Genomic DNA, 228,625 nt, shown 5'->3' with positions numbered 1-228,625 from the left:
TCGAACGACTCCCACGGGTCGTAGCTGTTGCCGAAGCCGCCCGTTGCAGGGGTCAGCGAACCGACCGTCAGGCCCGTACCCGGACCCACCGGGACCGTGTATGCGACTGTGCCGTTCGAAGAAGCGCCGCCGGTGAAGATGTTTGCAGCCGTACCCGCGCGGCTCGTGTACCGTGGCCAGTTGACGCCGCCGCGATCGGAGAAGTCGCCGCCGTTGAAATTACGCTGCGAAGCAAGCACGTTTTCCTGCTTGTTGTATTCATAGCCGAGAACCACGTTGCCGCTGTCCCAGCCCGTGCCCCACACGAGGCTGCCCTGATACTCGAAGCCGCCGCCTTCCGTGGCGGTGCCGATGCGGCCCACGGCGTGAAGCCCGTCGACCTTGCGCTTCAGGATGATGTTGACGACGCCGCCGACGGCGTCCGATCCATAAACGGCGGAGGCGCCGTCCTGCAGAATTTCGATACGCTCGATCGCGGCAACGGGAATGTTCGAGATATCGACATAGTCACCGAACTGCCCCGACACCGCGACGCGGCGGCCATTCACGAGCACCAGCGTCGACAGCGCGCCAAGGCCGCGCAGGTTCACACCCGAGCCGCCGGTCATGTTCGAGCCGCCCGAGCTTGTATCCTGACCGCCGCGGTTGCCGTCCGATTTTGCGGCGCCACCGGCGAAGTTCACCGGAAGCTCGCGCATCAGCTCAGCGATCGTCGCCTTGCCGGTCTTCGCGAGGTCTTCGGCGGTAAGCGACTGCACGGCGCTGCCGATCACTTCGGCGCCGCGAATGTTGGTGCCGGTCACGACGATCAGCTCGTCCTCTATAGACGCCGTCTCCTGCGACCATGCAGGCGCGGCCGCCAGCATTGCCGCCAGCGAGACAGTTGCACAGGCCATTGCGCGAACTTGAATTTTCATCTCTCAACCCCCTTGTGGGCGACCGCTTCGCGGCGCATCAAATTCCCATTGCAATGTCTACGTCGTATTCTTTCGGTCGTCAAACCAATTTTCTAAATTTTTGGCATTATTGGCGCATAATAACCAGAATCACGCTTGATATTTCGAAAACCCTCAGGCATTTCGAAGCAAGATAGCGCCGCGAAGCCGCAAAGGCTCCCGCGTGCCGCAAGGAACGCGAATGCACGGACAGGCTTCGGGAAACATCATGAAATCATTGGGACAATTCATCGACGGCGCCTATGAGGAAGCGGGCACAAGCCGTTTCAACGTCGTCGACCCCGTCACTGGCGAGGTGGCCTACACAACATATGAAGCCGGCCGCGATCAGGTGGACCGCGCCGTTGCCGCCGCGCGCGCCGCCTTGTCCGGCCCGTGGGCGCGTCTCTCGGCGGCGGAGCGCGGCGCCTTGCTCCGCAAGCTCGCAAACCGTATCGCCGAACGCTCCGAAGAGTTCCTCCGCGCGGAAGTGCTCGATACGGGGAAACCCGCCGATCTTGCGTCGCATCTCGATATTCCCCGAGGCGCTGCCAATTTCAGCTTCTTTGCCGATACCGCGCCGATGGCGATGGGCGAAGCCTTCCCCGCCCCCACGCCGGACGGCGCCGGCGCGCTCAATTACACGCTGCGCACGCCGCGCGGTGTGATCGCGGTGGTCTGCCCATGGAACCTGCCGCTGTTGCTGATGACCTGGAAGGTCGCGCCCGCGCTCGCCTGCGGCAACACCGTGGTCGTGAAACCTTCGGAGGAAACCCCCGCCACCGCCACGCTGCTCGGCGAGGTGATGAACGAGGTTGGCATCCCCAAGGGCGTCTTCAACGTCGTCAACGGCTTCGGTGCGGGTTCGACCGGTGAATTCCTCACCAGCCATCCCGATATCGACGGCATCACCTTCACCGGCGAAACGGTGACGGGCACGGCGATCATGAAGGCTGCGGCAGAAGGCATTCGCCCGGTCTCCTTCGAGCTTGGCGGCAAGAACGCCGCGGTCGTCTTCGCGGACTGCGATCTCGACCGCGCAATCGCAGGCACGATGCGCTCGGCGTTTCTCAATTGCGGTCAGGTGTGCCTCGGCACCGAGCGCATCTATGTGGAGCGCCCGTTGTTCGACACGTTCGTCGAAAAGCTCGCCGCGCAGGTGAAGACGCTGAAGCCCGGCGACCCGTGGGACAAGGCGAGCAATTTCGGCCCGCTGATCTCGGAGGTGCATCGCCAGAAGGTGCTCTCCTACTATGCCAAAGCGAAGGCCGAAGGCGCGACGGTCGTCACGGGCGGCGGTATTCCCGACATGCCGGGCAAGCTCGCCGGCGGAAGCTGGATCGAACCGACGATCTGGACCGGGCTTCCCGAAAGCTCGGCCGTGATCCAGGAAGAGATCTTCGGCCCCTGCTGCCACATCGCGCCGTTCGACAGCGAGGACGAAGCCGTCGCGCTTGCGAACGCCGGCCCCTACGGCCTCGCCGCATCGCTCTGGACGCGGGACCTTTCGCGCGCACACCGTCTCGCAGCACGCATCGAGGTCGGCACGCTCTGGATCAACAGCTGGTTCCTGCGCGATCTCCGCGCAGCGTTCGGCGGCTCCAAGAAGTCTGGCATCGGGCGCGAAGGCGGCCTCCACGGCCTCGATTTCTATACCGAGCAGCGCAATGTCTGCATCCATCTTTAAGGCCATCGCAGCCGCGGCGTGCCTGCTCGCGGCTGCGCCCGCCGCCGCTGCGGAGATGCCGCAACCGAAGGTGGATTTCATCTACCCCGGTCCCCACGGCACGATCTTCGACCGCATCTGCAAGGAGTGGATTCACCGCGATGTGAACCCCGCCGACGTGAAGGAACTGCTCGCACGCAAGGCGGAGTTCGAGGCGCACTGGGAAAAGACCGGCAAGGAATACATGCGCCTCGCGCTCGAAGCGACGGGACGCCCCTATCCCTATGCGGAAATCCAGGCGACACTTTCGGTTTGCGCGCCGGATTCGATGGCGTTTCCGCTCATCATCCGCATGAACGATTTTCTCGCGTCGAACACCGAATACTACGTACACGATTTCGGCCTCCTCGCCTTCCACGAGCTGATGCATCACTACGCGCAGGCGATCGAGCACAAGTCGCCGATCTTTGCCAAGTACGCGGACGTGCCCTTCTCGATCCGCGCGCACATCCATGTCGTCGCGTTCGAGCGCTACGTTCTGGAAAAGACCGGCCGTACCGAGCAGCTCGCCAAGCTGCGTGATTATTATGCCTCGCGCGAGGAGCCGACCTATATCCGCGCGTGGGAAATCGTCGACAAGGAAGGCGTTGCCGCCGTTATCGCCGATGCAGGAGTGAAACCGTGAGCAACAATCCCGTTATCGCCGCAGCGGACGCGCTGTCCGCCGCCGCCGCATCCGGCACGCCTTGTGCCCCCGTGAAGGACGGCATCGCCGCGCTCGGCATCGATGGCGCCTATGCTGTCCAGTCCGAACTCACGCGCCGCGCCATCGCCGGCGCACGCACACTCGTCGGGCGCAAGATCGGCCTCACCTCCAAGGCGGTGCAAACACAGCTCGGCGTCGATCAGCCCGACTACGGGATGCTCTTCGCCGACATGGAGATCGCCGATCACGAGATCATCCCGCTGTCGCGCTTCCTGCAACCGCGTGTCGAGGCCGAGATCGCGTTCGTGCTGGACCGCGACCTCGACGATGCCGAGATCACGCTTGGCAAGCTGATCCCCGCGATCGCCTTCGCGCTTCCGGCCATCGAGATCGTCGACAGCCGCATCGCCGACTGGAAAATCTCCATCCTCGACACGATCGCCGACAATGCCTCCAGCGGCGCCTACGTGCTTGGCGGTTCCCCCGCAAAGATCGGCGATCTCGACCTTCGCCTCTGCGGCATGTCGATGGAACTGAAGGGCGAGCCCGTGTCGGTCGGCTGCGGCGCGGCGTGCCTCGGCAATCCGCTCAATGCCGCGCTCTGGCTCGCGCGCCGCATGGCCGCGCTCGGCAGCCCCTTGAAGGCGGGCGACGTCGTGCTGTCCGGCGCGCTCGGACCGATGATCCCGGTGACGCCGGGCGCAAGCTACACCGCGCGCATCAACGGCCTCGGCACCGTCACCGCACATTTCGGGGAGAAGGCATGATGACTGTGGATACCCAGCGCATCGGGCTGTTCCTCGACAACGCCGCGCGCACGGCGACCGCCGTGCCGCAATTCACCGGCAGCGAGGCCTTCGATCTCGACGCCGCCTACCGCATCCAGCAGGCAAGCATCGCCGCCCGCCTGCAGCGCGGCGAGCGCATCGTCGGCATGAAGATGGGCTTCACCAGCCGCGCCAAGATGGTGCAGATGGGCGTGTCGGACATGATCTGCGGGCGGCTCACCGATGCCATGCTCGTGGAAGACGGCGGCAGCATCCGCATGGCCGATTTCGTGCACCCGCGCGTAGAGCCGGAGATCGCCTTCCTGCTGAAGCGCTCCATTCGCGGTAAGCTGACACCGCTGCAGGCGATGGACGCCGTGGAGGCCGTCGCCCCCGCGCTCGAAATCATCGACTCGCGCTACGAGGCGTTCAAGTTCTCGCTCAGCGACGTCGTCGCCGACAACAGCTCCTCGTCCGCCTTCGTGGTCGGCGCGTGGTGCCGGCCCGACAGCGATCTCGACAACCTCGGCATGGTGATGAGCTTCGACGGCCGCGCCGAAGCCATCGGATCGAGCGCCGCCATCCTCGGCCACCCTGCCCGTTCGCTCGCCGCCGCCGCGCGCCTTGCCGACGAGCGCGGCCTCGAACTCGAAGCCGGCTCCATCGTGCTCGCGGGCGGCGCGACCGCCGCGAGCGCGCTCCGTGCCGGTCTCCACGTCTCGCTCGAGGTCCAGACCCTCGGTTTCACCGGCTTCTCGGTCACGGAGTAGCGCCATGCCCATCGTTCAGGTGAACATCCTCGAAGGTCGCTCGCAGGAAGCGAAAAGCGATTTCGCGCGCGCCGTCACCGACGCTGCCGTGGAACATCTCGGCGTCCAGCCCGCGCAGGTCCGCGTGCTCATCAGCGAGATCGCGCCGCAGCACTGGTTCACGGCGGGCGCATCCAAGGCACCGGTATCCTGACCATGGCAACCATCGCAGCCCCCGTCCGCTCCGGCCCCATGCTCAGCCGCAAGGCGCGCGTCCGCCTCTTCTGGTTGAAGCTGCATCGCTGGATCGGCCTTGCCCTGCTCGTCGTGATGGCGGCGTTCGGCATCACCGGCTCGGTGCTCGTCTGGCCCGACACGTTCGATGCGATGGTGAACCCGGGCCGGTACACGCCCGCCAATGCGTCCGGCTTCGTGCCGACCGAAGCCTTCCTTGAAAAGGCCCGCGCTGCGCTTCCCGAAGGCGACCGCATCAGCGGCCTTCGCGTCACCGAAAGCGGCACCGTGATGGTCGCCGGCGACGTCAACGGCCCACCCCCCGCGGGGCTCGGACCGCCCAGCCGCGTGCAGGTCTGGCTGCATCCCGAAACCGGCGCAGTGCTCGACAGGAGCGCTGGCACAGGCGGCTTCATCTGGGCCATGCACGCCATTCATGGCCATCTGCTGCTCAAAACCTTTGGGCGCGAGGCCGTGGCGCTCTCCGGGGTCATCCTGCTTTTCACCTCCGTAGTGGGCGTGTGGCTTTGGTGGCCCGGCCGCCGCAATCTCGTTCGTGCACTCGCTTGGCGGAAGCAGTATTCAAAGAGCATGAACCTGCATCGCCAAACCGGCGCCGTGCTTGCCGTCGTCCTCATCCTCGAGGCGGCGACCGGCACATGGATCGCGCTTCCGCGCCTCTTCGGCCAGTTGGTCGAGCCGAGCGCCGAAGCCGCCCGCGCGCCCACGGAGGGCCCGCCCGTTTCCGCGCCGATGGCCCGCCCCGCGCTTTCGATCGACGATGCCGTTCATCGCGCGGCAGGCGCGCTTCCGGGTGCGGGACCCCTCGTTACCGTGTTCACGCCGAGCGAAACGAATCCGGTCTGGGCGGTCAGCCTCCGCACATCGGCCGGCCCCGCCACCGTTCTCGTGGACGATACGAATGGCAGCACCACGGTTCGCGAAGAGCCGGCGCCCGGTCGCGCCGCGCGCGTCACCTCGGTCATGGAAGCGATCCATTTCGGCCAGGGCCCATTCGTCTGGACGATCATCATCTTCGCGTCCGGCATCGTGCTCACGCTGCTGTCGGTCACCGGCCTGCTGATCTGGCAGCAGGAACGCGCGCGCCGCATGAAGCGGGGCGTGAAGGCATGACGGCAGCGCGAGCGGAGGCCGAACGGCGGTTGCGGATCGCGGGCCGCGCCGTGGCGCGTGCCGGGTTCGTGCACGCCTATGGGCACTGCTCGCTGCGCGTCGATGCCGATCATTTCCTCGTCTCGCCCTCGATGCCGCTTGGCCTCGTGCCGCCCGGCGAGCCGTGCCACCTGCTCCGCATCGATGCACCGCTTCCCGAAAACGTGCTCGGCGAGGTCCGCATCCACCGCGAAATCTACCGGCGGCGGCCGGACGTTGCCGGTATCGTCCGCTCGATGCCGCCGCACGTGATGACACTTGCCGCGCACAGCGCCGTGCCCGTGCCGCGCCACGGCTTCGGCACCTATTTCCATCCCGCGCCTGAACTCTGGAACGACATCCAGCTCCTGCGGTCGGACGAGGCGGCCGCGCAGCTCGCGGACCAGCTCGGCGACGGCCGCGCGATCCTGATGCGCGGCAACGGCGCGGTGGTCGCGGGCGGTTCGATCGAGGAAGCCGTCGTGCTCACCTGGTATCTGGAGGATATGGCGCGCGTCGATCTCGCCGGGCGCGCCGCCGGGCTCTCCGGCGCGCCCACGCCCGATGCCGCCGCGTGCAACGCGCGCGCGACATGGGCTGGCGCGATCCGCGAACGCATGTGGGATTATCTGACGGTGGACGATCCCGAATATCGTTCCTAAAAGCGGTGGATGGCAAAGAAACCATTCGCCGATTTCGATCTCGCCTTTTCCGCTGGTCATCTTCTTCGCCGCTGCCACCAGCGTTCGCACGAACTCTTCAACGAAACCATGGCGCCTTTCGGCCTCACCCGGCAGCAGACTGCGCTGCTCATCACGCTGCTGCGTGAGCCCGGTGCGAGTGTGCAGGAGCTTGCGGACATCACCGGCACCGATCGCAACACGCTTGGCGGCATCATCACGCGCCTCGTCTCGAAAGGCCTTGTCGATCAGCGCCGCTCCGAACGCGACGCGCGCGCCTACGAGCTTGAAATCTCGCAGCAGGGCCTCGCCCTGCTGCACGAGATGGAAGCGGGTGTGAAGCGGGTGCAGGAGCAGATCCTCGCCCCACTCGATCCCGAGGAGCGCGAGGCCTTCATCGGCTACGCCCGCAAGCTCGCCAGCCTCGGCTAGAGCGTCGTGCGGAAAAGTGGGAACCGGTTTTTCGCGAAAAAACGATGCGTTAACAAAGAAATAGAGCAAGTTGCGTGATTCCGAAATCACGCAGCTTGCTCTAAGCTTTTTTATAACAGCGCCGCGAATGGCGTCATCGTCTCCGCCGCCTCCAGCGCCGCGTCCTGCAATCGGGTGAGCACCGGCACGCGTGTACGCCGCGCCGGCCAGTTTCCGGAGCCAGAGAGCGATATCGCGAAGGTCACCGCGCCGCTCGCGGCAGGCACCGGTACGGCGAGGCAGGTAAGGCCGGAAACCACCTCTTCGTCATCCACGGCATACCCCTCCGCGCGGATACGATCGAACGCCTGCCGCAAAGCGTCCGGGTCCGTGATCGTGCGCGGCGTCAGCGCGATGAACGGCGCGCTGGCGAGATATTCGGCCTGATCCTCCCCGGGCAGGTGCGCGAGCAGAACCTTGCCGATGCCCGAACAATACGCCTCCAGCTGAATACCTTCGCGCGTGAACAGGCCTGTCTCATCGCCTTCCTTGATCAGGTACGTCACCATGTTGCTCTCAAGGCGGCCGAGATGCGCCGTCAGCCCCGTGCGCTGTGCCAGCTTCGCGAGCACGGGCCGCGCCGCCTCCGCAGCCGCGGTATGCGCCGAGACGGCACCGCTGACCGCGAGCAGCGCTGGACCCGCCACGAAATGGCCGCGCCGCACCCGGTGCAGATAGCCGCCCTTCGTGAGCGTCGTAGCAAGGCGGTGCGTGGTGGCGATCGGAAGGCCGAGCTCCTGCCCGATATCGAGCGCGGATCTGCGCGCGCCATCGCGCGAAACGGCCGCGAGCAGCGCAAGGCCCCGCTCCAGCGCGGCGACGGATGGCATTCCCTTTTTCACCTGATGAGAACTAGAGCCTTTGGCTCGCTGTGCGCAACTGCTGCTTGCGCTTATGGTCGGCAGAGAAAAACAGGAGAACCGATCTTGGGCCGGGATTTGGAAAACACCGCCGCGCGGCTGCGCGATGCCTATGTCGGATCGGTGATCCCGCCGCTCCGCGACGCGCTGGAACCGAACGACGTGGACGGCGCCTATGCCGTCCAGGCGATCAACACCCGCTTCTGGGAAGCCGCCGGCCGCCGCATCGTCGGACGCAAGGTGGGATTGACCGCAAAGGCCGTGCAACAGCAGCTCGGCGTCGATCAGCCCGATTTCGGCGTGCTGTTCGACGACATGGAGGTCGCCGACGGCGGCGTCATCCCGGCCGGGCGCCTGATCCAGCCCAAGGCCGAGGCGGAGGTCGCCCTGATCCTCGGCAGCGACCTTCCCGGGCCGGATATCACGCGCGCCGATGTCGAAGCTGCCGTCGCGGAGGTCGCCGCCGCGATCGAGATCGTCGACAGCCGCATCGCCGACTGGAAGATCACCTTCGCCGACACGGTCGCCGACAACGGCTCCTCGGCCATGTTCGCGCTGTCGGAAACCCGCAAGCCCCTCGCCGGTCTTGATCTCTGGACCTGCGGCATGGCGCTCGAGGTGAACGGCGCGGTCGTCTCGCTCGGTGCGGGCTGCGCCTGCCTCGGTCACCCGCTGAACGCCGCCGCATGGCTCGCGCAGACGCTCGCGGCACGCGGCGAGCCGCTGCGCGCGGGCGACATCATCCTCACCGGCGCGCTCGGCCCGATGGTCCCCATCCAGCCCGGCGACAGCGTGCGCGCCACGATCGGCGGGCTCGGCACCGTCTCATTCAGTTGCGGAAAGGAAGGCGCATGAGCGCGAAGGTCAAGGTCGCGATCATCGGTTCGGGCAATATCGGCACCGACCTGATGATCAAAGTGATGCGCCTGTCGGATACGCTGGAAATGGGCGCGTTCGTCGGCATCGATCCGGAATCGGACGGGCTGAAGCGCGCCGAGCGTCTCGGCGTGCCGATCACTGCGGGCGGTATCGACGGCCTCGTCGCCATGCCGGAATTCGCCGACATCGCCATCGTGTTCGATGCGACCTCGGCGGGCGCGCACGCGAAGCACAACGAGATCCTGCAGGCCCACGGCAAGCGCGTGATCGACCTCACCCCCGCCGCGATCGGCCCATTCACGATCCCGCCTGTAAATGGCGACGCCAACCTCGACGAGCGCAACGTCAACATGGTGACCTGCGGCGGTCAGGCGACGATCCCGATCGTGAACGCCGTGAACCGCGTCGCGAAGGTGCATTACGGCGAAATCGTCGCGTCGATCGCATCCAAGTCCGCAGGCCCCGGCACGCGCGCCAATATCGATGAGTTCACCGAAACCACGAGCCGCGCCATCGTCGAGGTCGGCGGCGCAACGCGCGGCAAGGCGATCATCATTCTCAACCCCGCCGAACCGCCGCTCATCATGCGCGACACCGTCTATTGCCTCGCCGAAGACGGTGACACCGCCGCGATCGAAGCCTCCGTCGAGGCGATGGTCGCCGAAGTGCAGAAATATGTGCCAGGCTACCGCATGAAGCAGAAGGTGCAGTTCGAGCATATCGGCTCCAACCGCCCCTTGCGGATCCCGGAGATGGACGGCGAGTTCACCGGCCTCAAGGTCAGCGTGTTCCTCGAAGTGGAAGGCGCCGCCCACTATCTCCCCGCCTACGCGGGCAATCTCGACATCATGACCTCGGCGGCATTGAAGACCGCCGAGAAGATCGCGGAAAGGATCGCCGCATGAGCTTCGACCCCACCAAGACCAAGCTCTACATTCAGGACGTCACGCTGCGCGACGGGATGCACGCCATCCGTCACCAATATGGTCTCGATCATGTGAAGGCGATCGCGAAAACGCTCGACCGCGCCAAGGTGGATGCGATCGAAGTGGCGCATGGCGACGGGCTGTCCGGCGGCTCGTTCAACTACGGCTTCGGCGCGCACACCGATTGGGACTGGATCGCCGCCGTCGCCGAGGTTCTGGAACACAGCGTGCTGACGACGCTGCTCCTCCCCGGCATCGGCACGATCCACGATTTGAAGCACGCCTACGATCTCGGCGTGCGCTCGGTGCGCGTCGCGACGCATTGCACCGAGGCGGACGTTTCGAAGCAGCATATCGAATATGCGCGCGGGCTCGGCATGGATGTCTCGGGCTTCCTGATGATGAGCCACATGTCGGAGCCGGAGCCCCTCGCGAAGCAGGCCAAGCTGATGGAGGACTACGGCGCGCACTGCGTCTACGTCACCGACAGCGGCGGCGCCATGACGATGGATCAGTATGCCGCGCGCCTGCAGGCCTACGACCGCGTCCTGAAGCCGGAAACGCAGCGCGGCGTCCACGCGCACCACAACCTGTCGCTCGGCGTCGCGAACTCGATCGTCGCCGTCCAGAACGGCGCGGTGCGTGTCGATGCGAGCCTCGCGGGCATGGGCGCGGGCGCGGGCAACGCCCCGCTCGAAGTGTTCATCGCCGCCGCCGACGTCCACGGCTGGAACCACGGCTGCGATCTCTACGCTCTGATGGACGCTGCCGAGGATCTCGTCCGGCCCTTGCAGGACCGCCCCGTGCGCGTCGACCGCGAAACGCTCACGCTCGGCTACGCAGGCGTCTATTCAAGCTTCCTGCGCCACGCCGAAAAAGCCGCCGCCGAATACGGCCTCGATACGCGCGCGATCCTCGTCGAACTCGGCCGCCGCAAGATGGTCGGCGGTCAGGAAGACATGATCGTCGACGTCGCGCTCGACATGCTCAAGGAAAGCGCCGTTTAAACGGTAACGACGATGCGCCCGCGCACCTTGCCCTGGAGGATGTCCCCCGCCGAGGGAATGACATCCTCCAGCGCGATCTCGCGGATCATGCTTTCGAGCTTCGCGGGATCGAGGTCGCGGGCCAGCCGGCTCCACGCCTCTTCCCGATCCGCGCGCGGCGCCATCACGCTGTCGACGCCCGAGAGCGTCACGTTGCGCAGGATGAACGGGTAGAGCGTCGCCGGAAGGTCGATGCCCTGCGCGAGGCCGGTCGCCGCGACGATGCCGCCGTAGCGCGTCTGCGCGCAGACGTTGACGAGGGTGTGGCTGCCCACGGTATCGATCGCCCCGGCCCAGCGTTCGGCCTGCATCGGCGCGCCGGGTTCGGCGAGCGTATTCCTGTCGATGATCTCCGCGGCGCCAAGCGCCTTCAGATAATTAGCGCCCTCCGGCCTGCCCGTGGAGGCCACAACCCGGTAGCCGAGCTTCGAAAGCACCGCGATGGCGACACTGCCGACGCCGCCGCTCGCGCCTGTCACGATCACCTCGCCGTCGCCGGGCTTCACGCCCAGCTTCTCGAGCCGGAGCACGCACAGCATCGCCGCGTACCCGGCCGTACCGATCGCCATGGCCTGCCGCGTCGTGAAGGCATCCGGCAGCCGGACGAGCCAGTCCCCGTTCACCCGCGCCTTGCCCGCAAGCCCGCCCCAGTGCCGCTCGCCGACGCCCCAGCCGTTCAGCACCACGCGGTCGCCCGCTTTCCAGTCCGGATGGTCGCTCGCTTCAACGACGCCCGCGAAATCGATGCCGGGCACCATCGGGAAACTCTGGATGAGCGGAATCGCGCCGGTGATGGCAAGCCCGTCCTTGAAGTTCACCGTCGAGTATTCGACACGAACAGTGACGTTCCCCTCAGGCAAATCGCCATCGTCCAGCGTCGCGATCCTCGCCGCCTGCCCGGCATCCGTCTTGTCGATAACAATGGCCTTGAACATGCGGTAAACTCCTATGATTTCCGAAGGCGGTCGGCGAGCGCGCGGCCGTTCAGCAGGCCCCACGGGATCAGCAGCCCCGTCTTCGCCTTGTACTCCGCCCAGCCCGGATGACGCGAGATGGCGTGATCCTTCTGATACATGCGCGGCAGGAAGGTGGAGACGGTCGCGTAGATCACGATCGCCCACGCGATCCAGTGCTGTGCGAGCAGCGCATAGGCCGAATAGATCATGATCTCGCCGAGATAATTCGGGTTGCGCGTGTAGGCATAAAGCCCGCCGGTGAAGAGCCCCGAGCGATACTTCAGCGTAAAGTGCCGCTGGCCGTCGGCAGCGATCATCGTGACGACGCCGAGCGTATGGAGCGCGATCGCGGCGGCGAGCAGCGGCCCCGAAGGATCGATGTGCCGCGAGAGGAACAGCCACGGGATCAGCCAGTACCACGCGACCAGCATCACATACATGTTCACCGCGCCCCACCACGCCGTCGTGCGGTCGAGCTGGTGGTCGCGGAAACCGAGATCCTTGATGAGCCAGCAATAGCCGTAGCAGCCGTGCAGCGCGAGATAGACCCACGCCGCGTCGCTGAAATTGTCCGTCACCCGCATCATCCCGAAGATGATGAACACGGTGAAAATCTTGTGCAGATTCACCGCCGTCGCGACCTTGATACGCGGGCTACCCTTCGCCTCGAAGATCAGGTTCGCATGAATCCAAAGCATGAAGCGCGCCCATGCCGGAACGGGTTCGCGTTCCGTCTCCGCTCCGCCGATTGCCGTCGTCGCCATGATGCCCTCCCCTCAGAGTATCTCGTAGGTGCGGTACTGCACGCCGCCGTTCCCCGTGCTACCGATCCCGACCGCGCAAATGCTGTTCAGCCATGCGTAGTCGGCGCTGCCGGTTTCGAAGAGAACGAGCGTGCGGAAATAATAGCGCGATGGGTCGACAGGCTTTGCCGCCGCCACGTCCAGCACGGCATGCAGCAGAGCCGGATCAGCGACGATGCGCCCCGTATAGGTGAGATAGACAAGCGCGCCGTCATCGGTTTCCACCGTGGCGCGCACATCGAGCGCGATCGAGCCGTCGCTGCGCACGAGTGCCCAGTCACCCCCGGGCGGAATGAACCGCCCGTTCAGCCGCTCGCCTTTCAGCGTGCCGCCGCTAACCGGAAAGATCGCGCGCTGCCCATTCGGCGTCGCGCCGATCGTGATGGGCGCGGTGAGCGCAATGTCCGCATCATAGAGATGCCGGTATCGAAGCTCGGTCATGCCGCTGTGTACCCTCCGTCCACGATGAGTTCGCTTCCTGTCATGTACCGCGCATCGTCGCTGGCGAGAAACAGGATCGGCCCCGCGATTTCGTCAGGGACCGCGAACCGCCCGATCGGAATGCGCGCCAGCGTTTCCGCCGCGAAGGCCGCGCCCGCCTCGGCTTCCATCGTGCCGATGGCGTCCGACACCAGCAGCGTATCGGTGTAACCGGGGTGCATCGAGTTGACGCGGATCGGATAGCCGTGCCGCGCGCAGTGCAGCGCCGCATTGCGCGTGAGCAGCTTCACCGCACCCTTCGAGGCGTTGTAGGCGGCAAGCAAGGGCTCGCCGACATTGCCCGCAATGGAGGCGATGTTGACGATCGCCCCGCCCCTCTCCTTCATCACGCCGATCGCGGCCTTGGTGCCAAGGAATACGCCCTCCACGTTCACCGCCATGGTCAGCCGCCAATCGGCGAGCGAGCTTTCCTCGATGGAAGCAATGCGCGCGATCCCGGCATTGTTCACCAGCACGTCGAGGCGGCCATGCCGATGGATCACGTCCGCGACAAGCCGGTCCCAGTCCGCCTCGCGCGTCACATCCTGCACGGCCGCCTCAACGGCCAGGCCCTCGCCCGAAAGGCGCGCCGCCTGCGCCTCTACCTCGCCATTCAGCACATCGGTGATGACGACCACCGCGCCCTCGCGCGCGAACCGCTCGGCGGAGGCAAGGCCGATGCCCCGCGCTCCGCCGGTGATGACGACGACCTTGCCTTCGAAACGCCGCATGATCGTCTCCACCTCAGAACCGCGCCGTGACTTCGACACCGTAGGTGCGCGGCGATGCCCGGTTCAGATAATCGAGGCCGAACACGTCGATGTTGAGCCCGTAGGTGTAGTAGAACTTGTTGGTGAGGTTCTTGCCCCACACGCTGATCGAGACGTTTTCCATGTCGTAGGTCAGGCGGCTGTTGAACAGCCAGTAGCCGGGATTGCCGCAGGCGATGGCGGGGCCGGCCTGCAGGATATTGAAGCCGGGCGCCGGCGCATCGCACGGCGATTGGCCGTAGTCCTTGAACGGATCGAAATAATATTTGCCCATGTAGGATGTGTCGCCACGCAGCGTCAGCGTGCCGTTCCCGATCTCGGCGACATCCCAGTCGAAGCCTGCCGAGAACGTGATCTCCGGCGCATTCGGGAACGGATTGCCGTTTACGTTGCGCGTCGGGCTGCTCGGATTGGTAGGATCGAGCACGTTGCCCTTGTATTTGCTGTTGAGCAGCCCGAGCGACGCATCGAAGCGCAGCGTGTCGAGCGCCTGCCACGCCAGTTCCGCCTCGCCGCCATAGAGCCGTCCGTTGGCACTGCGCGTGAAGGTGGTGGCGCCGATCACCTGCGTCACCTGATGGTTCGAATAATCGTAATAGAAGCCCGCGAGATTGAGCTGCACGCTGCGATCGAACAGCCGCGTCTTCAGGCCGCCTTCGTATGCGTTCACCTTCTCGGGCTGGATATAATAAACCTGATTGGTGCCCTGATAGGCAAGGCCGTTGAAACTGCCGCTGCGATAGCCACGGCTGTAGTTCACATAGCCCATGATATCGTCGGTGAAATCGTAGCTCACGTTGATGCGGCCGGTCAGCCGGTTCGCCTTTTCGCGCTGGCTCACAGCGGGCAGGCTCGGATCATAAGGGAAGCTGTACGGGATCGTGCTCGCCACGATGTTGTTGCCCGCAAGATCGTAAAGGATCGTGCGGCCGTTCGAGTACTTCACCTTGTCCATCGTGTAGCGAAGGCCGACGCTGATATTGAGCTGATCGGTCACGTCGAAGCTCACGTCGCCATAGATCGCCTTCGAAGGCCGCGTGATCGTGTAATACTGATCGCCGAGGATGGGGCTGAACGGCGGCGCGCCCGCCGCACGGCACGCCGCCGAGAAGGCCCCGCCGAACCCGCCGCCGCCGCTGTTGTCGATGGCGATGTCGGTCAGCAGCGCAACGAGCGAACGCGCATCGAGGAAACCGGTGGGATTGACGTTCACCGGCGCGCAGAAACCCGGATCGGTCGGCGCGAGCGTCGGATCGAGCGCAAACGCGGGCAGGATGCCGATCGAATCCGGCGTCGCGATCGCGGGGTTGCTGTAGGTGCCGGGCAGCCCCGCGCCGAGCAGGATCGGACGCAGGATGCCGAAGAAATCGACCTCGTTATGCGTATCCACCTTGTCGCGGCCGTAGTAGAGGCCGCCGATCACGTTGATCCGGTCGCCGTTGTAGGTCAGGCGCAGATCCTGATTGAAGTTCTCGCTCTTCGAATTGTACCGCAGCGAGCAGAGATCGTTCGGCGATCCGTCGCAGTCGAACGGCGAATTGCGATACTTGCCCTTGTCGTACCCGGTGATCGAGGTCAGCGTCAGCTCGTCGCTGACATCGTAAGCGATGGTGAGCGCCACGCCCTTTGAGGAGCTGTAATATTTGCCCCCCGTGTCGGATGCCACCTCGTTCCGGTTCAGCAGGCGTCCGCCAAGCGCCGCCTGCGGATCGTAGCGCGAATAGCCGAGCGCATCCCGCCCGCCGCTCAGTTGACCCTGCGAATAGGCGAGCGCCGCCCACGGATCGTCCTTCGAGGCATAGGCCTTCACGGTAATGTCGAGCGCATCGGTCGGCTTGAAGCGCACCGTGACGCGACCCGCGATCGAATCCGTGGTGGCGACGTCGCGGTCCTGGATCGGGTTGAACATGAACCCGTCGCCCTTGGATCGGGTGCCGGCGAAGCGGATACCGAGCACATCGGGTACCAGCGTCGCCTCGAATGCGGCTTCGGCAGTCTTGGTATCGTAGTTGCCGTAGCCGAGCGTCAGATAGCCGTCCGTTCCATCGAGATCGGGACGCTTGGTGAAGAAGCTGATCGCGCCGCCCGTGGTGTTGCGGCCATAAAGCGTGCCCTGCGGGCCGCGCAGCACCTCGACGCGGTCGAGGTCGTAAAGCTGCTGGCCGTGGCTGGCGCGGAAACTCTGATAGACCTCGTCCACGTATACGCCCACCGGCGAGGCCGTAGAGGCCGTGAACTCGTTCGCCACCGAGATACCGCGCAGCGAGAAGTTCGGCTGCGTCTTGCCGTAGGGTGTCGTCACCTGCAGGTTCGGCATCGTGCCCATCAGATCGGACGTTTCCGAAACGCCGCGCGCCGCGAGATCATCACCGGTGAATGCCGAAACGGCGACCGGCACGTCCTGCAGATTCTGGCTGCGCTTCTGCGCGGTAACGACGATCTCCTCGAGCCCACCCGAAACTTCGGTCGCGGCGTCCTGTGCGAATGCGGGCGCGGCCATTGCCGTCGAAAGCAGCAGCAGCGACAGCCGCGTCGTTTGCATTTTCCTGTCCATATGATCCTCCCCTGATCGTTTGTGCGGACAAAACTCACCTGTTCCCGCCGGAGCCATCCGGCGGGCCGTAACGTCTGCAATGATTTTTGGGGCTTCAGCCCCGCGCGTTGCCGCGCCCTGCGCTCACGTCGCCTGCGCCTCCCACGTGTGATATCCGTGCTCCGCCCACACGTTCAGAATATTGCGGGCGCCGAAAGCCTTCGCCGGAGACTGGAAACCGGCGGCGAGCAATTGTCCGCGAAGGATGCGGCGGCATCCTTCCGCCGCGAGCAGACCGGTCTGGATGTACGGCGCGTTGCCGCGCAGGATCACCGATACGCCGGACGTGTTGCCGCGTCCGATGCACGAGATCACCGATCGGTTGACATCCGGGTTCTCGCGGTCCGGCTCGACCTGCGTCAATTGCCCGCCAAGCTCGTTGCAGATGCGCTCCTGCTCCGCGTCGGGCAGGTGGCTGTATTCCTTCTCGAACTTCTCCAGCGTCGCGATCACCGCATCGAACATCGCCTGGCTGCGGAAGCCGACGAGGGTTGAGCAGTTGCTGACGCGGGCATCGCCTTCGTACCACACCGGCTCGCCGCCGCCCGACCACGGCAGGCCACGGAACAGCCGGTGCGAATCCGGCGCCTTCACGAGGTAGGACGTCGCCATTGGCCAAGCGACGAGCTTCCGGTGCTCGATGTAATATTGCTCGCGCGTGCACATGCGCAGGAACGACTTGGTCGATGCGACGCTGGTCGCGGAGTCGGCGAGGTAAAGGATATCGAGCGAGTCGATGCCGGGCGTTTCAAGCGCGATCTCGGCGGCGATATTCCCCGCTGCCCACATGTAGGATGTTGCGGGCGCCAGCAGCAGACCCTTCGCGGCGAATTTCGCCCCGTAGGTTTCGCGAACATGGCGCATCCAGTCCGCCTCGCCCGTGGTGTCGAGGTAATGGCAGCCCGCTTCGAGGCAGGCCTGCACCACTGGATCGCCGAGCTGCATGAATGGGCCGGTGACGTTGTAGACGACCTTCGCCCCCGCGAAGAGCTTGGCGAGCGACGCTGCATCGTGCGAAACCGCGCGGCATTCGAAGCTCGCGCCCTTCAGCTCAGGCACGCGCGCCATCTGCTCTTCAAGCCGCTTCTGGTCGCGGCCCGCGGCGATGAACGGGATGCCCGCCTCCGCCAGATGCCAGGATATCAGTTTGCCCGTGTAGCCACTGGCGCCATAAACGATGACAGGTGCGCTCATTGCGTCGCTCTCCCCAGAGTGATTGTTGTGGGTCCTGATGGCCCGAAGATTACCGCATCCGGTGCGCCGAGCATCGTGATGAGATGCCGGGCCTGAGGTTTTTCAGAGGCCGTCTTCGGAATTTCGCTGATGATCTGCACCAGCGAGGGCATGGCCGCCGATCCGATCCGCTGCCGGCAGTGCGCGAACACGGAGAGCGGGTCGAAGTCCCCTGCAGGCACGATCGCCGCAACGACCTCTTTCTCGCCCGGCGCGTTCTCCGCCATGGCCGCACCGTAGACGTGAACGTCGCCCACGCCTTCCATCGCGGCGATCTCCGCCTCGATCTGCACGGCGTTCACGAAATCCCCGTTGCGGCGGATCGCGTCTCCGGCGCGGTGCGAGAAAAACACCCAACCGTCCGCATCCTTGTAGCCGATGTCGCCGGTGCGGAACCAGCCACCGCGCGTCTTCGCCGCCGATGCCTCGGGGTTGCGGAAATATTCAACCGCAGGCGTCTCGCTCCCCTCGGGCCGAAAGCACATCTCTCCCAAAACCCCGGCCGCACAGTCTCGGTCGTCTTCATCAAGGATCGCGCAGATCGTCCCGGCCGGCGGCTTCCCGATCGACCCGATCGGCCCGGCGCCCGGCAGGTTGATCGTCAGCCCACCTTCCGCCGCCCCGAAGAACTCCAGCACTTCCACGCCAAACCGCGCCTCGAAATCCCGCCACATGCTGGGCGGCATTCCCGCGCTCAGCACCATGCGCACCTTGTGCTCCCGATCGCGCGGCGACGGCGGCTCCGCGAAGATCGCCACCGCCATGCCGCCGAGCAGGTTGAACACTGTGCAGCCATAGCGCGCCAGAATGTCCCAAAGCCGCGATTTCGAAAAGCGGCGGCTGACGACCAGCGGAAGCTGCATCGAAAGCGCATTGCCGAGCGTGATGAGCTGCGCGTTCGCGTGCGTAAAGGAAAGGCCCGTATAGAGCTTGTCGTCGCTCCGCACCTGAAGCAGCGGTCCGAAGGTGGAAACCGCAGCATAGCGCCCATAAGGCGCAAGGATCGCCTTGGGATCGCCCGTGGTGCCCGACGTGTAGAGCATCTGCATCGGTCGCGCGAGATCGGCGCCGGGATCGGCGGGCAGCGCCCCTGCCCCGGCAAGCGCCTGCGACAGCGCCGCGACCCGGACGCCGGGCAAAGGCGGCGCCGTATCGCCCAGCACCCAAACCCAATCGAGATCGGGCACCTCGGCGATCACCTCGGCAAGCGCCAGAAGCGCTTCCGGCGCCACGATGGCGCCGCGGCACCCGGCGAAGCGCAGCATGAACGCCAGCCGCGCGCCCCGTGTCCGTGGGTCGATCGGCACGAAGATCGTCGCGGCGAGCTCAGAGCCGATCATCGCATCCACGAACTCGGGATGATTGGGCATGACAAGCGCGAAACTGTCGCCCGGATTCATGCCTTCTCCGGCCAGCGCCGCGGCGGTGCGGGCGCCATTCCCCAGCAATTCACGGTAGCTGCGCGTCTCCTCGGCGAAGCTCCCATCCGGCCGGATGTCGACAAACGTCAGCATCGCCCCGCCGTGCGTTTCCGCACCGTCGCGGAGCATCTGCACGGGCGTGCGCAGATTGGGGATGGGCGCGTGGTTCACCGCGAAAGCACCGTCATCACAAGCGCCGCCGCATCCCGGCCGAGAAAGCCGCCACCGTTCTCGGCAACCGCAAGCCGCGCACCTTCGACCTGCCGCGCACCGGCGCGTCCGCGAAGCTGCTCTGTGAGTTCATGAATCTGTGCGAGACCGGTAGCGCCGATCGGATGCCCCTTGCGGACGAGGCCTCCTGAAGTGTTCACCGGCACGCACCCACCAAGCGCCGTCGCGCCGCTTTCGAGAAGCGCCACACCCTCATTGCGCGGACACAGCCCGAGGTATTCGTAATACATCAGCTCGGCGGGCGACGTGGCGTCGTGAAGCTCCACGCAGTCGATATCTTCGGGCGCAATACCCGCCATCGCATAGGCCTCTCCCGCCGCCCATTCGGTGATGCCAGGCGCGCCCGGCGCGGGCTCAAAGGCACTCGCGATCAGCGAGCTACGCACCTGCACGGGATCGGCGATACCGCGTTCGCGCGCGAACTTCGGCGAGACGATCACCGCAGCCGCAGCGCCGTCGCCGAGCGGCGAGCACATCGGCAGCGTCAGCGGCGCCGAGATCAGCGGCGCTGCGAGCACCGCATCGGCATCAAGCACGTCGCGAAACTGCGCACGCGGGTTGAGGCTGCCGTGCCGCGAATTCTTCGCGGAGACCTCGGCGAAATGCCGCGCCGTCGCACCACTCCGCGCACTGTAGTCGCGCGCCATGCGGGCGTAGATGTCCATGAACAGAGAACGCTGCCGTCCCGGCTCGTCGCTAGCGGGCCGGTCGCCGTCCACGTAAGCGTAAAGCTCTTCCGGTTTCTCGACATCGACCGCGCCAAGGAACACGGCGAAGCTCTTCGCCTTGTCCTCGTGGAACAATTTCTCGACACCGAACGCCAGCACCACATCGTAAACACCAAGCGTCACCATCGTGCACGCCTGCTGGAACGCCGTCGATGCTGTCGCGCAGGCGTTCTCCACGTTCACGACCGGAATGCACCCGATGCCCATGCCGCGCAGAATTGCCTGTCCCGCAATACACGCCTGCCCGGTGACGAGCGGTGCGGCGGCATTCCCGGCCCATGCTGCCTCGATCTCGCGCGCCTCGACGTTCGCATCCTTGAGCGCTTCGCCGATCGCCTCGTGCGCGAGGCTGGACAAGCTGCGGTCCAGATGCTTGCCGAAGCGGGTCATCCCGACACCAGCAATGATCGCGTTCTGCTTCATTCCATCCCCTCGGACAAACCTTCCCCGTCGGCCGAAAACCCGTTCGGCCGCGCAATTTCAATTCTGTGTTTCCGCCGTCAGCCGGGCAGTAAATCCGGATCGGTCAGCAGCATTCCCCCCTTGATCGCGATGACCTCGTTGCACCCATCCTCGATCAGTGAGGCGCGGGCATCGCGGAACAGTTTTTCCATCGGATACTCGCGCGTCAGCCCGTTGCCGCCGAACATCTGCAACGCATCGCTCGTCACCTCGAGCGCGTGCTGCGTCGATGTCACCTTGGAGAACATCGCCGCCTGCAGCGCGGGCATCGCGTTGTTCATGTTGAACGCCGTCACCCGCCGCGCCAGCGCGCGCGAAATCTCGACCTTGCGCGCCATGTGGAACAGCCGCCGCGCCACGTCCTGATGCCGAACGAGCGGTACGCCGCCCTGCCGGCGCTCATGCGCGTAGCTGTGAGCGAGTTCATAGGCAGCGCGTGCGCAGCCCGCGAACGTCGCACCCATCAGCGCATTCGCCTCGCTATGGATCGCATAGACGCCCTTCAGATAATCCTCGGGCGCCACCAGCAGATGGTCGATGTCGAGCGTCACGTCGTTGAAGAAAATCTCGCCCTGCGGCAGCGCGCGCTGGCCCATCTTCTCAAGCGGCTTGCCCTTCGAAACGCCCGCCGCATCGAGCGGCACGATAACAACGGCACCGCGCGCGGGATCGTACCCGGAGCCCGTCTCGGCCGCGCAGTAAAGGATGCAGAGATCCGCGACAGGCCCGTTCGAGACCCACGCCGACTTCTGCCCGTTGATGACGATCTTGCCATCCGAGATGCGCGCAACGCAGTTCGGCCGGTTCGGTTTTCCCGCGGCGTGGGCGGCGTGCCCGCCGGGGTCGATTGAATCGCTCCCCCGGTCGGGCTCCGTGATGCCCCAACTCCCGATCAGCGACTCAGGGTAGGTGCGGGCCACGAAATCATTGCCGAATTTCGCCGCCATGTAGTGCGGCAGCAGGCCGGCGCCTGCGGAAATGGCGAGGCCGGAATCGCCCCAGCCGAGCTCTTCGAAGAGGATCGCGAACACATGCGGCATCTCTTCGGCGGAGAAGGACGCCAGCGTTTCCATGTTGATGCCAAGCTCGGTGTAGGCGCGGCGAAATTCCCAGTAGCGCGAGGCCTTGTCCACCACCGCGTCCGCGCTCAACCGGTCGAGTTCGGTGCCGATCGGCCGCATCACCTTTTCGGCGAAGCTGTGCAGCGACTTCTGGAGTTCGGCGGCAATCTCCGGAAGCGGCGGTTCCGCGCCAAGCTGACCCAGTTTCACATGCGGGTTTGAATCCCACTGCGTGAAGGGGAGCGGTCCACCGCCAAGGGCGATATCGTGATCTACGACGGCAAGCTGATGGTTCACGATCTTCCTCCAAGGCCGGGCTGGACTGATCTTGTGTCATCCATTCCCGATGCTGCGATCAAAACATGAAGCCGGGCATCATTGAATGTCGTCTCGCGCCAAGCCTTTGACTTTAACTGCCACACGGCGCATCATATGTCGTGGGAGGCAATCATGAAGATCGAACTGCTCGGCTCGATGCGAATGCCGAACCAGAGCGTCCGGATCATGCGCGCGGCGCTGGACGAGGCCGGGATCAATCCGCTGCCCTTGCTCGCCGAGGCTGGTATTGCTGTGGCAGAAGCCGACGACCCGCAGGGCGAGGTTTCCGGACTTCAGGAACTGCGCTTTCAGGAGATCTTTGCCACCGCAACGCGCGACATCCCCGGCCTGTGGTTCCACACCGGAATGCGCTATCGCCTGATGACCTACGGCCCGCTCGGGCTCGCCGTGCTCTCCGCCGGAACAGTGCATGACGGGCTGAAGGTGCTGGTGGCATTCCAGGCGCTCACCTACTCGCTGCTGCAATACCGGCTCTACGAGGAAAACGGCGCGCTCGCGGGCATGGAGGCGGACGACAGCAACGTCGCGCCCGACCTTCGCGAATTCTGCCTGGTACGTTCGCTCGGCTCGGCGACAACCTTCCTCAAGGACATGCGGCAGCCGTTTCCGCTCGCCCGCATCGAGTCGTCCGTCTCGCCGCGCAGCGACGGCATCGACTATGCAGCGGAACTCAGCGTGCCCGTCGTGTTCGGCACACCCGTGACCCGCTGGGTGTTCCAGCCCGGCGCGGCAGACCTCGCACTGCCGATGGCGAGTCCTCTTCTCGAACAGACCTACCAGCAACTCTGCGCGCGGCTGATCGACGAGGCGCAGGTCAGCGACGACATGGTCGGGCGGCTTTATTCACTGCTCGTCCGCTCAAGCCGCGGTTTCCCCTCGGCGGCACAGGCGGCCGCGCAGCTCGCGGTTTCGGAGCGCACACTGCACCGGCGCCTTGCCAAGCAGAACCTCGGTTTCGGCGATGTCCTCGATCAGGTCCGTGAGCAGCGCGCCTGCTACCTCCTCGACCGCTCGCACCTCTCGGTCGAAGCCATCGGCGAAATGCTCGGTTTTGCTGAAACCGCCAGCTTCTCCCGCGCCTTCAAGCGATGGACCGGCGTCTCACCGATCAAGTTTCGGCAGCGACCCCGTTAACGCGGCGCAGAAGCGGCGGACATATTGCAACGGCGATAAGAGCAAGCATCGCAGCCGAACCGATCATCATCCCTTTGTTTCCGAAGGCATCGAGCAGCGCGCCGACACCGAATGCGCCGATGCCGCCGCTGAGTGTCGTAAGCGGGATCGAAGCAGCGGTCAGCTCGGGCGCAGCATCGATCAGCACGATGTAGAGATAGCACGACAGGAATGCCCATCCCGCCTGCAACACGGAAATATAGACGATGAACTGCCAAACCTCGTAGCGGGTCATCGTCAGCAGCGCGACCACGACGATCTGGATGACGATCGACGCCATGATCGGCAGCACCAACCCCGCGCGCCGATCCAGCACAAACGCGCCGACCGGGCCGAGCGCGCTACCGAACACCGAAATGCCGATCGCTTTCGAAATCTGGTGCGCGTCCAGCCCCGCACCGTTGCTGCCGAGAAGGCCGAAGAAGGCGAACACGCCGGACTGGAAGGCGCCATAGGGCAGGAACGCGAGGAGGAACGGCACGCCACCAGTTCCAATCTCCGCCTCCTCAACGCTCTCCGCAGGCCATCCCTTCGGCAGCAGCTGCAGGAAGCCGAGGCACAACGCTGTGCTGCCGGCCATCAGCCCATAGAGCCCCCCGGTGCCGACCGCTTCGGCGATCGGCTCCGCGAGCAGAAAGACCGCTGCCTGCGTCAGCAGCTGGCACAAGGTGACGATGGCGATGATGCGCCCGGGCGACCGCGTATTGGCGACGAACGCGAGGTGAATGCCCGAAACGACGCCTGCACCGATCCCGCAGAGCAGCCGCGCGGTGCCCATGAGGTCCAGCGTATCGACGAATGCACATGCCGCGTTCGCGCCCGCCATGACGACAAGTGCGCCCGCGGCAAGCGGCCGCCAGTTCCAGCGTTTCTGCCAATACAGCGCCGAGGCCGCCCCACACGCGAAACCGCCGAGCTCGAGCGCGGCAACAAGGCCGAGATCGGCCTCGCTCCATCCGAACGCCTCGCGCCAGACATCGACGAGCAGCGGCGTCACCATTGTCGGGATCGTTGCGACCACGAACATGGCGACCACGAAGGCGATGCTGGCGGGCGCCGAAAACATCCGGCGTCCGGACGGGAGCGCTTGCCCGCTCACCAGTAGCGCATCGGTGTTCGGGTCAGCAGTTCGGCGCCGTCTTCGGTCACGATCAGATTCTGTTCGAACCCGGCCATGCCGACGCCCGGATGCCGCAGGAACGCCTCGGCGGCAACGACCATGCCGGGTTTCAGCGGCTCGTCGTATCGCATCAGCCCGCCTTCGTCCGGTCCCGGATCACCCACCGGGATGATATGATGGACGAAGAACGTGCCGAGCCCATGCCCGAACAGCGGCACATGCTGGCGATGTTCGTGATAGCCGACCGTTCGTGCGATGCGCTCACCGATGATGCCGAGTTCGCGCGCCGTCGCGCCGGGGCGGATCGCGTCCACGATGCCGTCCACAATCTGGGCTGCACCCTCCAGCACGGCGCGTTGCTCCGCACTCGGCTTGCCGCCGCAAATCGCCGTTCGGCCGGGGTCCATCCAATAGCCCTGAAAGATCGGGCCATAGACCCAGGCTCGCACCATGTCGCCCTTCGCGGGCAGGCTCGTGTCGTAGCCGTAGAAATCGTTGCCGAGCAGGAAATGCTCGCTACGCGGGCCGTGCGTCGCATCGATGCGGTGATAGCCGCCGCCTGCACGGACGACGATCGCTGCCGCGCGTGCCGCCGCCTCGGCGCCGCTGTTTCCAGCAATGAGCGCCTCCATGGCGGCGGACAATGCGTCCGTGACGATGGCGCCGCCGGTCCGGTAGGCTTCCAGCTCGCGCGGACTTTTGATCTGCTGCGGCCCAATCAGAAGCTCTTCGTCCGTGCTCCATTCGATCTGGGGCGACAGGTGGCGAAGCAGGCGGTCGTAAACGCCCGGCAGAATATCGTCGCCGACGACCGCAACACGCCCCTCGATGCCTTCCGCCCGCAAATGCCGTGCGATCCCGCCGATCAAATCCGTCTCGTGAACGACAAGGCGGCCGTATGCGAGCCGCGAAGTGTCCGTCTCGTCGCGGGGCTGGCCAATGTGCAGCTCCGGCTCCGTACCTGCGCGGAACACCACGGCGGCGAACGTGTATCCGGCACCGAACGTCTCGTCGGCGGGGTCCTGCCCCGTCCCCGTCGCCATGTAGTTCGTGAGCCAGTAGACATTTCCCGCCCGGTCGTACGTTCCCGCCGACCGCTGCCAAACGATGACGATTTCGTGCCCCCGCTCGGCCATTGCATCGTAAACGCGGCCCCAACGCGCCTCATACTCCTCGCGCGGGAAATACATGGCTGCCGGTGCCGCGTTCATGGATCAGCCCTTGATGCGGACGGTGAGGCCGATGGTGCGCGGCGTCACGTACGTCACGTTTTCGTACACGCCTGGGATCGTGCTCACCGCTCCCGATCCGACCGCGAGGACGCCGCGTCTGTTGAACGCGTTGCGGACGAACAGGCTGACATCGATCATCGATCCTTCCGCCCCGATGTCGAAGTTCGCGATGTCGTAGGCCGGGCGGAAACGCCCGGAGCTGACCACACCGTCGATCGCGAACGGTATCTTGCCGACATGCTGCCAACTGCCGCGCACATACGCCTCCCACGCATCCGTCACCGGATAGCGCAGTTCGGAGGAAAGCGCGAACTTCCAGCGCGGCGTCTCCGGCGTGCGGTCACCTTCGGCATAACCCGCGGCAGCACCGAAATCGACGGGCACATCGGTGAACTTAGCGTCGGCGTAGCTCACCTGGCCGCTCAGCGTCACGAAGGTCGATGGCCGCACATTCACTTCAAGCTCCGCGCCGTCGATGCGGGCGTCCCCGGCATTTGCGAAGAAGGTCGAACCGCAGGGATCGGGAATCGCGAGCTGAATACCCTTCTGCTTGATGCGATAGGCGGCGCCGTTCACGGTCAGCACACGGTCCAGCGCGTCGACCTTCGCGCCGACCTCGTAGTTCCACACCGAATCCGGGCTGAAGACCTGGCCGACCGAGCTGGCAAGATCGCAGCCGAGTGCCGCGGGCACGGCCGCGTTGGCGCCGCCCGCGCGGAAACCGCGCGAGACCGTGGCATAAAGCGTGGCATTGTCGCTCGGCTTGTAATTCACCGTGAAGCGCGGACTTGCGCTCGTCTTTTTGGCGGTGACGCCCGGCGTGTCGGGGCCGCAAAGGATGCCCGGAATCACCTCCGTGCACGTCGCCGAAAGCGTATTCTTCAGCCGATAGACACGCACGCCCGCGATCAGTTCGAGCTGCTCGGTCGCCTGGAAATTCACCTCCGCGAAACCGGCGATCTGCTGGTCCGACGTCTTCTGCATATAGTCGTAATTGATCGGGCCCACCGGGCCGTCGGCGGGGCCGAAGTAGGCGTCGAGAAGATCGCTGAACGCCTGCCCTTCGAAGATCTGGCCGAGCGACTGATCGGTGTGGCTGAAGTAGACACCCGCGATCCATTTGAAGGGGCCGCTGTTCGAGGATGTGAGGCGCAATTCCTGCACATAGGTATCCGCCTTCGCGGGCGTCAGGCTCGCGAACGGTGCGAATTCGCCGAAAATGTTGTAGCCGAGCGCGGTGTAATCGAGCGTCGCATCCGATGTCTTGTGGAGATAGGAACTCGACGACACGAGTTCGACGCCGCCCAGATCCTTCTCGATGGTGAGGTTCGCGACCAGCAGATCGGTGCGCGACGGTTCGGCACCGACCGCGCTCGCCCGCCCGAAGCCCGCAAGATTGGTCTGCGTCGCGATCGGATTGTCGGCATCGATGCGCTGGAAATAAAGGCTCGGCGTGATGACGAGATCGTCGCCCGCCTCCAGCCGAACCGCGCCGCGCAGGCTGAAGATCTCCGCGTCGTTGGCATTCTTCTCCACGAGCGCATCCGCTGATTCCGGCGACGTGAGCCCAGCGAGCGTCGCATCATAGCGATCGATGTAGCCCGCGATCTTCTCATAGGTACCGGTGAGGCGCAGCGCGGCATTCGGCGCGAGCGGAAGATTGACCGCCGCCTTCGCGCCGTAACCCTCGCCGCCGCCCTTCACGCTGTTCACGAAGGCTTCGCCGTGCGCGTCGAAACCCGAAGCATCGGGCTGGTTGGTGATGTAGCGCACCGTGCCGCCGGTCGAACTCGATCCGAACAGCGTGCCCTGCGGGCCGCGCAGCACCTCGATGCGCTGCATGTCGAACAAATCGATGTTTGGCGTGCCGCTGTAGGCATCGGTGCGGAAATCGAAAGGCGTGTCGTTGATGTAGACAGCGACCGCGGGCGCAAGGCCGAGATCGGTGGTGAGACCGCGTAGGCCGATGTTGGATTCGCCAGGGCCGACAGGCGTGAAGGTCAGGCTCGGCGTGTTGCGCACGAGGCTTTCGGTATCGCGGATCGCAAGCCGCTGCAGCGTATCGGCGCTGAACGCCGTCACCGCCTGCGGTACGTCCTGCAATCGGCTTTCGCGGCGCTGCGCGGTAACGACGATGTCACCCTCGTCATAGGCAGGCTGAGGCGCTGCCTCCTGCCCCATAGCCGGTACCGCAAAGGCCGTACCCGAAAGCAACGCGATCAGAATCATTCGCCGAGACATTAAACACCCCTCCTTTTTCTGGTTTATTCCTGCGTCCGGTTCGCGTTCCGGCCGCCATGCTTGTTGAACCACTGCATGATGAATCCCTGCTCCTCGATCCACTGCGACGGACGCGAAGGGATATGAAACGCGCCGGGAAGCAGCAGCAGCGCCGTGGGCACCCCGCACAGTTTCAGTGCATGATAAAGCTGCACGCCCTCGCTCATCGGCGTGCGGCAATCCGCATCGCCGTGGATGATGAGCGCCGGCGTGGTGATATTCCCCGCGAGCGACAGCGGAGATCGCGCCCACCATGCGGAGATGTCCTCCCACGGCATCGTGCTGAACATCCGCCGCGTGTAGCTGCTGCAAAGGTCCTGCGTCAGTGCGTGGCTGATCCAGTTGATCACGGGCGAATGCACGGCAGCGGCGGCGAAGCGATCGGTCTTGCCGATGGTCCACGCCGTGAGCGCGCCTCCGGCACTAAGACCCGTGACGAACAGACGCGAGGGATCGACCTCGATCTCGCCCAGCGCAGAATCGAGCGATGCCAGCAGATCATCGAGTTCAGCGCCCGGAAACTGCCACGGCTTTTCGTAGAAACCGAGATCCGTGCCGAGGCTGCCCCGATAGTTCGGCAGCAGCACCGCATAGCCCTCGGCAGCGTAACGCTGGAAGCGGAACGAGAATTGTGCCCCGTAAGCGAGGTCGGGGCCGCCGTGGATGTTGAGAATAAGCGGAACGGGGCGACCATCATGCTGCGGCGGCAGGATCAGCCAGCCATCCACGGGTGTGCCATCGCCGGAGATGCAGGAGATCGGCTGCGTGTGGCCCAGCGTGATGGCGGAAAGCCAGTGGTCGTTGAAACGCGCAATAGTGGTGATGTCGCCATCACGCGCCACCATCGCCAGAATACCCGGATCATCCGGCGTAGCGAGGACCACGACGGCACCTTCCGTCCCCGCATCGAATTCGGCGTTGCCGCTGATGCAGGGTTCGGCATCCAGCCCCTCACCGGGCGCAAGACCAGTTGCGATTTCCTCGACAGCTCCTGCGAGCGTAACGTGGCCGAGGTGCTGGCGCCCAGCGCGCACGTAGGAGAACCAGAGACCGTCCCCTGCGCCGTTCCATGCGTGCGCGCCGATATCCTGCCCAACGTCGGCAAGCAGGCGCTGTTCGGATCCATCTCTGCGCATCACGTGGAGCGTCGTCGCATGATGAAAACGGCCGCGATCATCGAAACCGCGCCATGCGATCCATTCGCCGCAGGGGGAGACTCGGGGGTCGAAATCGGGGCCTGCACGGTCGATAAGCGGCGTTACGTCGCCCGACGTACGGTTCAGACGGTAGAGCCCGGCATCTTCGGAGCGGACGTTGGCCGAGAAATAAATATCCGCGCCGTCCCCGGACCATGCGAGCCCGCGCGGCAGCAGCGACGGCCGGTTCTCCCCAAACGTTCGCTGCGTCAGCGCACCGGTCGTGAGATCGAGTTCGTACAGATGCTCGGGTGCGGACAGTACGCCCACCCCGTCCAGACGCCAGAACGCGTCCTCCACATAAAGCGGACCGGAAGAGACGCTGGGAACGGTCATGGTGAGCGCCAGCGTACGTCCGTCAGGCGAGAGCGCGATCCCGGAGGGAACCACGGGCAGCACCGCGACATCGCGGCACGCACTGCCCTTCTCCGCCACGCGCACGAACGCGCCATCGCCGTCGCTTCGTACCACCGCGACGATCGCCCCGTCCGGTCTCCAGCACGCGAACAGCACATCGTCGCCAGCATCGAAATCAGCCGCCTTGCCGGTTTCGCGGGCGACAACGTGAAGGCGCCTGACGAGCCTGTCCGCATCCTTGTCCGCACGTTCGAGCAGGCAAAGGATGAACTGGCCGTCAGGAGACAGCCTTGGCGCGCGCGGCACCGTGATGCGGTAGAGATCCTCTTCCGCGAGCAGGCGGACGGGGCCTGATGCGCCAGGTCCATCGCGCGAATGATGCCGGATTGCCCGATCGGCGTTTCCGTGCATCAGGCAGCGATTGCCGAGATGCGGCCGAGCCCGTTCTTCTTCACTTCATCCGCGTAAACGAAGCCGGGTTCGGTGTGATAGCTGAGCAGCGCGATGATGCGATGCTTGCCGCCCGCCACCTCGGTCACACGGTGCAATGCCTTGCGCCCCCGGAAAAGAAGCAACGTGCCCGCTTCAACCTTCTGGAGCCGCGTGCGCGACGAATTGCCGTCGAGAATGGCGTGGATATCCTCCACCGGCGCCGTGTCGACCTCGGGCGCATATTCGAAAGCGCCGCCTGTTTCGGCCGCCTGCAGCAACAGCGACACCACGAAGTCGTTGTCGTCAAAATGCCAGCCGTGCTGGTCGCCCTCTCCCATGTACGTGACGTTCACGTTGATTAGCGGGTCGACGGTCACGTGCAGGCGCGCAATGCCCAATGCTTCCTGTGCCAGCGTCATGAGCTCGGGCGAGCGATAGAGCGTGCACAGGGTTCCGCCATCATCCAGGAGATCGGAACCGAGAATCCACATCGAATAGGGCGACGCGCGCTTCAGCAGCGCTTCGTCCGCAACCTTCGCAAGGGGACCTTGCGGGTTGAAGCCGAGCCGCTGGTCGCGACGATAGGCGCGGTCGAACCTGGCCGATGCCTCGGCCACCATGTCAGCGAGCGCCTCGGGCGTCACGAACGCCGGAAAGGCGGCGGCACCGTCCTTGTCCAGCTGCCGTGCAGCGTTCGCCACGATCTCGGCACGGCGCGTTTTATCCGACAGCGGATAGAGTGCGGTATTCACGATCGACATGGATGCTCCCGAAACCTCCGCCGGCCACCCCGGCGCCTCGATCATCAGAATTGCATCCGGCCGCATCGCAAAACAGCAGAGATTTGCGGTGACAGCATCTTAAAAAGTGATGGAAGCTCTCGCGCTCAGCGCCCAGCCTTGCGATTGATGTAGAGCGCGCCGGCCACGGAGATCGCCACGCAGGCAACACAAAACGCTGCGACGGTGCCGAGGCCAAGGTATTGAAGAAAAAGGCCGCCCACGGCCGGACCGACGACAAGTCCACCCCCGGTGATCGCCGGCGTCAGCGTCACGATACGGCCGCTGCGATCTGCGGAGGCCAGCAGACCGAACTGAAACGCATATTGAAAAGGCCATGCAAAAGCGAACAGGCTGATCGCGATCGCAAACCCGACCGGGCCCATAGGCAGGCCAAGCCCGGCAATGCCGCAAACAAGGATCACCGTACCGATGAAGAGTCCCGCCCGCCGCGACAACCGGTCCGCGACCGCGCCGGCCGCAAGCGAGCCCGCAAGACCGCCGAACGCCGACGCGGAAAGCGCGAACGCCACCGATCCCGCATCGAAGCCCTTGCCGACACCGATCCGCTCAAGGAACGGCCAGAGAGATGCCATGCCGATAAAGTAGATGAGAACGAAGCCGAGTGCCCCGATCGCAAGCCGGTTTCCGGGAACGCGCAGCCCGCTCTCCGATACCGGCCCCGCTTGCTGAGCCGTGCCGATCACCGGCGCGAGCCAGAACCCCGGCACGGCAACGAGAGAGAGTGCAACGAACAGCCATTGCCACCCGAAGGTGGCAGCGATCCAGCCGAAGCTGCCTAGCCCGATGATGCCGAGGATCGATTGCCCCGCGAAGTAGAGGCTCACCGCCCGCTCCGGCCACGCCGAACGCCCCATCGCCGCATAGCAGATCCCGGCAACGACACCCTCGCCCAGCCCGGAAAACACGCGCGTCGCGGCAATGTAAGCGTAAGACCCATCGAGCATCGTGAGCAGATTTCCGGCGATCATCACGCCAAGTCCGCACCGTGCCGCGACGGACCACGACAGGCGCGCGGCGATCACCGGGCAGAGCAGGCTGCCGACGAGGATGCCGCCCATGTTGAGCGAGGCGATCATCCCCGCCTCCGCGATGCCGTATCCGAAGTGGTCGGCGAAAACGCCGATGATCACCGGAAGCACGGCGGGCAGCGTCGCCGCGGCAACGCCGATGTAGATCGCGGCCCAGACGGCCGCAGGCGGCGTCGCTACGCGGACCGTGTCGTTCAACGCGACCTCACGCGAGATCGCGCTTGTGGAAGCGCCCTGCCTTCATGATCGCGCGAAGGCGCCGGCCGTCCTCGGCGAGGATCGCGATATCTTCCAGCGGATCACCGTCCACGACCAGAAGATCAGCAACTGCCCCGGGTGCGATGCGCCCCAGATCCGGCCGCTTCAGTATGTCCGCGCCCACGATCGTCGCCGAGCGAAGCACGGCGTCGGCAGGCTGCACCTCGCGGCGGTAGACGAACTCGCGCGCCTGCATCCCGAAGAGGTCACCGGGCAAGTCCGTCCCGAACCCCAGCGGCACGTCCGCGCGCCAGGCGGTTTCGAAGCCCTGCATCGCGAGCCGCGTCAATTCCCTGGCCTTGTCGCGAACAGCCGCCGGCAGGCCGAGACCGTCTCCCCGTTCGATGAGCGCCATCACGACGGCAAGCGTCGGGACAGCGAAGCCGCCCGCGTCTCTGAGCGCGGCCGCGGCCTCCGGTGTAACGAGCGTTGCATGTTCCACCGTGCGTACCCCAAGCCGCGCGGCGCGGGCAACAGCCTCGGCGGTATGCGCGTGCGCCGCGACATAGGCACGCCAGCGTCCCGCTTCCTCGACCGCGGCTGCCACCTCCTCATCCGTGAACTGCTCCATCCAGATCGGATCGGTGGGCGAGAGCACGCCGCCCGAAAGCATGATCTTGATGCAGTGGGCGCCCATGCGCAGCTCCTCGCGCGCGGCACGACGCACGGCATCGGAACCGTCCACGATATGCGCGATGCTGTTCATCAAGTGGCAGCGGCAGGGCTCCACATCCTGTTCCTGCGCGCGCAGATCGCCATGACCTCCGGTCATGGAAAGCGTGCGCCCGGCGTAGAACAGGCGCGGCCCGGCGATCAGCCCGTCGTCGAGCGCTTTCGCAAGCCCGTAATCGCCGCCACCGACGTCGCGCAGCGTCGTGAACCCGCAGTCGAGCGCGTGCTTCAGCATCCGCGCCGCGTGCGCCGTCGTGTAGGAGGGCGGATGCCCCAGGATCTGCGCCGCGCTGGCGCTCGAAAGCCGGGGGTGCGTATGCACGTCGATCAGGCCCGGCAGCAGGACGCCGCCGCGAAGATCGATCACATCCGCTTCACGCACGCCTGCACGCCCGCTGTCCACAGCCTTGATCCGGCCATCCTCCACGACGACGTGGCAATCCTCGCGGTAACCGTTCGCGACCGCATTCAGCACGCGCGCGTTCTCGAATATGATCGTCGCCAAACCCTCGTCCCTCGCCCACCGTTTCGGCAAGGCTAGACCGCGGCCCGGCAGCAGGTAACCACAGAATTGTGGACACTCGATGCCTTTTCGATATGAGAAGGCATTCTATGCGCAGCCTTCGCCAATCGCTCCCGCCGCTCAACGCCCTCGCCGTGTTCGAGGCGGCGGCACGCCATCGCAGCTTCACGCGGGCCGCCGCCGAGCTCAACATCGCCCAGTCCGCGGTCAGCCGCCACGTCTCCAATCTGGAGGCGGACCTCGGCGTTTCGCTGTTCGCGCGCAACGGCAATCGCCTAGTCCTCACAGGGTCGGGGCAGGCACTCGCAGAAGCCATCCAGGCCGGGCTCGGGCGCATCCGCGACAGTGTCGACGCGATCCGCCGCCGCCACCGGCAGGACGCCACGCTCACCATCGCCTGCAGCTATGCGATGGCACACGACTGGCTGATGCCCCGCTTCGGCCAACTGCGCGCCCGGCTGCCCGATGTGCAGCTACGGCTGATGACAGCGGACGCCTATCTCGATTTCGATGCGGAAGACGTCGACCTCTCGATCCGCTACGGCAATCCCGCCGATTGGCCGGATTACCGCGCCCGCAAGCTGCTCGAGGAAGCCATCTTCCCGGTCTGCGCGCCCGCGCTCCTCGCACAGCATCCCGGCCTCCTGAAAGAATCGCCGGAGGCATGGGCAGAGGCCCCGCTCCTGCACCTCACTGCAATCAGTCAGGGCCGCGTGGACTGGCACGAATGGTTCCGCGATCTCGGCGTCGCGCCTTCGATGCAGGGGCCGCTCTTCAGCACCTACACGCCGATGCTTCAAGAGGCCCTTGCCGGCCGGGGCGTGGCGCTCGGCTGGAAGGGGATGATCGATGCCTATCTCGAATCCGGCCAACTGGTTCGCCTGTCGAACCGCGTCGTCACGTCGGATCAGGCCTTTTTCATCGTCTATCGCCCGGATGCGCGTGAGGCGCTGATGGAGGCCGTCATTCAGGCACTGACACGCCCTGCAGCACGCTAATCAGTTAGTCTGCAAGGAAGCGCTCCACGACAAGCGCGAACTTTTCCGGCTCCTCGACGAACGGCGAGTGGCCGCTGCGCTCGAAATATTCGAGCCGCGCGCCCGGAATCGCCTTGCTGATCCGGTACGCGACGGACGGCGCCACATTGGCATCGAAGCGTCCGTTGATCACCAGTGTCGGCACCTTGAGCTTGGCCAGCGCGGGATAGAGATCGAGCTTGATCGCATCGAGCATCACTGCGGTGCAGGTCTCCTGCGAGAACTTGGGTGCCTCGCCCGCGACGGCGACATTGTTGCGCTGATCGTAATACGACATTCTGTCGTAGGCATCGGTCTCCACGCAGCCCATCTGCCCCGCCGGGCTTGGATCGGGCGGGATCGTCGCCACGATTTCCGGATAGAGCTTGTCGAACAGATATTCGTTCGCCGCGGGCTTCGCATCGCCCGATCCGACAAGGATCAGGTGGCTCACACGGTCCGGGTAGCGCACCGCATACGCCATTGAAAGAATGCCGCCCCACGAATGGCCGACAAGATCGATCTTCTCGGCGTTCAGGCTTCGGCGAAGCGCTTCGAGATCCTCGACCATCCGCTGGACGGTCAGATCCTTTGCTGCGGCATCCGGCGAGCGCCCGGTTGCGCGCTGGTCGTAGAAAACGATCCGCCGCCGTTCCGCCATGCCGGTCCAGATCGGCGCGGCGATCATGTAGCGATGATCAAAGCCGGGGCCGCCATTGACGGCGACAAGCGGCGTGCCGCCCGCCCGGCCTATCGACACGCGGTAGAGTTCACCGGGGTTCGCGTTCCCCGCCTCTGCCAGAGCACCCGAACTGGCGCAGCCGATAGCCAGCATCGCAAGAAGCATCCGGTATTTCGCCATCATCCGTCCCTTCCCTCGTCTATACGAACGCTACGGAGTGGAGCGAGATGTGGCGAGCGCAATGATGTCATGCATCCATCGCAGCGTGCTATGCGAAGCGGCGATGGATGCCCGGCGTCTATGGAACGCCGCCGGCAAGGATGATCGCGAGATGCGCGGCATCGAGGTGCCCGCCCGAAACGATGCACACCACCGGCCCCGGATGATCGCCGGCGAGTGCGGCGGCGACCGGCGCGGCGCCTGCGCCTTCGGCTATCACGTGATGGCGCTCGGCAAGCAGCCGCACCGCGGCGGCCGTTTCCGCGAGCGACACGAGCGCGGTTCCGGCAACAAGGCGGCGCACCAGCGGCCACATCGCCGGAATGACGGTGGGGCCGCCCATGCCGGTGATGAACGAGGGCACGAACGGCACCGTCACCGGCTCTCCCGCCGCGAATGCCGCGCGCACCGGCGCCCCCGCCTCGGTTTCGCTCGCGATGACAACGCCCGCGGACCCATGCGCCTTCAGCGCCGCGGCAATGCCGCAGGCGAGCCCGCCGCCGCCATACGGCACGAGCACTGTCGCCACTTCCGGCAGATCCTCCAAAACCTCGGCGCCGATGGTGGCATTTCCGGCAAGCACCTCGTTCTCGATGACCGGATGGATGAACGCGGGATCCGTGGGCGGCTCGGCGAGCATCGCCCACCAGTCATCGTAAGCCAGCGACACCACCCTTGCGCCGAATCTCTCCAGCGCCTCCACCTTGCTGCGCGCCGCCGTATCCGGAACGTATGCAGTCACTGGAATGCCCCGCGCGCGTCCTGCATAGGCGAGGCCCTGCGCGAAATTCCCGGCGCTCGCCGTAGACACGCCGTCGCGGCAGGCGTCACCGCGGCTGAGAAGCGCATTCGCGGCGCAGCGGATCTTGAACGAACCGACGGGCTGCAGCGTCTCGAGCTTCAGATAGATATCGTCCCGCGCACCACCCTGCAGGCGGATGAGCGGCGTGCGCACGGCAAGATCGCGGATGCGTTCGCGCGCCGCGTCGATCGCCGCGCGATCCGGTACGACCGGGCTCATTGCGGCCGCACCCCATTCGTGCAGTCCGAAATCATATCCGTCTCCTCCCCAGGGTGATCGACGCGGGATCATCTGCCGCTATTGCAGGCCCGTGATGCGCTTTCCGGCTTCGACGTGCGTTGCAAATCCCGTGATATCGATGTTCGCGCCGCAGACGATCACGCCCACGCGCTTGCCGCGCACACGTTCCGCGAGCGGCCCCATCAGCGCAGCGGTCGCCGCCGCGGCCGCAGGCTCGACTGCCAGCCGCGCCTCGCGGAACAGCAGGTCCATGCCCGCGCGGAGCGCATCGTCGGAAACCAGCACGATCTCCTCGACAGCCTCGCGGCACAGCCCGAAACTATATGGCAGCGAGTAGGGCGGCCCCAGGCTGTCCGCGATCGTTGCGATCTTCGCGTTCGTGGCGGGCGCACCCTGCGCGAAGCTGCGGTACATATTGTCCGCCCCTTCCGGCTCCACGCCGAAAACCTGACAGGCCGGCATCAAAAGCCGGATCGCGGTGGCGAGACCGCCGCAGAGGCCGCCGCCGCCGATCGGGCAGATCAGCACATCGAGCGGCTCGGTCTGGCCTGCCCATTCAAGGCCGATGGTGGCGGTACCGAGCGCGGTCAACGGACCTTCGAAGGGGTGCACGAAAACCCGCCCTTCCTCGGCTTCGATCTGCTTCGCGCGTTCGAACGCCGCCGCACCGCCCGTCGCGATCTCCACTTCGGCACCAAGGCGCCGGCAGCGTTCGATGCGCGCGGGATTGGCCGTGGGCAGCATCACCACGCGCGCCGAAATCCCAAGCGCCCAGGCGGCATAAGCGGTCGCGATGGCATGATTGCCCGCGCTGACGGCGGTAACGCCGCGCGCCCGCTGCGCTTCGTCGAGCGCCATCATCACCGTGAGCGCGCCGCGCGGTTTGAACGTCCCTGTCCGCTGGAACAATTCGAGCTTCAGGTTGACGCGGGTATCCGCGCCAAGACGCTCCCGCAGTTCGTCCGCCTGCCAGTCGAGCGTCGGCGTGGTGACAATGTGGGAGCCGAGCGCCGCGCGCGCCGCGCGAATCGCCTCAATTGTTATCGCAGGATCAGCCATCCCCGTGTTTTTGCATGTTTTCAGTCCCGGGGAAGGCCGTTTTTGTCCTACCGGCGCGGAAACCGCGCCTTCATGATGCGCGCCAGCTGATCATGCGGGATGCCGTAGACCTTCGCGTTGTTCGCGCCGGTCATCGTCTCGGATGCCACGAGCTGGTTCACGAGCGCCTCTTCCGTCGCCTGCACGACACCTCGGAACAATGCATTCATCGTTTCGCTGTCGGTGTCGTTGATGATCGCGGGCAGACGCGGCTTGCCGCCGAGCGGGATGACATGGCTCGTCGAGAAGGCGAGCGCGAACTCACCCGAAAGCGCCCCCGCCGTGCTGCCGTTACGCCCGACCCCGAGCGCGGCGCGGCGGGCCATGCGCTCCAGCTGATGCGGCATCAGCGGCGCATCCGTAGCGATCACGATCAGCAGCGAATTCTTGTCCTGCGGCTTGCCTGCATCGGGGCCAGCAGCCACGATGCCGTTCACCTCCGGCCACGCGCCCTTGATCTCCTTGCCGATCTGCACGCCCGCGATGCGCAGGTCGTTGCGGTCGCCGTGGTTCGCCTGCACGAGCACGCCGACGGTGTAGCGCGTGTCCCCCGCCGAAACGACGCGCGACGACGTGCCGATGCCGCCCTTGAACGTGTAGGCGATCATCCCCGTGCCGCCGCCGACATTGCCCTCCGCAACCGGGCCACCTTTGGCGCCGTCGAGCGCCGCGAATACGTGATCGCGTGTCAGGCCATGCCCGAAGACGTCGTTGAGCCGGTTGTCGAGCGTTTCGGCGACCACCGGGAGCAAGCGCGAGAACAGCGCCTCTTCCGGCACCTTGCCGACCGACCAGTCCATCATACTCTGGTGCACGAGGCCTACGTTACCCGTTCCCGTCAGCGCGATCGGTCCCAAGAACTGCCCGACCTCGTCGACGAGATGCATCCCGGTCCATTCGCCGGTGCCGTTGATCACGGCACGGCCCGCGGCGACACCATCGAGGCTGGTTTTCCCGAGCGGATGAATGATCGTCACGCCCGTGCGGTACGGCCCCTTCCCGATCACCATCGCCCCATCGCCTGAAATCACGGTGGTATGGCCGACTTCGACACCCGCGACGTCGGTGATGGCATTCAACGCGCCCGGCGTGCCTTCGAACGGCACCCCGAGATCGCGAGCGCGCGGCCCGGCGAGCGATGCTGTTGCGGCGATCGAAACGATCAGCGCCGTCAGCAGCGGCAGCGCGCCCGACCATAGTCTTTGCGTCGAAGTCATGGCGTGATCTTTCCTGTCGAAGGGGTTTCATAGACACTGCGGAACCGCACGAGCAGCAACAGACTCGCCGTCACAAGCAGCGAGGGCAGAATAGCAAACGCAAGGCGAATACCCGTGAGCGCCGACTCCGGCTGCGCCACCACGGTTCCGCTCGATGCGACGAAGCTTGTCCACGAAAGCACGGCGCCCGTCACCAATCCGCCGAGCGCAAGGCCGAGTTTCTCGCCTGCCGTCCACAGCCCCGTGAACATGCCCTGCCGGTGGATACCCGTAGCGCGCGCGTCGGCATCGAGAACGTCGGGCAGCAGCGCGAAGGGAAAGAGCTGCTGCCCCGCGAAAACGAGGCCCATCAGGCAGACCTGCGTGTAGAGAAAGGCATCGGGCGTTTCGCTGTCGCAGAACCAGAGCCCCCCGGTCGCGAGCACAAGCAGCACGCTCGACGCAAGATAGGCCCGCACCTTGCCCACGCTGCGGGAGATGCGCACCCAGAGCGGCATGGCGACGATCGCCGAAACATTGAGCGCAACGAACAGCAGCGTCACGGTCATCCCCGAACCTTCGCGGATATGCACGGCATAATAGGGCAAAGCGCCCGAGAAACAGCCAAGCCCCGCCAGTTGCAGCAGGTAGGTGACGAGGAGCAGCAGAAACGGCTTGCAGGCCGCCGCCTGCCGAAGCCCCTGCCAGAACTGGAAGTCTGCCGAAACCGATGCCGCCGTCCCCAGCCTGCGCGTCGCCACCACCGGCACGAGCATGGCAATGCCGCACACGATACCGATGGTCAGCGCCATCACGGCGTAACCCGCACGCCCGCCGCCCGCGAGATCGACAAGGAACGGCGCCCCCGCGCCGCCGAGCAGGATGCCGACCATCGCGAACCCCATGCGGAACGACATCAAGGTCGTGCGTTCCTCGGGGCTGCTGGAAATCTCGGCGGGCATGGCGATGTAGGGCACCGAGAACACCGCGTATGCCGTGGCGCAGGCCATGTAGGCGGCGGTCACGTAGAGGAAACTTTCAAGCGGCGTTTCGAATGCGGGCACCGAAAACAGCATCACGAAGAACAGGCTCATCGTGATGCCGCCGATCAGCATATAAGGCCGGCGCCGACCCCAGCGGCTCTGCGTGCGATCGGAAATCATGCCGATCAGGGGATCGATCAGCACGTCCCAGAACTTGGGGATGAAGACAGTGAGTGCCGCCAGCGCCGGCGAAATGCCGAGAACGCTCGTCATGAAAAAGAGCAGCAGCACGCTCGGCACGGTGGAGAATACGCCCGTTCCGAGCGAACCGACACCGAACGCCGCCATTGTGCCGATGGAAAGGCCGCGCGCTTCCGCCAGAGGAGCCGATGCCACTGCGCCGCCCATCGCCTTGTTCACCGCGCAGCGCTCAGGTGACGCACTTCATCGCGAAGCGCGTGCTTGTCCACCTTCCCGATCGGCAGCAGCGGCAGCGCCTCGCGGATCAGGAAGGTCTTGGGCACCTTGTAGTTCGCAAGCCGCTCACCCGCGAATGCCCGGAGCGTGGTCTCGTCGATCACCGCCCCCGGCGCCGGAATCACGAATGCCCAGCCAACCTCGTCGTAGCGCGGATCGGCGACGGGGATCACAGCCGCCGCCGCGACACCCGGATGCTCTTCGAGCGCGAGTTCGACCTCGCGCGGATAGACGTTGTACCCGCCCGACTTGAACATCTCGACGCTGCGCCCGACGAAACGCCAGTTGCCGCCCGGCAGCAGTTCCACCTGGTCGCCGGTGCGGAACCAGCCGTCCGCCGTGAACGCCGCCGCGGTCGCCGCGGGATTGTTGAAATAGCCGAGCATCACCCCCGGCCCCTTGATCTGCACCTCGCCGATGCTGTTCTCGGGAACGGGCACGCCGCCCTCATCCACAACGCGATATTCGTTGCTATGATCGTGGTGGCCGATCGTTTCCGTCAGCAGCGCGAAATCGGCGTCCGGCGGATTGACGCTGTTGATCGATCCGCCCTCGGTGAGCCCGTAGTGCAGCGAGAAGAAATACCCCTTCCCCTCCAGCCGGCGCAGCAACGGCGCAGGCATCGGCGCGCCGCCCCATGCGATCACGGAAACGCTGGAGAGATCGCGGCGAGCAACGTCGGGGTGATCGAACACCGCCTGATGCATGAGCGGCAATCCGCCCAGGATCGTGATCTTCTCGCGTTCCGTCGTCTCCAGAATTCCGGCCGGATCGAAGGTTTCCATGAACACGATCGTGCCGCCGTCGATCAGGCAGTTCCCAGACACGTCGGACTGGCAGCCGACATGGTTGGTCGGCAGGTTGCAGATCACGCGGTGCCCGGCACGCAGATGCTCGCGGCCCACGAAGGATTCCGAAAGCGCTTTGTAGGAATGGAAGAAGCTGTCGTGCGAGAGCACGGCCCCCTTGGGCTTCCCGGTCGATCCCGAAGTGTAGACGATGCTCACAGGATCGCGCCGTGAGGTGCGATTCATCCGGGCAGCGGCCTGTGCCGGATCGAACGCATCGCCGTCTGCGAGAAATGTATCGAGCGACCGGCTCATTCCATCCAGAGTACCGCCGATGGTGATGAGCCCAACGCCTGCGACGACATCGCCCGCGAGATCGCGGAGGTCATCGTCGTAGCGGCGCCCCGCCGGGTCTTCGAGAATCGAAACCAGCAGTTTGGGCCTGCAGTCCCCCAGCACGTGGCGCATTTCCTCGCGCCTGTATTTCGGGTTCACGCCCACCCACACGGCACCCGCGCGCATCGCGCCGAGCAGCATCAGCATGAACTCGGGGCGCGGCGTCACGATCATGGCGACACGGTCGCCGGTCTCCACGCCTGCCGCGATCAGCGCACGCGCATAGCGATCGATCTCGCGGTCGAATTCGGCGTAGGAAAGGCGCAGGTCACCGAAGATGATCGCCTCGCGATCCGGCACGGCCTCGGCGTAGGCGGCAACAGCGTCGGGAAGCCGCTCGATGCTACGGACAAGGTCCGGCCCCGTCGGCATCGGCATCAGGCATTCTCTCTCGAAACGAGGCCGATCCATTCCGCAACGAGCGCGGGGCGCTCCTGCCCCTCGATCTCGATCGTATTTTCGGAGGTGATGAGATAGGCGCCGTCCTCGCGCTGCTCGACGCTCTTGATCGACATGCGGTTACGGAAGCGCGCATTCACCGGAACCGGCGAAATGAAGCGCACCCGGTTGAGGCCATAGTTGAGATCGTATCCGATCACGCCGCCGTCGTGGCGATACCGGATCGGCGAGCAAAGGTGGCTCAGCATGGAAAGCGTCTGGAAACCGAACAGGATGGTCTGACCGAACGGGCTGTGCTCGCGGGCGTAGTCCGGGTCCACGTGCATGGGATCGATGTCACGCGTCACCTTGCCGAAGGCGTCAATCTCATCCTGCGAGATCGATATCCAGTCGCTGACGAGAATCTCTTGCCCAACCAGCGACGACAGGGTTTCGACATCATATTCCATTGGTGTTACGCAGCCCTTCCGGTTTCAGGACGGCGGCATCTGCACTTCGCATCGCGGGATGCTCGCGCACGAACAAGGGCCACCCTCCCTTTTGATCCATGCTGCTTACCATGGTTGAATTTAAATTCAAGTTTATAAATTGCCATGCGAGCCTATGATTAGAAATTGGTTTCATGGCCGGTTTCCGGTACACCGGCGCAATCGAGGTTGATCAAGAACGCAATGGCAACGAAGAAAAAAGCCGTGGGCGCAAGGCCCGCCGTCGCGCCGCTGGGCCGCAAGGAACGCCGCAACGCCGTTAGTAAGAAGCCTGCCGCGCCGCAGACGCAGCGCGGCAACCAGACGCGCGAGAAGCTGAAGGAAGCGACCGTGCGCGTGCTGGAGCGGATCGGCTACCGCGCCATGCGCCTTTCCGATATCGCGTCCGAAGCTGGCGTCAACGTCAGCCTCCTCTACCACTATTTTTCAGGCAAGGCGGACCTCACCCACGAGATCCTTGTTGAACTGCTCGATCGGCAGCGTTTTGAGGATCTCTCCGGCATGGCGCCGACCAGCGACCCGTTCGATTCGATCGTGCGGGCCAACAAGGTCATGGTTTCCACCTATTCGCGCACACCTGGCCTGATGCGGTGCCTGCTCCACTTCGATGAGGAGGAGGTCGAGTTCTCCGAACTCTATCGCAAGGTCAGCGTGGACTGGAGCCTCAAGATCGCAAAGGATATCGCCCGGCGCTGCCCGGACGTGGCACTCGGCGATGAGCAGCGGCTGATGATCGCTTATGCCCTCGGCGGCATGGTCGACAACTTCCTGTTCGAGCTCTACGTCGATCGCAACCCGACACTCGTGAAGGCCTTCTCCTCGCCGGAGGACGTGGCGCATTTCCTCGCGATTCTCTTCTCTGGTACCGGGCGATCTACCTCGCAAACCCGCCCGCCGAACAGTTGAAGGGCTACGAGGGTTTCACCAGCCTCAGGATGGTCTGAACCGGCCTGAACGGGCTCGTCAGTTTTTCGCCGTTCCGCGCGGACGCGCGGCGCGCAACAGGTCGATCGCCCACACAGCGGGATTGTGCCCCACCTGATTGATCGTTCCGCCGAGGCTGATCCCCGTGCCCGGTTCATAGAGCATGATCGCACCCCAGAATCCGGTGTGCCCGAAATAAGAAATGCCGTCCGGCGTCGTCAGGCGGGATACGCCGAGCCCACGCTCCACCGCGATGTCGCCGCGCATCTGGCGCCACTGCGGCGTCGTCATCAGCGTCAGTGTTTCCGCCTTCTTGAACAGCCGTCCTTCGCCAAGCGCGCGGATGAAGCGGTTCAACTCCTCGGCCGTCGAAACGACGCCGCCGCCTGCCCAATCGAAGGAAATGTTGAAGCGCCCGGTCCGGCCGGGAAAGTCGCCGAGGTAGAAATCGGCAGCATTGCCTTCGTATGCCGCCGTCCCAGGCTTCGTTGCATATTCGAGATAGGTGTGCTTCAGCCCTAGCGGATCGAACAGGCGCTTCCGATAGGCCTCGTGCAGCGTGCCCCCGGTGAGCTTCTCGATCACGAGGCCAAGGATGATGTAGCCGGTATCGCTGTAGTGATAGCCTTGCCCCGGCGCGAACAGCCCGTTCGTGGCACCGCCGTTGTAACTCAGATAGAAATTGAGGACCCCGGCCTGCGGATCGTCGGGCCGCGACGCGTCCCACGGCGTCCACATACGCCCGGTCATCAGCGCGGAGATATCGCATCCCGGCGTTTCGAGGCACTTGCGATGCGCGCCGAGCACGCCGAGCTGAACGCCACCGAACGACTCCGGCGCCGCATTGCCTTCATTGTTGTCCGACGTGAGCTTCGCATCATCCATGAAAACGTCGCGCATACCCGATTGGTGCGCCAGCAATTGCCGGATCGTCAGTCCGGCGCCATAGCTGCGCCCTTCGAATGTCATCAGGCGATCGAGGATTGCGGGCGTGAATACGCCGAGCGATCCGAGCGTCGTTTCGATCCCGTCAGGCCCAAGCCTGCCCTCTTCGGCAAGCTGCAGAATCACCGTCGCCGTCATTGTCTTGGTGACGCTCGCGATCGGGAACTGGTCCTTTGCCGTCATCCCCGCCGTGCCGCCTTCGCGCGCGGGACCGACACCCTTTGCATAATAGAGCTTTTGCGCGGGGTCTTCCACGACGACCGCTGCATTGTGGATGGCATCGGCGGGCGCGGGCGACGACGAGGCCAGCGGCAAGGCCTGCATCACGGCGTCAAGACGCGCCGCTTCGGATGCGGACGACGCTGCGGCGTGCGCGCACGCGCTTGTCAGCAATAGCATCGCGCCGGCGACGGCGAAAACGGTCTTCCGGGCCATCACATCCCCTCCTTCGAATCATTTCCCTTGAAGGCGCCGACCCGCGCGGCGACTTCGGGATCGAGCAGGCTCGCGGCAAGGCTGATCGTTTCCTCCGCCATCGCCGCCTCGATGCGGTCGCGCTCCAGCAGATTGATCGCCCGCTTCAGGCTGCGTACCGCCTTCGCCGGGCGCGACGCAATGCGTTCGGCAAGCGCGAATGCCGCATCGAGATGCTGCCCGGTCGGCACGATCTCGGTCACGAGGCCGGCCTCCTGCAGCGCCCGCCCGTCAAGATGTTCGCCGCCCATGATCCATTTGAACGTTCGCTGCGGGCCAACCAGCCGCGGGAGCAGCGCGGTCACGCCGCCGCTCACGAACATGCCCCATTCGATCTCGGGGAAGAACGCGCGGGCCTCTTCGGACCAGATCACTGCGTCGCAGTTGATCGTCCACTCGAAGCCGCCGCCCACGGCCCATCCGTGCACGGCCGCGATCACCGGCTTCTCGCCGAACATGATCTCGCGGCTCACCTGCTGCATCACGTCCACTCGCGTGCGCATCGTCATTTCGTCCACGTCCGCCGGCGACTCGTGCGCGGTCAAGTCGTCACCCGCGCAAAAGGCCTTGCCGTTGCCGTGAAGCACGATCGCCGCCGTCGCCGCGTCGGCGTTGGCTTCGCGCAGCGCCGCGATGAATGCGCGCACCATCGGCTCGTTGATCGCGTTCAGGCACGCGGGCCGATTGAGCGCGATGACGCTGGCCCGCCCCCGGCGGGTTAACAGGACTTCCGGCGATGCTGTCAATTCTCGAACCCTCAAACCCGGCGCTGGCATGGCGCCCTTGCTGTTTCGATATTTGATTTTAAATTTAATTTCAAGTAAAGCTGCGGATAGTGATGGCGTCGGGTTGAGAGGGAGCCCTGTGATCGGGAGAGATCCCGCAATCGGCCCAAACGCTGCAGTCGGGAGGACAGGTTTTTTTGCGCTGAACCGGATGAAGCCGGAACATGGGAGGCCCCACGGCCTGCCCTGTCATAAAACACAGCATTTGAGTTGAATATGAATTTATATTCTACATCTAAGTGTGAACAGAACAAAAGGGGGAATAGAATGTCGAAATCGGTAAATCTCGTCCACTGCCGACCCGCGCGGTACCTCATGCAATCGGCTGCGGCGCTTGCGCTGCTCTCGCCCGTACCGGCGCTGGCGCAGGCGGACGCCTACGGCATCGAAATCATCACCGTCACTGCCCAAAAGCGCACGGAAAGCGTGCAGGACGTGCCAATCGCGATCACCGCATATTCCGAAGCGGGCCTCGCCGCGCGCGGCATCGATGGCCTCGCCGACCTCGCGCTGAACACGCCGAGCCTCGGCTTCGGTAATTATTCCGACCTCAAACTCTCGCCCATCGCGATGCGCGGCATTTCCGCGAGTTCGGGCTCGGCGGGACAGGACCCGGCCGTCGGCGTCTATGTCGACGAGGTGTTCATGGGTGGCGGTGTCGGCGCCAACATCGACATGGTCGATGTCGAGCGCGTCGAGGTGCTGCGCGGCCCGCAGGGCACGCTCTTCGGCCGCAACACCGTGGGCGGTGTGATCAGCATCACCACCAAGAAGCCAACGGATGAATTCGAAGGCTACGTGATCGGTGGCTACGGCGATTACGACGCCATCAACCTGCGCGGCGCCGTCAGCGGCCCCCTCATCGAAGACAAGCTCCTCGCCCGCATCTCCGCGCAATACGAAGACCGCGACGGCTTCACGCGCAACGAGATCGACGGCACGCGCGGCGACGATTCGCACACGTGGAACCTGCGCGGCCAGCTGTTGATGCGTCCCACCGAGAACGCCGAGTTCATCCTCACCGGCGAGTATCGCAAGGTGAACCAGCGCTCCAAATATTTCGAAACGCTGGCCTACGACACCGATCAGCTGCTCCCCCAGCTCCTCGAAATGTTCGAACTCCCGCTCAACACCGATCCCTTCGATCGCCGCGTCTATTCGGACCTCGCGACGAAGGAAACGCTGAAGGCGTGGGCGGTTTCCCTCAACGCGAACATCGATTTCGGCGGCGTCGATTTCACCAGCATCACCTCGTACCGCGAACACGAATACGACAACATCGGCGACACCGACATGTCGCCGCTGCGCTGGCTCTACGACGGCGACCCTGAAAACGTCTGGCGGTTCAGCCAGGAGCTGCGCCTCTCTTCGAAGGGCGACACCGCGCTCAGCTGGATCGCCGGCCTCTATTATTTCCATCAGACCAGCCGCAATTTGAGCTTCGTCCGGCTCGGCGAGGATCTTGCAGAACTGCTTGAAGTGCCCGCGATGGACATCGGCTCCGACGCGGACATGAAGCTCGACAGCTACGCGGCTTACGCAAGTCTTTCCTACAAGATCACCGATCAGCTCGAAACGACGCTCGGCGGCCGCTTCACCTACGAGAAGAAGTCGATCCTCTATTCGCAGTTCGATCCGCTGGCGCTCCTTGGCGGGCAGGTCGACGGCCTGCGCGGCAAGGACAACTGGAAGGCCTTCACGCCCAGCTTCAACATCCGCTATCACTTCAACCCGTCGGCGATGGCCTATGCGACCGTCAGCCGCGGCTTCAAGAGCGGCGGCTTCAACGATGCGCTCGGTGACGCGAACGGCATCAGCTACGATCCCGAATATATCTGGAACTACGAGATCGGCGCCAAGATGAGCCTTCTCGAAAACCGCCTACGCGTGAACGTGGCGGCTTTCGCGATGGAATGGACGGACATCCAGATCTCGTCGGATGATCCCAACACTCTCCCCTTCGATCCGCGCACCAGCAACGCCGGCAAGGCGCACTCGCGCGGCGTCGAGCTGGAAGTCACGGCCGTGCCGCTCCCCGCGCTCGAACTCGGCTTCAATCTCGCGCTCACCGATGCCGCTTACGACGAGGGCACGGTGCCCACGGCGCCAGGCAGCCCGGAAATTCCGCTCGCCGACCTGCCGCGCGCACCGGAGACCCGCTTCGGCCTGAACGCGCAGTATACCGTAGCGCTCGGCGACCTGTCGCTCACGCTGCGCGGAGACTATCTCTACGAGCGCGGCACGGATCTGCTGCCGATCAAGGACCCCGCCGGAACAGTTGGCACCGTCGGCCTCCTCAACGGCCGCATCACGCTCGCCGGCGAAGAGGATCGCTGGTCGATCGCGCTGTGGGGCAAGAATCTCACCGACAAGACCTACAAGACCCGCCTGTTCGATCTCTCGAACCAGACGCTTGTGGGGCAGCAGCTCATCGTGCTCGGCGCGCCGCGCACGTTCGGCGTGGAGGCGCGATTCAACTTCTAGGATCACGCCCGCAAATCGTGCCATCATCGGGGGGACGCCGCGACGGGACCGCGGCGGCTCGACGATGGTGGCACCAACATGAAAGGACCATCTGAGTGAAGGAAGGTGTTATGCGCGAACGCATCTGTTCATCGAAGGCCCCGCGCGCCGAAGGCTGGCGCAAGGGCGTGCTCCCGCTTCTGGTCAGTGTCGCACTGCTCGGCACCGATGCCTTGCATTCGGAGGTGAAGGCGGAGGCGCTCTCGCCCGAAACCGCGTCGCGGATCGATGCGATCATCGCGAACCGCATGGAAGCGGCCCCCTTCCCCGGGCTCGCCATTGCGATCGAGCGCAAGGGTGAACTCGTTTACGCGAAGGGCTTCGGCAAGGCCGATCTGGAGCAGGACGTGCCGGTCACGGTGGACACGGTCTTCCCGATCGGATCGATCACGAAATCCTTCACCGGCCTTGCGCTGGCGCAGCTTGCCGTGGATGGCAAGGTCTCGCTGGACGAGACTGCGGGCCATTATCTTCCCGATCTGCCGGAGCCCGCGCGCAGCGTGAAGGTCCGCAATCTGCTCGATCACACGGGCGGCATCGTGAACTATACGGATCAGCCCGAATTCCCCTACAATGCGCGGAAGGAATATACGCGCGAGGAGATGCTCGGCTACTTCGCGAGCAAGCCGCTGATGTTCAAGCCGGGAACGGCATGGAGCTATTCGAACTCCGGCACCTTCCTCATCGGCCTCATCATCGAGAAGGTCTCCGGCGTGACGTACGACGAATATGTCCGCACGCACATCCTCGAACCGTTCGGTATGTCGAAGTCGCTGTACACGGACTGGACACGCCTCGTGCCGCACCGTGCGCACGGCTACAAGAAGGGCAAGAACGGCTGGCAGAATGCGCTGCAGTATGATCCGACCGTTCCCTTCGCGGCGGGCGCGATCATGTCGACGGTCGGCGATCTGCTGAAATACCGCCGCGGCGTCTTCGCGTCGGACAAGACCAGCCAGGAGGTGCGCGATCTCATCCTGAAGCGCGACAAGCTCGCGGACGGCACCGAGCTCATGTATACGCTCGGCTGCCTCGTCACCACGAACTTCGAAGGCCACCGCAAGATCTCCCACGCGGGCGACATCTACGGTTTCTCGGCGTACTACGCTTATTATCCCGACGACGACGTGGTCATCACCATCACCACCAACAATCAGGGCGGCGCGTTTCCGCCACTCAGCGTCGAACAGAAGATCGCGCGCGAGGTGCTTGGCGTGCCGCAGCCGGTCGTCAGATCATTGCCGGTTCCGGCAGACCTCGGCACGCGCGTTTCGGGCGACTATTATTTCGCGCCCTACCGCTTCGGGCCGGAGGTACACGGCTTCTCCTTCAAGGATGGCCAGCTCTACCTGAATTTCGGCGGAACCAAGTCGGGCGGCCCGGCGCTGCCGCTGCTCTATCAGGGCGCGGGCCGCTTCGTCTCTGTTGTCGACGACGAACACAACGTCGTGTTCAAACCGGGCAAGCGCGGCAAACCCAGCACGCTGACGATGCAGTATTATGGCGGCACGTTCAGCGCGCAGCAGACCGCTGCGAAGTAATTACGCAGAACACAAAAAGAGAGGCCGGGGAAGCAATTCTCCGGCCTCTCTTTTTCATCCTGGTGTTTCGCTCCAGGCGGCAATTCCCGTTCGAGATGGAAGCGCCCGCGCCTCCATCTCGAACGGTCGACTTCAGAACTTGAAGCGGGCCTCGACACCATATGTGCGCGGCGTGGCGAGCGATTGCACGGCCTGCCCGCCGATGATCACGCCATCGTCGCGGTAGAGCGCATAGTCCTTGTTCGTGAGGTTGCGGCCCCACAGGAACAGCGACCAGCCCTGTTCGCTGCCGATCCCGATGCGCCCGTTGAGTACCGTCACATCGCCTTGCGAATAACCGTTGTCCGGCCCGAAGAATATCCGGCTGCGATGCGTCAGGTCGCCGCGCAGCGTCAACGAAAGCGTGTCGGTCAGCGGCGCCTCGTACTGCGCACCCACGCTGATGTTGTGCTTCGGCGCCTTCACCATCGTGTTGCCGGTGAAGTCATCGCCGCCCGGCGTGGCACCTTCATAGTCGAGGAACTTCGCATCGAGATAGCTGTAGTTCACGGTAACATCGAAGCCGTTCACAGGCCGCGCGGTCAGCTCGAGTTCAACACCCTTGCTGCGCGCGCGCGCCGCGTTCGAGGTCTGGAACTGCGGAAGGCCACCCACCAGCTCCAGCTGGTTCACCTGCAAATCCTTGTAACGCAGATAGTAGGCCGATGCGTTGAACCGCAGGCGGTTGTCGAGCAGGTCGGATTTCAGGCCGATCTCGTAGCTCGTCACGAATTCGGGTTCATACTCGGCATCGTCCGTGAGCGTCACCGAAAACACGTTGTAACCGCCGGATTTGAAGCCGCGGCTGACAGTCGCGTAGGTCAGAACCTTGTCGTTCCACTTGTAATTGAGGCTCAGCGACGGAGAAAAGTCGTCCTCCGATCGGCCGAAGCGGCGTTCCGGCATCGTCGCCAGCAGCAATCCGAACGGATCGCCGATCTGGCTGTGGATGACGTCCTTCTTCTCCCACGTATAGCGCAGCCCGGCGGTAATGCTGAACTGGTCCGTCACGCGATAGACCGCCTGGCCGAACCCGGCGATGCTTTCAGACTTCACGGTCGCAAGGATGTTTCCGGTCACCGCCTCGGGATAGATACCGAGGTCGGTGCCGATCACTGCGGCGGAATTCGTCGCAAGTCGCTGGTGGAAATAATAGACGCCGAACACGTACGTCAGCGGGCCGCTGTCGGACGAGGCGAAGCGAAGTTCCTGGCTGAACTGGTTCTGGTCCTCGCTGATGCCCGAAGCGAGCAGATCGAGCGCCGTGTAATCATTGTCTGCGAGGTTGTACCACTGGAACTCGCGGTAAGCGGTGATGCTCGTCAGCTTGCCGTCGCCGAGCGACCAGTTGATTTCACCCGAGGCGCCGAACGTGTCGCGGGTCTGGACCGTGTCCCGGTTCTGCACCACCTGACGGTCCCAACCACTTGCATCAGCAAGGGGCGTTCCGGTGAGATCGCCGTTGTCGGTGATGTCGAGGGCGCCGGAATTTGTCCGGTCGCGGGAGGCGTCGACACGCACGACGAGTTCGAAGTCGTCGTTCTCGCTGTAAACTGCGGTCAGGCGGCCCGAAAGCGAATCGACATCGTCGAGATCGGTGCCGGTCAGCAGGTTCTTCACCAGCCCGTCGCGGCGGTCGATGCCGCCCGAAACGCCAACATAGAACTTGCCCGGAACCACCGGTCCGCTGACCGATGCGCTCGCCCGGATCGCGTCATAGTTGCCGTAGCTCGCGCTGATGTCGCCGCGCAGTTCGTCGCCCGGCTTGCGCGTAATGAAGTTGATCGCGCCCGCGATCGTGTTCTTGCCGTAAAGTGTGCCCTGCGGCCCGCGCAGCACCTCGATGCGCTCAAGATCGTAGAGGCTGTTGTTGATCGTTGTCGGGCGGCCCATGTAGACGCCGTCCACGTAGACGCCGACGCCCTGATCGACGCCGGGGTTGTTCGTTTCCGAAACGATGCCGCGAATCGAGATCGACGTTCCACGCAGCTCGCGCATGTCGATGTAGACGCTGGGCAACGAGGTCGCGAAATCCTCGATACGGCCGATACCCTGGTCCTTGATGGCGTCGGCGGAGAACGCCGAAATAGAGATCGGCACGTCCTGAATCGATTCCGCGCGCTTCTGCGCGGTCACGATGATTTCTTCCAGTTCAGCCGTTTGCGCCACCGCGGATGCGGCGATACCGGCACTGCCGACGCAAACCGCCGAACACAAAAGCGTGCGCTTTAAAACATGCATCTTGTTTCCCCTTTTTGTCCCATGCGCCAATTCGGCCCACTTTTCCCATCGCCAAGCTCCGCCGTACGCCTATTGCGGGCGCCGTCGGTACGATCAGGATCATTCTCTATTTTGAAATTGAATTCAAGTTGATTATTGTCCGATGAGGATCATCGTTTCCAAAAGACCAAAGAACCAACCGCTGAAGGATACTGGACAGCCCATGGTAGACCTGCCGTCACCCTATCTCCTCTTTCTGGGTGACACCCGGAGCGAGGCCTATGCCAAGACCGCTTTCGGCCTGCGCGACTGGGCGCCGGACGCGGTGATCGGCGAATATGCCATGCCGGAAGCCACGGTGAGCCTGGGCCTCGAAAGCCTCACGCCCGCTGTCGCCGCGTCGCGCGGCGCGCGTGCGCTGCTTATCGGCATCGCTCCGGTTGGCGGTGCCATCCCCGCACACTGGCTGCCCGAACTCATCGCGGCCCTGGAAGCCGGGCTCGACATCATCGCCGGCCTCCACCAGCGGCTCGCCGACATCCCGGAGCTGGCCGCGACAGCGCAGCGCCTCGGCCGCACACTGTTCGATATCCGCCATCCCACCGTCAGCTTCAGCACGGGAACGGGGCTGCCCCGCTCCGGCAAGCGGCTCCTCACCGTCGGCACGGACTGCGCGCTCGGCAAGAAATACACCGCGCTTGCCATCGCAAAGCGGTGGCGCGCGCTCGGCGGCAATGCGGATTTCCGCGCGACAGGGCAGACCGGCATCATGATCGCCGGGCACGGCGTCGCCATCGATGCCGTCGTCGCCGATTTCATCGCGGGCGCCTCCGAATGGCTGAGCCCGGCGAACGCCGCCGATCACTGGGACATCATCGAAGGCCAGGGCTCGCTCTATCACCCGGCCTTCGCGGGCGTCACGCTCGGCCTCCTGCACGGCGCGCAGCCCGATCTGTTCGTGCTCTGCCACGATCCGACGCGCAGCACGATCTACGGCTACCCACACGTTCCGATGCCCGATCTCGCCGACGCGATCGCACTCTACGAACAGCTCGGGCGGCTGACGAACCCGGCCATCGCCTGCGCCGGGATCAGCATCAACAGTTCGAAAATGAGCGATCCCGAGCGGGAGGACTGGATGGCGCGCACCTCGGACCGGCTCGGCCTCCCCGTCGCCGATCCGCTGCGCGACGGCGTCGATGCGTTCATTCAGAAGATGCAGCCGCTCAGGGCATGACCCCGTGCCGCAGCGCCGGCTGCGCCGGTGCCGTCCGCCGCGCCAGCGTCTGATCCAGAACCCGGATCAGGCGCGGCCGCGTCTCGCGCGGGTCGATCACGTCGTCGATGTTGAGCTTCGAGGCGGCGTGGAACGGCCCGGCGCAGCGCGCATAGTTCGCCGTCAGGTCGCGGATCAGCGCCTGCGGGTCGTCCGCCGCCTCGATCTCCTTCGCGTGCGCGGCCAGCACCGATCCGCCCGGCGGCAGCGAGCCAAAATCGGCGGTCGGCCACGCGAGGATCATCGCCTGCTCGGCCTCCGCGCCGCCCATCGCCACCGCCCCGAACCCGAACGCCTTGCGGATGACGACGGTGATGCGCGGCACCGCCGACCACGCAATCGCGTAGCTGAGCGCAAGCCCCGCGCGCAGCGTTCCCTCCTGCTCCGCCTTCGGCCCCGGCATCACGCCCGGCACGTCCTGCAGGAAGACGATGGGAATGTGATACGCCGAGCACAGGTCCACGAAATGCCGCGCCTTGTTCGCCGCCTGCGCGGTGATCGCGCCTGCCGAAACCATCGGCTGGTTCGCGATGATCCCCACCGAATGGCCGCCGAGCCGGGCAAGCCCGGTCACGATCATGCGCGCGAAGTCGGGCTTGATCTCGAAGAAGCTGTCCCGGTCGACAATGCTGTTGATCAGCTCTTTCACATCGTACGGCAGCCGCGGGTTTTCGGGGATGAGGCTCACCAGCCGCTCGTCCATCCGGTCGGCCGGGTCGTCGCAGGCCGCCCGCTCGGGATATTCGTAGGCATTGCGCGGAAAGTAGGAAAGAAACCGCTGCGCCATCGCGATCGCCGCCTCCTCGGTCGCCGCGGCATTGTCGGCAACTCCCGAGATCCGGCAATGCACGCCCGCCCCGCCGAGCTCCTCGGGCGTCACGCTCTGCCCGGTCGCAGACTTCACCACCGGCGGCCCCGCAGCGGCAAGCATCGCGGTGCCCTCCACCATGATGATGAACTCGGCAAGACTGCTGAGCAGCGCCGAATCCCCCGCGCTCGGCCCCATCACAATCGCGACCTGCGGCGCGATACCAGAAAGCCGCGCGAGCGTGATGAGGTGCGAGGCCTCTGGCAGCCCTTCCCCGACCATTTCCTGCGCGCGTGCCCCCGCGCCGTCCTGCAGCCAGATGATCGGCATCCGCTCCCGCAACGCGATGTCCGCGATACGATGTTTCTTCCGCCCATGATGCAGCCCGTACGTGCCGCCGTGCACGGTGAAATCCTCGGCCGCGACGCACACCGGCCGCCCGTCGATCGTCCCCGTCCCGATGATCACACCGTCCGCGGGCGTCACCTCGTCCACGGTCTGCGCATAGCCGATCGGGCTCGCGTGCGAGGCAAGCTGGCCGTATTCGAGAAAGCTCTCGGCATCGAGCAGCATCGCGATCCGCTCGCGCGCCGTGCCTTTGCCGCGATCCCGCTGCCGGCGGATCTTGTCGTCCCCGCCCATCGCGAGCGCCCGCGCGCGCCGCGCCCGCAGTTCCTCGATCGCTTCCGCCATGCCCATAGTCGTTGCTCCGTAATGACGACGACGGGCTCAACACCGATTTAACTTAAATTCAAGTTCTATTATTGAGAGGAAGCGGGGCGCAATCTCAGCTGTTCCCGCGCCGACGCCGGGTTTCCCAGCCCTTTTTCGCCGCCGCCGATCGGGCCGCGGCACTGCGCGCGGCCGACGCCGCGCCGCCCTTGCGACCGCCCTTCCGCGCGGATGCATGGCTCTCCGGCTTGCCGCGCCCGGAGCCAGATTTGTTGCCGCCGCCCGAGTCCTTGTTCACCGTCGCCCACGCGCGGCGCTCCGCCTCGTCATGGCTGACGCCGCGCTCCTCATAGCCCTCCTCGATATGTCGGGCCTTGCGCTTCTGCTTGTCGGTGTAGCTGCTCTTGTCGCCGCGGGGCATCGCGCCTCTCCTGCTGCATACCCCCTTCACCGCCCCAACGCCGCCCGGCGCCATTGGTTCAACGCATCCGTCAATCCGCGAAATCCTCGGCACGATCACCCATCAGGAACCTTGGCCCCGTCCCCGCCCGCGCCGCCCGGTCACCCGGATTGTAGAGCGCGCAACGCTGCAGCGAGAGACACCCGCACCCGATGCAGCCGTCGAGCAGATCGCGCGTACGCTCAAGCATGGCGATCCGCGCGTCGAGCGCCTTGCGCATCCGGCGGCTGATCCGCGTCCAGTCCGCCTGCGTCGGCACGCGGCCGTCCGGCAGCGTCGCGAGTTCCGCCTCGATCTCCGTCAGCGTCAGCCCCAGCCGCTGCGCGATCAGCGCGAACGAAAGCCGCCTTATGTCGGAGCGCAGAAAGCGGCGCTGGTTGCCCCCGGTGCGGATCGGGCTCACCAGCCCCCGCTCCTCGTAAAAGCGGATCGCCGACACGCTGAGCCCCGTGCGCCGGGCGAGTTCGCCGATGGTGAGTGTCGTTTGCGTCATGCCCAAAACCTCGAAAAATCGCGCTTGACCTCAAGTTAACTTGAGGTTGTACGACTCGCAAGGACCGGCGCCATCGGGCGCCCGAACCCTGGAGAAAATCATGCGTTTTCCGAGAATTGAGCACGTGAACGTCACTGTCACCGACCCCGAACGGACCGCGCGCCTGATGCAGGCCCTGTTCGACTGGAAGATCCGCTGGCAAGGCCCTGCACGCGACGGCGGACGCACGATCCACGTCGGTTCAGACGATCACTATATCGCGCTCTATACCGGCGCGGACGCCACATACACCGACGAGGATTTCCGAAAAGGCCGCCCGCTCAACCACATCGGCGTCGAGGTCGACGATCTGGACGAGACCGAAGCGCGCGTGTTCGCGGCGGGCCTCGTACCGTTCAGTCACGACGACTACGAACCCGGCCGCCGCTTCTATGTCTTCGATCCTGACGGCATCGAATACGAAATTGTCAGCTACAGCTAAGCGTCAGCGCCAGCCGGCGGTCAGCGTCTGCCCAACCTCGACATCCTCGGGAAAATCCACCTCGCCCCACTCCAGCCCCTCGATCGAGGTGACGAGCACGGTCGAGGCCGGGTCGGCGGCGATGTGGTGGATCGCGCGCAGATACCAGCTTCGCGTGCCTTCGGGCGAGTGCATCATACGCTCCACCTCGGCACGGAAGCGCGCGCCGCCCTCCGCATTGAAGCGCAGGAAGCCGATCGATTCAGCGTTGCTTTCTTCCGCCGTCAGCCGCTTGCCGATGTCGAACAGCCGCTCGCCTTCGCGGCGCACCTTCATGTCGTCGAGGTCGTATTCGTCCTTCACGTCGACCGTGATGCGGATCGGTGCATCGGGCGCGGCAAGCACGCGGTCCACAATCTCGCGCGAGATGAGCGTGTCGCCGTTCAGGATCACGAACGGCTCATCCATCAGTTCGCGCGCCAGCCATACCGATCCGAGATTGTCCGCGACCTGATAGAAGGGGTTGAACAGCGTCCGCACCGCGACGCGCTCGTCATTCCGGCGCGCGATAGCCGCGTCCACCATGTCCGAATTGAAGCCGACCACGACGGTGATGTCGTCGATGCCGCCCGCGATCAGCATGTCGAGCTGCCAGTCGAGCAGCGTGCGTCCCGAAAATTCGATCAGGCACTTGGGCCGGTCGGCGGTCAGCGGCAGCAGGCGCGAGCCCTGCCCTGCACTCAGGATGATGGCGCGTTTGGTCATTTTGCGCGCCTAAACCGGAAATGTGGCAGGATGTGGAATGGTCGTTTCAGCCGCGCGCGGCAAGGATCGCGCTCGCGATTTCATGATCCTGCACCTTGTCGACATCGATGCAGGCTTCCGGCCTGTCGAGCAGCACCGGCGCCGCCGTCACGCCGAGCCGCGCCCCCGCCCTTGCCAACGCGCCCTCCACGCGCAAGGCGCGCAGCAGATAGCCGAGCAGAAGCACAGGCCCGAATGCACCCGCGATGGCGCGCACCTTTTTCCGCTCGCTTTCCACGCGCTGCCAGAAACGCACCGCCGAGAGCGCCGCAGGCCGCGCGAGGAAGAAAAGGTTCGCGCCGGAATAGGCGCCACCCCGGAACTTGAGCCACGTCCGCCGCGCGTCCGGATAGGCACGCGCGAACACCTCGCGCGGCACGAGCCCCACCGCCACGTCGGTGCCCCCCGCCCGCGCCCCGGCGATGAAGCCGGTCAGCGTCTCGGCATCCAGAAGCACGTTGTCCGCCGTCGTCACGAGGAATGGCCAGCCGTCAGGATGGGCTTCAAGCGCGGCGGCCACGGCGGCGCTCACCGAATTCCCGCCCGCCAGCACACCGATCCGCGCGTCCGTCACCATCCATGCCGTGCCGGGATGCGCAAGCAGCCGTTCGGGCGCCTGCGCGAGCACCACCGTCCGTGCGATGTCCGGGTGCGCTGCGAGAACGCGCGCCACGCGGGAGAGCATCGGCTCCCCAACAACGGCGATCAGCGCCTTGTCCTCCACGCCGAAATGCGCGGCAAGCGGGTCCGTACCCGGCCGCCTGCCGGCGACGAGGAGCGCTGTAACCTGCGCCTTGTGCTCCGTTTCCAACCCGCCCGTCCTTGTCGCAAAAGCGCAACACAGCATCCTCGAAGCCGCCTATGACCAATTGCGGGCGAAGTCCATGCTTGGCGCGGGCTCCGGTTTGGGAGACAAGATCACGCCAAGGGGGCGTATGTTCGAGGAAACCGTACATGCGTCGTTTCACTGTACCTGCGCTGCTTGTCGTGCCGCTTATCGCTCTCCCCGCCGCCGCGCAGACCGCACCGGGCGAGAAGGACAAGCCCACCACGAGCCGCGCTCTCGACGCGGCGACGCAGCCCGTCGAAGACGTCAATCTGAAGAAAGACGAGATTCCGCAGGATCTGCTCGATATCCTCGAAGATCCCTATTCGCTGAAGGGCATCCGCAAATGCGCCGAGGTGCGCGCTGCGGTGGAAAAACTCGATGCCGTGCTCGGCCCTGATCTCGATGTCGAAATCGCCGAGGACAAGGGCAAGAAGCGTGCGGACACCGTCCTGCGCCTTTCGGGCAATTTCCTTTCCAACCTGATCCTGCCGTTCCGCGGCATCGTGCGCGAGATTTCAGGCAGTGCGGAAAACCAGAGGCGTTACAAGGCCGCGATCGTCACCGGCGTCGCGCGGCGCAGTTTCCTCAAGGGTTATGGCGCATCGAAAGGCTGCAAACCGCCCGCCGCGCCGCTGCCGCTCAGCGCCGAAAAAGCGGCAGCTCAGGCGAGCCGAAGTTCGTCCTGAGGGGTGGTAAGCAAAAGCCCTAGCAGGATCGCACGCGTCTCGCCGTCCACCACGCCGTCGATATTGGAAGGCCGGAACCGACGCTGGAATGCGACGATCGCAGCCGGGCCGTCGCTCACATCGTAACCGTAGCGTTCGAGCGCGAGCACCATGCCCGCCTCCGTCCAGTGCGGGTCGGCGATTGCGCCCGGAACCGCCGTCGCCAGCCCAAGGCGGGCGAGGCGCGGCCAGTCGAAAAGCTCGCCGGGGTCAGCCTTGCGCGCGGGCGCGATATCGCTGTGGCCGACGACGTTGCCGGGCCGGATGCCGTGCCGCTTCACGATTTCCGCCAGAAGCGGGATCAGCGCGTCCATTTGCGCCTCCGGGAACGGCCGGTAGCCGAATTCGTGGCCGGGATTGACGATCTCGATGCCGATGCTCGCCGAATTCACGTCGCTGATGCCGCGCCAGAACGATTTGCCCGCGTGCCACGCGCGCCGCTCCTCATCGACGAGACAGAGCACGTTGCCATCCTCGGCGATCATGTAGTGCGCCGAAACCTTGGCTTCCGCGTCGGTCAGGCGTTGCAGCGCCGCCGTCGCGGACTGCATCCCCGTATAGTGCAGCACCACCATCGAAACGGGCAGCGTCCGCGCATCGTGGTTTGGCGAAGGGCAATCGATCATCGCTTCACCTCGCGCGCCCATTCCTTCACCAGCCCCTCATCCGTCTTCTGCGTCGCGCTCCGCCATGTCACCACGGCGACGCCCACAAAGGTGATGAGCGCCCCGACCACGAACTCGAAGCTGACCGGCGTATCATACACCATGATCGCGATGATCACCGCGATCAGCGGTGTCGGCAAGGTGAGCGGCGCCATCACTGTTACCGGATAACGCTGCAGCAGCCAGCTCATCCCGGCATGGCCGACAATCGACGAGCCGACCGCCGCATAAATCAGCCAGCCCCACACGTGTGCGTCCGCGTCCGCGGCGCGGGCAATCCCACCGGGTTCGAACCAGAGCGCGGCGGCGAGCAGGAGCGGCACGCTCACGAACGCGAGCCATGCGTGAATGGTCAGCGGGTTCACGCCCTGCAGGCGTCGGAACAGCATCGAGCCGACCGCCCACATGAACGAGGCGAGGATGGTGAGGCTCACGCCGAGCCGCTCATCCCATATCGCCGGGTCGAAACCCATGATGACGATGCCGACAAACGAGGCGGCGGTGCCGACGATGCGGATCCAGCGGATCGTCTCACCGAGGAAGATCACCGCAAGGATCAGGCTGAACGGCACGCCGAGCTGCCCTGCGATCGAGAGCGCCGCGACATTCTCCGTAAGCGCGAAGCTGAGACCGCCGAGCCCCATGAAGACCGCGCCCGATACGACGCCCGCGATCACGATATCGCGCATCCGGCCCTTCACGAGGCGAAGCCACGGTAGCATCACCAGCAGCACGATCGCGTAGCGCAGGAACACGCCCGTCATCGGGCCGAGCGCGTCGATGATCTCCTTCACTGCGACCACGTTCATCGCCCAAAGCAGGTCGATGAACAGGATGAAGGCAAGGTGCGCGGGCTTCATGACGACATGATCGTCCGGTACGCCGCGTTGATCTCCGCCATGCGCAGGTCGGCGACGCGGATGAACTCGGCAGGCGTCCCTTCCGCATAGTGCCGGTCGGGGTGGTGCCGTTTCACGAGCGCAAGGTAGGCGCTGCGCACCGTCTCCCGGTCCGCGCCCGGCGCGACACCGAGCACGACATAGGGATCGTCCGGGTCCGGCGCGACGTAGCGCGTCCTGATCCGCGCGAAATCCGCGTCGGTGATCGCAAACTCGCGGCGCACGCGGTCGACGTACTCAAGCTCCTCGCGCGTCACCCCGTCGGCAACCGCGATCATCAGCAGCGCCTCGACGAGGTCTTCGAGCACGGGCGATCCGGTGCCGATGATGCTGCGCACCTGCCGCGCATAGCTCTCGAACCCGTCGGTCGAACGCTTGGCGAGGTTGTAGAAGCGCTCGGCATTCTCGCGCTCGGCCGCTTCCACCTGGAACAGCCGCTCGAACACCGCGAATTCGTCCGCCGAGGCATAGCCGTCGGCGCGCGCCATCTTGGCGGAAAGCGCGATCGCGGCGATCGTGAAGGCGACCTGCGCGCGCTCGCCGCGCCCCAGCCGCGCCGCGCCCACGTCGATCGCGTGCCCGGCGGCAAGGCCCGCGAGCGCACCCAGCGGGCCACCGATGGCGAGGCCGACAGCGGTTCCCAGAATCTTGCCCCAGATCGACATGCGCCGCTCTCTAGACGCAGTTGGAGCCGGATGGAACCGCGATCAGACCGCGCGCGCGAAGGTCGGCGGCTGGAGTCCCGCGGGCAAGTAGAGCCCCCGGTTCTGCCAGTCCGGCGCGAAGGCGTCGCTCACGCCGAGCACGGTTTCGGCCGCGCCCAGGACAAGTCGACCATCGGGGCTCAGCTGCCGGTGGATGCGCGCGAGAACCTCCTGCTTGCAGGTGTGCGCAAGGTACATGAGCACGTTGCGGCACAGGATGATGTCGAACGGCGCGCCCAGCGACCAGGGGCCGAGCAGGTTGAGCGGCTGGAAGCGCACCTTGGCGCGGATTTCCGGGCTCAGCGCCCAGTGTTCGCCGGCTTTCTCGAAGTGCGCCATCAGGCGGTGGATGCTGAGGCCGCGCTGCACCTCGAACTGCGAATAGAGCCCGCTCCGCGCCCGCGTGATCGCGCGGCGGGAGATATCGGTGCCGACGATGTCGATCGTCCAACCCTCCCAGCTTTCGCGATCCTCCGCGAACAGCATCGCCACCGAATAGGGTTCCTGCCCGGTCGATGCCGCCGCGCTCCAGATGCGGATGCGGCGCGAAGCCGCCCGCGCGGCGCGCAGCTGCGGCAGGATGCGTTCCTTCAGCAGATCGAACGGCTGGATATCCCGGAAGAAGAACGTCTCGTTGTTCAGCATCGCCTCGACGAGATCGGTTGCGAGCGCCTCCCCGATGCCGTCACGGGCGAGGCGCTGCAGGAACTCGGAGACGTTCACGAAGCCGTGCACGCGCGCCAGCGGCCCCAGCCGCGATTCGACGAGATAGGTCTTCGTCCGCGCCAGCTCGATGCCCGCACGCACGCGAAGCAGCGACGAGAGACAGTCGAAACCGGCGTCGGGCGCCGTCATCGTCCCGCCTCCAGCAGACAGCCGATCGCCGAGGCGAGCCCGCTCACAGGCAGCATTTCGGCGGCAAGGCCTGCCTTCACCACCGCGCCCGGCATTCCCCAGACGACCGAGCTCGCTTGATCCTGCGCGAGCATGGTACCGCCCGCCGCAACCACCGCGCGCGCGCCGTCGAGACCGTCCGATCCCATGCCGGTCAGCATCACGCCAAGCGTCGCGGCGCCCCACACGCCCGCCGCCGTGCGCAGCATCGGATTGACCGAGGGGCGGCAGAAATTTTCAGGCGCAGCGTCCGTCAGACGCAGCCTCACGACACCGCCAACGCGCACCACCTCCATGTGCCGCCCGCCCGGCGCCACGTAGACGACGCCCGGCTGCACGGCCATCCGGTCCGCCGCCTCGAACGCCTGTATGCCGCCGCGCCGCGCCATGTGCTCGGCAAGGATCGCGGTGAAGGTCGGCGGCATGTGCTGCGTCACGATGATGGGCACGCGCACGGGCTTGGGCAGCTGCTCGATCAGCTCGAACAGGGCATTGGGCCCACCCGTCGAGGCGCCGATCGCGATCGCGCGCGGAAGGGCGCGCGAAGGCTCGGCCCGCGCATAGGGCGCCGGTGCGCTGGCGGGCACGCGACGCGGCGCTGCCTGCGGCCGTTCGATCTCGCCAAGCGCGCGAACCTTGCGCACGAACTCGTCGCGGAATTCGGGGCCAGCGGCGGTCGCCCACCCGCTACGCGGCTTCGCGATGGCGTCGGTCGCGCCGAGGTTCAGCGCCTCGAACGTCACGCGCGCGCCACGCGTCGTCAGCGTGGAGGCCATGAGGATGCGCGCGCCGGGCGCGGCCTCCACGAGCCGTGGCAGCGCCGCGATCCCGTCCATCCCGGGCATCTCGACATCGAGCACGATCACGTCGACCGGATGCGCCTTTGCCGCCGCGATGGCGTCGGCGCCGTTCGCGGCGGTGGCGACCACCCGAATGGCGGGATCGTCGTGGAGCCACTGCGCCATCAGCGCGCGGCTGACGCCCGAATCGTCGACGAGAAGCACGCGCACCGAAGGCGAGGCCGATATTGGTGCGGTTGGAGCGGACGCCCTGTTCATGGCTCGGAGGCCCCGAGCGCCTAAAGCGCGCCGACCTGTGCGAGCTTGGCTTCGATCACATCCCGGTCGAACGGCTTCATGATATATTCGTCCGCGCCCGCGTCGATGGCGGCGCGGATGTGCGCCATGTCGTTTTCGGTGGTGCAGAAGACGACCACGGGCCGCTTACCTTCCTGTTCGGAGCGCAGCACCGAAAGAAACTCCATCCCGCTCATCACGGGCATGTTCCAGTCGAGCAGGATCACGTCCGGCATCGCCTGACGGCACTGTTCGAGCGCATCGCGCCCGTCCGCCGCTTCCTCGGTCGCAAAGCTGAGATCCTCAAGGATGCGTCGCGCAACCTTGCGGATGACCTTGGAGTCGTCGACGATGAGACACGATTTCATCACAGGCTCTCGCACGGAGGGTTACGCCAATTGTTTCATGCCGTGAAAATCTTGCATTCGCGTTAAGCCGCGGCCGCAAGGTCGGCATCCATGATCGCCCGCACGCTGGCGAGCACCATCAACACATCCAGTTTCACGATACCGTCCGAAACCTGCTGCCAGCGGCGGTCGAGCGTCGGCGGATTGGGCTCGATCTGCTCGGGGTCGACATCGATCACGTCGCCCACGTCGTCCACGATCAGGCCGTAGGGCTCGCCCTGATGCTCGACCACGACGCACATCGATCCCGCGCGGTCCTGCCGCGGCGAAAGGCCGAAGCGTGCCCGAAGATCGATCGCGGTAACGATGCGGCCGCGCAGGTTCATCACGCCGGCGATCCAGCGCGGTGCCAGCGGCACCGGGCTCACCGCGCCGAGCCGGATGACGTCCTGCACCTGCGCGACATCGATGCCGAGCAGCTGGCCGCCGAGCACGACCGAGACGAGCTTTGCCGGAATCATGCAGCCTCTCCACTCAGCTGGCGGGCAACCGCGTCGAGCAGCCGCGACCGGTCGAACTTGGCGACATACTGGTCGAAGCCCGCGGCCTCGCCCTGCCGAACATGCTCCTCGCCCGCGAGGGACGACAGCGCCACGAGCGGCGTTTCGCGCCAGCGGTCGTCGCCGCGCACGGCGCGCGCGAAATCGACGCCCGAAAGGCCGGGCATCTCGATATCGGAAAGGATGAGGTCGAAGTGCTCGCCGGTCTCGCGCAGCGCCAGCGCCTCGTCCGCGCTCGCCGCCGTCATCGCCCGGTATCCGGCGGATGCCAGCAGCGGTTTCAGCATGTTGCGGAAGAAGGCGCTGTCATCGACGATCAGCACCCGGCGCCCGCCTTTGTCTTCCGCTACGATGGACCCGGCGCTGCCCGCTCGCGAAAGATAGTGCGCGACATCGAGAATTTCCGTCGCCCGGCCCGCGATAACGGCGGTGCCGATCCGCGCCGGAAGATCGCTCGTCATGCAGATGTCGACATGCGTGTCGACGATGTCGAGCACTTCGTCGACCATCAGCGCCACGATGGCCGCGCCATCGTCGAAGATGAGCGCAGGCTGGCGGCCCTCCACGCGCGGTGTCAGCGTGCCATCGACCGCGAGCAGCGGCACCAGCGCATCGCGATATTGCACGACCGGGCGGCCTTCGCTCCATTCGACGGCAGCGGCATCGAACTCCTCGAGCCGCGCGACGAGCGAGAGCGGCACGGCCTTTGGATGCGGGCTGCCCGCGCGGAACAGCAGCATCGCGTCGGTTTCTTGGGCGACCTCGCGCACCGGCGCCTCAAGCGCATCGTTGGCATCGCTTTCTCCAGCAATTCCAAGGCTTGCGGCGATTCCGTTCGCATCGAGGATCATGATCACGGCGCCGTCGCCAAGAATGGCGTTCCCCGAATAGACGCTCAACGTCTTCAGGATCGGCGCCACCGGCTTCACCACGACCTCCTCGGTATCGAAGATGTTGTCGACGATCAGCCCGAAGCTGATGTTCCCGGCGCGCGCGATCAGCACATAATCGCCCCCGCCGCGACCATTGCCGATGCCGAGCAGCGTGCCGAGGTGGATGAGCGGCAGCAATCGGCCGCGCAGGCGCATCACGGCGGCGTTGTTCACATATTCGACGACATGCTCGCTGTTCGCGCCCACGCGCACCAGCTCGACAACCGCCATCTGCGGTACCGCGAAACGCTGGCCGCCCGATGCCACGATCAGCGCGGGCAGGATCGCGAGCGTCAGCGGAATGCGGATCGTGAACTGCGTGCCTTTGCCCGCCGTCGATTCGATGTTGATCGCCCCGCCGATTTTCTCGATGTTCGCGCGCACCACGTCCATCCCGACACCGCGCCCGGATACCGAAGTCACCTGCTCGGCGGTCGAAAGCCCCGGATGGAACACCAGCCGCTGCGCCTGCAGCGCGGAAAGCTGCGCCGCGTCGGTTTCCGTCACCAGGCGCAGCGCAACGGCCTTCGCCTTCAGCCGGGCGACATCAATGCCGCGTCCGTTGTCGGCGAGCGTGATGACGATGTGTCCGCCTTCCTGCGCCGCCTTCAGCACGATGCGGCCGCGCGCGTCCTTGCCCGCGGCCTTGCGCTGTTCGGCCGTTTCGATGCCGTGGTCGGCCGCGTTCCGCACCATGTGCGCGAGCGGGTCCTTGATGAGTTCGAGCAGTTGCCGGTCGAGTTCGGTTTCGCCGCCCTGCATGTCGAGTTCGATCGGCTTGCCGAGTTCGACCGAAAGGCTCCGCACCAGCCGCGGCAGCGCGCTCCACGCGTTGCTGATCGGCTGCATACGCGTGCGCATCACGCTTTCCTGAAGCTCGCCGACCTGCGCCGACAGCCGCTGCAGCGGCACAGCGAGGCGGTCGTCCTTCAGCGTCCTGAGGTGCTGCAGCAGCTCGTTCCGCGTCAGCACCAGTTCCGAAACGGTGGTCATCAGCTGTTCGAGCAGCGCGACCGAAACGCGGATCGACTGGATGCCCCGGCCCGCTCCAGCATCCGGCTCCGCCGCGATGACCGGCTCCGGCACCAACTCCACTTTCGGTGCTTCGGGGATCGCGATGGCGGCGTTCAGGCGTGCGATCTGGGCCTCGTCGTCCCCTGCCGGCTCCTTGCCCGACGCTTCGAGCGCCGCAAGGATCACCTTGATGCCGTCGATTGCCGCCAGCGTCTCGCTGACCACCGCGGGCGACACTGCGGCCTGCCCGTCGCGGACTTTGCCGAGCACGGTTTCGGCGGCGTGCGCCAACCGTTCTAGGCGCGGCAGATTGAGGAAACCGCACGTGCCCTTGATAGTATGCACCAGCCGAAAGATGTTGTTCAGCACGTCGCGGTTGCCGGGATCGCGCTCGAACAGCACGATCTCATTGTCCACGGTTTGCAGATTTTCGGCCGTTTCGGTCAGAAAATCGCCAAGCAACTCGTCCATTTTCCATCCCGGTCTGTGCGCGCCGCGCCACCTTGACCGGAAGTGGTTAATGCCGCGCTAAACCGCGAGACGCGTTCCGAAAACGAGAACGCCTTCATCCGGCTCGGAAATCTGCAGGCTGCTGCCGGTTTCCTTGAGAAGCAGATGGACGAGATAGGCCGCCGCCGCGCGCGGCGTGAGCTGCGCGACGGGCGTCTCACCGCCAAGCGCGGCGCGAAGCTCGGGGTCGAGCAGCATTCGCGGGCCTTCCGCGCGCACCGCAAGCTCCACGCCTTCGCCCGTCTGTTCGGCCGCGACGCGCAGCTCGCCGCCGCGCAGCAGCGCGTCCCCGGCGATCATCGCGAGGTTGAGCAGCAGCTTCACCGCGTCCTTGGGCAGTGCCGGGTTTCCGATCATCCACTGCACCGCCACGCGGCGTTCCGCGCCGAACAGGCCTTCGAGCGCCGCCTGCGCCTCGCGCGTGTCGACCTGGTCGCCGAAGCCGCCCGCCGCGCCGAAGGCGAGCCGGAAGAATTTCAGTTTGTTGGCGGTCTGCCGCGCGCTGTCGGAGAGCAGTTCCATGCAGCGGGCGCGCATTTCGGGGTCGTGCTCGTCGACGAGCAGTTCGACGCCGTTGTAGAGCGCGCCGACGGGTCCGACGAGATCATGGCAAAGCCGGGAGCACAACAGGCTCGCGAAATCGGCCGAATTCATTCTTTTTGCCGCTCCCTCCGGGATATTTCTTCCCGCCTAACCCCTCGCAAGCCGACGCGCAAGCGTTCAAGATGCGGCGGATTCATCCGAAGAAGCCTCAATAATCCGCACGCCCATCGCAGAGGTTCGGCCATCTGCAAGTTGTGTCAGCTCGAATTCGACGCATTGACCGTCCTCAAGCGCGGAGATGTTCGATTGATGCAGAGCCGAAACATGCACGAATACATCGCGCGTGCCGACATCGGGCCTGATGAAACCGAAGCCCTTCTTGCGATTGAACCATTTGACTTCACCGCGCGCCAACGCCTGCCCCTCAGATTTCTTTAATGTCCACCGCTTCGAACCGCCCATGTATGGGGCCGTTTGCGACGACACGGTAGGCTTTTTCGCCGTCCTGCCCAAGGATCAGCCACGCCCAGCCCATGTCGTGCGCCCGCTCGGCATCGAGGCGCGATGGAAACGCGGGCGCGTCCGGGTGCGAATGGTAGCAGCCAAGCAAAGGCAGCCCCCCGCTCCGCGCACCGCGATGCGCCGTGAAGAGCACTGCGGGGTCGATCTCGAAGTGCCGCAGCCGTTCGTCCGCGACGTTCGGGGCCGCGAGGCTGCTTTCGACGCGGCCAGCCCGCCCCAGCAAGAGCCCGCACGCTTCTTCGGGTGCCCGCGCGGCGCAATCGGCGCGAATTTCCGCAAGCGTCTGCCTTGCAATTCGAAGCATCATGCCAACATCGCTATCCAATGAGCGGGGGCAAGTCGAACATAAGCGTCATCCTTCCGGCCGAGGCCGCCGGGCAGCGGCTCGACCGCGCGCTCGCCGATGCCCTGCCGACCCTGTCGCGCGAGCGGCTGAAGGCGTTGATGCTGGAAGGCGCGGTCACGCTCGCGGGGAGGCGCCCCACGCCCTCCCTCCGCGTCGTCGGCGGCGAAGAGGTAAGCGTCTCGGTTCCCGAGGCAGCGCCCGCCACCGCCGAGGCCCAGCAGATCCCCCTCAGTATCGTCTACGAAGACGCCGACCTCATCGTCGTCGACAAGCCCGCTGGCCTCGTCGTCCATCCGGCTGCGGGCAACCCGGACGGCACGCTCGTGAACGCCCTCCTCCACCACTGCGCGGGGCAGCTTTCCGGCATCGGCGGCGTCGCCCGCCCCGGCATCGTCCACCGCATCGATAAAGACACCTCCGGGCTTCTCGTCGTCGCCAAGACCGACCTCGCCCACGAAGGCCTCGCCAAACAGTTCGCCACGCACAGTATCGGTCGTCGCTATCTCGCCGTCGTCGCCGGTCGACCCTCACCCCCCGCCGGTCGAATAGAAGGCGCGATCGGACGCCATCCGGTGCACCGAAAAAAAATGGACATCGTTTCCCCCGGCAAGGGCAAGCACGCGGTCACGCACTACCGCACGCTCCAGCCGCTGAAGGACGCCGCGCTTGTCGAATGCCGGCTTGAGACAGGCCGCACGCATCAGGTGCGCGTTCATATGGCGTCAAGCGGGCACCCGTTATTGGGGGATCCACTCTATGGGCGCACACGCGCAAGTCACCGCGATGTCCTTAAATCGCTCGGGTTCGGCAGGCAGGCGCTCCATGCCCGCTCGCTGCAACTTGTGCATCCACGCACTCAAGAAAATCTCGCTTTCGAAAGCCCCGTCCCGTCTGATATTCAGGAACTCATAGAGGCGCTTGCCGTTTGAATCCCGCGCGCCCCACCCAGATACCCGCAGAAATCCTGCCTTCACCGAAAGTCGCAGCCATGGCCGAAGCCAAAGTCCCCGCCACCATTCCCGCCCTCGGCGGCGAAGCCTCGCTCAATCGCTATCTCTCGGAAATCCGCAAATTTCCGATCCTCGCCCCCGAGGAGGAGTTCATGCTGGCAAAGCGCTGGCGCGAGCATCAGGACACGGACGCCGCTCACCGTCTGGTGACGAGCCACCTCCGCCTCGTCTCCAAGATCGCCATGGGCTATCGCGGTTACGGCCTGCCGGTGAGCGAACTCATTGCAGAAGGCAACATCGGCCTGATGCAGGGCGTGAAGAAGTTCGAGCCCGACAAGGGCTTCCGCCTCGCCACTTATGCGATGTGGTGGATCAGGGCCTCGATCCAGGAGTTCATCCTGCGCTCGTGGAGCCTCGTGAAGATCGGCACCACGGCGGCGCAGAAGAAACTATTCTTCAACCTCCGCCGCATGAAGAGCCAGATCGGCGCACTGGAGGAAGGCGACCTCAGACCCGAAGTCGTCGAGAAGATTGCACACGACCTCAACGTCACGGCAGACGAGGTCATCTCGATGAACCGCCGCATGGCGATGGGCGGCGACGCCAGCCTGAACGCCCCGCTCCGCGCCGATACCGACGGCGAAGGCCAGTGGCAGGACTGGCTGACCGACGAAGGCCCGATCCAGGACGAGATCGTCGCCGAGCGCGAGGAAAGCAGCCTCCGCGCCGCACTGCTCGCCGAAGCGATGGCCGTGCTCAATGAGCGCGAGCGGCACATCCTTACCGAGCGCCGCCTCGCCGAGGAGCCGAAGACGCTCGAGGAACTGAGCCAGGAATACGACATCAGCCGCGAGCGTGTGCGCCAGATTGAGGTGCGCGCCTTCGAAAAGCTGCAGAAGGCGATCCGCAAGCTCGCGACCGACCGCCATCTGCTCGAAGACGCGTAAGCGCTACTCCGGCTGGCCTGAGTCCTTGATGACGGTGAGCGTTTTCCCCGTCTTCGACCTCACGATGGGGTCGTCGGTTCCGTAAATCGTCGTACCCGGCACCAGCACCGAGCGTACGTCGAGGCGGAACTGGCGCGGCATTCCGATGCTTGCGAACTGCGCGCGGTCGAACGGCGCGCCGCTCACGTCGCCTGAACCCGGGAGTTCGATATACTTCCAGCGCTCGACCCCGTTCTCCACGGCGGCAAGCGTAATGGCGTGCGTGCCGATGGCGCCTTCGGGAAAGCGCACCTTCGATCGGCCGATTTCCTTGCCATTGCGCAGCACCACGATCTGGCTGTCCGCGCGGCTGACGAGGATGGTGACTGGGCCTTCAGGCGACTTCTCCGGCTGCCAGCGGTAGCGCATATTTTCAAGATCGGTCGAATCCGCCGGGTCGACCGGCAGAAACATGCCCGCATCGCGGATATCCGTGGTGTCCGTCTTGTCGTCGGCGATGATCACCGTCATGCCGAGGCTGGTCGCCCCATACAGCTTCTGCGCGAACGCCATCGGCATACGGATGCAACCGTGCGAGGCCGGATAGCCCGGTAGGTTTCCGGCGTGGAGCGCGATCCCATCCCACGTCAGCCGCTGCATGTAGGGCATCGGCGCGTTGTTGTAGAGATTGGAATAATGCTCCTTCTTCTTCTGAAGGATCGTGAAGATACCCGTGGGCGTCGCCTTGCCCTTCTTGCCTGTGGAAACGGTAGTGACGCCGATACGTACTCCGTTTCGGTAAAGCTGCGCGCGCTGTGTCGAGAGGTCGACGATCAACATCGCCGGGCCTTCAGGTGCGACGGCGTCGTACCAGACCCAATCGCCAGGCTTCAGCGCCTCGACAGGAGTCGAGATCGGCATCGACTCCTTCGCACCCTGAGCCGCTGCAGGCACTGCAAGAACGAGAGCAAGCGCCGTGAGTACCGGATATCGCATCATATTCCCCTGAATCTCTACCCATACCGTTGCAGCACAAATGCTTCGCGCGCTAGAGACGAAACGTGACCAGCGGGGGCAAACGGGGCAAGAGATCATGGGTGGTCCGGTTCATCGTCCGGCCGCTGCTCATTCTGTTCGCCCTCACGATCCTGTGGGTGCTGCTCTATCGATTCGCACCTGTGCCGTTCACCGTGCCGATGGCGAAGGATTTTTTCGCGGGCAAGGATGTAAGGCGCGACTGGACATCGTTTTCGAACATCGATCCTGATCTACCCCGCGCCGTGATCGCAGGCGAGGATGGCAAGTTCTGCTCGCACTTCGGCTTCGATACCGAGGCGATCAGCAAGGCGATGGAGGCGAACGCTGACGGCCGCAAGCTGCGCGGAGGCTCCACCGTCAGCCAACAGGTGGCAAAGAATGCCTTCCTGTGGCCGGGCCGCTCATGGCTCCGCAAAGGGCTTGAGGCTTACTTCACCGTCCTCATCGAGTTGATGTGGGACAAGAAGCGGATCATGGAAGTCTATCTGAATGTTGCCGAATTCGGTATCGGCGTTTACGGTGCCGAAGCGGCGGCACAGCATTATTTCGACAAGAGCGCGAAGTCGCTGACACGCAGCGAGGCTGCGCGGCTCGTCGCTGTCCTCCCCTCACCCATCAAGCGCGACGCGCGTAACCCACGCGGATACACTGCCCGCTACGCAAAGCGCATCGAGCGGTGGACACGTGTGGTGGACAACGAAGGGTTCGATGCCTGCCTGGGCCTTTAGGCTCGTCTGAACAGCCTGCCGAGAAGCGTCCCGTCCGCCAGAATCTCGTGCGCTGCGTTGTGCCCCGGCGCACCGGTCACACCGCCGCCCGGATGCGTACCCGCGCCACACATGTAGAGGCCCTTGAGCGGCCCCCTGTAGGCGCCATGCCCCAGCATCGGACGCGCTGACCAAAGCTGGTCCAGCGACATATTGCCGTGCATGATGTCCCCGCCGACAAGGCCGAACTTGCGTTCGAGATCCAAAGGCGAGTGGATCTGCCGCGCGATCACCGAGGCCTTGAAACCCGGCGCGTAGTGCTCGACTGTATCGATGATCACATCTGCTGCGGTTTCGCGCTCGTCGTCCCAGCTTCTTCCGTCTGGAAGCTCGGGCGCGAACTGCTGGCAGAACAGGCTCGCAACATGTTGACCCGGGGGTGCGAGACTGGCGTCGACGATCGAAGGGATCAGCATTTCGACGATAGGGCGCTTCGACATGCCGTACTGCTTCGCGTCGAGGAAGGCGCGGTCCATGTAGTCGAGCGTCGGCGCGATGATGATGCCGCTCTGCAGGTGCTCACCCGGCTCGGGCAGGCTCGTGAAGCGCGGCAATTCCGAGAGCGCCACATTCATGCGGAACGTGCCCGATCCCGCCTTGAAGGCGCGGATACGTCGCAGGAAATCCGCCGGAAGGTCGGACGCGTCGATCATACGGTCATAGAGCAGCTTCGGCCCGACGTTGGCGATCACGCGCTCGGCCGCGATCTCCTCGCCGCCCGAGAGGCGCACGCCCACGGCCTTGCCGCCGTCGACGAGCACCTTTTCGACCGGGCTTTCGAGGCTGATCTCGACGCCGAGATCGCGGCACACATTCGCCATGATCTCGGTGATCTTGCCCATGCCGCCGACGCTGTGGCCCCACGCCCCCTTCTTGCCGTTCACTTCGCCGAAGACGTGGTGAAGCAGCACATAGGCAGAGCCCGGCGTATCGGGCGAGGCATAGTTGCCGACGACCGCATCGAAACCGAAGGCGGCCTTCACCGCCTCGCTTTCGAACCAGCTATCGAGGAATGTTCGCGCCGATTTCACAAACAGGTCGAGCACGTCGCGCTGCTTCTCCACGGGCAGCCCGGCGAGACGACGCCCCTGCCGCGCAGCATCGACCAGCGTCTTCACGCCGTCGCCGACGTTGGGCGGCGCCTTCAGCGACAAGTCGCGCAGCACGTCAGCCACGGTTTCGAGCGCGTCATAATATTGCGGCAGCACGTCCGCGTCGTGGTTCGAGAACTTGCGGAACTCGGCCTGCGTCCGTTCCAGTCCGCCACCGAGCAGCAGGTAGCGGCCGTCGTCCTGCGGCAGGAAGTTGGAATAGGGCCGCTCGATCACGCGGTAGCCGTGGTCGGCGAGCCGCATGTCGGCGATCACCTTGGGATTGAGCAGGCTGACCGTGTAGCTCGCCACCGAGTTGCGGAAACCGGGATGAAATTCCTCGGTCACGGCGGCGCCGCCGATCACGTCGCGGCGCTCCAGCACGCGCACCTTGAGGCCTGCACGTGCAAGATAGAAGGCGCAGACAAGGCCGTTGTGGCCGCCGCCGATGATGACGGCGTCATAGCGTTTGGACATGACAGCAACCCCTCAGTTTTGTTCTTTTGTCTTTTCAGTGTGCGGCGTGCGGGCGCCGGCTCCAGCCTGGCGGCGGCGGCCGATGCTGGCGCGCCTCCGGGATCAGGTTCCGGACCTTGCGGCAGAAGTTGCGGAGCGCGACCTCGGTCTCCGCGAGCGGCCCCACCGTGAAACTCTCGGAAGCCATACCGTCCTGCACGCGGTTGATAAGCCACGTGTCCTCGGCGTTCACCTGTCGGTTGATGCGCCAGTTCAGGTAGCGCGCCGCCTTCATCTCGCGGCGGTCGTCGGGCACGGCATAGCTGATCTCGCGGATCAGCGTCTCGGTCGGCGAGACCGGCAGCCACTGCATGAAATCGACCTGATCGGGATAGATATCGAAGGCGACGTTCGGCCACAGCTTGAAATAGGTCCACAGCCTCTGCCGTTCCTCCGGCAGGTGCGGAACATGTGGCAGATACTTCTGGTATGCCTTCTCGGAAGGGTTGTTCGACAGGCGGTCGCGGATCGGCCCCCACATCTTATCGACATTCTCCTGCGCCTCGACACCGTAGCCGCTGCCCATCAGCCGCGTGAGACCGGGGTGCGCGACGGGGATGTGCAGCCCGTCCGAATAATTGTCGCCCACGTTCTTCCAGTTCACCCGGCGCGGGCGCAGCGTCACACGGCCGAACGCCTTCAGGTCCTGGAAGCGGTACGGCTCGACCTCGTGGTCGTAGGGTGCGATCATCTCGGCGACCGAAGGCCCGCCATCGTTTTCGAGCCGCACGAAGAGGAAACCGCGCCAGATTTCGAGGTCGACGGGCACGAGGCCATGCTTCGACTGGTCGAGCCCTGGATAGGTCGCCTTCAGCGGCACGCCGACGAGCTTGCCTTCAAGGTCGAACGACCATGCATGATACGGGCACGTCAGCTTCTTCGCGACTGCGCAGCCCGAAGGCCCGTCGACCAGCCGCGCACCGCGGTGGCGGCAGACGTTGGTGAAGGCGCGGACCTCATGGTCCTGCCCGCGCACGACAACGATGCTTTCGCCGAGATATTCGAGCGTGTGGTAGTCGCCGACGTTTGGCACGTCGGAGAGGTGGCACACAACCTGCCACGATGGGCGCATGACGCGCTGCATCTCGACCGAGAAGAACTCCGGGTCCGAATAGGTCCACGCCGGCAGGCTCCAGCCCGCGTCGGGATCCGCTTCGATCGTCGCTGCCGCCTTGGTCGCCATCCCGCCTCCACTTTATATTGGACATATGTATAACAGCGCGGTGCGCTTGGCAAGCCCTTTCAAAGCGGCTGGGCGAGCAGCGCCCGGCGACGTAGGGCCGCGAGAAGCACGAGTGTCTGCACCGCGTAGAGTCCCGCAAGCCACAGCGGCAGGCCGCGCGGCGTCATCTCCATCAGCGCGGCGGCGGCGGGCGGGCCCACCATCGCGCCCACGGCATAGGCGAATACGAGGCCGCTGCCGATTTCCACGCGTTCCTCGCGGCTGGCGCTATCGTTGCCGAGTGCAACGAGGAGGCCGTAGAGCGGCAGCAGGCTGCCGCCGAGCACGAAGCCGCCGGCCAGCGCCATGGCAAATGCGGGCTGGGTGGCGAGGCCGAGCGCACACCCCCCGATCACCGTGCCGGCCGCACCGATCAGGATGGCGCGCCGCCGGTCGATCCGGTCGGAGAGCCAGCCGAGCGGCCACTGCGCGAGCGCCGCGCCGAGCAGCACCGCCGTCATGAAGGTCGAGACCTCAGCCACGCTCATGCCGTTCGCTCGCGCGTACACTGGTCCGAGCGCATAGAGCGAGGCTTCGCCGAGCCCGTAGAGGATACAGCCTGTCGTCGCCACCGGCGCGGCGCGAAGCACGTGCAGTGGCCGCAGCCGCCCGGTTGCGGGCAGCGCCGCGCCGACGGGGATTCTGAGGCGTACGATCGCCGCCAGAGCCACCACCGCCGACGCGACCACAAACGGTCCCCAGCCGCCCACCCCAAGCAGACCGACGACGAACTGGCCGGTGATGAGGGCAGCTTTGCTCGCGATCATGTAGAGCGAAAGAAGGCGGCCGCGCCCCGCGTTGTCTACTTCGGCATTCAGTCCCGCTTCGGCGAGGATGTAGAGCAGCGCGAAGCCTGTGCCGGAGACGAAGCGGATCGCCGCCCATGCCGCGGGCTCGGGGAACAGCGGCAGCACGATAATGCCGCCGAGTGCGAGGAGCGCGGCGACGGCGAAGGCGCGTCCGCTCCCAAGCCGCCGCACGAGCGGCGGGGCGAGCCATGGGCCTATGAGGAAGCCCACGTAATAGATGCCAGCGATCCAACCGATATGGTGCGGGGTGAAGCCGAGGCCGGTCGCGTACAGCGGCACCAGCGTCGTCATCACGCCGATGGCGATGAGGGCGAGTGATATGCTTGCGATGAGGCCGGCGACGATCATCCGCGAATTCCTATTTGACGTATGTATAATAGTCCAGCAGGATACGCGTGGACAGGGAGGGACGGATGACGATTCTGCAACGGATTTCTTGCGCGCTGCTCGCGGCCGGGCTGCTCGCCGCGCCTGTGCTGGCGGACACCTCTTACGTGCGCGCCGGACGGGTGATCGACACGGAAAGCGGCAAGGTCCTGACCGACCGGCTGATCCGCATCGAGGACGGGCGCATCGCCGCCATCACGGCTTACACGCCGCCGCCCGAAGGCGCGACGGTGCTCGACTGGTCCGGCTTCACCGTCCTCCCCGGCCTCATCGACATGCATACGCACCTCTCCGATTGGGGCCAAACCAACAACGTCGCCGAGCCCCTGCTCCACTCGGCGGAGGACATCGCGCTCGTCGGCGCGCGGAATGCGCGCGACACGCTGAACGCGGGCTTCACCAGCGTGCGCGACGTCGGCACGTTCCGCGCCTTCGGCGACGTGTCGCTGAGGAACGCGATCGAGGCGGGGTACATCGAAGGCCCGCGCATGGCGGTGGCGGGCGCGTATATCACCGTGCCGGGCGGCGGCGGCGAGGTGACGGGCATGGCGCCCGATGTGGAGATCCCGGAGATCATGCGCATGGGCGTCGCCGCCGGGCCGGACGAGGTGAAATCGAAATCGCGGATGCTCTTCCAGCGCGGTGCCGACTTCCTGAAGCTGATCGCGACGGGCGCAGTGCTCGCGGCGGGCACCGAGCCGGGCGCGCCCGAGATGACCGAGGCCGAGGTCCGTGCCGCCGTCGACGAAGCCGCCCGCTACAAGAGCTATGCCACCGCGCACGCGCACGGCGCCGAAGGCATCAAGATCGCGCTGAATGGCGGCGTCCGCTCGATCGAGCACGCCTCGCTGATCGACGACGAGGCGATCGCGCTCGCGAAGAAGAAGGGCGCGTGGCTGGTTATGGATGTCTACAACGGCGACTTCATCGACGAGATGGGCAAGGCCGAGCACTGGCCCGAAGAGATCATGCGCAAGAACTTCGAGACGACGGACGCGCAGCGCATCGGCTTCCGCAAGGCTGTCGCGGCAGGCGTGAAGATCGCCTACGGCACCGATGCGGGCGTCTTCCCGCACGGGCTCAACGCCCGCCAGTTCAAATACATGGTGCGCTACGGCATGACGCCGATGCAGGCGATCCAGTCCGCCACCACAAGTGCGGCGGCGCTGATGGGGAAATCCGCGGACGTGGGCACCATCGCGCCGGGGCGCTATGCCGACATGGTCGCCGTCGCCGCCGATCCGCTGGCGGACATCAGCGCGCTCGAACGCATCGATCACGTGATGAAGGGCGGCAAGCTGATCCGCTGATCCGCGAAACCTTCCACCCGTCGCCGCGTTGATGCGGCGAGCGGGCACAACATGGAGGGTTTCATGGAAGACCGGAAATCGAACCTGAAGCTGGAAGGCGAAGGCAGCTACGAAGGCGCGCGCAAATATCAGGACGCGCAGCACGCATTTGCAAAATCCGGCAAGGTAGATGCCAAGGCGCGCGAGGCCGCGAAAGCGGTGGACGGCGCCGAAGGCCCCGAACTCGAAGCCGCGCGCCGTGCGGCCGCCAAGGGCAAGACCGCCTGACACGCAGGAGACTTACCTCATGGAATATGGACTTATCGGCCTCCTCATCCTGGCGCTCGACATCTGGGCGGTGATCAGCGTGTGGGGCAGCGGCGCGACGACCGGCGCGAAAGTCGCATGGACGATCGGCATCATCGTGTTCCCGCTGATCGGCCTTGTCGTGTGGTTCCTTGCAGGGCCGCGGGGAAACCAAGCGACGGCGCTATAGAGAAAGCTGCGTGATCTCCAATCACACAGCTTTCTCCATCTCTTTGTTAACGCATCGTTTTTCGCGGAAAACCGGTTCCCACTTTTCCGCACGATGCTTTAGCCGAAATCCCGGCCCAGCACGTCTCGCATCTCCGGGCCGATGATGGCCATGTGGCCGTAGTTCGGATGATCGATCCCGAAGATCACCGTGCCGCGGCCGCTCCGCCATTCCGCGATCTGCTCCTGCGTGAACGGGAAATGCAGGAAGTGGACGGAAGAGGCCTTGCCGTCCTCCCGGCTGCGCTCGACGTCGCCCTCGGGCACCGCCGCGATGCGCGCTTCGCCGAGGTGCAGGTAGATATGATCCTCGACCCCGGCGAGGCGGCCGAGGATGGAGGCGCGCAGCTTGGGGTCGTCGATCTCGAACATCAGGGTCACGGTCAGTTCGCGGCCGTTCGGGATCATCGGGTTATAGGCGGCGAGCTCATCTGGAATCTGCTCGGCCCCGCCACGTTCGATATAAAGCATTTCATGGATTTGCAGCCACATGCTGTCATACGACTCGAAGAAAACCGTCACATGCGGCCCAACCGAAAGACGGCGTTTTTTCTTCGTCTCGACATGCCCCAGCCGCAGCGCCTTCCGCTGCTCGCCGTAGGCGCGCATGTCCATGATGTCGGCGGGTTCGATGACACGGGTTTCGCGGGACATGGAGCGTCTTTCCTCTAAAGCCCGTAGGCTTTGGCAAGCAGTTCGATCGGATGCGGCACCTGTTCGGGAACGCTCTCCCCGCCCTCCCGCTCCATCACCTGCTTGAGGTGCGGCCCGGCGAGCGGACATTCCGAAACCATGAAGGCCGCATTCGTCTTCAGCATGGCGCGGCCCGCCGGCTTGCCGACCTTGAGCGCAGTGGCGAAATTCGTTTTGAACATGCCCCACTTGCCGCCATGCCCGGAGCAACGCTCGACGACGCCCACCTTCGCATCCGGGATCAGCCGCAGCATCTCGGCGCCCTTCTGCCCCATGTTCTGCGCGCGGCTGTGGCACGGAAGATGGATCGCGATGTCGCCGCCGAGCGGCTGCATTCCGGGCGCGAGCCCTTCCTTCTTCGCGATATCGACCACGTACTCGGTGATGTCGAACGTCGCTCCGGCCAGCTTCGCGACCAGAGGATCATTCGGCAGAATCAGCGGCCATTCGAACTTCAGCATCAGCGCGCACGAGGGCGTCACCGCCACGACATCGAAGCCTTCATCGATCAGCGGCGCGAAGGCTGCAGCAACCGTCCGCGCCTGTTCCGCGACCGCTGCAAGGTCGCCGTTCTCAAGCTTGGGCATCCCGCAGCAGCCGGGATAGACGATGCGCGTTTCGACCCCGTTCGCCTTCAGCACCTTTACCGCCGCCTCGCCCGGCCCCGGCATGTTCCAGTTCGCAAAACATGTCGCATAGAGCGCCGCTTTGCGCCCAACGGCAGGTGCCGACGCATCCGCATCGATCCGGTCGAGATCGCCGCGGCGATCGAGCGGTGTATCGGCAAAGGGAGGCAGCCACGCCTCGCGGTCTATGCCCGCCGTCTTTTCCATCACGGTGCGTGTCAGGCCGTTTCCGCTATCCGTCGCCCAGTTGGCGAGTGGAGACAGGAAGGTGGCGAGCTTGCCGTTGCGATCGGTCTTCGCGAACTCCGCGTCGGCGAGGTGCGTTTCGCCGTGCCGGTGCTCGACGGCGCGCGCGCGGAGCATCAGATGCGGCACGTCGAGCGCCCATTCGTGCGGCGGCACGTAAGGGCACTTCGTCATGAAGCACATGTCGCAGAGCGTGCAGGCGTCGACGACCGCCTTGTAGTCGGTCTTGGGGTCGAGCCCGTCGATCTCGCCGCTTGGCGATTCGTCGATCAGATCGAACAGGATCGGGAAGCTGTCGCATAGATTGAAGCAGCGGCGGCAGCCGTGGCAGATATCGAACACGCGCGTCAGTTCGGCCTCGAGCTGCGCCTCGTCATAGTAGTCCGGGTTTTCCCAATCGATCGGATGGCGCGTCGGCGCCTCCAGACTGCCCTCACGCATCGGTGTTCCCCAACGGTTCTGGCCCCAACGGCTCTGGCTTCAGGATGGATATGTCTCTGGAAGCGCCCGGTCGGACGCACGACGCGAATTCCCACACGAAACACGTGTCCGCCTGTCTCTCGAAGCGGAAACGGGAACTGATGCCGTGCGCCCGAACGGACGCTCGCAGCACTGCTGTCGCGGAGGCTACGGGAGGGGCGGTTCCGGTCCCGCGGACCCGCCCCTCGCCTCCCACAGCGGACACTCTTGCCGCTCCTGCCCTCTCAGGCGTCGAGCGTGTCGAGCGTCTTTTGAAACTTGCCGGCGTGGCTCTTTTCAGCCTTCGCGAGCGTCTCGAACCAGTCGGAGATTTCGTCGAAGCCTTCGTCGCGTGCGGTGCGCGCCATGCCCGGATACATATCGGTGTATTCGTGCGTCTCGCCCGCGATCGCCGACTTCAGGTTGTCGGACGTCGTGCCGATGGCGAGGCCCGTCGCCGGGTCACCCACCTCTTCGAGATATTCGAGGTGGCCGTGCGCATGACCCGTTTCGCCTTCCGCCGTCGAGCGGAACACCGCGGCCACATCGTTGTAGCCTTCGACGTCGGCCTTCTGTGCGAAATAAAGATAGCGGCGGTTCGCCTGGCTTTCACCCGCGAAAGCAGCCTTCAGATTGTCTTCGGTCTTTGTGCCCTTGAGGCCCATGATCCCTCTCCTTCCCCAATGATCGATCGCGAAAACCGGCCGGGCGCGGACGCAGGCCTGATTTCAGCATCGAGGCTATCGGTGGCCAGCCGCAACCGCCAACGCATTTTCTGCGTGAGGCTGATCGACCGGATCAATAAATAGCGCGCAACTTATCAGGGTAATGCAAATCATTCGCAGCAAATCGGCAACGCCCCCGATCTGCAATATGGCGTGCAAAAAAGCTTCATATCAATCGCATAGCGCCGTCACACGCCGCGCCTAGGCCTCCCGCCGCCAACCGCGTTTACCGCACCAATGGGGGATTTCATGCGTTCGACTTGCGCCGTGTTGCTGGCCGCCAGCAGCCTTTTCGTGCTTTCCACTTCCGCTTTCGCGCAGATGGGCGAAGCCGCCGCCGATACCACCGCGCTCGATGAAGAGATCGTCGTGTTCGGTTCCGGCCAGACGCGGCAGGTGCAGGAACTCGACGCGGCCGATATCGCGCTGCTCGCGCCCGGCACGAGCCCGCTGAAGTCGATCGAGAAGCTGCCTTCGGTGAACTTCCAGTCGGCGGACGCCTTCGGCGCCTATGAATGGTCGCAGCGGCTTTCGATCCGCGGCTTCAACCAGAACCAGCTCGGCTTCACGCTCGATGGCATTCCGCTTGGCGACCACAGCTACGGCAACGTCAACGGCCTGCACGTCAACCGCGCCATCAGCCCCGAAAACCTCGGCCTCACGCGCGTTTCGCAGGGCTCGGGCGGGCTCGGCACGCAGGCGACCAACAACCTTGGCGGCACGGTGGAGTTCCTCTCGCGTGCGCCGGCGCGGGATTTCGGCCTCGACGTTTCGGGGAGCTACGGCACCGAAAACACGATCCGCGCCTTCGCCCGCCTCGAAAGCGGCGAGATCGGCGGCACAGAGGGCACCGGCGCCTACATCTCCTACGGCTATCTCGGGATGGACAAGTGGAAGGGCGTGGGCGAGCAGCGCCATCACATGCTGAACGCCAAGGCGGTCGCCGCGCTCGGCGACGCGCGCGTTACCGGCACCTTCAGCTTCTCCGACCGGCGCGAGAACGACTATCAGGACATGTCGAGGGAGATGATCGGTCGTCTCGGCTACGACTGGGACAATATCTCTGGCGACTACCGCCTCGCCGTCCAGCTCGCTGACGCTTATTGGGGCGAGGAGGCTCTGCCCGCCCCGTTCGCGACCATCGACGACGCCTATTTCGATGCCGCTGGTCTGCGCAAGGACTACCTCGCCGCGATCGGCGTCGAGGCGCCGGTCGGCGAGGCGGTGACGGTCGCGCTCAAGGGCTACTGGCACAACAACCACGGTCAGGGCATCTGGTATACGCCCTATGTGCAGACGCCGGGCGGCGCGCCGCTCTCGATCCGCACCACCGAATACGACATCGATCGCAAGGGCCTGTTCGGCAGCGTCACCGGCGAGATCGGCTTCAACGAAATCACCGTGGGCGGCTGGTACGAGAAGAACGACTTCCAGCAGGCGCGGCGTTTCTACGGCCTCACCGATCGGCTGAGCCCGTCGCGGAACTCGCTCGAATTCCAGAAGAACCCGTTCTTCACGCAGTGGGAATCGGATTTCGACACCGAAACCTTCCAGTATCACGTCGAAGACCGCATCACGCTTGGCGCGGCAACGATCACGCTCGGCTGGAAGGGCTTCAAGGTGACGAACACGGCGACGCCGATCGTCGTCAGCACCTTCGCGCAGGGCAAGATCAAGGCCGAGGACTGGTTCCAGCCGCACGCCGGATTTGCCTATGAGATCAACGACTACCTGGAAATGTTCGGCGGCTTCACGCAGGTCGCGCGCGCCTTCACGGCATCGTCCACAGGCGGCCCCTTCGGCACCACGCAGGCGGGCTTTGACGCCATCAAGGGCACGCTGAAGCCGGAGGAATCAGACACGTACGAGGCCGGCGTCCGCTTCCGCGGCGGCAGCTTCAACGGTGTCGTCGGCGCCTATTATGTGAACTTCCGCAACCGCCTGCTCGGCTTCTCCACCGGCGCCGGGATCATCGGCAACCCGTCCGTCCTCCAGAACGTCGGCTCGGTGCGCTCCTACGGTCTCGAGGCCGCGGGCGAAGTGAAGCTCGGTGCAGGCTTCAAGCTCTTCGCCTCGTACAGCTACAACGACTCCACCTATCAGGACGATGTCGTCAACGCGGAGGGAACGCTGATCGCAGCAACCGACGGGAAGACCACGGTCGACTCGCCGAAGCACCTCGCCAAGGGCGAACTCAGCTACGACGGCGAATTGTTCTTCGGGCGCATCGGCGTGAACTACATGTCGAAGCGCTACTACAGCTACGAGAACGACGTCTCGGTCGGCGCGCGCGCGATCGTCGACGCCAGCATCGGCTGGCGCATCGCGGAAGGCTATGAGCTGCAGGTGAGCGGCACCAACCTTCTCGACAAGAGGTATGTGTCGACGGTGGGCACCAACGGCTTCAGCAACCGGGGCGACTCGCAGACGCTGATGATCGGGGCGCCGCGCCAGGTGTTCGCGACGCTGAAAGCCGCGTTCTGATGGCAGGCGTCAGTCGCCGCGATGTGATGGCCGGGGGCGCGGCGCTTGCCGCGCTCCCCACCGTCGCGCTCGCCGGTGAAACCGCGCTCAGCCGCATTGCGTTCGGCTCGTGCGCGCATCAGGACAAGCCGCAGCCGATCTGGGACCGGGTCGATGCGTTCGACCCGCAGCTGTTCCTTTTCCTCGGCGACAATATCTACGGCGACACGCGCGACATGGCCGTGCTGCGCGCCAAGTACGCGAAACTCGCCGCGAAGCCGGGCTTCCAGCGCCTGCGCCGCAAGACGCCCTGCCTCGCGATCTGGGACGATCACGACTACGGCGAGAATGATGCCGGGCGCGAGTATCCAATGAAGCAGGAGTCGAAGGACATCTTCCTCGATTTCTGGATGGAGCCGAAAGCGAGCCCGCGCCACAGCCGGGCAGGCAATTACACGAGCACGATCATCGGCCCGGAAGGGCGGCGCGTGCAGATCATCATGCCCGACAACCGCTGGTTCCGCTCCGGCCTGATCGGCATCACCGAGGAGCCGAAGGACCGCGGGCCGTATCTGGTGAACAGCGATCCCGCCGCGACCATGCTCGGCGCCGAGCAGTGGGAGTGGCTGGAGGCGGAATTCAAGAAGCCCGCCGAGCTGCGCATCTTCGCGTCCTCGACGCAGGTGCTCGCCGATGCGCCCGGCTACGAGGCATGGATCAACTATCAGGCCGATCACCAGCGACTACTCGATCTCATCGACTTCGCCGACGTGAACGGCCTCATCATGATTTCGGGCGACACGCACTATGCCGAGCTTTCGCGGCTCGCCGAGGGTGTGCCCTACCCGCTCTACGACCTCACCTCGTCCGGGCTCACCGAAGTCTGGCACCTGCTGGGGCCGAACCGGCTGCGTGTCGGCGAGGGGTTCATGGGCCAGAATTATGGGCGCATCCTCGTCGACTGGGAACAGCGCGATCCCGAGATCCGGCTTGAGGTGGAAAGCGTGGGGGGCAAGATCGTGATTGCCGAAACGCTGCGGCTCTCGGCATTGCAGCCCTGACCCCTCAGTCTCCCGCGCCGAGAAAGATCGTCCGCACGAACGCGCGGTAGAGCAGAATCTGCTCCGAGAGCAGACGCGGCTCGTCAAGCACGCGGGACAGGATGATACCACCGTCGGCGAGCGCCGAAAGCATATCGGCAAGATGCGAGAGATCGACGTCGATGCGCGGCGGATACACCTCGGCGATCTCTTCGAGCGCGGAGAGAAAGCGCCGCCGCCAGCCGAGCACGGCAGCGGCGTTGAGGCCGCGCACCTCGTTGTTGAACTGCTTGTCGTGATAGGCGACCGACGCCACCATGCAGCCCGGATGCGCGATTTCAAGCTCGGCCATCATCTCGGCGAAGAGCTTGAGACCGATCAGGAAGGCGTGCAGCGGATCGTCGGAAAGGTCGCGCCCGCGCGCGAAGATCGCATCCAGCTTGGCGTTGTCGTCGTGAATGAAGCGTTCGAGCAGCGCCTTCGCAAGATCGGTCTTGTCGCGGAAATGATAGAAGAACCCGCTCTTGGTGATCTCGGCTGCGGCGATGATCTCGTCGATCGACGTGTTGGAGAATCCCTTGGCCAGCACGGAAGCCTCCGCAATCTCCAGAATGCGGTCGCGTGTCGCCTCCCCGCGCGTCATGGCCCTGCGGGACGTCAAAGTCATCGGCGCGTTCACCCGCCGCCTATGCCGGATTCCCGAAGCAGAGTTTACCATACCAATGGTACAGTTTTCCACAATTTCAGCAGGGCACGCTGCTCATCGCGTCATGGTTCCATGTAAATCAAGCCGCTGAGCAAAAAGAAGAATATCGCGGCTTCGACATTGGTGTACCGCGCGCCTTCTGGAAAGCGGACGCGCTTTGACGGAATGTTTCGCCGCAACACGCCGACTGACGGCGCACGGAGACCATCGTCATGCAAAAGACTTACGCGGCGCTGCCGCAGCTTGCCGGCGGCCTGTTCCTTACGGACGGCGGCCTCGAAACCACGCTGATCTTCCACGACGGCATAGACCTGCCGCACTTCGCGGCGTTCGACCTGATGCGGACGCAGAACGGCCGCAGGACGCTCCGGGACTATTATGTCCGCTATCTGGAGATCGCCCGCGCGAACGGCACCGGCTTCATCCTCGAAAGCCCGACATGGCGGGCAAGCCCCGATTGGGGCGCACTGCTCGGCTATTCGGAGGCCGCGCTTGCCGAAAGCAACCGCGATTCCATCGCGCTCCTGCACGAATTGAAGGCCGACTATGCAAGCGACCACATGCCGATCGTCGTCAGCGGCTGCATCGGCCCGCGCGGCGACGGCTATGTGGCTGACACCGTGATGAGCGCGGACGCAGCGCGCGGCTATCATTCCTTTCAGGCAAACATCTTCGCAGCAGCGGGCGCGGACATGGTGACGGCGATCACCATGACCAACACGCCCGAGGCGATCGGCATCGCACGTGCAGCCGAGGCAGCGGGACTGCCCGCGGCATTGTCGTTCACATTGGAGACGGACGGGCGCCTGCCGACTGGCGAGCCGCTCGCCGACGCGATCTCCGCCGTCGACGATGCGACCGGCGGCCTCCCCGCCTATTACATGATCAACTGTGCCCACCCCGATCATTTCGCGGAGATGCTGAATACAGGCGGCGACTGGACGCGGCGCGTGCGCGGGCTTCGCACCAACGCATCGCGCATGAGCCATGCCGAGTTGAATGAGGCGCCCGACCTCGACGACGGCAACCCCGAGGAGCTAGGCGCGCAGAATGCAGCGCTCATGCGTGCGCTTCCCGCGCTCAGCGTGCTCGGCGGCGGCTGCGGCACCGATCACCGTCATGTCGGCGCCATGTGCGCCCACACACTCGCGGCGTGATCGACCAATCGGCGCCGGTTTCCCCACCCTCGCACCGACGCCGCTTATGATCATCGCCCGAACCGCGGCGGCGCGGGACCGTCCCCTCCCCGCCCGCGCCGCCGCCCCTCTCTGCCCTCCCATAGCAAAGGAATGACTCGCATGCGTTTCGTGAGGTTCTTCATCATTGCCGGAATCATGAGTTTCACCACCCTTGGCGGTGCAGCCGCAGTGTTCGCCGCGGCCCCGGACTGCCGCATCGCACTGCCCCGGCCGCACGAGGCCGGCCGTGCCAAGCCGCCGCGGCGCCTGTGCGCGCCTGCGCGAAAACCGGACGCAGACCGGAAAAAACTGCTGATCGTCGTCGCGGATCGACTGCCGGGTCGGCTGCGCTAGACGCGGCGGAACTACCGCGCCGCCGCCTCGTCAGACGCCGTCATCGCCTTGCGGGCCGCCTCCGCGCGCTTCGCGGCGGCATAGTCCTCGCTTGCCGTTTCGATCGGGCGCAGCGCCTCGAACTTGACGAGCAGCGCGGCACGCAGGCGCTCGATCTCGTCTTCGAGCCGCATGAGCTCGCGCGCCAGCCGGATCATCTCGGAACGGCGCACGGCCGCATCGGAGCTGACATCGAACGGGGGGTCCGCCGCCCGCGCCTCCCGCTCCCGGCGCAGCGTCGCATCGGCATCGACGATCGCCCCGGCGAAAACCGAAAGCTGCGTTTCGGCAGAGACGAGCGCATGACGGATATCGTCGAGCTCCTTGCGCCTCAGCTTGCGATCGTCGTCATACGGCGTCTTCACAGCTCGGCCCCCGGCAGGTCCGCGCGGAGCCGGACTGCGTCTTCAGGAATCAAGGGGCATTCGCAGCGCATGGGGCCAGTGTGCCCGTGCGTGGTTAATGTCGCCTTGCTGCCGGGATTCCATAACTGATTCAAAACGAAACAAACCGTGACTCAAGTGCCACAGGAACAATTCAAAGCATGATCGCGTTAACTTTTACGCGGCGTTAACCTTTGTAACCCATAACGGGCATGGTTAACGGATTGTACGCGGCAGGGCCGGGATTGGCTGTTTGCCGTTGGGGGACATGAAGAGGGCTACTCAATGCGGGTTCTGCTGATCGAAGATGACGCGACCACGGCGAAGAGCATCGACCTGATGCTTTCGAGCGAAGGCTTCAACGTCTATACCACGGATCTTGGCGAAGAAGGCCTCGATCTCGGCAAGTTGTACGACTACGACATCATTCTCCTCGACCTGAACCTGCCCGACATGCACGGCTACGACGTGCTGAAGAAGCTGCGGCTCGCGAAGGTCGGCACGCCGATCCTCATCCTTTCCGGCCAGAACGAGATGGAATCGAAGGTTCGCGGTCTCGGCTTCGGCGCCGACGATTACGTGACGAAGCCCTTCCACAAGGAAGAGCTGGTGGCGCGCATCCATGCCGTCGTCCGCCGCTCGAAGGGCCATTCACAGTCGGTGATCAAGACCGGCAAGCTCGGCGTGAACCTCGACACCAAGACGGTCGACGTCGACGGCGCCCGCGTGCACCTGACCGGCAAGGAATATGCGATGCTGGAGCTGCTTTCGCTCCGCAAGGGCACCACGCTCACCAAGGAAATGTTCCTGAACCACCTTTACGGCGGCATGGACGAGCCCGAACTCAAGATCATCGACGTGTTCATCTGCAAGCTGCGCAAGAAGCTTTCGGCGGCGTGCGGCGGCGAGAACTATATCGAGACGGTGTGGGGCCGCGGCTACGTGCTGCGCGATCCCGAAACCGGATCGGCCGCAGCGAGCGAAGTCGCCGCCGCCTGATCGCGGATACCCTATCGTTCTGAAAGAGCGGCCTGTTTCAGGCCGCTCTTTTCGTTTGCGCAAAGGCCCGATGCTTGCCATTGCCGCCCCCCGGACGCATCATGCGCCCGAACCTGGGGGAGCGGACGGCACGCGCGATGGCTGGGCTGGTTCGGTCAAAGCCGTTTCTTGGCGCGGCAGCGTTTGTTTTGCTGTTCGTCGCCTATTGGGCGGCCGGAACCTGGCTCGCCCCCGATTTCATCCGTGGCCAGGCAACGGCTTGGGTGCGAGACGAGCTCAAGAAGCCCCTCCGCCTCGGCGAGATCAAGGTCGACCCTCTGGGGTTCAAGCTCGACATCTCCGACATCGCGATTCCGGACGCGGCCACACCCATGGTCGCGGCAAAACATGTCCATCTCAATTTCTCGATCCTGTCGCTCTTCGCCGATGCCTACCGCTTCGACGAGGTGCGGATCGACGGCCCTGCCGTCCATGCGCTGATCCGCCCGGATGGAACGCTGAACCTGCTCGAACTCGTGCCGCCGCCAAGCCCGGAACCGGCGCCCGCCGTGCTGATCGGCGAGCTTTCGGTGTTGGGCGGGCGCATCGCCTTTGCTGATCACAGCCGCGCCGCGAAACCGGCAAAGCTGCTGGCGCCGATCAGCTTCTCGCTGAGGGATTTCCACACGGCGCGGTCGGAAGGCGGCGGCTTTCGATTCGAAGCGGAGAGCGAACGCGGCGAAACCTTCGCATGGCAAGGCAACGTCTCGATGGCGCCGATCGCATCGGACGGCAGCTTTACGGTCCGCCATCTGGAGGCGGCATCGATTCAGGATTTCCTGGGCGAGATGTTGCCGGTGGCCCTGTCTGACGGGCTGATCGACCTGCACGGCTCCTATGACTTCCGCTACAAGAGCGGCGCCATCACACTGTCGGCGATGCTGCCGAAACTCGGCCTCACCAGCCTCGCCTTCGATGGAAAAACCCTGTTTCGCGGCCGCGCCCGGCTCGGCGAAGTCGATGTCGACGGGGCCAGCCTCGCGCTCGCGATTCCGGAAAACGGCGCGATGGCCGCAGAGATCATCGTGCCGCATTTCGCGCTGCGCGATGCAACCGCGAACGGCCCGGCGGGCGCAGGCATCGAGCCGCTGCGCCTCGCGGGCCTCACCATCAGCGACATCCGCGTAAACGCCGCCCGCCGCAGCATCAATATCGGCGATATCCGCGCGGAAGGCCTGAAAGGCGAAGCGACGCGCGCGCAAAACGGCGCGATCGACCTCGCCGCGCTGCTTCCGCCGACACCGAAGCCCGCGGTGAGCGACGAGACCGCCCCGTGGCAGATCGCGCTCGGCGGGTTCTCCCTGTCCGATGCCGCGCTGCGCTTTGAGGACCGCGCCGTTTCCCCGGCAGCCGTATTCGACATCGCGGCGAACGCAACGGCGCGCGGCGACCTTGCTGCGCCGGACAAGCCGATCGCCATCTCTGCGGATGCGCGCATCAACAAAACGGCGACGCTGAGCGCCGAAGGCACGCTTCTCCCCCCAGGCAGTGCCGATCTCCGCATCGCGCTTGCGGGTTTTCCGCTGAAGGCCGCGCTGCCCTATATGCCGCCCTACCCCGCGCTCGACCTGAAAGGCGGCGACCTCGGCGTTCGCGGACGCCTCGTCGTTTCCGATGCAGGCACGGCGCCGAAGGCGCGCTTCTCCGGCGATGCAGTCGTCACAGGCTTGCGACTGTTCGAACGCGCGGGCCGCAGCGAGCTTATCTCGTGGCGGCGGCTCGCGCTTTCTGGCGTCGACTACCGCGGCCCGGCATCACCGCGCTTAGAGATCGCCCACGCCCGCCTCAGCCGCCCCACGGGACGGGTCGCCATCTTGCGGGACGGGACATTCAATTTCGCGGCGGCCGCCGGTGTTGCAGCGGCACCGCCGGTTCCCGCCAAATCCGCCCAGCGCATGACGCGCGCCGAGCGGCGCGCGGAGACGAAGCGCATCGAGGCCGCGCGCGCCGCAAAGGCAATCGCCGCACAGGCTGCGCTCGCTGCCCCGCAGGCAGCGCCCGCGATTCCCGTGGTCCTGAAGCGGCTGGACATCGACAGCGGCACGATGAGCTTCGCCGACTATTCGATCCAGCCGAACTTCGAGGCGCGGATCGAGTCCTTGCGCGGGCGTGTGACCGGCATTTCGAACATGCCGGGCGCGGTCGCCGAGATCGACCTCGACGGGCATGTCATCAACCGCTTCTCGCCGGTGAAGATCGCGGGCCGCGCCAACCTCCTCGCCTACGATCGCAAGACCGATGTGAAGATGGCGTTCCGCAATATCGAACTGCCGGTCTTCAACCCCTATTCGGGGCGCTATGCAGGCTATGCGATCGCGCGCGGCAAGCTGACGACGGAGCTTGGCTACCGCATCGACAACCGCGCGCTCGAAGCCGACCACCACGTGATTATCGACCAGCTCGAATGGGGCGAGGCGACCGACAGCAAGGAAAAGGTGCCGATGCCGATCCGGCTCGCCACCTCGCTGCTGAAGGACAAGAACGGCGTGATCGATCTTGAAGTGCCGATCACCGGATCGCTCGACGATCCGCAGTTCCGGCTCGGGCCGATCATCTGGAAGATCATCGGCAATATCCTCGAAAAGATCGTCACAGCGCCATTCCGCTTCATCGGATCGCTGTTCGCCGGTGCTGAGGAGGCGCAGTTCGTCGATTTCGTGCCCGGGTCCGCCGCGCTTCCCGAAAGTGCGACCAAGAATCTCTCCGCGCTCGCGAAGGGGCTCGCCGATCGCCCCGCGCTCAAGCTCGACATTCCGGCGAGCCCCGGCATCGAAGCCGATGCCATCGCGATCGCCGACCAGCGTATGGCCGAAGCCGCGATGGCGCGGGAAATCAAGAAGGGCGAATCCCCCGATCTTGCCGCGCTGACGCCCGACAAGCGCCACGACCGGCTGAAAGACCTCTACAAGGCAAAGCTCGGCAGCAGCCCGGACTTCCCGGAAACGTCCGACACGGAGAGCGCCGCCGACAGTACGGCGGCCGAGAAGGACGGCATCAGCGAACGCGATGCACGCAGGAACCGCGAAGCCGCGCTGATGGCCGACACGCTGCGGCCCAAGTTCCTGCCGACGGATGCCGAACTCGCCGCGCTCGGCAGGACCCGTGCCGAGGCCGTACGCGATGCGCTGCTCGCGGACGGCGCAATTGATCCGGCACGCGTGTTCCTTTCGACACGGCAGGCCGCAAAGGCCAAGGATAGCGTGGTCCGCATGGAACTTTCGCTCGAATAGGCCAATTCCGGGCGGGTTTTCGACGCACTGTCAGGCTTGCGGGTATTTTTACGATCGTATCGCAGCCCCGTCCCTTCGGCGCTCCGCCCGCGTGCGTGAGAAAGCCTTAACCATTCGGTGTGATTAACCAAACGAAACAATGTTGGGACATCCACCCCAGTCGTTCAGGAGACCATTTGTGAAGCGTTCGCTCTTGCTGGGTGCCGCGTGCTGCGCCCTCGCCGCCCCCGCTTTCGCCCAGGACGTTCAGACCGCCGCTGTCGAGGACGATCTCAGCGCCAACGAAATCGTCATCACCGCCACGCGCCGCGCGGAGACCGTGCAGGACGTGCCGATCGCCGTCACCGCGATCAGCGGCGATCTCATCAACAATGCGGGTGTCACCGACATTCGCGGCTTCGAGCAGCTGAGCTCCAGCCTTGAGGTCTTCACCGGCCAATCGGCCGCAACCGGCACCTCACTCTCCATCCGCGGCATCGGCACGGCCGGCGACAACCCCGGCTTCGAGCCTGCGGTGGGCGTGTTCATCGATGGCGTCTACCGTGCCCGCGCCGGCCTCGCGCTTGCCGAGCTTCCGCCGATCGACCGCGTAGAAGTGATGCGCGGTCCGCAGGGCACGCTGTTCGGCCGCAACACGTCGGCGGGTGCGCTCAGCATCATCACCGAAGGCCCGTCGTTCGATCTCGGCGGCTATGCCGAGGTGAGCTACGGCAATTACGATGCGATCTCGCTGAAGGGCGGTATCACCGGCGGCCTCACGGACACTGTGGCGCTGCGCCTCGACGGCATCTACCGCGAGCGGGACGGCTACATCCGCGACGTGAACTCGGATCGCCGCTTCAACAATCTCGACCGCTACACGCTGCGTGGGCAGGCGCTCGTCGAGAAGGAAGACCTGAAGATCCGCTTCATCGCGGACTATTCGAAAACCGACGAGCAGTGCTGCGGCGCCGTGAACGTCGTTGAGGGCCCGACGGCACCGGCCATCCAGCTCGGCGCTTCGCTCGCGGGCGTCACCGGCATCTACACGGGCAAGCCCTCCGAGCGCCGCACGGCGGCGACGCCGGGCCGGAGCTATGACGAAGCCGTCGAGGAATGGGGCGTTTCCGCCGAGGTCACTTATGACTTCGAGGCCGTGACGCTGACTTCGATCACGGCGTGGCGCAACTGGGACGTGCGCCGCAACCAGGACATCGATTTCTCCGGCCTCGATCGCGCCTATCGCGAAGGGTACAAGCCAGGCCTGCGCGATTTCACGCAGGAAATCCGTCTGCAGGGCTCGGCCCTGGGTGACCGTCTCGACTGGCTGGTGGGCGGCTTCTACCTCAATGAGAAACTGACGCTGACCGACCGCGTGCGTTTCGGCACGCAGGCGAATTTCTACAGCGACGCGCTGTTCGCTCCGAGCGGCTTTGAACTGTTCGATACGTTCGGCCCCGCCGTTCCGGAATTCGGGCAGGTTCTGATGGCTCTCGACCCCACGCTGGCAGCGGCCGCCGCAGGTGACCCTGCGCTGTTCGCGCTGCTGAATTCCCCGCTGCCGGGCGGCAGCGAGGGCGACGGACAGATCAACGATCGCTACCGCGTGAAAACTGAAGCGCTCGCCCTCTTCACGCACAACGTCTTCGAGATCACCGACGATCTGAAGCTAACGCTCGGCCTGCGCTGGAACCATGAGAAGAAGACGATCAACGCGAACCTCAATGCGGTTTCGCCGACGTGCGACTTCTATCTCGATCCCTCGACGGCGATCCTGACGGGCGCGCTCGCGGCGATGGCGCCGGATGCCATTCTGCTCACCTGCAACCCGACGACGAACCCGGAGTTCAACGGGCTCTACCACGGCAGCCGCAGCGAGAACGAATTCACCGGCACGGCGAAGCTCGCCTATGCGGTGACGCCGGACTTCATGCTCTACGGCGGCTACGATCGCGGCTACAAGTCGGGCGGCTACAACCTCGATCGCGGCGGATTCGACTCGGTCATCCTCGGCGGCGACGGCGGGCAGATCGAGGATCTGGAGTTCGACAGCGAGAAGGTCGATTCGTGGGAAGTCGGCTTCAAGTCGCAGTGGGGCCGCGCGTTTACGCTGAACGTCGCCGCCTTCTATCAGGACTTCTCGAACTACCAGCAGCTGGTGTTCTCGGGGAACAGCTTCGTCACGATGAACGTCGAGAAGACGGTGTCGAAGGGCGTGGAGGCGGAAAGCACCATTCGCCCGGCGCGTGATCTCACCTTCCAGCTCGGCTACAGCCTCGTCGACGCGAAGATCAAGGACGGCAGCAACCTCGTCGGTACACCGCTCGAGTTCGAGGCCGGCAAGCAGATCGCGCTGATCCCGCGCCACACGATCACCGGCGCCGCGACCTGGACGCCGCCGCTCAGCGACACGCTGAACGCGCTCGTCCACGCCGACTTCCGCTTCCAGAGCGAGCAGGTGACGAGTTCGCAAAGCCGCGGCATCGCCGACAACGAAGGCTTCGCCGTCGTCAACGCGCGCATCGGCGTCGCGTCGGCGGACGACAAATGGCGGCTGGAGCTCTTCGTCGAGAACCTGTTCGACAAGTACTACCACATCGGCACGTTCGCTGTGCCGGAACAGCCGGGCACGATCGCGGCCTATCCTGCACTGCCGCGCTTCTACGGCGTGTCGGCCCGCATCGGCTTCTAGGGACACGAAAAAGGGGCGACCCCGGGGGTCTCCAGGCCGCCCCTTCCCCCGCTCGGCACACTAATGGGCGGTGCCGGGAAGCCTGGGCTCCGCGCGCGCAAGACTGCGCGAGCCTGAAATCACTGCGTCGACGTGCGCCTCGGCGGTGACCGCCGTGTTGCGGATGCACGCGCGGCGAACCATTTCCATCACCACCTCGGCGCTCGGCCGCGTGCCGCAGGCGGTGAGAACCGCGCCCGACACGCGCTCGCGCAGGGCGCGCTCTCCCGCCAGCGTCGTGAGATCGAGATCGGCGAAGCTGACCGCGACCGAAACCGGCTCGGCGCGCGAAGACGCGCTGACGAGACCGACCGCTGTGGCCACCGCCAACGCAATCGCCGCGCTTCTGACATAAAACATTGGGGGAACTCCTGTGCTGTGGGGTTCGCGAGGGGACACCGGGGAGGAAGGGCTGGGGGAACATGTCCGCCTCGCGATGGCCCCTTATCGCCCACGAGCGTGACCGCCGCGTGAGAAGCGGGTCAAAGCAGCGTCAAAAATGTCCGGCGAAGGTGAAACGCCTCCACCTCCGGGTTTGACGAAGATCAAAGACAGCAACGGTCAGGAAGCGGAAAAAGCCCTGCTGAAAAGACGGCACAAATGGGGGGAACGGCGTTGATCCCGAGCGATTTCGAATATCACCTGCGCCGCGCCGACGAGCACTGGCGCCTCGCCCGCGCCGCCGTGTCGCCGGAAAAGCGCGCAATGCACAGCCGCATCGCCGACGCCTATATCCGAATCGCCGAAAAATTCTGGGACCAACGGCGAATCGCAGGCGTGTATTCCGAAGGCGGACTTGTTCGTCTGCAGTGAGCGTGATCCGCGAGGGCAAAAAACTCCGCGTTTTGTAAGCCTGTCCGACACATCGGGCAGCGTTCGTTTCCGTCCCGTGACAGCTGCGTGAACTTTATGTGAGCGGCTCGACTTGCCCGAAAAATGCGCCTCATAGCCGACCCCGGCAAATGGTTAACAAGGGGTCTTCATTCTATGCGCACGCTTTCCGTTCTCGCCGGCCTGCTCGCCGCAACCGCCGTCCTGCCTGCCAACGCTGCCGCCCTCAAGGTGCGCGGCGTAACGAGCGTCACGCTCGGCGACGCCTCCGAAATCCCGGCCTATGACGCGAGCGGCGACCGCCTGTTCGTCGTCGGCCTCAACGGCGACACCGCCTTCGTGAAGATCGTCGACGCGAAAACGAGCACCGAGATCGGCGCGCTCGACACGCACAGCTATTTCGCGGGCGGCGCGGCGAACAGCGTCGCGGTAGGCGGCGGCAAGGTCGCCGTTGCGATCCAGGCCGCGAACAAGACCGATCCGGGCCGCGTTCTCGTCTACGATCTCGCCAACCTCAGCGCCGCGCCGCAGTCGTACACCGTAGGCGCGCTTCCCGATCAGGTAAGCTTCTCGGCGGACGGCACGCGCCTGCTCGTCGCGAACGAAGGCGAGCCGTCGAGCTATGGGAAGCCCGACAGCGTCGATCCGGAAGGCTCGATCAGCTATATCGACCTCGCCGCCGGCACCGTGAAAACCGCAGGTTTCGGCGCCTTCAACGCCATGAAGTCCGACCTTCAGGCGAAGGGCGTACGCATTTTCGGGCCGGGCGCTTCCGTCGCGCAGGACCTTGAGCCCGAATACACGGCGTTCTCGCCGGACGGCAAAAGCGCCTTCGTGACGCTTCAGGAAAACAACGCCATCGCGGTCGTCGATCTCACGGGTGCCGAACCGGTCGTCACCGATATCATTCCGCTCGGCTTCAAGAGCTATGCGCCCGGCGCGAACCGCATGGATCCGTCCGACCACGACGGGATCAAGGGCAATCTGCAGAGCCTGGAAGGCCTTTACGGCCTCTATCTGCCCGACGCGATCAAGAGCTTCACCTCCAACGGAAAGACCTATTTCGTCACCGCCGACGAAGGCGATGCCCGCGAATGGGATGGTCTTGTCGAAGAAGTGCGCGCCAGCACACTCGGCGACTACGGCGTCTTCAACCGGCTCGGCGTGACGAGCACACTCGGCGCCGAAGGCCCCGCGGACGCGAAGCTCTTCGCATTCGGCGGCCGGAGCTTCTCGATCCTCGACGAGAACGGCAACCGCGTGTTCGACAGCGGCGACGTTATCGAACAGATCATGGCCGCGCGCTTCCCGGACGCGGTCGATGACGGCCGCAGCGACAACAAAGGTCCGGAACCCGAGGGGATAGAGATCGGCATCGTCGATGGCCGCATGGTGCTCTTCGTGGGCCTCGAGCGTTCCAACGGCAGCAGCCTTGGCTCCGTGTTGGCGTTCGACATCACCGACTTCGGCCTCGGTGTCGCGCCGAAGTATCTCGGCGCGATCATTTCCGACCTGCTCGGGCGACCTGAAGGGCTCAGCTTCTTCACGCGTGACGGCAAGTCATTCCTCGCCGTCGCCGACGAAGAAACCGGCAACCTCGCCATCTACGCACTCAATGTCGTGAGCGAACCCGCCGTGATGGGGCTGTTCGGCCTCGGCCTCGCCGGGCTCGTGGCGGTACGCCGCCGTCGCCGCACCAAAGCGGCTTTGTAAACTTACACTCGCCCGCCTCCTTCCCGCTTTTTTGAAAATGCGGCAAGGGGGCGGGCTTCCCCCTCTTCCTGCCGCGTGCCAATGTGCCCGCATCGGCACGGCTAGGGGGATATCGGGCGTGGCAGGGAGCATCTTCGGGCGCCGCAAGGGCCTTGACGACTGGCAGAACTATTCCGGGAACCGCGCGCTCAGGCGCACCCTTACCTGGCCCCATCTCATTGCGCTCGGCGTCGGCGCGATCGTCGGCACGGGCATCTACACGCTGATCGGCATCGGTGCGGGCAAAGCAGGCCCCGCCGTGATCATCTCGTTCGCGATTGCCGGGCTGGTCTGCGCCTGCGCCGCCCTCGCTTACGCGGAACTTGCCACGATGATGCCGGCCGCAGGCAGCGCCTACAGCTATTCCTATGTCGCCCTGAACGAGCCCGTGGCGTGGATCGTCGGGTGGAGCCTCGTGCTTGAATACACCGTAGTCTGCGCGGCGGTCGCAGTGGGCTGGTCGGGCTACGCGGTCGGCTTCCTGAACAGCTGGGGTGTCACGATCCCCCATGAATTCGCAGCCGGGCCGCACGCGGGCGGCATCCTCAACGTACCCGCCGTCGTCATCACCATGGCTGTCGCGGGGCTGCTTGCGCTCGGAACGCGGGAGAGCGCGTTCGTCAATACGCTGCTCGTGCTGCTCAAGATGTCGGCGCTGGCGCTTTTCATCGTCCTTGCGCTGCCCGCATTCGATTCCGCCAACCTCGAACCCTTTGCGCCCTACGGCTGGGGCTCCGAAGAGATCGGCGGCAACACGGTCGGCGTGATGGCGGGCGCGGCGCTGATCTTCTTTGCCTTCTACGGGTTCGACGCGGTCTCGACGGCAGCAGAAGAGGCGAAGGACCCCTCGCGAGACCTCACCATCGGCATCATCGGTTCCATGCTGATCTGCACGGTCGTCTATATGGCCGTTGCGGCGGCGGCTATCGGTGCGATGCCGGTCGCCGAATTTTCGGCCAGCAGCGAGCCGCTCGCGCACGTGCTGCGCGCGCTCGACTGGCCGGTCGCGGCGCAGCTGATCGGCGCAGGCGCCATTGTTGCGATGCCGACCGTGCTGCTCGCCTTCATGTATGGCCAGAGTCGTATTTTCTTCGCCATCGCACGCGACGGTCTGCTGCCGGAGCGCCTGTCGCACGTGAACGCCCGCACCGGCACGCCGATCCTGATGACTATGGTCACCGCCGTCGTCGTGAGCATCATCGCGGGCCTGCTGCCGCTCGGCGAGATCGCCGAGCTTGCCAACACGGGCACGCTCGCCGCGTTCACCGCCATCGGTATCAGCCTCATCGTGCTGCGCCGCCGCGCGCCGAACGCAAAGCGGCAGTTCCGCGTGCCCTTCCATCTGCCGGTCGCGCTCATCGCCATCGGCGGCTGCCTCTATCTGTTCATCAGCCTGCCGGACAAGACGCAGCTGAGGTTCCTTGTCTGGAACCTGATTGGCGCCGGCGTCTATCTCGCTTATGGCGTACGGCAGAGCCTGATCGCCGCCGCCAGCCGGAAGGAAGCCTGATGTACCGCCTGTTCGTCCTCGCCAAATGCGACCTCGGCCACGCCGCGAGTGTCGGCAACCGCATCGCCGAGATGGAAGAGGTCGCCGAGGTGTATTCGGTGACGGGCGAGTATGACCTGCTCATCAAGGTGGGCTTCGGCGACCTTCCCGAGATCGAGGACTTCGTGCAGGAAAAGCTGCACAAGGTGCCCGGCCTCAAGGAAACCGTGACGATGATGTCCTACCGCGTCTACGGCGAGGACATCGGCGACTTCGTCAACTAGGCGCCGACGACCATTTCCAGCGTCACCGCGGCGACAGCGAACTGGCCGCGCATCTTGTCGGCGATGACCGAGGCATCATGCTCGGATAGGCCGGGGACGACGACGCGCATTTCCAGCTTTTCGCGGACACGGCGGGACCGGAAGACAGAGGGCACGAGGTCGCGCTGCGCGAAATAGTTCAGCATTCTCAAACTGATATGCGGATCGACGTTCGCAATAATCTCGAAATGCGCGCTCCGGCTCACATAAGCGAGGTGCGGCCCGGAAACGGTGGGCGCGGCGGCAGCAAGAGCGGTGGACATGACGTTCCTTTTTCAAGATTGCGGCGCACTTTTCGCACGAACGCAGAGAAAAAGGGATGCAAACCGATTGAGCATTAACCGATTTCGTGCATAAAAATCATGGAATCCAATTTTGCAAAGACTAATTTATGCAGCTTGACGATTTCGACCGAAAAATCCTTCGCGTGCTGCAGGAGGATTGCAGCCTCTCCACCGCGGAGATCGCGGAGCGCGTGGGCCTCTCGCAATCGCCCTGCTGGCGACGCATCGCGGCGATGGAGGAGGCAGGCATCATCCGGAAGCGCGTGGCGCTGCTCGACAGGCGCAAGGTGGGGCTCGGCGCGCAGGTCTTCGCCAACGTGAAGCTCTCCGCGCACGGCCGCGCGCACATGGCGGAGTTCGAGGCGACGGTGCGGGAGATCGAGGAGATCCAGGAATGCTACGTGCTGATGGGCACGACGGACTTCCTGCTGCGGATCGTGACGACAGACATCGAGGCTTACGAGAAGCTGTTCTTCGAGAAGCTCTCGCGCCTGCCGGGCGTGCAGGAGATCACCTCGTCCATGGCGCTCTCGGAGATCAAGAGCACGACGGCGCTGCCGGTCAGATCCTCTCAAGCCTGAGCGGCAGGCCGTCGCGGGGTTTGGGCATGGGGAACATGGCGAAGTCCGCCTCGTAGCCTTCGCGGAGCACGATGCGGCGCTTGTCCAACAGCTCGAACATGAAGGCCTTCGCCTGCATGTAGGCGAAGTGGAGGCCAAGACACATATGGCCGCCGCCGCCGAAAGGCACCCAGGCGTATTTGTGCCTACCCTTTGAATTTTCAGGCGAAAATCGCGCCGGATCGAACCGGTCCGGATCCGGCCAGAGATCGGGGAGACGGTGGGTCATCATCGGGTTGACCCCGATGTGGGTGCCCGCCGGGATCGTATGGTTCCCGAACGTGACATCCTTGAGCGCCCGGCGCGGCAGCGCGGGCACGGGCGCGTTCAGCCGCATCGCTTCCTTGAAGGCCCACTCGGTCTTCTCGAACCGATCCAGTTCCCCATAGGGAATCCGATCCCCGAATTCGGCGCGCACACCGCGCACCTCGTCGCGCAGCACCTCCTGCCACGCGGGCGACGACCCCAGATAATAAACGGTGGAGGTGAGCGAGGAGGTGAGCGTGTCGTGCGCCGCCATCATCAGGAAATTCATGTGATCGATGATTTCCTGATCGGTGAGCAGCCGCGTCTCGCCGGTCGCCTCGTCCTCGTGCTCGGCATTGCAGATCTGTGTGAAGATGTCGTCCCCCGCCGCGCCGCGGCGCTTCGGAATCTCGCGCCCGAAGAAGTCGCACATGAACGCGCGGCCCTTCACCCCGCGCGCCATCGCCGTGAACGGCAAGGGCCTCCGCACGATGCCGACCGACGCGGCGACCATATCGACGAAGCTCGTGTTGATCCGATCCGCCTCCGGCCCCCACGGAATGCCGAGGAACGAGGTGGCGGCAAGATCGAGCGTGAGCTGCTTGATCGCCGGATAGAATTTCACATCCTCCGGCCACTTCGCGACGCGCGCGGCGATCCCCTCCTGCAGCGCGCCCAGGTAATTCTGCATCGGCGCGGGCTTGAAGGCGACCGAAAGCGTCTTCCTGTGAACGCGATGCTCCTCGAAATCCATGAGCATCACGCCGCGCGGGAACACGTAATCGAGAATGGGATTCCAGCCCTGCTCCGACGAAAAGGTCTTGTCGCGGTCCATGAAGACGCGCTCGTTCGCTTCGGGTCCGATCAGCGTCACCTGCCAGCCGCCGCCGATGTTCGGCGTGCGATAGACCAGCCCATAGCGATCCATCTGATCGCGCACCATGCCGAGCGGATCCTTGAGGAACCGCAGCGTGCGCATGACCCCGCCAAGCCGCGAGCCCGGCAATTCGCCCGGCAGATGCGCGAGATCGGCATAGCCCGTATCGCGAAGCCGCGCGAAACGCTGCGCCGGCGTCGAGCCGTCGTCGGTGCGAAACTCCTGCGGATGAACCGGCGCGTTCATGGCAATGCTCCCAAGGTCCGTTTTCCGGCGGCCATTTTTTCAGCAATCGTGTGCGGCGGGCGCGCCTCCCACAGTACGCCCGCACGCACACAGCATCACGGCGCGCGACTCTCCCTCCCGCGCACAAAATGCGGAGTGAGGATACGCAAAAGCGCCCTCGGCGCAACTTAATTTACACTGAGGTAAGTGAGAGCCATGCAGACGCGCGGACGTCGCAGGGCTCCACAAGAAGAACCTAAATGAACAAACATCTTTCCTATTGATAACCTTTTTGGTTATTCATTTGAAATGAGCGACAATACCAAGCGCATGCCGGACATCGCCTACGCCATCGAGCGCGCAACGCGTCCCTTCGATCTCGAGAGAGCGGCGGCGGTGCTGTGGGAGGGGCTTGCCGAGGATGCGGGCGGCGAAGCGCAGCTTCTGGCGATGATGGAGGCGGCCGGGCTGCCGACGAGGCAAGCCCCTCCCCCGCCCGCGCTCGCCACGCTGCCGGGCACCGCCTCCACGCAGAGCGTTTTCGAACGCGACACGGCGGGCCGGCCGCTGCGCCACGACGGCTGGACGACGGCACGGCAGATCACCTTCATCGACGCGCTGCGCGAAACCGCGTGCGTGGAAACGGCGGCGCGCGCCGCGGGCAAGGCCTCCTCGGGCGCCTACAAGCTGCGCGAACGATCCGAGAGCTTCCGCGCCGCATGGGACGCGGCGCTGAAATATTCGGCGCTGGACCTGGAACGCGTGGCGATGGAGCGCGCGCTCAACGGCACCGAGGAGGACGTGCTCGACCGCGACGGCAACACGGTGGGCAAGAAGCGCCGCTACAACGACCGCCTGCTGATGTTCCTGCTGCGCGCCACGCGACCGGACAAGTACGGACACACGATGGCGACCGAATATGGGCGGGCGGTTTATGTGGAGAGGTTGGAGCGCGAGCGGGAGGAGCGGAAATTACGTGGCGGGGGGAATGGGGGCCGTGGTGGTGATGTTGAGTATAGGTCAGCAGTAGTTTGCCGGACTACAGATTAGAGGGTTTCGAACGAACGACCGCAAATAACTGCATTCAAGACACGGCCGCTTTCTCGGATATGCCTCCTTCCACAAGGGAGGGGATAGGCAGGAGAAACCAAGAGCATCGGTCCGGAAAAATGAGGGACGCCAATAAGGAAGCTAAAAGTGTGCCCGCGTTTGGGGGATAGGGAAATGCAGGCCAGGCAGCTTCAAGGTCAGCCACGCTCCAGAAATCGTGTCCGACGTTGAATACGGCATTCACGCCATCGGCAACGTGCTCATCACCAAATTTCAGATAGTCATCAGGCAAATAGGCATTGAGCGCTAAATGATCGAGCTCGAAAAGCGCAAGATCGAATTCCTCACTAAGATTCACAAGCCGAGATAAGCGAAGAAGCGCGAGCACGAGCTCGGTGGGCTGCGCAAGCACGTCGAGGCCGAGTTCGATCGGCGGCTTGCTCCGTGCCACCAGATAGGAAAGGACTTTGGATGGGTCGAGATCCGCGCGCGCGATCTTGCCGCCGCAGCTAACGGCAGACGCAAAATAATGTCCTAGTAGTTGTTCTGCATCTTCAAGGAGATCGACACGAACGCACGCCGTTACCACTGCTATAAGAAATGGCGCCTGGATGTCACTCATCGCGACAAGCGAAAGTGAATAAGTCTCCCATATCTTAGCGAGGAGACCGGAGAGCGCAATCTTGGCTGGCCCAGGGTCATCCCCATTCAACAGCCGCACATGGATCGCAAAGCCACTCCATCCAAGCAACTTAGAGAGGCGAATAGGTAGATCGTAAAGGTCGCCAAGGCCACCAGTGACCAGTGCAAATTTATAAGCCTCAACCGCAGCTATCACCTCGTGTACCGTTGCCTCGACCTGCAAACCGAGCGCAGTGCATTGCCGGACAAGTTGATCGGCTACCGCAGAGTGTGAGGAATATGGGAGCAAAGCTACGATACATGCCGCTTGAACCTCGATCGCGCGAAATCTGTCTCGTGCTTCTTGCGCTTGAGCCGCACATGCCTCGGAAATGCGCTGGTTTAGATTCAGGAGTACACTCGGATCATCTTGCAACTGATCGAGAAGCGGCGAAAGCCGATCGACAAACTCCCTAGGTTCCCACCGCCGAGATAGTGCGACATAGGGCTCCCAGAGGCGTGGCAGGCTCGATCGAATTGCTGCTGCGCTCTTCGCATCCGGCCATCCAGCTAGGACGCTTCTTAGCGGCGCATTGCCAGTCCCGACGTGTGGGTTCTTGCTGAAGCTTGACGGGCCATACAGATTGAGCCCCCAAACTACCGGCGTCTGCTCGCCCGCATCGCTGAGGCGCTGCGAAACCGCACGCCCAATCTCGACAAGGTCGAGCGCCGGATTGCTGTCCTGGAGAAATATCTCACCTCGGACGCATTGAAGTAACGCCGTCGTGCCGAGGCCATGACCACCAATTTCAACCGCAGCCTCATTGGACGCCGCTGTCGCGAGCAAAGTGACGCCTGGTGTTCCAAGCTCTCCCATTACTTCCGATTTCAGAATCACATTGAGGTCCGCGATCAACCCACCGGACTGGCAAGCGTCAATGATGAGATAGGTCTGCTTCGGCGCCGCCTCGGCAATCATCCGAAAGAGGTCTGCCAATGACAAGGCAGTTACAGATAAGGCGTGCCTTCGCGAATCTCGTAACGCCATGTAGAAGCTGCCACCACTCACTTCGCCGTGGCCGGCGAAGGAGATGGTCAAAGTGTCAAGCGCCTCGCCAGAGAACAAGATTGCGGTTAGCGCATCACGTACTTCCTGCAGCAATGGCGAACGCAGGATGCGTGACCGCGAGGTATCATAATCGCCGATCTCAGGCCGAATGAGTGTATCATAGATACCGGCAGCATCAGCTTCCGCCCCAGTTAATGTAGGCAGATGTTCATAACTATTGCAGCCAATAGCGATCAGCGCGCGTCCACTCATACATCTGCCCGCTTAAACTTAGCCTTCCGCTCTTCCTCCCGGTTCAGAGCTCGTCGAATCTTCTCCTCCTTGACTCGTTCGATCTCCGCTAAGAGCTCGGGCGGCATGTCCCGTACCTCGCTTACGATGCGTTCATGCATTTCCGGTCCGACATGCATTTGGGGTATCGACACATTCCCGTCGCGATCGACACCAAGCTCTAACTTCTGGAACATTTCCAAGATCGATAGCGCGAATGAACCAGCTTCTTTGGTATCGACGACATTGCCAACCCTCTCCGCTGCGGCGCCGATCACGCCGTACATATTTTGGGCGAATTGGCGCTCCATTTCCTCGTTGATCGGGAGAATGGTCTGGCCGATCAGTTTCAGGTCGTTCTCCACGATGCCTGAGAACGGAATCGTCCATTTCGCCGACATGCTGTGCATTGTCGTATCTTGGTCCGTACCACGCGCGGAGTGGACCCAGTTTCTGCCATGATTCATACGGAGCACATTATGCTCGCAAACGAACATCTGGCGTGATTTCTGTTGCATCCTTCCTATTAGAGCTGTCACCGAGAGCTCGAACGCTCGGTCATCCTCATCTCGCTCAAAGCAAAAGATGCGTGGGTCAGATTTCGCTGTGTGGTCGTCACTTTTAGCCATGACACTTTCTACCATGGACCAGACCGAGGTCTATTGAGGACTCGCTCCGCACGGGATTACTCTTTCGATCGCGCATGCTGGGTACTTTGCCCGATCGACTACTGTGGATAAGATACGGAACTGTGTCTCTCCACAGCGGCCCAGCCCCCTACTTCGGCGCCCCGCTATACCCCGCCGCCTTCCGCAACGCCGCGGCATCCATCACATAGCCATCGCTGACCACGGTCATCACGCGGCGGAGGGCGCCGAGGTCTTTTGAGACGTCGCCGTCCACCAGCACCATGTCCGCTTCCTTGCCCACCGCGATCGAGCCGGTGCGCGTGTCGGCGCCCACCACGCGCGCGGGGACGATGGTTGCGCTTTGCAGCGCCTCCGCCGGAGTGAAGCCGGCCTGCTGATAGATTTCGAGTTCGCGGATGAGCTCGATCCCCCAGCCGTCGGTGCCCGCCACGATCGTGACGCCGGCCTTGTGGAGTCGGCCGACCAGCTCCACCATCTTCGCATAGCTGCGACGGTAATCGTCGCGCGTCAGCCCCTCGACCAGCGGATAGCCGCCGGCGGTGAACTGCGAGCGCTCGATGACGGGGGAGATGATGCCCATGTAGGGCGCGTAGGCCGGATGCGGCTTTCCGCCATCCTGCGTGAGGAAGGATTCGAAGATGACGATGGTGGGGTCCACCTGCGTCTTGTGGCGGACGAGATCGGCGATGAAGCCTTTCATCAAGGGGCCGTCGAGATCGACATCCTTGAAGTAGCGCGCCGGCCCCTCCATGCGCTGGCGGGTGTTCGCCTTGTCGATCACCTCGCGCGGCATCGCCTCCATCACCACGAAATTGAGATGTGTGAGCTCGTCGTAGCCGGCGGCCACGGCCTCGCTCGGCTTCATCGTGGCGGGCACGTGGCCGTGCACGTGGAGGCCGAGGCGGTGCGCCTCCGCCGCGGCGGGCGCGATCCATGCCGGGTTCATCGAGGTGTAGAACTTCACGCCCCAGAGGCCCGCCGCCTTCACGCGGCGCACGACGGCGACGGCTTCCTCCGCGCTGCTCACCACCTCGGCGCCCTGCGCGGCGAGCGGGTCCTTCTTGTCGATGATGACGGAGATGAAGGGTTCGCCCATGAGGAGTTCGCCCGCGGCACGGCGCTTCGTCGCCTCAACCGCGCGGTCGAAGGTAGTGCCGGGGCTGCGGAAGCTGGTGATGCCGTTCGCGATATTGGAAAGCACGCTCCAGTCGTCGCCGATGTGGAGGTGGCTATCCCATATGCCGGGCACCAGCGTCTTGCCGCGGCCATCGATGATGCGCGCGCCGGCGGGGGCTTTCAGCGATCCGGCGGCGGCGATGGCCGCGATCTTGCCGTCCCGCGCCAGAACCGCCTTGTTGGCGAGGAACGTGCCCTTGTCGGCATCGAAGAGCTGCACGTTATCGATGAGGACCGGGGCTTTGGCGGCGGGATCGAGGAAGCGTTTCGCGATGCCCGCGACAGCTTCGGCGGTCGCGGCGTCCTGCGCGTCGCGGAGTTGGCGCAGCGCGCCTTCGTAGCCCACGGGGAGCAGCGAAATGTAGCTGATTTCGGCGAAATAGCGCTTGTTTTCATCGAGCCACACGGGAACCGGCGAGGGCAGGATGCCGCTGATGAACGCGAGCTGGACCGTCTTGGGGCCGGACGGGCCCTCTATGGTCTGCGTGCCGCCGAAGGTCATGCGGCCCTTGCCGCTCGGCAGGAAATCGAGGCCCTTGTCGCCCGCCGCGGCGAGCGCTTCGATGAGCGGGGCGCCCGCGATGCCGACGCCGCCCGCAGGGATGTACCAACCCCCGGCCGCAGCCTCGCCTGCGTCGTTGGCGGTCTTCCAGGTCGCGCGGCCGTTTGCGACGCTGAACTCCTCCGCCGCGTCTCCCGACATGGTGACGCCGCGCACGGTCAGCGCTTCGATCACGCCATTGCTTCCGAAGCGTGTCACCTGGTCCATTTCGGTGATCCAGCCGCGCAGCTCCTGCGACCAGCGATACGCCGTGCGGCCATCGGGAAGCTGCCAGCGCCACTGGCTGCCGTGCGTGCCCGCCTCGGACACCATGAGATATTGCACCGCACCGGCGGGCGGCTTCAGCAGCTGATCCTTCGGAACGGGCTGCGACTGCTGCTCAGGCGCAGGCGCTTCATGTGCGTGAACAGGGCCAAGGGCGGCAGACGCCAGTAGCGCCGCGATCAGAACCAAGCGCATCATCGATCTCCCCATATTCTGGGGGGAGCTAAGAGCAATACGCCCGGCAAAGCAAGCGCCGGCGGCGTCAGTCCGTCAGGGCTTCGTCGGCATAGATGGCCGTTTCAGCAGAGCCGCCCGCAGCCATGCGGCCGCGGTACATGCCGAGGTCGTTGATGGCGAACGCCGGGCGCCCGTCGGCACCCATCGCGATGAGGCCGCCGTCTCCGCCGATCGCGCCGACGGCGGTGATCGTCGCGTTCGCAGCGTCGGAGAGGCTCTCCCCGCGCCACGCCACGCGGTCGCACACCTGCCGCGCGGCGCTTTCGCGGATGAAGTATTCGCCCGAGCCCGTCGCGGAGACCGCGCACTGGCCGTTCCGCGCATAGGTGCCCGCGCCGACGATCGGGGAATCGCCGACGCGGCCCCAGCGCTTTCCGGTCATGCCGCCGGTGGAGGTCGCCGCCGCGAGATTACCTTCAACATCGAGCGCCACGGCGCCGACCGTGCCGAACAGGTGCGTAGGATCGAGCGCGGCCGCCTGCTGGCGGCCCTTCCAGGCCTGGAACTGCTGCCAGCGCTCCTCCGTGCGGAACCACGACGGATCGACCTGCTCGAGGCCCTGCTCGGCGGAGAAGCGATCCGCGCCCGGGCCGGCGAGCATGACATGGGGCGTGCGCTCCATCACGGCGCGCGCGAGATCGATCGGGTGGCGCGTGCGCGTGACGCCTGCGACGGCGCCCGCCTTCAAGGTCCGGCCGTCCATGATGGAAGCGTCGAGCTCGTTGCGGCCCTCCGCGGTGAAGACGGCGCCGCGGCCCGCGTTGAACAGCGGATTGTCTTCAAGCACGCGCACCGTGGCGGCAACGGCATCGAGCGCCGTCCCGCCCTTGCCGAGGATCGCGCCGCCCGCCTGCAGCGCCGCGTCCAGCCCGGCGCGGTAGGCCTTGTCTTTCTCGGGCGTCAACGCGCCGCGATCGATGACCCCAGCGCCGCCATGGATGGCGAGCGACCAGAGCGGCACTTCGCTGATCTTGCCTGCGTGCGCGGCGTATGCGCGCGTGAAGATGGGGTTCTCCACCTCGCCCGAGGGCAGGTGCACGACCGAGCCGGCGCCGATGCCGACGACACGGATGCGCGGCGCCTCGAGTGGACCCGTGGGGCTGAGGCCGCGCAGTGACGTGCCGTCCACCAGCCAGGCGCCGCCATCGGGCGCGGTGGCATAGATGCGTCCGCTGCCGTCGGGCTCCACCGCGAGCGCGGCGCTTTCATCGACGCCGAGACCGAGCATCGGCGGCAGATCGGCAGCGCGGCCGGCCTGCGCCTTCGCGAGGAAGGCGAACAGGCGTCCGAGCCGGTTGCGCTCCTTGAAATGCGTGTCGGTGACGACGCCCTTCAGCAGCGACAGATCGAGGAAGTCGCGCTCGATGGTGTTGGCGGCGCCAAAGGGGTCTGCGAGCGCCTCGTGGCTTTTGATGCTGCCGACGGCCGCGCTGTAAAGCTGCTCGCCAAGGATGGCGAGGCCCGCGCTTGTTCCGGCGAGCGGCTTTCCGGCCGCGACGTGCGCGTTCAGAATGTCCTCGACCTCAGTGCCCTTCCAGTAGCGCACGTAACGCGACTGGTCGCCGCCCGCGATGAAGATGCCGTCGGCACGCTTCAGGCTGGCGAGGATCTTCGGGTCCGCAGCGGCAGCGCGATCCTTGAAAACGAAGGTCTCGGCAGACGTGATGCCGCCAAGCTCGTTGTAGAACTCCTTGCCGATCTCCGGCCCCAACGACGCGCGCAGGATAACGATATGACCGTGCCCGGCCTTGCCGAAGAACCAGCGCATGGAATCATGATTGCGGTCTCCGCCGCCCATCAGCAGAAGCCCGCCGGAGACGGGAGACGGCGTGGCCGCGGTGAGATCGCCGAGCACATAGTGGCTATAGCGCCCCTTCGCGAACGCCGGCGACACCACGAAGAACAGCCCGATCAGCGCCGAAAGCAGCCCTTTTGACAATCCCGATCTCAGCACCCGGCCGACCCTCCTGCAAAAAACACAATGTGAGAGCGTTATGTTACATAATGATCGCACATGGGAACAATGTTCTTATTCTATCAAGCGGAGTGTTGAAATTTTTCGCGGCTTCTGCTGGAAGCCAAGGAGGCATTCCTGGCACGGTCAGAGGACCGCGAGGGCGATGCCCGAAACTGGGGAACCCTATGAATAACGTCCGACTCCGCACGAAGCTCTTGCTGGTGCTGGGCTGCTGCCTGCCCGCACTTGCCACCTCCGCCATGGCGCAAACCACCGACACGGACCCGGTCGACGAGCCGATCATTGTGCTCGGATCGCGCATCGCGCGTACCCAGCAGGAGGGCCCGGCGCCCATCACCGTGATCAACGCCGACGCCATCCGCGCCAACGGCTACACGAGCGTGCCGGACATCCTGCGCGCCGTGACCCAGAACGGCGGCGAGACGCAGAGCCAGCAATCGTTCAGCGGCGCCAGCTTCACGCCCGGCGCGCAGCAGGTTGACCTGCGCGGCCTCGGCCCGAACCACACGCTGGTTCTGGTCAACGGCCGCCGCATCGCCGATTTCCCGCTGCCGTTCCAGGGCCGCAGCAACTTCACCGACATCTCGAACATCCCGCTCGGCCTTATCGAGCGCGTCGAGGTGCTGAGCGGCAGCGCATCGGCCATTTACGGATCGGACGCGATCGCCGGTGTCATCAACTTCGAACTGAAGAAGAACGCGGACGGCACCACGCTGGATTACCGCCACGGCTTCACCGATCGCGGCGGCGGCGCTTCGCACCGGATCAGCGCGACGAGCGGCTGGTCGAACGAGACGTTCCATATCGTCGGCGGCATCGAATATACGCTGCAGAAGCCGATCTGGGGCTATCAGCGCAAGATTCAGGACAGCACTGCCGACAACCCGACGACGGCCGCCCCTCTCGGCCGGCGCGTTTTCCTGCGTTACGATCCCGACAATGACGAATATGTGGATCCGGGTGCGGACACCTGCGCAGCGCTTTCATATCTAAACGATGGTTCAACCTATTACGCGTCGCGGCCACGCTACGGCCCTTATGACGACGATCTGGAAGACTACGGCCCCGGCTATTTCTGCGGCAGCAACACCTCGATCGGCTACGGCACGATCATCTCGCGCCGCGAGGGCTTCAACAGCTTCGCCTCCGCCGGCCTGACGCTTTCGGACAGCGCCGAACTGTTCCTCGACGCACAGTTCGGCATCAGCAAGGTTTCGCTGATGCCCGACGTGCTGAACTGGGCGTTCCAGGATTCCTCCGGCAGCAGCGACACGACGTTCTACAACAGCTTCGACGGCGTGCTCGACGACTGGTCGCGCCAATTCACACCCGAAGAGTCAGGCGGCTTTTCGAACGTGATGACCCGCAACCGGCAAACGACGTTCAGCATCACGCCGGGCATCAAGGGCAGCCTTGACGACAAGTGGACCTACGAAGTTTCGTTCAACCACAGCGAATACAAGGCGAAGGTGAAGTTCCCGCAGATCATCGCGGCCAGAGCCAACGAACTGTTCCTCGGCGAACAGCTCGGCATCGACGACGACAGCGGTTACCCGGTCTTCAACGCCGATCCCGAACGTCTCTACACGCCGCTGACGCAGGCGGAATACGACAGCATTGCCGTTTACAGCGTCTACAATCCGAAGAGCTGGACGGACAATCTTTCGGCCACCGTCTCTTCGACCGAACTGTTCTCGCTGCCCGCGGGCCCGGTCGGTTTCGCGGCGATCGCCGAGTTCGGGAAGCAGGGCTATGACCTCAACCCCGATCCGCTGGCGTTGACGGATTACTACTACGGCCTGAAGGACAGCGACGGCCACGGCAAGCGCACGCACTGGGCGCTCGGCGGTGAGCTCCGCGCGCCGGTGACGGACTTCCTGCAGGTTTCGGCCGCCGGGCGTTACGATCACTTCCGCTTCGCCGGCAACGGCGTCGGCAAGTTCACGTACAACGGCGGCGTGGAGTTGCGTCCCGTTTCGACGCTGCTGGTGCGCGCCGCTTATGGCACAGGTTTCCGAGCGCCTGACCTGCACTATGTGTTCACTGGACCCGGCAACACCCACCCCTCGGCAACGGACTATTATCTGTGCCGCACCGAGGAGCCGGACGAAGACATCGGCGATTGCAGCTACGCCGATTCGGGCATCGTCGCGCAGCGCAACGGCAACCGCCAATTGAAGCCGGAAACCAGCAAATCGCTGAACGCCGGTATCGTCTGGGCGCCGTCGCGCTATTTCGACGTCTCCGTCGACTATTTCCGCGTCTCGCTTTCCAACCAGGTGCAGGATCTCAGCATCGACTCGCTGCTGCGCGACGAGGCCGATTGCCGGATCGGCGAGACGATGAACGGCACGCCCGTGGATATCGCCTCTCCGACCTGCCAGGACGCGATCGCCCGCGTGCACCGCTTCGCAGGCGGTGTAAGCGAAGGTGAACTCGACGCGGTTTCAGTCAACCCGATCAACATCGCGCACGAGAAGACGAGCGGCATCGATATCGCGCTGCACGGACGCCTGCCGACGAGCTTCGGCGAGTTCTCGCTTTCGCTCTCCCACACGCACGTGTTCGACCACAAGTTCCGCCAGTATCCGGGTGATACGGCGATCAACAAGCTGGCCGAAGACAGCGGCTATTACATGCCGCGCGACAAGACGACGGGCAGCATCACGTGGTCACTCGACGATCTGCGCTGGACGGTGGAAGGCAAGCGGCTCGGCAAGCTGCCGAATTATGACGAGGACGCCTATATCAAGGCGAGCTACCTGTTCAACACGACGCTGCAGTACGACTTCACGGATCACCTCCGCGCGTCGTTCACCGTGACGAACGTGTTCGACAAGAACCCTGTGAAGGATCCGAGCTACTCGGCCTATCCGTATTACGACATCAGCTGGTTCGACAGCGTGGGCCGCAGCTTCTACCTGCAGGTGACCTACAAGCTGGGCGGTTCGCCGCTGTAAGGAAAAACGCTCTCAGGGCGGGGCTGGTCCCCGCCCTGAACGTTTCAGGCCTTCCAGACTTCCCGGAACAACCGGTCGAAGTTTCCGCCGATGACCTTTTCGATGACACGCGCAGGGTATTTCGCGCGGTCGAGTTCGGCAGCGATGATTTCCATGCGACGAGCGCTGTTGAGATCGGGGACCGCAATCGGGCCGTCGCCTTCTCCGGGCGCGCCGATGCCGGCCTTCTGCCGCGCCTCGGCGGTCTTGCGCACGATATCCATGTAGGCGGGGGAGATGTCGACGGGGGTGATGCTCTGGTCGCTGCCGATGCCGACGTGATCCTCTCCACAGAGATTGAGCGTGTGGACGAGGTGCTTCATGAACAGCGCGCGCGAGGCCGAGACGGGATCGCGACCGAGGAAAGGCATCAGATAGATGCCGACGACACCGCCTGTACCCGAAACGGCACGGAGGGCGGCATCGGTCTGGTTGCGCTGGCTCGCGTAGATCGCGCGGGCGCCGGTGTGCGAGCAGGTGATCGGCTTCGATGAGGCCGCAGCGGCGTCGATGACCGTCTGCGGTGTGGCGTGCCCGGTATCGACAAGGATGCCGAGGCTGTTCATGCGCGCCACGGCTTCGCGGCCTAGCGGGGTGAGCCCCTCGTTGTCGGGAGAGGAGCTGCCCGCGCCAAGTGGATTCTTGTCGTTGTAGGTGAGTTGCATGATCTTCACCCACAGACCGTCGAACGTTTCGATGAGGCTCAAATCCTCGCCGATCATTCCCATGCCCTGAAAGCCGAAGATGATGCCGAGCTTGCCCGTCTTCTTCGCGGTGGCGAGATCGGCGTGGCGCTTCACGAGCAGGAAATAATCGGGATGCGCTTCGATATGGCGGAGCCATTTCGAGATTTCCTTCACCGTGCCTTCAAACCCGCCCGGCTTCCCCACCGTGAGGTTAACGGCGGTGATGCCCGAGGCGCGCACGTTCGCGAGCTTTTCGGGCGTGAGTTCACCGGGTGGGGGATAGGGGACGTTCCATGTATCCGGCGAGGCGAGCGCATCGATGACGATCGCCTTGCGGTACAGCGCCGCGATCGACGGTGCGATGGTCTCGGCGGCAGCGGGCGTAATGCCCGCCAGCGCCGACAGGCCGAGGCCCGCCGCGCCTGCTGTGAAAGCGCGGCGGCTGATCTCGCTGGTTTCGGTCATGGTCACGTCCCTCCCCTTTGCGGATTAGCGCTTCGCGACGGCGTGGATCACATCGACATAGAACTTCTCCGCCTCCGTGATGCCCGCGACCTTCGAGCCCGGTTTCGGATCGATGACAATAAACTCATTGGGTGCGTGCGCGCCCGTGCCGTAGCCGATGCCTGCCGAGACGATCGGCATCTTCAGGATATCGGTGAACACGTAGTAGGGCGCGCTGCCCGCAAGGCGGGGCATGACGCTCGGCGTGATGCCGTACTTGCGGTACGCGCCGATCACAGCCTGCACGAGCGGCTCCTTCACCGAGGACTGCGCGGGCGGATAGCCGGAGAGGCGCGTGAGCTTGATGTCAGTGAATCCCTTGGCGTCGAGGTGGGCGCGGATCAGGCGCTCCGACTCGTCGGGTGTCTGGTTCGGCACGAGGCGCGAATCGAATTTCGCCGTGAACTTGTGCGGCAGGATGGTCTTGGTGCCCTCGCCCGAATAGCCGCCCCAGATGCCGTCCATGTTGAGCGTGGTGTTGAAGAGATACTGCGTGATCGCCTCGCGGCCGGTCATGCCGTCGATCCACTTGTCGACGCCGAGCGACTTCTGCATCGCGGGCTCGTTCGCCGTCCACGCCGGGAGCACGCCGTTGATGAGCTCCTGCTCCTCCTGATTCGGCTGGCGGATCGAATCGTAGAAGCCCGGCACGGTGATGACGTTGCCGTCCGGCGACGTGAGGCTCGCAATCGCCTGGGCGAGGCGGAGGCCCGGCGCGTCGACGATAGCCTTCAGCGAGCTGTGGATCTCCGCAGTCTTGGGGCCGCCCTGCGGTCCGCCCTGGGCTTCAAGCTCGAAGTAGATGTTGCCTTTCACGCCGAGCGACATCTGCACGCCGCCCGCCAGCGTCTGCCCCATCATCGGGAAGAGGACGCCGCCGTTCGCCTGCTTCAGGCGGTCGGCATATTTGGCGATAAGGTCCGGGTAGTGCGGCGAGCCGAGCTCCTCCTCGCCTTCCGCGAGCAGCATGACGTTCACGGGCAGCTTGCCCTCGGCCTTGATGATGGCTTCGAGCGCGTTCAGGAAAATGCGCTGCGGACCCTTCTGGTTGGTCGCGCCGCGCGCCATGAGGACGCGGCCGAGGTCGTGATCCTCCACGATCGTGCCCGCGAAGGCATCGACATTCCAGCCCACGGGCTCGATCGGCTGCACGTCGTACATCATGTAGACGGCGATCGTGGTCTTCGCGCCCGCGTCGTAATAACCCCAGACGCCGGGGTGGCGCTTGGTGGGGGCAAGCTCCGCCTCCTTGAAGCCGAGCGCCCTCAGGTCCGCCGCCAGCATTTCCGCCATCTGCGTGACGCCATCGTTTTGCGCGCTGATCGAGCGCTGACGGACCCAGCGCTGGACGTTCTCGACATGCGCGGCCTTGTTCGCATCGATGTATTTATATGCGGCAGCGTGCTTGCCCTTGTAGGGCGCGACCTTGCCGGCGTCGTAGGCCTTTTCGGTGGTGAACGGGAACTCGGGGCGCTTCGCCTCCTGCGCCGAGGCGGTGAGCGCGACGGCGGAAAGCGCGGCGGCGAGAAGTACGGACTTGCGGATCATAGGGAAAACTCCTTGAGGGTTATTCTGCGGAAACGGCAGCGATCGGCGCGGGAACGGGCGGCATTACGTCCGTGATGCCGAGCTGCTTCCAGTTGATGAGCGCGTTGTAGAGCATGCGGAACTCGCCGAGGTTCTGCCAGCGCCAGACGGGGTTCGTGGCGAACATCAGGATACGGCCCTCGCCCTGTGGGATGTTGAGGATCGCGGCGCGGTCCTTCACCCCATCGGCGCCACGCATGAAGCCGCTCAGCACGCCCTCCTTGCCGCCGGGGAACTCCATCATGACGCGGCCTTTCAACCGCTCCGGCACGCCGTAGAGCGTGTTGGATGCCCAGCGCACGGGCATTTCCGCCTCGTCGTAGCCGTAGAACACGGGGTTCTTCGGCTGCAGCACCTTCGCCTTCACGATCGGGCCGGGCGCGTAGAAATCGCCGGGGGCGCGGGTGGAGACGATGTCGTCGATGAGGCCGAATTCAACGGGAACGGCGCTCGCGTCGCCCGTGGTGATGAGCGTGCCGCCCGCCTCCACGAACTTCCGGAGCTCGACCACGCCTTCAAGGCCCATGCCGCCGCGCACGTCTTCCGACGTACCGTAATCGCCGAGGAAGCGGTAACGGTCCGTCTTGGTGTACGGTAGCGGCTTGCCCTTCACGGGGATGTCGAAAACGATATCCTTCGTGGAGCGGCCCTGCGTCGGCAGGATGATGACATCGTATCTGTCGCGGAGGTTGCCGGCGCGGATCTGCTCCTTGAAGACGAGGTCGTAGGCGATCTCGTGCTGATCGAAGGCGTAGCGCACCCAGCCGACCTTCTCGCTAGAACCCCACGTGCTGAACAGCGCCGTGCGCGGCAGTGCGGTTTCGTGCGCAGTGGGCTTGCCGCTGACCGACACGGCTTCGAGGCCAAGCGTTTCCACGGCGGGCTTCAAAGCGTCGTAGGCGCGGCCCTCGACGAGGAGGGAGCCTGCGGGAACGGTCTTGCCGCCTGCCTTGAAGTCCGCCTCGACAACGCTGACCTTCGCGTCCCTGAGGCGGTAGCGGAGTGTCGCGAGGCCGACCGAGCCATTGTCGAGCACCGCATAGGTGCCCGCGCCACGACCGGAGATACTGCCGCGCGGCGTCAGGCGGTCGACAGGCGTCGTCGGGATGTCGAGCGCGGCCTTGTCATCCACCTCCGCAATGTCGACGCGGGCCATCATGCCCATCGTCCACGCGGCATCATCGTAGGTGCCGAGCTTCTCGTCGGGGTAATTGTCCTGCTTGCGGAGCAGGATCTTCGCGAGACGCCCGTAGGGCTGATCGAGCTTCACGACCAGCGACCCGGCGGGATAGCTGCGGTCCTTCAGCTTGACCGGCTTCGCCGTGCGGCCGACCTCGATGCCTTGCAGACGGAGCAGATTGGTGACGAAAGCGACGCGTGTCTCGTCCTTCTGACCGCCCGGGATGATGTATGCGTAGGGTGCCTTCGTCCTGCCGTTCTCCACGGCGTTGGCGCTCTTCTTGTAGAAGTTTTCGAGGATGACGTTCGGATGCTTGGCGGCAAGTTCGAGCGCGGTCAGCACGCCTGTCTGCATGTAGTTGGTGTTGTTGCGCATCGACCAGACCACCTCCTTGTAGGGAGGGCTGGGGCGATACCAGTCGCGCTTCGTCCAGTCGCCGCCGCGCACGGAGGTCTGCACCTCGGGCGCGACGTGGCGGAGCATGGTCGTCGCGCCGCCGTTGCCGAAGGTCTCGTACATGCGCAGCATGCCGTTGTGGTTCGACGACATGAAGGCGAGGTAGCCCGGCGTCCACGCATCGACGAAGCCGTGGGTCCACACGCCCGGCATGCCGTATTTGGTGAGCTGCGCCATCTCGTAGTTCGCGAACCACGGCAGCTCGCCGAACAGGATCGGGTCGAGATCGGGGTTCTGCGGCGCCTGCCCGCTGTAGGTGTAGAGGAACGGCACCGATTCATGCAGCTCGTGCAACACCGGCGGGTGCCATTCGAGGTAATAGTTCATCAGGTGGCGCGCGCTGACATCCGAGAAGTTAATGTCGCGGTTGTTGTCGTGGTAAATATACTTGCCCCAGTAGGGCGGGCCGCCGGGCTTGTTGCGGTCGTCAGTCTCGTCGATGAGGTTGCGGTAGTACCAGTCGACATAGCGGTCGCGGCCATCGGCCTCCAGAACCGGGCTCAGTGCGACGACGAGGTTGTCGCGGATGCCGCGGATCATCTCGCCCTCGTCCGTCAGCAGACGGTAGGCGAGTTCCATCAGCATCTCGGGCGGCCCGGTCTCCGCGCTGTGGAGCCCCGCAGACAGGTGATAGATCGGCTTCGTCCCCGCGATCACGGCGGGCGCGTCCGCAGCCTGCAGGCGGCGCGGATCGGCGAGCAGCGCGAGATTCGCCTTGTAGGTATCGAGCTTCGCGAGATTCTCCTCCGACGAGATCATCACGACGATGTTCTCGCGGCCTTCCTCGGTCTTGCCGATCTCGATGATCTTTATGCGCGGCGATTTTTCCGCGAGCGCCCGGTAATACCCAACGATCTGCTCGTAATAGTGCAGCACCTTCGGTGCGCCGATATGGTTACCCAGAATCTGTTTCGGAGACGGAACAATGTCCGAAACCGGCAGATGATCCACGAGCGGGCTGCTGAACTCCGGCTTCGTCGTCCACGCCTTCACGGATTTCGCGAAATCCGCGTCCATCGGCTGCGCCATCGCGGTCGTTCCGAGCAGTGCCGCAATCGCAACGCCAACCGCCATTTTTACCATGTTTGCCCCTTCCACGCCACCGACAACACGGCATCGTTCGGCTTCCGCGGCAGTCGCCGAAGCCGTTTTGGCATCTCCTTGCGGAGACCTGATGCTTGATGGCATCAGGATTTCATCATTTTGTCGGGATACGCAACAATCATCTTGCCAAGCACGGAACCTCGAATCAGAACGGCCGACAGAGAGACAGGGATCTATTCAGACTCCCTCTCAAAATGTACTGGCCCGTGTCTTATCCGACATGGCCGAACAAGGGGGGTTTGTCAGACAAGAGTTGCTTCGAGGGCCGTTCGCGCGGCCCTTCCAATCACATAATCGATGTCCGGCGGATCATAAGGCCGGAACGGGTAAAGGGAGATGTAGAGTGAGCAAGACCTTCAGAATGTCGTTTTTCCTCGCCGCCACGGCACTTGCCGGGGTGAGCGGAGCCGCCGTCGCGCAGGAAGCCACAGGCGATGAGATCATCATCACGGCGCTGAAACGCGACACCAACCTGCAGGATACGCCGATTTCGATCTCGGCGGTGACGGGCGACACGATCGCGAATTCGGGCGTCCAGAGCATCTCCGACCTCAATGCGAGCGTACCGAGCCTCTCGTTCGTTGACGGCGGCCCCTCGCAGCGGCGCGTTGTGATCCGCGGTATTCAGGCGGCTGGTGAGCCAACTGTGGGCACTTACTACGACGAAACCCCGGTGACGGGCGTGATCGGCGCGGGCAACGACGCCGGCGGCTCGACCCCTGAGCTTCGCCTGTTCGACGTCGAGCGCGTCGAAGTGCTGCGCGGCCCGCAGGGCACGCTCTACGGCTCGGGCTCGATGGGCGGCACGCTGCGCGTCATCTACAAGAAGCCGACGAACGAGTTCGACGCCGCGATCGACACCAGCCTTTCCGCAACCAAGCACGGCGGCGCCAATTTCGAAGCGAGCGGCATGGTGAACGTGCCGATCGTGCAGGACAAGCTGGCGATGCGCGCCACGGGCTTCTACCGCAAGGCGGACGGCTACATCGACAACACGACGCTCCGCATCAAGGATATCAACGAGCAGAAATATTACGGCGGACGCCTGCTGCTGAGGGCAACCCCGACCGACGATCTGACGATCGATGCGGCGTACTACATGAACCGTTCGCGCACGGACACGCCGTCGTGGACGCTGGAAGCGGGCAAGAACAATTCGGATGCGCTGACGCGCCAGCCGATGCGCGACGATGTGGATCTGTTCAGCCTCACCGCCGCTTACGATTTCGGCGGCGTGGTGCTGACGGCGGCGGGTTCCTACATGGAGCGCGACATTTCGACGGTGAGCGACGTTTCGCGTTTCATCCGCTCGACGCGTACGGCTGCGGGCTGCGGCGCCCGCCTCAACGGCAGCGCGGCGATCCCGTGCGCCGGCACCCAGCTCACGGACTATTATGCGCTTGTCGACAGCCAGTCGACATCGGCGCTGTTCCCGCAGCAGAACATGGAAGCGTGGACGGCAGAGCTTCGCCTCAGCTCGGATGGCACGGGACCGCTCAACTGGACCATCGGCGGTTTCTTCTCGGACCGTGACATCCACGTCGAGAACCCGCAGGTGAACGCCGATCCGGTAACGGGCGCGATCATCTACCCGCTCCAGATCGCGACGACGCGCTACATCAACGACAGCCTTCGCCAGGTCGCGGCATTCGGCGAAGTCTCGTATGACGTGACCGACCGCCTGAACCTGACCGCAGGCGTCCGTTACTTCCGCTACGACAAGGACATCAACGGCGAGACGACGAAGGGCTCGATCCTCGTCGGCGCGGTTGTGCGCCCGCTGTCATTCGTATCGTCAAACGAGGACGGCACGGCGTTCAAGTTCAACGCTTCGTACAAGATCACCGACAATGTGCTCTTCTACGCCGAAGCCTCGCAGGGCTTCCGTCCGGGCGGCGCCAACCAGGTGATCGGTCTTGCGCAGGAATTGACGCCGTATACGTCGGACAGCCTCTGGAACTACGAGGCGGGCCTGAAGACGACGATGCTCGATCGCAAGCTGACGCTCAACATGGACGTGTTCCAGATCGACTGGTCGGACATGCAGATCAGCACGCGCACGCCGAACGGTGCGTTCGCGTATATCGGCAACGCAGGCTCGGCGCGCATCCGCGGCTTCGAGCTTGAAGGTTCGCTGCGTCCGATCGACGGCCTCTCGATCTCGGGCAATCTTGCTTACCTTGATGCCAAGCTGACCGAAGACCAGCCGAACGCCGGCACGGCCGTCGCCCCGGCCGCAGGCTTCGACGGCGACCGCATTCCGTTCGTACCGAAATTCACGGCGGGTCTTTCGGCGCAGTACGTGTGGGGCCTGGCGGAGGGCCTGAACGGCTTCTTCCGCATGGATGCCAACCACGTCGGCGGCTCGTGGTCGGACTTCCGCCCGGCCTATGTGTTCACGCGCTACATCGACGACTACGAGGTCGCGAACCTGCGCGTGGGTGTTGAGGAAGCGGATAACGCCTGGGGCGTCTATGTGTTCGTCAACAACCTGTTCGACGACACGGCGATCACGCGTTCGACCTCGAACGCGATCGCGCAGAACCGCACGCTCGTGAACAACGTGGCGCCGCGCACGGTGGGCCTCAACTTCCGCGCCAACTTCTAAGGGCGCAGTCAACCGAAAAGAATGGGGCGGCAACCGCTGGGTTGCCGCCCCTTTTTTGTCCGTTCCGCCAACTCACGCGGCTGGGAACAGACTTTCGATCGGGCGGAACTCCTCGTCGATACCGAACATGCGGGGGCCGAGGACTTCCAGGCTTTCCGGACGGCGCAGCATCGCGTCGGCACTGTAACCGAGTACCTTCACGCGCTGACCGTAGGTCAGCATCTCGCCCGTAAGCGGCTCGCCGGATTCGCGATCGAGGATGCTGATGAGATCGGGAACGATGGTGATCGTCTCGCCATTCAGGCGGCAGACGAGGAATTCATTCTGGATCTCGACGACACACTCGTCAGATGAATTCTGAAGCCCGGTCATCGTCGCGCGACCGAAATGCCAGCCGTCGCGCGTGTCGTGGGTCACGTCGGTGATCTTGCCGTCGAACAGGATGCGCGCGGTGCGGCCATCCCAGCTGTTCAGGTAATCGATCAGGCTTTCGAAAATATCGCGCGATTCCTCGCGTGCCGTGCGAATGGCGCGGCCGATTTCCAGCGTCTGCGTGATCGTGCGCTGCACCGCGAACGATTTCGCCTGCTTGCCGGTCATCGGGTAGAGCGCGCCGAACGCCATGGCACCCATCGCACCGGTGACGACGCGGCAGAGATCTTCCGCCATGCGGTCGTCGGTCGCTTCGATCGTGACGACATTGCCGGAATCGTCGATCACGATGCACGGTGTCGCCTTGCAGCCATAGATGCTGAACGTCGTCATCTCGATGTGCGGCACGGCGCGGCCGATGCCGTCCGCATCGAGCACCGGGATGCCGCTGATCGCGCCGAGCGCGAGCGGAAACATCGAGTTGGCGCCGCCGATCTCCGCGCTGATGAGCGCATCGACGCGGCGGCCGTAAAACGCCTCCGCGCGCGCAAGGATGCGGTGCAGCGTCTTTTCGCTGACGAGATGCTCGACGATCACCGAGGGTGCGCCGATGCCCGCAATCGAAAGCACGAATGCATCGTCCGGAATTTCGTCGCACGAGAGGATCTTCGGGTAGCGGCCGTTCTTGATCTGGGCGCGGACGAACAGTTCACCGACATAGGGATCGCCGCCGCCGCCCGTGCCGAGCAGCACGGCGCCGCGCGCCATATCCTGAATGTCCTGAACGCTATCGACAATGAACATGATATGCCTTTCGAAACAGCGTGAGCTCAGGCGAGCGCCGCGAGCGGGCCGACAGCGCGGACCCTGATCTGGACAGAGCCGGATTTCATGTGCGTCATCGGGAGTTCGATGATCTCGACGATCTCGACTTCGCCCTCGCGCGCGCCCGCCGCAACGGCCGCGTCAGTCGCTTCCTTGCGCGCTTGTTCGAGCGCAGCCTCGCGGCCGAGCGTGCCGACGTCGTACAGCTTGTCGACACGGCCGCTGACAAGCGCGATGGCGGCGCCGACCGCGTTTGCGACCTCCGCGTGCGCAGGCTTCAGCACCTCGGACGTGCCCTTCAGCTTGCGCGAGACGAGGATGCTGCCGCCGCCGACAAGGACGAGGGGGAGTGGATGATTGCTCGTCTTGATCTGATCGATTGCGTCCTCAATCTGCAGATGCAGGTTATCGAGCGCGGCCTCCACGGTTTCATCGGGAAGATGCGCAACCTTCGCGGGGTCGCCGATTTCGGCCTGGCCGGCGCGCACGGCAATGTCGCTCGCGGTGAGCGTTTCGCCGCCGAAGATGAGACCTTCCTCGGCGAGCCGGAAGCCGACGGATTCAGGACCGACCGTCCAGCCCTTCTCGCCCTTGCGGACGAGACTGCCGCCGCCGATGCCGATCGAAAGCACGTCGGGCATTCGGAAATTGGTGCGGACGCCGCCGATATAGTTCGCCGCTGTCGTCTCGCGCGGGAAGCCGCGCAGCAGGAAGCCGATGTCGGTGGTGGTGCCACCGATGTCGGCGACCACGGCCTCGTCGAGCCCGGTGAGGAACGCCGCGCCGCGGATGCTGTTCGTGGGACCGGCCGAGCAGGTGAGTATCGGGAACGCCGAGGCGGTTTCCGTGGTGATCAGCGTGCCGTCGTTCTGGCTGATGTAGATCGGCGCGTTGATTTCGAGATCGGCGATGGCCGTCTGCAGCGAGCCGATCACCTTTTCGGAAAGTTCGGCGAGCGTCGCGTTGATAACCGCTGCGTTTTCACGATCGATGAGGCCGAGGCCGCCGACCTTCGAGGATAGCGTAATGCGCGCGTCCGGCATCACCGCCCGCACGACGGCGGCGGCTTTCTCTTCGATATCCGGGCGGATGGGCGCAAAGTTCGCGGAGATGGCGACGGCCTTCAGCCCCTTGGCGCGGGCATCCTCCGCGGCGGCGCGGAGCGCATCCTCGTCGAGCGGGGCATAGTCCTTGCCCGTGTAGAGCGCGCCGCCGCCGACCATGTAGATATGCGAGCCCGCAACGTCGACGAGATCGTCAGGCCAGCCCGCGAGCGGCGGCACACCGTCCGCCTTCGGCAGCGAGACGCGGAAGATGGCGACCGGCGCCAACCCCTTGCGCTGCACGAACGCGTTCACGAACTGCGTGGTGCCGATCATCACCGCCTCGATCGCGGCGCGATGTTCGGGGGCTTTATCGAGGATCATGCGCACGGCATTGACGACGCCGCTGCGCACGTCCGCCGTCGTGAAGCTCTTCGCCGTCGCCAGCACTTCGCGCCCGCGCATCAGCACCGCATCGGTGTTGGTGCCGCCGACGTCGATGCCCAGCCTGTATCCGCTACCGCTCATGGTCACCTTTCGAAATAAAATGAGTTGGGTGGCGGGCGCCGGAAAGCGCCCGCCTACCCTTTCTAGAATTTCACCTTCGCTTCCACGCCGTAGGTCCGCGGCGTGCCGCGATAGCCGATCGCGACATCGAGACCGGAGTATTTCGGCTGGAAGAACTCGGAATAATACTTCTCGTTGAAGATATTCCGCGCGAAGGCGTAGATGCCGTAGTTACCGAACTCGACACCCATGCGGGCGTTCAGAAGGTCATACGGATTCTGCACCGAGGCGTTGTCAGCATCCCAGTACTTCTTTCCGATGTGCTGGTGCTCGATACGCACGAACCCCTCCACGGTCTCGCTGAGATCGCCGCGATACTGGATCGAGCTGTTGATCGACAACGGCACCGTGCGCGGCGAATGATTGCCGACGTCGGACGGAAACAGGCTGCGCTTGATCTCGCTGTCGGTGGTGCCGACCCCGAAGCTTGCATCGAGCCCCGGCGCGAGCTTGGCCATCGCCTCAATCTCGAAGCCCTTGATCTGGACCTTGTCGATCGTGTCGATGATCTGCGATGCGGTCGCAGCATCAACGTAGAAGTACTGGTAGTTCTTCACGTTGGTGAGATACGCCGCACCGTTCAGCGTCAGCTTGCGATCGAACCACTGCGTCTTGAAGCCGACCTCGAAGTTGTCGAGCGTTTCGGCGTCGAACACCGGCACGGTCACGTTCGGCGCGTTGAAGCCGCCCGAACGGAAGCCGGTGCTGTAGGTGGCGTAGACGAGGCGGCCGTCTTCAGGCTTCCATGTCAGCGTCACCTTCGGCTGCACGCGGTCGAACGAGGTCTTGCGAACCGCGCCGGTCACCACATTCGTCTGCTCGCGCTGGTCTTCGTCATAGCGGATACCGCCGGTCAGCGTGAGCGTGGGCGTCAGATCATAATCGACCTGCGCGAACGCGGCATAGGCGTTGTTGTCGTTCGTTTCGTTATTGTTCGCGATAAGCAATGCAGTGTTGTCGAACTGGTCGGTGCCGTCCAGATCGATGAAACCGCGCGTCACCAGCGCCCTGTCCGTGTGAAGATAATACACGCCGACGAGCCAGCGGAACGCCTGATCGCTCGCTGAAACGAGGCGGAGTTCCTGGCTGAAGGTTTCCAGCTTGGCGTTCTGCCCCTGCCCGGCCTGGAAGCCCAGGCCGAAGATGCCGCCCGGCGAATCCACCGGATTGCGGAAATCGAGATCGGCGCGGTTGTTCTGTTTGAACTTCGACCACGCGCTGATGCCCGTGAGCGTCGCAAAGCCGAAATCATAATCCCACTTGCCGGTGAGATCGACGCTGTGACCTTCCGCATAGGCCGGGAAATTGAACTGCGGGTTCACGAAATCGCGCGGGATACCGGAGAATACGGCCGCGTAGCTGTTCGAACCACCCCGGAAATCGCCGTATTCGGCGCGAAGGTCGAAGGTCAGCAGATCGGTCGGCTTCAGGATCATGCGGCCGCGAAGCGAATAGTCGTGATCGATGTAATCGACGTGATCGCCGCGGAAATCGTTCTTGATGAGGCCATCCGACGACGTGTAGCTGCCCGAAACGCGGAGCAGCACCTTGTCTTCGACAAGCGCGCCCGAGATGCCGGCAGAGGCATCGATCGTGTCGCCGTTCGCGTAACCGAGGTTGACGAAGCCTTCGAGTTCATTGCCCGGCGCCTTGGTCACCACGTTGATCGCGCCGCCAACGGCATTACGGCCATAAAGCGCGCCCTGCGGGCCCTTCAGTACCTCGATGCGCTCTATATCGAAGAGGGTGACGCCGAGCTGCTTCTGGTTGGTCTGCGGCACGCCATCGAGCACGAAGGCGATGGGCGGATCGGCATTGTTGATCTGGGTGAGGCCACGCATCGTGATGAAGTTGCTGCGATAGGTGTCGCCGCGATCATAAGTAATGTTCGGCACCTGCGCGATAATATCGGAGGTCGATTTAATGCCCGCATCCTCGACCGCCTGCGCGGTGAATGCCGTCACCTGAATGGGGACGTTGCGGAGCGGTTCGGCGCGCTGCTGCGCGGTGATGATGATCTCGTCGGTGTCGGCGTCCTGCGCCAGCGCCGCGCCCGGCAATATCGCCAGCGCGGCCGAGGCCAGAAAGGCTGTTCTCAGGTTACGACTCGTCATTTCCCTTACCCCTTTTTTGCTGTTTTCCCTGCGCGCCCATATTCGCGCAGAGGAACAGGCCGCGCGACGCCGGAGTCGGGTAGTGGAAGGCCCTGTCGGGTGGTGCCGCCGGGTTAAGGACCGCCTATTTTTCCTGCGCGCGCGCGACGGCGGCCTTGCGGCTCGATACGCCGAGCTTGGCGTAGATCTTCTTCAGGTGGAACTTGATGGTGTTCTCGGTGAGCCCGAGACGCCGTGCGATCAGCTTGTTGGACGCGCCTTCGGCGAGGTGCGCGACAATCTCCGATTCGCGGTCGTTGAGGGCATCGGGCGAAAGATATTGGGGCTTGGCCTTCAGCGCTCTAATCACCGTTTCCGCGTGTTGTTGTTCGAGCGGAGACGCGGCACGCTTCGCCACCCGCTCCATGATCGCGCGGACAGCGCTGCCCTCCTCGACGAACGGCGACAGAATCTCCTCGGCAAAGGCATGATGTACCGCCGCTGCCATCGCTTCATCGGCACCGGCCTCGTCGCCCAGCCGGTCGCGCACGAGCGACAGCAGCACATGGCCCTTCACCATCGTGACGAGGCGTTCGCCCGTGCGCCCCTCCTCGATCATCGCGCGGGCACCCTCCCCCGCCGCGGCGACGCGTCCGCGCGCGAGATCGATCAGGATGCGCGCCTGCATCGCAAGGTCGCGCGTGCGCCATGGCACATGGCCCGCATCGACCGCGAGCGTCCGTGTGACCGCCTCGGCACTGTCGATGCCGCCGCTGCGAAAGCGATAGATCGCCTCCAGCGCCTTCAGCAGGTCCGTAACGCAAAGGAGCCCCTGATTGCCGAGCCGCGTCCTCAGCTCGGCGATCACGCGAAGCGCCGCGGGAAGCCCGCTGCGACGCCACGCGACATCGACGATGATCGGCCAGGAAACGGCGTACTGATCGTACCACGCCTCGCCCGCACCGAACTGATCGAAAGCGACACGCACGAGGTCCGCCGCGCTTTCGCGGTAGTGCCGCAGATAATCCACCGCGGCGAGCGCCATGCGCGCCGTTGCCGTTACGGTTACTTCTATGCCGCCCGCGCCCCGGCGCCGAAGCGTGGCAGCGGCAAGCTCCGACGCGGTTTTCAGCGAACCGTGCGCGAGCGCGACGAGCACGTCGTGCGTCATCAGATGCTGTTCGGCGAAGGGCAGCATACCGATCGCCTGATATGTCTCGCGCGTGCGGATCACGGATTGGTGCGCCGCGTGCAGATCGCCACGCATCTGGTACATGACGACCATCGTGTTTTCGCACCATGCCCAGAACAGCGGCAGGTCGGGCGCCAGCGCGCGCACCTTCTCCACCTCCGCCTCGCGCGTCGGCGCGATACCGTTGATGTAGCATTCGAAGAGCAGATCGAGGGCATGGCCTTCGAGCTCGAGCTGGGAATCCCGGCCCGCGGGATCGTTCAGATAGCCGCCCGAACTCTCGCGGATGCGGCGCAGCCAGTTGCTCGCCTCCCCGAAGTACCCGGCCTTGAAATGCGCGAGCGCCGCCATCAGCTGCAGACGCGGCTGGGCTTCCAGAACCTCGGGAGGCGTTTCGCGCAGGATCGCGCGAAGCTCACCCGCGCCGTAGGTGAGGAAAATGAGGATGAACGGAATCCCGCCCAGCGTCTCCACCATCGTCGCGCGATCTCCCGCGAGATCATAGTGACGCACCGAGGCGGCATAGCGCTGCTGCTGCCAGAGCCAGTCCGCGGCGCGCCGGTGCAGCCGCGCTGCGTGATCGGGGCTGCGATTGAGGCGGGCCTGCGCATAATCCGACAGCAGCGGATGCAGCCGCCAGGCAGGCTCACCTTCCGATTCCGTTCGCTGGACGAGCGTCGGCAGTTCGGCCTCCACCTCTTCGAGCAGTGCGGCGCTATCGCGCCGATCGCGCACGTAATCGGCGAGGCTCGCCTCGACATAGTCGAACGGCGACAGCTCGGTGAGCAGCGTCTGGCTGTGCTCACCGAGCATCGCAAAGACCTGCTCGGCGAGATAGTCGGCGACCTCATCCACCTGCCCGCTGAAGCGCGGCATCCGCGCGGAGATGCCCATCCGGCCGCGCCAGAGGCGGTAGAGCTGGACGGCGACGGGCCAGCCTTCGGTTTGTTCGGCGATCGCCGCGAGTTCTGGCGCATCGGCCGGGAGACCAAGTGCCGCGCCAAGCTCCGCGTCGCTGAGGCGAAGCTCAGCCGGATCGATGATGCGGACGATACCCTGCGTGCGCAGCACCGAGACGGCGAGCGAGGGCTTGCGCCGCGTGGCCAGCACGAGGTGCACCCAATCCGGCAACGCATCCGTCATTTCTTCGACGAGGCGCGCCACACCCGGGTGATCCACGCGATCGAAATCGTCGATGATGAGCACGATCGGCCGCTCGTCGCGGTCGAGCTGCAGCAGGATCGCATCGAGCATGGTCGCCGCAGGACTGTCCCCGGTCTTGGGGCGCATGGCATCGCCCATCTCGACCCCGGCGGCGGCGAGCGAACGGGCGACCATTTCCAGAAACACGTCGGGCTCGCGATCGAGATCGGACGCGGTGTACCATGCCGCCGCGATGCCCTGCTGGGTCAGCCGCTGCCACCACTGCCCGAGCACCGTGCTCTTGCCGTAGCCGCGCGGGCCGACAACGATCGTGAGTTTGCCAGCGCGGGCGACATCGAGCGAACGCAGCACGAGTTCGCGCGTGGCGAGCGGCGCGCGCTGCACCGGCGGGCGCAGACGGCGGCGGCTTGCCCGTTCGCGCGCGCCGGACCGTTCCGTTTCGCGAGGTTCGGCCGCTTCGTTCAAACCCGGTCCTTTACGTTCGGCCCTTCCCGGCCCCCATCAGCAGCGCGCCGATCAGGCAGGCGCCGCCTGCGACCAGCCCGAAGGCATTCCAGTCAGAGGCCGCGACAAGCGGCGCCGCAAGCGCCGGGCCGAGCGCGCCGCCGAGCATCAGAAACGCAGGCGCGGCTCCAGCATGACGGGCATCCCCAAGTTGCCCTGCGCGGGCGATGACATAGGGTAAACCAAAACCCGGCAGCAAGACCAGCGCGGCGGCCGCCACTGCGAACATCCACAAGCCCTGCCCGTGCGCCATCAACACCACGTCCGCCGCGAGCAGCAGGCTGAAGCCCAGCACCGGCACGCGCAGCCCCGCCCGTTCGCCGAGCAGGCGCGCGAGCAGCGGTCCGACCATCATGACGACCGCGCACGCGGCCATGATCTTGCCTACGAGCTGCATGTCGAGGCCCTTCGCGGCACCGAGCGGGAAGATCGAATTCCATGCCATGCTCTGCCCCACGAACATCACGGCAAGGCCGATGAGCACGAGCAGCGCGCGCGGAATGGGACGGAAACCGGTGCTGCTCCGCTGCACATCACCGTGGAGGCCCACCACCATCGCGAGGAACGCGCAGAGCGCAGTTGCGGTGAGCGCCCCGAACACCGCCGCCACACCCACGGTTTCGACGAGCGGCGGCAGAACGATGTAGAAGAGCGCTGCAAAGCAGGCGAGACCGATCTGCATCGTGGCGAGCGTCTTCTGCGCATCCACCCGCTGTGCCGCGAGTGCCGTCGCTGTGGCCAGCACCACGCCGATTGCCAGACCGGACAGCAGGCGTCCGACAACGAACGCGGCGTCCGGCGCAAGCATTGCGAGAAGGTTGGCGCCGACCGAAACAGCTGCTGCGCCAAGGCAGAGCGGCCGCGCTCCGATCCTGCCCGCAACGGCTGCAGCGCCAAGCGTGCCTAGGCCGATCGCCGCCATCTCGCCGGATGCCACCACGCCGGCAAGCTCGCCCCTTGCCTCCGATGCCGCAAGCCAGAGCGGAATCGCCGTCGTTCCCGAAAACCCGGCGATGTTTCCCGCGACGAGACTGAAGACCGCGCTTTGACGTTCCGGCGCGGGCGGCTGCGACTCAGACAAGGGCGTTCCTGCGGATACGTCCGTCGGCAACGATCAGTGCGATCCGGTCGTGCTGTTCGAATATGGAGATGTCCTCCAGCGGGTTGCCGTCCACCAGCAGCAGATCGGCAAACGCGCCATGCGCGATCGTGCCCAGTTTCCCCTCCATCCCGAGCAAGGCCGCGTTCACCGACGTCGCCGAGCGCAGGATTTCATCAGGACTCATGATTTCGCGGCGGAGCGCGAACTCCCGCGACTGGCGGTTCATCACCGTGCCCAGAAGATCGGTGCCGAACCCGATCTTCGCCCCCGCCGCCCGCAGGCGATCGAGCGACGTCGCGGCCTGATCTCCAACCTCGGCCACCTTGGCGAGTGCCGCCGCAGGAAGCCCCATCGAGGGGCCGACCGCGCGGATCGCATCGATGATCGCCAGCGTCGGCACCGCGAAGGCATCGTGCTCAACGATCGCGGCGACGCCGTCCGCCTCCAGCATCGTTGCGTGTTCGATGGAACGTACACCGTTCTTCACGCAGCGGATCGCGGCCTCATTCGTGTGTGCATGAGCCATCACGTAGGTACGGCGCGTGGCGGCCTCCGCGACCGCGACGCGGATTTCCTCGTCGCAGAACTGGTTCATCCAGATGGGATCGCTCGGCGACAGCACGCCGCCAGACACGAACAATTTGATCTGGTGCGCGCCGCGCCGGAGCTGTTCGCGCACCATCTTGCGCATCTCGTCCGGCCCGTCGACGACGACCGACAGCGATCCGCAATAGGCGCAGGCGCAGCCATCGAAATGATCGGGATCGCGCATGTCGCCGTGGCCGCCCGTCTGGCTGATTGCGAGGCCGGGGTAGAAGAGGCGCGGGCCGTTGATGAGGCCCTTCGCCAGCCCCGCCGCGAGCACATGATCACCGCCCGCCGCATCGCGCACGGTCGTGAAGCCGCGCTGCAGGGTATCTTCCATGATCTTGCGCGCATGAAGCGCACGGAGGCCAGGCGGCATATTATCGATCACCGCCGGGTTCGCCTCCGCACCGTAACAGTGGAAGTGCGCATCGATGAGCCCGGGCATCGCGAAACGGCCGCCGCCATCGATGCGCTGCGCATCCGATCCGGTCACGGGTTTGTCGGAGACTTCGCGGATCGTGGTTCCTTCGACGACGATCGACATGCCCTCGCCGAGTACGGCCTCTCCGTCGAAGACAGTCACGTTTTCGATGATCAGCGTCATGAGTGCAGGTTCCTGTATCTTGCGCCGCGCCGCAAAGGCCGCAGCGGGTGGTGACGACGAAATCGGGGTGGCGGCTTAGCCAAGGGCGATGGTCACGTCTGCGGAGGCCGGACGCGCGCAGCAGAGCAGGACACGGTCCGCCGCGAGCGGCATGGCGGGAGACGGCGAATGCTCAACGCTACCCAACACGAGCGTGCTTTCACACGCGCCGCAGCTCCCCGAACGGCAGCCGAATGCCGGCGCGAGGCCGGCGGCTTCGGCGAGGTCGAGCAGGCTCGGGTTCGCGGCCTGCGTCCATTCCGCGATGGTGCCGCCGAAATCGACCTTTGCCCGGGCGATGGCGGGAACGGCGTCTGCCGCACCGGGCACGAACGATTCCGATCGAACCTGCCCTGGCGGGACACCCATCGCGACGAGCGCCTCGCGCACCATCGCCTCGAACGGTGCGGGGCCGCAGATGTAGACGTCGCTGAAAATGCCATCCAACTCGACATCGCGGCCGAAGGGCGCTGTCTTGTAGGCAGGCGCGAGAATATCGCGCAGCCGCTCCGGCGTGAGCCTTCCCGGTTCGTGCCCGGCATCGCCCTCACGCGGCGCGGAGTAGAACACGTGGGCCAGCGCCGCATCTTCGCCCGCAGCCGCGAACGCGTGCGTCTCGCCGCTCCGCGTCTGGTGAATCCAGAGGAGCGGCGGCTGCACGTCCTGCCGCGCCCGGTGCGCCTTCAGCATCGCGAGCATCGGCGTGACGCCGATCCCCGCGCTGATCAGCACGACGCGCATGAAACCGTCGCGCTTCAGCGTAAAACGCCCCGCCGGGGGCCGCGCCCAGACCGTGCCGCCGCGTGCGCCGATCTCGTGGAGGAGCGCCGATCCCGCCCCCTCCGCGAGACGCTTCACGGTGAGGCGGTACTGCTCCGGCGTGTCGTCGTGATCGGAAAGCGTCCAGCTGCGGACCGGAGCATCGTCGCCGTTCCCGAGCCGGACGGTGAGGAACTGCCCGGCGAGCGCCGGCGCCAGCGGCGCATCATCGAGCGGGGTGAGCGCGAAGGAGGCGATGTCCTTCGCTTCCGCGCGCAGCCGCTCGGCCCGAAAGGGGCGCCAACCGCTCCAGCGGCCCGTCTTGAGCCGCGCCATGTCCTCCAGACCCGCGATGCGTTTCGCCAGCATCCCGCGCGCCTGTCCGCCGAGCCACGGGTTGGCAAGGGGCTCGCGCAGCGCCTGCGGATCTGCGTCCCGCGCGACGAGCAGACGAGAGAGATCGCCGACGGTGATCGCCGAAGGATCGGGCGCTTCGATCGTGGCAACGTCTCCGGCGCCGACCGGTCCCGGGCTTTCGACCGCAAGGTAGAAGCCGATATGGCCGCTTTCGATCATCGGCCCGAGCACGCTGTCGGGCTGATCCATGCGCCACGCGAACTTGAAACACGGGATGCGCGGCGAGGTGACACGGAACACCGCGCCGCCGATACAGACGATATCGCCGATCCGCAGCGTGTTTTCATCGAAACCGGAAACGACGATGTTCTCGCCGAAGCGGCACCAATCCCACGCGGCGCGATCGACGCCGAAGCGCGCCGCCCACATATCGTAGTGCTCCGCAGGCGCGGCGAGGACGGCTTCGGTGTGGACCGCGGTCTCGTTGCCTTCCGGTCCGCCCGCACCGAACCAGAGCGCGCCGGGCGCAGGGCTGCGCACGATCGAGGTGAAGGTGCGCTGCCCCCTCACATCCTGCCACACCGGCCTTGCCGTGCTGACGGCCGCCACTCTCCGCTCGATCCCCATGGGGAGAGGATAACGCCTGTGCGTGTCGCAACAATCCGGCGCGATGGGTGATCCCCCATCGGTTCGGGTAGCGGGCTAATCCGCGCTGTCGGCCAGATCCATGAAGCGGCGCGCTGCTTCGCGTTCCTCCGCATCCTCGAACGCCTCGAGATCGGGCGCATCGCCCAGCATGTACATCAGCGCCCAGAGCGCGAAGCGCCGCCCGGCGTTCGTTTCGAGGCCGAAGTCGACACGCATACGGTCAAGCCCGGCAGTGAGCGCCGAGGCGTTCAACGCCTCGATCTCGGCGGTGCCGAAGTAGCGGAACAGAAGATCGTGAAAGTCCATGCCCTCCCCATAGCCCACGCGCGCCGCCGAACACGAACGAAAGCGACGTTGACACGCTCCTTTTCGTTGAATACAAACTCAATGAGTTTTAATTCAATATTATAAAAAGGGGGGTACTCATGAAGGGATTTTCCCGTTTGTGGATGGCGAGCAGCGCGCTGGCGCTGATGGCGCCGTATGCGGCGTCGGCCGAAGAGGCCGTGCCGACCGACGAGATCGTGGTGACCGCGCAGAAGCGCGCGCAGGCGCTGCAGGATGTGCCGCTCAGCATTTCGGCGCTCACCGCGGAGCAGATCGAGAAGCGCGGCTTCGACGGTTTCACCGACTACGCGCGCAGCGTGCCCGGCCTGTCGTTCGTGGATCGCGGCTCGGGCCGCAACAAGATCACCCTGCGCGGCGTTTCCACCGGCGTCGACCAGAACCACCAGTCCCCGGTCGGCATCTACATCGACGAGACGCCGGTCAGCTTCCCGAACAACGAGCCTGACCTTCGCCTTTACGATGTCGAGCGCATCGAGGTTCTGCGCGGCCCGCAGGGCACGCTTTACGGTGCGGGCTCGATGGGCGGCACCATCCGCATGATCACGGCGAAGCCGAGGCTCGACCGCATCGAGGCGTCGGTCAGCGGATCGCTCTCCACCACACGTCACGGCGATGAGAGCGTTGCGCTCAACGGCATGATCAACGTACCGCTCGCCACCGACAAGGTCGCGATGCGCACCGTCTTCTACTACCGCAATGAAGGCGGCTTCGTTGACAACGCACAGCTCGGCAAGAGCAATGTGAACGATGCCGAGACCTGGGGCGCCCGCTTCTCGCTGAAGATGGCGCCGAGCGAGACGTTCGACGCGACGGCGAGCATCCTCCTCCAGCGGTCCGACTTCGGCGGCACGCAGGAGATCGACCCGACGCTCGCCGGCCTCTCCCAGCGCCGCGCCGTCGCCGAACTGCGCAGCGACGACCTCACCGTCTACAGCCTCGTGCTCCACAATGATTTCGGCTGGGCAGATCTCGTCTCGACGACGAGCTATCTCGATCGCAAGATCAACGACAACCGCGACGTCACCGCCTTCCTCGGCGTGCCGGTGCCGGTCTGGCTCAACAACGTCGTGCCGGACAAGAACTTCGTGCAGGAAATCCGCCTCGCTTCGCCGAGCGGCGGCACGGTCGAATGGATCGCGGGCCTCTACTATTCGCGTCGCAAGAACTCGCTCTATCAGCTTGCGTGGCACGGCGGCCTGTTCGGCATCCCGACGACGACCCCGCTCCTCGACAGCGACATCAACAACGTGACGAAACAGTATGCCGCGTTCGGCGAACTCAGCGTCAACGTGACCGAGGCGCTGAAGATCACCGGCGGTCTGCGTGCCTTCAAGGTGAAGGAGCGCTTCAGCAAGGTTTCCGACGGCATCATCGCGGGCGGTTTCTCGTCGGATTCGGGCGGATCGAGCGAGAGCAAGATCAACCCGAAGATCAACATCTCGTACAAGGCGACGCCCGATATCCTCGTCTACGCGCAGGCCGCGCAGGGCTTCCGCGTCGGCGGCCCGAACACGACCATCCCGCCGCTTGGCGGCGTATCGGCACCCCCGACGTTCGATTCGGATTCGCTGTGGAACTACGAGGTGGGCTTCAAGTCCGACTTCCTCGGCGGCAAGGCGACGTTCAACGCCTCGCTGTTCTACATCGACTGGAGCGATATCCAGGTGACGGTGACGCGCCCGGACGGCTTCTCGTACGTGACGAACGGCGACAAGGCGAAGAGCAAGGGCGCGGAGGTAGAGCTTTCGCTACGGCCCGTCGGCGGCCTCGAACTCGGGGCGACGCTCGCTTACACCGACGCCTATCTCGCCGCGAACAGCGCGAGCGGCGCGGGCCTCAAGGGCGACCGGATTCCGGCGGTGCCGAAGTGGAGCTACGACATCTTCGGCCGGTACAGCTTCCCGCTGTCGGACGCGCTTTCGGGCTACATGCAGGCGAACATCCAGCATGTCGGCGGCAGCTATAACGGCTTCCCGAGCGACGTTCCCGCGCCCGATCTTCAGCACAGCTACGAGCTGGCGAACGCGAAGATCGGCGTCGAGACCGGCGACCTCGACATCAGCCTGTTCGTGAACAACCTCTTCGACAAGCGCGCCGAACTCTTTGTCGACACGACGCTCGGCGACCAGCGCATCAACGTCAATCGCCCGCGCACGTTCGGTATCAGCGCGAGCAAGCGGTTCTAGTAAACGTTCTCAGTACCCCGCGACCGCGTTGGTCGCGGGCCCCTCACTAGCGACTCGCAATGGGCGCGACGGCGATAGCAGCCGCCGCGCCCAATTTTTCGCGCGGCGGGTTGGCGAGGAAAACTGCGCGGTAGGTGAGCGTCGCCAGCGCCTCGGCGAGTTGGTCGCGCGAGTCGACGCAGCCCACGAGATCAGGATTCTGCTGAACATAATATTCGTGCACGACACCGTCCGACATCGAGCCGAGGCAATAGGCCATGAGCAGGCTCGTCTTGCGATCGAGCTTCTCTGGGCCGAGCGCTTCGGACAGGCGCCGCGCGAAACTGTGCGTCCATTGACGGTTCGAGGCCTTCCAGATTTCACCGAACTCGGGAATCTCTTCGGAGGCCTGCAACATGCAGCGCATGAGCCCCGGCTGCTCCTCGAAATGTCCTATCAGAATCTTGTATTGCTCGCGCAGCGTTTCGAAGAGGTCGTCGCTCGGGGTGACCTTGCGCGCCTTCGCCGTCATCTCGGCCATGTAGTCGGACAGCACCTCGCTCGTCACGGCCTTCAGATCGGGGAAATAATGATAGAACAGCCCGACCGCGACACCCGCCTCGCGCGTGACATCGGCGATGCGCATCTGCCGGTAGCCGATGCGGCCCAGTACGCGGATCGTCGCTTCCTTCAGGCGCGCGCGCGTTTCGAGCGCCTGCTCCTTGCGGCTTAGCGCGGCCTTGCGCCCCGGCGCTTTTTTTGGCCCGTCCATGGCTGTCTCCCCGGATATCCAGCGATCAGCTAGACAGGGTTGAACATGAGTTCAATGAATTTCCTCACGCACTCGGACGGGCCGCGATTTCGATTGACAGGGTGGATGCGATGAATATTTACTCATTGAATATTAATTCATCGAAACTTCATGGTGGGGATCCATGCCGATGCGCATTCTGAAATGGCTCGCCTGTCTTGCCGCGCTTTTGGCCACACCCGCTGTCGCGGCGCCGGCACAACCTGTTGAAGCTTGGGCCGACGCGCTGTTCCAGCCCGCGCTGAAAACGCACCGCTTCACGGGCGCCGAGATCGTCGTCGTGGAGAACGGCGCGGTGACGTTCGCCAAGGGATACGGCCTTGCCGACCAGGCGACCGGTCGCGCGATGGACCCTGCGGCGACCGAGGTCCGCATCGGCTCCACGACCAAGGTGATCACCGCGACCGCCATCGCCCAGCTTCACGAAAAGGGCCTGATCCGCTCGCTGGACGACCCCGCCAACCGTTACCTGAGGCGCGTGCAGCTTCCCGACTGGAAAGGCCGCCCGGTCACCATCTGGCACCTGCTGACGCACCGCGCCGGCTTCGAGGACAAGGCGTTCGGGCTGGGTACGGACCGGGCCATCGCACATCCCGTGAGCGCGGACGTGATCGCCCGCGCGATGCCGAAGCTGGTGCGCGAACCGGGCACGTGGTCCGTCTATTCGAACTTCGGCACGGCCGTGCTCGGCCTCATCGTCGAGGACATCTCCGGCCAGCCGATCGACCGCTATTTCAAGGAGCACATCTTCGCGCCGCTCGGCATGGAGCGCTCTTATCTGAACCTCGCGCTCTCCCCCTCGCCTGCACACGCTCGCCCCTATGCCACGTTCCCGAACGGCGAGCGGCAAGCGATCGGTTATGTACCGATGAACCCGTTCATCGCGCCTGCGGGCGGCGTCAGCACCACGGGGCTCGACATGGCGCGCTTCATGATCGCGCAGATCGAAGGCGCAAACGGCAAGCCCTCGATCCTGTCGGCGGAGGGTTTCCGGCGGATGCAGACGCGGCACGTCGCAAACCACCCGGCGACGACTGGCTTCGGCATGGTGTTCATCGAAGGCAATTGGAACGGCGCGCATGTCGTGGAGCACGGCGGCGGCTGGCCGGGCTTTCAGACCGTGATGGTGCTGGTGCCCGAGCGTGGCATCGGTGTGTTCGCCTCGATCGTCGGCGAAGGGCCCGTTGTCGACCTCACCGAACAGCTCCGCTCGCTCGTCGGCAAGACACGGCTTGCGGCGGACCCGGCGAATCCGGTCGAGCCGGTGCTGAACTCCGCCTTCGTGCGCGAGGCGGCGCTGACGCGTTTCCTTGGCGCCTACCGTCCCGCAGAAGCGCCGGTAACGCGACCGGCGAGCGATTTCGCCGGAACCTATTGCCGCCAACGCCGCTCCTACAGCACGGTCGAGGCCGCGTTCGATTTTCTCGGCGCGGGCTATGCGGTGATCACGGCAGCAGCAGGCGCGGACGGCACGCTCACCATTCGCGGCGTGCGCGGTTATCGGCAGATGGCGCCCGGCGTGTTCTTCAATCCGGACGCAGCACCGAAGGCACTCGGCGATCCGAACACGTCCGCGCTGTTTGCCTTCACCACGAGCAACGACACGGCGACCGGCATAGCGCCGCTGCTGTCGGTGGACGCCTGGGAACGGTGCAGCGACACGTGGAACCCGCGCGTCGCCGGAATGATGCTGCCCGTGCTGCTGCTCATCGCTTTCACGGGCATCCTCTGCCTGTTCTGGCCGGGAAGCGCGCGTGCCGAGCGGCTCTCCCGCTGGCTGCCGCTGCTGCAGCTCGGCACGGTGATCGCCCTGCCGCTCGTGCTGCTCGGCTTCTACGCGGCGGACGACGGCATCATGTACCATGTGCTCGAAGCGCAGCGGGGGCGTTTCATCGGCCTTGCGATCGTGGGCAATCTCGGCGCGCTCGTCGCCGCGCTGACGATCGCTGCTGCGATCACGGCATGGCTGCGCGGCTGGTGGGGCGAAGGCCGCCGCGCCGTTTTCCGCCGCGTGCATTTCAGCCTCATCGCCATCGCTGCGACGGGCATTCTAGCCTTCCTCGCCTCGCTCAATCTTATCGGATGGAACCTGCCGTAATGGGAACGGACATGAAATCGAAAATCGGAAAACCGCTCGGCACCTCGCGCTGGTTCGACGTGGAGCAGGCGCTGGTCACGCAGTTTTCCGCGTCCACGCTCGACAACGACCCTATGCATCTCGATCCCGAATGGTCGAAGGCGAACACGCCGTTCGGCGGGACCGTGGCGGCGGGCTTCTGGACCACATCGATGCTGATCACGATGTCGCACGACATCGGCTTCATCGATGCGTTCGGCGAGAGCGAGGGCGGCGCCTGGTATGCGCTGAACTACGGCTTCAACCACATGCGACTGATTACGCCGGTGCCAGTGGGAAAGCGCATCCGCGCGCACATGAGCCTGCGCGACTTCCAGGATCGCGGCGAGGGCAAGTTCCTGTTCACGATCGACGTGGAGGTCGAGATCGAGGGCGAGGAGAAACCCGCGCTCGTCGCCGAATGGCTCGCGATGGTCTTGCGGTCCTAGCGCGCGGGCTTGCCGGGCGGCCTCGGGCGGCGTGGCTGTCCCGGACGCGACGGGTTCGGTCGCGGTGCGCCGCGCGGGCCGGTCGGCTGGGTCGGCTGCGGACGGCGGGGCGGCGGCGCGAGATCCGGGTTCAGCACGGTGTAGCCCTCCTTCTGGAGGCGCGTGAACGCACCGCGTACGCTCGCAAGAATCGACGCCTGCAGCGCCTGCGGCAGATCATCGAAGGTCGTGTTCGGATGAATGGCGCTGAGGTCGCGAAGCAGATTGTTGGGCACGCCGCCGGACGCCGTGCGCAGCGCGGAGACGCCATCAATCACCGCTGCGACGATGGCCTCCCGCATCACTTCGGCCGCCGGTTTCACCATGACCTTCAACTCCTGCCCAATATCGCGAAGCGCTATACACAGCCCCGCGCGGGCACGGAACCAGTAATCCGCTCCAATGAGGCCAGCACCCGCACTTCACGCGGTCATTGGGATTTTCCGAAGAACATCAGGAGTTCGGCATTGAACGCAGGCACCACGACGCCGCCATGGCTTTCGCCGTCGAAGACCTTGAGGCCGGGATAACGCAAGCCCGGATAGGCGCGGCCGCGCAGCCGGGTTTCGAAATCGGCAAGCTGCGCCACCGGATCGGGATTGCCGAGGCGCGCGACGATCTCGGTTTCCTCGGCCTTGAGTTCGGGCGGGAGCGCGAGCACGTGGGCAAGCGTGCGCTCCCTGTCGCCGACGCCGAGAAAGAGCGTCGCCCGAAGATCGTGGTGGCGCCTTGCCCAATCCGCCTCGCGTGCGAGGAGGTTGCCGTCCGCCCACAGGATCGGCGGGCTGGAGAGGCCGTAATAGCGGAAGCTTTCCGGGCGCGAGAGCAGGACGTGAAGGCCGAAAAGCCCGCCAAGCGAATGGCCGACGAGCGCGGCGTTCGCATTGTCCACGGGATAGTGCTGCGCGATGCGCGGCTTCAGATCGGTCTCGATGAAGCGCAGGAAGGCATCGGCCCCGCCTTCCCTGATCTCCGGCCGCTCGCCCACGATCTTGCGAAGGAGCGCGGCGTGCGGCGCATCGCCGACGGGCGTGTAGTCGCGCAGGCGCAGCGTGATCGTGTCGGCCATGCTCTGCACGGGATAGCCGATCCCGACAACCGCAACCGGCGGTATGTCCCCCGCATCGATCAGCACCCGGACGATTTCGGTGAACAGCGGAAAATGCCCGTCGGCATCGAGAAGATAGACAACAGGGAGGCGCGCACCCGGGCGCGTTTCGGACGGGACGAACACATGGATGCGGTGATCTGCGCCCGTATCGCGCGACGCTATGTCGAACGTCGTGGCCGCCGCGGCGAGCGTGCTGCGCGTGATGTCCGATGCCGCGACAGGAACCGGGGCGAGCAGCAGGAAGGCAAGCAGAAACCCACGTATCATGCGTCGCCCCCCAGATCGTCGATGCCTTTTGCATCCGCATGATGGGCATAGAAACATTTGTTGACGATGATCCATGCGCCATTCCGCTGCGCGAGCGTCAGATAATCGGTGTAGTACCGCCCGCGGAACCAGTCGACGACGCGGACGATCGCGACCGGCCCGGTGCGATCGACGAGATCGATCCGCCATTCCGTGTGCGCCTCGCCATCGTAGGGCGTTTGCAGCATCGCGGCGAACGCATCGAGATCGCGGCGAACCTCGCTGCCGTCGCGCCAGCCCTGAAAGCGTGCTTCGGGATCGAAGACCTGCCTCAGCGCCGCTTCGTCACCCCCGACCATCGCGTGGTAATAGGCCTCGACCACACTGCGGATCGCATCTTCACTCACAGTTCTTCTCCCACCGCCCGCAGATCGGCGGCAAACCGCCCGGCAAGCGGGCCGTCACCGGCGCCGATGCCGAGATGCAGCCCCGGCGGTTCCCGCACGGCGAGCGTGAACCAGCCGCGCCGGGCCATGCGCCGATGCACGAGCTTCATGTCATGACACGGCGAGGTGACCACGACGAGACTGAACAGCGGATCACCCAGCACCGTGAAGCCCGGCACCGCGTTCACCGCCTCTACGAAGGCGTGCCGTGCGGCGGAAAGATCGTGCGCGAGCCTGCGATACCCGTCGACGCCCAGATAGCGCATCACCGCCCATGCCGACGCGAACGGTGCGCCCGGCGCGGTTCCGGCAAGCGTTTCGGTCGCCATCGTCGGCAGCGGGTGATCGGAATAGACGAAATCGATCGCTTGTGCTGGCTCATCCGCAAGCAGAAGCACCGACGCACCCTTTGCGGCATAGCCGTGCTTGTGGAAATCCGCGGACATCGACGAGACGCCGGGCACGTTCAAGCCGCAGGGTGGAATCGCCTCCCCGTTCATGCGCTGGAACGGCGCGAGAAAACCCGACATGCAGGCATCGACGTGAAGCCACAAACCACGTTCCCGCGCGAGCGCGCCGAAGGCAACGACATCATCTTCCAAACCATAAGCGTAGGATGGAAACGAGATATACAGCATTCGTGTCTGCGGCGTGATCGCGGCGGCCATGGCCGCGAGATCGGAGCGGTGATCCGGTCCCACGGGCACCCGGATCAGCCGGGCACCAAGCAGCGCCGCGGCCTTGTCGATGCACGGATGCGCGGACCACGCCGTCACGATCTCGGGCACGCCATCGGCGGGGTCCGTGCTTTGCAGGCAGGCGCGGAGGGCGAGGATCACGCTTTCGGTGCCGCCCGAGGTGAGCCTCGCCGTGGTGCCCTCCGGCGCCCCGAGAAGTTCGAGCGCCCATTGCTGAAGCTCGCCCTGCATCTGCCGGATGCCCGGCGGTTGCGGCAGGCCGGGATAGGATGAGACGCGGCCGGCATGGGCGAACAGGCCATACGCCTCCGCGGCGATCGCCGAGACGTCCGGCGCCGCGAAGAAGCGCCGGGCGAACCCGATGTCCCGCACGACATCGGCATCCTGCCGCGCGAAATCCCGAAGCCGCTGGCTGACGGTATCGGCGGAAAGACCTTCCGACGCAAAGGGAACGCGATGAGACATGAACCGGGCCTTGAAAGAACCACAACGCTCCGGCGATGCGACGGCACCGCCGGAGCGCGGGTGCGACTAGAAGTTGAACGACAGCTCGACACCGTAGGTGCGCGGCGGCTGCAGGAACGCGACCGTGAAGAGGCCGGGCACGTTCGTTGCGTAGGAGGCGACGGTCTCGTTGGTGAGGTTTCTTCCATAAAGGCTGAGCGACCAGCTGCCGTCGGCAGCCTTCACGCCCACCTTGCCGCCAAGCCACCAGTATGCGCTCTGCCGCGAGGCATTCGGTGATCCGGCGAGCAGCGCATAGCCATCCCGCCAGCTCGCTTCGCCGAAGGCGAATAGGTTCAGCGTTTCGGTGACCGGCTGATCGAAGGACAGACTCGTGTTGATGCTCCACGGCGAGCTGTAGGCCGGGCGCAGCCCCTTGTTCGCGCCGCCGGTGATTTCCGAATTGATGTAGCCGACGCCGAGCGACCAGGTGAGTTCGGGCGTCAGCACCGCTGCGGCATCAAGCTCGAAACCATAGGTGCGGACACCCGGTTCATTTGCAGTGACATAGCGGAATGCCGTGGAGTCGTAGATCAGCGTCTGCTGGTCCTTCACCTTCATGTAGAAGTTGGTGAGATTGAAGCGCAGCTTGCGATCGAACAACATGCTCCGGAGGCCGAGTTCAAAGGAGTCGATATACTCGGGCTTCACGCTTCCGCCCGAAAAGCCGGAATTGAAGCTGGCGTTGAAACCGCCGCCCTTGAAGCCGTGCGCGTATTTCGCGAACGTCGAGACATCATCGGTCCAATCGACCGTGAAGGTCAGGTCGCCTGTCAGCGCTTTGTCTGTGACCTTGTTGCGCGTCGTGCCGAGCTCGACCAGCGCACCGAATTCCGTCGGCGCCGGATCGTCCGCCGTCAGCATATCGACATAGTCGCCGAAATCGGGATCGGTGCCATCGATGCCGAGCGCCTCCAGAACACGGATGCCGCGCTTGTTGATCGTATAGCGAAGTCCGCCCGTTACGCTGAAGCGATCGCTGAACCGATTGGTCGCCGAACCGAAGGCCGCATAGCTCTTCGTCGTCGATCGGGAATCGTCGATGGTGCTCGCACCGGCGATGACGGTTCCGGTGTTCACGCCGAACAGAAAGTTCTGATAGTTCTTCAGTGTGTCCCGGTAATAATAGAGACCGGTGAGCCAGGTGAAATTGCCGCCCGAGGGCGACGCAAGGCGAATTTCCTGAGAGAACTGGTTCTGCTTCTGGTCGTTGCGTGCCGTTGCCACGAAGGTTCCTGCGCCAGACGGTCCCCAGTTGAGGTCCGGATCGGCCTCCTGGATCGCCGAGACATCATAGGCGCGCGCGCTGGTGATCGAGGCGAGCGTCATCTCGTTCGGGAATGTGTAGTAGATGTTGAGCGCCCCGCCGCCGACCTTGCGGAAGCCATTGTTCCAGACGTCGCCGTTCGCCTCGCGGTCCGTGATGTCCGGGGTCAGTTTCACGATATCCGGCGGGCCGAAATAGCCGTGAGAATCGTGGTTGTCGTAGTCATCGTAGTCGCCCGTCAGCAGGATGGTGAGGTCGTCCGTCGGCGTGAACGCGAGCTGGCCGCGAAACGACCATGCGTCCGTGCTGTCGAGCGGCTTGTCGAGCGAGGCGTTGCGACCGTAGCCGTCGTTCTTGATGCGGGCGATGCCGATCTTGCCGGCCAGCTTGCCCGGCACGATCGGACCGCTGACGACACCCATCGCGGTCAGCTCATCGTAGTTGCCGTAGCTGATCTTGCCCTTGACCTTGAAATCGTCGGAGGGGCGCTCGGTGACGATATTGATCGAGCCCGCCGTGACGTTGCGGCCCTGCAGCGTGCCCTGCGGTCCACGCAGCACCTCGACGCGTTCGATATCGATAAGGTTCGTCGTGAATCCGGCCGCGCGGCCGATGTAGACATCATCGAGAATGACCGCGACGCCCGTTTCGAAACCGGGGGCATTGTCGGCCGAGTTGATGCCGCGAATGCTGATCGAGGTGCTGAGCGTCGTCAGACGGCTGAAGTTGAGGTTGGGAATGCTGTAGGACATGTCCTGCACATTGTTGAAATTGTGCAGTTCGATCGATGCGGAATCGAAGGCCGTCACGGAGATCGGCACATTCTGCAGAGATTCCTGCTGCTTGCGCGCCGTGACGATGATTTCGGGAAGCGCGACGGCTGCCTCGTTCTCCGCCGCCAGAGCCGGGCTGCAGAATGCCGCAATGGCAATCGCAGGCAATGCACCGGCGAGAAGCCCGTGCCGGAATTTTCTGTTGTGGATCATGGTTTCCCCCTTTTTTGGTTCAAGTTGAATTTGGCTCACGCCGCAAGCGCAACCGAGGTTCGCCTCGGATCACCGCAGGCAAACGCTTCTCCGTCCTCCGAGACGTGAATGGCTTCGAACGCGCCGTGCCGCGAACTCCACGGATTGACGCGCTCGACAAGAATTCCGGCTGCTTCGGCCGCGCCGATCAGGCGATCGCCGAGATCGGTCTCGACCGTCATGCGATACTGACCATCGACAAGTCCGCCGAACGAGGGACGCTCGACACTCTCCGCAAGCGGCATACCGAAATCGACGATATTCGTGATGTTCTGGACGAGGTTGCAGACGAGGCTCGTGCTCGGCGATCCGCCCGCGAGAAAGGGCCGCCCGCCGCGGAACAACATGCTCGGGCAGATGAGCACGGTGACGCGGTCTCCCGGCTTCGGCATCGTGTTCAGAAAATGATTGCCGGGACCGCAGATGCTGACGCCGTGCACGAACAATCCGTTCGCCCAGGGCAGCGACAGCGTGGAATGCAGCGCGGTCGCGATGTTGCCCGCGCGGTCGATAACGGTGAGGTGACAGCTTCCGGGGCCGTGGGGCGCAGCGCCCGGTGCGGGCGCAGCGCCCTTAAGAATTTTTGCGTAACGTTCTGCCGCATAGGCCTTCGAAGCAATGCGTTCGACATCGAGCGGCGTTGAACGCGGATCGCGATACGTCATGCCTGTGACAAGCACGTCGCGCGCGGCGAGCATCATCCGCTTCAGCGTTTCGGGAGACTCGCTCGCCGGGCCATTCTTCCGAATGTCCATCAGCTCGACCATGTTGAGCAGCTCGATAAGATGCAGCCCGCCAGTATCCGGCGGCACCGATCCAAGGATTTCGAGATCGCGGTATTGCCCCCTGACCGGCTCTTCCCAGCGCACCTGATATGCGGCGAACTCCTCGGGCGAGAGAGCGCCACCCGCTGCATTTACGGCGGCGCAGAAATCCTTCGCGAAGCCGCCCGTGTAAAACCACCGGCTTCCCTCTTCGCCTAGGCGCTGCAGCGTTTCGGCAGCGCCAGGCTGAACAAGCTTTTCGCCGGGATTGAGGATTGCCCGGCGCGGCATGAAGATCGAGCGCCCTTCAGCGGTGCGCGCGAGCATGGCCTGACGGCTGTAGACCTCCCCCCAGAGCGAAGGGTGACAGGCGATGCCGTCTCGCGCGAAACCGATCGCCGGTTTCAGCAGCCGCGGCACCGGCATCGTTCCGAACGTGGACGCCGCCGCCTCGAACGCCGCCCAGAACCCCGGCACGCAGGCCATGCGACCTGTCGAAGTATCCACCTCCGTCAGCACGGGCGCCAGCGCACGCGGAGCATTGACGTTGCCGTTCAGGTAGCGCGTGCGGCCAGTGGCGGCATCGTGGTACATCATCGACATGCAGCCGGTGATCGTGGTGAGGTGCGGTTCGATCACGGTCTGCGCCGCCGCCGCCGCGAGCAGGGCATCGCAGGCGTTGCCGCCTTCGCGCAGAATTCCCACAGCAACCTCCGTGGCCCAGGGATGCCCGGTGATCGCAAGGCCGCCCCGGCCGCGCGCCGGCGTCTTTCTGCCGAAGGCGCCGCTAGACATATCGGCCTCCCCACCGCTTGCGGCAACACGCGCGCCGGAGCCCTGCGCGGCAGCCGCCATACGCGGGGTCACAAGCCCCGCAGCAGCAGCCGAAGCCAGAAGACCGCGCCGTCCGATCTGAACCAAGTCCATTCCCCCTGCACCACACGGGCCACGGATTTTTCCCCCGCCGCCCGACACACAGAAAGGCTATCGACACGCCGCCGAACCGGAATGACCTATCGTTACTACTTTTTGACAATGCGGAACCCACCGTCTGAGACACACAAAAATCATCGGAATTTCAGTCATATACACGAGAGGCGCGGCAGCCTTCGACTCCGCGCGCAAGGCTTCGGGAGGGCTCGCCATGCGCGGCCATGCATTATAGTATTCGCATCAGAACAGGTGATCGAACACACCGGCACAGGGGCGCGAACATCGGGAGCGCGGAGATCGAGGGGGCGCGAACATGCAGCAGACAGTGATGCCGGCCGGCGGGGAAAGACCGTTCTACCGGAAGGCCGACTGCCCCGAGCATTTCCGCTGCTTCAGCAAAAGTGCGCTCGTCGATGCGGTTGCGCAGACCCGGGGAACCGGCCTCGTGCCGTTCGAAGCCGCGGACGAACGTATCGCGCTTGCCTATTCCGAAGGGATGCCGATGCAGGGAGAGCAGGAAATCCTGTTCTTCTCGAGCGATCTCGGCCTCGTGACCTCCGACGTGACCTACGACCGCGAGTTCGATTACGATTTCGTTTTCGAGAACCTGAGCTTCATCCAGTTCCGGTTCGAAGGCCGCTCGTTTGAAGACGCGGGAACGGACGAGGCACTGCTCGTGCATCGGCCGGGCTTTTCCGTATCGTCAGCACCCACGGGCCACGAAAAGCGCAGCCGCATGTTGCTCTCGGAGCCCTGGCGAACGGTTACGCCCTTTTTCGGCTGGGAAGCGGCGGAACGCCTTCTGGAGGAGGAGGAAGGAGACCTGCAGCAGGCCGCCCACGCCTTCCGCCGCTGGCAGGCGCGACACGCGCAGGTGAACCATCCGCTGACGCCCGCGATGTCGGACGCGGCGCACGCCGTGCGGACCTGCAGGTTCACAGGCCCGCTGCGCCGCGCCTTTCTGGAGGCAAAGACCGTAGAGCTTCTCTGCCTCGCCATCGCCTTCATCAACGACGGCATCAGCGACCGGCAGGACGTTCCGCTCTCCCGGCGCGACCAGACACGGCTCGACGATGCGCGCGACATCATGGACCGGCATTTCGCGAACCCGCCGACCCTCTCCGTGCTCAGCCGCATGGCCGGGCTCAACCGCCGCAAGCTGACGAGCGGGTTCCGGAGCCGCTTCGGAACCACCGTCCTCAAATACTGCGTGGATCGGCGCATGTCGCACGCACGCGAGCTGCTGGAAAGCGGCGAATCAATTGCCGACGTGGCGGAAAAGGTAGGCTACGCAGACCAGACCAGCTTCAGCCGTGCGTTCCGCCAGTTCCATGGCCGCCCGCCGAAATATTTCCAGCCGCAGCCGTGAGACGTTGAAGCTGGCGCGTTCCGGCGGCCCGGCCGGTTTCTTCGGCCATCCGCGCGCGCTCGGCTATATCGCAGTGACCGAAGCGTGGGAGCGCTTCGCCCAATACGGTATGCAGACGCTGCTGGTTCTGTATCTCGTCGATACGCTGCTCCAGCCCGGTCACATCGAAAGCGTGGCGGGCTTCAGGATCGTGCGCAGCGGGCTCGAAGCGTTGTTCGGCCCGATGCAGACGACTGCGCTCGCCTCCGCAATCTTCGGCATCTACGGCAGCTTCATCTACCTGACGCCGATCCTCGGCGGCTTTCTCGCCGATCGTTTTCTCGGGCGCACATCCACGGTGATTGCAGGCAGCGTCCTGATGATCGCCGGGCATTTCCTGATGATGAGCGAAGCCGCGTTCCTTCCGGCGCTGCTCCTGCTCGTGTTCGGGATCGGCTGCTTCAAGGGAAACCTCGCCGCGCAGATCAATGCGCTCTACGGCACGGACGATGCCCGCCGCGCCGACGCCTACCAGATCTACACGCTCGCCGTGAACGCCGGTGTCATCGCGGCGCCGCTCGTTGCGGGGACACTCGGCGAGACGCTCGGATGGCGATACGGGTTCGCGGCTGCAGGCGTGGGGATGGCGATCGGCCTCGGCGTGTATCTCGCCGGGCAGCGCCATCTGCCGACAGACCCTGCACCAAAGGTGCGGGCGCGCCGAGCAGAACGATGGTCGCTCTCGGCCGGCGAATGGAAATCCACCGTCGTTCTGCTCGCCCTGATTCCCGTGCTCGCGCTCGCCGCAATCGGCAATCAGCAGATGTTCAACGCGTATCTCATCTGGTCGGATACGTCGGCGTCGCTGGACGTGTTCGGCACGCGTATGCCGACGACGTGGCTGATCACCATCGACATGCTGGCATCGATTGCCTGCCTGCTCGGCGTGATGTGGTTCTGGAGGCGGATGGCGGCAATCGGTATCGCGCCCACGGAAATCACGCGGATCGCGATCGGCTGCCTGTTTTCCGTCGCGGCCTATGTGCTACTGGCAAGCGCATCCCGGATAGCGGATGCGGAAGGCGCGAAGGTCGGCCTTGCGACACTCGTGGTTTTCCACATGCTCGGGAGCACGGCGTTTGCACATATTTATCCCGTCTCACTCGCGCTTTATGCGCGCGTCTCCCCGCCCGCGATCGTTTCGACGATGATGGGCCTCTATTACCTCCACCTGTTTCTGGCGAACGGCACGACCGGCTGGATCGGGGGCTGGCTGGACAGGCTGGATGCATCCGCATTCTGGCTGATGCACGCGGGGATCGGCCTGCTGGCGGGCATCATGGTTCTTGCGATCGGGGCCCTGTGCCGTCGTACGCTTTCCGCCGAAGCGCCAGCGTCAACGCACCAAGACCGGCCCATCCGCCAAGGATGAGATATTCGACCGGAAACGCACTGCGCAGCAGCGGCGTGACGAGCGCGGAGGCCGCCATGCCGAGCGCCGCAAGGAAGGCGAAGCCAATCACGACGCGGCCGCCCGGCACCATGAATTCGGGCGTCTGTAACTGCTTCCGCCTGAGCACGAACACTGCCGCGCAGCACAGCACGAAGCAGATCACGATGCTCGTTGCGCTGGTATCGACGAGCAGCCCCACAGCGCCGCGCCCGAGCAGCAACCCCGCCATGTTGATCGCCCCGATGATAAGGATGATCCGGTAGGGTGAGCCGAAACGCGGATGCAGGGTGGTCATCCCACGCGGCAGGAACCCCCGCCCGGCCAGCCCGTAGAGAATCCGTGTTCCGGCGAAATAGACGCCGTTCCAGGTCTTCAGTAGCGACGCGAGCAGGATCAGGAGCAGGATGCGCGCAAGCGTGTCGCCCATCGGCAGACCGCGCACCGCCTCGACCATCGCGAGGTCTGCACCCGCGAGTTCGGACCACGGCTTCATCATCGCCGCCGCCGTTACGGCGAGACAGTAGAACAGCGCCGCCGCCACGATCGAGGCGATCATCACGCGCGCGATGGTACGAAGTGAGATCCCGCTGGCGCGCTCCTCGACCGCCTGAGCGATCGTCTGGAAGCCATTGAGCAGAAACGCGCAGCTCGCGAAGATCGCAAGGCTGCCGTACCACCACGGCGCCCCGCCCGGCATTTCGGGGAAAGCGGGCAGCAGGAGCGCCGTGTCGCCGGTCCCCGCCATCGCGAGAAGGAGCACCAGCGCGACAGCGAGGAAGCCATAGGTGAGCAGCCCCTGGAACCGTGCCGACGCGGCACCGCCCAGATAATTGACGATCGTCATCATGAGTGCGCCCGCCGTGCCGATCAGGAGCTGATTGCGCGTCACCGGTGCATCGAACACCGTGTAGAGCACGACGTCGTCGAGACCCGGCAGCAGCAGCTCGACCACCCACGCGACCGCAAGCCCTTCGAATACTGTGACCGAAATCCACCCGAGCGCCGTGAACCATCCGACGAAAAAGGCAAGTCTGGGTCCGAACGCCGCCAGCGCGAACGTGAAATCCCCGCCTGTCTTCGGCACGCGAGCCGTGAGTTCGGCATAGCACGCACCGATACATACAACGGCGATGCCGCCCGCGACGAAGCCGAGTATGGCCCCGATAGGCCCGGCTTCGGCAAGCCAGCGGTTCAGGATCACCACCCACGCCGACCCGATGATCGAGCCGAAGCCGAGGGCGAAAAGCTGAAAGCGACCGATGCGGCCTGCAAGCCGCTGAACCTCAGCCACTGGGCGCCTCTGCAGTCGTCCCTGCTATCCCCCACCCTTGCATCCGCAGTCCCCCCTGAAAGCCCTATTGCCTATCACCCCGCCAGCGCCAACAGCGCGTGCCGATCGGCAACCTGTTTGTCCCGTTTCGCCATGCTTCACGAATCGGTTGCATCTTTATCTTTGATCAAAGATCAGTATTATGCAATCCAGCGCACGACGCCAACAAGGGGGGTAGAATGGGAAATCAGGGATACACACGGATCGTGAGCCGCCTGCTGATGGGAGCCGCAAGCCTGCTTCCGGTCTCGCAGGCGATCGCGCCTGTCGGCGCGCGCGCCGCCGAAACCGTTGCCGCCGACGAAATCATCGTGACCGCGACGCGGCGCAGCGAAACGCTTCAGAATGTCCCCATGAGCATCCATGTGATGACAGCGGAAAACCTGCAGCGCCAGGCCGCCACGACCTTCGCGGACTACGCGACCTCGGTGCCCAACCTCACCTTCGGCACCTCGGCGGAAGGTACGACCAATTCCCGCACGATCGCCATTCGCGGGATCGGCGACCGCAACACAACGGGCTTCTACATCGATGAAACGCCCGTGCCCGAATCGCTCGATCCGCGCGTCGTCGACGTGTCACGCATCGAGGTGCTGCGCGGGCCTCAGGGTACGCTTTATGGCGGGCGATCGATGGGTGGCACCGTGCGGCTCGTGACTGCTCAGCCGGATGCGGGCGAGATGTCGGGGCGTGTCCATGCCGGCATTGCGGACACGCATGGTGCGGACCGGCCGAGCTACCAATTCGACGCGATGATCAACCTGCCGCTCGTGGCGGACAAGATCGCCGTCCGCATGGTCGGCATCCACCAGAATGATGCGGGCTTCATGAAACGCGAGTTCGGCCCGGAAGGCGCGACGACGACGATCGACAACGTCGCGCGGACCCGAACGAACGGCGCCTCGATCGCGATGCTGTTCAAGCCCACCGAAAATCTCAGCCTCACACCGCGCGTGCTCTATCAGGAGACGCGGATGAACGGCTATCCGTTCACGGACCTTACGCTTCCGGGCTCGGGACCGGTGGTTCTGGAACCAACCTCCCTGATCCAGCACCGCCAATTCGACGTGCCCGAAGCGTCACGCGACAAATGGCTGCTCGCATCCTTCGATATCAAGCTGCAGCGCGACTTCGGTACGTTCACGTCGGCAAGCTCATATTTCCATCGACGCTCGCGCGACATCGACGACCAGACGGATTTCATCGCGGCCGCCTTCGGCGTTCCCCCGATCCCAACCTCGGTGGAAGTGCGCAACAACCGCGACAACTTCATCCAGGAGGTCCGCTTCGCATCGTCGTTCGGCGGACCTTTCGAATTCGTCTCCGGCCTCTATTACGCCCACAACAAGGGCAAGTACGCCTATCCGCCCAACATCATTCCGGGCCTCGACGCCGCCTTCGAAGCGGCGAACGGTTTCCCGCTGGGCACCGACCTCGTCTACGTCACCGAAAATCCGGTGAAGCAGGTCGAAAAGGCCGCCTATACCGAGATCACATACGAGATCGTGCCGCAACTTTCCGCCATCGCAGGTCTGCGCGCCTTCCATGTCGGTACGACCTCGTCGAAAACAGCGGACGGACTCGCCAACGGCGGCCCTTCGGTGGTGCCGGAGAAGAGCAGCAGCGAGAGCGGTGTCACGCCGAAGTTCTCGCTTCAATACAAGTTCGCCGACGACAACCAGATTTTCGCGACCGCCGCCAAGGGCTTCCGGCCGGGCGGTGTCAACGCACTGATCCCCGCCTCGTTCGGCTGCCTCGATGAACTCGCCGAACTCGGCCTCTCGAACGAAAGCGTCCAGTCGTTCAAGTCGGACAGCGTGTGGAGCTACGAAGCCGGCGTGAAGTCGCGTGCGTTCGATCGCAAACTGACGCTGAACGCCACTGCCTTCCGCATCGACTGGAGCAGCATTCAGCAACTGGTGCGCCTGCAGTGCGGCTTCGGCTTCAGAGGAAATGCCGGCAAGGCGAAGAGCGAAGGCATCGAGATCGAGGCGACGCTGCGCCCGGCCGAAGGGCTGAGCCTTGAGGCGGCATTCGGCTACACCGATGCGAAATTCACCGAGACCGTGCTCACCACGCGCCGCGCGAAGGGCGACCGGGTTCCGGAAATCGCGAAGTATACGGCAAGCTTCGCGGCGTCCTATGATTTCCCGCTCAGCGGGACGATCGATGGGTTCGTTTACGGCGACTATCGCTACATCGGAAAGAGCACGAGCGGCAACAACGCCAACACCGATCCCGATACCGGTACACTCGTTCCGCGCATCCGGCCGAGCTACGAAATCGTGAACGTGCGCGGCGGGGTTCGCTTCGGCAACTACGAGATCGCGGCCTATGTGAAGAACCTGACCGACGAGCGTGCCAGCCTTTCCGACAACGTCGCGGCAGCGGTCGAAACGCCGGGCCGCGCCCGCGTCTACATCAACACGCCGCGCTCGATCGGTATCGAGGCGAGGGTGAACTTCTGAGCGGCCACACGGACCGTCTCCGCGTCGGCCTCGTCGGCATCGGTGGTGTCGGGCGTCTCCATCTGGAGGCGTACCGGCGCTCCGACGCCGTCGAGGTGACCGCCCTGTGCGACGCCGATCCAAAACGCGGTGGTGAAGCAGCGGCGACGTGCGGTGCTGCCGCTTATACCGACCACCGGGACATGCTCGCGGCGGAACCGCTCGACATCGTGTGCATCCTGACGCCGCCCGCAAGCCGCCTCCGGATCGTTGCCGATGTCGCCGCCGCGGGCCATGCGATCCTCGTCGAAAAGCCAATGGCGACGACACGCGCGGACGCCGAGGAGATGCGGAGGCTGTGCGATGCCGCCGGTGTCCCGCTCAGTTACGGCGCGAGCTACCGTCACCTGCCCGCCCTGAAGCAGGCGCGTGCCTTGATCGCGGAAGGCGCAATCGGGGACGTGATCCTGCTCCGTGAGGATTTCATCGGCGGGCGCGGGCCAGCATCGCGCGCGGCGCTGCCGCCGTGGCATTATCCCGAAGGCGGGATCGGCGGCACCGGCATGGGCCTCGTCGATCACGGCGTCCACCTGATCGATGCATTCGCCTGGCTTGCGGACAGCCCCGTTTCATGGGCAAGCGGGCGCGGCAATCGTTCGGGCAATGCTCTGGAAACCGAATATGCAATTCTCGGTCTCGCGAACGGCGCGACGGGGCACTTGCTCTATGAAGATGGCACCTGGCCGACACAGCTGCCGGCAGAAGGCCAATTCAGCTGGGGCGCTAGCTGGGACGCGGACGGCTATCACCCGGGCGGCACATGGCAGACGCATCCGGGCAGCATCCATGTCCATGGCACGCACGGCGCGCTTCGCATATTCCACTACGCGCACGCACTTTACCTGACCGATGCGGAAGGCACGCGCCAGATCGCACTCGATGGCGATCCGGCGCCCGACCACTTCCGGGTGCAGATCGATGCCTTTGCGGCCGAACTCCGCAGCGGCACCCTGCCGGGAACCGGCGCCGATGCAGGGATCACGGCTCTCGCCGTGCTCGAAGCAATCTATGCGAGCGCAGGCCGGAACGTCGCGATAGAGTCCCAGACCTGAAAAGGGCGGGATCACATCCCGCCCTCCCCTTTTTCACCGATCAGAATGCGACGCGATCTCCACCCTTGAGCGCGAGCATCTCGCGCGCTTCGGCGGGCGTTGCGATCTCGAGACCCAACTCTTCCAGGATCGACCGCACCTTCGCGACCTGCTGCGCGTTGCTCGTCGCGAGTTGCCCCTTGCCGATGTAGAGACTGTCTTCCAGACCAACGCGCACGTTGCCGCCCATCGCGGCGCATGTTGTGACGAAAGGCATCTGGTTGCGGCCGACCGCGAAGCAGGACAGATAATAATCTTCGCCGAACAGACGGTCCGCCGTATTCCGCATGTGCGCGAGATGATCGATGTCCGCGCCGATTCCACCAAGAATACCGAAGATGCATTGTACGAAGTACGGCGGCTTCAACAGGCCTTTGTCGGCATAGTGCGCCAGCGTATAGAGATGGCCGACATCGTAGCATTCGAACTCGAAACGCGTGCCGCAGCCTTCGTGGAGCTCCCGGATCACACGCTCGATCTGCGCGAACGTATTCGATTGCGGCGCGGCGTGCGAACCCTGCAGGAACGGCTTTTCCCATTCGTGCTTCCACGGCTGTTCGCGCTCCGCGAGCCCGAACACCCCGAAGTTGATCGAGCCCATGTTGAGCGAGGTCAGCTCGGGCTGGAAACGTACGGGTGCGGCAAGACGATCGTCCATCGTGAACCCCGGCGCGCCGCCCGTCGTGAGATTGAGCACGGCGTCGGTTGCCTGCTTGATCCGCGGCAGGAAGCCCGCGAACACCTCCGGATCGGGGGTCGGGCGGCCATCAGCCGGATCGCGCGCGTGCAGGTGAACGATCGCTGCACCCGCTTCCACCGCCGCGATAGATTGTTCGGCGATCTCGTCCGGTGTGATCGGCAGGTAGGGCGACATCGACGGCGTGTGGATCGAGCCCGTGACGGCGCATGTGATGATCGTTTTCCGAGATTTACGCATGATTTTCCCCTGTGCACGACACGCACCGGGTTGGCGCAAACCACCGCGAACGTCAATACTATGATCTATGATATTTGATCAAAACTACTCAACATCCTCCGCGAAGAGGTACGATTTGTGATACCAGCGGGCCGTGCACTGAATGATGCTCGCCATCAGCTTCGCCGATCGCGCGCCGTCGTGCGCCGCGAGGGCGGCCAGCAACTCTTCCTGCGTCTTGAGTTCAGCCTCCAGATATTCCTGCGCCCCGGCGCCGCCCGCCTGGCTGTGCGTCATCATGGGCCCGAAACGCAGCCATACGGACTCGATGAGTGCGAGCATCTGGCGCGACCCCGCCTGGCGGTAGATACCGAAATGATACTGGTGGTTTGCCCAAAGCGCCGCCTCCGGATTCTCGCCGGCGGCGGCGGCGCGAAGCCGCGCCTGCCCTTCCGATATCTCGGCGAAGATCGCATCGGTCATGGCGGCCGCGGCTTTGCGGCAGCAGTGCGGTTCGAGGAGCATCCGGATCTCGATGATCTCGTCGAACTCCGCGCGCGTCAAAGAGGGAACGCACACCCGGCCGCTGGGCAGATTGACGAGCGCGCCTTCGGCAACCAGCCGCTGCACGGCCTCGCGCACGGGCATGATGCCGGAACCGAGCTGTTCGGCGAGCAGCTTCACCGTCACGTGCTCACCCGGCTGGAAGCGGCCGGTCACGAGCGCACGGCGGAGCTCCGAATAGCTCTGGTCCTTCAATGTATTGCGATGCACCGGTGCAAACCGGGTCGCGCGCGCAGCAGTCGTCATCGACGATGTCCCTTTCGGCTTTTCTTTAGGACGCCGCTGCCGCTCCTGTCCATTGCTGCGCTCAGCCTTCCCACTCCGCGCCGCCGCAAACACCGATGAACTGTCCCGTGATGTGCCGCGCTGCCGGCGACGCGAGGAACACCGCGAGGTCGCCGATCTCCGCCGGGTCGATCCAGCACCGCATCGAGACGAAGCGCAGCATCTCAGCCTCGACCTCGGCCACGGAGCGCCCCTGCTCCTCCGCCGCCCGCGCAACGAGCGCGCGGCCGCGCGGATTGTCGATGAGGCCGGGGAGGATCGCGTTGCAGCGGATGTTGTGCGGACCGAGTTCCCGCGCAAGGTTCGCCGTGAAGCCCATCAGCCCCTCCTTCGAGGCAACGTAGGCAGTCCGGTTCGGAAGGCCGGTGCGTACCGAGGCGGTGGAAATGTTGACGATGGCGCCCTGCCCCGCAGGCTTCATCAGGCGTATGGCACGGCGCGTCACACGCATTGCGCCGGTGAGGTTCACGGCGAGCGTGCGTTCCCATTCGGCGTCTTCGATATCCTCGACCGGCCCTCTGGGGCCGCCGATGCCGGCGTTGTTGACGAGGACGTCGAGCTTCGGGCCGACAGCGTCGAACAGCGCGGCAACGTCGGCTTCGTCGGACACGTCCGCGCGTGTTGCGGCAATGTCCGGGCGTGCTTCGGCAAGTGCCGCGATCGCGTCTTCGGAGACGTCGCAGATACGGACCTGCGCGCCTGCATCGGCGAACCGTTCCGCGATCGCGCGGCCGATGCCGGACGCGCCTGCGGTCACCAGAACATGGGTCGAACTGAAAACTGTCATACGTGTCCCGATCCATCGGCGGTGTTCAGGCACACGACCGATACGCTGCGGGCAGAGAAGACCCGCGAGATATTATTGATCAAAGATCATATAACGAGTCAACCACATGATCAGGGCTGCTTGACGACTTTTCCGCCGATCATCACGAAATCGACCTTCCGCATCAGCGCGATGTCCTGCACCGGATTGCCGGGAACCGCGATGATGTCCGCCGCCATGCCCGCGGCGATGCTGCCCTGACGGTCGGCGATGCCGAGGAATTTCGCGGGTTCCGAGGTCGCGGCGCGGATCGCGGCCATCGGCGGCATCCCCGCCGCGACCATCAGCTCGAACTCGCGCGCGTTGTCGCCGTGCGCGGACACGCCGCTGTCGGTGCCGAAGAGGATGGGCACGCCGAGCCTGTAGGCGCGCGCGAACGTGCCCGACATCAGCGGGCCGATCGCCGCCGCCTTGGGCCGCACGATATCGGGGAGCGTGCCCGGCGTTTTTGCTTTCTCGGTGATCCAGTCCCCGGCCATCAGCGTCGGCACGAGATAAATGCCCTTCGCCTTCATCTGCCGCATCGTCTCGTCGTCGAGATAGGTGCCGTGCTCGATCGTCGAGACGCCGGCCGCGACGGCGCGCCGCAACCCATCGAGACCATGCGCGTGCGCGGCGACATGCATCCCGTAGTCGCGCGCCGTGGCGACGATGGCGGCAAGCTCGTCGGACATGAACTGCGCGTTCTGGCTGTTCTTCGCGAGGCTCATCACGCCGCCGGTCGCCGTGATCTTGATGAGATCGGCGCCGTCCTTGTAGCGCTGGCGCACCGCCTTGCGCGCCTCGTCCGCGCTGTCCACGACGCCTTCGGTCGCGCCGGGCGTCTTGAGGCCGAGCGCGGGCGAAATGCCGTTCGTGGGATCGCCGTGACCGCCCGTCGACGCGATCGGCGCGCCCGAAGTGAGGATATGCGGCCCCACGACATCGCCGCGATCGATCGCCTTGCGCAGCGCGATCGACACGCCGTACGCATCGCCGAGATCGCGAACGAGCGTGAAACCCGACATCAGCGTGACACGTGCATATTTTTCGATCTTGTACGCGAAATCCGCCGGTCCCAGCGAAAAGGGATCGGTGTAGCTCGCCGGGCCGCTTTCGGCGGAAAGATGCGTGTGCATGTCCATGAGGCCGGGCATCACGCTGTGACCCGAGAGGTCGATCAGCGTATCGCCAGTACCCGGCGCGACCTTTCCGGCAGCCACGCGCACGATACGCCCCTCGTCGACAACGATCGTGTGCGGGCCAAGCGGCGCATCGGCTTTGCCATCGATCAGGTTACCCGCCTGAATATAGGTCGCCGCGCCCGCCGCCTGCGCCAGCGGCATCAGCAATGCCGCAAGCATGATCGCGCCCTGCCTGTTCATTATCCCTCACCCTCCCGTGTTTCGCTTTCCCATCCCACACGCCCTAATGTCGGGAGACGCCGCTCCACATGACCAAACGGCACCCATTTTTGACATCGCGGCATCCGGGCTGTCCGGCACGCAGGTCGCGGGCCATCAGTAGCGTGATTGACGTCGACGAATATAAAATTATGATCTTTGATCAATATTTGGAAGGGGGATATATGCTGAGGGCCAGTTTCCGGACGACATCGCTCACGACGCTTGCAGCGCTGGCCGTTTTCACCGCCCCCGTCGCGGCGCCGGCGCACGCCGCGGACAAGCCCCCGCTGCAGCCGATCGACGTGTTTGCGCTCGAGGCCGGAAACGATCCGCAGATATCCCCGGACGGCACGCGCATCGCTTACGTGCGCATAAAGGCCGATATGGTGACGGACGCGTACCAGCCGATGCTGTGGCTGATCGATGCCGACGGCCGCAACCATGTGCCGCTCACCAAGATCGAGGACGCGGCGAGCGATCCGCGCTGGTCGCCGGACGGCAAGCGGCTTGCCTTCGTCGCCACGCGCGCCGGCGCGCGCCAGATCGTCGTGCGCTGGATGGAGAGCGGCGTCGAGACCACGATCGGCGGCTTCCCCGGCACGCCGATGGGCCTCGAATGGTCGCCGGACGGCAGGACGCTCGCCTACGCAATGCACGTTCCCGCCGCGCCGAAGAGCTACGGCACGCCCATCACGCCGCCGCCCGGCGCGACGTGGAAGCCGGGGCCGATCGTCGTCGACAAGGCCCTGTACCGCCAGGACGGCGCGGGCATCATCCCGCCCGGCCAGATGCATATCTTCACGGTCGCAGCGAGCGGCGGCACGCCCCGCCAGATCACGCGCGACGATACGGGCGAATTCCCCCTCATCGGCAGCCCCTACGCGTGGACGGCGGACAGCAAGGGACTCGTCGTGGCGCTCAACCGCAACGACGAGAACGCCATCCTGAAGGGCAAGATGTTCGACACGGGGCTCTACCTGCTCCCGGTGGACGGCAGCGCGATGAAGACACTGATCGACCGCGACGGCCCCGAAGCCTCCCCGCAGGTTTCGCCCGACGGGCGGTACATTGCCTACATCGGCGCCGACGAGGCGGGACGCTGGCACACGACGACGCGGCTGATGGTGCTCGACACGAACACGGGCGAACGCCGCGTGCTTACCGCCACGCTCGACCGCGACGTGATGGCGCCGCGCTGGGCCGCGGACGGGCGCGGTATCTATGCCTATTACGCCGATCGCGGCGAGAACCGGCTTGCACTCTTCGACCTGAAGGGTGGGCGCCGCGAGATCGCCGAAGGGCTCGGCATGATGCACATCGCCTATACGGCAGCGCCCGCCTTCACGGTTTCACGAACCGGCCGCGTCGCCATGCAGTGGGCGAGCCCGGATTCGAGCGGCAATATCGCGCTCGCGGGCACGGGCATCGGCAAGGCGCGTTCGATCACGGGGCTGAACGAGGCGCTGTTCGCCGGGCGCGCGCTCGGCCGTGTCGAGGAGATCAATTATCGCTCGTCGAAGGGCGACCTCCCCGTGCAGGGCTGGCTGATCTATCCGCCGGATTTCGACCCCGCGAAGAAATACCCGCTGATCATGGAAATCCACGGCGGCCCCAACGCCGCCTACGGCCCACGCTTCGACATCGAAAAGCAGCTGATGGCGGCTGCGGGCTACGTGGTCTTCTACCCCAACGTGCGGGGCAGCACCTCCTACGGCGAGCCCTACGCCAATCTCATCGAGAACGCGTTTCCGGGCGACGAGTTCGACGACCTGATGAGCGGCGTCGATGCCGTCGCTGCGCGCGGCTTCATCGATACGTCGCGCCTTTATGTGACGGGCGGTTCGGGCGGCGGCACGCTCTCCGCGTGGCTCATCGCGCGCAGCGAGCGCTTCCGCGCCGCCGCCGTGCTCTATCCGGTGATCGACTGGCAGAGCCAGGCGCTCACGTCGGACATCCTGCCGCTGGTCTTCAAGGGCTTCTTCTTCGGCACGCCGTGGAGCCAACCGGACGACTACCGTCGCCGTTCGCTGCTCGCCTCGGTGGACAAGGTGAAGACGCCCACCATGGTGATGACGGGCGAGGCCGACTACCGCACGCCGATCTCGGAATCGGAGCAGTATTTCGCTGCGCTCAAGTATCACGGGGTCGAAAGCGTGTTCGTGCGCGTTCCGTTGGAAAACCACGGCATCCGCATGTTCCCGAGCCACTTCGCGCAGAAGGTGGCGGGGGTCATCGGCTGGTTCGAGGCGCACAAGTGACCGTGCGCTGACGCCAGCTCAGGCTTCGGCCTGCCGGATCATCTGCTTTGCAATGATCGTCTGCTGGATCTGCGAGGTACCCTCGTAGATGCGGAGCAGGCGCACATCGCGATAGAAGCGTTCGACCTTGTATTCGGCCATGTAGCCCGCGCCGCCATGGATCTGCACGGCGCGGTCAGCGATGCGGCCGACGGCTTCGGAAGCATGGAGCTTCAGCGCCGAGCATTCGAGGCTGACGGCCTCGCCCGCATCGAACTTCGCGGCGACCGATTGCAGCAGCGCCTCGGTCGTCAGCAGGTCCACCTTCATGTCCGCGAGCATCGCCTGCACAAGCTGGAAGTTCGCGATGCGCTCGCCGAACTGCTTGCGCTCGACCGCGTAGGCGAGGCTCATCTCGATCAGCCGGTCGCACATGCCGAGCGCGACGGCGGAGATATGGATGCGGCCCCGATCCAGCACCTTCATCGCGGTCTTGAAGCCGCGCCCCGGCACGCCGCCAATGATGTTCGCGGCCGGGACAACGACATCGTCGAGGATCACGTCGGTCGTCACCGAGCCCTTCTGGCCCATTTTCTTGTCGGGCTTGCCGAGCGTGATGCCGGGCGTATCGGCAGGCAGGATGAACGCGGAAATGCCGGCAGCGCCCTGCACCGGCTCGGTGCGCGCCATCAGCGTGAAGACGTTCGCGCGCGTCGCGTTGGTGATGAAGCGCTTCGTGCCGGTGATGCGGTAGGTCTCGCCGTTGCGCACCGCCGCGGTGCGCAGCGAGGCGGCATCGGAGCCTGCCTCGGGCTCGGTGAGGCAGAAGCTCGCGATCGCCGCGCCGCTCGCGAACTTCGGCAACCATTCGCGCTTCTGCGCCTCCGTGCCGTCTATGACGATGCCCTGGCTGCCGATGCCGAGCGTGGTGCCGATCACCGAACGGAAAACGACGGAGGCGCGCGTCAGCTCGCGGATGAGCGCGGCCTCTTCGGACATGGTGCAGCCAAGCCCGCCGTAGTCCTCGGGCACGGAAATGCCGAACAGGCCCATCTCGCGCATTTCGTCCACGATCGCATCGGGGACGGCATCGGCCTCCTCGACCGCGTCTTCGGCCGGGATCAAGCGCGCGTCGACGAAACGGCGGATGGCCGAGCGGAACAGGCCGAACGTTTCTGCATCCATGGCGCTCACTCCTCCAGACCCGCTGCCCTATGGCATGGCGCGGAGCGAGATGCGAGCTGTCAGTCCGCCCAGTAAAGCCGCTCGGGATTGGCGACGAGGAGCTTGTGCTGGAGGTCCTCCGTCACCGCGATGCGGAGCAGTACATCGACGAGCGTACCGTCGTCCGGGATGCGGTGTTCCATGTTGGGGTGCGGCCAATCGGTGCCCCAGAGCACGCGATCGGGGTAGCGCTCGACGATCGGACGGACGACCTCAACGAAATCGTCGAACGGCGGGCCCATCGGGGACAGGCGCTCAGGCCCGGAGACCTTGGTCCAGATATTGGGGTGGCTGTCGAGCAGCGCCTTGAAGGCGGCGATGTCGGCGCCGTTCGGCCCCTGCGCGATATCCGGCCGTCCGAGGTGATCGACGACGATGGTGGTAGGGATGGCTTCGAGGAAGGGAATCAGCTCTTCGAGGATGTCCGCCTCGAAATAGACGACGACGTGCCAGCCGAGCGGCGCGATGCGTTTCGCGACCTCGATGAATTTATCCTTCGGTGCATTGTCGACGAGGCGCTTCAGGAAGTTGAAGCGTATGCCCCGGATGCCGCCCGCGTGCAGGCGCTTGAGCGCGTCGAGACCGATATCGGGATCGACGACAGCGACGCCGCGCGCGCGACCGGTGGATTTGGCTATGGCATTCAGTGTCGCGGCATTGTCCGTGCCGTGGCAGCTCGCCTGCACGATGACGTTGCGCGAAAAGCCGAGGTGATCGCGGAGTGCGAACAGCATCTCGGGCGTTGCGTCCTCGGGGTGATATTTGGCGAGCGGGCTGAACGGGAATTCGGCTTCGGGGCCGAACACGTGGACATGCGCATCGACCGCGCCGGGCGGCGGCGTCCATTTCGGCTTCGATGGGAAATCGACCCAGGTCTTGCTGCGTGCCATCAGAATACCACCCCGTCCATCAGCTTGCGCGCCGTGCGGAGCAGTGCCGCGCTGGTCACGGTTCCGCTCTCGTCGACCTCGAGCACGCAGCTCATCTCGCCCGTGGGATGCTCGACCGAAATGCGCTTGCGCGCGCCGGCGGGCACTGCGGCGACGGCGGCGGCGGGAGAGCCTTCGATCAGGCAGGCAGTCGCCACGCTCACCGCGCCGAGCACGCCGATGCTCGCGTGCGCACGGTGCGGGATGAAGCTGCGAACGGTGATCGCCCCACCAGCGCGCGGGGGCGCCACGAGCATCATCTTGGGCACCGATTTCGCGGAAACATCGCCGAGGTTCATCAGCGGCCCGGCCTTGAGGCGGATCGCCTCGATCCGGGCCTTGAGCGCGGACGCGGCATCGAGCTCCTCGCGGCTCTCGTAGCCGCTGGCACCGACGTCCGCCGCCTGCATCACGACGCAGGGCATACCGTTGTCGATGAGCGTGCAGGATACGCCTTCGATCTTGTCCGCCGCGTTCCCGGTGGGCAGCAAAGCACCGCAGCTTGAGCCTGCCGTATCGCGGAAGGCGAGCGGCACGGGGGCGTGGGCGCCGGGCGCGCCGTCGATGCGGGCATCGCCTTCGTATGTGACGACGCAGCCGGGGGTGCTGACGCTCGCGACGGCGATCTGGCCGGTGTTTTCCATGTAGATGGAAACGCGGGTTTCGCCGTCTTCGGCTGTCACCAATCCGCGCTCGATCGCGAACGGGCCGACACCCGCGAGGATGTTGCCGCAGTTCTGCGCGTCGCTGACGATCGCCTCGTCCACGAACACCTGCAGGAACAGATAATCGACATCGACGCCCGGCCGCGCGGATTTCGAAACGACGGCGACCTTGCTGGTGAGCGGATCGGCGCCGCCCATGCCATCGATCTGGCGCGGATCAGGCGAACCCATGATGCGGAGCAGCAGCGCGTCGCGCGAGGCAGGGTCTTGCGGCAGATCGCTGCCGAGAAAATAGCCGCCCTTCGACGTGCCGCCGCGCATCCACATGCAGCGGACGCCATCAGACATATTTGAGGCCCATCGCCGCGAGCTTTTCGCGCATGGAATAGATATCGAGACCGAGTTCTCCGGCAGCAAGGCGTTCGCGCTTGGCGGTCTCCGCGGCCTCGCGGGCCTCGGCCTTCGCGAGCGTTTCGGCGGCCGATGCAGAGGACACGACGCAGACGCCGTCGTCGTCCGCGACGATGACGTCGCCCGGCTGGATCGCCGCGCCGGCGCAGACGATGGGCACATTCACCGAGCCGAGCGTCGCCTTTACCGTGCCTTGCGCGAACACGGCCTTCGACCAGACCGGGAAACCCATTTCTGTGAGATCACGCACGTCGCGCACGCCCGCATCGATAATGAGGCCCCGGCAACCGCGCGCCATCGCCGAGGTTGCCAGCAGATCGCCGAAATAGCCGTCTTCGCAGGGGCTCGTCGGCGCGAGTACGAGGATGTCGCCGGGCTGTAGCTGCTCGATCGCGACGTGAACCATCCAGTTGTCGCCCGGAGGCGCCGAAATCGTCACCGCCGAGCCCGCGATGCGCGCGCCTGCATAAATGGGGCGGAGACGGCTGCCGAGGAGGCCTGTGCGCCCCTGCGCCTCGTGCACGGTGGCGACACCGCAGCGCGCGAGGCCGTCGATCACGGCGGCGTCCGCGCGCGCGATGGTCTGGACGACGATTCCGGACATAGGCTCTCCCGCTCTTTGCGGGAAAAGCGATGCGCCGCAGCGGCAATGCCTGCAATTCGGAACTGTGCACAGCCCATAGGCTGATGCTAATCATCAACATATGCGCTACTGGGACTTCAATCTCCGCCACCTTCGCGCCCACGCCATCGTCGCGCGCGCGGGCAGCATATCGGCGGCGGCGCGCATCATCGGGCTTACGCAGCCAGCGATCACCGAGGCGCTGGCGCGGCTGGAGGACCGGCTGGGGCTGGCGCTGTTCGATCGCATCCCTTCGGGGATGCTGCCGACCGAGGCCGGGCAGTTGTTGGCCGCGCGGGCGGATGCAGCGCTCGCGCACATCGGATCACCGCGCGTGACGATGGCACAATTCCGCGCGCTGCTCGCGGTTGCGGAAGGCGGCAGCTACGCAGGGGCAAGCCTCGCGACCGGCCTTGCGGAACCTTCGCTGCACCGCGCGGTCCACGACCTGTCGGTGGCGCTGCGACGGACGCTCGTCGAGCGGCGCGGGCGCAGCGTGGTGCTGACGGCGGGCGGAAAACGCACGGTGCGTGCGTTCCGCCTCGCCCGCGCGGAACTCGCCGCCGCGCTTTCGGAACTGGGCACGCTGAGAGGCCGCGAAAGCGGACGCATCGCCATCGGCGCCATGCCGCTATCGCGCGCACGGCTGCTGCCGGGCGCCATCACCGCGTTCCACCGCACCCATCCCGGCATCACCGCCGCCATCGTCGAAGGCTCGCACGCGGAGTTGATCGAGCCGCTGCGCGACGGCGAACTCGACCTTCTGGTCGGTGCACTGCGCACGCCCGAAGCCGGCGGCGACGTGGTGCAGCAGCCGCTGTTCGACGACCACCCGATCGTCGTCTCGCGCGCCGACCACCCGCTGACGAAGGCAAAGAGACCGGATATCGCGGCGCTCGCGCGCTATCCGTGGACGATCGCCGCGCCGGGAACGCCGCTGCGCGCGCAGTGGGAGAAGATGTTCGCGGATGCGGGCGTTGCCGTGCCCGAAGTGCCCGTCGAATGCGGATCGGTGATGACGATCCGGCAGATCCTGCTCGAAAGCGACTTCCTGACGCTGCTGTCGCGCGATCAGGTCTCGGTCGAACTGGAAGCCGGCTGGCTCGTGAAGCTCTGCGACACGCCGCCGGGCCTAAAACGCACGATCGGCATCACCACCCGCACAGGGTGGCGGCCCACGGCCGCGCAGCAGGCATTCCTGGAAGCCTTGCGGAACTGCGCCGAAACACTCTGAGTTCGATAAAACCTATACCCCCTGCCCCGTTCCGATTAGCGGGCCGTGCGCCCCCGTGCGCATATGCCCGGCATGGCTCACAAGATCGCCCTCATCGGTTTCGGCGAAGCCGCGCAAGCGTTTGCGGCGGCAGCGGGCTGGGCTGACGACGCCGCGACCTTTGACATCAAGACCGAGGCCGCGGAAACGCGCGCCGCGAAACTCGCGGATTACGCGCGGCACGGCGTGACCGGATATGGAAGCGCGGACGCGGCGCTTGCGGAGACACCGGCGGCATTGTCGCTCGTGACGGCGGATGCGGCGCTCGCGGCCGCGCAGGATTATGCCCGCCATCTCCCGGCAGATGCGCTGTGGTTCGATATGAACAGCGTTTCGCCCGAAACCAAGCGCATGGCCGAAACGGCGGTGACCGCTGCGGACGGGCGCTATGTCGATGTCGCGGTGATGGCGCCCGTTCATCCCAAACGCACCTCTGCCCCGCTGCTGCTGTCCGGCCCCCATGCTGAAGCGGGCGCCGCCGTGCTGCAGGGGCTCGGCTTCCAGGATGTGCGCTGTGTCGGCACGCGCGTCGGCGATGCCTCCGCGATCAAGATGATCCGATCAGTGATGGTGAAGGGCATCGAGGCGCTGACCGCCGAATGCGTGCTCGCCGCGCACCGGGCAGGAGTCGTTGACGAGGTGCTTTCGTCGCTCGGCGGAGATTGGACGCAGAAGGCCGACTACAACCTCGAACGGATGCTGGCGCATGGGCTGCGCCGCGCCGCCGAGATGGAGGAATCGGCGCGCACGCTCGAAGACCTTGGCGTCGCCCCGCTGATGACGCGCGGCACGATCGCCCGGCATCGCGCGCTCGGCACACTCGGTATCGTGCCGCCGGAAGGACTCGCGGCGAAGCTGGCCGCGCTCGATAACCTGAAAGACCCCGCATGACGCTCGTGATCGATTGCCACGGCCATTACACGACGGCCCCCGAGCCCCACAACGCATGGCGCGAGGCGCAGAAGGCGGCGTTCAAGGCGGGCAGCGCGCCGCCGCCCTACCCTGCCGTGTCCGACGACGACATCCGCGAGAGCATCGAGACGAACCAGTTACGGCTGATCCGCGAACGCGGCGCGGACATAACGCTGTTTTCGCCGCGCGCCTCGGCAATGGCGCATCATGTGGGCGACGAGGCCGTCAGCATCGCGTGGTCGCGCGCGTGCAACGATCTCATCGGGCGCGTTGCGCATCTTTACCCGGAAACGTTCGTGGGCGTCTGCATGTTGCCGCAGTCCCCCGCGGCCGATCTTGCCGCATCGGTCGCCGAACTGGATCGCTGCGTGAACGAACTCGGCTTCGTCGGCTGCAATCTCAATCCAGACCCCGGCGGCGGACATTTCAAACACCCGCCGCTCACCGACCGTTCCTGGTATCCGATCTACGAAAAGATGTGCGAACTCGACGTGCCCGCGATGATCCACGTTTCGGGATCGTGCAATCCGGGGCTGCACGCGACGGGCGCCTACTACATCGCCGCCGATACGATCGCCTTCATGCAATTGATCGAAGGCGACCTGTTCCGCGACTTCCCTACGCTGCGCTTCATCATTCCGCACGGCGGCGGCGCGGTTCCCTATCATTGGGGCCGCTATCGCGGGCTCGCCGACATGCTGAAGAAGCCGGACCTTGCCACGCACCTGATGAACAACGTGTTCTTCGATACCTGCGTCTATCACCAACCCGGCATCAACCTGCTCGCGGACGTGATCGACACCAAGAACATCCTGTTCGGCAGCGAGATGGTGGGCGCCGTGCGCGGCATCGATCCGACCACGGGCCAGTATTTCGACGACACCAAGCGCTATGTCGATGCGCTGCCGATCAGCGACGCGGACCGCCATGCGATCTTCGAAGGCAACGTGCGCCGCGTGTTTCCAAGACTCGACGCACTGCTGAAAGGCCGCGGGCTGTGACATATGATATCCACGCCTATCTCGCCGAATTCGACGACATACCGGGAACGCGCGTTTACACCGCCGTACGCGCCCGCAAAGGTTATCACCTGAACCAGTTCGCGATGAGCCTGATGAAGGCGGAGAACCGCGAACGCTTCAAGGCGGACGAAAGCGCCTATCTCTCCGAATGGCCGCTCACCGACGCACAAAAGGCCGCCGTGCGGGCGCGCGATTACAACGCGATGCTCGACGAGGGGGGCAACATCTATTTCCTCGCCAAGATCTTCGCGACCGACGGCAAGAGCTTCCAGTACGCGGCAGGATCGATGACGGGCATGTCGCAGGACGAATACGCCGCCATGATGCTGGGCGGCGGCCGCTCGCCCGAAGGCGTGCGCTCGATACGGGAGGGACGCTGAACATGGCGCGCATCACCGCCGGAATCACGACGAGCCACGTTCCCGCGATCGGCGCCGCGATCGATCTCGGCAAGACGAACGAGGATTACTGGAAGCCGGTGTTCGCCGGTTACGACTGGGTGAAGCAGTATCAGGCGCGAGAAAAGCCCGACGTCGTCGTGCTCGTCTACAACGATCACGCTTCGGCCTTCGATATGAAGATCATCCCGACGTTCGCGATCGGATGCGCGGACGAATACGCCATCGCCGACGAAGGCTGGGGGCCGCGCCCCGTGCCGCCGGTGAAGGGCCACGCCGATCTCGCCTGGCATATCGCGCAGTGCTGTGTCCTCGACGAATTCGACCTTACCATGATCAACGAGATGACGGTCGACCACGGGCTGACCGTGCCGCTGTCGCTGATCTTCGGCGAGGTGAGCCAATGGCCGGCGCGGGTCGTACCCATCGCGGTCAACGTCGTCACCTATCCACCGCCATCGGGCAACCGCTGCTGGATGCTCGGCGAAGCGATCGCGCGCGCGGTGGAGAGTTTCCCCGAAGACCTGAACGTGCAGATATGGGGCACGGGCGGCATGAGCCATCAGCTTCAGGGGCCGCGCGCGGGGCTTATCAACAAGGCATGGGATCAGGCGTTTCTCGACCGGCTCACCAGCGACCCCGAAGCGCTCCGCCACATGCCGCACATCGAATATCTGCGCGAGGCGGGATCGGAAGGCATCGAACTCGTCATGTGGCTCATCATGCGCGGCGCGCTCGGGAGCCATGTGAAAGAACTGCACCGCCACTATCACGTCCCTGCCAGCAACACCGCGGTCGGGCACATCGTGCTCGAACCCGCCTGAGACGAACCAAGGAGACCCCATGAAGATCGCCCTCGCAGGCGCCGGTGCATTCGGCGAAAAGCATCTCGATGCGCTTCGGCAGATCGACGGTGTCGACGTTATTTCGGTCGTCGGGCGCACGCTGGAGCCCACGCGCGCCGTTGCCGCGAAATACGGAATCGGGCACGCCGCAACCAACCTCGCCGAAGCGCTCGCGCTGCCCGGCCTCGACGCCGTGATCCTGGCGACGCCGACTCAGCTTCACGCCAGCCAGGCGATCCAGTGCCTGGAGGCAGGCAAGCACGTGCAGGTGGAAATCCCGCTCTGCGACACGCTCGCCGAAGGCGAAGCGGTGCTGAAGGCGCAGCAGGAAACCGGCCTCGTCGCGATGGTGGGTCACACGCGGCGCTTCAACCCGAGCCACCAGTATATCCACAACAAGATCAAGGCGGGCGAGATCAGCATCCAGCAGATGGATGTGCAGACCTATTTCTTCCGCCGGAAGAACATCAACGCCAAGGGCGAGCCGCGCAGCTGGACGGATCACCTGCTCTGGCACCATGCCGCGCACACCATAGATCTGTTCGCCTATCAGGCCGGGCCGATCGTGCAGGCGAACGCAGTTGAAGGCCCGCGCCATCCGGACCTCGGCATCGCCATGGATATGTCGATCCAGCTGAAAAGCGAAAGCGGCGCGATCTGCACGCTGTCGCTATCCTTCAACAACGACGGGCCGCTCGGCACCTTCTTCCGCTACATCTGCGACAATGGCACATGGATCGCGCGCTACGACGATCTCGTGACGGGACGCGACGAGGTTGTGGACGTGTCGAAGGTCGACGTTTCGATGAACGGCATCGAGCTGCAGGACCGCGAATTCGTCGCCGCGATCCGCGAAGGGCGCGAGCCGAACGCCAGCGTGGCGCAGGTGATGCCGTGCTACCGGGTTCTGGACGCGCTCGAAAAGCAGCTCGCCGTTTAAGGAACGCCCGCCGCCTTCGCCTTGGCGGCCTGCCGCTCGGCGAACCATTGCCGCAGCATTTCCATGGTGCAGCCGGTCTGCCCGCCGGAACCAACCGCCGAGCAGCTGTTCGGCATCGAGGGGCGGCTCGCCTCGTCGAGCGTGCGCACGCGCGCCGTCCACGACTGCGAGGGCGGGTCGTTCTTCTTCGTTTCGCGCAGGCGCTTGGGAATGCGGTACTGCTCGCCCTCGGGCTCCCGCGCGCACACGACGATCTCGTCGCCGTCGCCCTTGGGGCAGGGTTCGTTGCCGTAGACGGTGACGTTGGTGATGCGATTCGGCGCCTCGGCGTGCGCTGGAGATACGTATGCGAGCGCGAGGAGCGCAGCGCACAGCAGCCCCTTCACCTTCAAAACGCTCATGCCGCCGCGTTTCATGATCTCGTCCGCCATCGCGCCGCATCCTTTGCGCCCGTTGATGAGCGGAGGCTGAACGCGTTTACGGCAGGGCGGCCGCATACGCGGTGGACCCCGCGTTCCAGCCGCCGCCGAGCGCCTTGAACAGGTTGATCTGCGCGTCCGCGATGCCCGCGTCGATCGCGGCGAGTTGCGCCTCGGCTTCGGCGAAGGTGCGTTCCGCGTCGATAAGGGCGAGGCTGTCCACCTGCCCTTCCCGCTGCTGTGCGCGGACGATGCGCGCAGCCTGTTCGGCGGCGTCGCGGGCGGCCTTCAGCGCCGTGCGCCGGTCGAGCGCGCTCGCATAGGCCGAGAGTGCCGTTTCGGTTTCCTCGAGCGAACGCAGAACGGTGCCGTCGAAACCCGCGAGCGCCGCGCGTGTGTCTGCCTCCGCACCGGCGACGCGGGCGCGGGCGCGCTCGTGATCGGTGAACGACCAGCTGATGAGTGGGCCGAGCAGCCAGCGAAGCGGCCCGCCGCCGAATACGTCGCCGATGTCCGGCCCGGTCGAGCCGATCGACGCGCCGAGGCTGATGCGCGGATAGAGATCGGCGGTGGCGACGCCGATGCGCGCCGTCGCGGCGGCGAGGCGGCGTTCGGCGGCGCGGATGTCCGGGCGGCGCGCGAGAAGTTGCGCGCCGTCGCCGACCGGGATCGGCGTGTCGAGCCGGAGGGTGGAGACGCGCTCCGCCGCGATCGGCGGCAGGTCGGCAGGTGTGCGACCGGTGAGTGTGGCGAGGCGGAATAGTGCCGCATTGCGTTCCGCTGTGAGTGCCGGAATTTCAGCCTGACGCTGATTGCGCAGCGTGGCGATGCGCGCGACGTCGAGACTGGTGGTGAGCCCCACCGCGCGCCGCCTGTCGGTGACGCGGAGCGATCGATCGAGCAATTCCACGATGCGCTCTGCCACGGCGATCTGCTCGCCTGCGGCAGCAGCCGTCGCATAGGCGCGCGTCGTTTCGGCGACCACCGAAACGCGCACTGCTTCGAGATCGGCCTCGGCAGCGCCGAGATCGCCGCGCGCGGCCTCGATCCCGCGCGAGACGCGGCCGAACAGGTCGACCTCGTAGGCGACGTCGAGCCCAGCATCGATGGACCAGTCCTCGCGGGGCGCGCCGGAGCCGCGCTGGCTTTCGGGCAGGCGGCCGTAGGTGGCACTCGCGCCGACGCCAACGTCCGGCAGCCGGTCGGTGCGGACTTCGCGGAGCGCGGCGCGTGTCTTCTCCAACCGCGCGACTGCAACGCGCACATCCGTATTCGCGGCGATGGCGTCGGCAACCAATCGGTCGAGCATGGGGTCGTCGTAGAGACGCCACCAATCGGCCTTCACCGGCGCGAGCGTATCGACGGCGGGGGTCGCCGCGACGAACGCGCCGGCGGAAGCTGACGGCGTCTCGGGGGCGGCATAGTTAGGGCCGGTCGCGCAGGCGGCGAGCGCGAGCGCGGAGGCGGCGATCATCAGATTGCGGAACATAAGCTTGCGCCTTTCTTATTCGGCGAGTTGCAATGCAGGGGAAGTGCGACGCCTGAACCGTTCGCCGAGGCTGCGGCTCGCGACGTAGAACACGGGGGTGAAGACGAGGCCGAAGGCGGTGACACCAATCATGCCGTAGAACACCGCCGTGCCGAGTGCCTGACGCAGCTCCCATCCTGGCCCCGAACCCATCATCAGCGGCAGCACGCCGAGGATGAACGCGAAGCTCGTCATCAGAATCGGACGAAGTCGTGCCCGCGCCGCCTCGACCGCCGCCGCGCGCGGGGCAAGGCCCCTCTCCTCGGCCTGCTTCGCGAACTCGACGATCAGAATCGCGTTCTTCGCGGCAAGGCCGATCAGCACGATGAGTCCGATCTGCGTCAGGATATTGTTGTCGAGCCCGTGCAGGTTCACGCCCAGCATCGCCGCGAGCAGCGTCATCGGCACGATGAGGATGATCGCAAGCGGCAGCATCAGGCTTTCGAACTGCGCCGCGAGCACGAGGAACACGAACACCACCGACAGGCCGAAGATCAGCGCCGCGATATTGCCCGCCGCCTTCTGCTGGAAGGCGAGATCGGTCCATTCCGCCGCGAAACCCTGCGGCAGATCTTCCGCGATCGTTTCCATCTGCGCGAGCGCCTGACCGGTGGAGGCGCCCGGCGCGGTGTCGCCGTCGATCTCGACCGCCGGAAACAGGTTGTAGCGCGTCACGCGGTAGGGGCCGGTGCGATCCTCGAAGGTCGCGACAGCGCCGATCGGCACCATGCCGCCGCCGTTCGAACGCGTCTTCAGTTGCGCGATGTCGGAGGCGTCGTCGCGGAACGGCGCGTCGGCCTGCGCGGTGACACGGAAGGTGCGGCCGAGCAGGTTGAAGTCGTTGACGTAGGCCGAGCCGAGATAGACTTGCATCGCCTCGAACACGCGCGTCGCGGGCACGCCGAGCATGTCCGCCTTGGCGCGATCGATATCGGCATAGATGCGCGGCGTCGCGGTGTTGAACAGCGTGCGCACGTTGGCGAGTTCCTTCGCCTGATGCGCCGAACCGATCACGCCGCCTGCCGCCTGTTCGAGCGCCTGATAGCCCGCACCGCTCCGGTCCTGCACCATCATGCGCCAGCCGCCGCCGTTGCCGATGCCCTGAATGACGGGCGGCGGCACAACGAATACGAACGCTTCGTTGAGATCAGCGAGTGCGGCGCGCATGTCGTTCTCGATTGCGGCCTCGGTGCGGCCGGTTTTGGCGCGCTGCGCGAAAGGCTTGAACGTGACATAGGCAGCGGCGGCGTTCGACGCCTGCGTCTGCGAGGCGCCGTCGAAGCCGGAGAACATCACCGCTGCTTCGGTGCCCGGCACCTCCAGCAGTTTCGCAACGGCCTTCTTCAGCACGCGATCGGTCTGTTCGATCGAACTGCCCGGCGGAAGCTGGATCGCTGCAAGCGCATAGCCCTGATCCTGTGCGGGGATGAACCCGGCCGGGGTCGCCCAGAACAGTCCGCCCGCCGCGAGGACGAGGCCGCCGTAGACCAGGAAGACGCGCTTTGGTGCCGCCGCAAGCCGGCGGGTAAGGCTGCCGTAGCGTTCGCTCAACCGATCGAAGTTGCGGTTGAACCACGCGCCCGCAAGCCACGCGCGGCGGCGCCAGCCGGATTCAGGCGCGGTTTCCGCCTTTGGCCGCAGCAGCAGTGCGGCAAGCGCGGGCGACAAAGTGAGTGACAGCACAAGCGAGATGATCGTCGCGCTGGCGATCGTGACGGCGAACTGGCGGTAGAATTCACCCGTGATGCCGGTGAGAAAGGTCGTCGGCACGAACACGGCGCAGAGCACCAGAACGATCGCGACCAGTGCGGCGGAGACTTCATCCATCGAACGGTGCGATGCCTCGCGTGGCGAGAGGCCGTGTTCGAGATTACGCTCGACATTCTCGACGACGACGATCGCGTCGTCGACGACGATGCCGATGGCGAGCACAAGGCCGAACATCGACAGCGTGTTTAGCGAATAGCCGAGGCCTGCGAGCACCGCGAACGTGCCGATCAGCGAAACCGGAATCGCGATGATCGGAATGATCGCCGCGCGCCAGCTTTGCAGGAACACAAGGATGACGACGACGACGAGCAGGGCTGCTTCGAACAGGGTCGCCTGCACCGCGCTCATCGATTCGCTGATGAATTCGGTGGGGTTCCAGATGATCCGGTATTCGAGTCCCTGTGGAAAGCTCTTCGCGGCTTCGGCGAGTTCGGCCTTGATCCCTTCGGCCGCCGCGAGCGCATTGGTGCCCGGGCGCTGGGTGATCCCCATGATGATCGAATCCTGCCCCGAGAGGTAGGCATTGACGCCATAATCCTCCGCGCCGAGTTCGACGCGCGCGATGTCGCGCACGCGGGTGATCGCGCCCGAGGCGTCGGTACGCACGATGATGTCGGCGAATTCGTCGGCGGTCTTGAAACGGCCCTGCGTCTCCACGCTGAGCTGCTGCGCGGCGCCCGTATCGAACGGCGGCTGACCGATGGTTCCGGCCGCGACCTGAATATTCTGCGAACGCAGCGCGGAGACGATCTCGCCCGCGGTGAGCCCGAGCGCGGCGGCGCGGCCGGGATCGATCCAGACGCGCATCGCATAATCGCGCGCGCCGAACACCTGCACATCGCCGATGCCGTCGACGCGGGTCAGCCGATCCTTGATCTGCGTGAGCGCGTAGTTGGAGACATAGCTGCGGTCGAGCGAATTGTCGGGCGACAGGACGTTCACCGCCATCAGCCACGACGGCGAGGTCTTGCGGACGACGACGCCCTGCCGGCGCACCTCTTCCGGCAGGCTCGGCTCGGCGAGCGCAACGCGGTTCTGCACCAGCACCTGCGCGGAATCGAGATCGGTGCCGAGCTTGAAGGTGACGGTGATCGTCAACCGCCCGTCGCCGGTCGATTGCGACGACTGGTAGAGCATGTTATCGACGCCGTTGATCTGCTGCTCGATCGGTGCGGCGACCGTATCGGCCACGGTTTCAGCGGAAGCACCGGGGTAGTTCGCGCTCACCGTCACGGTCGGCGGGACGATATCGGGGAACTGCGAGATCGGCAGGCCCAAATAGGCGAAGGCGCCGATGATCGTGATGATGATCGCGATCACGCCTGCGAATATGGGCCGGCGGATGAAGAAATGGCTGAAGCGCATCGGACAATGCCTTTCCTACCGCCTCCCGCATTTCGCGCGGGAGGCGTGGTCTTCGTTTGTTGTGGCGGCGGATCAGAGCGTGGCGATGGTCGCCTGCGAGGCCGCAGGTTCGTTTACGGGTACAGCGGTTGTCGGAACGGCGCCCGGCGGATCGATCCTGGCGACGCGCGCGGTGACCTTTGCGCCGGGCTGCACCATCTGGAGGCCCTGGATCACGACCTTGTCCTCGGCCGAGAGACCCGCGCGGATACTGCGCAGGCTGCCGATGCGCGGACCGGGCGAGACTTCGCGCGCGGCGACGGTGCCGTCCTTGCCGACCACATAGACCACCTTGCGCGCCTGATCGGTGCGGACGGCGGCATCGGGAACGAGCAGCGCGCGGGCGGGCGAACCGTCCGTCAGCCGCATGTTGCCGAACATGCCGGGGGTAAGGAAATAGTCCGGATTGGCGACCACGGCGCGGGCGCGGATCGTGCCGGACTGGGCGCTGATCCCGTTGTCGGTGAAATCGACATGACCCTTCCAGGTGTAGCCGGTTTCGTCCTGCAACCGGATCTCGACCTGCTGCGCGCTGCCCGCCTTCTGCCGTTCGCGTTGCGCTTTCAGGAACAGCGCTTCCGAACTGTCGAACGTGAAGTAGATCGGATCGAGCGCATTGATCGTGGTGAGCAGCGTGCCGCCGCCGGAATCGGCAGTGGAGACGATATTGCCCGCATCGACGCGGCGGTCCGAAATGCGTCCGGTGATCGGCGCGCGAACTTCGGTGAACTGAACATCCAGCGCGCGGGCACCGATGCGGGCGTCGGCTGCCGCGAGCGACGCGCGGGCGGCACGGACGCGGGCGGCGAGACGATCGAGATCACTTTGTGAAACGGCATCATCGGCAAGGAGCCGGTTGGCGCGTTCGAGATCGGCTTCTGCGAGGGCAACGTCGCTCCGCGCCTGCGCGGCTCCGGCGCGGGCTTCGGCAAGGGAAGCGGTGAATGGCCGTGAATCGATGGTGAAGAGCAACTGGCCCTTCTGCACGATCGCGCCGTCGGTGAAGTGAACCGCAGTCACGGCGCCCGAAACGCGCGGCCGGACTTCGACGCTGCTTGAAGGCTCGAACCGGCCGACATGGTCGTCCCACTCGGTCACATCGCGCACGAGCGGCGCGGCGATGGTGACCGTGGGCGGCGGTGCCGCCGCGATCGCGGGCGATTCACGGTTCAGAATGCCGACCGCCACGACAGCGATCACCGGGAGTGCGGCTGCGGAAAGATGCTGCCAAAGCGGGCGTTCCGAGAACCTGCGCCGTACGGGCGATGGTGCCGCGGCGTCGGCTTCGATCCTGGTCATCATATTCATCGGGAATTCCTTCGGTCGCGGCGGGCGCGTGCATTGGTGATGCTGCTCGCAAGCAGCGCGTAGTGATCCTGGGTGAAGCCAGCGCCAAGGAAGCCGCGGATTGCGGACTCGGCGATATGATAGCCCTGATGCCACGTGAGCACGGCGATCTTGCGCAGCGCTTCCAGCTTCGAATCCGCGAGCTGCGGATTGGGCCGGCTTCCAAAGAGGGTGCCGAGCGCGACGGCGACGCGGCCGGGAGATTGCAGCGTCGAAAGACTGTCGCGCTCGGCGAGGGCGACCACCGACCATTCCAGGGCCGAGAAACGGGCCCTGGGACGGTCGGCAGCGGGGGACGAGGATAAGGGCTGGGGTTGGGGAATGGCCGGAGCCGCAGCGCCGAGAACATCCGTGAAGGCGAGATAGGCCATGGTGCAAGCCTCCTTGATCAAGGCGCGCGCGCCTTCGTTCGCCGCGTCTCGTCGCGGCGTCGGTTTGGGATGATGATCGCCGGGCACACGGCCTCACGCAGCGCGAAAGGCCCTGCCCGGCAATCGTCGGCTATGGATTTTCAGGTTGAAACGGACGTTGACGTCCTGTGTCAGCCCTTGTGAATATCGCAGTGTCGCATCGGTTTCCTTTCGATGCCGTGGCCGGTCGGGATGACCGCCCACCTTCTGTACCTCTAGGTATATAAACCGTGCTGCGGTGCGTCAACAGCTTTTTGTACCGGTCGATAAATATTTATTGGCGGTACGCTGAAGCTGTTATTTCGAAGGCCACATGATCATGCTGGTGTCGATCATCCGCTCAAGGTCGGCGCGGGTCGCGCCCGCCCCGGCCTGAACCGCCATGCCCTGCAAAAGTGCGTAGAGAAAGCTGGTCAGCCCCTCCACATCCACGCTTTCGGGGAGGTCTCCCTCCACCTTCGCGCGCTCGAAGCGTTCGACGAGCGCGCGCCGCGCGACCTTGCCGCGTTCCAGCACCTCGAGACGGATGCACTCGGCCTCCTCGCCGCACGCGACCGAGCTGATCACGCCCAGACAGCCATGCGGCTCGCAGGTACTCGTCTGGTTTTCCATGCTGCCGCGCAGCAAATGTTCGGCGACGCCGCGCGCGGTCGGCTCCGCCAGCGACTTGCCCACGTAGGCGAGCTTTTCGGTCTCGTAGAGATCGAGCGCCTTGCGGAACAGCGCCTCCTTGTTGCCGAACGCCGCATACAGGCTGGGCCGCGTGATGCCCATCGCCTCGGTGAGGTCATTGAGCGACGCACCTTCGTAGCCCTTGCTCCAGAACACGCGGAGCGCGGCGGCAAGCGCCATATCGACGCAAAACTCGCGCGGACGTCCTTTGACGGGGGTTGCGACCGTTTCCATATCGAGCGGTATATAATCAATCCGTCATGGAGTGCAAGCCTCCGGCGGCGGCACGGCTTTGCCCTATCGCCGGGCGTGTCCATGCGCAGGGTAGATATCCGCAGCCACGCTCATGTCGGCCACGGCGGCCCCGCGCCGGCCGATCGGGCGCGGCGCGCCTGTCGTCGTATCGCACGCCGTCTGGCGCTCGGCCTCGGCGTTGATAAGCCCGCCGAGCAACACCGCATAGGCGGAAACATAGAGCCACATCAGCAGCACCACGACCGCGCCAAGCGACCCGTAGGTCGTCTGATACGACCCGAATTCGGCGACGTAGACGCCAAAACCCAGCGTCGCGACAAGCCACATCACGGTCGCCAGCAGCGAACCGATCGTCAGCCACCGCCAGCGCGCATCCGCCCGGTGCGGCGCGAAACGGTACATGGCCGCGATGGTGAAGCTGCAGAAAACCCCGGCGCACACCCAGGTGACGATCCGCATCAGAAGCGCGGCAACGGCCCCCAGCCCTTCGGCAAGTTCGCGCGCGAAGCCCAGCGCCGAGGCCGCGAGCAGGCCGAAGATGCCGAGGAGCACGGCGCCGACCACGAGAATGGCCGAAACCGCCGCACCGCGAACGATACCGCGCGTATCCCGCTCTTCGTAGATGACGTTCAGCGCCGTCATAACGGCGCGCGCGGCGCGGCTTGCGCCGAAGATCGAAATGCCGATCGCGATGGCGAGGCCGAGGCCCTTTGCCGTTGCAGCCGCACGGGTGAGGTTGAGCAATTGTTCGTAGATGAGCCGGGCCGCCTCGGTCGGCACGAGTTCGATGATGAGGCGCATGTGATCGGCAACGGCGGCAGGATCGGCGACGAGGCCATAGCTCATCACGAGCGCGCCAAGCAGGGGAACGAACGACAGGAACGCATAGAACGCGACCCCCGCCGCCATCAGCGACAGGTTGTGCGTGCCGTTCGCCTGCCAGACACGGAAAAGGATTTCCCGCCATGCCCGCAGCGGCAGGGCATGGGGCCCATCCGCGCCTGCGCCGCGCTGCTCGGGAGTCGCCATAACCTCCTCAGATGCTAACCCTTTACCCGGTTACAAGGCGCTGGCTCCGCGAAGGTTCCCAAGGGTTGATCCGACGATCCGGGAAATCTCTATTCCAGATTTTGCTGGAGGCGGTTCAGAAGATCGATCAGGCGCCTGAAATCCGGGGCCGAAAAGCCGCGGATCAGACGCCGGTAGAGCGGCGCCGTTACCGCGCGGGCCGCCTTCAGCTTTTCACGGCCCAAAGGCTTCATCGCCAGCGTCGTCACGCGCCCGTCCGTGGCGGACGGTAGCGTTTCGACGAGGCCCGCCTTCTCCATCCGCTCCACAACACGCATCAGCGTGGAAACATTGATGACCGCGAGCTTCGCGACCTGGCCGATCGACTGCGGCTCCGCCTCACCCAGAATCATGAGCACGCGCCATGTCGGGATATCGATGCCGATGGCGCGGAGTTCCGCCTCGATGATCACGTTGTAGCGGCTGACCGTACGATTCAGCAGGTAGAACGGATAGTTATCCACCCGGAAGTCATCCGATCCCGGATCGCCATAGGCACGCAAATCCTCGGCCACCTTGAACTCCTTCGACGCGCAACCGAATTTACTTGCATATGCAAGTTTATCCAAGCATAGTACCGCTTCATGATCTGGAGGAGGGATTATGTCCAGCGCGCCGATTCTCGCAGGGCTTGCACAGGCGTTGTCACGCGGCGACGTCAAGGTCGTCGACCTGACGCAGACGCTTTCGGAAGACACGCCGCTGCTGGTGCTGCCTGAACCGTTCGGGCAGACGGCGGCATTCTCGCGGCAGGAAATCTCCCGCTACGACGACCGCGGCGTCGCGTGGCACTGGAACAATTTCACCGTGGGCGAGCACACCGGCACGCATTTCGATGCGCCGGTCCACTGGGTGAGCGGCCGCGACCTGCCGGACAACACGGTCGACGCCGTGCCCGCGGCGAATTTCGTCGCGCCCGTGGTCGTTCTGGACTTTTCCCGAGAATGCGCCGCTGACCCCGACTTCCTGCTGACCGCAGAGCATCTGAAGGCCTGGGAAGCCGCAAACGGCCCGATCCCGGCGGGAAGCTGGGTTCTTTTCCGGTCCGACTGGTCCAAACGCGACGTGGATGCCTACACCAATCGCCGCGAAGACGGCGCGCACACGCCCGGCCCGGCGACCGATGCAATCGAATATCTGATTGCGCGGGACGTTCTCGGCTTCGGCGTTGAGACGATCGGCACCGACGCTGGACAGGCGCATCTGCTGACGCCCGCCTATCCAGCGCACACGCTGCTGCACGGCGCCGGGCGCTATGGGTTGCAATGCCTGCAGAATCTCGATCAGCTTCCCGCGACGGGCGCCGTGCTCGTCTGCCCGCCGCTCAAGATTCGCGGCGGCTCGGGGAGTCCGCTGCGCGTGCTCGCTCTCGTCGAGGCGTGAGCGGTGGCCGAGCGTTCCTTCGTTGCTGAAGCGCGGAAGCTGACCGCCGGGAACGGCGAGACGTTCACCGGCGAAGGCATTCTCGCCGTGACCAAGGCGCTGCTGCAATCGGGCGTGGCTTACGTGGGCGGCTATCAGGGTTCGCCGATCAGCCACCTGATGGACGTGTTCGCGGACGCGAGCGATCTCCTCGAAAGCCTCGGCGTGCATTTCGAGGCGAGCGCTTCGGAAGCGAGCGCGGCGGCGATGCTTGCGGCTTCCGTCAATTATCCGCTGCGCGGCGCGGTCGTGTGGAAATCCGTGGTCGGTACGAACGTCGCTTCGGACGCGCTTTCCAACGTCGCCTCCGGCGGCGTGACCGGCGGCGCGCTCGTCATCGTCGGCGAAGACTATGGCGAAGGCTCCTCCATCATGCAGGAGCGCACGCACGCCTTCGCGATGAAATCGCAGATCTGGCTGCTCGATCCTCGCCCCAACCTGCCGAGCATTGTTGCGGCGGTCGAACAGGGCTTCGCGCTTTCCGAAGCGTCTAGCACGCCGGTGATGCTGCAACTGCGTGTGCGGTCCTGCCACATGACGGGATCGTTCACGGCAAAGGATAACGTGCGGCCGAAGCTGACGGTGGCGGAGGCGGCCGCCGCGCCGGAGCGCGACACAAACCGTATCGTGCTTCCCCCTGCGAATTTTCTGCACGAGGTGGAGAAGATCGAAAAGCGCTGGCCGGCCGGTATCGCTTTTGTGCGCGACCACCATCTGAACGAATGGTTCGGGCCGGATGCGACGCACGGCATCGGCATCATCGTGCAGGGCGGGCTTTACAACAATCTCAACCGCGCGATGGAACTCTCCGAGCTTTCGAATGCCTTCGGCGACAGCGCGCTGCCGATCTATTGCCTGAACGTCACCTATCCGCTGATCCCCGACGAGGTAAGCGCGTTTTGCGCGGACAAGCGGGCGGTTCTGGTGGTGGAGGAAGGCCAGCCGGAATTCATCGAGCATGAACTGAATACGCTCGTGCGCCGCGCCGGCCTCGATTGCCGCATCATCGGCAAGGACATGCTGCCGCGCGCCGGGGAATATAGCGCGCAGGTGATCCGCAAGGGGCTTTCGGATTTCCTCCACGCATGGGCGCCGGAGATCGCACCGGCGAAATCAGCGGAAGACCCCCTGCCCGCGCCGGTCGCCCGGCAGATTCCGCAGCGCCCGGCAGGCTTCTGCACGGGCTGCCCGGAACGGCCGGTGTTCACGGCGATGAAGCTGCTCGAACGCGAGCTTGGCCCGGCGCACGTTTCGGCCGACATCGGCTGCCACCTGTTTTCGATCCTGCCGCCCTTCAACATCGGCAACACGACGATGGGATACGGCCTCGGCACGGCGGGGGCCTCCGCGTTTAAGCCGACGGGGAAACGCGCGATCGCCGTGATGGGCGACGGCGGTTTCTGGCACAACGGCCTCACCTCCGGCATCGGCAACGCGGTGTTCAACAAGGACGACACCGTCACCATCGTGATCGACAACGGCTATTCGGCCGCGACCGGCGGGCAGGACATCCCCTCCTCGCGCGCCGACAACAGCCGGCGGGTGACGCGCAATCCGATCGAGCGCGCCATTCGCGGCGTTGGCGGGGCGTGGGTGCGCACGATCGAACGCACCTATGACATCAAGCGGATGCGCGAGACGCTGCGCGAGGCGCTGACCGCGCCCGAGAAAGGCCCCAAGGTCATCATCGCGCAGTCGGAATGCATGCTCAACCGGCAGCGGCGCGAGAAGCCGCTGATGCGGAAGGCGGAGAAGGACGGAAAGCGCGTCGTGCGCGAGCGCTTCGGTGTCGACAGTGACACCTGCACCGGCGACCATAGCTGCATCCGGCTTTCGGGCTGCCCTTCGCTTTCGATCAAGCCCAATCCCGATCCGCTGCGGCGGGACCCGGTGGCGCACGTGGAGAACAGCTGCGTCGGCTGCGGCCTGTGCGGCGAGGTGAGCCACGCGGCGGTGCTGTGCCCGAGCTTCTACCGCGCCAGCATCGTTTCCAATCCGGGCCGCATGGAGCGTGCGTGGATGAGGATGCGGCAGGCGATCATCGGCGGTCTTCAGCGGCGCGAGACGCGCGCGCGCCTTGCCCGGGCCTTCTGACCATGCAGCAGAACCGCTTCAGCATCGCGATCCTCGCCCTCGGCGGACAGGGCGGCGGCGTGCTTGCCGACTGGATCCAGCACATAGCGCGCGAAGACGGCTGGCTGGCGCAGGGCACTTCGGTTCCGGGCGTCGCGCAGCGGACGGGGTCGACCGTCTATTACGTCGAGCTGGCAAAGCCCGACATCGGCGGGCGCAGCCCGGTGATGGCGCAGATGCCGATACCCGGCGACGTTGATATCGTGATCGCATCCGAACTCATGGAAACCGGCCGGGCGCTGCTGCGCGGCTTTTCCACGGCGGGCCGCACGACGCTGATCGGATCGACGCATCGTATCTACGCCATGTCCGAAAAGACCGCGATGGGCGACGGGCGCGGCAACAGCGATGCGATCGTGAAGGCAGCAGGCGAGCGTTCGAAGCGGTTCATCGGTTTCGATATGGAAGCGGCAGCCGACGGCACCAACAGCGTGATCAGCGCCGTGATGTTCGGCGCGCTCGCGGGAAGCGGGGCACTGCCCTTTGCGCGTGATCTCTATGAAAAGGCCATTCGCGACAGCGGCATCGCGGTTGCGACCAATCTCGCTGGATTCGATGCAGGATGGCAGGCGGCGCAGGGCGTCGTCGCGATGCCTGCGGCGGAAAGCCATGCGGTTCCCAGCGCGACGACGACGGCGGGCAAGGCACTGGAAGCGCGCGCGCGCGCCAATCTGCCCGAGACCGCAATCTCGAATGCACTGCACGGCATCCAGCGGCTGATGGATTATCAGGATGCAGCCTATGCGGAGCTATTCCTCGATAGGCTGGAAAGCGTCGCGGCGTGCGACCGGAGCCCCTTCACGCTCACCGCCGAAACCGCGCGTCATCTCGCGCTCTGGATGAGCTATGAGGATTCGATCCGCGTGGCCGATCTTAAGACGCGCGACACGCGCATCGCACGCGTGCGGGACGAAGTGAAGGCTTCGGACGCACAGCTTCTGACGATCACCGAATTCATGCACCCCCGGCTTCGCGAGATCTGCGAGATTTTGCCCGCGCGCCTTGGCCGGGGCATTCTTGAGAGCGAATTCCTTGTCCGCAGCACCTCCGGCTTCTTCACAAGCGGCAGGCACGTGGAGACGACGAGCCTGCGCTGGTTCCTCCTGCTGAGGACGCTCGCGGGGCTGCGCAGGTGGCGTCCGAAGTCGCTCCGTTTCGCCGACGAGCAGGCGCGGATCGAAACATGGCTCGACCGCGTGCGGACGGCGGCGGCGAGCGATAACGCGCTCGCCATCGAACTCGTGCGCTGCCAGCGGCTGATCAAGGGCTACGGCGACACGTTCGAGCGCGGGCTCGGCAACTTCGAACGAATCATGGCGGCACGGCCGCAGTCGGCCGAAGAGGTGAGTCGTTTGTGCGCGGCCGCGCTTTCGGATGAAGGCGGCCAGGCGCTCGACGAGGCGCTGAAAGCCGCCTGAATCGTACGCTCGTGCGTATCGCGCCATAACATAATACTTGATTATTCAAGTTTTCTGAGTATCGTTTCTGCACTGGGGAGAGGAGTTCATACCGTGGCGATCGAAGCGCGACCCTCGGTCTATCTGACCTTCGCGGCGGCAGCGGAACGCTGGGCCGAGCGCCCCTTTCTCCATGCCCCCGCGGATGCGATCGGTGAGCCCCTGCCCTTCACGCAGAGCTTCGCGGACGCCGCCGGGGCCGTTGAAGTCCTTCGGGCCGCTTACAGCAAACAGGGATACGGCAAGGGACACCGGATCGGCCTTGCGCTCGACAACCACCCCGCCTTCTTCCTGCACTTCCTGTCGCTGAACGCGCTCGGCGCGAGCGTCGTGCCGCTCAACACCGCGATGCGGCCGGAAGAGATGGCGCCGATCGTCGCGGCGGCCGATCTCGACGCCATCGTGGCATGGCCGAAACATCGCGCCATGCTGGAGAGTACGCAGATACTGAGCGGCACGACTGTACCGGTCGCGGAGCCTTCGCTTGCGGACCTCCCGCGCGCGGTGCGTACGGCGAGCGAAGACGAAACGCCGGATGCCGGCCGTGAGGCGGCGATGCTTTTCACCTCCGGCACGACGGGCAAGCCGAAGGGGTGCATCCTTTCCAACGCCTATTTCACATGGGTGGGGCATTTCTACGCGACGCTCGGCGGCTATTGCGAATTCCGCGAGGGCGAGGACCGCATCCTGACGCCGCTGCCCGTCAACCACATGAATGCGCTTGCGTGCAGTTTCATGGCCGCGATGATGACGGGAAGCTGCCTCATTCAGCTCGACCGATTCCACGCGTCGCGCTGGTGGGACACGGTGCGCGAGACGCGCGCGAGCGTGATCCATTATCTGGGCGTGATGCCCGCGATCCTGCTGCAGCGGGAGGACGAGACGGCCGATCTCTCGGTGCGGTTCGGTTTCGGCGCGGGGGTCGATCCGCGCCACCATGCGCGCTTCGAGGAGCGCTTCGGTTTCCCGCTGATCGAGGCGTGGGCGATGACCGAAACCGGCGCCGCCGCGTGGATCACCGCCAATCGCGAACCGCGCCATGTCGGCACGCGCTGCTTCGGGCGTGCGGCCGGTCATCTCGACGTGCGCATCGCGGGCGACACGGGCGCCGATGTGCCGGACGGCGAGCCGGGCGAGCTTCTGGTGCGCGCGCGCGGCGACGATCCGCGCCGCCATTTCTTTTCCGGCTATTACCGCGACCCCGCGGCGACCGAGGCGGCGTGGGAAGACGGCTGGTTCCACACCGGCGACATCGTGAAACGCGACGCCGAGGGCAATTTCTTCTTCGTGGATCGCAGCAAGAACATCGTGCGCCGCAGCGGCGAGAATATCGCGGCGGTCGAGGTGGAAGGCGTGCTGATGCAGCACGCATCCGTTTCCGCCTGCGCCGTACTGCCGATCGAGGACGAACTGCGCGGCGAGGAAGTGATGGCGCTGGTGCAGACCCATGGAAGCGCGGGAAGCGAGACGCTCGCGACCGATCTCGTGAACCACTGCCTCGAAAGGCTCGCCTATTTCAAGGCGCCCGGTTACGTCGCGTTCGTCGATCATCTGCCGACGACGGCATCACAGAAATTGCAGCGCGGCGAAATCCGCTCGCTCGGCCGCAGCCTGCACGCAAAGGGCGAGGCCTTCGATGCGCGCGCGCTGAAGCGCGCACCGAAGGCGGCATGAGCGGCGCGCGCGACTATCAGGGCGTAGCCGTGGCGTGCCCGGTGACGGTGCCCTATGCCCGACGCAGCGATAAGCCCGCGCACTGGTTCATCGGTTCGGCGCTGCGCGCGCTTCTCGATGCGAGCGGGCTCGAAAAGGACGCGATCGACGGGCTCGCGGTTTCGTCCTTTTCGCTGGGGAGCGACACGACGATCGCGCTGACCGAGCATTTCGACATGTCGCCGCGCTGGATCGAATGGCTGCCGACGGGGGGCGCGAGCGGCGTGATGGCGCTGCGCCGCGCCGCGCGCGCCGTGCAGGACGGCGACGCGAACATCGTTGCCTGCATCGCGGGGGACACGGCGGGCAGCGCCAGCTTTTCAAGCCTCGTGAAGGATTTCAGCCGCTTTTCGAGCGCCGCCGTTTATCCCTATGGCGCGGGCGGCCCCAACGGCGTGTTCGCGCTGATCACCGACAATTACATGCGCAGATTCGGTGCGGAACGCGCCGACTTCGGACGGATCGCCGTTGCGCAGCGCACCAATGCGCGCGGCAATCCCAATGCGCTGCTCGGCGCGAAACCCCTCAGCATCGACGACTACCTCGCGGCGCCGCCGATCGCCGAACCGCTCCATCTGTTCGACTGCGTTCTGCCCTGCGCGGGCGCCGAGGCATTTCTGGTGATGAGCGACGAGCGCGCGCGCGCACTCGGGCTGAAGCACGCGCGCATTCGCGGCACGATCGAGCGACACAATGCCTTCTTCGAAGACCCGCTCGCCGAGCGCGGCGGTTGGGCGATGGACCGCGACGCGCTCTACGCGCAGGCGGACCTCGGCCCCGATGCGGTCGATTGCCTGCAAACCTATGATGACTATCCCGTGATCGTCGCCATGCAGATCGAGGACCTCGGCTTTTGTGGCAAGGGCGAAGCGCCGGCGTTTCTGCGCACACACGACCTGACAGTGGAGGGCGACTTTCCGCACAACAGCTGCGGCGGTCAGCTTTCCTGCGGACAGGCGGGCGCGGCGGGCGGTTTCCTCCCGGTCGTGGAGGCGCTGCGGCAGGTGACGCGGCAACCGCTTGGGCGGCAGGTTCCCGGTGCACGCATCGCGCTCGCGAGCGGTTACGGCATGGTCACCTATGACCGCTGCCTCGCGAGCGGTGCGATGCTGCTGGAGGGGATGGCATGACGATCCGCCTTCAGACCTGCACGGCCTGCGGCGCGCACCAATATCCCGCGCGCGATCTGTGCCGCACCTGCCTGCGGGATGAACTCATCTGGGCGGAGGACAGCGGGCGCGGGCGGCTGCTTGCCGCCACGACGCTGCATCGTTCGCTCGATCCCGCCACCGCGCTCCCACTCCGGATTGGCACGGTTGCGCTTGATGCCGGTGTGCGCGTGATCGCTTTCCTCGGGCACGTTCAGCCGGGCGACCGGGTCGTCCTGCACGCCACGAGCGATGCAGAGCAGAACCAGATTTTCACCGCAGAGAGAGACCTATCCGATGCCTGATCGGAAGCACGCAATTCTGGTGACGGGCGGCAATGCCGGGATCGGCGCCGCGATCAGCCAAAGCCTTCTGGAAGGCGGCGCGCGGGTGATCAACGTGTCGCGCCGAATGCCCGATTTCACGCACGAGCGGTTGCAAACGATTATCGGCGATCTCACCGACCGCGCAGACCTTACGCGCATCTGCACCGAGGCGGCCGGGCTTAGCATCACGGGCTTCGTCCACAACGCCGGGGTGATCCGGCCCGCGCCGTTCGAAGCGGTAAAGGACGATGATCTCGATCATCTCGTCGACCTTCATCTGCGCGCGGCCATCCACATCGGGCAGGCGCTGCTGCCGGGAATGAAGGCAGTCGGTAAGGGCCGTATCGTTCTGATTTCCTCGCGCGGCGCGCTCGGCCTGCAGGGCCGCACCGCATACGCCGCGACCAAGGCCGGAATGATCGGCATGGCGCGCACATGGGCGCTAGAACTTGCTGGCCATGGCATCACGGTGAACGTCGTGTCCCCCGGTCCCATCGAAACCGACATGTTCCACGAACTGATCCCGGACGGATCGGAGCGCAAACGCAATGTCGCCGCTTCGATCCCCGTGGGGCGTGTCGGAACGCCGGAAGATGTCGCGGCGGCCGTGCGCTTCTTTCTGGGAGACGACACCGGCTTCATCACCGGCCAGAATCTTTTCGTGTGCGGGGGCGCCAGCATTGGCTCGATCACGCTTTGAATTTTGATTGGGAGGACCATCCATGTCCATCACATCAGGCCTTGTCGAAGACGACCGCGTTCATCGCAGCGTCTATACCGATCCGGCGATCTTCGAGCTGGAGATACAGAACATCTTCGGCGCGACGTGGATCTATGTCGGCCACGAGAGCCAGGTGCCGAACGACGGCGATTTCATCACCGCATCGATCGCGCGGCAGCCGCTGCTGATGGTGCGCGACAAGGGCGCGGTCCACCTGCTCTACAATCGCTGCCCCCACAAGGGCGCGCAGGTCGTGCCCGAGGGACAGGGCAACGCCCGCATGTTCCGCTGCGCCTATCACGGCTGGATCTTCCAGCGCGACGGCGCGGTACGGACCATTCCGCTCGACGACGGATACGAAGGGACGTGCATCGGCAAGCACAGCCCGGATGCGAGCATGACGCGGGTGGCGAACGTCGCATCCTATCGCGGTTTCGTCTTCGCCTGCCTCGCCAACGAAGCCCCGCCTTTTCAGGAATGGCTGAAGGGTGTCGATTCCTCGATCGACAATATGGCGGACCGCTCGCCCGAGGGCGAACTGGAGGTAACAGGCGGTGTGCTGCGCTACATGCACCGCTGCAACTGGAAGATATTCCTCGAGAATCTGAATGACCTGATGCACCCGATGGTGACGCACATGTCATCCTCCGGCACCGCACGCAGCGTCGCCAACCGGCATTTCGGCAAGGGCGAGAAACTTCCGGCGGCGATCGAGATCCTCGGGCCTTTCACCAGCAATTACGAGTTCTTCGAAGACATGGGCATCCACGCCTTCCCGGGCGGGCACAGCTATTCGGGCGGCACGGTGAGCATCCATTCGCGCTATTCGGAAATCGATGCTTACAACGACGCGATGAACGCCGCGTACGGCGAAGCGCGCGCGCGGGAAATCTTTTCGATGAACCGCCACAACACGATCGTCTATCCGAGCCTTACGCTGAAAGGCCCCATCCAGACGATCCGTGTGATCAAGCCGATCGCGGTGGATCGCACGCTCGTCGAATCCTGGACATTCCGCATGAAAGGCGCGCCCGACGAATTGCTGGAACGCTCGATCCTCTACTGCAACCTCATAAATTCCTCGGCCAATCTGGTGGGTCCGGATGATCATGAGGCATACCAGCGCATCCAGACCGGCCTGATGTCGGAAAAGGTGGAATGGGTGAACATGCAGCGCCACATGGGCAAGGAACAGCCGAACGCGGACGGCGGATGGTCGGCGATGGGCACAAGCGACCTCGTGTTCCGCAACCAGTACCGGACATGGGCCGCTTACATGGAGACCGCCGCATGAACGTCGATCTCCGTAAGGTCGAGGATTTTCTCGTCCACGAAGCGCGCCTGCTCGATGCGCGCGACTGGGCGGCATGGGATGCGCTGTTCACGCCCGACGGTATCTACTGGATGCCGGCCGCGCCGGGGCAGGATGATCCGCTGCGGCATGTCTCTCTCATCTACGAGAATGCCCTGCTCCGCGAAATCCGTATCCGCCGCTTCGCCGATACCAGCGCATTTTCGCTGCAGGGCGGCCCGCGCGGCTGGCGCATCGTCGTGAACGTCTGCATCGACGCGCGCGATGCGGAGGCAAACACGATCACCGTCAGCTCGCGGCTGATGGCAGCCGAGTATCAACGCGACCGTACCACGCGCTTCGAGGGCTTCGTCACCCACCGTCTCGTGACGGAAGGCGACTCCTTCCGCATCGCGCTGAAGCGGGTGGAGCTGCTTGACTGCGATGCCATGCGCGGAGATATCAACCTCTACCTCTAGCCGGCAGGTCGATGACAGAACAGGTGCCCAGCGCGATCTCAGCCTCCGGCGAATTCGATATCGAACGCTGGCCCTTCTACTGGCTGACGCGTGTCACCGGCCGCTATCTCCACGAGATGGAGATCGCGCTGAAGGCGCTCGGGCTCGATATTCCCCGCTGGCGCGTGCTGATGAGCCTGCGCGGCGACAAGGTGCTGAGCGTCAGCGAAATCGCCGACAACGCCATCGTCAAGCTGCCGACGATGACCCGGATCGTCCAGCGGATGCAGAGCGACGGTCTCGTCCACTGCCGCCAGAGCGCGTCGGACCGGCGCGTCACCGAAGTCGAGCTGACAGATGCGGGCAGACGCGCGGGCCAGCAGGCGTGGGCCGTGGCGGACGGCCTCTATACCCGCACATTCGGCAACATCCCGGCCGACGACGTGACACGCCTGAACCGAACGCTGCGCGCACTCAATCGCAATCTCGACGACTGACAACAGCCAACCGGGTCGAACTTCGGCCAAAGAGAAAACCTGAAAGCCCGCCGAACAGGCTTTCAGGTTTTGGTGTATAGATTCAGAAGTTCTTGCGAATGAACACGTTGATCATTCTCGGTTCGTTATAGGCGAAATAGTAGTTCCCGTTCGGGCCCGAGGTTGGAGCGTAACCGCCCGCCTGGTTGCGGCGCAGGTCGAAGATGTTTTTGACATTAATTCCTGCCGTCCACGATTCGTCCTCCCCGGTGTAGGAGAACGATCCATTGAAGAAGGCCTGCTTCCTTACGGTCAATTCAGGCGTGTTGTAGAGATCCTTGCGTGCGGATTCATACTGGCCGTCCACGCCGACCCTCCAGACACCCGCCGTATCGATCGGCAAATCCCAGGTCGCGCTGAAACCCGCCTGCCATTTGGGAGAGAACGGGAAATCGAGACCGATCAGCGTGGTTCGTCCCGCCGTGTTTCCGGGCAAGGTCGCGGTAAACGTATCGTACTTCGTTTCCAGATACGCGACCGAGGCACCGAAACGAAGGCGCTGCGTCGGCAGTGCGCTCAATTCCAGCTCGAAGCCCTGCGTGTGTCCATCGCCCGCATTGAGAAGCTGCGTGACCCTGGTGACGAGGTCTGATGCACGAACGTGGAAATCCTCGATCTCATTGTAGAAGACCGCGAGATTCGCGACCAGCGTGTTGTCGAAGAGTTTCGTCTTGACCCCGACTTCGTATGCTGTCGTCGTCTGAGGGCGGTAGGGGTTGATCGAGGCCGTCACCGTCGTTGCCCGGATATCGAAACCGCCGCTCTTGAAGCCCTGCGAATAGCTTGCATAAAGAAGCAGGTTCGGATCATGCTGATACTGCACGCTGACCTTGGGATTGAATGCCGAGAAATCGGCATTTTCGTCCGTGAAGAACCAGTTGGTCGCACTCGCGAATATCGCGTCAACGTCAGGATACGGCGTGTACACCAGAGGCACGTTGCTGCGTGATGCGCCTTCGTTCTTGAAGGATCGGTCATCGCTCGTGTAGCGCCCGCCAAGCGTCACGCTCCAGCGATCGTCGAAGCTGTAGTTCAGCTGGCCGAACGCCGCATAGCTCTCGGTCTCGAGCGCACCGCGGGAATAGACGACCTGCCCGAGGTTCGGTGTGCGGCTCGTGCCGCTCCAGCGAACGCGAAGGTCACGGAAATACTCGTAGAAATAATATACGCCGGCAACGAAGTTCCAGTTGCCGAACTCTCCGTTCAGCGTGAACTCCTGCGTGCGGTAATATTGCTTGAAGTCGGACCAGCTATCGGCGCTGACAAGGCTGATGCCGTCGTTGTCGTAGTTGATCGGGCCGTGCATCCCACGCAGCGCCGTGACCGATTTGACCGTGAAATTGTCGTCGATTTCATATTTCGCGACGAGCGATCCGCCGTAGACCGTCGTCTTGTTGAGCGGCTCCGGGTCGGCCCATGTCCGGTCGGGGTTGGTTTTGGTGCCGCTGCCGGGAACGCCATCCGGCTGATAGACTGGCGCGTAATAGCTTGGCGTCGAGCGATCCCACATCGCGTCGCCGCTGAGCGTCAGCGTCAGCCGATCGGACGGATACGCCTTCAGCTTGCCGCGAACGACGGTGAGATCGAGATCGTTCACGTCGTCGTCGAGCGTGACGTTGTGAGTCCACCCGTCGCGCGTATGACGGATCACGGAAATCGAGCCGTCGAGAAGCTCCGGAACGATCGCGCCGTTCAGGCGCAGCCGCGCATCGAAATTGTCGTAGTTGCCGAGCGAAAGCGAAGCGCTGCCACCGAACTCGCTGGTTGGATCCTTGGTGATGAAACGGATCGCGCCTGCTGCGGAGTTGCGACCGTAGAGCGTCCCCTGCGGGCCGCGCAGGACTTCCACGCGCTCGAGATCGGGCGTGTCGTAGAGCGACCCCACCGTGCGCGCGAGATAGACGTCGTCCACGTAAACGGCGACTGTCGGCTCCGGGAACGTATCCGTCTCACCGATACCGCGCATTGCGTAAGTCTGCGTGGTGTAGGCGGTTGAGCGTTTGGGCGCGAGAAGACCCGGAATGCGGCCGGAGAGATCCCGGAAAGTGGAAATATCCTGCTGCTTGATCAGGCTTTCATCGAATGCCGTGATCGCGATCGGAGTCTTCTGGATGTTGCCCTCGCGGCGTTCGGCGGTGACAACGATATCGGCGAGACCGTAGCGATCGGCATCAGCATCAGCCTCGGCGTCGACTTCGGCCGCAACCGCAGATGCCAGTGGGAAGGCGGAACTGACGACGCCCGCCAGAAGAATTCGCGTACGATATGCACCCCAACGGGTGCCAGAACGAATGGCCAATTTGACCCCCTTTTCAGATGAAATGGAAAAGAATGGTCGAGACCACTAGGCAGAAAGGATGGCGCTCACAAATTGGAAGACGCTAACCAACTATGATTATGGCAAATAGTCAAAAGGGTGGGATGTATATGGGAATCTCATCTGACTATTTGCATTGCTTCATTGATCATGGACCCCGTGCAATCGAACTATGATTCATTGTTAAGCCCATATTTCGAAAACTTCTTTGATCGCGAATTGCGTTGCACCGATATGGGATGTCTGATTCCTCTGACATTGGCTTTCAAGACGCGATGACCCACCTGCATTCCGATGTTCTTTCCGCGCTTCATCGCATAGCGCCGGACTTCGCCGACGTTGCGGCTGCGCACGATCGCAGCGGCGACTTTCCGGAGAGCAACGCAAGAAAACTCCACGAGGCCGGCATTCTCGGCCTAGCGGCGCCGCGCGACCTTGGCGGGAAGGAAGCCGACCTTCCCACCGCGCTCACCGTGGTCCAGTCGATCGCGCGCGACGACCCGTCTTCCGCGCTTGTTCTCACCATGACATGGCTGACCCTGCGCGGCTTCGGCGAACGGGCGGAATGGCCTGAACATCTTCGCCGCCGGATCGTCGCCGACGTTCTCGATAACGGCGCGCTGGTCAACTCGCTGCGCGTCGAGCCCGATCTCGGCACCCCCGCGCGCGGCGGCCTTCCCGCAACCATCGCGCGCCGCGATGGCGACCAGTGGCGCATCAGCGGACGCAAGATCTTCTCGACCGGATCGACAGCGCTCACATGGATGCTCGTCTGGGCGCGGAACGATGATGACGATCCCAAGGTCGGGTCGTTCCTCGTTCACCGTTCGGCGCCGGGAATCCGCATAGAGCCGACCTGGGACCACCTCGGAATGCGCGCGACAGTGAGTCACGACGTGATCTTCGAGGATGTGCCCACGCCGCTCGATCATGCGCTCGATCTGCGCCCGCTCGCGCATGTGCGCAGCTTCTCCCCGGAATTCGCCGCGTGGGGGAGCACGCTCGTCCCCGCGATCTATGATGCCGTCGCGCAGTCCGCACGCGACTGGTTCGTGGGCTGGGCGAACAACCGCGTGCCGTCCAATCTCGGCGCGCCCGTATCGAGTCTCTACCGCTTTCAGGAAGGGATCGGCAGCGTCGACGCGCTGCTGCTCTCGAACCGCGTGCTGTTGCAGGCCGCCGCGCGCGGCGAGCTCGGCGCGACCGAACTGCCGCTGCTCAAGTATCTCGTGACCGAAAATGCGATCTCCGTGGTGGAGCGGCTCGTCGCACTCTCCGGCAACCCCGGCCTGTCGCGCAGCAACCCGCTCGAACGCTATCATCGCGATGTGCTGTGCGGCCGTATCCACACGCCGCAGGCGGACGTCGCGCTCGGCGGCTCCGGCCGCGCGGCATTTTCGGCCGCGGCCAACAAGCCGGTCGAGCCCATCGGCGTAGCCGTCCCATGAGCATCGACCCCGACGACGACATCGTCGAACCCGCCCCCAAACCGGCCAAGCCCTGGCTCAGCCGCCGGGAGCTTATCGGCGGCGGCGGCCTGCTGGCGGCGGGTGCGCTCGGCTATGGCCTGTGGAGCCGGCAGCCCGTCGAAACACACACGGCGTCCGGTCTCCGCAAGGTCCGCCTCGCGTGGAACGCCAATGCGATCTGCCTTTCGCCCGCACTGGTGGCGAAGGAACTCGGCATCTACGAACGCAACGGCCTCGACGTCGAACTCCTGAACTTCGCGGGTTCGACCGACCAGCTGCTGGAAGCCATATCGACGGGCAAGGCCGAGGCCGGGGTCGGCATGATCATGCGCTGGATCAAGCCGCTAGAACAGGGCTTCGACGTAAAGCTGATCGGCGGCACGCACGGCGGCTGCATCCGCATGGCCGGGTCGCGGCGCGCCGGGATCACGAACGATCCGCGCAGCCTGCGCGGCAAGACGGTCGGTCTCAGCGAGATTTCAGGGTCCGGCCGCAACACCTTCGCCGTGCTGCTGAAAGCCCACGGCATCGATCCCAACACCGAAGTGGAGTGGCGCGCCTATCCGCAGCCGCTGCTCGGCGAAGCGATCCGCAAGGGCGAAGTGCAGGCGATCGCGGATTCCGATCCCATCCTGTACCTGATGCAGAAGCAGTCGGACGGCGACCTCGTCGAGGTGATGACGAACCTCACGCAGCCCTGGCACAACCGGGTCTGCTGCGTTCTCGGCGCGTCCGGCGATTTCGTCCGTTCGGACAGGACGGCAGCGAAGATGCTCGCCATGTCGCTGGTGAGCGCGGCGCAGCTTTGCGACGAGAACCCGGAGAAAGTCGCCCGCATCTTCGCGCCCTATGCCAAGGCCAGCGTCGAGGACATCGTCTGGGTTCTGAAATCGCAGACGCATGATCGCCATCCGGTGGGCAAGGATCTGCACGGGGACATCGCGCTCTACGCCAATGAACTGCGCGATGTCGGCGTGATGAAGGCGAACACCGAAGGGCGCGCGTTCGCCGACCGGGTCGTCGATGACCTCTTTGCATGAGACAGGGTGGAAACACGCCATGAATAAACCCGTTCAGGTGCAGACGGACACTGCGACCCCGACCGACTTCACGCTTCCAGTGGAAGACGGCGTTCCGGCGGGCGGCCTCGTCTCTCATCTTCGCGAGCATGTATCCGTGCCGGTCGCGGGCCTGCTCTGGCTCGGCGCCGCGACCGTGTCGGCGGCATGGCCGGATCAGACGGGCTGGTCGCGTACCACCCTGTTCGCCATCCTTCAGGCTTCTGTCGGCATCGGCCTTATCGGCTCCGCGCTGTTCCTCGCGAGACGGCCGGTTTTCAAGGTGATCTCCGAATACGGGCTGTGGTTCGGCGCGCTCGCGGTTCTCATCACGGTATGGGAGATACTTACGGCGAAAACGGGGATTCTTCCGCTGCCGTTCTTCCCGCCGCCGCAATCGATCCTCGAAGTCTACACGGATGACGTCTCCCGGCTTCTGGAAAGCATCGCCCATTCGATGCTCCTGCTGCTGCCGGGGTATCTGCTCGGCGGCCTCGTCGGTTTCACGGCGGGCGTCTCGATCGGCTGGTCGAAGGCCGTGCATTATTGGGGGTACCCGATCCTGCGTTTCGTGGGGCCGCTGCCGGCAACCGCGTGGCTTCCGATCGCGTTCTTCTTCTTCCCGTCCACGTTCAGCGCGGCAACCTTCCTGATCGCGCTTTCCACGGCCTTCCCCGTTGCGGTGCTGACCTCTTCGGGCATTTCCACGGTGACCAGCGCCTATTACGACATCGCGCGGACGCTGGGCGCCGACACGCGCTTCCTCATCACAAAGGTCGCGATTCCAGCGGCGCTGCCCAACGTGTTCGTCGGGCTCTTCATGGGTCTCGGCTCATCCTTCGCGGTGCTGATCGTGGCCGAGATGATGGGCGTGAAGGCCGGTCTCGGCTGGTATCTGCAATGGGCGCAGGGCTGGGCGGCCTATGCCAATCTCTACGGCGCGCTCATCATCATGGCGCTGCTGTTCTCCAGCCTGATCAGCCTGCTCTTCTACGTGCGTGACAGGATGCTGGTGTGGCAGAAGGGAATCGTCCGGTGGTAGCGCTCGCGCCCTCCTCAACAGACACCGCACCCCACGGACTCAAGGTCCAGGTCCGGAACGTCAGCCACGCCTTCGATACCAACGGCGAGCAGCTCGATGTTCTCGACGAGGTTTCGTTCACCGTGCAGCCGGGCGCGTTCATTTCGCTGCTGGGGCCGAGCGGCTGCGGAAAATCCACGCTGCTCCGGCTGATCGCCGGGCTGGACGAACCGCGCGAAGGCAAGATCGGCGCGAACGGCGTGCGCATCGTGGGGCCTGATCCTTCGCGCCTGCTCGTCTTTCAGGATCCGACGCTCTATCCGTGGCGCACCGTTCGCCAGAACGTCGCGCTCGGGCTGGAAGCGCGCGGGCTCATACGCGAGCAGGCGCACCGGGTGGACGAGGCGCTCGATCTGGTCGGCCTTTCCGCCTTCGCGGACGTGTTCCCGAACCAGCTTTCGGGCGGCATGGCGCAGCGTGCAGCGCTCGCGCGCGTACTCGTCAACAACCCGTCGCTGCTGCTGCTCGACGAGCCGCTGGGGCGCCTCGATTCGCTGACGCGCATGACCATGCAGGCCGAACTGCTGCGGCTTTGGCAGGATGCGGCGTTCACGAGCATATTGGTGACGCACGATGTGGAAGAGGCGTTGCTCCTTTCGCAGCAGGTCATCGTGTTCAGCCACCGCCCAGCGCGCGTGATCGGGACCGTGGATATCGATCTCCCCTATCCGCGCCACCGGGATGACCCGCGCTTCGTCACCCTGCGGCGGGAATTGCTTGCCACGATGGGCCTCGAACACCAACTTTAGCGCCTGTTGCTTCGCGGTCGGGAAGGAATTGAAAATCATGGCACAGCGGGCCCTGGAACCACGCGCGGAAGCCGATGCGCTCGCGCTTCGCTACCGCACGGATGCACCGGACGTTCTGTGGAACGACACGATCGCGCAAATCCTCGCGCACCGATCGGTTCGCGCCTACCTCCCCGACGTACTGCCCGAACACACGGTAGAAACGCTTGTCGCAGCCGCGCAATCGGCCTCGAGTTCCTCCAACCTGCAGGTGTGGAGCGTCGTTGCGATTGCAGATGCCGGAAAGCGGCAGCACCTCGCGGCGCTCGCCGGCGGCCAGAAGCATATCGAAGAGGCGCCGCTGATCCTGTTGTGGGTCGCGGACCTCGCCCGTGCGCAGCGGCTCGCGGACGATGCGGGCGAGCCGTCCGAGGGCTTCGATTTCCTTGAAAGCTACACCGTCGCCGTCGTTGATGCCGCGCTGGCGGCGCAGAACGCGGTGCTTGCGGCCGAATCCCTCGGCCTCGGCACGGTCTATATCGGCGCCCTGCGCAACCATCCCGAAGAGGTGGCCGCCATTGCCGGGCTGCCGCCGCGCGCATTCGTGGTGTTCGGCCTCGTCGTTGGCCGGTCAGACCCGGCGCTTCCAGCAGCGGTAAAGCCACGCCTTCCGCAATCGGTCGTTCTGCATCGCGAAGCCTACGCGCTCGAATCGCAGATCGAGCCGATCGCGCGCTATGACGAGACCGCCCGCGCGTTCCAGAACGAGCAAGGACAATCGCCGGTCGGCTGGCGTACACTGCTGCTGGCGCGCGGCCGATCGGCCGCGTCGCTGAACGGACGCGACCGGCTCAAGCAGGCCCTGCGCACATTGGGCTTTGCTCTGAGCTAAGCTGTTTGGTCGTTCAGCGCATCCGTGATTTGACGTGTGGACGACAGTGACGGAAGCCCCAGCGCGAGATCGAAAATCCGGTCGAGCGTGCCCTCATCGATCGGAACCCCGGAGAAGCGGTTTGCCGACCGGAGCTTCGTACGCACCGCTTCGGGCGCCAAAGGCCGGCTGGGGTGGCCAAGCGCAGTAGCAGCGATCTGTTCAATATGTGGCGTGCCGTCTTCATAGTGAAACGCGATCCGGTCGCTCTCCGTACCTTCGCGGGCATGGATGCTCACCTTGCCGGCCAGTGCCCGTACCGTGTCCGATACCGTATCCGGCGCATCGAAGGCGGGCAGCTCGGTATGGCCTTCGGCCGTGGCAAGCGCCACGACGAAGGGAACGCTGAACTGCGCCTCCACGACATGCGCCGGCCAGCCGGTGCGGGCAAGGCGCGCTGCGCGTTCGGGCACGAAGACCTCAATCCGATCGATAACGCGTCCCTCGTGCCGCGCACGCGCTGCGAAAACCGCATCCAGCAGCGCGTGGAGATTGCGGCCGCAAGGGTAAGGCTTCAGCGAAATGCGATCGGAGCGCAGCGTCTCGCCAAGACCGCCGAGGATGACCTCGGGATCGAAGGCGCCGCGCTGATAGAGATTGAAGAAGCCGTCCGCGCCTTCGAATGCGCGTGACGCGCCGGTGAGCCCCGCCCGCGCGAGTTGCACGGCGATGATGCCGTCGCGCGCGGCGAAACCCGCCTGCAGCCGCTTGGAAAGTGCGCCGTCGGCGATACACTGGCGATTGCCGCTCGCCTGCGAATAGGCGATGCCGAACGCGTTGACGAATTCGCCTTCAGTCAGCTTCAGCAAACGTCCGACCGCGCCCACGACACCGAACACGCCGAACGCGGACGTGCGGTGCCAGCCGAAATCCTGCGTCGCCGACAAGGCGAGGCGCACCGCGATATCGAGGCCCACCGACACCGCGGACGTGTATGCCGCGCCCGAAACGCCGCCGAGTTCGTCCGCGACCGCAAGCGCCGCGCTGTGCACGAGTGCCCCGGCGTGCATTCCGCCGCCCTCATCGAGCGTATCGTCGAAATCGAGCGCATGGCCCGCCGTCGCGTTGATCTGTGCGGCGACGATCGCGGGATAGCGTCCCGCCGCCGCGATCCGCCGCGCCTCGCCGGAAGCGGACTGGGCGGCGAGCAGGTTCGCGACCGCGCCAACGCCCGGCGCGTCGCTGCCGCCGATGATCGCGGCAAGGCCGTCGGCAAGGTTGAGCGCGAGGGCGTCCGCAACCGGCGCGGGGACTCCGTCCGCAGCGAAGTTCGCGGCGTGTGCGGCAAGCAGGCGTGTGAGTTCGGTCATGTGTCTTTCCGTGAGAGTTTCAGTAGTGGATGGCGCGCGGGCTGCCGCCCCCGGCCGCAATGGCATCGCCGTTGATCGCGACGCTGCGCGGCGAGGCGAGGAAGGTGACGACGGCGGCAACCTCTTCGGCTTCCACGATCCGCCCGATCAGCGAATGGCCATAGAGCGCCTTTTCCGCATCCGCCGGCGTGATGCCCTCGGCAGCGGCCTTGCGCGACACGGTCTCTACAGTGCGTTCGGTGCGCGTGGCGCCGGGATGAACGACGGTGACGTTCACACCCTTGGGCCCGAGTTCATCGGCAAGGTTCTTGGTGAACGCGGAAACCGCGACGTTGCGCGCGGAGCCTGCAATCGTGCCCGATTGGCGCGCGGCAAGCCCGCTGATGTTGATGATCCGCCCCCAGCCGTTCGCAACGAGATGCGGTGCCGCCGCGCGGGCAACCCGCAGATAGCCGACGAGCTTGGTGTTGAGTTCATCGAGCAGATATTCGGATACGACCCCGGCAATGCCGGGCGTCGTTGGCGCCGCGCTGCCGGGCCGCGCGGCATTGTTCACGACGATGTCGAGGCCGCCGAGCAGCGCCACCGCACCCGCGACCAGCGCATCGACCTCAGCGTCGTCGCGCGTATCGGCGACGAGCGCATGAACCTCGCCCCCGGTATCCCGCGCCAGATCCGCCGCGGTTGCAGCCCCGGCGGCACCGTCGCGCGAGGAAATGACCACGCGCACCCCCTCTTCCGCAAGCGCGCGGGCAATCGCCTTGCCGATGCCGCGGCTGCCGCCGGTCACGAGGGCGCGTTTGCCCGCAAGCTCAAGGTCCATGTCATCTCTCCGGCCACCTGCACGAAGCCGGATCTATAAGTGCGCTTCAGGCGCGCGATGTATGATGACTTCCAATGGCCTGATGATGTCTTTTCAAGCGACTGCCCGATTTCACCGGATCGAGACCCCGGATCGGGGCGACACGAATCATATTGTCTACTTTATTTGTTGACTATATGATTGCCGCGATTAGGGGAACTCCAGAGCAGACATATCCACACCCGACTGAATGGCAAAAGAGGGACATATCATGAAAAGCAGAACCTTTTTCCTGGTTGCTGCTGGCGCGCTCCTGCTCGGCGCCTGCGACAGTGGTGCCAGGAAACCTGCGGGCGGCACGGAAATCCTGAACGTCTCCTACGATCCCACGCGCGAGCTTTATCGGGATATCAACGCCGCGTTCATACGCCAGTGGAAGGCGGATACCGGCAAGGACCTTACGATCAACATGAGCCACGGCGGCTCCGGCAAGCAGGCCCGCGCCGTGATCGACGGTCTCTCGGCCGATGTCGTGACGCTGGCACTCGCCTATGACGTCGACGAGATCGCAGCCCGCAGCGACGTCCTCTCAAAGTCCTGGCAACAGCGGCTCCCGAACAACAGCGCGCCTTATACGTCGACGATTGTGTTCCTCGTTCGTGCCGGGAATCCCAAGGGGATCAAGGACTGGGATGATCTCGTGAAACCGGGCATCTCCGTCATCACGCCCAATCCGAAAACCAGCGGCGGCGCGCGCTGGAATTTCCTCGCCGCCTGGGCCTACGGTCGCAAGGCGGGCGGATCGGACGCCGCTGCGCAAGACTATGTGACGAACCTCTACCGGCACGTGCCGGTGCTCGATTCCGGCGCCCGCGGCTCGACCACGACATTCGTCGAACGCGGGATCGGCGACGTGCTTCTGTCGTGGGAGAACGAAGCGCATCTCGCCCAGAAGGAGCTTGGCGCGGGCAAGTTCGACATCGTCATCCCGTCGATCTCCATTCTCGCCGAACCTTCGGTGGCGCTGCTCGACGGCAACGGGAAGAAACACGGCACGGCAGAAGTGGCCGAAGCCTATCTGCAGTTCCTCTACACGCCGGAGGCGCAGGATCTGATCGGCAAGAACTTCTACCGGCCGCGCGATGCGCAGGCCGCCGCAAAATATGCGGATGCCTTCCCCAAGCTGAACCTCGTCACCATTGATGACGCCTTCGGCGGCTGGTCATCCGCACAAGGAAAGTATTTCAGCGACGGCGGCGTGTTCGACCAGATATTCGCGAAGATCAAGCGCTGACCCGATGTCGTCAGCCGTTTCCCTGCCGAGCGGGCCGCGTGTGCGCGCTGCCAAGGTGATCCCGGGCTTCGGGCTGACCTTCGGGTTCACGATCACGTGGCTGAGCCTGATCGTGCTCATCCCGCTGAGCGCGGTGTTCATCCGCAGCGCGGGCCTTGGCCTCGATGCCTTCATTGCGGTCGGCCTCTCCCCACGCGCGCTCGCGGCCTATCGCCTGAGCTTCGGCGCCTCGCTGGCAGCCGCGCTCGTCAACGCCGTGTTCGGCCTGCTCGTGGCGTGGATACTCGTCCGCTATGATTTTCCGGGAAAGCGTATCGTCAACGCGCTCGTCGACCTGCCCTTCGCCCTGCCGACGGCCGTCGCCGGCATCGCGCTGACCGCGCTCTATGCCGGAAACGGCTGGATCGGCCAGCTTCTGGAGCCTTACGGAATCAAGATCGCCTACACGCCTCTCGGTGTCGTCATCGCGCTCATCTTCATCGGCCTGCCTTTCGTCGTGCGCTCGGTGGAACCCGTGCTTGCCGACCTCGGGCATGACGTGGAGGAAGCGGCGGCATCGCTCGGCGCGGGGCGATGGCAGACCTTTCAGCGTGTCATCTTTCCCGCGATCCTGCCCGCGCTGCTCACGGGCTTCGCGCTCGCCTTCGCGCGCGGTGTGGGCGAATATGGCTCGGTGATCTTCATCGCGGGCAACATGCCGTTCGTGTCCGAGATCGCGCCGCTGCTCATCATCACGCAACTGGAGCAATATGACTACGCCGGCGCCACCGCGATTGCGACGGTGATGCTGATCGCCTCGTTCCTGCTCCTCCTCTTCATCAATGCGCTTCAGGTCTGGAGCCGCCGCAGGATGGCGCCATGACCGCGAACACGGAATCGCCGCGCGCGCGGCGGCTGCTGATCGGCATTGGACTCGCCTTCCTTGGCATTTTCCTGCTGCTGCCGCTCGTCTCCGTGTTCGCGGAAGCGCTGGAGAAGGGCTTTGCAGCCTATTTCGACGGTATTGCCGAACCCGATGCGATCGCCGCCATCCGGTTGACGCTCCTCGTTGCCGCAATCAGCGTGCCGGTGAACATCGTGTTCGGCGTCGCGGCCGCGTGGGCGATCACCAAGTTCGATTTCCCCGGCAAGAGCCTGCTGATCACGCTCATCGATCTGCCGTTCTCCGTGTCGCCGGTCGTCTCCGGCCTTATCTTCGTGCTGCTGTTCGGCGCGCACGGCTGGATCGGCCCCTGGCTTCAGGAGCACGATATCCAGATCGTCTTCGCGGTGCCGGGTATCGTTCTTGCCACCATCTTCGTGACCTTCCCGTTCGTCGCGCGCGAACTCATCCCACTGATGACCGAGCAGGGACGCGACGACGAGGAGGCCGCGCTCTCCCTCGGCGCCTCGGGCTGGCAGACGTTCTGGCACGTTACGCTTCCCAACATCCGTTGGGGCCTGCTTTATGGCGTTCTGCTCTGCAACGCCCGCGCCATGGGTGAATTCGGCGCGGTCTCCGTAGTCTCGGGGCACATTCGCGGCCTCACCAACACGATGCCGCTGCACGTCGAGATCCTCTACAACGAATACAACTTCGTCGCCGCCTTCGCCGTCGCGTCGCTGCTCGCCCTGCTCGCGCTTGCAACGCTCGTGCTGAAAAGTCTGCTCGAATGGCGCTTCAATTATCACCACGGGGGAACCGGGCATTGAGCATTCGGCTCGAAAACATCCACAAGCGTTTCGGCGCTTTCACCGCGCTTGGCGACATCAGCCTCGAAGCGCGCCCGGGCGAATTTCTCGCGCTGCTCGGCCCCTCGGGTTCCGGCAAGACGACGCTGCTGCGCATCATGGCGGGCCTCGAATTCCCTGATAACGGCCGCGTCTGCTTCGACGGCGAAGACGTCACCGGCCTCACCGTTGCGGAGCGCAACGTCGGTTTCGTATTCCAGCACTATGCGCTGTTCCGGCATATGACCGTCGCGGAGAACATCGCGTTCGGGCTCAATGTGCGCCCGCGCCGCCAGCGTCCGAGCCGGGCGATGATCGCGGCGCGCGTTCAGGAGCTTCTCGACCTCGTCCAGCTCGGATCGCTCGGGCAGCGCTATCCCGCCCAGCTTTCGGGCGGACAGCGCCAGCGCGTTGCGCTTGCCCGCGCGCTTGCCGTCGATCCCAAGCTGCTGCTGCTCGATGAGCCGTTCGGTGCGCTCGATGCGCGCGTGCGCAAGGATCTTCGCCGCTGGCTGCGCGAATTGCACGACCGCGTGGGGCTGACATCGATCTTCGTGACGCATGATCAGGAAGAGGCCCTCGAACTCGCCGATCGCGTCGTCGTGATGGATCATGGCGTCATCGAGCAGGTGGCAACGCCGCTGCACGTCTACAACGAACCTGCATCGGCCTTCGTTTTCGATTTCGTCGGGGAATCGAACCGGATTCCCGTTCAGGTCCGCGGCGGAAAACTCTTTTACCTCGGTCAGCCTCTCGATGTGCCCACGATCGGCGCCGACGGTCCTTCCGAACTCTTTTTCCGTCCCCATGACGCAGCCATCGTGAAAGACGATGCAGGGGCGATTCCCGCCCTTGTCGTTCAGGTGCGGCCGAAGGGTGCCGGCGTGCGCGTCGAAGGCAAGCTCATCGGGATCGACCGCCCCTTCGAGATCGATGTCGCGCTGGACGAGGCGCCGGAGCCCGGCCGGATCATTGCGCTGAAACCCGGCCATCCCCGTATTTTCCCGGTTTCCAGAGAAATCGACGGATGAGTGCCGGCGAAACGGTTCGCCGCCTGCAACATTCGCGCGGGTCGGAGGTTTAGTCTTTCACACATTCGATGGTCCTCCATGGTCATCGGGAAAGCGAGGACATGCGGGGCTGGATTCTCTTCCATCGCGAGCTTGATCCGGCGTTGCCGGAGGTTCCCGAAATCTTCCGGTTTCAGGAAGCCGCGAAAGCGATGGATGTGGACCTCGAGATTCTGCATCCTCACAAGTTCGAGCTTGTCGTCGGCGCGGATGACGACTGGGCCGCGAAGTATCAGGGCCGCCCCGTAGAGCGCCCCGACTTCATCATCTGCCGGACAGGCGCCGAGACGGATTATTTCACGCTTGCCCTGCTGCGCCATTTCGAACGCCGCAGCGTCCGCCTCATCAACGGCCCCGCGGCCATCGAAAGCGTTGCCGACAAGCTGCACACGATGCAGCTTCTGATCCGTGCGGGGCTGCCGATTCCGCGTACCATTCTCGGTACGTTTCCGATGGATATCGGCCTCGTCGAGCGGGAACTCGGCTTTCCGGTCATCGTGAAGACACTGAAAGGCACGCGCGGTGCCGGTGTTCTGAAATGCGAGGACCGCAGCCAGTTCGAGGATCTGGCCGGACTTCTCGAAAGCGCGGAGGCGAAAGCCGATTTCATCCTGCAACATTACGTGCGCGCCAGCCACGGCCGCGATGTCCGTGTTCTGGTCGTGGGCGGCCGTGTGATCGCCGCGATGGAACGCCGCTCCCTCACCGGAAACTTCAAATCCAACGTCTCGCTCGGCGGCGTCGGCGTCGCCTACAATCCGTCGCCCGAAATGGCGGATCTCGCCGTGCAGGCGGCCGACATTCTCGAACTCGACATCGCCGGTATCGACATCCTGTTCGATGAGGACGGTTACCGCATCTGCGAAGCGAACTCGGCGCCCGGTTTCCAGGGCCTCGAACGGGCTTCCGGGCTGGATGTGCCGTCGGCCATGCTCGAATGGATTCTCTCCACGCAGAGCGTGCCCTCGCCAGAGCCCCCCGTCACGGAAAGCACGGCGCTTGCCGAACTCGCCTTCGGCGGGCGCAGCGGTCTGCGCGCCATCAGCGATCGCAGCAAGGGCTATCGGCGCTTTGCCAGTGCGGTCGGCATACGGCTGATCGGTGCGGGCGTCGTATCGCTGGCGCAGGCTGTTATCCCTTCCGCGCTTGTCGATGCAAAGGGCCGCACGCACCGCGGCCTCACCACCCTGTTCGAAGGTCGCGTCCGCACCGATTTCACGGCGTTCGATGAATGGGAGCAGGAACGGACGCTCGTCGTCGTCCTCGCGGTTTCCATCTGGGCGGCCATGCTGCCGTGGCTCGCGGGCACGCAAGCGATGCTCAGCGGTTTCCTGTCCGTAATCGCCCTCGCCTTTCCCGTACTGTTCCTGCTCACCGCACCCTCAAGGCGCGCTCGCAAGAAAGGCGGGAATACGAGATGAGTCTTGCCATTCCCTGGGCGGAGCTTGCGCCGTTTCTCTTCATCGGCTTCGTCGCACAGCTCGTGGACAGCGCACTCGGCATGGCGTTCGGGCTCGTGTCGAACGCCATGCTGACATTGCTCGGCTTCCCACCCGCAACGGCAGCGGCGACCACGCGCACGGTTGAGAGTTTCACCAGCGGGGTCTCCGGCCTCTGCCATGTTCTGCAAAGGAACGTCGATTGGCCGCTGTTCGCGCGGCTCATCATTCCCGGCATTCTGGGAGGGCTCGCCGGCGTATGGTTTCTCTCCACCGTCGATGGCCATATCACCCGCCCCGTGATGCTCGTCTACATGGCGGCGATCGGCGTCTATCTGATCTGGCGTGCGCCGCGCCGGCCGCAGACCTTTCGCCGTATGCGTTTCGTCGGTCCTCTCGGGGCCGTCGGCGGATTCCTCGATGCCTCGGCGGGCGGCGGGTGGGGTCCGGTGGTGACGGGCAATCTCCTTGCGCAGGGCATGACGCCGCGCATGGCGATCGGTACGGTCAACGCTGCGGAATTCTTCATCACCGTCACCGTCCTGTCGGCCTTCATCGGCGCGCTCGGCCTTGCAGCCTTCACGATCGCCGCGTCCGGCCTCCTCATCGGCGGCATCGTCGCCGCGCCGATCGGGGCCTGGCTCACCGGAAGGATCGCGCCGAAGCGGCTGCTCATGCTTGTCGGCGCAATCCTGATCGCAATCAGCCTCTACGGATTTGTTGCCCTGATGTTCGAACCGGTCCCGATACTCCCGCGCCTGTAGCAGCAAACGCCGATGCCTTATGAGCGCGCCTGCCGCGGTGTGAAATGGCGATAGAATTGATCGAGCATGGCTCCGGCGGCCTCAATCCGCTCCGCATCATCGTCCAAGGATGCACAAACGCCAGAGAGCATCGCGCCGAATCCGGCTGTTTCGGGCCGTTCGAATTTTCCGTCTGCGATATCAAGCTCGTGAACCATCTCCGCAATGGCGATCAGTGCCGGATCATTCTGCGGCCCGACACGGAGAAGCAGCGTCTCGAAACTGCAGCGGTCCTCCTCGTGCGTGAATTCGGCGTCGGCCATATCGAAACGCAATTCTCCCGGCGCGGGTTCGTAGCCAACGCCTGTCGCAAACCTGAATTTGGCCTCGTGATCGATGAAACGACGAATCAGCCAAGCACTGGCGATGCGGTCCACGTGAACGCCTGCGCGCGTCACCCAGGTCCGCCCTTTGAGATCGCCGGGATCGAGGATTGCGGGATGACCGCGGCGATGGATATCGGCGTGCGAGCTCTGGGCGGCGTCGAGATCGCGAAGCACGGCGTCCGCACCCTGGCGGCCATGCGCCCCGAAGAAATCGAGCGCCGCGATATCCGCCAGGCGGCGATGCAGCTTTCCGATTTCCGAAACTGAAGCAGAACCACCTTCAACGAGACGCCCTGCATCTCGCACAAGGTCGGCGTAATCAGCATCCCTTGCGGCATCGAACGCTGCGCGCAGGTCCGCATCCGTTTGCCCATCCACAAGCTGAAGCTCTGCCAGAACGGCCTCTCCGCCGCTCGCCTTGATATCGTTCAACAGCTCACGGAAAGCGGCTTCTGCTTGTGCATTGCGCGGCAGAATATGGACGGCATTCTTCAGCGGCACCGCGCCGACGGCCTGTAGACGCCGCCAGATGCGCACCCGAAGATAGGGCGGCCGGGTCGGAAGCTGATGCAGCAGCGCGAGCCACGTCTGATGGCGGATTGCCCGTTTCATGATTCATATGTATCAGATTATGAATACTATGAAATACATATATCTCATATCCGTGGCATGGCTTAGCCAGTCGGCTCTCGTCGGCGAAGCTCACGCCACCGAAGACGGGTTTGCGTTCTCCGGCTCGGTTCGCACCCGCTACGAAACGCTTTCGGGCCAGTCACGCGCCGGTTTCGGTGCGCACGACGAATTGCTCAGCACCCGCACGACGCTGCTCGCCGAATACCGGAAAAGCGGCCTGCGTCTCGGCGCGGAGATTTACGACAGCCGGGCCTATGGCAGCCGCTCGGGCAGCGCCATCGGCACGGGCGAGGTCAACACCATCGAACCCGTTCAGGCGTACCTCGGCGTGGACATTCGCGAGCCGTTCGGAAAGGGCTCCGCCGTCTCGCTCCAGGCAGGGCGTTTCACGCTGAACATGGGTTCGCGGCGCCTTGTCGCGGCGGACGACTACCGCAACACCACCAACGGCTACACCGGCCTGCGCGCGGATGTTCGCGGCGCGGACGGAAGCACGGCCACGCTCATCTACACGCTGCCGCAGATGCGCCGGCCCGACGACCTTCCCTCGATCCTCGACAACGAACCCGGACTCGATCGGGAAAGCAGCACCCTGCGCCTCTGGGGAGGTCTGCTTTCCAGGCCGGGCGTGTTCGGCAAGACCTTCGCGGAAATCGGCTATTTCGGGCTGGCCGAGCGCGACACGGCGCGCCGCGCCACGCGCAACCGGCATCTGCACAGTTTCAGCGCCCGCCTCCTGAGGGAACCTGCCGCGGGACGCTTCGATCACGAGATCGAGATCGTCCACCAGATCGGCCGCGTTCGCGCATCGGCAGCGGCGAGCGCGCCCAGCCTCGATGTATCGGCCTCGTTTCTCCATGCCGATTTCGGCTACAGCTTCCCGGGGCCGCTGAAGGCGCGTCTCTCCGCCGAATATGATTATGCGAGCGGCGATGCGCCGGGCGGCGGCTACGGGCGTTTCGATACGCTGTTCGGAATGCGCCGTGCCGATCTCGCGCCCGCCGGAATCTATGCGCAGATCGGCCGCGCCAATATCAGCACGCCCGGCATCCGCTTCGAGATCGCGCCGAACGCGCGGCTGGACGGCTTCATGGTCTATCGCGCGATGTGGCTGGCGGAGAAAACCGATGCGTTCTCCACCACCGGCGTTCGCGACATTTCCGGAAGCTCAGGCGCCTTTGCCGGTCATCAGATCGAAGGCCGCGCGCGCTACTGGCTTCTGCCCAAGCGCCTGCGCGCCGAAGCGAACGCCGCGTGGCTGCGGAAAGGGGCATTCCTGAAGAATGCCCCCAACGCACCGCAAACCGGCAACACACGCTATGTTTCGATGGCGCTCACGGCGAGCTTCTGAAGTCCGCTTCAGAAGCGCACGGAAACGCGGCCATAGTAAAAGCCGCCGCTGAGGCCGAACGGCGCGAAGTTCCCGTACTGTCCGGCACCCGTGTTCGCCTGCACGACGCCGATCGCATCCGGATAGACATCGAACAGGTTGTTGGCACCGACAGCCACCGTCAAGCTCTTGCTGACATCGGCGGCAACGTCGATATCGGCGATCCATTTCGCGCCGAAGGTGCGGTCGTCGGCGGTCGATGTCTGGCTGGCGCCCGTCTCGGTGTATTTCCCGAAGCGGGTCAGGCGAAGGGCGCTGCGGAAGGCTCCGATCGTCCAGTCCGTGTTGAAGACGAGCTTGTCGCGCGGCGTTGCCTTCACGAGGTCGGCCCGTGCCTGCCGGCCGAACAGGATCGTGTTGGTCAGGTTCGCCGGATTTTCGGCGACGCTCTGGATCTTCGTCTTGTTGTAGCTGTACGCGGCATTGAAGCGGAGCGTGCCGAGCGAGTCCGTTTGCAGCGTGTATTCGCCGACGACATCCACGCCGCGCGTGCGCGTGTCGACACCGTTGATGAAGAACTGGCCGCTGCTGATGCCGGGCACGCCGCGCGCGGCAAGGATCGCGACCACTTCGGGGCTGGTCAGGATCGCGCGCGCCTCGGCGCTGTTCAGGACCTCCGTTTTTACGATCCGGTCGTCGATATCGATCTGGTAGCCGTCCACGGTGAAACGGAACGGACCGGATTCAAACGTCACGCCCGCCGTGAAGTTCAGCGACTTTTCGGCCTTCAGCGGCTTCGCGCCAAGGAAGCCCGCGATCGGATCGTTCGGCGCCAGGAACTTGACGAGCTGCGGAACGCGATCGCCGCCGATGATGATGCTGGTGTTCTGCGAGGTCGAGAACCCCTGCTGCCCCGGCGACGGCGCCCGGAAGCCGGTGTTCACGCCGCCACGGATCGCCAGACCGGGCACGATTTCATAGCGCGTCGAAAATTTGCCGCTGACCGTGTCGCCCGCACTGTCCGTGTAATGTTCCGCGCGCCCGGCGAGGCCGACGAACCAGTCCGGCGTCAGGTTCGCCTCCAGATCGACATAGGCCGCGAAATTGTTCCGCGTGAGCACGAAGGCGTCCGCCGGCGTCGTTCCGGTGAAGGACACGAGGCTCGCCTGCGGCCGCTGTCCGCCGAAGGCGAGCTGAAACGGCGTCGTCCCGGTCGGGATGACATAGCCTCCATCGCGGTAGCTGTCCGGCTCGCCGGCGACGTTCTGGAAGCGCTCCCAGCGATGCTCTAGGCCGAACGATACAGTGACCGGTTCCGCGAGCCCGATCTCGACCGGTCGGCTGAAATCGAGGTTGTTCACCCACAGGCTCGATTTCTGCTTGCCCATGAAGAAACTGGTCTTGCTGCTCGGCCCGAGCGAAGGATTGAGCGTATCGACGGCACCGAGCTTCACGTGATCCTTGCCGAAGCTAGAGCTGAAATCCACGTCGAGCCCCCACAGCACGGAGCGCAGGCCCGCCGTAACCTGGAAATCGGTTTCCCGGATGCGGCGTTTCGCGAGGAAGCCATTGGGATAGAGTTCCGGCAGCGAATTGACGTTGTTGGCATTGAACTGGCCGCGCCCGTCCTTCACGTCGCGGTAGCTGAGCGTCGAGAAGCTGTAGAGCACCGTGTCCTCGCCGATCGGCAGCTCGGCGTTGTACGATGAGTTCACGATATAATCGCGATTGGTCCGACCATAGTTTCCGGCACGCACGCGGTCGATCGTGTATTCGCGCGGATCGCGGGAACCATCGGCGAGCAGCGGATAGAGATTGACCGTGTGCGGCACGTAGGCGGCGGCGGAATCGGCGCGGTCGTGATACTTGCCCTCGATCGCGAAACGCACGAACCCGCCGTCGTCGCCAAGGCGCGTGCCATAGGTCAGCGCCTGCTGGAACAGCTCGCCGCCCTTTTCGTAGTGACTGCCCGCCGTCGTCGTGAATTCGCCGCCTTCCGGGTTCGAATCGAGAATGAAGTTGATGACGCCCGAAATCGCGTCCGAGCCATATTGCGCCGCCGCGCCATCGCGGAGAACCTCGAGACGGCCGATGGCATTCGCGGGAATGAGATCGATATCGACGGGCGTGCTGCCGCCCGAAATTCGCGACAGGTTGTTGATCAGCGACGTCGTGTGGCGCCGCTTGCCGTTCACCAGAACCAGCACGTAGTCGCCGCTGAGCCCCCGGATCGAGATCGGCTTCGCACTCGATGACGTGCCGCCGCCGCCAAGCGCGGGCATGGTGAGCGACGGGATGACGTTGCCGAGGATATCCTTCAGGCCCACGCGCCCCGTGTTGATCAGCTGGTCGCTGGTAATGACGTCGATCGGCACGGGGCTGTCCGCCACCGTGCGCGGACGCGCGCCGCGCGTGCCCGTAACGATAATCGTCTCGGCAGCGTCGGCACCGGCATCATCGAACGCGGCAGCCGCTTCGGCTTCGCTTCCCGCATCGACCATTTCGGCCTGGGCCGCAGTGGCAGCGGAAACGGCGGTGGAAATCAAAAGGCCGGTGAGAAATCGCATGATCGGATCACGTTCCTGAATGTTGTCGGCGAAAAAACAGGCAGCACGCCGCCGCCCTTCCGCTCGGGTGATCCGCACTAGAGGCTTAATGTCTACTTATTCAATAGAGTTTATCTGCAGTCTTTATGATCGGTGCTGATAGATTTGCTTGTCCCACTGCGCGCGCGCCGGAAACCCTTGAGAAATCCCAAAGCGAAGAGGCCCAAAACTCAATGCCCGCGCGCCCGGATGGCCCTTAGGCTCTGCCCGAATTCATTCGTCCGGAGTTTGAAAACATGTCCAAACGCGAACTTCACCTCGGCGCGATCCTGAGCGGCGTCGGCACCACGCAGAACGCATGGCTCGACCCTGATCTGCCCGGCGATGCCAGTGTCAGTATCGACTGGTACATCGAGAACGCCCGGCTCGCGGAAGCCGCCAAGTTCGACCTCGTCTTCATCGTCGATTCGCCTTTCATCACGCCCGACACGGCTCCGCATTTCCTCAACCGGCTGGAGCCGCTGACGCTTCTCTCCGCCGTCGCTGTCTCCACCTCCCGCATCGGACTCGCCGGAACGCTGACGACCTCGTTCTGGGAGCCGTACAACGTCGCCCGCCAGTTCGCCTCGCTCGACCTGATCAGCAAGGGCCGCGCGGCGTGGAACGTCGTCACCACCGGCCTTGAAGGCGCCGCCCGCAACTATGGCCGGGAAGAGCATTTCGATCACGCGCTGCGCTATGCGCGCGCGAAGGAATTCGTCGCAGTCGTGCAGGGTCTGTGGGATTCCTACGAGGATGACGCCTTCCCGCGCGACAAGGCCGCCGGCGTGTTCCTCGACAAGACGAAACAGCACGTGCTGAACCACAAGGGCGAGTTCTTCACGGTGGCGGGGCCGCTCAACATCCAGCGTTCGCCGCAGGGCCAGCCTGTGATCTTCCAGGCCGGAGACTCGGACGCCGGACGCGATCTCGGCGCCCATATCGCCGAGGGCACCTATACCATCGCCGAGAATTTCGAGGACGCGCGCGCTTACTATCAGGATCTGAAGCAGCGCGCCGCCGCACTCGGCCGCAATCCCGATCATATCGTGGTTCTGCCCGGGCTCATTCCGGTGCTCGCCGATACCGACGAAGAGGCCCGTGCCATCGAGGAGCAGGAGAACGGCAAGCTCGATTTCACCAAGGCGCTCGTCCAGCTCGGCCGCCCGTTCAACTATCACGATTTCACGCAGTATGATCCGGATGCCGCCTTCCCCGACGTCGGGCACATCACGCTCAACAGCTACAAGGGCCATGCCGAGAAGATCGTCCGGGCAGCGCGCGCGGAAAACCTGACGCTGCGCGAAACGGCATGGCGCTTTGCCACGCGGCGCAATCCGTTCGTCGGCACCGCCGAAACCGTCGCGAACGAGATCGAACACTGGTTCACGAACGGCGCCTGCGACGGCTTCAATTTCCGGGTGACAAGACCCGGAGATTTCGCGCGCTTCATCCGCGAGGTCGTGCCGATCCTGCAGGAGCGCGGCCTGTTCCGCACGGAATACGCGCACGACACGCTGCGCGGCCATCTCGGCCTGCCGTTCCCGGAAAATCGCTACGCCCAGCCCATCCACGCCATCGCGGCGGAATGAGGAAAACGATGGCACTGAAACGACGCACCCTGCTGCTCGGCGTCTCCGCCGGGCTGGCCCTCGCCCTGCCCGCAACAGCCGGCACGAGCACCGCGGAGGCGGACGCTATCCACGAGCGCGTCCTCGTGCTCGATAGCCATGCGGATGTTCTATTGCCGTCCACCCCGGCGCGTTATCAGGCGCCTGGCGGGGGATCGCGCGTCAGTCTCGAAAAGCTCTCTGCAGGCGGTGTCGATGCCATCGTCCTTGCCGTTGCCACCGGATCCGGGCCGCGCGACGCCGAAGGTATCGCCACGGCGCGGCGCGATGCGGACGCGAAGCTCGCCGCCATCAAGCGCCTCATCGCGGAAAATCCCGGCAAGCTCGGACTCGCGCTTTCGGCCGACGACGTCGAACGACTGAAGCGTGAAGGCAGGATCGCCATCCTGATCGGCTTCCAGAACGCCCGTATCCTTGGCAACGACGTTTCGGCGATCGATGCGTTCTACGCCGTGGGCGCACGCATCTTCGCGCTCAACCACGCGGGCCACAACGACTTTTCGGACTCGTCGCGGCCGTCGGCGAATGAACCCGAAAGCGAGCACGGCGGTCTTTCCGCTCTCGGGCGCGAGGCGGTCGCGCGGCTCAACGATCTCGGCGCGCTCATCGATGTGTCGCAGCTTTCGACACCGGCTCTGCTGCAAACACTGACGCTGACCCGCGCGCCCGTCGCGGCGACGCATTCCAACGCCCGCGCGCTCGTGGAAAACACGCGCAACCTTTCGGATCCGGAACTCGATGCGATCAAGGCGAACGGCGGTGTCGTGCAGGTGGTGCCGTTCGCGGCCTATGTGCATCGCCCGAGTCCTGAGACCGTGAAGCGGCAGCGCGAAATCCGGGTCCGTTTCGGCCTTCCCGAGGTCTCGTCCTCCGCCAATGCGGGCTACAATACGTTGCCGCCCGAAACGCAGGATGCCTTCCTCGCCGCGCTCCGGCAGGTGACGCCGCAGGCGACGCTTTCCGAATACGTCGACCACATCGATTATATCGTGAAATGCATCGGCATCGATCATGTCGGCATCGGCACGGATTTCAATCACGGTTCCGGCATCGTCGGCTTCGACAGCGCGGCGGAAGCGCCGAACGTGACCCGCGAACTCGTTCGCCGCGGCTATACGGAAGCGCAGATCGCGGCGATCTGGGGCGGCAATTTCCTGCGCGTTCTGCGCGCGGCGGAGGCGGCCGCGAAACGATAGATCGGGACGAAAATAAGGACGGCAAAAAGGCCGGGCGACATTCCTGTCTCCCGGCCTTTCCCTTGCAATCGTCCTAATGAGAGGAAACTGACCTTTCCGCTCGCTCAGGATCGTGCCCGTGCACCGGACGGGCCGCCAGGAACCGTTCCGCGGCACGCCGTTCGACAGCATCGCTGGGCTGTTCGCGGCCCTGCGCCGCAACGATCAGCCGGTCCAGAAGCCGCTGCCCGAACTGCCATTCGCCGATATCGGAATCGGCATTGATGTGTCCGCAGTGCCCCGCATCGACAAGGAAACTGCCCCAGCCGCGCGCCAGGCCCGCGGCGTGAGCGTACTCCGCATAATGATCGTTACGGCTCGCAACCACGATCGAAGGAAACGGCAGGAACACATCCGGCAGATTGCGGAAGGTCGCGAAGCGCTCTCCCTTGTCCCGTTCCACATCGGGCGGTGCAACCAGTAGCGCACCGGCGACGGGCCAGCCGTAGCTTTGCCCCTGCAAGGCCACCCACCACGCCACCGCTTGGCAGCCGAGGCTGTGCGCGACGAGGATCACTGGTTTCGGCGATGCCTCGATCTCGGCGTTGAGCCGTGTCACCCAGCTGTTGCGGTGCGGCTGATCCCAGAGGCCGAGTTCGGCGCGCGACGTGTCGGTCCGCGTCCGTTCCCAATGCGTCTGCCAATGCCGTTCACCGGAATTGTTCAAACCCGGAACCGTCAGGATATGGGGGGCGTTCCTGCTCATCGGCGTTCTCCCGCTGCGTTGCTGATGGAAGAACGCTATACTCTATCAATACAGTTGACAATTTAGTTCTGTAAAACTGAACGCATCAGCCGCCCTCAAGAGACGCGCCGGACATACGAAAAAAGGCGAGCTTCCGCCGAACGGAAGCCCGCCTGAAGTTGCAGGGTACGGACGATGAATCAGGCGACCGAGCGTTCGGCGCGCGATGATGTGTAGCGATTCTCGGGGAACGGCAGGCCGAGGCTTTCCCGGAATGTCGTGCCCTCATATTCGGTTCTGAAAAGCCCGCGCTGCTGGAGAATGGGGATGACCTTCTCCACGAACAGTTCAAGCTGACCCGGCAGCGGCTCGAAGACGACGAAGCCATCCGCAGCACCGTCCTCGAACCAGTGCTGCAGCGTATTGGCGACGGTCTCCGGCGATCCGACGAATGCACCGCGCGGCGTCGCCAGCCGCTCGACCACCTGCCGCAGCGTCAGGCCTTCGGCGCGAACTTCGGCGAGGATGCGCTTGGTGCTGCTCTGCTGGCTGTTGAGCCCGATGTGCTCGACGTCCGGGAACGGCGCATCGAGATCGTATTGTCGGAAATCATGATCGTTGAAGGTGCGCGAGAGGAAACCGAAGCCCGTGTCGAGCGATTCGAGCGCGGCAAGCTCGCGATACTTCGCCTCCGCCTCCGCGTCGGTCTCGCCAACGATCGGCGCAATGCCGGGCAGCACATAGAGCGCGTCCGCATTGCGGCCGAAGCCTTTGGCGCGGCTCTTCACGTCGCTGTAATAGGCGACACCATCGTCGAAAGTCGGTGCGTGCGTGAAGATGGCCTCGGCATATTTCGCCGCGAAGTTGCGGCCGTCATCCGAAGCGCCGGCCTGGAAGATCACGGGCTGGCCCTGCGGCGAGCGCTTGATGTTGAGCGGCCCGCGCACCTGGAAGAATTCGCCCTTGTGGTCGAGCCTGTGCAGCTTTTCGGGATCGACGAACACGCCGCTCTCCTTATCGCCGGCGTGAGCGCCCTCTTCCCAGCTGTCCCACAACCCCTGCACGACGTCGAGATATTCGGCCGCTATCCGGTAGCGGACGTTGTGCGCGGGATGCTCGGCCTTGCTGAAGTTCGCCGCCGTGTCGCCGAGCCACGAGGTCACGACATTCCACGCCGCGCGCCCACCCGAGATATGGTCGAGCGAGGCGAACTGGCGCGCGACGTTGAAGGGTTCGGAATAGCTGACGGTCAGCGTGCCGACGAGGCCGATATGATCGGTGACGGCGGCGAGCGACGACAGGATCGTGATCGGCTCGATCCTGTTCAGGTAATGCGGGCTCGATTTCTCGGTAATCGACAGGCTGTCGGCGACGAACAGGAAATCGAATTTCCCTTTCTCCGCGAGCTGCGCCTGCTGCTTGTAAAAGGAGAAGCTGGTGCTGGCGTTCACATCCTTGTCGGGGTGGCGCCAATCGTTCCACGTGCGTCCGACGCCGTGGAGGATGAAGCCGAGCTTGATCTTGCGTGAGGTGCTCATCGGGCAATGTCCGTGTATCGAGGGATATTGCCCGAAGCCTATGCCCGTGCATGCGGCATGACGAACGCGTATCTCTGATACGCTTATGAAACCGCGTTATATGGTGCTTATGGGCACGGGTCCGGAATATCCCGCTGAATGGCATCGATCGCGGCGAATGCGCTTTCATCGAGCGTGATGTCGATGCTGCCGATGTCGGTTTCCAGTTGCGCGAGCGACGTGGCGCCGATGATCGTGGAGGTAACGAACGGCCGACTGTTCACGAAGGCAAGCGCGAACTGCGTCGGATCGATCCCGTGCGCAAGCGCAGCGGCAACATAGCGCGCGCTCGCGATGGGTTGCGCGGCATTTTCATAGCGCACAAACTGCTTGGCGACTTCGCGGCGCGAGCCTTTCGGAGTCGTGCCGCCAAGATACTTGCCGGTGAGATGGCCGCCCGCCAGCGGCGAGTAGGCAAGCAGCCCAACCTGCTCGCGCAGCGCGAACTCGGAGAGCCCGACTTCGAAAAGGCGGTTCAGGAGATTGTAGGCATTCTGGATCGAAGCGATGCGCGGCAGGCCCGTCTCGCGCGCGATCCGCAGAAACTCGCTCACGCCCCATGCGGTTTCGTTCGAAACCCCGACATGGCGGATCTTGCCCGCCTTCACGAGGTCGGCGAGCACGGCGAGCGTCTCCGCGATCGGCACGGTCTCAGCATGATCGGCAAGCGCCGAAAGCCCCCGCCGCCCGAAGCTCGGCACCGACCGGTCGGGCCAGTGGAGCTGGTAGAGATCAATATAGTCGGTCCGCAGCCGCCGCAGGCTCGCATCGACGGCCTGTTCGATATTGCGACGATCGAGCCTGTTGCCGCCGCCACGGAACTGGCGCGGATCACCGGGGCGGCCCGGCCCAGCGACCTTCGTGGCAAGGACGATCGAATCGCGTCGCTTCCGGCTCGCAATCCATGTGCCGATGAATTCTTCGGTGCGCCCCTGCGTTTCCCGGCTCACCGGCGTCACCGGATAGGCCTCCGCCGTATCGATGAAATTGACGCCGCGATCCAGCGCGAAATCGATCTGCGCGTGCGCCTCGGCTTCCGTGTTCTGCGAGCCCCAAGTCATCGTGCCGAGGCAAATCGCGCTCACATCGATATCGGTATTTCCAAGCCGGCGGTATTGCATCTGGTATTCACGCTCCTGTCGTTCGCCGCGAAAAAGCAGGTCGCCGGCGAAAAGGCAAATCCGCCGATATCAATTCTGCGAATACATCTATTGCCGATTCAAATACCGCCCGGATTTCAGATAATCTGATAGATAAGCACCGACTATTCATAACAAAATCCCGAAAACCTCGCCTAGCTTCCGTGATGGAATTTGAATCCATCCACAACAACAGCAAGGTGATCCCCATGTCCGAAGCGCTCGCTGTTTCCGCCTCTTCAACTGTCGATCTCGATATCCGCCCTCTTCAGCCCACAATCGGCGCCGAGATCGGCGGGATCGATCTCAGCCGCCCGATCAGCGACGCCGTGCGCGATGCGATCCGCGCTGCCGTTCTGAAGCACAAGGTCGTCTTCTTTCGCGACCAGACGCTCGACAATGCAAGCCAGGCCGCGTTCGCGCAGCGGTTCGGGCCGCTCTACACACACCCCAGTTCGAAGCACGATCCGAAGATCACGCCACTCCACCAGATCTCCGCCGTCGAAGCCGCGAAATACGAAAAGGAACGCGCGCGCGATGTGAAGGCCGGTGACGCCTATCATAGCGACACGAGCTGGCGCCTCGTCCCCACATGGGGCGCGGTCCTGCGCGCCGTCACGCTGCCGGAGACCGGCGGCGACACGATCTGGGTCGACGCCAATCTCGCCTACGAAGGCTTGCCCGACGATCTCAAGGCACGTCTCGAAGGCCTGCACGTCACGCATGATTTCCGCAGCGCGCTCACCGCCAAAGGCCACGATTATCCCATCGTCGCGCATCCCGTCGTGCGCACGCACCGCGAAACCGGACAGAATATCCTCTGGATCAACTACACGCAGAAGCCGCAGATCCTCGGCGTCGAACTTTCCGAAAGCCGCGAGATTCTCGATGAGGTTCTGCGCCAATACAAACGCCCCGAATTCCAGGTACGCTTCTCGTGGAAGCCGGGCTCCGTGGCGTTCTGGGACAATCGCGCCGCCGTGCACTACGCGGTTCGGAACTACGGCGACTTCCCGCGGCTTCTCGAACGCGTGCTGATCGCCGACGAACCGCTCTACGCGGATCTTTGATCGTGCCCGGCGAGGGGTTACAGCCCCTCGCCGCCCACCCAGTGCGCGGAGGAAAGCCACCGTGCCAGATCCCACGTCTGGTGGCGCAGATCGGGAACCGCGATGATTTCCCAGAAGGCGCCGCGCGTCATCGGCCCGATCGTGAAGATGCGTTCGTTCGGGCACCCGTCCGCGCCGACCACCCTGCCCCGGCTATCGACATCGATGCCGAGCCGCAGCGGATCGGGCCGGATGATGCCGCGCGCCGCGAGATCCTGGAGCAGCGGCTCGCGCGTACGCAGCACGTCACCCTGCGGCCCCGTGCAATTGACGATACGCTGCACGCGCGTGATCGTCTCCGCGCCCGTGAAGCGCTGCCCCCACGTCACGTCCGCGCCGCCCTCAACCGCCGCGACCTTCACGATCCGCCCGCCCGCGAATTGCAGCCGCCCCTCGGTTTCAAGTTCCGCGACCTTCCCCGCCACGGCAGGCGCCAGCCGGTGACGATGCACATCCCACCACGGCCTCAGGTGACGCAGGAAGCGCTTCTGCGCAGCGATATCCGCACTGCGCCAGATATTCTGCGTATGCGGCCGCAATTCATCGATCGCGGCGTGCCAGCCGATCTCCTTCACACGTCCGCGCACATGGCGCACGAGCGCCGCGCCCATCGCGTACGGCCGCGAGACCGGCGCGGCGGCGGGAGCGGCGGGATCGTGCGCGCGCGGCGAGAGACCACGCCGGGAGAGCGCGAGAATACGCCCGCGAAATCCGTTCGCATCCAGCGTGAGTGCCACGTCGACCGCCGTGAGACCGGTACCGATCAGGAGAACCGTATCGTTGTCGCCAAGCCCGGCCGTGACGGCTGGTGCCCATGGATCGGGGCAATAGACGCCGTCCGCCGGATCGAGTCCTTCAAGCTGCTTCAGCCCGTGCGGCGGCAGATTGCCGGGCGCGAGCACGACCGCGTCCGCCGAAACGCGGCTGCTGTCCGCAAAGCCGATGCCGATCTCGCGCTCGCCCGGATCGATCGCGGCCGCTTCGCCGCTCACGATCGTGAGCCTGCCCGGCGCCTCGGCCATCGTCTCCCGCAATGCATCGGAAAGATACGCGCCGTAGATGCGCCGCGGCACGAACCCGGCCTCGATGCCGCTGCGCGCCAGCCAGTTCGAAAAATGCCCCGGCTGATCGGGAAACGCGCTCATGTTCATGGCGCGAACGTTCAGCAGATGCTCGGGCCGATAGGTGCCGTAGGCCACGCCGCGCGCGATGCGCGTCTGGTCGCGCTCGATCAGCAGCGCCTTCGGCCCGTCATGCCTCAAGAGGTTGATGGCAAGCAGCGTCCCGCTGAATCCCGCACCGATGATCGCAACCGTTTCGGTGCTCAGCAAAACCGCACTCCTCTAAGCCGCGCCCTTCGCCCGTGCCGTCAGGACGGTCCGGTCGGAAACACGCCGTCCCCGCGCGCCAGCGCATAGCCGCCGGCCTCACCCGCACGACCGGGCGCCACCTTCACGGCTTCCGACGCGTCGCGAGCAATCGGTAGCAGCGGAAACAGCAATTCGGCAACACGGTACGCTTCCTCAAGGTGCGGATAACCCGAAAGAATGAAGGTTTCGATGCCCGCCGCCGCATATTCGGAAATGCGTTCGGCAAGGCTTTCCGCCGATCCGACGAGCGCAGTCCCCGCCCCGCCGCGCACGAGGCCGACCCCGGCCCACAGGTTGGGCGCGATCACCAGCCTGTCGCGGCGCCCGCCGTGGAGCGCCTGCATCCGCTGCTGACCGACGGACTGGCTTGCCTTCTGCGCCTTCTGCGCGCGGGCAATCGTCTCGTCGTCAAGCCTGCTGATCAGGCGGTCCGCTTCGGCCCACGCCGCCTCTTCGGTTTCACGAACAATGATGTGCAGCCGGATACCGAAGCGGACGCTGCGCCCGTGCCTGGCGGCGGCCTCGCGCACCTCGGCAATCTTCCCGGCGACCGCCGCCACCGGCTCGCCCCAGCTCAGATACCAGTCGATATGCTCACCGGTGATGGCAACCGCCGCATCGGAAGACCCGCCGATGTAGAGCGGCGGCCCGCCGGGTCGTACCGGCGGAAACAGCAGCTCCGCGGCCTCCGCGAACAAATGCTCGCCCTGATACGTCACGCGCTCGCCGGCCATCAGGCCGCGCCACACGCGCAGGAATTCATCCGTCACGGCATAGCGCCCGTCGTGGTCAAGCCCGACCCCATCGGCGCGAAGCTCCGCCTGATCGCCGCCGGCAACGATGTTGATCAGCAACCGCCCGCCCGAAACGCGATCCAGCGTCGCCGCCTGCCGCGCGGCGAACAGCGGAGAGGTGACGCCGGGACGCACCGCGACGAGGAACTTCAGCCGCTGCGTGAGCGGCGCGAGCGCACTCGCCAGCACCCAGCTGTCCTCGCAGGTCCGCCCCGTGGGCAGCAGGACGCCTTCGAAGCCGAGCCGGTCGGCAGCGCCCGCCACCTGCGCGAGATAGGAGAACTCGGTCGATCGAAACCCTTCCGTGGAGCCGAGCCAGCGCCCATCGCCATGCGAAGGGATGAACCAGAAGAGGCGCACCGCCATCTGCGCCTCACTCGCCTGCGGCAGCCGGCGCCTCGACCTCAGCGTTCGTTTCCGTGCCCGAAAACAGCGCTGCGGTCAGCCCCGGATCGAAAGCCTCGCTGAGCGGGCGCTTGATCTGGAGGATGCCTGCCCGCTGAAACCGGTCCGCGATCTCCTGTTCATGGCGAATGATGGCCTCGTCGATCGGAACCGCCACGCGCCGGTTGCGCACCACCACTTCCTTCGCGATGTCGAGCGGCAAGCCGGTTTCTTCCGACAGCACCTTCGCATAGGCGTCGGGGTTGGCCTGCGCCCACTGCAGGGCCTTTGCCTCGCGCTTCAGGAAATCCTCGATCAGCGCGCGCTTGGGTTCGATCGAATCGATATGCGCGATCTCGAAACCCGCCGAAGGTCCGAAGGCGCTGCCGTCGGCAATGATGCGCGCGCCTTCCTTCAAGGCCACGATGGTATAGGGCGACCACATCGCCCACGCATCGATGGAGCCCCGATCGAAGGCCGCCTTGGCGTCGCCCGGCGGCAGGAACACGATGATGACATCGTCCGCCGCCAGCTTCTCCCGCTCCAGCGCTTCCAGGATCAGATGGTGGCCGACCGAGCCGCGCGTCGTCGATATCCGCTTGCCGACGAGATCGCGAACGCTCCGGATGGGCGAATCCTTCGGCACGAGGATGGCAAGCGCGCCGGGCTGCCGGGCCTCCTGGGCATGAGCACCCACAGCCTTGATCGGGCTGCCGCTCTGATAGGCGAAGATGAACGGGGCATCACCGGCGAGGCCGAGATCCACGGAGCCGCTGCCCAGTGCTTCCAGAAGGTGCTGCGCCGCCGGAAACTCCGACCATTCGACGCGGTAAGGCGCGCCCTCGAGCGCGCCCGACGCGATCATCATCGATTTTGTCGAACCGCGCTGGTTGGCGACGCGCAGCACGTCACCCTCCTCGCCGCCGCGCAGCAGGAATGCCGCGCCAGCGATGATGAAGAGCACCACCGCGACGATCGCGGCGATCCAGCCCTTCGAACTCTTGCCCTCGGCCATCTCAGCTCGCGATAGCCGTCGGCGTCGCGGCGCGCGCGGCAACGCGCTCGCGCACCAGCGGGAGGAGATCCCTGCCGTACTGGATCGAATCCGTCAGCGGCTCGAAGCCACGAATGAGGAAATGATCGATGCCGATGTCGTAGTAATCGAGCAGCGCATCGGCGACCTGTTCCGGCGTTCCCACGAGCCCCGTGCTGTTGCCCGCAGCCCCGGTCAGCGCCGCGACGCCCGTCCACAGCCGCGTGTCGCGCCGATTGCCCGTCGCGGTTTCCAGAAGCCGCAGCGAACCGGCATTGGGCGGACGATGGCCGCTGGTGGGGAGGCCCGCCGCCTCGCGGTTGGCGCGCACGCGGTCTTCGATCTCGCTCGCCTTCTTCCATGCCGCTTCCTCGGTGTCCGCGATCACCGGCCGCAGCGACAGCGAGAAGCCGGGATTGCGGCCGTGCCGTGCCGCCGCCGTGCGCACGCCGCGCACCGCATCGCGGACCTGTTCCAGCGTTTCGCCCCACAGCGCATAGACATCGGCATGGCGTCCCGCGACGTCGATCGCCTCGGGCGACGAGCCGCCGAAGAACACCGGCAGATTGTCCGGCTGCACGGAACTGAACGCACCCTTCACGTCGTAGAAGCGGCCCTTGTGATCGAACGGCTTCGATGCCGACCATTCCTGCCGCAGGATCTCGATATATTCGTCCGTGCGCGCATAGCGCTCGGCCTTCGTCGTGCCGACGTCGCCGTCGCGCGCCATCTCCTCGTCGGCGCCGCCGGTGATGATGTGCACGGCAACGCGCCCGCCACTCAATTGATCGAGAGTCGCGAGCTGCCGCGCCGCCAGGGTCGGCTGCGTGAAGCCGGGGCGATGCGCGACGAGAAAGCCGAGCTTCGTCGTGATCGCCGAGGCATAGGCCGCAACAATCTGGCTTTCCGGCGAATTGGAGCTGAACGGGATCAGCACGCGGTCGAAACCGCCTTCCTCCTGCGCCTTCGCCGCCGCCTCCACATAGTTCCGATCGAGCGCACGGCTGCGCACGCCCGCGTGCAATTCGGAATTGTCGTTGAAACCGATGTAGCCGATGAATTTAACGCTCATGTCCTGTCTCCTTGTTCGGACAGCTAGATGACGAAGAAACCGTGCGTGCCGTCGCGCGCGAGCTGATCGACGAGGCCGAATTCCCAATCGAGATAGGCCTGCATCGCGGCGGCCTTGTTGTCCGTCCCCTCGTAGGGTCGTTTGTAGCGTCCTTCCGGGCCGCGCGGCGGCGGTGCCCCGTCGGGTCCGGTTTCGGTCGCGTGCGCGAAATCGGCGTCGAGGACGTAGACCTCCCAGCCCATCTGCGCGAGCCACGACGCAGTCATGTCGGCGCGCGCGCCGTGATCGTCGGAAAGCACGATCCGCGCGCCGCGCACGGGTGCATAGTGATCCGTCTCCTGCACGAGCTGGCCGCCCTGCGCATTGCGGAAACCCGGCAGGTGCCCGGCCGCATACGCGGCGGGCTGGCGCACGTCGTAGAGATAGAGCGTGCGCGCCGTATCCGCCTTCAGCACATCGAAATCGTCCGGCGTCAGGCGCTTCACGCCCGCCCGGTATGCGACATTGCGCGCCTTGATCCGCGCCTGCTCGGCGCCGGCGATGTCGATCTCGGGGGCGGTCTTTTCCTGCCCCGACTCAAGGCCCTGCCCGGCAAGCGTCCAGCCGATGGTGCCGTTTCGGAGCGCATAGACCTGGTTCGGCACGCCCGCGTTGATCAGCGACTGCGTGCCGATGATGCTGCGCGTACGCCCCGCGCAATTGACAATGATCGTCGTATCGGGATCGGGCGCCACCGCCGCCGCCGCGAGCACGAGTTCGGCACCGGGGACGCTGACGCCGGTGGGGATGCTCATCGTGCGATATTCGTCGAAACGGCGCGCATCGAGGATGGCGATATCCGCCTTCTCGCGGATCAGCGCCTGCACCTCCTCGGCGGGCAGCGACGGCGTATGCCGCCTATGTTCCACGAGTTCGCCGAACGCCTTCGAATAGCTGTTGACGTCCTCGAACAGTTCGTAGCCCGCCGCGTACCAGCCGCCGAGCCCGCCTTCGAGCGTCGAAACATTGCTGAACCCGAGCCCGCGCAGGCGTGTCACTGCATCGTCCGCAAGGCCCTCACCATCGTCGTAGACGACGATTTGCGTGTCGGCCTTGGGAATGCGCCAACGCGCTTCCGTCTCGATCCGCGCCAAGGGAATCTGCGCTGCGAACAATGGGTGTCCAAGCGCGAACGCCGCTTCCTCGCGCACGTCGAGGATCACGATTTCGTGCCGCGCAAGCAGCGCGCGGCGAACGGAAACAGGGTCAATGCTCATTTGCGCGAACGGTCCCACAGGTTCGGAAGCGTGGTGTTCGCATATCCGGAAATGAACGGCTTCTCCGTGCCGTCCTCCGCATAGGTCGCACGCTCGACAGCGCCGATATTGGCGCCGTAGACATGGATACTGATCGAAGCCTGATCGGCAAGCGCGTTGGAAACGCGGTGGATATCCCCGGTCCTCGGGCTGAAACTGTCAACCGATCCAGCTTCCAGGATTTCCGCCTCTCCCCGGCGCCGCAACCTGCCCGCACCGTCTCGCTCGAATTGCTCCACCCGCTCGCTGCCGCGCAGCACACCCACCAGACCCCACACCCGGTGGTCATGCACCGGCGTCGATTGCCCCGGCCCCCACACAAAGCTCACCACGGAAAATCTCTCCCGACTATCACAGTGCAGAAGGTACTGCTGATACCGCTCCGCACTCGGCTTCGCGTAAGCCGCCGGCAACCAGTCGTCGCGCGAGACCAGCCGCTGCAGCAGCGCGTGCCCCGAATCCAGAACAGCCTGCTCGTCACGCGTTCCGGAGAGCAGCTCGGCAAAGCTCGTGACGAAACCTCTCAGCGGCGCGATGTCGACCGCCGGCGCTATGGTCGCAATGGCGTTCATCGGCCTGCCACCGCCTTGCCGAACGGAACCACCGCGTCGTCCTGATGGTCACCGCCAAGCTGACCAAGCAGGCGTTCGCGCAGGCTCCGTGTCAGCCCGGCACGCTCACCGCGCGCTTTGACAATGCGCTCTTCCGCCACAATGCGTCCGCCATCCAGAACGAGTATGCGATCGGCAAGCGCAATCGCTTCATCAACGTCGTGCGTGACGAGAAGCACCGCCGGCTGATGCGCGCGCCACAGCGACAGAACGAGATCGTGCATCCTGTGCCGTGTCAGCGCGTCGAGCGCCGCGAACGGTTCATCGAGGAGCAGGAGCTTCGGCTCCCGGACCAACGCACGCGCAAGCGCCGTGCGCTGCGCCTCGCCGCCCGAAAGTGTGAGCGGCCACGCGTCCAGCCGATGTCCAAGCCCGACTTCTTGAAGAGCGCTCTCCGCGCGGCGGCGAACGTCCTCCCCTTTCAAGCCGAGCACGACATTCTGCCATACGCGTTTCCAAGGCAGCAGCCGGGCATCCTGAAATACGACGGCACGGGATGCCGGTATCTTGACATCCTGCGAAGCCACGTCGTCGAGCCCGGCGAGGGTTCTCAGAAGCGTCGTCTTTCCACTCCCCGAGCGACCAAGAAGCGCGACGAATTCGCCAGGCGCAATATCGAGATCGAGACCATCGATAATCGTGTTTTCGCCGAAACGGCGTACAAACTTTCGCAGACGAACAACGGGTGCGGTGGAAGCGGCCGGCAATGCGCTGCCTGTCACAAGTTCGAGACGTGCATCCATGATCATTGCTCCACAATGCTGGGCCGCCAGACGAGCGCGCGGCTTTCAAGGGTACGCACGAGCCAATCGGCCCCAAGTCCAAGCAGCGCGTAGACCATCAGGCACACCACGATGATGTCGGTGCGCAGGAAATCGCGTGCGTTGTTGATAAGAAAGCCCAGCCCGGCGGAGGCATTGATCTGTTCCGCGACGACAAGCACGAGGATCGAAACCGATAGCGCATAACGCAAGCCGACGAGAAGCGACGGCAAGGCGCCGGGCAGGATGACGTGCCAGATCTGCTCCAGACGGCTGAGCCCGAAACTACGCGCGGCATCGAGCAAGCGAAGATCGACGCTGCGAATGCCGCTGTAGAGGTTGAGATAGACCGGAAACACCGTCGCAAACGCGATGAGCGCGATCTTCGGCGTCTCCCCGATGCCGAACCAGACGATGAACAAGGGCGTCAGCGCCAGCGCGGGGATCGTGCGCTTGATCTGCATCAGCGGATCGACCGCCACCTCCCCCGAACGCGAAAGCCCGGCAACGAGGCCGAGCACAACGCCAAGCACAACGCCGATGAACAGCCCGAGCGCCGCACGTCCGAACGAAACCAGCAGGTTCGATGGCAACTCGCCCGAGCGCACAAGTTCAAGCATGGTACCGATGACAGCCGAAGGCGCCGCCAGCGTACGCTCGGGAATCAGCCCGGCGCGCGATCCCGCTTCCCAAAGAAGAAGGAGAAGCAGAGGCGACAGCCACCGCGCCCGGCTCAAAATCTGCCTGACCTTCAGCGCAAAGCGCATTTTCTCTTCCTCGCGATTCTGACTTCGCGCCAAGGGACACCAATATTGTCTACCAATTCAATTGATTTTTCAAAAAACACCTATTGAGAGAACTCATAAGAGATACAAAATATTCAAAACTGAGAAATTTATCATTATATAACAATATTTTATAATTCGCCTCACATGATAGGGGCGGAATTTTTAAAATCTCTACTAAAAAACTTGACATTTGATAAGCAGACCGGAGATACAGGCGCCTGCTCAGAGAATCTTCCCGAATGGAATCAGCAGTCAGATGCCGGTGAACCTGCCTACCAACCTGTTGCGCAGCTTCGTGGCGATCGTGGATACCGGCTCCATGTTGAACGCCTCCGAGCAGGTTTTCGTCACGCAGTCCGCACTCAGCCTTCAGATCAAACGACTGGAGGAATTGGTGCAGCAGACGCTGTTTCTGCGCGAGGGCAGAAGGCTGAGCCTTACCCCAGCGGGCGACCTTCTTCTCGATTATGCGCGCCGTGTGCTCGTTCTGCACGACGAAGCCGTTGCTGCCGTCAGTGCCGGGCAGTTCGCCGGCCCTGCACGCGTCGGCATGGTGCAGGATTTCGCCGATACGCTGCTGACCGGGCTCCTGGCGAGCTTTGCCGAACTCCATCCTGACGCGCAGATTTTCGCACGCGTCGCGGGCACGGCGGAGCTGCAAACACTGCTGGAGCGGCGTCAGCTCGATATCCTGCTGGGCTTCTCGTCCGGCAACGACCCGAACGCCATCGCTGTCGCCCCCATGCAGTGGTATGGGAACGCCGATCTTCTGACCCGCAACGTGGTTCCACTGGCCGTTCTGGAAAAGCCCTGCCGGTTCCGAGAAGCCGCCATCCGCAGCCTGGAAGACGAAGGCCGCCCCTATCGAATCACAGTTGAGACGCCCAATCTTTCCACGCTGCGCGCGGCTGTGAAAGCCGGGCTCGGCGTCACCTGCCGCACGCATCTCTTCATCAACGACAGCCTGCCGGAACTGACGGCCTCTTTGCCGCCGCTTCCCAAGGTCGCCTGTATCATACAGACATCCGATGGCCTTGATGCCGTCACAAAACGACTGGCGGATCTGGCAAGGGAAACCATCAGCCAGCTTTGATCGCCGGATCTATTGAAAATCATCATAAATCTGTGGCCGCTACTCGTTTTTCACGCAGCGCGCACGCCCATATCCTGATCTCGACGTCCTGCCCCGTACGGCGGGACAAAACAAGCCGATCGGAACAAGGACGTGACCACGGAAAGTCTGAACGCACAGTTTGCCGCCCTTCATGCCCAGCGCGAGAAGGAATGGCCCCCGGAGCAGCTTCAACGCAACATCGCCCAGCGCGAAGCACTCGTCCGCAAGTATGATCCGACACGACATATCCAGCCTGGCGATGTCCTCGAACCCTTCGAGCTCATTGAACCTGACGGCGCCCTCCTCACGCGCGATGCCTTGCTCGCGGATGGCCCCGCCGTCCTCATCTTCTTCCGCTATTCCGGCTGCCCGGCGTGCAACCTTGCGCTTCCTTATTACGATCGTCAGCTCTGGCCTGCGCTGAAGGCAAGCGGCGTACGCCTCGTCGCGATCAGCCCGCAGGTTCCCGAACGTCTGGATATCGGGACACGCCATGATCTGGGTTTCACGATCGCCTCGGACCCAGACAACCGGCTGGGCCGCCATCTCGGCATCACCTTCGAACCGGAGGACAAACTTCCCGTGAAGCCCGGCGACAACTGGATCGGCGCAGCCACGGGCACCGGAACCTGGGAACTGCCGCAGCCGACGGTGCTCGTCCTCGATCAGCGCGGAAAGGTGATCTTCATCGAGGTAAGCCCGGACTGGCTTGCACGAACGGAAGCCGATACGATTCTTGCTGCGCTCGCACTGGAATCACTTGCAGCCTGATTGTGTACGCGGCTCGCCGTCGAAGGTTCGGCGAGCCGTCAATGCCCTCAGAGCGCCTGCGCGCAGAACACGACCAGCCACGCTGCGGGCAGAAACAAAAGCTGTGCGAATATCGTTCCGGCGATGCGGCTTAGCGAAAGCAGCACGATGGTCCGGCGGAACACCGGCTCGCTTGTCGATCCCGAGACGACATCGTCGGTCATCACGGAAAGTTGCGGATCGATCAGGACGAACAGCAGGATCGTCGCGAAGCCGTTGACGACCGCCGAAAGCTGGGAGGCGGTAACCCTGTACTCGGGGTAAAGATAGCCGGCGTAGAGCGAGGCGGCGACGCCCACCGTGAGAAGTGCCTGCGCCAATATATTCAGCACGATGACGCGGGTGGGCACGCCCCTCGGCTTCCGCAGATCGGCAACGTGAACGAGATGCGGAACGGTGGCGGTCCGGCGGATGTATCCGAGCCCACCCTTCGCGAAGATATGCAGCAGGAGCTTCGAAATCGAGCGGTGCTCCTGGAACTGGCCGATCGCCGAACAGAACCACCGCTGCACCGTGGGGATCATCAGCGTGCCGACGATTGTGGCGACGGTTGCCGACAAGAGGATGAGGCGAAAATCATCAACGAGATGATCACCCCTGCCTGCCGCCAGCGCATCTTCTATGCGTTTGGCAAGGAAGGGGCCAAGAAAGCTGTTGGAGACCCGCGACAACAGCACCAGCACATTGAACAGAGCGAAGGACATGGCGATTCGGCGTGTCCGCACACCGGCAATTCGCGCTGCATACGCCAAGGCTCCGATCAGGTTGATGCTGAACGTCAGCACGCAGATGACGGCCAGTTGCGTATCCAAACCCAGTCTCCTTCCGCCACATCCGTAAAGGCTTCGCCGTCAAATCTCCATCATCTCTGGTGTCGGGCCTGTTGTGCAGAGCGAGGCAGGGTGCACCACCGCCACGACAGCGTTCATAGGCGGGCTCAATCCGACGTACATTTTCAAGCAGACGAGCCTTGGCACGCCCGTCAGGCTGTTCAAGCGCCATTCCAACAGGATCGACGGCGCGGACAGGGGCCGTGAAGCCAGAAAATTGAAGAGCCTGTTTGGTGAATTTGGCCATATTTTGGCCACGGAAAAAGAATTTCCTTTAAAATACAATAACTTATTTGTGACCCATACGGGAACAACGGAACGCCATTAATCATCTGAATAATATGGTCTATTTCCTTCCGAAAAGGTTTTTTACCATCAGATGTACCATCAGAAAGAAAAACTGCAGCGGAACTCATCCCATTGACATGTTCGACCGACGAAATCGGCAAAGGCCCGTCGTAAATCACCGCGGTCCCAACGCGGTTCTTCATACGACAGCATGTTCAGCCTTCTCGATCTGGATGGGTATACCTCCCAGCTGAACCATACCGCTGAGCGGATCGGTACTCCGTGCATCAGTCAGTACGTTGACGTTAATATGGCCAAACCCGTGGGGCACGGAAACGACACCGCGCCGGTAACGACTGTCGAAGCGGACAGGTGCTTCGAGCATGCCTTTCGTTGTCGATACCCGGGCTCGGCCGCCCTCGTGCAGTCCGAACAGCAGGGCGTCCGCCGGATGCATCGAAATCGACGCCTTATCCGGACGGCGCGGGTTGGCGATACCATCGCTCATCTGTCCATTGAGTTTGTTTTTCTGACGGTGCGGTATCAGAAGAAAATCCGCCGTTTCCACACAGGCTTTGGCGAGCTGATCCAGAACTTCGGGCACCTCGAGATTCCAGCGCCCGCTCGGTAAATGTCGGTGCATCCACCCGTAGGTGCGCCCCTCCGACATTTGCGCAACCGGATTTGCCTTGATCACATCGAAGCTCGCGCGGGCTGAATTCAGCATGGGCCGCATGACATCATCATCATGCGAAGCGGCATCATCTATGCCGCCATCGATTCCAAGACGGCGCGACAGCTCCCGCAAGATCCACCAGATGGGCCGGCGTTCGAAAGCCGGCTCCACGACGCGCGGCGCATAACGGCTGTATTCGGCAGGGTTCATGAAATCCCACAGCACCACATCGGCCATCTCCAGCTGACCGCTGGTTGGCAGAAGATGAGTCGCAAAGAGCGTGCTCGCCGTTTCCACCACATCCATCATGACCAGAAAATCGAGCTTGCCGAGCGCCCGGACCAGCCGCTGAGTATCGGGAAGCGCGATCAGCGGATTGCCCGCAAAAACAAAGAGGCCGCGCAGATTGCCCGCCTCGATCTCGTCGACAAGTGCGGCACAGGGATACTCACCAAGACGCGACGGCAGATCCGGACGACTTGCTGGCCCCGGACCGCTCGTATTTACGGCCGTCCAACCGTGTTCCGACAGATTTCTGGCAAAGCCCGGATTGAAGTATGCGCCGCCTTTCCGGTCGAGCGACCCCGTGACGGCATGCAGCGCCCAATGCAGCAAAGTCGCGGCATTGGCGTTGCGCCCCATCGAAACGCCCGTGCCACAGTGGACGGCGATTCGGCCTGCCTTGCGGATCGCCGAGACGAAGTCGGTAATTTCCTCCGGGCTCAGGCGCGTGGCTGCCGCTGCATCCTCAAGCGTAAAGCGCTCGACTGCCGCACGAATAGCGTCAACGCCGGAAACGTATCGCTCAAGGAAATCCCAGTCCGCCCCCTCGCGAAGCAATGCACGTACTGCATGACCCAGAAGTGCGTATTCGCTGCCAGGCCAAATCGCCAGATGCCGTGTCGCGGCCTCTGCGCTTTCGCTGCGGCGCGGATCCACGACCCACAATTCCCCCTGCTCCGCCCAGCGGCGCAACTGCGCCTTGGGAGCCGGGAGAAAATAGACGTGCCCGTGCGAGACGACGGGGTTGATGCCAATCAGGATCGTCATGCACGCATCCGGATCCGGTTGGCTGGCGATCATCGGATTGCCTGTGATGCGCTCGGACAGCAAAGGGATACAGGGCACATCAACCGACACGGTCGAATAAACGGACGGCGATCCGAGCGCCGCCATGAAGCCGCGCCATACATTGATGCTGGCACAGGGGACAGCCGGCGTACCGCCATAGGCACCGATGGCCGAGGGACCGTAACGCTCCACGATGGTGCGCATCCTGGCGGAAATATCGTCGAGCGCTTCGGTCCATTCCACACGCACCTGCCCCCCGCCGCGCAGCATCGTGGGATGATTGAGGCGGGCCGGATGATGATGGAAATGCCCCAGAGAGGCACCTTTGGTGCAAATATAGCCCTGCGTCACGGGATCGTCCGGGTCACCGCAGACTGCCGTGATCTCGCCGTCTTCAACCGTGGCGATAACGGCGCAGTTCGTCCCGCAGAACCGACAGAAGCTGCGGCGTTTCTCCATCGTTCAAGCCTTCCCCACGCCCAGCACCCAATCGTCCGAAAGCACCGTGAAACCGAAACAGAAACGCACCTGATAAAGCGCCGCCTCGTGGCAGCCGGATGGAGAACTGGTGGCTGCCGCGTCTTCGATCATGATCGTATCATAGCCGTGGAAGCTGGCATCGATCAGCGTCGCAAAGACACATTCATCCGAGTTCACGCCCATGAACGCGACGGTCTTTATGTCGAGGTTTCGAAGAATTGAATCCAGCGGTGTATCCATGAAGCCGCTGATCCGATGTTTGCTGACATAAATATCGTCCGGCTTTGCACCCAATTCCGGGACAACCTGTGCGCCCCAGCTTCCTTCCTGCAGGATATGGTGCGGTTCGGATCGGCCCTTTCCCTGGATAAGGTCCCCGAGCCCCTGCCCTCCCCCCACGCGATTGAACGGGTAGCGCACCATGGGCGCGAGGTTCAGCCTGTCCGGCCGCACGCCGAAGCCCAGCCAGATGACAGGAAGATCGGCCGCGCGCGCGCTCTCCACGACAGCCCGGATCGCAGGATAAATGTCATGAACGGGCGTGACATCGACACCAAGCGTATCGAACCAGCCCCCGAAGCCGCAAAAATCATTCTGCATATCAACGATCACCACGGCCGTCCGATTGAGATCGATCGCGATGTTCTCGGGCTGCGCCGGCATATCCGCCCGGCAGGACGCTGCGGATGGCCGCGTCATATCGACGTGATTGGAACTGAGGGCGTATCTGTTGCGGGCGTTTGGGCCGAGTTGATTGGTCATATCATTTTCCCTTCGTATCGACTCATCCTGAGGCCCGGACGGTACCGAGTGTTCACTGGGTCGCAGTTTGGTTCGCGCTTTCGGCCTGTGGATTTTCTGTCCTGCGGCGAATGCCCACCCT

General features: G+C 64.7%; 198 protein-coding genes (2 of these 198 cut by a window edge). 82 read left to right on the top strand and 116 right to left on the bottom strand.

Features of this window, described 5'->3' with window-relative positions; all coding sequences use genetic code 11:
* Positions 1-917 carry the 5' portion of a TonB-dependent receptor domain-containing protein gene (locus tag ACFQ00_RS11055; RefSeq protein WP_381490362.1) on the bottom strand. Its footprint begins 2,038 nt before the window's first position, so 917 of the gene's 2,955 nt are visible here — the first part of the coding sequence; its start codon is at positions 915-917; its stop codon lies beyond the left edge, outside the window.
* A gap of 247 nt (positions 918-1,164) precedes the next feature.
* Here ACFQ00_RS11055 and ACFQ00_RS11050 point away from each other — a divergent pair, with 247 nt between their 5' ends.
* Genes ACFQ00_RS11050 through ACFQ00_RS11015 form a run of 8 tightly spaced genes read left to right on the top strand, consistent with a single transcriptional unit; the run spans position 1,165 to position 7,321 of the window.
* Positions 1,165-2,622: a 2-hydroxymuconic semialdehyde dehydrogenase gene (locus ACFQ00_RS11050; protein ID WP_381490359.1), complete on the top strand. Its 1,458-nt coding sequence runs from the start codon at positions 1,165-1,167 to the stop codon at positions 2,620-2,622.
* A complete protein-coding gene (locus tag ACFQ00_RS11045) occupies positions 2,603-3,286 on the top strand; it encodes a hypothetical protein (protein ID WP_381490356.1) in 684 nt (227 codons plus the stop codon). The genes ACFQ00_RS11050 and ACFQ00_RS11045 overlap by 20 nt, the downstream gene beginning before the upstream one ends.
* A complete protein-coding gene (locus tag ACFQ00_RS11040; RefSeq protein ID WP_381490353.1) occupies positions 3,283-4,074 on the top strand; it encodes a 2-keto-4-pentenoate hydratase in 792 nt (263 codons plus the stop codon). Before ACFQ00_RS11045 ends, ACFQ00_RS11040 begins: the two co-directional genes overlap by 4 nt.
* Positions 4,071-4,844, top strand: coding sequence for a 2-keto-4-pentenoate hydratase (locus ACFQ00_RS11035; RefSeq protein WP_381490350.1), 774 nt, complete (start codon positions 4,071-4,073; stop codon positions 4,842-4,844). The genes ACFQ00_RS11040 and ACFQ00_RS11035 overlap by 4 nt, the downstream gene beginning before the upstream one ends.
* A gap of 4 nt (positions 4,845-4,848) precedes the next feature.
* The gene (locus ACFQ00_RS11030) at positions 4,849-5,037 is read left to right on the top strand and encodes a tautomerase family protein (RefSeq protein ID WP_381490347.1); all 189 of its coding nucleotides are present in this window, start codon (positions 4,849-4,851) and stop codon (positions 5,035-5,037) included.
* A 2-nt stretch (positions 5,038-5,039) separates the two neighbouring features.
* Complete coding sequence (locus ACFQ00_RS11025) at positions 5,040-6,191, top strand: PepSY-associated TM helix domain-containing protein (protein WP_381490344.1); 1,152 nt, start codon at positions 5,040-5,042, stop codon at positions 6,189-6,191.
* Positions 6,188-6,871 (top strand): class II aldolase/adducin family protein, encoded by a 684-nt coding sequence (locus ACFQ00_RS11020; protein WP_381490341.1) that lies wholly within the window; start codon positions 6,188-6,190, stop codon positions 6,869-6,871. Before ACFQ00_RS11025 ends, ACFQ00_RS11020 begins: the two co-directional genes overlap by 4 nt.
* Before the next feature lie 9 nt (positions 6,872-6,880).
* Positions 6,881-7,321, top strand: coding sequence for a MarR family winged helix-turn-helix transcriptional regulator (locus tag ACFQ00_RS11015; protein WP_381490338.1), 441 nt, complete (start codon positions 6,881-6,883; stop codon positions 7,319-7,321).
* A gap of 110 nt (positions 7,322-7,431) precedes the next feature.
* On the opposite strand, the gene ACFQ00_RS11010 is transcribed toward ACFQ00_RS11015, so the two are convergent.
* Positions 7,432-8,190: an IclR family transcriptional regulator gene (locus ACFQ00_RS11010; RefSeq protein ID WP_381490335.1), complete on the bottom strand. Its 759-nt coding sequence runs from the start codon at positions 8,188-8,190 to the stop codon at positions 7,432-7,434.
* Between the two features lie 96 nt (positions 8,191-8,286).
* On the opposite strand from ACFQ00_RS11010, the gene ACFQ00_RS11005 reads away from it, so the two are divergent.
* The 3 genes from ACFQ00_RS11005 to dmpG are packed head-to-tail and all read left to right on the top strand — an operon-like array spanning position 8,287 to position 11,032.
* A complete protein-coding gene (locus tag ACFQ00_RS11005) occupies positions 8,287-9,075 on the top strand; it encodes a 2-keto-4-pentenoate hydratase (protein ID WP_381490332.1) in 789 nt (262 codons plus the stop codon).
* On the top strand, positions 9,072-10,004 hold the full coding sequence (locus ACFQ00_RS11000) for an acetaldehyde dehydrogenase (acetylating) (RefSeq protein WP_374598472.1): 933 nt from the start codon (positions 9,072-9,074) through the stop codon (positions 10,002-10,004). The genes ACFQ00_RS11005 and ACFQ00_RS11000 overlap by 4 nt, the downstream gene beginning before the upstream one ends.
* Positions 10,001-11,032 (top strand): 4-hydroxy-2-oxovalerate aldolase, encoded by a 1,032-nt coding sequence (dmpG, locus tag ACFQ00_RS10995; protein ID WP_381490327.1) that lies wholly within the window; start codon positions 10,001-10,003, stop codon positions 11,030-11,032. The genes ACFQ00_RS11000 and dmpG overlap by 4 nt, the downstream gene beginning before the upstream one ends.
* Here dmpG and acuI read toward each other — a convergent pair.
* The 9 genes from acuI to ACFQ00_RS10950 all read right to left on the bottom strand — a co-directional run bounded on the left by acuI (position 11,029) and on the right by ACFQ00_RS10950 (position 22,106).
* Positions 11,029-12,006 carry an acrylyl-CoA reductase (NADPH) gene (gene acuI / locus ACFQ00_RS10990; RefSeq protein ID WP_381490324.1) on the bottom strand — a complete coding sequence of 326 codons (978 nt, stop codon included), beginning with the start codon at positions 12,004-12,006 and terminating at the stop codon, positions 11,029-11,031. The two genes, dmpG and acuI, sit on opposite strands and share 4 nt — an antisense overlap.
* An 11-nt stretch (positions 12,007-12,017) precedes the next feature.
* A complete protein-coding gene (locus ACFQ00_RS10985) occupies positions 12,018-12,791 on the bottom strand; it encodes a methyltransferase family protein (RefSeq protein ID WP_381490321.1) in 774 nt (257 codons plus the stop codon).
* 12 nt (positions 12,792-12,803) lie between these two features.
* Complete coding sequence (locus tag ACFQ00_RS10980; protein ID WP_381490318.1) at positions 12,804-13,271, bottom strand: DUF3237 domain-containing protein; 468 nt, start codon at positions 13,269-13,271, stop codon at positions 12,804-12,806.
* Positions 13,268-14,041: a glucose 1-dehydrogenase gene (locus ACFQ00_RS10975; RefSeq protein WP_381490315.1), complete on the bottom strand. Its 774-nt coding sequence runs from the start codon at positions 14,039-14,041 to the stop codon at positions 13,268-13,270. Before ACFQ00_RS10975 ends, ACFQ00_RS10980 begins: the two co-directional genes overlap by 4 nt.
* Before the next feature lie 13 nt (positions 14,042-14,054).
* On the bottom strand, positions 14,055-16,634 hold the full coding sequence (locus ACFQ00_RS10970) for a TonB-dependent receptor (protein WP_381490312.1): 2,580 nt from the start codon (positions 16,632-16,634) through the stop codon (positions 14,055-14,057).
* Between the two features lie 123 nt (positions 16,635-16,757).
* A complete protein-coding gene (locus ACFQ00_RS10965) occupies positions 16,758-17,867 on the bottom strand; it encodes a saccharopine dehydrogenase family protein (protein WP_381490309.1) in 1,110 nt (369 codons plus the stop codon).
* Positions 17,864-19,498, bottom strand: coding sequence for an AMP-binding protein (locus ACFQ00_RS10960; RefSeq protein WP_381490306.1), 1,635 nt, complete (start codon positions 19,496-19,498; stop codon positions 17,864-17,866). Before ACFQ00_RS10960 ends, ACFQ00_RS10965 begins: the two co-directional genes overlap by 4 nt.
* The gene (locus ACFQ00_RS10955) at positions 19,495-20,709 is read right to left on the bottom strand and encodes a thiolase family protein (RefSeq protein ID WP_381490303.1); all 1,215 of its coding nucleotides are present in this window, start codon (positions 20,707-20,709) and stop codon (positions 19,495-19,497) included. Before ACFQ00_RS10955 ends, ACFQ00_RS10960 begins: the two co-directional genes overlap by 4 nt.
* A gap of 77 nt (positions 20,710-20,786) precedes the next feature.
* A complete protein-coding gene (locus ACFQ00_RS10950) occupies positions 20,787-22,106 on the bottom strand; it encodes an acyl-CoA dehydrogenase family protein (protein ID WP_381490300.1) in 1,320 nt (439 codons plus the stop codon).
* A gap of 153 nt (positions 22,107-22,259) precedes the next feature.
* Between ACFQ00_RS10950 and ACFQ00_RS10945 the strand changes: the two genes are divergently transcribed.
* Positions 22,260-23,282 (top strand): AraC family transcriptional regulator, encoded by a 1,023-nt coding sequence (locus tag ACFQ00_RS10945; RefSeq protein ID WP_381490297.1) that lies wholly within the window; start codon positions 22,260-22,262, stop codon positions 23,280-23,282.
* Here ACFQ00_RS10945 and ACFQ00_RS10940 read toward each other — a convergent pair.
* The 7 genes from ACFQ00_RS10940 to ACFQ00_RS10910 all read right to left on the bottom strand — a co-directional run bounded on the left by ACFQ00_RS10940 (position 23,257) and on the right by ACFQ00_RS10910 (position 33,204).
* Entirely contained in the window at positions 23,257-24,387 is a 1,131-nt protein-coding gene (locus ACFQ00_RS10940; protein WP_381490294.1) for an MFS transporter, read from the bottom strand. The genes ACFQ00_RS10945 and ACFQ00_RS10940 overlap by 26 nt on opposite strands.
* A gap of 29 nt (positions 24,388-24,416) precedes the next feature.
* A complete protein-coding gene (locus ACFQ00_RS10935) occupies positions 24,417-25,652 on the bottom strand; it encodes a M24 family metallopeptidase (protein WP_381490291.1) in 1,236 nt (411 codons plus the stop codon).
* A 3-nt stretch (positions 25,653-25,655) separates the two neighbouring features.
* The gene (locus tag ACFQ00_RS10930; protein WP_381490288.1) at positions 25,656-27,914 is read right to left on the bottom strand and encodes a TonB-dependent receptor; all 2,259 of its coding nucleotides are present in this window, start codon (positions 27,912-27,914) and stop codon (positions 25,656-25,658) included.
* Between the two features lie 23 nt (positions 27,915-27,937).
* Positions 27,938-29,917: a S9 family peptidase gene (locus ACFQ00_RS10925; protein ID WP_381490286.1), complete on the bottom strand. Its 1,980-nt coding sequence runs from the start codon at positions 29,915-29,917 to the stop codon at positions 27,938-27,940.
* Positions 29,917-30,744, bottom strand: coding sequence for a HalD/BesD family halogenase (locus ACFQ00_RS10920; RefSeq protein WP_381490284.1), 828 nt, complete (start codon positions 30,742-30,744; stop codon positions 29,917-29,919). The genes ACFQ00_RS10925 and ACFQ00_RS10920 overlap by 1 nt, the downstream gene beginning before the upstream one ends.
* A gap of 80 nt (positions 30,745-30,824) precedes the next feature.
* The gene (locus ACFQ00_RS10915) at positions 30,825-31,967 is read right to left on the bottom strand and encodes an MFS transporter (protein ID WP_381490283.1); all 1,143 of its coding nucleotides are present in this window, start codon (positions 31,965-31,967) and stop codon (positions 30,825-30,827) included.
* A gap of 7 nt (positions 31,968-31,974) precedes the next feature.
* On the bottom strand, positions 31,975-33,204 hold the full coding sequence (locus ACFQ00_RS10910; RefSeq protein WP_381490280.1) for a metal-dependent hydrolase family protein: 1,230 nt from the start codon (positions 33,202-33,204) through the stop codon (positions 31,975-31,977).
* Positions 33,205-33,311: 107 nt separating this feature from the next.
* On the opposite strand from ACFQ00_RS10910, the gene ACFQ00_RS10905 reads away from it, so the two are divergent.
* Positions 33,312-34,220: a LysR substrate-binding domain-containing protein gene (locus tag ACFQ00_RS10905; RefSeq protein WP_381490277.1), complete on the top strand. Its 909-nt coding sequence runs from the start codon at positions 33,312-33,314 to the stop codon at positions 34,218-34,220.
* Between the two features lie 4 nt (positions 34,221-34,224).
* Here ACFQ00_RS10905 and ACFQ00_RS10900 read toward each other — a convergent pair whose 3' ends face one another.
* The 7 genes from ACFQ00_RS10900 to ACFQ00_RS10870 form a co-directional block, all read right to left on the bottom strand.
* The gene (locus ACFQ00_RS10900) at positions 34,225-35,103 is read right to left on the bottom strand and encodes an alpha/beta fold hydrolase (RefSeq protein WP_381490274.1); all 879 of its coding nucleotides are present in this window, start codon (positions 35,101-35,103) and stop codon (positions 34,225-34,227) included.
* 115 nt (positions 35,104-35,218) lie between these two features.
* Positions 35,219-36,160, bottom strand: coding sequence for a threonine ammonia-lyase (locus ACFQ00_RS10895; protein WP_381490271.1), 942 nt, complete (start codon positions 36,158-36,160; stop codon positions 35,219-35,221).
* 78 nt (positions 36,161-36,238) lie between these two features.
* Positions 36,239-37,240, bottom strand: coding sequence for a pyridoxal-phosphate dependent enzyme (locus tag ACFQ00_RS10890; RefSeq protein ID WP_381490268.1), 1,002 nt, complete (start codon positions 37,238-37,240; stop codon positions 36,239-36,241).
* A gap of 47 nt (positions 37,241-37,287) precedes the next feature.
* A complete protein-coding gene (locus ACFQ00_RS10885) occupies positions 37,288-38,496 on the bottom strand; it encodes a DmpA family aminopeptidase (RefSeq protein WP_381490266.1) in 1,209 nt (402 codons plus the stop codon).
* Positions 38,493-39,854: an MFS transporter gene (locus ACFQ00_RS10880; protein WP_381490263.1), complete on the bottom strand. Its 1,362-nt coding sequence runs from the start codon at positions 39,852-39,854 to the stop codon at positions 38,493-38,495. Before ACFQ00_RS10880 ends, ACFQ00_RS10885 begins: the two co-directional genes overlap by 4 nt.
* A 20-nt stretch (positions 39,855-39,874) precedes the next feature.
* Positions 39,875-41,497, bottom strand: coding sequence for a class I adenylate-forming enzyme family protein (locus ACFQ00_RS10875; RefSeq protein WP_381490260.1), 1,623 nt, complete (start codon positions 41,495-41,497; stop codon positions 39,875-39,877).
* Complete coding sequence (locus ACFQ00_RS10870) at positions 41,497-41,967, bottom strand: MaoC family dehydratase (RefSeq protein ID WP_381490257.1); 471 nt, start codon at positions 41,965-41,967, stop codon at positions 41,497-41,499. The genes ACFQ00_RS10875 and ACFQ00_RS10870 overlap by 1 nt, the downstream gene beginning before the upstream one ends.
* A gap of 222 nt (positions 41,968-42,189) precedes the next feature.
* Here ACFQ00_RS10870 and ACFQ00_RS10865 point away from each other — a divergent pair, with 222 nt between their 5' ends.
* Complete coding sequence (locus ACFQ00_RS10865) at positions 42,190-42,912, top strand: TetR/AcrR family transcriptional regulator (RefSeq protein ID WP_381490255.1); 723 nt, start codon at positions 42,190-42,192, stop codon at positions 42,910-42,912.
* 57 nt (positions 42,913-42,969) lie between these two features.
* On the opposite strand, the gene ACFQ00_RS10860 is transcribed toward ACFQ00_RS10865, so the two are convergent.
* Entirely contained in the window at positions 42,970-44,310 is a 1,341-nt protein-coding gene (locus ACFQ00_RS10860; RefSeq protein WP_381490252.1) for a serine hydrolase domain-containing protein, read from the bottom strand.
* A complete protein-coding gene (locus ACFQ00_RS10855) occupies positions 44,310-45,095 on the bottom strand; it encodes an enoyl-CoA hydratase/isomerase family protein (RefSeq protein ID WP_381490249.1) in 786 nt (261 codons plus the stop codon). Before ACFQ00_RS10855 ends, ACFQ00_RS10860 begins: the two co-directional genes overlap by 1 nt.
* Before the next feature lie 306 nt (positions 45,096-45,401).
* On the opposite strand from ACFQ00_RS10855, the gene ACFQ00_RS10850 reads away from it, so the two are divergent.
* Both ACFQ00_RS10850 and ACFQ00_RS10845 read left to right on the top strand, forming a co-directional pair.
* Positions 45,402-47,618: a TonB-dependent receptor gene (locus ACFQ00_RS10850; RefSeq protein WP_381490246.1), complete on the top strand. Its 2,217-nt coding sequence runs from the start codon at positions 45,402-45,404 to the stop codon at positions 47,616-47,618.
* A gap of 110 nt (positions 47,619-47,728) precedes the next feature.
* Entirely contained in the window at positions 47,729-49,198 is a 1,470-nt protein-coding gene (locus ACFQ00_RS10845; protein ID WP_381490244.1) for a serine hydrolase domain-containing protein, read from the top strand.
* A 132-nt stretch (positions 49,199-49,330) separates the two neighbouring features.
* Here ACFQ00_RS10845 and ACFQ00_RS10840 read toward each other — a convergent pair whose 3' ends face one another.
* Positions 49,331-51,478 carry a TonB-dependent receptor gene (locus ACFQ00_RS10840; protein ID WP_381490242.1) on the bottom strand — a complete coding sequence of 716 codons (2,148 nt, stop codon included), beginning with the start codon at positions 51,476-51,478 and terminating at the stop codon, positions 49,331-49,333.
* 202 nt (positions 51,479-51,680) lie between these two features.
* Here ACFQ00_RS10840 and ACFQ00_RS10835 point away from each other — a divergent pair, with 202 nt between their 5' ends.
* Positions 51,681-52,694 carry a DUF1611 domain-containing protein gene (locus ACFQ00_RS10835; RefSeq protein WP_381490239.1) on the top strand — a complete coding sequence of 338 codons (1,014 nt, stop codon included), beginning with the start codon at positions 51,681-51,683 and terminating at the stop codon, positions 52,692-52,694.
* Here ACFQ00_RS10835 and ACFQ00_RS10830 read toward each other — a convergent pair.
* From ACFQ00_RS10830 to soxR, 3 genes are all read right to left on the bottom strand, one after another.
* Entirely contained in the window at positions 52,684-54,240 is a 1,557-nt protein-coding gene (locus ACFQ00_RS10830) for an acyl-CoA carboxylase subunit beta (protein ID WP_381490237.1), read from the bottom strand. The genes ACFQ00_RS10835 and ACFQ00_RS10830 overlap by 11 nt on opposite strands.
* 88 nt (positions 54,241-54,328) lie before the next feature.
* Positions 54,329-54,634 (bottom strand): plasmid stabilization protein, encoded by a 306-nt coding sequence (locus tag ACFQ00_RS10825; protein WP_381490235.1) that lies wholly within the window; start codon positions 54,632-54,634, stop codon positions 54,329-54,331.
* A 70-nt stretch (positions 54,635-54,704) separates the two neighbouring features.
* Positions 54,705-55,166, bottom strand: a complete 462-nt coding sequence (gene soxR / locus ACFQ00_RS10820; RefSeq protein WP_381490232.1) for a redox-sensitive transcriptional activator SoxR — start codon at positions 55,164-55,166, stop codon at positions 54,705-54,707.
* Between the two features lie 100 nt (positions 55,167-55,266).
* Between soxR and ACFQ00_RS10815 the strand changes: the two genes are divergently transcribed.
* Positions 55,267-55,647, top strand: coding sequence for a VOC family protein (locus tag ACFQ00_RS10815; protein ID WP_381490229.1), 381 nt, complete (start codon positions 55,267-55,269; stop codon positions 55,645-55,647).
* A 3-nt stretch (positions 55,648-55,650) separates the two neighbouring features.
* On the opposite strand, the gene ACFQ00_RS10810 is transcribed toward ACFQ00_RS10815, so the two are convergent.
* Positions 55,651-56,391 (bottom strand): phosphocholine cytidylyltransferase family protein, encoded by a 741-nt coding sequence (locus tag ACFQ00_RS10810; protein WP_381490227.1) that lies wholly within the window; start codon positions 56,389-56,391, stop codon positions 55,651-55,653.
* A 46-nt stretch (positions 56,392-56,437) separates the two neighbouring features.
* Complete coding sequence (locus tag ACFQ00_RS10805) at positions 56,438-57,241, bottom strand: NTP transferase domain-containing protein (protein ID WP_381490224.1); 804 nt, start codon at positions 57,239-57,241, stop codon at positions 56,438-56,440.
* A gap of 143 nt (positions 57,242-57,384) precedes the next feature.
* On the opposite strand from ACFQ00_RS10805, the gene ACFQ00_RS10800 reads away from it, so the two are divergent.
* Entirely contained in the window at positions 57,385-57,945 is a 561-nt protein-coding gene (locus ACFQ00_RS10800; RefSeq protein WP_381490221.1) for a hypothetical protein, read from the top strand.
* Here ACFQ00_RS10800 and ACFQ00_RS10795 read toward each other — a convergent pair.
* The 11 genes from ACFQ00_RS10795 to ACFQ00_RS10745 all read right to left on the bottom strand — a co-directional run bounded on the left by ACFQ00_RS10795 (position 57,921) and on the right by ACFQ00_RS10745 (position 66,957).
* Positions 57,921-58,631 carry an N-acetylmuramoyl-L-alanine amidase gene (locus ACFQ00_RS10795; RefSeq protein WP_381490218.1) on the bottom strand — a complete coding sequence of 237 codons (711 nt, stop codon included), beginning with the start codon at positions 58,629-58,631 and terminating at the stop codon, positions 57,921-57,923. The genes ACFQ00_RS10800 and ACFQ00_RS10795 overlap by 25 nt on opposite strands.
* Positions 58,607-59,509 carry a DMT family transporter gene (locus ACFQ00_RS10790; protein WP_381490215.1) on the bottom strand — a complete coding sequence of 301 codons (903 nt, stop codon included), beginning with the start codon at positions 59,507-59,509 and terminating at the stop codon, positions 58,607-58,609. The genes ACFQ00_RS10795 and ACFQ00_RS10790 overlap by 25 nt, the downstream gene beginning before the upstream one ends.
* Entirely contained in the window at positions 59,506-60,213 is a 708-nt protein-coding gene (locus ACFQ00_RS10785) for a TerB family tellurite resistance protein (RefSeq protein WP_381490213.1), read from the bottom strand. The genes ACFQ00_RS10790 and ACFQ00_RS10785 overlap by 4 nt, the downstream gene beginning before the upstream one ends.
* A gap of 42 nt (positions 60,214-60,255) precedes the next feature.
* Positions 60,256-61,107, bottom strand: a complete 852-nt coding sequence (locus ACFQ00_RS10780) for a CheR family methyltransferase (RefSeq protein ID WP_381490211.1) — start codon at positions 61,105-61,107, stop codon at positions 60,256-60,258.
* Entirely contained in the window at positions 61,104-62,204 is a 1,101-nt protein-coding gene (gene cheB / locus ACFQ00_RS10775) for a chemotaxis-specific protein-glutamate methyltransferase CheB (RefSeq protein WP_381490208.1), read from the bottom strand. Before cheB ends, ACFQ00_RS10780 begins: the two co-directional genes overlap by 4 nt.
* A 20-nt stretch (positions 62,205-62,224) precedes the next feature.
* Positions 62,225-62,590, bottom strand: coding sequence for a response regulator (locus ACFQ00_RS10770; protein ID WP_374598400.1), 366 nt, complete (start codon positions 62,588-62,590; stop codon positions 62,225-62,227).
* Between the two features lie 62 nt (positions 62,591-62,652).
* Positions 62,653-63,090, bottom strand: a complete 438-nt coding sequence (locus ACFQ00_RS10765; protein WP_374598398.1) for a chemotaxis protein CheW — start codon at positions 63,088-63,090, stop codon at positions 62,653-62,655.
* A complete protein-coding gene (locus tag ACFQ00_RS10760) occupies positions 63,087-65,546 on the bottom strand; it encodes a hybrid sensor histidine kinase/response regulator (RefSeq protein ID WP_381490205.1) in 2,460 nt (819 codons plus the stop codon). Before ACFQ00_RS10760 ends, ACFQ00_RS10765 begins: the two co-directional genes overlap by 4 nt.
* Before the next feature lie 57 nt (positions 65,547-65,603).
* Positions 65,604-66,239 (bottom strand): histidine phosphotransferase family protein, encoded by a 636-nt coding sequence (locus ACFQ00_RS10755; RefSeq protein WP_374598394.1) that lies wholly within the window; start codon positions 66,237-66,239, stop codon positions 65,604-65,606.
* A 66-nt stretch (positions 66,240-66,305) separates the two neighbouring features.
* Positions 66,306-66,542, bottom strand: coding sequence for a cold-shock protein (locus ACFQ00_RS10750; protein WP_374598392.1), 237 nt, complete (start codon positions 66,540-66,542; stop codon positions 66,306-66,308).
* Between the two features lie 10 nt (positions 66,543-66,552).
* Positions 66,553-66,957 carry a Mov34/MPN/PAD-1 family protein gene (locus tag ACFQ00_RS10745; protein WP_381490201.1) on the bottom strand — a complete coding sequence of 135 codons (405 nt, stop codon included), beginning with the start codon at positions 66,955-66,957 and terminating at the stop codon, positions 66,553-66,555.
* Between the two features lie 17 nt (positions 66,958-66,974).
* Here ACFQ00_RS10745 and ACFQ00_RS10740 point away from each other — a divergent pair, with 17 nt between their 5' ends.
* Together ACFQ00_RS10740 and rpoH are read left to right on the top strand one after the other, a co-directional pair.
* Entirely contained in the window at positions 66,975-67,925 is a 951-nt protein-coding gene (locus ACFQ00_RS10740; protein ID WP_381490198.1) for an RluA family pseudouridine synthase, read from the top strand.
* Between the two features lie 59 nt (positions 67,926-67,984).
* A complete protein-coding gene (rpoH, locus tag ACFQ00_RS10735; RefSeq protein ID WP_381490196.1) occupies positions 67,985-68,893 on the top strand; it encodes an RNA polymerase sigma factor RpoH in 909 nt (302 codons plus the stop codon).
* Between the two features lie 3 nt (positions 68,894-68,896).
* Here rpoH and ACFQ00_RS10730 read toward each other — a convergent pair whose 3' ends face one another.
* On the bottom strand, positions 68,897-69,871 hold the full coding sequence (locus ACFQ00_RS10730) for a L,D-transpeptidase (protein WP_381490193.1): 975 nt from the start codon (positions 69,869-69,871) through the stop codon (positions 68,897-68,899).
* 98 nt (positions 69,872-69,969) lie between these two features.
* On the opposite strand from ACFQ00_RS10730, the gene mtgA reads away from it, so the two are divergent.
* Entirely contained in the window at positions 69,970-70,638 is a 669-nt protein-coding gene (mtgA, locus tag ACFQ00_RS10725; protein WP_381490190.1) for a monofunctional biosynthetic peptidoglycan transglycosylase, read from the top strand.
* On the opposite strand, the gene ACFQ00_RS10720 is transcribed toward mtgA, so the two are convergent.
* Genes ACFQ00_RS10720 through ACFQ00_RS10710 form a run of 3 tightly spaced genes read right to left on the bottom strand, consistent with a single transcriptional unit; the run spans position 70,635 to position 74,663 of the window.
* Positions 70,635-72,245: a phytoene desaturase family protein gene (locus ACFQ00_RS10720; RefSeq protein WP_381490187.1), complete on the bottom strand. Its 1,611-nt coding sequence runs from the start codon at positions 72,243-72,245 to the stop codon at positions 70,635-70,637. The genes mtgA and ACFQ00_RS10720 overlap by 4 nt on opposite strands.
* A gap of 34 nt (positions 72,246-72,279) precedes the next feature.
* Positions 72,280-73,467 (bottom strand): aromatic ring-hydroxylating oxygenase subunit alpha, encoded by a 1,188-nt coding sequence (locus ACFQ00_RS10715; RefSeq protein WP_381490183.1) that lies wholly within the window; start codon positions 73,465-73,467, stop codon positions 72,280-72,282.
* A gap of 59 nt (positions 73,468-73,526) precedes the next feature.
* Complete coding sequence (locus ACFQ00_RS10710) at positions 73,527-74,663, bottom strand: MFS transporter (protein ID WP_381490180.1); 1,137 nt, start codon at positions 74,661-74,663, stop codon at positions 73,527-73,529.
* A 65-nt stretch (positions 74,664-74,728) separates the two neighbouring features.
* Between ACFQ00_RS10710 and ACFQ00_RS10705 the strand changes: the two genes are divergently transcribed.
* The 3 genes from ACFQ00_RS10705 to ACFQ00_RS10695 are packed head-to-tail and all read left to right on the top strand — an operon-like array spanning position 74,729 to position 76,487.
* Positions 74,729-76,012 carry a Xaa-Pro dipeptidase gene (locus ACFQ00_RS10705; protein WP_381490177.1) on the top strand — a complete coding sequence of 428 codons (1,284 nt, stop codon included), beginning with the start codon at positions 74,729-74,731 and terminating at the stop codon, positions 76,010-76,012.
* A 51-nt stretch (positions 76,013-76,063) separates the two neighbouring features.
* Entirely contained in the window at positions 76,064-76,279 is a 216-nt protein-coding gene (locus ACFQ00_RS10700) for a hypothetical protein (protein ID WP_381490174.1), read from the top strand.
* Between the two features lie 19 nt (positions 76,280-76,298).
* Positions 76,299-76,487, top strand: coding sequence for a PLD nuclease N-terminal domain-containing protein (locus ACFQ00_RS10695; protein WP_381490171.1), 189 nt, complete (start codon positions 76,299-76,301; stop codon positions 76,485-76,487).
* Positions 76,488-76,585: 98 nt separating this feature from the next.
* On the opposite strand, the gene ACFQ00_RS10690 is transcribed toward ACFQ00_RS10695, so the two are convergent.
* From ACFQ00_RS10690 to ACFQ00_RS10680, 3 genes are all read right to left on the bottom strand, one after another.
* Entirely contained in the window at positions 76,586-77,179 is a 594-nt protein-coding gene (locus tag ACFQ00_RS10690; protein ID WP_381490168.1) for a DUF3501 family protein, read from the bottom strand.
* 14 nt (positions 77,180-77,193) lie between these two features.
* The gene (locus ACFQ00_RS10685; RefSeq protein WP_381490165.1) at positions 77,194-78,531 is read right to left on the bottom strand and encodes a heterodisulfide reductase-related iron-sulfur binding cluster; all 1,338 of its coding nucleotides are present in this window, start codon (positions 78,529-78,531) and stop codon (positions 77,194-77,196) included.
* A 263-nt stretch (positions 78,532-78,794) separates the two neighbouring features.
* Positions 78,795-79,214 (bottom strand): rubrerythrin family protein, encoded by a 420-nt coding sequence (locus ACFQ00_RS10680; protein ID WP_374598365.1) that lies wholly within the window; start codon positions 79,212-79,214, stop codon positions 78,795-78,797.
* Between the two features lie 309 nt (positions 79,215-79,523).
* Here ACFQ00_RS10680 and ACFQ00_RS10675 point away from each other — a divergent pair, with 309 nt between their 5' ends.
* Both ACFQ00_RS10675 and ACFQ00_RS10670 read left to right on the top strand, forming a co-directional pair.
* A complete protein-coding gene (locus ACFQ00_RS10675; protein WP_381490162.1) occupies positions 79,524-81,758 on the top strand; it encodes a TonB-dependent receptor in 2,235 nt (744 codons plus the stop codon).
* Positions 81,758-82,798: an alkaline phosphatase D family protein gene (locus ACFQ00_RS10670; protein WP_381490159.1), complete on the top strand. Its 1,041-nt coding sequence runs from the start codon at positions 81,758-81,760 to the stop codon at positions 82,796-82,798. Before ACFQ00_RS10675 ends, ACFQ00_RS10670 begins: the two co-directional genes overlap by 1 nt.
* Before the next feature lie 4 nt (positions 82,799-82,802).
* Here ACFQ00_RS10670 and ACFQ00_RS10665 read toward each other — a convergent pair whose 3' ends face one another.
* Positions 82,803-83,444, bottom strand: a complete 642-nt coding sequence (locus ACFQ00_RS10665; protein WP_381490156.1) for a TetR/AcrR family transcriptional regulator — start codon at positions 83,442-83,444, stop codon at positions 82,803-82,805.
* A gap of 251 nt (positions 83,445-83,695) precedes the next feature.
* Here ACFQ00_RS10665 and ACFQ00_RS10660 point away from each other — a divergent pair, with 251 nt between their 5' ends.
* Positions 83,696-84,640, top strand: a complete 945-nt coding sequence (locus ACFQ00_RS10660; RefSeq protein WP_381490153.1) for a homocysteine S-methyltransferase family protein — start codon at positions 83,696-83,698, stop codon at positions 84,638-84,640.
* 141 nt (positions 84,641-84,781) lie between these two features.
* Positions 84,782-85,015 (top strand): hypothetical protein, encoded by a 234-nt coding sequence (locus ACFQ00_RS10655; RefSeq protein ID WP_381490150.1) that lies wholly within the window; start codon positions 84,782-84,784, stop codon positions 85,013-85,015.
* 11 nt (positions 85,016-85,026) lie between these two features.
* Here the strand turns inward: ACFQ00_RS10655 and ACFQ00_RS10650 are convergent, their stop codons facing one another.
* Positions 85,027-85,419 (bottom strand): hypothetical protein, encoded by a 393-nt coding sequence (locus ACFQ00_RS10650; protein ID WP_381490147.1) that lies wholly within the window; start codon positions 85,417-85,419, stop codon positions 85,027-85,029.
* Between the two features lie 303 nt (positions 85,420-85,722).
* Here ACFQ00_RS10650 and ctrA point away from each other — a divergent pair, with 303 nt between their 5' ends.
* The 3 genes from ctrA to ACFQ00_RS10635 all read left to right on the top strand — a co-directional run bounded on the left by ctrA (position 85,723) and on the right by ACFQ00_RS10635 (position 92,376).
* Positions 85,723-86,436 carry a response regulator transcription factor CtrA gene (ctrA, locus tag ACFQ00_RS10645; RefSeq protein WP_381490144.1) on the top strand — a complete coding sequence of 238 codons (714 nt, stop codon included), beginning with the start codon at positions 85,723-85,725 and terminating at the stop codon, positions 86,434-86,436.
* Between the two features lie 101 nt (positions 86,437-86,537).
* Positions 86,538-89,705 (top strand): DUF748 domain-containing protein, encoded by a 3,168-nt coding sequence (locus ACFQ00_RS10640; protein ID WP_381490141.1) that lies wholly within the window; start codon positions 86,538-86,540, stop codon positions 89,703-89,705.
* Between the two features lie 178 nt (positions 89,706-89,883).
* Entirely contained in the window at positions 89,884-92,376 is a 2,493-nt protein-coding gene (locus tag ACFQ00_RS10635) for a TonB-dependent receptor (protein WP_381490137.1), read from the top strand.
* Between the two features lie 60 nt (positions 92,377-92,436).
* Here ACFQ00_RS10635 and ACFQ00_RS10630 read toward each other — a convergent pair whose 3' ends face one another.
* Positions 92,437-92,775, bottom strand: a complete 339-nt coding sequence (locus ACFQ00_RS10630; RefSeq protein WP_381490133.1) for a UrcA family protein — start codon at positions 92,773-92,775, stop codon at positions 92,437-92,439.
* A 255-nt stretch (positions 92,776-93,030) separates the two neighbouring features.
* Between ACFQ00_RS10630 and ACFQ00_RS10625 the strand changes: the two genes are divergently transcribed.
* From ACFQ00_RS10625 to ACFQ00_RS10610, 4 genes are all read left to right on the top strand, one after another.
* Positions 93,031-93,228, top strand: coding sequence for a hypothetical protein (locus tag ACFQ00_RS10625; protein ID WP_381490131.1), 198 nt, complete (start codon positions 93,031-93,033; stop codon positions 93,226-93,228).
* Positions 93,229-93,402: 174 nt separating this feature from the next.
* Positions 93,403-94,959 carry a choice-of-anchor I family protein gene (locus ACFQ00_RS10620; protein ID WP_381490128.1) on the top strand — a complete coding sequence of 519 codons (1,557 nt, stop codon included), beginning with the start codon at positions 93,403-93,405 and terminating at the stop codon, positions 94,957-94,959.
* Between the two features lie 118 nt (positions 94,960-95,077).
* Positions 95,078-96,508, top strand: coding sequence for an amino acid permease (locus ACFQ00_RS10615; RefSeq protein ID WP_381490125.1), 1,431 nt, complete (start codon positions 95,078-95,080; stop codon positions 96,506-96,508).
* A complete protein-coding gene (locus tag ACFQ00_RS10610; RefSeq protein WP_374598338.1) occupies positions 96,508-96,771 on the top strand; it encodes an Lrp/AsnC ligand binding domain-containing protein in 264 nt (87 codons plus the stop codon). The genes ACFQ00_RS10615 and ACFQ00_RS10610 overlap by 1 nt, the downstream gene beginning before the upstream one ends.
* Here ACFQ00_RS10610 and ACFQ00_RS10605 read toward each other — a convergent pair.
* Complete coding sequence (locus tag ACFQ00_RS10605; RefSeq protein WP_381490122.1) at positions 96,768-97,073, bottom strand: hypothetical protein; 306 nt, start codon at positions 97,071-97,073, stop codon at positions 96,768-96,770. The genes ACFQ00_RS10610 and ACFQ00_RS10605 overlap by 4 nt on opposite strands.
* A 128-nt stretch (positions 97,074-97,201) precedes the next feature.
* Between ACFQ00_RS10605 and ACFQ00_RS10600 the strand changes: the two genes are divergently transcribed.
* On the top strand, positions 97,202-97,675 hold the full coding sequence (locus ACFQ00_RS10600; RefSeq protein WP_381490119.1) for an Lrp/AsnC family transcriptional regulator: 474 nt from the start codon (positions 97,202-97,204) through the stop codon (positions 97,673-97,675).
* Here the strand turns inward: ACFQ00_RS10600 and ACFQ00_RS10595 are convergent.
* Positions 97,656-99,083: a cytochrome P450 gene (locus ACFQ00_RS10595; protein WP_381490116.1), complete on the bottom strand. Its 1,428-nt coding sequence runs from the start codon at positions 99,081-99,083 to the stop codon at positions 97,656-97,658. The genes ACFQ00_RS10600 and ACFQ00_RS10595 overlap by 20 nt on opposite strands.
* Positions 99,084-99,371: 288 nt before the next feature.
* On the opposite strand from ACFQ00_RS10595, the gene ACFQ00_RS10590 reads away from it, so the two are divergent.
* Entirely contained in the window at positions 99,372-100,112 is a 741-nt protein-coding gene (locus tag ACFQ00_RS10590; RefSeq protein WP_381490113.1) for a hypothetical protein, read from the top strand.
* A 34-nt stretch (positions 100,113-100,146) separates the two neighbouring features.
* Here the strand turns inward: ACFQ00_RS10590 and ACFQ00_RS10585 are convergent, their stop codons facing one another.
* From ACFQ00_RS10585 to ACFQ00_RS10570, 4 genes are all read right to left on the bottom strand, one after another.
* Positions 100,147-102,054: a caspase family protein gene (locus tag ACFQ00_RS10585; protein WP_381490110.1), complete on the bottom strand. Its 1,908-nt coding sequence runs from the start codon at positions 102,052-102,054 to the stop codon at positions 100,147-100,149.
* A complete protein-coding gene (locus ACFQ00_RS10580; RefSeq protein ID WP_381490107.1) occupies positions 102,051-102,482 on the bottom strand; it encodes a hypothetical protein in 432 nt (143 codons plus the stop codon). The genes ACFQ00_RS10585 and ACFQ00_RS10580 overlap by 4 nt, the downstream gene beginning before the upstream one ends.
* Before the next feature lie 367 nt (positions 102,483-102,849).
* Complete coding sequence (locus tag ACFQ00_RS10575; protein WP_381490104.1) at positions 102,850-104,922, bottom strand: amidohydrolase family protein; 2,073 nt, start codon at positions 104,920-104,922, stop codon at positions 102,850-102,852.
* Positions 104,923-104,986: 64 nt separating this feature from the next.
* Complete coding sequence (locus ACFQ00_RS10570) at positions 104,987-106,900, bottom strand: isoaspartyl peptidase/L-asparaginase (RefSeq protein WP_381490101.1); 1,914 nt, start codon at positions 106,898-106,900, stop codon at positions 104,987-104,989.
* Positions 106,901-107,103: 203 nt separating this feature from the next.
* Here ACFQ00_RS10570 and ACFQ00_RS10565 point away from each other — a divergent pair, with 203 nt between their 5' ends.
* Positions 107,104-109,899 carry a TonB-dependent receptor domain-containing protein gene (locus ACFQ00_RS10565; protein ID WP_381490097.1) on the top strand — a complete coding sequence of 932 codons (2,796 nt, stop codon included), beginning with the start codon at positions 107,104-107,106 and terminating at the stop codon, positions 109,897-109,899.
* 44 nt (positions 109,900-109,943) lie between these two features.
* On the opposite strand, the gene ACFQ00_RS10560 is transcribed toward ACFQ00_RS10565, so the two are convergent.
* From ACFQ00_RS10560 to ACFQ00_RS10550, 3 genes are read right to left on the bottom strand one after another with little or no spacing between them, the layout of a single operon-like run.
* The gene (locus ACFQ00_RS10560; protein WP_381490894.1) at positions 109,944-111,089 is read right to left on the bottom strand and encodes a dipeptidase; all 1,146 of its coding nucleotides are present in this window, start codon (positions 111,087-111,089) and stop codon (positions 109,944-109,946) included.
* 24 nt (positions 111,090-111,113) lie between these two features.
* The gene (locus ACFQ00_RS10555; RefSeq protein ID WP_381490094.1) at positions 111,114-112,676 is read right to left on the bottom strand and encodes a M20/M25/M40 family metallo-hydrolase; all 1,563 of its coding nucleotides are present in this window, start codon (positions 112,674-112,676) and stop codon (positions 111,114-111,116) included.
* A gap of 19 nt (positions 112,677-112,695) precedes the next feature.
* Positions 112,696-115,434, bottom strand: coding sequence for a M14 family zinc carboxypeptidase (locus ACFQ00_RS10550; RefSeq protein WP_381490091.1), 2,739 nt, complete (start codon positions 115,432-115,434; stop codon positions 112,696-112,698).
* Between the two features lie 364 nt (positions 115,435-115,798).
* Between ACFQ00_RS10550 and ACFQ00_RS10545 the strand changes: the two genes are divergently transcribed.
* On the top strand, positions 115,799-118,063 hold the full coding sequence (locus ACFQ00_RS10545; protein WP_381490088.1) for a TonB-dependent receptor: 2,265 nt from the start codon (positions 115,799-115,801) through the stop codon (positions 118,061-118,063).
* Positions 118,064-118,135: 72 nt separating this feature from the next.
* On the opposite strand, the gene ACFQ00_RS10540 is transcribed toward ACFQ00_RS10545, so the two are convergent.
* From ACFQ00_RS10540 to ACFQ00_RS10505, 8 genes are all read right to left on the bottom strand, one after another.
* Positions 118,136-119,239 carry a DUF917 domain-containing protein gene (locus ACFQ00_RS10540; protein ID WP_381490084.1) on the bottom strand — a complete coding sequence of 368 codons (1,104 nt, stop codon included), beginning with the start codon at positions 119,237-119,239 and terminating at the stop codon, positions 118,136-118,138.
* Positions 119,240-119,265: 26 nt separating this feature from the next.
* Positions 119,266-120,831, bottom strand: coding sequence for a hydantoinase/oxoprolinase N-terminal domain-containing protein (locus tag ACFQ00_RS10535; RefSeq protein WP_381490081.1), 1,566 nt, complete (start codon positions 120,829-120,831; stop codon positions 119,266-119,268).
* 62 nt (positions 120,832-120,893) lie between these two features.
* Positions 120,894-122,984 (bottom strand): TonB-dependent receptor, encoded by a 2,091-nt coding sequence (locus tag ACFQ00_RS10530; protein WP_381490078.1) that lies wholly within the window; start codon positions 122,982-122,984, stop codon positions 120,894-120,896.
* A gap of 124 nt (positions 122,985-123,108) precedes the next feature.
* Positions 123,109-125,784: a LuxR C-terminal-related transcriptional regulator gene (locus tag ACFQ00_RS10525; RefSeq protein WP_381490075.1), complete on the bottom strand. Its 2,676-nt coding sequence runs from the start codon at positions 125,782-125,784 to the stop codon at positions 123,109-123,111.
* 10 nt (positions 125,785-125,794) lie between these two features.
* Positions 125,795-126,904 carry a hypothetical protein gene (locus tag ACFQ00_RS10520; protein WP_381490072.1) on the bottom strand — a complete coding sequence of 370 codons (1,110 nt, stop codon included), beginning with the start codon at positions 126,902-126,904 and terminating at the stop codon, positions 125,795-125,797.
* Complete coding sequence (locus ACFQ00_RS10515; RefSeq protein ID WP_381490070.1) at positions 126,897-128,117, bottom strand: metal-dependent hydrolase family protein; 1,221 nt, start codon at positions 128,115-128,117, stop codon at positions 126,897-126,899. The genes ACFQ00_RS10520 and ACFQ00_RS10515 overlap by 8 nt, the downstream gene beginning before the upstream one ends.
* Before the next feature lie 75 nt (positions 128,118-128,192).
* Positions 128,193-129,881 (bottom strand): MOSC domain-containing protein, encoded by a 1,689-nt coding sequence (locus ACFQ00_RS10510; protein ID WP_381490067.1) that lies wholly within the window; start codon positions 129,879-129,881, stop codon positions 128,193-128,195.
* 93 nt (positions 129,882-129,974) lie between these two features.
* Positions 129,975-130,226, bottom strand: a complete 252-nt coding sequence (locus ACFQ00_RS10505; protein WP_381490064.1) for a hypothetical protein — start codon at positions 130,224-130,226, stop codon at positions 129,975-129,977.
* A gap of 119 nt (positions 130,227-130,345) precedes the next feature.
* Between ACFQ00_RS10505 and ACFQ00_RS10500 the strand changes: the two genes are divergently transcribed.
* Positions 130,346-132,454, top strand: a complete 2,109-nt coding sequence (locus tag ACFQ00_RS10500; RefSeq protein WP_381490061.1) for a TonB-dependent receptor — start codon at positions 130,346-130,348, stop codon at positions 132,452-132,454.
* A 46-nt stretch (positions 132,455-132,500) separates the two neighbouring features.
* Here the strand turns inward: ACFQ00_RS10500 and ACFQ00_RS10495 are convergent, their stop codons facing one another.
* Positions 132,501-133,205 carry a TetR/AcrR family transcriptional regulator gene (locus ACFQ00_RS10495; RefSeq protein WP_381490058.1) on the bottom strand — a complete coding sequence of 235 codons (705 nt, stop codon included), beginning with the start codon at positions 133,203-133,205 and terminating at the stop codon, positions 132,501-132,503.
* Positions 133,206-133,368: 163 nt separating this feature from the next.
* Between ACFQ00_RS10495 and ACFQ00_RS10490 the strand changes: the two genes are divergently transcribed.
* Both ACFQ00_RS10490 and ACFQ00_RS10485 read left to right on the top strand, forming a co-directional pair.
* Positions 133,369-135,342 carry a serine hydrolase domain-containing protein gene (locus ACFQ00_RS10490; protein ID WP_381490055.1) on the top strand — a complete coding sequence of 658 codons (1,974 nt, stop codon included), beginning with the start codon at positions 133,369-133,371 and terminating at the stop codon, positions 135,340-135,342.
* A gap of 11 nt (positions 135,343-135,353) precedes the next feature.
* Positions 135,354-135,809, top strand: coding sequence for a MaoC family dehydratase (locus ACFQ00_RS10485; protein ID WP_374598268.1), 456 nt, complete (start codon positions 135,354-135,356; stop codon positions 135,807-135,809).
* On the opposite strand, the gene ACFQ00_RS10480 is transcribed toward ACFQ00_RS10485, so the two are convergent.
* The 6 genes from ACFQ00_RS10480 to ACFQ00_RS10455 form a co-directional block, all read right to left on the bottom strand.
* A complete protein-coding gene (locus ACFQ00_RS10480; protein ID WP_381490051.1) occupies positions 135,806-136,174 on the bottom strand; it encodes a hypothetical protein in 369 nt (122 codons plus the stop codon). The two genes, ACFQ00_RS10485 and ACFQ00_RS10480, sit on opposite strands and share 4 nt — an antisense overlap.
* Before the next feature lie 104 nt (positions 136,175-136,278).
* Positions 136,279-137,226, bottom strand: a complete 948-nt coding sequence (locus ACFQ00_RS10475) for an alpha/beta hydrolase (RefSeq protein ID WP_381490048.1) — start codon at positions 137,224-137,226, stop codon at positions 136,279-136,281.
* Positions 137,223-137,612, bottom strand: a complete 390-nt coding sequence (locus ACFQ00_RS10470) for a nuclear transport factor 2 family protein (RefSeq protein WP_381490045.1) — start codon at positions 137,610-137,612, stop codon at positions 137,223-137,225. The genes ACFQ00_RS10475 and ACFQ00_RS10470 overlap by 4 nt, the downstream gene beginning before the upstream one ends.
* Positions 137,609-138,814 carry a pyridoxal phosphate-dependent decarboxylase family protein gene (locus ACFQ00_RS10465; protein WP_381490043.1) on the bottom strand — a complete coding sequence of 402 codons (1,206 nt, stop codon included), beginning with the start codon at positions 138,812-138,814 and terminating at the stop codon, positions 137,609-137,611. Before ACFQ00_RS10465 ends, ACFQ00_RS10470 begins: the two co-directional genes overlap by 4 nt.
* Positions 138,815-138,880: 66 nt before the next feature.
* Positions 138,881-141,106, bottom strand: a complete 2,226-nt coding sequence (locus ACFQ00_RS10460) for a TonB-dependent receptor (RefSeq protein WP_381490039.1) — start codon at positions 141,104-141,106, stop codon at positions 138,881-138,883.
* 35 nt (positions 141,107-141,141) lie between these two features.
* Entirely contained in the window at positions 141,142-142,836 is a 1,695-nt protein-coding gene (locus tag ACFQ00_RS10455; RefSeq protein WP_381490036.1) for a gamma-glutamyltransferase, read from the bottom strand.
* A 319-nt stretch (positions 142,837-143,155) separates the two neighbouring features.
* Between ACFQ00_RS10455 and ACFQ00_RS10450 the strand changes: the two genes are divergently transcribed.
* Together ACFQ00_RS10450 and ACFQ00_RS10445 are read left to right on the top strand one after the other, a co-directional pair.
* Positions 143,156-144,211 carry a helix-turn-helix domain-containing protein gene (locus ACFQ00_RS10450; protein ID WP_381490034.1) on the top strand — a complete coding sequence of 352 codons (1,056 nt, stop codon included), beginning with the start codon at positions 143,156-143,158 and terminating at the stop codon, positions 144,209-144,211.
* Positions 144,212-144,215: 4 nt separating this feature from the next.
* Entirely contained in the window at positions 144,216-145,622 is a 1,407-nt protein-coding gene (locus ACFQ00_RS10445) for a peptide MFS transporter (RefSeq protein WP_381490031.1), read from the top strand.
* Here ACFQ00_RS10445 and ACFQ00_RS10440 read toward each other — a convergent pair.
* The gene (locus ACFQ00_RS10440) at positions 145,528-146,934 is read right to left on the bottom strand and encodes an APC family permease (RefSeq protein WP_381490028.1); all 1,407 of its coding nucleotides are present in this window, start codon (positions 146,932-146,934) and stop codon (positions 145,528-145,530) included. The genes ACFQ00_RS10445 and ACFQ00_RS10440 overlap by 95 nt on opposite strands.
* Before the next feature lie 218 nt (positions 146,935-147,152).
* Here ACFQ00_RS10440 and ACFQ00_RS10435 point away from each other — a divergent pair, with 218 nt between their 5' ends.
* The gene (locus ACFQ00_RS10435; RefSeq protein WP_381490025.1) at positions 147,153-149,441 is read left to right on the top strand and encodes a TonB-dependent receptor; all 2,289 of its coding nucleotides are present in this window, start codon (positions 147,153-147,155) and stop codon (positions 149,439-149,441) included.
* Here ACFQ00_RS10435 and ACFQ00_RS10430 read toward each other — a convergent pair.
* Positions 149,390-149,617 (bottom strand): hypothetical protein, encoded by a 228-nt coding sequence (locus ACFQ00_RS10430; RefSeq protein WP_381490022.1) that lies wholly within the window; start codon positions 149,615-149,617, stop codon positions 149,390-149,392. The two genes, ACFQ00_RS10435 and ACFQ00_RS10430, sit on opposite strands and share 52 nt — an antisense overlap.
* On the opposite strand from ACFQ00_RS10430, the gene ACFQ00_RS10425 reads away from it, so the two are divergent.
* Positions 149,504-150,532 carry a Gfo/Idh/MocA family protein gene (locus ACFQ00_RS10425; RefSeq protein WP_381490891.1) on the top strand — a complete coding sequence of 343 codons (1,029 nt, stop codon included), beginning with the start codon at positions 149,504-149,506 and terminating at the stop codon, positions 150,530-150,532. The two genes, ACFQ00_RS10430 and ACFQ00_RS10425, sit on opposite strands and share 114 nt — an antisense overlap.
* A 40-nt stretch (positions 150,533-150,572) precedes the next feature.
* On the opposite strand, the gene ACFQ00_RS10420 is transcribed toward ACFQ00_RS10425, so the two are convergent.
* From ACFQ00_RS10420 to ACFQ00_RS10405, 4 genes are all read right to left on the bottom strand, one after another.
* Positions 150,573-151,508, bottom strand: a complete 936-nt coding sequence (locus ACFQ00_RS10420) for a BKACE family enzyme (RefSeq protein ID WP_381490019.1) — start codon at positions 151,506-151,508, stop codon at positions 150,573-150,575.
* An 84-nt stretch (positions 151,509-151,592) separates the two neighbouring features.
* Positions 151,593-152,297 carry a GntR family transcriptional regulator gene (locus ACFQ00_RS10415; protein ID WP_381490016.1) on the bottom strand — a complete coding sequence of 235 codons (705 nt, stop codon included), beginning with the start codon at positions 152,295-152,297 and terminating at the stop codon, positions 151,593-151,595.
* Between the two features lie 61 nt (positions 152,298-152,358).
* Entirely contained in the window at positions 152,359-153,123 is a 765-nt protein-coding gene (locus tag ACFQ00_RS10410; protein ID WP_381490013.1) for an SDR family oxidoreductase, read from the bottom strand.
* Between the two features lie 110 nt (positions 153,124-153,233).
* Positions 153,234-154,526, bottom strand: a complete 1,293-nt coding sequence (locus tag ACFQ00_RS10405; RefSeq protein WP_381490010.1) for a metal-dependent hydrolase family protein — start codon at positions 154,524-154,526, stop codon at positions 153,234-153,236.
* Between the two features lie 203 nt (positions 154,527-154,729).
* On the opposite strand from ACFQ00_RS10405, the gene ACFQ00_RS10400 reads away from it, so the two are divergent.
* Positions 154,730-156,805, top strand: a complete 2,076-nt coding sequence (locus ACFQ00_RS10400) for a prolyl oligopeptidase family serine peptidase (protein ID WP_381490007.1) — start codon at positions 154,730-154,732, stop codon at positions 156,803-156,805.
* A gap of 18 nt (positions 156,806-156,823) precedes the next feature.
* On the opposite strand, the gene ACFQ00_RS10395 is transcribed toward ACFQ00_RS10400, so the two are convergent.
* The 4 genes from ACFQ00_RS10395 to ACFQ00_RS10380 are packed head-to-tail and all read right to left on the bottom strand — an operon-like array spanning position 156,824 to position 160,617.
* The gene (locus ACFQ00_RS10395) at positions 156,824-157,969 is read right to left on the bottom strand and encodes an acyl-CoA dehydrogenase family protein (protein ID WP_381490004.1); all 1,146 of its coding nucleotides are present in this window, start codon (positions 157,967-157,969) and stop codon (positions 156,824-156,826) included.
* 59 nt (positions 157,970-158,028) lie between these two features.
* Complete coding sequence (locus ACFQ00_RS10390; RefSeq protein WP_381490000.1) at positions 158,029-158,898, bottom strand: amidohydrolase family protein; 870 nt, start codon at positions 158,896-158,898, stop codon at positions 158,029-158,031.
* The gene (locus ACFQ00_RS10385; protein WP_381489997.1) at positions 158,898-159,950 is read right to left on the bottom strand and encodes a 4-oxalomesaconate tautomerase; all 1,053 of its coding nucleotides are present in this window, start codon (positions 159,948-159,950) and stop codon (positions 158,898-158,900) included. Before ACFQ00_RS10385 ends, ACFQ00_RS10390 begins: the two co-directional genes overlap by 1 nt.
* Complete coding sequence (locus ACFQ00_RS10380) at positions 159,943-160,617, bottom strand: 4-carboxy-4-hydroxy-2-oxoadipate aldolase/oxaloacetate decarboxylase (protein WP_381489994.1); 675 nt, start codon at positions 160,615-160,617, stop codon at positions 159,943-159,945. The genes ACFQ00_RS10385 and ACFQ00_RS10380 overlap by 8 nt, the downstream gene beginning before the upstream one ends.
* Positions 160,618-160,717: 100 nt before the next feature.
* Here ACFQ00_RS10380 and ACFQ00_RS10375 point away from each other — a divergent pair, with 100 nt between their 5' ends.
* The 6 genes from ACFQ00_RS10375 (at position 160,718) to ACFQ00_RS10350 (ending at position 166,025) form a co-directional block, all read left to right on the top strand.
* Positions 160,718-161,869, top strand: a complete 1,152-nt coding sequence (locus ACFQ00_RS10375; protein ID WP_381489991.1) for a LysR family transcriptional regulator — start codon at positions 160,718-160,720, stop codon at positions 161,867-161,869.
* 72 nt (positions 161,870-161,941) lie between these two features.
* Complete coding sequence (locus tag ACFQ00_RS10370; protein WP_381489988.1) at positions 161,942-162,799, top strand: NAD(P)-dependent oxidoreductase; 858 nt, start codon at positions 161,942-161,944, stop codon at positions 162,797-162,799.
* On the top strand, positions 162,796-163,821 hold the full coding sequence (locus ACFQ00_RS10365; RefSeq protein WP_381489985.1) for an amidohydrolase family protein: 1,026 nt from the start codon (positions 162,796-162,798) through the stop codon (positions 163,819-163,821). Before ACFQ00_RS10370 ends, ACFQ00_RS10365 begins: the two co-directional genes overlap by 4 nt.
* Positions 163,818-164,222 (top strand): protocatechuate 4,5-dioxygenase subunit alpha, encoded by a 405-nt coding sequence (ligA, locus tag ACFQ00_RS10360; RefSeq protein WP_381489981.1) that lies wholly within the window; start codon positions 163,818-163,820, stop codon positions 164,220-164,222. Before ACFQ00_RS10365 ends, ligA begins: the two co-directional genes overlap by 4 nt.
* Before the next feature lie 2 nt (positions 164,223-164,224).
* Entirely contained in the window at positions 164,225-165,064 is an 840-nt protein-coding gene (locus ACFQ00_RS10355) for a class III extradiol dioxygenase subunit beta (protein ID WP_381489978.1), read from the top strand.
* 19 nt (positions 165,065-165,083) lie between these two features.
* Positions 165,084-166,025, top strand: coding sequence for a Gfo/Idh/MocA family oxidoreductase (locus tag ACFQ00_RS10350; RefSeq protein ID WP_381489975.1), 942 nt, complete (start codon positions 165,084-165,086; stop codon positions 166,023-166,025).
* Here the strand turns inward: ACFQ00_RS10350 and ACFQ00_RS10345 are convergent.
* The 8 genes from ACFQ00_RS10345 to ACFQ00_RS10310 form a co-directional block, all read right to left on the bottom strand.
* Complete coding sequence (locus ACFQ00_RS10345) at positions 166,022-166,456, bottom strand: hypothetical protein (protein ID WP_381489973.1); 435 nt, start codon at positions 166,454-166,456, stop codon at positions 166,022-166,024. The genes ACFQ00_RS10350 and ACFQ00_RS10345 overlap by 4 nt on opposite strands.
* Positions 166,457-166,502: 46 nt before the next feature.
* Positions 166,503-167,933, bottom strand: a complete 1,431-nt coding sequence (locus ACFQ00_RS10340; RefSeq protein WP_381489970.1) for an efflux transporter outer membrane subunit — start codon at positions 167,931-167,933, stop codon at positions 166,503-166,505.
* 15 nt (positions 167,934-167,948) lie between these two features.
* Positions 167,949-171,107: an efflux RND transporter permease subunit gene (locus ACFQ00_RS10335; protein ID WP_381489967.1), complete on the bottom strand. Its 3,159-nt coding sequence runs from the start codon at positions 171,105-171,107 to the stop codon at positions 167,949-167,951.
* A 72-nt stretch (positions 171,108-171,179) separates the two neighbouring features.
* Positions 171,180-172,454, bottom strand: a complete 1,275-nt coding sequence (locus tag ACFQ00_RS10330; RefSeq protein WP_381489964.1) for an efflux RND transporter periplasmic adaptor subunit — start codon at positions 172,452-172,454, stop codon at positions 171,180-171,182.
* Positions 172,451-172,864, bottom strand: a complete 414-nt coding sequence (locus tag ACFQ00_RS10325; RefSeq protein WP_381489961.1) for a hypothetical protein — start codon at positions 172,862-172,864, stop codon at positions 172,451-172,453. The genes ACFQ00_RS10330 and ACFQ00_RS10325 overlap by 4 nt, the downstream gene beginning before the upstream one ends.
* A 336-nt stretch (positions 172,865-173,200) precedes the next feature.
* Entirely contained in the window at positions 173,201-173,809 is a 609-nt protein-coding gene (locus tag ACFQ00_RS10320; protein ID WP_381489957.1) for a TetR/AcrR family transcriptional regulator, read from the bottom strand.
* A 63-nt stretch (positions 173,810-173,872) separates the two neighbouring features.
* The gene (locus ACFQ00_RS10315; RefSeq protein WP_381489953.1) at positions 173,873-174,859 is read right to left on the bottom strand and encodes a YihY/virulence factor BrkB family protein; all 987 of its coding nucleotides are present in this window, start codon (positions 174,857-174,859) and stop codon (positions 173,873-173,875) included.
* Positions 174,860-174,948: 89 nt separating this feature from the next.
* The gene (locus tag ACFQ00_RS10310) at positions 174,949-175,413 is read right to left on the bottom strand and encodes a MarR family winged helix-turn-helix transcriptional regulator (protein ID WP_381489950.1); all 465 of its coding nucleotides are present in this window, start codon (positions 175,411-175,413) and stop codon (positions 174,949-174,951) included.
* Between the two features lie 88 nt (positions 175,414-175,501).
* On the opposite strand from ACFQ00_RS10310, the gene ACFQ00_RS10305 reads away from it, so the two are divergent.
* The 10 genes from ACFQ00_RS10305 to ACFQ00_RS10260 all read left to right on the top strand — a co-directional run bounded on the left by ACFQ00_RS10305 (position 175,502) and on the right by ACFQ00_RS10260 (position 186,064).
* Entirely contained in the window at positions 175,502-176,281 is a 780-nt protein-coding gene (locus tag ACFQ00_RS10305; protein WP_381489948.1) for a cyclase family protein, read from the top strand.
* A 3-nt stretch (positions 176,282-176,284) separates the two neighbouring features.
* Entirely contained in the window at positions 176,285-178,414 is a 2,130-nt protein-coding gene (locus ACFQ00_RS10300; protein WP_381489945.1) for a thiamine pyrophosphate-dependent enzyme, read from the top strand.
* Between the two features lie 2 nt (positions 178,415-178,416).
* Positions 178,417-179,871, top strand: coding sequence for an indolepyruvate oxidoreductase subunit beta family protein (locus ACFQ00_RS10295; protein WP_381489942.1), 1,455 nt, complete (start codon positions 178,417-178,419; stop codon positions 179,869-179,871).
* Positions 179,872-179,964: 93 nt separating this feature from the next.
* The gene (locus ACFQ00_RS10290; protein WP_381489939.1) at positions 179,965-181,584 is read left to right on the top strand and encodes an AMP-binding protein; all 1,620 of its coding nucleotides are present in this window, start codon (positions 179,965-179,967) and stop codon (positions 181,582-181,584) included.
* On the top strand, positions 181,581-182,753 hold the full coding sequence (locus ACFQ00_RS10285; RefSeq protein WP_381489936.1) for a thiolase family protein: 1,173 nt from the start codon (positions 181,581-181,583) through the stop codon (positions 182,751-182,753). The genes ACFQ00_RS10290 and ACFQ00_RS10285 overlap by 4 nt, the downstream gene beginning before the upstream one ends.
* A complete protein-coding gene (locus tag ACFQ00_RS10280) occupies positions 182,750-183,076 on the top strand; it encodes a Zn-ribbon domain-containing OB-fold protein (protein ID WP_381489933.1) in 327 nt (108 codons plus the stop codon). The genes ACFQ00_RS10285 and ACFQ00_RS10280 overlap by 4 nt, the downstream gene beginning before the upstream one ends.
* Entirely contained in the window at positions 183,069-183,797 is a 729-nt protein-coding gene (locus ACFQ00_RS10275) for an SDR family oxidoreductase (protein WP_381489930.1), read from the top strand. The genes ACFQ00_RS10280 and ACFQ00_RS10275 overlap by 8 nt, the downstream gene beginning before the upstream one ends.
* 22 nt (positions 183,798-183,819) lie before the next feature.
* Positions 183,820-185,112: an aromatic ring-hydroxylating dioxygenase subunit alpha gene (locus ACFQ00_RS10270; RefSeq protein ID WP_381489928.1), complete on the top strand. Its 1,293-nt coding sequence runs from the start codon at positions 183,820-183,822 to the stop codon at positions 185,110-185,112.
* A complete protein-coding gene (locus ACFQ00_RS10265) occupies positions 185,109-185,588 on the top strand; it encodes an aromatic-ring-hydroxylating dioxygenase subunit beta (RefSeq protein ID WP_381489925.1) in 480 nt (159 codons plus the stop codon). Before ACFQ00_RS10270 ends, ACFQ00_RS10265 begins: the two co-directional genes overlap by 4 nt.
* Positions 185,589-185,599: 11 nt before the next feature.
* Complete coding sequence (locus ACFQ00_RS10260) at positions 185,600-186,064, top strand: MarR family winged helix-turn-helix transcriptional regulator (protein ID WP_381489922.1); 465 nt, start codon at positions 185,600-185,602, stop codon at positions 186,062-186,064.
* Between the two features lie 82 nt (positions 186,065-186,146).
* Here ACFQ00_RS10260 and ACFQ00_RS10255 read toward each other — a convergent pair whose 3' ends face one another.
* Positions 186,147-188,402: a TonB-dependent receptor gene (locus ACFQ00_RS10255; RefSeq protein ID WP_381489919.1), complete on the bottom strand. Its 2,256-nt coding sequence runs from the start codon at positions 188,400-188,402 to the stop codon at positions 186,147-186,149.
* Positions 188,403-188,695: 293 nt separating this feature from the next.
* On the opposite strand from ACFQ00_RS10255, the gene ACFQ00_RS10250 reads away from it, so the two are divergent.
* From ACFQ00_RS10250 to ACFQ00_RS10230, 5 genes are read left to right on the top strand one after another with little or no spacing between them, the layout of a single operon-like run.
* Positions 188,696-189,868 (top strand): acyl-CoA dehydrogenase family protein, encoded by a 1,173-nt coding sequence (locus tag ACFQ00_RS10250; RefSeq protein WP_381489916.1) that lies wholly within the window; start codon positions 188,696-188,698, stop codon positions 189,866-189,868.
* The gene (locus ACFQ00_RS10245; RefSeq protein WP_381489913.1) at positions 189,865-190,929 is read left to right on the top strand and encodes an ABC transporter substrate-binding protein; all 1,065 of its coding nucleotides are present in this window, start codon (positions 189,865-189,867) and stop codon (positions 190,927-190,929) included. Before ACFQ00_RS10250 ends, ACFQ00_RS10245 begins: the two co-directional genes overlap by 4 nt.
* Positions 190,930-190,948: 19 nt before the next feature.
* Entirely contained in the window at positions 190,949-191,989 is a 1,041-nt protein-coding gene (locus ACFQ00_RS10240; protein WP_381489909.1) for an ABC transporter permease, read from the top strand.
* Positions 191,983-192,777: an ABC transporter ATP-binding protein gene (locus ACFQ00_RS10235; protein WP_381489905.1), complete on the top strand. Its 795-nt coding sequence runs from the start codon at positions 191,983-191,985 to the stop codon at positions 192,775-192,777. Before ACFQ00_RS10240 ends, ACFQ00_RS10235 begins: the two co-directional genes overlap by 7 nt.
* 37 nt (positions 192,778-192,814) lie before the next feature.
* The gene (locus tag ACFQ00_RS10230) at positions 192,815-193,648 is read left to right on the top strand and encodes a nitroreductase family protein (RefSeq protein ID WP_381489902.1); all 834 of its coding nucleotides are present in this window, start codon (positions 192,815-192,817) and stop codon (positions 193,646-193,648) included.
* Here the strand turns inward: ACFQ00_RS10230 and ACFQ00_RS10225 are convergent.
* Both ACFQ00_RS10225 and ACFQ00_RS10220 read right to left on the bottom strand, forming a co-directional pair.
* The gene (locus ACFQ00_RS10225; protein ID WP_381489899.1) at positions 193,645-194,997 is read right to left on the bottom strand and encodes an MmgE/PrpD family protein; all 1,353 of its coding nucleotides are present in this window, start codon (positions 194,995-194,997) and stop codon (positions 193,645-193,647) included. The two genes, ACFQ00_RS10230 and ACFQ00_RS10225, sit on opposite strands and share 4 nt — an antisense overlap.
* A 19-nt stretch (positions 194,998-195,016) precedes the next feature.
* Positions 195,017-195,820: an SDR family NAD(P)-dependent oxidoreductase gene (locus ACFQ00_RS10220; RefSeq protein ID WP_381489896.1), complete on the bottom strand. Its 804-nt coding sequence runs from the start codon at positions 195,818-195,820 to the stop codon at positions 195,017-195,019.
* 250 nt (positions 195,821-196,070) lie between these two features.
* Here ACFQ00_RS10220 and ACFQ00_RS10215 point away from each other — a divergent pair, with 250 nt between their 5' ends.
* From ACFQ00_RS10215 to ACFQ00_RS10190, 6 genes are all read left to right on the top strand, one after another.
* The gene (locus ACFQ00_RS10215; RefSeq protein ID WP_381489893.1) at positions 196,071-197,093 is read left to right on the top strand and encodes a sulfate ABC transporter substrate-binding protein; all 1,023 of its coding nucleotides are present in this window, start codon (positions 196,071-196,073) and stop codon (positions 197,091-197,093) included.
* Between the two features lie 4 nt (positions 197,094-197,097).
* A complete protein-coding gene (gene cysT / locus ACFQ00_RS10210) occupies positions 197,098-197,955 on the top strand; it encodes a sulfate ABC transporter permease subunit CysT (RefSeq protein WP_381489891.1) in 858 nt (285 codons plus the stop codon).
* Positions 197,952-198,785: a sulfate ABC transporter permease subunit CysW gene (cysW, locus tag ACFQ00_RS10205; protein ID WP_381489888.1), complete on the top strand. Its 834-nt coding sequence runs from the start codon at positions 197,952-197,954 to the stop codon at positions 198,783-198,785. The genes cysT and cysW overlap by 4 nt, the downstream gene beginning before the upstream one ends.
* Complete coding sequence (locus tag ACFQ00_RS10200) at positions 198,782-199,834, top strand: sulfate/molybdate ABC transporter ATP-binding protein (RefSeq protein ID WP_381489885.1); 1,053 nt, start codon at positions 198,782-198,784, stop codon at positions 199,832-199,834. The genes cysW and ACFQ00_RS10200 overlap by 4 nt, the downstream gene beginning before the upstream one ends.
* 101 nt (positions 199,835-199,935) lie before the next feature.
* On the top strand, positions 199,936-201,294 hold the full coding sequence (locus tag ACFQ00_RS10195) for an ATP-grasp domain-containing protein (protein ID WP_381489883.1): 1,359 nt from the start codon (positions 199,936-199,938) through the stop codon (positions 201,292-201,294).
* Complete coding sequence (locus ACFQ00_RS10190; RefSeq protein WP_381489880.1) at positions 201,291-202,076, top strand: sulfite exporter TauE/SafE family protein; 786 nt, start codon at positions 201,291-201,293, stop codon at positions 202,074-202,076. The genes ACFQ00_RS10195 and ACFQ00_RS10190 overlap by 4 nt, the downstream gene beginning before the upstream one ends.
* A 17-nt stretch (positions 202,077-202,093) precedes the next feature.
* Here ACFQ00_RS10190 and ACFQ00_RS10185 read toward each other — a convergent pair whose 3' ends face one another.
* A complete protein-coding gene (locus ACFQ00_RS10185; protein WP_381489877.1) occupies positions 202,094-203,053 on the bottom strand; it encodes a chromate resistance protein ChrB domain-containing protein in 960 nt (319 codons plus the stop codon).
* Between the two features lie 28 nt (positions 203,054-203,081).
* Between ACFQ00_RS10185 and ACFQ00_RS10180 the strand changes: the two genes are divergently transcribed.
* Positions 203,082-204,425 carry an alginate export family protein gene (locus tag ACFQ00_RS10180; protein ID WP_381489874.1) on the top strand — a complete coding sequence of 448 codons (1,344 nt, stop codon included), beginning with the start codon at positions 203,082-203,084 and terminating at the stop codon, positions 204,423-204,425.
* A gap of 8 nt (positions 204,426-204,433) precedes the next feature.
* Here the strand turns inward: ACFQ00_RS10180 and ACFQ00_RS10175 are convergent, their stop codons facing one another.
* A complete protein-coding gene (locus ACFQ00_RS10175; RefSeq protein WP_381489872.1) occupies positions 204,434-206,971 on the bottom strand; it encodes a TonB-dependent receptor plug domain-containing protein in 2,538 nt (845 codons plus the stop codon).
* 275 nt (positions 206,972-207,246) lie between these two features.
* Between ACFQ00_RS10175 and ACFQ00_RS10170 the strand changes: the two genes are divergently transcribed.
* Together ACFQ00_RS10170 and ACFQ00_RS10165 are read left to right on the top strand one after the other, a co-directional pair.
* Positions 207,247-208,581, top strand: a complete 1,335-nt coding sequence (locus ACFQ00_RS10170; protein WP_381489869.1) for an LLM class flavin-dependent oxidoreductase — start codon at positions 207,247-207,249, stop codon at positions 208,579-208,581.
* A gap of 8 nt (positions 208,582-208,589) precedes the next feature.
* On the top strand, positions 208,590-209,816 hold the full coding sequence (locus ACFQ00_RS10165) for a dipeptidase (protein ID WP_381489866.1): 1,227 nt from the start codon (positions 208,590-208,592) through the stop codon (positions 209,814-209,816).
* Between the two features lie 73 nt (positions 209,817-209,889).
* On the opposite strand, the gene ACFQ00_RS10160 is transcribed toward ACFQ00_RS10165, so the two are convergent.
* The 3 genes from ACFQ00_RS10160 to ACFQ00_RS10150 form a co-directional block, all read right to left on the bottom strand.
* Positions 209,890-210,561, bottom strand: coding sequence for an RBBP9/YdeN family alpha/beta hydrolase (locus tag ACFQ00_RS10160; RefSeq protein WP_381489863.1), 672 nt, complete (start codon positions 210,559-210,561; stop codon positions 209,890-209,892).
* Positions 210,562-210,740: 179 nt separating this feature from the next.
* Positions 210,741-212,078, bottom strand: coding sequence for an LLM class flavin-dependent oxidoreductase (locus ACFQ00_RS10155; RefSeq protein ID WP_381489858.1), 1,338 nt, complete (start codon positions 212,076-212,078; stop codon positions 210,741-210,743).
* 107 nt (positions 212,079-212,185) lie between these two features.
* On the bottom strand, positions 212,186-213,238 hold the full coding sequence (locus ACFQ00_RS10150; RefSeq protein WP_381489855.1) for an aldo/keto reductase: 1,053 nt from the start codon (positions 213,236-213,238) through the stop codon (positions 212,186-212,188).
* A 227-nt stretch (positions 213,239-213,465) separates the two neighbouring features.
* On the opposite strand from ACFQ00_RS10150, the gene ACFQ00_RS10145 reads away from it, so the two are divergent.
* The gene (locus ACFQ00_RS10145; RefSeq protein WP_381490889.1) at positions 213,466-214,326 is read left to right on the top strand and encodes a TauD/TfdA dioxygenase family protein; all 861 of its coding nucleotides are present in this window, start codon (positions 213,466-213,468) and stop codon (positions 214,324-214,326) included.
* A gap of 17 nt (positions 214,327-214,343) precedes the next feature.
* Here ACFQ00_RS10145 and ACFQ00_RS10140 read toward each other — a convergent pair whose 3' ends face one another.
* The 8 genes from ACFQ00_RS10140 to ACFQ00_RS10105 are packed head-to-tail and all read right to left on the bottom strand — an operon-like array spanning position 214,344 to position 222,452.
* Positions 214,344-215,696: an FAD/NAD(P)-binding protein gene (locus tag ACFQ00_RS10140; RefSeq protein ID WP_381489852.1), complete on the bottom strand. Its 1,353-nt coding sequence runs from the start codon at positions 215,694-215,696 to the stop codon at positions 214,344-214,346.
* Between the two features lie 38 nt (positions 215,697-215,734).
* Positions 215,735-216,895 carry an FMNH2-dependent alkanesulfonate monooxygenase gene (ssuD, locus tag ACFQ00_RS10135; RefSeq protein WP_381489850.1) on the bottom strand — a complete coding sequence of 387 codons (1,161 nt, stop codon included), beginning with the start codon at positions 216,893-216,895 and terminating at the stop codon, positions 215,735-215,737.
* 7 nt (positions 216,896-216,902) lie between these two features.
* Positions 216,903-217,928 (bottom strand): ABC transporter substrate-binding protein, encoded by a 1,026-nt coding sequence (locus ACFQ00_RS10130; RefSeq protein WP_381489847.1) that lies wholly within the window; start codon positions 217,926-217,928, stop codon positions 216,903-216,905.
* A gap of 1 nt (position 217,929) precedes the next feature.
* Complete coding sequence (locus tag ACFQ00_RS10125) at positions 217,930-219,018, bottom strand: LLM class flavin-dependent oxidoreductase (protein ID WP_381489844.1); 1,089 nt, start codon at positions 219,016-219,018, stop codon at positions 217,930-217,932.
* Positions 219,019-219,041: 23 nt separating this feature from the next.
* The gene (locus ACFQ00_RS10120) at positions 219,042-220,274 is read right to left on the bottom strand and encodes a rhodanese-like domain-containing protein (RefSeq protein WP_381489841.1); all 1,233 of its coding nucleotides are present in this window, start codon (positions 220,272-220,274) and stop codon (positions 219,042-219,044) included.
* The gene (locus tag ACFQ00_RS10115; protein ID WP_381489838.1) at positions 220,271-220,885 is read right to left on the bottom strand and encodes a cysteine dioxygenase family protein; all 615 of its coding nucleotides are present in this window, start codon (positions 220,883-220,885) and stop codon (positions 220,271-220,273) included. The genes ACFQ00_RS10120 and ACFQ00_RS10115 overlap by 4 nt, the downstream gene beginning before the upstream one ends.
* Positions 220,882-221,667 (bottom strand): ABC transporter ATP-binding protein, encoded by a 786-nt coding sequence (locus tag ACFQ00_RS10110; protein ID WP_381489835.1) that lies wholly within the window; start codon positions 221,665-221,667, stop codon positions 220,882-220,884. The genes ACFQ00_RS10115 and ACFQ00_RS10110 overlap by 4 nt, the downstream gene beginning before the upstream one ends.
* A gap of 2 nt (positions 221,668-221,669) precedes the next feature.
* Entirely contained in the window at positions 221,670-222,452 is a 783-nt protein-coding gene (locus ACFQ00_RS10105) for an ABC transporter permease (protein WP_381489832.1), read from the bottom strand.
* 277 nt (positions 222,453-222,729) lie between these two features.
* Here ACFQ00_RS10105 and ACFQ00_RS10100 point away from each other — a divergent pair, with 277 nt between their 5' ends.
* Together ACFQ00_RS10100 and ACFQ00_RS10095 are read left to right on the top strand one after the other, a co-directional pair.
* Positions 222,730-223,566 carry a LysR substrate-binding domain-containing protein gene (locus ACFQ00_RS10100; protein WP_381489829.1) on the top strand — a complete coding sequence of 279 codons (837 nt, stop codon included), beginning with the start codon at positions 222,730-222,732 and terminating at the stop codon, positions 223,564-223,566.
* A gap of 132 nt (positions 223,567-223,698) precedes the next feature.
* Positions 223,699-224,358 (top strand): peroxiredoxin-like family protein, encoded by a 660-nt coding sequence (locus ACFQ00_RS10095; protein WP_381489826.1) that lies wholly within the window; start codon positions 223,699-223,701, stop codon positions 224,356-224,358.
* 47 nt (positions 224,359-224,405) lie between these two features.
* Here ACFQ00_RS10095 and ACFQ00_RS10090 read toward each other — a convergent pair whose 3' ends face one another.
* On the bottom strand, positions 224,406-225,209 hold the full coding sequence (locus ACFQ00_RS10090; protein ID WP_381489824.1) for a lipid II flippase Amj family protein: 804 nt from the start codon (positions 225,207-225,209) through the stop codon (positions 224,406-224,408).
* A gap of 73 nt (positions 225,210-225,282) precedes the next feature.
* Here ACFQ00_RS10090 and ACFQ00_RS10085 point away from each other — a divergent pair, with 73 nt between their 5' ends.
* Positions 225,283-225,555, top strand: coding sequence for a hypothetical protein (locus tag ACFQ00_RS10085; protein ID WP_381489821.1), 273 nt, complete (start codon positions 225,283-225,285; stop codon positions 225,553-225,555).
* 159 nt (positions 225,556-225,714) lie between these two features.
* Here ACFQ00_RS10085 and ACFQ00_RS10080 read toward each other — a convergent pair whose 3' ends face one another.
* From ACFQ00_RS10080 to ACFQ00_RS10070, 3 genes are all read right to left on the bottom strand, one after another.
* Entirely contained in the window at positions 225,715-227,721 is a 2,007-nt protein-coding gene (locus tag ACFQ00_RS10080) for a molybdopterin-containing oxidoreductase family protein (protein ID WP_381489817.1), read from the bottom strand.
* Between the two features lie 3 nt (positions 227,722-227,724).
* A complete protein-coding gene (locus ACFQ00_RS10075; RefSeq protein ID WP_381489814.1) occupies positions 227,725-228,405 on the bottom strand; it encodes a cysteine hydrolase family protein in 681 nt (226 codons plus the stop codon).
* A gap of 151 nt (positions 228,406-228,556) precedes the next feature.
* Positions 228,557-228,625, bottom strand: the end of a protein-coding gene (locus ACFQ00_RS10070) for an MFS transporter (RefSeq protein WP_381489811.1). It continues 1,098 nt past the right edge of the window; only the last 69 of its 1,167 coding nucleotides appear in the window; its start codon lies off the right edge, out of view — the gene reads right to left on this strand; its stop codon occupies positions 228,557-228,559.

The organism is Sphingosinicella xenopeptidilytica (assembly GCF_042676985.1).
In the GTDB taxonomy this organism is placed as follows: domain Bacteria; phylum Pseudomonadota; class Alphaproteobacteria; order Sphingomonadales; family Sphingomonadaceae; genus Sphingosinicella; species Sphingosinicella xenopeptidilytica.
Note: the sequence above shows the minus strand (reverse complement) of the source record. Positions and strands in the feature narration are given on the sequence as shown.

What these genes read in the sequence shown, in the direction of transcription:
- ACFQ00_RS11050 (WP_381490359.1), top strand. Translation starts at nt 1,165, where the DNA reads ATGAAATCATTGGGACAATTCATCGACGGCGCCTATGAGGAAGCGGGC.
- ACFQ00_RS11045 (WP_381490356.1), top strand. Translation starts at nt 2,603, where the DNA reads ATGTCTGCATCCATCTTTAAGGCCATCGCAGCCGCGGCGTGCCTGCTC.
- ACFQ00_RS11035 (WP_381490350.1), top strand. Translation starts at nt 4,071, where the DNA reads ATGATGACTGTGGATACCCAGCGCATCGGGCTGTTCCTCGACAACGCC.
- ACFQ00_RS11030 (WP_381490347.1), top strand. Translation starts at nt 4,849, where the DNA reads ATGCCCATCGTTCAGGTGAACATCCTCGAAGGTCGCTCGCAGGAAGCG.
- ACFQ00_RS11025 (WP_381490344.1), top strand. Translation starts at nt 5,040, where the DNA reads ATGGCAACCATCGCAGCCCCCGTCCGCTCCGGCCCCATGCTCAGCCGC.
- ACFQ00_RS11020 (WP_381490341.1), top strand. Translation starts at nt 6,188, where the DNA reads ATGACGGCAGCGCGAGCGGAGGCCGAACGGCGGTTGCGGATCGCGGGC.
- ACFQ00_RS11015 (WP_381490338.1), top strand. Translation starts at nt 6,881, where the DNA reads ATGGCAAAGAAACCATTCGCCGATTTCGATCTCGCCTTTTCCGCTGGT.
- ACFQ00_RS11010 (WP_381490335.1), bottom strand. Translation starts at nt 8,190, where the DNA reads ATGCCATCCGTCGCCGCGCTGGAGCGGGGCCTTGCGCTGCTCGCGGCC.
- ACFQ00_RS11000 (WP_374598472.1), top strand. Translation starts at nt 9,072, where the DNA reads ATGAGCGCGAAGGTCAAGGTCGCGATCATCGGTTCGGGCAATATCGGC.
- dmpG (WP_381490327.1), top strand. Translation starts at nt 10,001, where the DNA reads ATGAGCTTCGACCCCACCAAGACCAAGCTCTACATTCAGGACGTCACG.
- acuI (WP_381490324.1), bottom strand. Translation starts at nt 12,006, where the DNA reads ATGTTCAAGGCCATTGTTATCGACAAGACGGATGCCGGGCAGGCGGCG.
- ACFQ00_RS10985 (WP_381490321.1), bottom strand. Translation starts at nt 12,791, where the DNA reads ATGGCGACGACGGCAATCGGCGGAGCGGAGACGGAACGCGAACCCGTT.
- ACFQ00_RS10980 (WP_381490318.1), bottom strand. Translation starts at nt 13,271, where the DNA reads ATGACCGAGCTTCGATACCGGCATCTCTATGATGCGGACATTGCGCTC.
- ACFQ00_RS10975 (WP_381490315.1), bottom strand. Translation starts at nt 14,041, where the DNA reads ATGCGGCGTTTCGAAGGCAAGGTCGTCGTCATCACCGGCGGAGCGCGG.
- ACFQ00_RS10970 (WP_381490312.1), bottom strand. Translation starts at nt 16,634, where the DNA reads ATGGACAGGAAAATGCAAACGACGCGGCTGTCGCTGCTGCTGCTTTCG.
- ACFQ00_RS10965 (WP_381490309.1), bottom strand. Translation starts at nt 17,867, where the DNA reads ATGAGCGCACCTGTCATCGTTTATGGCGCCAGTGGCTACACGGGCAAA.
- ACFQ00_RS10955 (WP_381490303.1), bottom strand. Translation starts at nt 20,709, where the DNA reads ATGAAGCAGAACGCGATCATTGCTGGTGTCGGGATGACCCGCTTCGGC.
- ACFQ00_RS10945 (WP_381490297.1), top strand. Translation starts at nt 22,260, where the DNA reads ATGAAGATCGAACTGCTCGGCTCGATGCGAATGCCGAACCAGAGCGTC.
- ACFQ00_RS10940 (WP_381490294.1), bottom strand. Translation starts at nt 24,387, where the DNA reads ATGTTTTCGGCGCCCGCCAGCATCGCCTTCGTGGTCGCCATGTTCGTG.
- ACFQ00_RS10935 (WP_381490291.1), bottom strand. Translation starts at nt 25,652, where the DNA reads ATGAACGCGGCACCGGCAGCCATGTATTTCCCGCGCGAGGAGTATGAG.
- ACFQ00_RS10930 (WP_381490288.1), bottom strand. Translation starts at nt 27,914, where the DNA reads ATGTCTCGGCGAATGATTCTGATCGCGTTGCTTTCGGGTACGGCCTTT.
- ACFQ00_RS10925 (WP_381490286.1), bottom strand. Translation starts at nt 29,917, where the DNA reads ATGCACGGAAACGCCGATCGGGCAATCCGGCATCATTCGCGCGATGGA.
- ACFQ00_RS10920 (WP_381490284.1), bottom strand. Translation starts at nt 30,744, where the DNA reads ATGATCGAGGCGCCGGGGTGGCCGGCGGAGGTTTCGGGAGCATCCATG.
- ACFQ00_RS10905 (WP_381490277.1), top strand. Translation starts at nt 33,312, where the DNA reads ATGCGCAGCCTTCGCCAATCGCTCCCGCCGCTCAACGCCCTCGCCGTG.
- ACFQ00_RS10900 (WP_381490274.1), bottom strand. Translation starts at nt 35,103, where the DNA reads ATGATGGCGAAATACCGGATGCTTCTTGCGATGCTGGCTATCGGCTGC.
- ACFQ00_RS10895 (WP_381490271.1), bottom strand. Translation starts at nt 36,160, where the DNA reads ATGAGCCCGGTCGTACCGGATCGCGCGGCGATCGACGCGGCGCGCGAA.
- ACFQ00_RS10890 (WP_381490268.1), bottom strand. Translation starts at nt 37,240, where the DNA reads ATGGCTGATCCTGCGATAACAATTGAGGCGATTCGCGCGGCGCGCGCG.
- ACFQ00_RS10885 (WP_381490266.1), bottom strand. Translation starts at nt 38,496, where the DNA reads ATGACTTCGACGCAAAGACTATGGTCGGGCGCGCTGCCGCTGCTGACG.
- ACFQ00_RS10875 (WP_381490260.1), bottom strand. Translation starts at nt 41,497, where the DNA reads ATGCCGATGCCGACGGGGCCGGACCTTGTCCGTAGCATCGAGCGGCTT.
- ACFQ00_RS10870 (WP_381490257.1), bottom strand. Translation starts at nt 41,967, where the DNA reads ATGGAATATGATGTCGAAACCCTGTCGTCGCTGGTTGGGCAAGAGATT.
- ACFQ00_RS10865 (WP_381490255.1), top strand. Translation starts at nt 42,190, where the DNA reads ATGGCAACGAAGAAAAAAGCCGTGGGCGCAAGGCCCGCCGTCGCGCCG.
- ACFQ00_RS10860 (WP_381490252.1), bottom strand. Translation starts at nt 44,310, where the DNA reads ATGGCCCGGAAGACCGTTTTCGCCGTCGCCGGCGCGATGCTATTGCTG.
- ACFQ00_RS10850 (WP_381490246.1), top strand. Translation starts at nt 45,402, where the DNA reads ATGTCGAAATCGGTAAATCTCGTCCACTGCCGACCCGCGCGGTACCTC.
- ACFQ00_RS10845 (WP_381490244.1), top strand. Translation starts at nt 47,729, where the DNA reads ATGCGCGAACGCATCTGTTCATCGAAGGCCCCGCGCGCCGAAGGCTGG.
- ACFQ00_RS10840 (WP_381490242.1), bottom strand. Translation starts at nt 51,478, where the DNA reads ATGCATGTTTTAAAGCGCACGCTTTTGTGTTCGGCGGTTTGCGTCGGC.
- ACFQ00_RS10835 (WP_381490239.1), top strand. Translation starts at nt 51,681, where the DNA reads ATGGTAGACCTGCCGTCACCCTATCTCCTCTTTCTGGGTGACACCCGG.
- ACFQ00_RS10830 (WP_381490237.1), bottom strand. Translation starts at nt 54,240, where the DNA reads ATGGGCATGGCGGAAGCGATCGAGGAACTGCGGGCGCGGCGCGCGCGG.
- ACFQ00_RS10825 (WP_381490235.1), bottom strand. Translation starts at nt 54,634, where the DNA reads ATGCCCCGCGGCGACAAGAGCAGCTACACCGACAAGCAGAAGCGCAAG.
- soxR (WP_381490232.1), bottom strand. Translation starts at nt 55,166, where the DNA reads ATGACGCAAACGACACTCACCATCGGCGAACTCGCCCGGCGCACGGGG.
- ACFQ00_RS10815 (WP_381490229.1), top strand. Translation starts at nt 55,267, where the DNA reads ATGCGTTTTCCGAGAATTGAGCACGTGAACGTCACTGTCACCGACCCC.
- ACFQ00_RS10810 (WP_381490227.1), bottom strand. Translation starts at nt 56,391, where the DNA reads ATGACCAAACGCGCCATCATCCTGAGTGCAGGGCAGGGCTCGCGCCTG.
- ACFQ00_RS10800 (WP_381490221.1), top strand. Translation starts at nt 57,385, where the DNA reads ATGCGTCGTTTCACTGTACCTGCGCTGCTTGTCGTGCCGCTTATCGCT.
- ACFQ00_RS10795 (WP_381490218.1), bottom strand. Translation starts at nt 58,631, where the DNA reads ATGGGCGCGCGAGGTGAAGCGATGATCGATTGCCCTTCGCCAAACCAC.
- ACFQ00_RS10790 (WP_381490215.1), bottom strand. Translation starts at nt 59,509, where the DNA reads ATGAAGCCCGCGCACCTTGCCTTCATCCTGTTCATCGACCTGCTTTGG.
- ACFQ00_RS10785 (WP_381490213.1), bottom strand. Translation starts at nt 60,213, where the DNA reads ATGTCGATCTGGGGCAAGATTCTGGGAACCGCTGTCGGCCTCGCCATC.
- ACFQ00_RS10780 (WP_381490211.1), bottom strand. Translation starts at nt 61,107, where the DNA reads ATGACGGCGCCCGACGCCGGTTTCGACTGTCTCTCGTCGCTGCTTCGC.
- cheB (WP_381490208.1), bottom strand. Translation starts at nt 62,204, where the DNA reads ATGAACAGGGCGTCCGCTCCAACCGCACCAATATCGGCCTCGCCTTCG.
- ACFQ00_RS10770 (WP_374598400.1), bottom strand. Translation starts at nt 62,590, where the DNA reads ATGAAATCGTGTCTCATCGTCGACGACTCCAAGGTCATCCGCAAGGTT.
- ACFQ00_RS10765 (WP_374598398.1), bottom strand. Translation starts at nt 63,090, where the DNA reads ATGATTCCGGCAAAGCTCGTCTCGGTCGTGCTCGGCGGCCAGCTGCTC.
- ACFQ00_RS10760 (WP_381490205.1), bottom strand. Translation starts at nt 65,546, where the DNA reads ATGGACGAGTTGCTTGGCGATTTTCTGACCGAAACGGCCGAAAATCTG.
- ACFQ00_RS10755 (WP_374598394.1), bottom strand. Translation starts at nt 66,239, where the DNA reads ATGAATTCGGCCGATTTCGCGAGCCTGTTGTGCTCCCGGCTTTGCCAT.
- ACFQ00_RS10745 (WP_381490201.1), bottom strand. Translation starts at nt 66,957, where the DNA reads ATGATGCTTCGAATTGCAAGGCAGACGCTTGCGGAAATTCGCGCCGAT.
- ACFQ00_RS10740 (WP_381490198.1), top strand. Translation starts at nt 66,975, where the DNA reads ATGAGCGGGGGCAAGTCGAACATAAGCGTCATCCTTCCGGCCGAGGCC.
- rpoH (WP_381490196.1), top strand. Translation starts at nt 67,985, where the DNA reads ATGGCCGAAGCCAAAGTCCCCGCCACCATTCCCGCCCTCGGCGGCGAA.
- ACFQ00_RS10730 (WP_381490193.1), bottom strand. Translation starts at nt 69,871, where the DNA reads ATGATGCGATATCCGGTACTCACGGCGCTTGCTCTCGTTCTTGCAGTG.
- ACFQ00_RS10720 (WP_381490187.1), bottom strand. Translation starts at nt 72,245, where the DNA reads ATGTCCAAACGCTATGACGCCGTCATCATCGGCGGCGGCCACAACGGC.
- ACFQ00_RS10715 (WP_381490183.1), bottom strand. Translation starts at nt 73,467, where the DNA reads ATGGCGACCAAGGCGGCAGCGACGATCGAAGCGGATCCCGACGCGGGC.
- ACFQ00_RS10710 (WP_381490180.1), bottom strand. Translation starts at nt 74,663, where the DNA reads ATGATCGTCGCCGGCCTCATCGCAAGCATATCACTCGCCCTCATCGCC.
- ACFQ00_RS10705 (WP_381490177.1), top strand. Translation starts at nt 74,729, where the DNA reads ATGACGATTCTGCAACGGATTTCTTGCGCGCTGCTCGCGGCCGGGCTG.
- ACFQ00_RS10700 (WP_381490174.1), top strand. Translation starts at nt 76,064, where the DNA reads ATGGAGGGTTTCATGGAAGACCGGAAATCGAACCTGAAGCTGGAAGGC.
- ACFQ00_RS10695 (WP_381490171.1), top strand. Translation starts at nt 76,299, where the DNA reads ATGGAATATGGACTTATCGGCCTCCTCATCCTGGCGCTCGACATCTGG.
- ACFQ00_RS10690 (WP_381490168.1), bottom strand. Translation starts at nt 77,179, where the DNA reads ATGTCCCGCGAAACCCGTGTCATCGAACCCGCCGACATCATGGACATG.
- ACFQ00_RS10685 (WP_381490165.1), bottom strand. Translation starts at nt 78,531, where the DNA reads ATGCGTGAGGGCAGTCTGGAGGCGCCGACGCGCCATCCGATCGATTGG.
- ACFQ00_RS10680 (WP_374598365.1), bottom strand. Translation starts at nt 79,214, where the DNA reads ATGGGCCTCAAGGGCACAAAGACCGAAGACAATCTGAAGGCTGCTTTC.
- ACFQ00_RS10675 (WP_381490162.1), top strand. Translation starts at nt 79,524, where the DNA reads ATGCGTTCGACTTGCGCCGTGTTGCTGGCCGCCAGCAGCCTTTTCGTG.
- ACFQ00_RS10670 (WP_381490159.1), top strand. Translation starts at nt 81,758, where the DNA reads ATGGCAGGCGTCAGTCGCCGCGATGTGATGGCCGGGGGCGCGGCGCTT.
- ACFQ00_RS10665 (WP_381490156.1), bottom strand. Translation starts at nt 83,444, where the DNA reads ATGACTTTGACGTCCCGCAGGGCCATGACGCGCGGGGAGGCGACACGC.
- ACFQ00_RS10660 (WP_381490153.1), top strand. Translation starts at nt 83,696, where the DNA reads ATGCAAAAGACTTACGCGGCGCTGCCGCAGCTTGCCGGCGGCCTGTTC.
- ACFQ00_RS10655 (WP_381490150.1), top strand. Translation starts at nt 84,782, where the DNA reads ATGCGTTTCGTGAGGTTCTTCATCATTGCCGGAATCATGAGTTTCACC.
- ctrA (WP_381490144.1), top strand. Translation starts at nt 85,723, where the DNA reads ATGCGGGTTCTGCTGATCGAAGATGACGCGACCACGGCGAAGAGCATC.
- ACFQ00_RS10640 (WP_381490141.1), top strand. Translation starts at nt 86,538, where the DNA reads ATGCGCCCGAACCTGGGGGAGCGGACGGCACGCGCGATGGCTGGGCTG.
- ACFQ00_RS10630 (WP_381490133.1), bottom strand. Translation starts at nt 92,775, where the DNA reads ATGTTTTATGTCAGAAGCGCGGCGATTGCGTTGGCGGTGGCCACAGCG.
- ACFQ00_RS10620 (WP_381490128.1), top strand. Translation starts at nt 93,403, where the DNA reads ATGCGCACGCTTTCCGTTCTCGCCGGCCTGCTCGCCGCAACCGCCGTC.
- ACFQ00_RS10610 (WP_374598338.1), top strand. Translation starts at nt 96,508, where the DNA reads ATGTACCGCCTGTTCGTCCTCGCCAAATGCGACCTCGGCCACGCCGCG.
- ACFQ00_RS10605 (WP_381490122.1), bottom strand. Translation starts at nt 97,073, where the DNA reads ATGTCCACCGCTCTTGCTGCCGCCGCGCCCACCGTTTCCGGGCCGCAC.
- ACFQ00_RS10600 (WP_381490119.1), top strand. Translation starts at nt 97,202, where the DNA reads ATGCAGCTTGACGATTTCGACCGAAAAATCCTTCGCGTGCTGCAGGAG.
- ACFQ00_RS10595 (WP_381490116.1), bottom strand. Translation starts at nt 99,083, where the DNA reads ATGAACGCGCCGGTTCATCCGCAGGAGTTTCGCACCGACGACGGCTCG.
- ACFQ00_RS10590 (WP_381490113.1), top strand. Translation starts at nt 99,372, where the DNA reads ATGAGCGACAATACCAAGCGCATGCCGGACATCGCCTACGCCATCGAG.
- ACFQ00_RS10585 (WP_381490110.1), bottom strand. Translation starts at nt 102,054, where the DNA reads ATGAGTGGACGCGCGCTGATCGCTATTGGCTGCAATAGTTATGAACAT.
- ACFQ00_RS10580 (WP_381490107.1), bottom strand. Translation starts at nt 102,482, where the DNA reads ATGCACAGCATGTCGGCGAAATGGACGATTCCGTTCTCAGGCATCGTG.
- ACFQ00_RS10575 (WP_381490104.1), bottom strand. Translation starts at nt 104,922, where the DNA reads ATGATGCGCTTGGTTCTGATCGCGGCGCTACTGGCGTCTGCCGCCCTT.
- ACFQ00_RS10565 (WP_381490097.1), top strand. Translation starts at nt 107,104, where the DNA reads ATGAATAACGTCCGACTCCGCACGAAGCTCTTGCTGGTGCTGGGCTGC.
- ACFQ00_RS10560 (WP_381490894.1), bottom strand. Translation starts at nt 111,089, where the DNA reads ATGACCGAAACCAGCGAGATCAGCCGCCGCGCTTTCACAGCAGGCGCG.
- ACFQ00_RS10555 (WP_381490094.1), bottom strand. Translation starts at nt 112,676, where the DNA reads ATGATCCGCAAGTCCGTACTTCTCGCCGCCGCGCTTTCCGCCGTCGCG.
- ACFQ00_RS10550 (WP_381490091.1), bottom strand. Translation starts at nt 115,434, where the DNA reads ATGGTAAAAATGGCGGTTGGCGTTGCGATTGCGGCACTGCTCGGAACG.
- ACFQ00_RS10540 (WP_381490084.1), bottom strand. Translation starts at nt 119,239, where the DNA reads ATGTTCATTGTCGATAGCGTTCAGGACATTCAGGATATGGCGCGCGGC.
- ACFQ00_RS10535 (WP_381490081.1), bottom strand. Translation starts at nt 120,831, where the DNA reads ATGAGCGGTAGCGGATACAGGCTGGGCATCGACGTCGGCGGCACCAAC.
- ACFQ00_RS10530 (WP_381490078.1), bottom strand. Translation starts at nt 122,984, where the DNA reads ATGACGAGTCGTAACCTGAGAACAGCCTTTCTGGCCTCGGCCGCGCTG.
- ACFQ00_RS10515 (WP_381490070.1), bottom strand. Translation starts at nt 128,117, where the DNA reads ATGACGCTGATCATCGAAAACGTGACTGTCTTCGACGGAGAGGCCGTA.
- ACFQ00_RS10505 (WP_381490064.1), bottom strand. Translation starts at nt 130,226, where the DNA reads ATGGACTTTCACGATCTTCTGTTCCGCTACTTCGGCACCGCCGAGATC.
- ACFQ00_RS10500 (WP_381490061.1), top strand. Translation starts at nt 130,346, where the DNA reads ATGAAGGGATTTTCCCGTTTGTGGATGGCGAGCAGCGCGCTGGCGCTG.
- ACFQ00_RS10495 (WP_381490058.1), bottom strand. Translation starts at nt 133,205, where the DNA reads ATGGACGGGCCAAAAAAAGCGCCGGGGCGCAAGGCCGCGCTAAGCCGC.
- ACFQ00_RS10490 (WP_381490055.1), top strand. Translation starts at nt 133,369, where the DNA reads ATGCCGATGCGCATTCTGAAATGGCTCGCCTGTCTTGCCGCGCTTTTG.
- ACFQ00_RS10485 (WP_374598268.1), top strand. Translation starts at nt 135,354, where the DNA reads ATGAAATCGAAAATCGGAAAACCGCTCGGCACCTCGCGCTGGTTCGAC.
- ACFQ00_RS10480 (WP_381490051.1), bottom strand. Translation starts at nt 136,174, where the DNA reads ATGGTGAAACCGGCGGCCGAAGTGATGCGGGAGGCCATCGTCGCAGCG.
- ACFQ00_RS10475 (WP_381490048.1), bottom strand. Translation starts at nt 137,226, where the DNA reads ATGATACGTGGGTTTCTGCTTGCCTTCCTGCTGCTCGCCCCGGTTCCT.
- ACFQ00_RS10465 (WP_381490043.1), bottom strand. Translation starts at nt 138,814, where the DNA reads ATGTCTCATCGCGTTCCCTTTGCGTCGGAAGGTCTTTCCGCCGATACC.
- ACFQ00_RS10460 (WP_381490039.1), bottom strand. Translation starts at nt 141,106, where the DNA reads ATGATCCACAACAGAAAATTCCGGCACGGGCTTCTCGCCGGTGCATTG.
- ACFQ00_RS10455 (WP_381490036.1), bottom strand. Translation starts at nt 142,836, where the DNA reads ATGGACTTGGTTCAGATCGGACGGCGCGGTCTTCTGGCTTCGGCTGCT.
- ACFQ00_RS10450 (WP_381490034.1), top strand. Translation starts at nt 143,156, where the DNA reads ATGCAGCAGACAGTGATGCCGGCCGGCGGGGAAAGACCGTTCTACCGG.
- ACFQ00_RS10435 (WP_381490025.1), top strand. Translation starts at nt 147,153, where the DNA reads ATGGGAAATCAGGGATACACACGGATCGTGAGCCGCCTGCTGATGGGA.
- ACFQ00_RS10420 (WP_381490019.1), bottom strand. Translation starts at nt 151,508, where the DNA reads ATGCGTAAATCTCGGAAAACGATCATCACATGCGCCGTCACGGGCTCG.
- ACFQ00_RS10415 (WP_381490016.1), bottom strand. Translation starts at nt 152,297, where the DNA reads ATGACGACTGCTGCGCGCGCGACCCGGTTTGCACCGGTGCATCGCAAT.
- ACFQ00_RS10410 (WP_381490013.1), bottom strand. Translation starts at nt 153,123, where the DNA reads ATGACAGTTTTCAGTTCGACCCATGTTCTGGTGACCGCAGGCGCGTCC.
- ACFQ00_RS10405 (WP_381490010.1), bottom strand. Translation starts at nt 154,526, where the DNA reads ATGAACAGGCAGGGCGCGATCATGCTTGCGGCATTGCTGATGCCGCTG.
- ACFQ00_RS10400 (WP_381490007.1), top strand. Translation starts at nt 154,730, where the DNA reads ATGCTGAGGGCCAGTTTCCGGACGACATCGCTCACGACGCTTGCAGCG.
- ACFQ00_RS10395 (WP_381490004.1), bottom strand. Translation starts at nt 157,969, where the DNA reads ATGGATGCAGAAACGTTCGGCCTGTTCCGCTCGGCCATCCGCCGTTTC.
- ACFQ00_RS10390 (WP_381490000.1), bottom strand. Translation starts at nt 158,898, where the DNA reads ATGGCACGCAGCAAGACCTGGGTCGATTTCCCATCGAAGCCGAAATGG.
- ACFQ00_RS10385 (WP_381489997.1), bottom strand. Translation starts at nt 159,950, where the DNA reads ATGTCTGATGGCGTCCGCTGCATGTGGATGCGCGGCGGCACGTCGAAG.
- ACFQ00_RS10380 (WP_381489994.1), bottom strand. Translation starts at nt 160,617, where the DNA reads ATGTCCGGAATCGTCGTCCAGACCATCGCGCGCGCGGACGCCGCCGTG.
- ACFQ00_RS10375 (WP_381489991.1), top strand. Translation starts at nt 160,718, where the DNA reads ATGCGCTACTGGGACTTCAATCTCCGCCACCTTCGCGCCCACGCCATC.
- ACFQ00_RS10370 (WP_381489988.1), top strand. Translation starts at nt 161,942, where the DNA reads ATGGCTCACAAGATCGCCCTCATCGGTTTCGGCGAAGCCGCGCAAGCG.
- ACFQ00_RS10365 (WP_381489985.1), top strand. Translation starts at nt 162,796, where the DNA reads ATGACGCTCGTGATCGATTGCCACGGCCATTACACGACGGCCCCCGAG.
- ACFQ00_RS10355 (WP_381489978.1), top strand. Translation starts at nt 164,225, where the DNA reads ATGGCGCGCATCACCGCCGGAATCACGACGAGCCACGTTCCCGCGATC.
- ACFQ00_RS10350 (WP_381489975.1), top strand. Translation starts at nt 165,084, where the DNA reads ATGAAGATCGCCCTCGCAGGCGCCGGTGCATTCGGCGAAAAGCATCTC.
- ACFQ00_RS10345 (WP_381489973.1), bottom strand. Translation starts at nt 166,456, where the DNA reads ATGGCGGACGAGATCATGAAACGCGGCGGCATGAGCGTTTTGAAGGTG.
- ACFQ00_RS10340 (WP_381489970.1), bottom strand. Translation starts at nt 167,933, where the DNA reads ATGTTCCGCAATCTGATGATCGCCGCCTCCGCGCTCGCGCTCGCCGCC.
- ACFQ00_RS10335 (WP_381489967.1), bottom strand. Translation starts at nt 171,107, where the DNA reads ATGCGCTTCAGCCATTTCTTCATCCGCCGGCCCATATTCGCAGGCGTG.
- ACFQ00_RS10330 (WP_381489964.1), bottom strand. Translation starts at nt 172,454, where the DNA reads ATGAATATGATGACCAGGATCGAAGCCGACGCCGCGGCACCATCGCCC.
- ACFQ00_RS10325 (WP_381489961.1), bottom strand. Translation starts at nt 172,864, where the DNA reads ATGGCCTATCTCGCCTTCACGGATGTTCTCGGCGCTGCGGCTCCGGCC.
- ACFQ00_RS10320 (WP_381489957.1), bottom strand. Translation starts at nt 173,809, where the DNA reads ATGGAAACGGTCGCAACCCCCGTCAAAGGACGTCCGCGCGAGTTTTGC.
- ACFQ00_RS10315 (WP_381489953.1), bottom strand. Translation starts at nt 174,859, where the DNA reads ATGGCGACTCCCGAGCAGCGCGGCGCAGGCGCGGATGGGCCCCATGCC.
- ACFQ00_RS10305 (WP_381489948.1), top strand. Translation starts at nt 175,502, where the DNA reads ATGTCCAGCGCGCCGATTCTCGCAGGGCTTGCACAGGCGTTGTCACGC.
- ACFQ00_RS10295 (WP_381489942.1), top strand. Translation starts at nt 178,417, where the DNA reads ATGCAGCAGAACCGCTTCAGCATCGCGATCCTCGCCCTCGGCGGACAG.
- ACFQ00_RS10285 (WP_381489936.1), top strand. Translation starts at nt 181,581, where the DNA reads ATGAGCGGCGCGCGCGACTATCAGGGCGTAGCCGTGGCGTGCCCGGTG.
- ACFQ00_RS10280 (WP_381489933.1), top strand. Translation starts at nt 182,750, where the DNA reads ATGACGATCCGCCTTCAGACCTGCACGGCCTGCGGCGCGCACCAATAT.
- ACFQ00_RS10275 (WP_381489930.1), top strand. Translation starts at nt 183,069, where the DNA reads ATGCCTGATCGGAAGCACGCAATTCTGGTGACGGGCGGCAATGCCGGG.
- ACFQ00_RS10270 (WP_381489928.1), top strand. Translation starts at nt 183,820, where the DNA reads ATGTCCATCACATCAGGCCTTGTCGAAGACGACCGCGTTCATCGCAGC.
- ACFQ00_RS10265 (WP_381489925.1), top strand. Translation starts at nt 185,109, where the DNA reads ATGAACGTCGATCTCCGTAAGGTCGAGGATTTTCTCGTCCACGAAGCG.
- ACFQ00_RS10260 (WP_381489922.1), top strand. Translation starts at nt 185,600, where the DNA reads ATGACAGAACAGGTGCCCAGCGCGATCTCAGCCTCCGGCGAATTCGAT.
- ACFQ00_RS10250 (WP_381489916.1), top strand. Translation starts at nt 188,696, where the DNA reads ATGACCCACCTGCATTCCGATGTTCTTTCCGCGCTTCATCGCATAGCG.
- ACFQ00_RS10245 (WP_381489913.1), top strand. Translation starts at nt 189,865, where the DNA reads ATGAGCATCGACCCCGACGACGACATCGTCGAACCCGCCCCCAAACCG.
- ACFQ00_RS10240 (WP_381489909.1), top strand. Translation starts at nt 190,949, where the DNA reads ATGAATAAACCCGTTCAGGTGCAGACGGACACTGCGACCCCGACCGAC.
- ACFQ00_RS10230 (WP_381489902.1), top strand. Translation starts at nt 192,815, where the DNA reads ATGGCACAGCGGGCCCTGGAACCACGCGCGGAAGCCGATGCGCTCGCG.
- ACFQ00_RS10225 (WP_381489899.1), bottom strand. Translation starts at nt 194,997, where the DNA reads ATGACCGAACTCACACGCCTGCTTGCCGCACACGCCGCGAACTTCGCT.
- ACFQ00_RS10220 (WP_381489896.1), bottom strand. Translation starts at nt 195,820, where the DNA reads ATGGACCTTGAGCTTGCGGGCAAACGCGCCCTCGTGACCGGCGGCAGC.
- ACFQ00_RS10215 (WP_381489893.1), top strand. Translation starts at nt 196,071, where the DNA reads ATGAAAAGCAGAACCTTTTTCCTGGTTGCTGCTGGCGCGCTCCTGCTC.
- cysT (WP_381489891.1), top strand. Translation starts at nt 197,098, where the DNA reads ATGTCGTCAGCCGTTTCCCTGCCGAGCGGGCCGCGTGTGCGCGCTGCC.
- cysW (WP_381489888.1), top strand. Translation starts at nt 197,952, where the DNA reads ATGACCGCGAACACGGAATCGCCGCGCGCGCGGCGGCTGCTGATCGGC.
- ACFQ00_RS10195 (WP_381489883.1), top strand. Translation starts at nt 199,936, where the DNA reads ATGCGGGGCTGGATTCTCTTCCATCGCGAGCTTGATCCGGCGTTGCCG.
- ACFQ00_RS10190 (WP_381489880.1), top strand. Translation starts at nt 201,291, where the DNA reads ATGAGTCTTGCCATTCCCTGGGCGGAGCTTGCGCCGTTTCTCTTCATC.
- ACFQ00_RS10185 (WP_381489877.1), bottom strand. Translation starts at nt 203,053, where the DNA reads ATGAAACGGGCAATCCGCCATCAGACGTGGCTCGCGCTGCTGCATCAG.
- ACFQ00_RS10180 (WP_381489874.1), top strand. Translation starts at nt 203,082, where the DNA reads ATGAAATACATATATCTCATATCCGTGGCATGGCTTAGCCAGTCGGCT.
- ACFQ00_RS10175 (WP_381489872.1), bottom strand. Translation starts at nt 206,971, where the DNA reads ATGCGATTTCTCACCGGCCTTTTGATTTCCACCGCCGTTTCCGCTGCC.
- ACFQ00_RS10170 (WP_381489869.1), top strand. Translation starts at nt 207,247, where the DNA reads ATGTCCAAACGCGAACTTCACCTCGGCGCGATCCTGAGCGGCGTCGGC.
- ACFQ00_RS10165 (WP_381489866.1), top strand. Translation starts at nt 208,590, where the DNA reads ATGGCACTGAAACGACGCACCCTGCTGCTCGGCGTCTCCGCCGGGCTG.
- ACFQ00_RS10160 (WP_381489863.1), bottom strand. Translation starts at nt 210,561, where the DNA reads ATGAGCAGGAACGCCCCCCATATCCTGACGGTTCCGGGTTTGAACAAT.
- ACFQ00_RS10155 (WP_381489858.1), bottom strand. Translation starts at nt 212,078, where the DNA reads ATGAGCACCTCACGCAAGATCAAGCTCGGCTTCATCCTCCACGGCGTC.
- ACFQ00_RS10150 (WP_381489855.1), bottom strand. Translation starts at nt 213,238, where the DNA reads ATGCAATACCGCCGGCTTGGAAATACCGATATCGATGTGAGCGCGATT.
- ACFQ00_RS10145 (WP_381490889.1), top strand. Translation starts at nt 213,466, where the DNA reads ATGTCCGAAGCGCTCGCTGTTTCCGCCTCTTCAACTGTCGATCTCGAT.
- ssuD (WP_381489850.1), bottom strand. Translation starts at nt 216,895, where the DNA reads ATGGCGGTGCGCCTCTTCTGGTTCATCCCTTCGCATGGCGATGGGCGC.
- ACFQ00_RS10130 (WP_381489847.1), bottom strand. Translation starts at nt 217,928, where the DNA reads ATGGCCGAGGGCAAGAGTTCGAAGGGCTGGATCGCCGCGATCGTCGCG.
- ACFQ00_RS10125 (WP_381489844.1), bottom strand. Translation starts at nt 219,018, where the DNA reads ATGAGCGTTAAATTCATCGGCTACATCGGTTTCAACGACAATTCCGAA.
- ACFQ00_RS10120 (WP_381489841.1), bottom strand. Translation starts at nt 220,274, where the DNA reads ATGAGCATTGACCCTGTTTCCGTTCGCCGCGCGCTGCTTGCGCGGCAC.
- ACFQ00_RS10115 (WP_381489838.1), bottom strand. Translation starts at nt 220,885, where the DNA reads ATGAACGCCATTGCGACCATAGCGCCGGCGGTCGACATCGCGCCGCTG.
- ACFQ00_RS10110 (WP_381489835.1), bottom strand. Translation starts at nt 221,667, where the DNA reads ATGGATGCACGTCTCGAACTTGTGACAGGCAGCGCATTGCCGGCCGCT.
- ACFQ00_RS10105 (WP_381489832.1), bottom strand. Translation starts at nt 222,452, where the DNA reads ATGCGCTTTGCGCTGAAGGTCAGGCAGATTTTGAGCCGGGCGCGGTGG.
- ACFQ00_RS10100 (WP_381489829.1), top strand. Translation starts at nt 222,730, where the DNA reads ATGCCGGTGAACCTGCCTACCAACCTGTTGCGCAGCTTCGTGGCGATC.
- ACFQ00_RS10080 (WP_381489817.1), bottom strand. Translation starts at nt 227,721, where the DNA reads ATGGAGAAACGCCGCAGCTTCTGTCGGTTCTGCGGGACGAACTGCGCC.
- ACFQ00_RS10075 (WP_381489814.1), bottom strand. Translation starts at nt 228,405, where the DNA reads ATGCCGGCGCAGCCCGAGAACATCGCGATCGATCTCAATCGGACGGCC.